166 protein-coding genes and 22 pseudogenes are annotated in these 208,022 nt (G+C 46.1%); 92 read left to right on the forward strand and 96 right to left on the reverse strand.

Annotated features, from left to right (window positions below; genetic code table 11):
• Positions 1 to 69 precede the first annotated feature (69 nt).
• Positions 70 to 963 (forward strand): tRNA 2-thiocytidine(32) synthetase TtcA, encoded by an 894-nt coding sequence (ttcA, locus tag ATN88_RS18520; RefSeq protein ID WP_067419121.1) that lies wholly within the window; start codon positions 70 to 72, stop codon positions 961 to 963.
• Positions 964 to 1,059: 96 nt separating this feature from the next.
• On the opposite strand, the pseudogene uspE reads toward ttcA, so the two are convergent.
• From uspE to ccoN, 10 genes and pseudogenes are all read right to left on the reverse strand, one after another.
• Positions 1,060 to 2,008: pseudogene (gene uspE, locus ATN88_RS18525) on the reverse strand (universal stress protein UspE).
• A gap of 143 nt (positions 2,009 to 2,151) precedes the next feature.
• Positions 2,152 to 2,898, reverse strand: a complete 747-nt coding sequence (locus ATN88_RS18530; protein WP_067419123.1) for an FNR family transcription factor — start codon at positions 2,896 to 2,898, stop codon at positions 2,152 to 2,154.
• A gap of 63 nt (positions 2,899 to 2,961) precedes the next feature.
• Complete coding sequence (locus ATN88_RS18535; protein ID WP_067419303.1) at positions 2,962 to 3,636, reverse strand: sulfite exporter TauE/SafE family protein; 675 nt, start codon at positions 3,634 to 3,636, stop codon at positions 2,962 to 2,964.
• A 3-nt stretch (positions 3,637 to 3,639) separates the two neighbouring features.
• Entirely contained in the window at positions 3,640 to 3,825 is a 186-nt protein-coding gene (gene ccoS, locus ATN88_RS18540; protein ID WP_067419151.1) for a cbb3-type cytochrome oxidase assembly protein CcoS, read from the reverse strand.
• On the reverse strand, positions 3,825 to 6,221 hold the full coding sequence (locus tag ATN88_RS18545; protein WP_067419153.1) for a heavy metal translocating P-type ATPase: 2,397 nt from the start codon (positions 6,219 to 6,221) through the stop codon (positions 3,825 to 3,827). The genes ccoS and ATN88_RS18545 overlap by 1 nt, the downstream gene beginning before the upstream one ends.
• Entirely contained in the window at positions 6,218 to 6,709 is a 492-nt protein-coding gene (locus ATN88_RS18550; RefSeq protein ID WP_067419155.1) for a FixH family protein, read from the reverse strand. The genes ATN88_RS18545 and ATN88_RS18550 overlap by 4 nt, the downstream gene beginning before the upstream one ends.
• A 74-nt stretch (positions 6,710 to 6,783) precedes the next feature.
• Positions 6,784 to 7,758 (reverse strand): cytochrome-c oxidase, cbb3-type subunit III, encoded by a 975-nt coding sequence (gene ccoP / locus ATN88_RS18555; protein ID WP_067419157.1) that lies wholly within the window; start codon positions 7,756 to 7,758, stop codon positions 6,784 to 6,786.
• Positions 7,755 to 7,928, reverse strand: coding sequence for a CcoQ/FixQ family Cbb3-type cytochrome c oxidase assembly chaperone (locus ATN88_RS18560; protein WP_067419159.1), 174 nt, complete (start codon positions 7,926 to 7,928; stop codon positions 7,755 to 7,757). Before ATN88_RS18560 ends, ccoP begins: the two co-directional genes overlap by 4 nt.
• Positions 7,929 to 7,937: 9 nt before the next feature.
• Positions 7,938 to 8,555, reverse strand: a complete 618-nt coding sequence (ccoO, locus tag ATN88_RS18565; RefSeq protein WP_067419165.1) for a cytochrome-c oxidase, cbb3-type subunit II — start codon at positions 8,553 to 8,555, stop codon at positions 7,938 to 7,940.
• A 5-nt stretch (positions 8,556 to 8,560) separates the two neighbouring features.
• Complete coding sequence (gene ccoN, locus ATN88_RS18570) at positions 8,561 to 9,988, reverse strand: cytochrome-c oxidase, cbb3-type subunit I (protein ID WP_067419167.1); 1,428 nt, start codon at positions 9,986 to 9,988, stop codon at positions 8,561 to 8,563.
• A 273-nt stretch (positions 9,989 to 10,261) separates the two neighbouring features.
• On the opposite strand from ccoN, the gene ATN88_RS18575 reads away from it, so the two are divergent.
• Positions 10,262 to 10,672 carry a hypothetical protein gene (locus ATN88_RS18575; protein WP_067419168.1) on the forward strand — a complete coding sequence of 137 codons (411 nt, stop codon included), beginning with the start codon at positions 10,262 to 10,264 and terminating at the stop codon, positions 10,670 to 10,672.
• Between the two features lie 121 nt (positions 10,673 to 10,793).
• Here ATN88_RS18575 and ATN88_RS18580 read toward each other — a convergent pair whose 3' ends face one another.
• Positions 10,794 to 11,405, reverse strand: a complete 612-nt coding sequence (locus ATN88_RS18580; RefSeq protein ID WP_083539528.1) for a hypothetical protein — start codon at positions 11,403 to 11,405, stop codon at positions 10,794 to 10,796.
• Positions 11,406 to 11,559: 154 nt separating this feature from the next.
• Here ATN88_RS18580 and ATN88_RS29000 point away from each other — a divergent pair.
• Positions 11,560 to 12,751, forward strand: a pseudogene (locus ATN88_RS29000) (FIST signal transduction protein).
• A pseudogene (locus ATN88_RS18590) lies at positions 12,748 to 14,837 on the forward strand (ATP-binding protein). Before ATN88_RS29000 ends, ATN88_RS18590 begins: the two co-directional pseudogenes overlap by 4 nt.
• Positions 14,838 to 14,867: 30 nt before the next feature.
• On the opposite strand, the gene ATN88_RS18595 reads toward ATN88_RS18590, so the two are convergent.
• The 3 genes from ATN88_RS18595 to ATN88_RS18605 all read right to left on the reverse strand — a co-directional run bounded on the left by ATN88_RS18595 (position 14,868) and on the right by ATN88_RS18605 (position 19,063).
• Complete coding sequence (locus ATN88_RS18595) at positions 14,868 to 15,758, reverse strand: LysR family transcriptional regulator (RefSeq protein WP_067419170.1); 891 nt, start codon at positions 15,756 to 15,758, stop codon at positions 14,868 to 14,870.
• A 72-nt stretch (positions 15,759 to 15,830) separates the two neighbouring features.
• Complete coding sequence (locus tag ATN88_RS18600; protein ID WP_232313391.1) at positions 15,831 to 18,209, reverse strand: nitric oxide reductase activation protein NorD; 2,379 nt, start codon at positions 18,207 to 18,209, stop codon at positions 15,831 to 15,833.
• A gap of 32 nt (positions 18,210 to 18,241) precedes the next feature.
• A complete protein-coding gene (locus ATN88_RS18605) occupies positions 18,242 to 19,063 on the reverse strand; it encodes a CbbQ/NirQ/NorQ/GpvN family protein (RefSeq protein ID WP_067419172.1) in 822 nt (273 codons plus the stop codon).
• Positions 19,064 to 19,708: 645 nt separating this feature from the next.
• Between ATN88_RS18605 and ATN88_RS28380 the strand changes: the two genes are divergently transcribed.
• The 23 genes and pseudogenes from ATN88_RS28380 (at position 19,709) to ATN88_RS18710 (ending at position 38,542) form a co-directional block, all read left to right on the forward strand.
• Complete coding sequence (locus ATN88_RS28380) at positions 19,709 to 20,740, forward strand: NAD(P)H-dependent oxidoreductase subunit E (RefSeq protein WP_269748196.1); 1,032 nt, start codon at positions 19,709 to 19,711, stop codon at positions 20,738 to 20,740.
• A 154-nt stretch (positions 20,741 to 20,894) separates the two neighbouring features.
• Entirely contained in the window at positions 20,895 to 21,539 is a 645-nt protein-coding gene (locus ATN88_RS28385; protein ID WP_269748197.1) for an NADH-ubiquinone oxidoreductase-F iron-sulfur binding region domain-containing protein, read from the forward strand.
• On the forward strand, positions 21,536 to 22,240 hold the full coding sequence (locus ATN88_RS18620; protein ID WP_067419176.1) for a 2Fe-2S iron-sulfur cluster-binding protein: 705 nt from the start codon (positions 21,536 to 21,538) through the stop codon (positions 22,238 to 22,240). Before ATN88_RS28385 ends, ATN88_RS18620 begins: the two co-directional genes overlap by 4 nt.
• On the forward strand, positions 22,237 to 22,869 hold the full coding sequence (locus ATN88_RS18625; protein ID WP_067419177.1) for an NADH-quinone oxidoreductase subunit B family protein: 633 nt from the start codon (positions 22,237 to 22,239) through the stop codon (positions 22,867 to 22,869). Before ATN88_RS18620 ends, ATN88_RS18625 begins: the two co-directional genes overlap by 4 nt.
• A 13-nt stretch (positions 22,870 to 22,882) precedes the next feature.
• Positions 22,883 to 24,349: a Ni/Fe hydrogenase subunit alpha gene (locus tag ATN88_RS18630; protein ID WP_067419178.1), complete on the forward strand. Its 1,467-nt coding sequence runs from the start codon at positions 22,883 to 22,885 to the stop codon at positions 24,347 to 24,349.
• Complete coding sequence (locus ATN88_RS18635; RefSeq protein ID WP_067419179.1) at positions 24,333 to 24,836, forward strand: hydrogenase maturation protease; 504 nt, start codon at positions 24,333 to 24,335, stop codon at positions 24,834 to 24,836. Before ATN88_RS18630 ends, ATN88_RS18635 begins: the two co-directional genes overlap by 17 nt.
• A gap of 62 nt (positions 24,837 to 24,898) precedes the next feature.
• A complete protein-coding gene (locus ATN88_RS18640; protein ID WP_067419180.1) occupies positions 24,899 to 25,402 on the forward strand; it encodes a Crp/Fnr family transcriptional regulator in 504 nt (167 codons plus the stop codon).
• Between the two features lie 383 nt (positions 25,403 to 25,785).
• Positions 25,786 to 26,127, forward strand: a complete 342-nt coding sequence (hypA, locus tag ATN88_RS18645) for a hydrogenase maturation nickel metallochaperone HypA (RefSeq protein ID WP_067419306.1) — start codon at positions 25,786 to 25,788, stop codon at positions 26,125 to 26,127.
• Positions 26,127 to 26,996, forward strand: coding sequence for a hydrogenase nickel incorporation protein HypB (hypB, locus tag ATN88_RS18650; RefSeq protein ID WP_067419182.1), 870 nt, complete (start codon positions 26,127 to 26,129; stop codon positions 26,994 to 26,996). Before hypA ends, hypB begins: the two co-directional genes overlap by 1 nt.
• 18 nt (positions 26,997 to 27,014) lie before the next feature.
• Complete coding sequence (locus ATN88_RS26190) at positions 27,015 to 27,356, forward strand: response regulator (protein WP_198158411.1); 342 nt, start codon at positions 27,015 to 27,017, stop codon at positions 27,354 to 27,356.
• A gap of 20 nt (positions 27,357 to 27,376) precedes the next feature.
• Entirely contained in the window at positions 27,377 to 28,486 is a 1,110-nt protein-coding gene (locus ATN88_RS18655; RefSeq protein WP_198158412.1) for a sigma-54 interaction domain-containing protein, read from the forward strand.
• 24 nt (positions 28,487 to 28,510) lie between these two features.
• Positions 28,511 to 28,822, forward strand: a complete 312-nt coding sequence (locus ATN88_RS18660; protein ID WP_067419183.1) for a HypC/HybG/HupF family hydrogenase formation chaperone — start codon at positions 28,511 to 28,513, stop codon at positions 28,820 to 28,822.
• Positions 28,809 to 29,981, forward strand: coding sequence for a hydrogenase formation protein HypD (hypD, locus tag ATN88_RS18665; RefSeq protein ID WP_067419185.1), 1,173 nt, complete (start codon positions 28,809 to 28,811; stop codon positions 29,979 to 29,981). Before ATN88_RS18660 ends, hypD begins: the two co-directional genes overlap by 14 nt.
• 23 nt (positions 29,982 to 30,004) lie before the next feature.
• Positions 30,005 to 30,976 carry a hydrogenase expression/formation protein HypE gene (gene hypE / locus ATN88_RS18670; RefSeq protein WP_232313392.1) on the forward strand — a complete coding sequence of 324 codons (972 nt, stop codon included), beginning with the start codon at positions 30,005 to 30,007 and terminating at the stop codon, positions 30,974 to 30,976.
• Between the two features lie 125 nt (positions 30,977 to 31,101).
• Complete coding sequence (locus tag ATN88_RS18675; protein WP_198158413.1) at positions 31,102 to 31,611, forward strand: HupE/UreJ family protein; 510 nt, start codon at positions 31,102 to 31,104, stop codon at positions 31,609 to 31,611.
• Between the two features lie 112 nt (positions 31,612 to 31,723).
• Positions 31,724 to 34,104, forward strand: a pseudogene (hypF, locus tag ATN88_RS25625) (carbamoyltransferase HypF).
• Positions 34,105 to 34,187: 83 nt separating this feature from the next.
• Positions 34,188 to 34,601: pseudogene (locus ATN88_RS29005) on the forward strand (NADH-quinone oxidoreductase subunit B family protein); the annotation flags it as partial.
• Positions 34,577 to 35,110, forward strand: a complete 534-nt coding sequence (locus tag ATN88_RS29010; RefSeq protein ID WP_408607723.1) for a hypothetical protein — start codon at positions 34,577 to 34,579, stop codon at positions 35,108 to 35,110. The pseudogene ATN88_RS29005 and the gene ATN88_RS29010, both read left to right, overlap by 25 nt.
• Entirely contained in the window at positions 35,079 to 36,221 is a 1,143-nt protein-coding gene (locus ATN88_RS18695) for a nickel-dependent hydrogenase large subunit (RefSeq protein ID WP_198158415.1), read from the forward strand. The genes ATN88_RS29010 and ATN88_RS18695 overlap by 32 nt, the downstream gene beginning before the upstream one ends.
• A complete protein-coding gene (locus tag ATN88_RS28390; protein ID WP_198158416.1) occupies positions 36,221 to 36,598 on the forward strand; it encodes a nickel-dependent hydrogenase large subunit in 378 nt (125 codons plus the stop codon). The genes ATN88_RS18695 and ATN88_RS28390 overlap by 1 nt, the downstream gene beginning before the upstream one ends.
• Before the next feature lie 2 nt (positions 36,599 to 36,600).
• On the forward strand, positions 36,601 to 36,804 hold the full coding sequence (locus ATN88_RS18700; RefSeq protein ID WP_067419189.1) for a hydrogenase maturation protease: 204 nt from the start codon (positions 36,601 to 36,603) through the stop codon (positions 36,802 to 36,804).
• Positions 36,805 to 36,917: 113 nt separating this feature from the next.
• Positions 36,918 to 37,088 (forward strand): hypothetical protein, encoded by a 171-nt coding sequence (locus ATN88_RS18705; RefSeq protein WP_198158417.1) that lies wholly within the window; start codon positions 36,918 to 36,920, stop codon positions 37,086 to 37,088.
• Entirely contained in the window at positions 37,085 to 38,542 is a 1,458-nt protein-coding gene (locus tag ATN88_RS18710; protein ID WP_067419191.1) for a PAS domain-containing sensor histidine kinase, read from the forward strand. Before ATN88_RS18705 ends, ATN88_RS18710 begins: the two co-directional genes overlap by 4 nt.
• A 79-nt stretch (positions 38,543 to 38,621) precedes the next feature.
• On the opposite strand, the gene ATN88_RS18715 is transcribed toward ATN88_RS18710, so the two are convergent.
• Positions 38,622 to 38,981 (reverse strand): ribulose bisphosphate carboxylase small subunit, encoded by a 360-nt coding sequence (locus ATN88_RS18715; protein WP_067419192.1) that lies wholly within the window; start codon positions 38,979 to 38,981, stop codon positions 38,622 to 38,624.
• A 54-nt stretch (positions 38,982 to 39,035) separates the two neighbouring features.
• Entirely contained in the window at positions 39,036 to 40,364 is a 1,329-nt protein-coding gene (locus tag ATN88_RS18720) for a form I ribulose bisphosphate carboxylase large subunit (RefSeq protein WP_232313394.1), read from the reverse strand.
• Between the two features lie 592 nt (positions 40,365 to 40,956).
• On the opposite strand from ATN88_RS18720, the gene fba reads away from it, so the two are divergent.
• The 5 genes and pseudogenes from fba (at position 40,957) to ATN88_RS18745 (ending at position 45,681) form a co-directional block, all read left to right on the forward strand.
• Positions 40,957 to 42,021, forward strand: a complete 1,065-nt coding sequence (fba, locus tag ATN88_RS18725; protein ID WP_067419193.1) for a class II fructose-bisphosphate aldolase — start codon at positions 40,957 to 40,959, stop codon at positions 42,019 to 42,021.
• Positions 42,022 to 42,057: 36 nt separating this feature from the next.
• Positions 42,058 to 42,983, forward strand: a pseudogene (locus tag ATN88_RS18730) (phosphoribulokinase).
• Between the two features lie 12 nt (positions 42,984 to 42,995).
• Entirely contained in the window at positions 42,996 to 44,045 is a 1,050-nt protein-coding gene (locus tag ATN88_RS18735) for a class 1 fructose-bisphosphatase (RefSeq protein WP_067419307.1), read from the forward strand.
• Between the two features lie 140 nt (positions 44,046 to 44,185).
• Entirely contained in the window at positions 44,186 to 44,767 is a 582-nt protein-coding gene (locus ATN88_RS18740) for an HAD-IA family hydrolase (protein ID WP_083539530.1), read from the forward strand.
• 47 nt (positions 44,768 to 44,814) lie between these two features.
• Complete coding sequence (locus tag ATN88_RS18745) at positions 44,815 to 45,681, forward strand: inositol monophosphatase family protein (RefSeq protein ID WP_198158418.1); 867 nt, start codon at positions 44,815 to 44,817, stop codon at positions 45,679 to 45,681.
• A 72-nt stretch (positions 45,682 to 45,753) separates the two neighbouring features.
• Here ATN88_RS18745 and ATN88_RS18750 read toward each other — a convergent pair whose 3' ends face one another.
• Positions 45,754 to 47,367 (reverse strand): DEAD/DEAH box helicase, encoded by a 1,614-nt coding sequence (locus tag ATN88_RS18750; protein ID WP_067419196.1) that lies wholly within the window; start codon positions 47,365 to 47,367, stop codon positions 45,754 to 45,756.
• Between the two features lie 273 nt (positions 47,368 to 47,640).
• On the opposite strand from ATN88_RS18750, the gene ATN88_RS18755 reads away from it, so the two are divergent.
• The 3 genes and pseudogenes from ATN88_RS18755 (at position 47,641) to ATN88_RS18765 (ending at position 51,218) form a co-directional block, all read left to right on the forward strand.
• Positions 47,641 to 48,960, forward strand: a complete 1,320-nt coding sequence (locus ATN88_RS18755; RefSeq protein WP_067419197.1) for a paraquat-inducible protein A — start codon at positions 47,641 to 47,643, stop codon at positions 48,958 to 48,960.
• 10 nt (positions 48,961 to 48,970) lie between these two features.
• Positions 48,971 to 50,643 (forward strand): annotated as a pseudogene (gene pqiB / locus ATN88_RS18760) (intermembrane transport protein PqiB).
• The gene (locus tag ATN88_RS18765) at positions 50,640 to 51,218 is read left to right on the forward strand and encodes a PqiC family protein (protein ID WP_067419198.1); all 579 of its coding nucleotides are present in this window, start codon (positions 50,640 to 50,642) and stop codon (positions 51,216 to 51,218) included. Before pqiB ends, ATN88_RS18765 begins: the two are co-directional and overlap by 4 nt.
• A gap of 459 nt (positions 51,219 to 51,677) precedes the next feature.
• Here the strand turns inward: ATN88_RS18765 and ATN88_RS27665 are convergent.
• Positions 51,678 to 51,927 (reverse strand): annotated as a pseudogene (locus tag ATN88_RS27665) (phage/plasmid replication protein, II/X family); the annotation flags it as partial.
• A 569-nt stretch (positions 51,928 to 52,496) separates the two neighbouring features.
• Here ATN88_RS27665 and ATN88_RS18775 point away from each other — a divergent pair.
• Positions 52,497 to 52,877 carry a YgiW/YdeI family stress tolerance OB fold protein gene (locus tag ATN88_RS18775; protein ID WP_067419200.1) on the forward strand — a complete coding sequence of 127 codons (381 nt, stop codon included), beginning with the start codon at positions 52,497 to 52,499 and terminating at the stop codon, positions 52,875 to 52,877.
• Between the two features lie 234 nt (positions 52,878 to 53,111).
• A complete protein-coding gene (locus ATN88_RS18780; RefSeq protein WP_067419201.1) occupies positions 53,112 to 53,504 on the forward strand; it encodes a hypothetical protein in 393 nt (130 codons plus the stop codon).
• A 666-nt stretch (positions 53,505 to 54,170) separates the two neighbouring features.
• Here ATN88_RS18780 and ATN88_RS18790 read toward each other — a convergent pair.
• Together ATN88_RS18790 and ATN88_RS25640 are read right to left on the reverse strand one after the other, a co-directional pair.
• Positions 54,171 to 54,470: a hypothetical protein gene (locus ATN88_RS18790; protein WP_083539531.1), complete on the reverse strand. Its 300-nt coding sequence runs from the start codon at positions 54,468 to 54,470 to the stop codon at positions 54,171 to 54,173.
• 47 nt (positions 54,471 to 54,517) lie between these two features.
• A pseudogene (locus ATN88_RS25640) lies at positions 54,518 to 54,700 on the reverse strand (zonular occludens toxin domain-containing protein); the annotation flags it as partial.
• Positions 54,701 to 55,417: 717 nt separating this feature from the next.
• Here ATN88_RS25640 and ATN88_RS27670 point away from each other — a divergent pair.
• Positions 55,418 to 55,579, forward strand: coding sequence for a NirD/YgiW/YdeI family stress tolerance protein (locus ATN88_RS27670; RefSeq protein ID WP_232313395.1), 162 nt, complete (start codon positions 55,418 to 55,420; stop codon positions 55,577 to 55,579).
• 1,807 nt (positions 55,580 to 57,386) lie between these two features.
• Here the strand turns inward: ATN88_RS27670 and ATN88_RS18800 are convergent.
• The 5 genes from ATN88_RS18800 to matP all read right to left on the reverse strand — a co-directional run bounded on the left by ATN88_RS18800 (position 57,387) and on the right by matP (position 61,570).
• Complete coding sequence (locus ATN88_RS18800; protein WP_332308935.1) at positions 57,387 to 58,052, reverse strand: class GN sortase; 666 nt, start codon at positions 58,050 to 58,052, stop codon at positions 57,387 to 57,389.
• Entirely contained in the window at positions 58,025 to 60,124 is a 2,100-nt protein-coding gene (locus tag ATN88_RS18805; protein WP_067419205.1) for a marine proteobacterial sortase target protein, read from the reverse strand. Before ATN88_RS18805 ends, ATN88_RS18800 begins: the two co-directional genes overlap by 28 nt.
• A 283-nt stretch (positions 60,125 to 60,407) precedes the next feature.
• Complete coding sequence (locus tag ATN88_RS18810) at positions 60,408 to 60,824, reverse strand: PPC domain-containing DNA-binding protein (RefSeq protein ID WP_067419206.1); 417 nt, start codon at positions 60,822 to 60,824, stop codon at positions 60,408 to 60,410.
• Complete coding sequence (locus ATN88_RS18815) at positions 60,821 to 61,111, reverse strand: DUF3634 family protein (RefSeq protein WP_067419207.1); 291 nt, start codon at positions 61,109 to 61,111, stop codon at positions 60,821 to 60,823. The genes ATN88_RS18810 and ATN88_RS18815 overlap by 4 nt, the downstream gene beginning before the upstream one ends.
• A gap of 9 nt (positions 61,112 to 61,120) precedes the next feature.
• Positions 61,121 to 61,570 carry a macrodomain Ter protein MatP gene (gene matP, locus ATN88_RS18820; RefSeq protein WP_067419208.1) on the reverse strand — a complete coding sequence of 150 codons (450 nt, stop codon included), beginning with the start codon at positions 61,568 to 61,570 and terminating at the stop codon, positions 61,121 to 61,123.
• A gap of 265 nt (positions 61,571 to 61,835) precedes the next feature.
• Between matP and ATN88_RS18825 the strand changes: the two genes are divergently transcribed.
• Together ATN88_RS18825 and fabA are read left to right on the forward strand one after the other, a co-directional pair.
• Positions 61,836 to 63,506, forward strand: coding sequence for an AAA family ATPase (locus tag ATN88_RS18825; RefSeq protein ID WP_067419309.1), 1,671 nt, complete (start codon positions 61,836 to 61,838; stop codon positions 63,504 to 63,506).
• Between the two features lie 63 nt (positions 63,507 to 63,569).
• Positions 63,570 to 64,088, forward strand: a complete 519-nt coding sequence (gene fabA, locus ATN88_RS18830; protein WP_067419209.1) for a bifunctional 3-hydroxydecanoyl-ACP dehydratase/trans-2-decenoyl-ACP isomerase — start codon at positions 63,570 to 63,572, stop codon at positions 64,086 to 64,088.
• Between the two features lie 228 nt (positions 64,089 to 64,316).
• On the opposite strand, the gene rmf is transcribed toward fabA, so the two are convergent.
• From rmf to pepN, 11 genes and pseudogenes are all read right to left on the reverse strand, one after another.
• Positions 64,317 to 64,487, reverse strand: a complete 171-nt coding sequence (gene rmf / locus ATN88_RS25645) for a ribosome modulation factor (RefSeq protein WP_078752376.1) — start codon at positions 64,485 to 64,487, stop codon at positions 64,317 to 64,319.
• 166 nt (positions 64,488 to 64,653) lie between these two features.
• Positions 64,654 to 65,349, reverse strand: a complete 696-nt coding sequence (locus tag ATN88_RS28395) for a DUF3466 family protein (protein WP_269748198.1) — start codon at positions 65,347 to 65,349, stop codon at positions 64,654 to 64,656.
• Between the two features lie 74 nt (positions 65,350 to 65,423).
• The gene (locus ATN88_RS28400) at positions 65,424 to 66,506 is read right to left on the reverse strand and encodes a DUF3466 family protein (protein ID WP_269748199.1); all 1,083 of its coding nucleotides are present in this window, start codon (positions 66,504 to 66,506) and stop codon (positions 65,424 to 65,426) included.
• Positions 66,506 to 68,425, reverse strand: a complete 1,920-nt coding sequence (gene uup / locus ATN88_RS18840; protein ID WP_067419210.1) for an ATP-binding cassette ATPase Uup — start codon at positions 68,423 to 68,425, stop codon at positions 66,506 to 66,508. Before uup ends, ATN88_RS28400 begins: the two co-directional genes overlap by 1 nt.
• Positions 68,412 to 68,666 (reverse strand): glutaredoxin family protein, encoded by a 255-nt coding sequence (locus tag ATN88_RS18845; RefSeq protein ID WP_067419211.1) that lies wholly within the window; start codon positions 68,664 to 68,666, stop codon positions 68,412 to 68,414. Before ATN88_RS18845 ends, uup begins: the two co-directional genes overlap by 14 nt.
• On the reverse strand, positions 68,666 to 70,801 hold the full coding sequence (gene rlmKL / locus ATN88_RS18850) for a bifunctional 23S rRNA (guanine(2069)-N(7))-methyltransferase RlmK/23S rRNA (guanine(2445)-N(2))-methyltransferase RlmL (RefSeq protein ID WP_067419212.1): 2,136 nt from the start codon (positions 70,799 to 70,801) through the stop codon (positions 68,666 to 68,668). The genes ATN88_RS18845 and rlmKL overlap by 1 nt, the downstream gene beginning before the upstream one ends.
• A 729-nt stretch (positions 70,802 to 71,530) precedes the next feature.
• Positions 71,531 to 72,079, reverse strand: coding sequence for a cell division protein ZapC (locus ATN88_RS18855; RefSeq protein ID WP_067419213.1), 549 nt, complete (start codon positions 72,077 to 72,079; stop codon positions 71,531 to 71,533).
• Between the two features lie 137 nt (positions 72,080 to 72,216).
• On the reverse strand, positions 72,217 to 73,227 hold the full coding sequence (pyrD, locus tag ATN88_RS18860) for a quinone-dependent dihydroorotate dehydrogenase (protein WP_067419214.1): 1,011 nt from the start codon (positions 73,225 to 73,227) through the stop codon (positions 72,217 to 72,219).
• A 58-nt stretch (positions 73,228 to 73,285) separates the two neighbouring features.
• Positions 73,286 to 78,101, reverse strand: a pseudogene (locus ATN88_RS18865) (NAD-glutamate dehydrogenase).
• A 155-nt stretch (positions 78,102 to 78,256) separates the two neighbouring features.
• Positions 78,257 to 78,484, reverse strand: a complete 228-nt coding sequence (locus ATN88_RS25650; RefSeq protein WP_083539533.1) for a DUF2835 domain-containing protein — start codon at positions 78,482 to 78,484, stop codon at positions 78,257 to 78,259.
• Between the two features lie 59 nt (positions 78,485 to 78,543).
• Entirely contained in the window at positions 78,544 to 81,153 is a 2,610-nt protein-coding gene (pepN, locus tag ATN88_RS18875) for an aminopeptidase N (RefSeq protein WP_067419216.1), read from the reverse strand.
• A gap of 303 nt (positions 81,154 to 81,456) precedes the next feature.
• Between pepN and pncB the strand changes: the two genes are divergently transcribed.
• Positions 81,457 to 82,617 (forward strand): nicotinate phosphoribosyltransferase, encoded by a 1,161-nt coding sequence (gene pncB / locus ATN88_RS18880; RefSeq protein WP_067419217.1) that lies wholly within the window; start codon positions 81,457 to 81,459, stop codon positions 82,615 to 82,617.
• Positions 82,618 to 82,673: 56 nt separating this feature from the next.
• On the opposite strand, the gene ATN88_RS18885 is transcribed toward pncB, so the two are convergent.
• The 4 genes and pseudogenes from ATN88_RS18885 to ATN88_RS18900 form a co-directional block, all read right to left on the reverse strand.
• Entirely contained in the window at positions 82,674 to 83,336 is a 663-nt protein-coding gene (locus tag ATN88_RS18885; RefSeq protein ID WP_067419218.1) for a hypothetical protein, read from the reverse strand.
• A 136-nt stretch (positions 83,337 to 83,472) separates the two neighbouring features.
• A pseudogene (gene prc, locus ATN88_RS18890) lies at positions 83,473 to 85,478 on the reverse strand (carboxy terminal-processing peptidase).
• Positions 85,479 to 85,496: 18 nt separating this feature from the next.
• The gene (gene proQ, locus ATN88_RS18895) at positions 85,497 to 86,153 is read right to left on the reverse strand and encodes an RNA chaperone ProQ (RefSeq protein ID WP_067419219.1); all 657 of its coding nucleotides are present in this window, start codon (positions 86,151 to 86,153) and stop codon (positions 85,497 to 85,499) included.
• Positions 86,154 to 86,267: 114 nt separating this feature from the next.
• Positions 86,268 to 86,726, reverse strand: coding sequence for a GAF domain-containing protein (locus ATN88_RS18900; RefSeq protein WP_067419220.1), 459 nt, complete (start codon positions 86,724 to 86,726; stop codon positions 86,268 to 86,270).
• Between the two features lie 370 nt (positions 86,727 to 87,096).
• Between ATN88_RS18900 and ATN88_RS18905 the strand changes: the two genes are divergently transcribed.
• The 5 genes from ATN88_RS18905 to rsmF all read left to right on the forward strand — a co-directional run bounded on the left by ATN88_RS18905 (position 87,097) and on the right by rsmF (position 92,490).
• On the forward strand, positions 87,097 to 88,317 hold the full coding sequence (locus tag ATN88_RS18905; protein ID WP_067419221.1) for a paraquat-inducible protein A: 1,221 nt from the start codon (positions 87,097 to 87,099) through the stop codon (positions 88,315 to 88,317).
• Positions 88,301 to 89,308, forward strand: a complete 1,008-nt coding sequence (locus tag ATN88_RS27675; RefSeq protein ID WP_232313397.1) for a PqiB family protein — start codon at positions 88,301 to 88,303, stop codon at positions 89,306 to 89,308. The genes ATN88_RS18905 and ATN88_RS27675 overlap by 17 nt, the downstream gene beginning before the upstream one ends.
• The gene (locus ATN88_RS27680; RefSeq protein ID WP_232313398.1) at positions 89,293 to 90,531 is read left to right on the forward strand and encodes an MlaD family protein; all 1,239 of its coding nucleotides are present in this window, start codon (positions 89,293 to 89,295) and stop codon (positions 90,529 to 90,531) included. The genes ATN88_RS27675 and ATN88_RS27680 overlap by 16 nt, the downstream gene beginning before the upstream one ends.
• Entirely contained in the window at positions 90,528 to 90,923 is a 396-nt protein-coding gene (locus ATN88_RS27685; protein WP_232313399.1) for an MlaD family protein, read from the forward strand. Before ATN88_RS27680 ends, ATN88_RS27685 begins: the two co-directional genes overlap by 4 nt.
• A 139-nt stretch (positions 90,924 to 91,062) precedes the next feature.
• A complete protein-coding gene (gene rsmF / locus ATN88_RS18915; RefSeq protein WP_067419222.1) occupies positions 91,063 to 92,490 on the forward strand; it encodes a 16S rRNA (cytosine(1407)-C(5))-methyltransferase RsmF in 1,428 nt (475 codons plus the stop codon).
• Between the two features lie 225 nt (positions 92,491 to 92,715).
• On the opposite strand, the gene ATN88_RS18920 is transcribed toward rsmF, so the two are convergent.
• Both ATN88_RS18920 and ATN88_RS18925 read right to left on the reverse strand, forming a co-directional pair.
• Positions 92,716 to 93,552: a CvfB family protein gene (locus ATN88_RS18920; RefSeq protein WP_067419223.1), complete on the reverse strand. Its 837-nt coding sequence runs from the start codon at positions 93,550 to 93,552 to the stop codon at positions 92,716 to 92,718.
• Positions 93,553 to 93,738: 186 nt separating this feature from the next.
• On the reverse strand, positions 93,739 to 94,461 hold the full coding sequence (locus ATN88_RS18925) for a putative PEP-binding protein (protein ID WP_232313424.1): 723 nt from the start codon (positions 94,459 to 94,461) through the stop codon (positions 93,739 to 93,741).
• 406 nt (positions 94,462 to 94,867) lie between these two features.
• Between ATN88_RS18925 and ATN88_RS18930 the strand changes: the two genes are divergently transcribed.
• Both ATN88_RS18930 and ATN88_RS18935 read left to right on the forward strand, forming a co-directional pair.
• On the forward strand, positions 94,868 to 95,941 hold the full coding sequence (locus ATN88_RS18930; RefSeq protein WP_067419224.1) for a 3-deoxy-7-phosphoheptulonate synthase: 1,074 nt from the start codon (positions 94,868 to 94,870) through the stop codon (positions 95,939 to 95,941).
• A gap of 42 nt (positions 95,942 to 95,983) precedes the next feature.
• Positions 95,984 to 96,466: a YajQ family cyclic di-GMP-binding protein gene (locus ATN88_RS18935; protein ID WP_067419225.1), complete on the forward strand. Its 483-nt coding sequence runs from the start codon at positions 95,984 to 95,986 to the stop codon at positions 96,464 to 96,466.
• Between the two features lie 70 nt (positions 96,467 to 96,536).
• On the opposite strand, the pseudogene ATN88_RS18940 reads toward ATN88_RS18935, so the two are convergent.
• Positions 96,537 to 98,884: pseudogene (locus ATN88_RS18940) on the reverse strand (helicase-related protein).
• Positions 98,885 to 99,261: 377 nt separating this feature from the next.
• Between ATN88_RS18940 and ATN88_RS18945 the strand changes: the two are divergent.
• The 4 genes and pseudogenes from ATN88_RS18945 to ATN88_RS18960 all read left to right on the forward strand — a co-directional run bounded on the left by ATN88_RS18945 (position 99,262) and on the right by ATN88_RS18960 (position 104,662).
• A pseudogene (locus ATN88_RS18945) lies at positions 99,262 to 100,952 on the forward strand (NAD-dependent malic enzyme).
• Positions 100,953 to 101,076: 124 nt separating this feature from the next.
• Entirely contained in the window at positions 101,077 to 101,754 is a 678-nt protein-coding gene (locus tag ATN88_RS18950) for a SanA/YdcF family protein (protein WP_067419310.1), read from the forward strand.
• Between the two features lie 235 nt (positions 101,755 to 101,989).
• On the forward strand, positions 101,990 to 103,360 hold the full coding sequence (locus ATN88_RS18955; RefSeq protein WP_067419226.1) for an SLC13 family permease: 1,371 nt from the start codon (positions 101,990 to 101,992) through the stop codon (positions 103,358 to 103,360).
• Positions 103,361 to 103,579: 219 nt separating this feature from the next.
• Positions 103,580 to 104,662: a ketoacyl-ACP synthase III gene (locus ATN88_RS18960; RefSeq protein ID WP_067419227.1), complete on the forward strand. Its 1,083-nt coding sequence runs from the start codon at positions 103,580 to 103,582 to the stop codon at positions 104,660 to 104,662.
• Positions 104,663 to 104,726: 64 nt separating this feature from the next.
• Here ATN88_RS18960 and ATN88_RS18965 read toward each other — a convergent pair whose 3' ends face one another.
• The 4 genes and pseudogenes from ATN88_RS18965 to ATN88_RS18980 all read right to left on the reverse strand — a co-directional run bounded on the left by ATN88_RS18965 (position 104,727) and on the right by ATN88_RS18980 (position 108,408).
• The gene (locus ATN88_RS18965) at positions 104,727 to 106,007 is read right to left on the reverse strand and encodes a GGDEF domain-containing protein (protein ID WP_232313400.1); all 1,281 of its coding nucleotides are present in this window, start codon (positions 106,005 to 106,007) and stop codon (positions 104,727 to 104,729) included.
• 185 nt (positions 106,008 to 106,192) lie between these two features.
• Positions 106,193 to 107,104, reverse strand: a complete 912-nt coding sequence (gene nagK / locus ATN88_RS18970; RefSeq protein WP_067419229.1) for an N-acetylglucosamine kinase — start codon at positions 107,102 to 107,104, stop codon at positions 106,193 to 106,195.
• A 162-nt stretch (positions 107,105 to 107,266) separates the two neighbouring features.
• Positions 107,267 to 107,971 (reverse strand): annotated as a pseudogene (locus tag ATN88_RS18975) (tRNA-uridine aminocarboxypropyltransferase); the annotation flags it as partial.
• A 92-nt stretch (positions 107,972 to 108,063) separates the two neighbouring features.
• Positions 108,064 to 108,408 (reverse strand): DUF3802 family protein, encoded by a 345-nt coding sequence (locus tag ATN88_RS18980; RefSeq protein WP_067419230.1) that lies wholly within the window; start codon positions 108,406 to 108,408, stop codon positions 108,064 to 108,066.
• Positions 108,409 to 108,691: 283 nt separating this feature from the next.
• Here ATN88_RS18980 and ATN88_RS18985 point away from each other — a divergent pair, with 283 nt between their 5' ends.
• The 7 genes from ATN88_RS18985 (at position 108,692) to ATN88_RS19015 (ending at position 114,936) form a co-directional block, all read left to right on the forward strand.
• Positions 108,692 to 111,400, forward strand: coding sequence for a hybrid sensor histidine kinase/response regulator (locus tag ATN88_RS18985; RefSeq protein ID WP_232313401.1), 2,709 nt, complete (start codon positions 108,692 to 108,694; stop codon positions 111,398 to 111,400).
• Positions 111,397 to 111,924 carry an Hpt domain-containing protein gene (locus ATN88_RS27690; protein WP_232313402.1) on the forward strand — a complete coding sequence of 176 codons (528 nt, stop codon included), beginning with the start codon at positions 111,397 to 111,399 and terminating at the stop codon, positions 111,922 to 111,924. The genes ATN88_RS18985 and ATN88_RS27690 overlap by 4 nt, the downstream gene beginning before the upstream one ends.
• Positions 111,925 to 112,109: 185 nt before the next feature.
• The gene (locus ATN88_RS18990) at positions 112,110 to 112,799 is read left to right on the forward strand and encodes a DUF3334 family protein (protein WP_067419231.1); all 690 of its coding nucleotides are present in this window, start codon (positions 112,110 to 112,112) and stop codon (positions 112,797 to 112,799) included.
• Between the two features lie 124 nt (positions 112,800 to 112,923).
• Positions 112,924 to 113,382 (forward strand): hypothetical protein, encoded by a 459-nt coding sequence (locus tag ATN88_RS18995; RefSeq protein ID WP_067419232.1) that lies wholly within the window; start codon positions 112,924 to 112,926, stop codon positions 113,380 to 113,382.
• Between the two features lie 119 nt (positions 113,383 to 113,501).
• Positions 113,502 to 113,900, forward strand: a complete 399-nt coding sequence (locus ATN88_RS19000; protein ID WP_067419233.1) for a hypothetical protein — start codon at positions 113,502 to 113,504, stop codon at positions 113,898 to 113,900.
• Positions 113,901 to 114,120: 220 nt separating this feature from the next.
• On the forward strand, positions 114,121 to 114,621 hold the full coding sequence (sodN, locus tag ATN88_RS19010) for a superoxide dismutase, Ni (RefSeq protein ID WP_067419235.1): 501 nt from the start codon (positions 114,121 to 114,123) through the stop codon (positions 114,619 to 114,621).
• A gap of 39 nt (positions 114,622 to 114,660) precedes the next feature.
• Positions 114,661 to 114,936, forward strand: coding sequence for a hypothetical protein (locus tag ATN88_RS19015; RefSeq protein ID WP_157490769.1), 276 nt, complete (start codon positions 114,661 to 114,663; stop codon positions 114,934 to 114,936).
• 37 nt (positions 114,937 to 114,973) lie between these two features.
• Here the strand turns inward: ATN88_RS19015 and ATN88_RS19020 are convergent, their stop codons facing one another.
• The 6 genes and pseudogenes from ATN88_RS19020 to ATN88_RS19045 all read right to left on the reverse strand — a co-directional run bounded on the left by ATN88_RS19020 (position 114,974) and on the right by ATN88_RS19045 (position 120,977).
• Positions 114,974 to 115,210, reverse strand: a complete 237-nt coding sequence (locus ATN88_RS19020) for a putative periplasmic lipoprotein (protein ID WP_067419237.1) — start codon at positions 115,208 to 115,210, stop codon at positions 114,974 to 114,976.
• Positions 115,211 to 115,223: 13 nt separating this feature from the next.
• Positions 115,224 to 115,544: a hypothetical protein gene (locus ATN88_RS19025; RefSeq protein WP_067419238.1), complete on the reverse strand. Its 321-nt coding sequence runs from the start codon at positions 115,542 to 115,544 to the stop codon at positions 115,224 to 115,226.
• A gap of 130 nt (positions 115,545 to 115,674) precedes the next feature.
• Positions 115,675 to 116,547 (reverse strand): aldo/keto reductase, encoded by an 873-nt coding sequence (locus tag ATN88_RS19030; RefSeq protein WP_067419239.1) that lies wholly within the window; start codon positions 116,545 to 116,547, stop codon positions 115,675 to 115,677.
• Between the two features lie 201 nt (positions 116,548 to 116,748).
• On the reverse strand, positions 116,749 to 117,867 hold the full coding sequence (locus ATN88_RS19035; RefSeq protein WP_083539535.1) for a lipocalin-like domain-containing protein: 1,119 nt from the start codon (positions 117,865 to 117,867) through the stop codon (positions 116,749 to 116,751).
• Positions 117,867 to 120,325: pseudogene (locus ATN88_RS19040) on the reverse strand (FtsX-like permease family protein). Before ATN88_RS19040 ends, ATN88_RS19035 begins: the two are co-directional and overlap by 1 nt.
• Complete coding sequence (locus tag ATN88_RS19045; protein ID WP_067419311.1) at positions 120,306 to 120,977, reverse strand: ABC transporter ATP-binding protein; 672 nt, start codon at positions 120,975 to 120,977, stop codon at positions 120,306 to 120,308. Before ATN88_RS19045 ends, ATN88_RS19040 begins: the two are co-directional and overlap by 20 nt.
• Positions 120,978 to 121,353: 376 nt before the next feature.
• Between ATN88_RS19045 and ATN88_RS19050 the strand changes: the two genes are divergently transcribed.
• Positions 121,354 to 122,841, forward strand: a complete 1,488-nt coding sequence (locus ATN88_RS19050) for a DUF2867 domain-containing protein (RefSeq protein ID WP_067419240.1) — start codon at positions 121,354 to 121,356, stop codon at positions 122,839 to 122,841.
• 24 nt (positions 122,842 to 122,865) lie between these two features.
• Here the strand turns inward: ATN88_RS19050 and ATN88_RS19055 are convergent.
• The 3 genes and pseudogenes from ATN88_RS19055 to rsuA form a co-directional block, all read right to left on the reverse strand.
• Positions 122,866 to 123,518 (reverse strand): annotated as a pseudogene (locus tag ATN88_RS19055) (DUF2913 family protein).
• Positions 123,519 to 123,522: 4 nt separating this feature from the next.
• Positions 123,523 to 124,722 (reverse strand): Bcr/CflA family multidrug efflux MFS transporter, encoded by a 1,200-nt coding sequence (locus tag ATN88_RS19060; RefSeq protein ID WP_067419313.1) that lies wholly within the window; start codon positions 124,720 to 124,722, stop codon positions 123,523 to 123,525.
• A gap of 342 nt (positions 124,723 to 125,064) precedes the next feature.
• Positions 125,065 to 125,775 (reverse strand): 16S rRNA pseudouridine(516) synthase RsuA, encoded by a 711-nt coding sequence (gene rsuA, locus ATN88_RS19065; RefSeq protein WP_067419241.1) that lies wholly within the window; start codon positions 125,773 to 125,775, stop codon positions 125,065 to 125,067.
• Positions 125,776 to 126,106: 331 nt separating this feature from the next.
• On the opposite strand from rsuA, the gene ATN88_RS19070 reads away from it, so the two are divergent.
• The 3 genes and pseudogenes from ATN88_RS19070 (at position 126,107) to rplY (ending at position 128,899) form a co-directional block, all read left to right on the forward strand.
• Complete coding sequence (locus tag ATN88_RS19070) at positions 126,107 to 126,574, forward strand: GNAT family N-acetyltransferase (RefSeq protein WP_067419242.1); 468 nt, start codon at positions 126,107 to 126,109, stop codon at positions 126,572 to 126,574.
• A 63-nt stretch (positions 126,575 to 126,637) separates the two neighbouring features.
• Positions 126,638 to 128,373, forward strand: a pseudogene (locus tag ATN88_RS28405) (DEAD/DEAH box helicase).
• Positions 128,374 to 128,620: 247 nt separating this feature from the next.
• Positions 128,621 to 128,899: a 50S ribosomal protein L25 gene (rplY, locus tag ATN88_RS19080; RefSeq protein WP_067419243.1), complete on the forward strand. Its 279-nt coding sequence runs from the start codon at positions 128,621 to 128,623 to the stop codon at positions 128,897 to 128,899.
• Between the two features lie 102 nt (positions 128,900 to 129,001).
• Here rplY and ATN88_RS19085 read toward each other — a convergent pair whose 3' ends face one another.
• Positions 129,002 to 129,271 (reverse strand): DUF1289 domain-containing protein, encoded by a 270-nt coding sequence (locus tag ATN88_RS19085; protein WP_067419244.1) that lies wholly within the window; start codon positions 129,269 to 129,271, stop codon positions 129,002 to 129,004.
• 346 nt (positions 129,272 to 129,617) lie between these two features.
• Between ATN88_RS19085 and ATN88_RS19090 the strand changes: the two genes are divergently transcribed.
• Positions 129,618 to 129,929 carry a hypothetical protein gene (locus ATN88_RS19090; RefSeq protein WP_067419245.1) on the forward strand — a complete coding sequence of 104 codons (312 nt, stop codon included), beginning with the start codon at positions 129,618 to 129,620 and terminating at the stop codon, positions 129,927 to 129,929.
• Between the two features lie 55 nt (positions 129,930 to 129,984).
• Here ATN88_RS19090 and ATN88_RS19095 read toward each other — a convergent pair whose 3' ends face one another.
• Positions 129,985 to 132,348, reverse strand: a complete 2,364-nt coding sequence (locus ATN88_RS19095; protein WP_067419246.1) for a DNA polymerase II — start codon at positions 132,346 to 132,348, stop codon at positions 129,985 to 129,987.
• Between the two features lie 150 nt (positions 132,349 to 132,498).
• Between ATN88_RS19095 and ATN88_RS19100 the strand changes: the two genes are divergently transcribed.
• The 6 genes from ATN88_RS19100 to ATN88_RS19125 all read left to right on the forward strand — a co-directional run bounded on the left by ATN88_RS19100 (position 132,499) and on the right by ATN88_RS19125 (position 139,689).
• Positions 132,499 to 133,233: a winged helix-turn-helix domain-containing protein gene (locus ATN88_RS19100; RefSeq protein ID WP_067419247.1), complete on the forward strand. Its 735-nt coding sequence runs from the start codon at positions 132,499 to 132,501 to the stop codon at positions 133,231 to 133,233.
• A gap of 5 nt (positions 133,234 to 133,238) precedes the next feature.
• Positions 133,239 to 135,725 carry a hybrid sensor histidine kinase/response regulator gene (locus ATN88_RS19105; RefSeq protein ID WP_067419248.1) on the forward strand — a complete coding sequence of 829 codons (2,487 nt, stop codon included), beginning with the start codon at positions 133,239 to 133,241 and terminating at the stop codon, positions 135,723 to 135,725.
• 101 nt (positions 135,726 to 135,826) lie between these two features.
• A complete protein-coding gene (locus ATN88_RS19110) occupies positions 135,827 to 136,849 on the forward strand; it encodes a sugar ABC transporter substrate-binding protein (RefSeq protein ID WP_067419249.1) in 1,023 nt (340 codons plus the stop codon).
• A gap of 320 nt (positions 136,850 to 137,169) precedes the next feature.
• Positions 137,170 to 137,982: an ABC transporter permease gene (locus ATN88_RS19115; protein WP_232313426.1), complete on the forward strand. Its 813-nt coding sequence runs from the start codon at positions 137,170 to 137,172 to the stop codon at positions 137,980 to 137,982.
• Positions 137,979 to 138,770, forward strand: a complete 792-nt coding sequence (locus ATN88_RS19120) for an ATP-binding cassette domain-containing protein (RefSeq protein WP_067419250.1) — start codon at positions 137,979 to 137,981, stop codon at positions 138,768 to 138,770. The genes ATN88_RS19115 and ATN88_RS19120 overlap by 4 nt, the downstream gene beginning before the upstream one ends.
• A gap of 7 nt (positions 138,771 to 138,777) precedes the next feature.
• On the forward strand, positions 138,778 to 139,689 hold the full coding sequence (locus ATN88_RS19125; RefSeq protein ID WP_232313405.1) for a substrate-binding domain-containing protein: 912 nt from the start codon (positions 138,778 to 138,780) through the stop codon (positions 139,687 to 139,689).
• 7 nt (positions 139,690 to 139,696) lie between these two features.
• Here the strand turns inward: ATN88_RS19125 and ATN88_RS19130 are convergent, their stop codons facing one another.
• Positions 139,697 to 140,608, reverse strand: coding sequence for a DMT family transporter (locus tag ATN88_RS19130; protein WP_067419251.1), 912 nt, complete (start codon positions 140,606 to 140,608; stop codon positions 139,697 to 139,699).
• A 199-nt stretch (positions 140,609 to 140,807) separates the two neighbouring features.
• Between ATN88_RS19130 and ATN88_RS19135 the strand changes: the two genes are divergently transcribed.
• Positions 140,808 to 141,497 (forward strand): DUF2786 domain-containing protein, encoded by a 690-nt coding sequence (locus ATN88_RS19135; RefSeq protein ID WP_067419252.1) that lies wholly within the window; start codon positions 140,808 to 140,810, stop codon positions 141,495 to 141,497.
• Positions 141,498 to 141,796: 299 nt separating this feature from the next.
• Complete coding sequence (locus ATN88_RS19140) at positions 141,797 to 142,771, forward strand: OmpA family protein (RefSeq protein ID WP_067419253.1); 975 nt, start codon at positions 141,797 to 141,799, stop codon at positions 142,769 to 142,771.
• A 66-nt stretch (positions 142,772 to 142,837) separates the two neighbouring features.
• Here the strand turns inward: ATN88_RS19140 and ATN88_RS19145 are convergent, their stop codons facing one another.
• A complete protein-coding gene (locus ATN88_RS19145) occupies positions 142,838 to 143,401 on the reverse strand; it encodes a gamma-glutamylcyclotransferase family protein (RefSeq protein ID WP_067419254.1) in 564 nt (187 codons plus the stop codon).
• A gap of 186 nt (positions 143,402 to 143,587) precedes the next feature.
• Here ATN88_RS19145 and ATN88_RS19150 point away from each other — a divergent pair, with 186 nt between their 5' ends.
• From ATN88_RS19150 to ATN88_RS19175, 8 genes are all read left to right on the forward strand, one after another.
• A complete protein-coding gene (locus tag ATN88_RS19150) occupies positions 143,588 to 145,081 on the forward strand; it encodes a carboxypeptidase M32 (RefSeq protein WP_067419255.1) in 1,494 nt (497 codons plus the stop codon).
• Positions 145,082 to 145,231: 150 nt separating this feature from the next.
• Positions 145,232 to 145,798: a hypothetical protein gene (locus ATN88_RS19155; RefSeq protein WP_067419256.1), complete on the forward strand. Its 567-nt coding sequence runs from the start codon at positions 145,232 to 145,234 to the stop codon at positions 145,796 to 145,798.
• An 892-nt stretch (positions 145,799 to 146,690) separates the two neighbouring features.
• Entirely contained in the window at positions 146,691 to 147,317 is a 627-nt protein-coding gene (locus ATN88_RS27710) for an ABC transporter transmembrane domain-containing protein (protein WP_269748201.1), read from the forward strand.
• A gap of 26 nt (positions 147,318 to 147,343) precedes the next feature.
• Positions 147,344 to 148,387: an ATP-binding cassette domain-containing protein gene (locus tag ATN88_RS28410; RefSeq protein ID WP_269748202.1), complete on the forward strand. Its 1,044-nt coding sequence runs from the start codon at positions 147,344 to 147,346 to the stop codon at positions 148,385 to 148,387.
• Positions 148,388 to 148,478: 91 nt separating this feature from the next.
• Positions 148,479 to 149,615, forward strand: a complete 1,137-nt coding sequence (locus ATN88_RS19165) for an efflux RND transporter periplasmic adaptor subunit (RefSeq protein ID WP_232313406.1) — start codon at positions 148,479 to 148,481, stop codon at positions 149,613 to 149,615.
• Positions 149,602 to 150,264 (forward strand): ABC transporter ATP-binding protein, encoded by a 663-nt coding sequence (locus tag ATN88_RS19170; protein WP_067419258.1) that lies wholly within the window; start codon positions 149,602 to 149,604, stop codon positions 150,262 to 150,264. Before ATN88_RS19165 ends, ATN88_RS19170 begins: the two co-directional genes overlap by 14 nt.
• Positions 150,261 to 150,587: a hypothetical protein gene (locus tag ATN88_RS27720; RefSeq protein ID WP_232313407.1), complete on the forward strand. Its 327-nt coding sequence runs from the start codon at positions 150,261 to 150,263 to the stop codon at positions 150,585 to 150,587. The genes ATN88_RS19170 and ATN88_RS27720 overlap by 4 nt, the downstream gene beginning before the upstream one ends.
• The gene (locus ATN88_RS19175; protein ID WP_232313408.1) at positions 150,584 to 151,504 is read left to right on the forward strand and encodes an ABC transporter permease; all 921 of its coding nucleotides are present in this window, start codon (positions 150,584 to 150,586) and stop codon (positions 151,502 to 151,504) included. The genes ATN88_RS27720 and ATN88_RS19175 overlap by 4 nt, the downstream gene beginning before the upstream one ends.
• A gap of 10 nt (positions 151,505 to 151,514) precedes the next feature.
• Here the strand turns inward: ATN88_RS19175 and ATN88_RS19180 are convergent, their stop codons facing one another.
• The 12 genes and pseudogenes from ATN88_RS19180 to ATN88_RS19235 form a co-directional block, all read right to left on the reverse strand.
• Entirely contained in the window at positions 151,515 to 152,120 is a 606-nt protein-coding gene (locus ATN88_RS19180) for a CPBP family intramembrane glutamic endopeptidase (RefSeq protein ID WP_067419259.1), read from the reverse strand.
• A gap of 2 nt (positions 152,121 to 152,122) precedes the next feature.
• Positions 152,123 to 152,725: a GNAT family N-acetyltransferase gene (locus ATN88_RS19185; protein ID WP_067419260.1), complete on the reverse strand. Its 603-nt coding sequence runs from the start codon at positions 152,723 to 152,725 to the stop codon at positions 152,123 to 152,125.
• The gene (locus ATN88_RS19190; protein ID WP_232313409.1) at positions 152,718 to 153,167 is read right to left on the reverse strand and encodes a GNAT family N-acetyltransferase; all 450 of its coding nucleotides are present in this window, start codon (positions 153,165 to 153,167) and stop codon (positions 152,718 to 152,720) included. Before ATN88_RS19190 ends, ATN88_RS19185 begins: the two co-directional genes overlap by 8 nt.
• Positions 153,168 to 153,222: 55 nt before the next feature.
• Entirely contained in the window at positions 153,223 to 153,732 is a 510-nt protein-coding gene (locus tag ATN88_RS19195; protein WP_067419261.1) for a 3-hydroxyacyl-ACP dehydratase FabZ family protein, read from the reverse strand.
• A gap of 7 nt (positions 153,733 to 153,739) precedes the next feature.
• Positions 153,740 to 154,167: pseudogene (locus ATN88_RS27725) on the reverse strand (hypothetical protein).
• Positions 154,110 to 154,988 carry a beta-ketoacyl-[acyl-carrier-protein] synthase family protein gene (locus ATN88_RS19200; RefSeq protein ID WP_232313412.1) on the reverse strand — a complete coding sequence of 293 codons (879 nt, stop codon included), beginning with the start codon at positions 154,986 to 154,988 and terminating at the stop codon, positions 154,110 to 154,112. The pseudogene ATN88_RS27725 and the gene ATN88_RS19200 overlap by 58 nt, the downstream one beginning before the upstream one ends.
• Positions 154,981 to 155,268: an acyl carrier protein gene (locus tag ATN88_RS19205; protein WP_232313413.1), complete on the reverse strand. Its 288-nt coding sequence runs from the start codon at positions 155,266 to 155,268 to the stop codon at positions 154,981 to 154,983. Before ATN88_RS19205 ends, ATN88_RS19200 begins: the two co-directional genes overlap by 8 nt.
• An 827-nt stretch (positions 155,269 to 156,095) precedes the next feature.
• Entirely contained in the window at positions 156,096 to 158,621 is a 2,526-nt protein-coding gene (locus ATN88_RS19215; RefSeq protein ID WP_067419263.1) for a polysaccharide lyase 8 family protein, read from the reverse strand.
• Complete coding sequence (locus tag ATN88_RS19220) at positions 158,599 to 159,627, reverse strand: outer membrane beta-barrel protein (RefSeq protein WP_067419264.1); 1,029 nt, start codon at positions 159,625 to 159,627, stop codon at positions 158,599 to 158,601. The genes ATN88_RS19215 and ATN88_RS19220 overlap by 23 nt, the downstream gene beginning before the upstream one ends.
• Before the next feature lie 112 nt (positions 159,628 to 159,739).
• A complete protein-coding gene (locus ATN88_RS19225) occupies positions 159,740 to 162,511 on the reverse strand; it encodes an Ig-like domain-containing protein (RefSeq protein ID WP_232313414.1) in 2,772 nt (923 codons plus the stop codon).
• A 309-nt stretch (positions 162,512 to 162,820) separates the two neighbouring features.
• Entirely contained in the window at positions 162,821 to 163,183 is a 363-nt protein-coding gene (locus ATN88_RS19230; protein WP_067419265.1) for a hypothetical protein, read from the reverse strand.
• A gap of 16 nt (positions 163,184 to 163,199) precedes the next feature.
• Positions 163,200 to 163,844, reverse strand: a complete 645-nt coding sequence (locus tag ATN88_RS19235) for a hypothetical protein (protein WP_067419266.1) — start codon at positions 163,842 to 163,844, stop codon at positions 163,200 to 163,202.
• 435 nt (positions 163,845 to 164,279) lie between these two features.
• Between ATN88_RS19235 and ATN88_RS19240 the strand changes: the two genes are divergently transcribed.
• From ATN88_RS19240 to ATN88_RS19260, 5 genes are all read left to right on the forward strand, one after another.
• Positions 164,280 to 167,570, forward strand: coding sequence for an ATP-binding protein (locus ATN88_RS19240; protein WP_067419267.1), 3,291 nt, complete (start codon positions 164,280 to 164,282; stop codon positions 167,568 to 167,570).
• The gene (locus ATN88_RS19245) at positions 167,542 to 169,317 is read left to right on the forward strand and encodes an EAL domain-containing protein (protein ID WP_067419268.1); all 1,776 of its coding nucleotides are present in this window, start codon (positions 167,542 to 167,544) and stop codon (positions 169,315 to 169,317) included. The genes ATN88_RS19240 and ATN88_RS19245 overlap by 29 nt, the downstream gene beginning before the upstream one ends.
• Before the next feature lie 314 nt (positions 169,318 to 169,631).
• Positions 169,632 to 170,597, forward strand: coding sequence for a hypothetical protein (locus ATN88_RS19250; RefSeq protein ID WP_067419269.1), 966 nt, complete (start codon positions 169,632 to 169,634; stop codon positions 170,595 to 170,597).
• 17 nt (positions 170,598 to 170,614) lie between these two features.
• A complete protein-coding gene (locus ATN88_RS19255) occupies positions 170,615 to 170,950 on the forward strand; it encodes a hypothetical protein (RefSeq protein WP_067419270.1) in 336 nt (111 codons plus the stop codon).
• Between the two features lie 99 nt (positions 170,951 to 171,049).
• Complete coding sequence (locus ATN88_RS19260) at positions 171,050 to 171,391, forward strand: hypothetical protein (protein WP_067419271.1); 342 nt, start codon at positions 171,050 to 171,052, stop codon at positions 171,389 to 171,391.
• A 92-nt stretch (positions 171,392 to 171,483) separates the two neighbouring features.
• Here ATN88_RS19260 and sodC read toward each other — a convergent pair whose 3' ends face one another.
• Positions 171,484 to 171,996, reverse strand: a complete 513-nt coding sequence (sodC, locus tag ATN88_RS19265; protein WP_067419272.1) for a superoxide dismutase family protein — start codon at positions 171,994 to 171,996, stop codon at positions 171,484 to 171,486.
• A 348-nt stretch (positions 171,997 to 172,344) separates the two neighbouring features.
• Between sodC and ATN88_RS19270 the strand changes: the two genes are divergently transcribed.
• The gene (locus tag ATN88_RS19270) at positions 172,345 to 172,974 is read left to right on the forward strand and encodes a 50S ribosomal protein L25 (RefSeq protein ID WP_269748203.1); all 630 of its coding nucleotides are present in this window, start codon (positions 172,345 to 172,347) and stop codon (positions 172,972 to 172,974) included.
• Positions 172,975 to 173,954: 980 nt separating this feature from the next.
• Here the strand turns inward: ATN88_RS19270 and ATN88_RS19280 are convergent.
• The 6 genes and pseudogenes from ATN88_RS19280 to ATN88_RS19305 all read right to left on the reverse strand — a co-directional run bounded on the left by ATN88_RS19280 (position 173,955) and on the right by ATN88_RS19305 (position 181,377).
• A complete protein-coding gene (locus ATN88_RS19280) occupies positions 173,955 to 174,983 on the reverse strand; it encodes an outer membrane beta-barrel protein (RefSeq protein WP_067419275.1) in 1,029 nt (342 codons plus the stop codon).
• A gap of 303 nt (positions 174,984 to 175,286) precedes the next feature.
• Positions 175,287 to 175,967 carry a DUF1826 domain-containing protein gene (locus ATN88_RS19285; RefSeq protein WP_067419276.1) on the reverse strand — a complete coding sequence of 227 codons (681 nt, stop codon included), beginning with the start codon at positions 175,965 to 175,967 and terminating at the stop codon, positions 175,287 to 175,289.
• A gap of 312 nt (positions 175,968 to 176,279) precedes the next feature.
• Entirely contained in the window at positions 176,280 to 176,936 is a 657-nt protein-coding gene (locus ATN88_RS19290; protein ID WP_067419277.1) for a hypothetical protein, read from the reverse strand.
• Between the two features lie 255 nt (positions 176,937 to 177,191).
• Complete coding sequence (locus ATN88_RS19295; protein ID WP_067419278.1) at positions 177,192 to 177,713, reverse strand: DUF2058 domain-containing protein; 522 nt, start codon at positions 177,711 to 177,713, stop codon at positions 177,192 to 177,194.
• A gap of 178 nt (positions 177,714 to 177,891) precedes the next feature.
• Positions 177,892 to 179,205 carry an anaerobic C4-dicarboxylate transporter family protein gene (locus ATN88_RS19300; protein WP_067419279.1) on the reverse strand — a complete coding sequence of 438 codons (1,314 nt, stop codon included), beginning with the start codon at positions 179,203 to 179,205 and terminating at the stop codon, positions 177,892 to 177,894.
• Positions 179,206 to 179,422: 217 nt separating this feature from the next.
• Positions 179,423 to 181,377 (reverse strand): annotated as a pseudogene (locus ATN88_RS19305) (RecQ family ATP-dependent DNA helicase).
• A gap of 198 nt (positions 181,378 to 181,575) precedes the next feature.
• On the opposite strand from ATN88_RS19305, the gene ATN88_RS19310 reads away from it, so the two are divergent.
• Positions 181,576 to 182,628, forward strand: coding sequence for a cytochrome-c peroxidase (locus ATN88_RS19310; protein WP_067419280.1), 1,053 nt, complete (start codon positions 181,576 to 181,578; stop codon positions 182,626 to 182,628).
• On the forward strand, positions 182,621 to 184,966 hold the full coding sequence (locus tag ATN88_RS19315; RefSeq protein ID WP_067419281.1) for an ATP-binding protein: 2,346 nt from the start codon (positions 182,621 to 182,623) through the stop codon (positions 184,964 to 184,966). Before ATN88_RS19310 ends, ATN88_RS19315 begins: the two co-directional genes overlap by 8 nt.
• Before the next feature lie 108 nt (positions 184,967 to 185,074).
• On the opposite strand, the pseudogene ATN88_RS19320 reads toward ATN88_RS19315, so the two are convergent.
• The 5 genes and pseudogenes from ATN88_RS19320 to ATN88_RS19340 all read right to left on the reverse strand — a co-directional run bounded on the left by ATN88_RS19320 (position 185,075) and on the right by ATN88_RS19340 (position 189,854).
• Positions 185,075 to 186,291 (reverse strand): annotated as a pseudogene (locus ATN88_RS19320) (phosphopentomutase).
• A gap of 4 nt (positions 186,292 to 186,295) precedes the next feature.
• Positions 186,296 to 187,465 carry a YhfX family PLP-dependent enzyme gene (locus ATN88_RS19325; protein ID WP_067419282.1) on the reverse strand — a complete coding sequence of 390 codons (1,170 nt, stop codon included), beginning with the start codon at positions 187,463 to 187,465 and terminating at the stop codon, positions 186,296 to 186,298.
• 94 nt (positions 187,466 to 187,559) lie between these two features.
• A complete protein-coding gene (locus tag ATN88_RS19330; protein ID WP_067419283.1) occupies positions 187,560 to 188,861 on the reverse strand; it encodes a YhfT family protein in 1,302 nt (433 codons plus the stop codon).
• Positions 188,862 to 188,874: 13 nt separating this feature from the next.
• Positions 188,875 to 189,234 (reverse strand): DUF2620 domain-containing protein, encoded by a 360-nt coding sequence (locus ATN88_RS19335; RefSeq protein ID WP_067419284.1) that lies wholly within the window; start codon positions 189,232 to 189,234, stop codon positions 188,875 to 188,877.
• 404 nt (positions 189,235 to 189,638) lie between these two features.
• Positions 189,639 to 189,854 carry a hypothetical protein gene (locus tag ATN88_RS19340; RefSeq protein ID WP_067419285.1) on the reverse strand — a complete coding sequence of 72 codons (216 nt, stop codon included), beginning with the start codon at positions 189,852 to 189,854 and terminating at the stop codon, positions 189,639 to 189,641.
• 270 nt (positions 189,855 to 190,124) lie between these two features.
• On the opposite strand from ATN88_RS19340, the gene ATN88_RS19345 reads away from it, so the two are divergent.
• From ATN88_RS19345 to ATN88_RS19360, 4 genes and pseudogenes are all read left to right on the forward strand, one after another.
• Positions 190,125 to 190,703: a hypothetical protein gene (locus tag ATN88_RS19345; protein ID WP_067419286.1), complete on the forward strand. Its 579-nt coding sequence runs from the start codon at positions 190,125 to 190,127 to the stop codon at positions 190,701 to 190,703.
• A gap of 817 nt (positions 190,704 to 191,520) precedes the next feature.
• Positions 191,521 to 193,692 carry a lipoxygenase family protein gene (locus ATN88_RS19350; RefSeq protein ID WP_067419287.1) on the forward strand — a complete coding sequence of 724 codons (2,172 nt, stop codon included), beginning with the start codon at positions 191,521 to 191,523 and terminating at the stop codon, positions 193,690 to 193,692.
• A 13-nt stretch (positions 193,693 to 193,705) separates the two neighbouring features.
• Positions 193,706 to 194,083: a hypothetical protein gene (locus tag ATN88_RS19355; protein WP_067419288.1), complete on the forward strand. Its 378-nt coding sequence runs from the start codon at positions 193,706 to 193,708 to the stop codon at positions 194,081 to 194,083.
• A gap of 305 nt (positions 194,084 to 194,388) precedes the next feature.
• Positions 194,389 to 195,656, forward strand: a pseudogene (locus tag ATN88_RS19360) (outer membrane protein transport protein).
• A gap of 180 nt (positions 195,657 to 195,836) precedes the next feature.
• Here the strand turns inward: ATN88_RS19360 and ATN88_RS19365 are convergent.
• The 12 genes and pseudogenes from ATN88_RS19365 to ATN88_RS26210 all read right to left on the reverse strand — a co-directional run.
• Positions 195,837 to 197,423, reverse strand: a complete 1,587-nt coding sequence (locus ATN88_RS19365) for an AMP-binding protein (RefSeq protein ID WP_067419289.1) — start codon at positions 197,421 to 197,423, stop codon at positions 195,837 to 195,839.
• A 30-nt stretch (positions 197,424 to 197,453) separates the two neighbouring features.
• Positions 197,454 to 198,911: a coniferyl aldehyde dehydrogenase gene (locus ATN88_RS19370; RefSeq protein WP_067419290.1), complete on the reverse strand. Its 1,458-nt coding sequence runs from the start codon at positions 198,909 to 198,911 to the stop codon at positions 197,454 to 197,456.
• A gap of 221 nt (positions 198,912 to 199,132) precedes the next feature.
• Complete coding sequence (locus ATN88_RS27740) at positions 199,133 to 199,516, reverse strand: helix-turn-helix transcriptional regulator (protein ID WP_232313417.1); 384 nt, start codon at positions 199,514 to 199,516, stop codon at positions 199,133 to 199,135.
• Positions 199,513 to 200,202, reverse strand: a complete 690-nt coding sequence (locus ATN88_RS27745) for an AraC family transcriptional regulator ligand-binding domain-containing protein (protein WP_232313418.1) — start codon at positions 200,200 to 200,202, stop codon at positions 199,513 to 199,515. The genes ATN88_RS27740 and ATN88_RS27745 overlap by 4 nt, the downstream gene beginning before the upstream one ends.
• Before the next feature lie 100 nt (positions 200,203 to 200,302).
• On the reverse strand, positions 200,303 to 200,629 hold the full coding sequence (locus ATN88_RS19380) for a DUF202 domain-containing protein (RefSeq protein WP_067419291.1): 327 nt from the start codon (positions 200,627 to 200,629) through the stop codon (positions 200,303 to 200,305).
• Between the two features lie 28 nt (positions 200,630 to 200,657).
• Complete coding sequence (locus ATN88_RS19385; protein WP_232313419.1) at positions 200,658 to 200,963, reverse strand: YidH family protein; 306 nt, start codon at positions 200,961 to 200,963, stop codon at positions 200,658 to 200,660.
• Positions 200,964 to 200,973: 10 nt separating this feature from the next.
• Positions 200,974 to 201,825, reverse strand: a complete 852-nt coding sequence (locus tag ATN88_RS19390) for a MurR/RpiR family transcriptional regulator (RefSeq protein WP_067419292.1) — start codon at positions 201,823 to 201,825, stop codon at positions 200,974 to 200,976.
• A 110-nt stretch (positions 201,826 to 201,935) separates the two neighbouring features.
• Positions 201,936 to 203,291 carry a PTS transporter subunit EIIC gene (locus ATN88_RS19395; RefSeq protein ID WP_067419293.1) on the reverse strand — a complete coding sequence of 452 codons (1,356 nt, stop codon included), beginning with the start codon at positions 203,289 to 203,291 and terminating at the stop codon, positions 201,936 to 201,938.
• Position 203,292: 1 nt separating this feature from the next.
• Positions 203,293 to 203,904, reverse strand: a complete 612-nt coding sequence (locus ATN88_RS19400; RefSeq protein WP_232313428.1) for an N-acetylmuramic acid 6-phosphate etherase — start codon at positions 203,902 to 203,904, stop codon at positions 203,293 to 203,295.
• Positions 203,805 to 204,194 carry an N-acetylmuramic acid 6-phosphate etherase family protein gene (locus ATN88_RS27750; RefSeq protein ID WP_232313420.1) on the reverse strand — a complete coding sequence of 130 codons (390 nt, stop codon included), beginning with the start codon at positions 204,192 to 204,194 and terminating at the stop codon, positions 203,805 to 203,807. Before ATN88_RS27750 ends, ATN88_RS19400 begins: the two co-directional genes overlap by 100 nt.
• 182 nt (positions 204,195 to 204,376) lie before the next feature.
• Positions 204,377 to 207,208 (reverse strand): hypothetical protein, encoded by a 2,832-nt coding sequence (locus ATN88_RS26205; RefSeq protein ID WP_067419294.1) that lies wholly within the window; start codon positions 207,206 to 207,208, stop codon positions 204,377 to 204,379.
• A gap of 26 nt (positions 207,209 to 207,234) precedes the next feature.
• Positions 207,235 to 208,022, reverse strand: a pseudogene (locus ATN88_RS26210) (hypothetical protein); the annotation flags it as partial.

Below are 208,022 nucleotides of genomic sequence, written 5' to 3' on the forward strand. Positions count from 1 at the left end.
AAAAGATACGTATAATCGCCCGCCTGTTAAATTCCACGGTCGGCTTGGTCGACAACTTGAGAACAACAAATGAATCAGAAAGATACAAGAAAAGAGACACTTGAATTCAACAAACTCCAAAAGCGTTTGAGGAGAAATGTTGGTAGTGCTATCGCTGACTACAATATGATCGAAGAAAATGATGTCGTCATGGCGTGTATCAGTGGTGGTAAAGATTCATTTGCTATGCTTGATATCTTGCTGAATCTACAGGCCGCTGCTCCGATTAAATTCGACGTGGTTGCAGTAAACTTGGACCAAAAACAGCCAGGCTTCCCAGAGCATATTTTGCCTGAGTACTTCGAAAGCCTGAACATTCCTTACTACATCGTGGATAAAGACACGTACTCAGTAGTAAAAGAGAAAATTCCAGAAGGCAAAACGACCTGTGGTCTGTGTTCACGTCTGCGCCGCGGTACGCTTTACTCATTTGCTGAGAAAATTGGTGCAACCAAGCTAGCATTGGGTCACCACATGGACGATATCGTTGAGACCATGTTCTTGAACATGTTCCACGGTTCACGCTTGAAAGCGATGCCACCTAAGCTTCGTTCAGATGATGGCCGTAACGTGGTTATTCGTCCGCTTACTTACTGCCGTGAAAAAGATCTGATCAAATACGCAGAGCACAAAGCGTTCCCGATCATTCCTTGTAACCTGTGTGGTTCGCAAGAGAACCTGCAGCGTCAGTCGATCAAAGCAATGCTGATCGAGTGGGACAAAAAGACGCCTGGTCGCGTAGAAAGCATTTTCAAATCCATTCAGAACGTCAGCCCAAGTCAGCTTGCAGACCGTGAACTGTTTGACTTTGTGAACCTTCCGCTAGATCGCGAAGGTGACCGTGGCGAATACGAATTCAGTGAAGCGACGGTGTCTTCGTCAAATATCGATGAGTCGCTGTTCATTGACGTTACTAACGTATAAATCGATATACGAATACTGAAATAAGAAAGGGGAACAACGCGTTGTTCCCCTTTTGCTTTCTGTCGCACCGACATGTGTCACTACGTTTCGGTTCTATCAGCCCAAGCTAACGTTTGGTGCCAAAGGACTGACGTAACCATCCGGTTTTATGGCTAAAACATCACAGTCTAATTGGTCTATGGTGTGTTCCGCCGTGTTTCCGATGAAGATGCAGAGAGGCCAATTCGACCCGTTGTTCCCAATATCACCAGTTCTACATCCAACTCTTTTGCTACAGCAGGAATGACGTCCTCGGGTAACCCTTCCTGACAGTGGGTTTGTGCTTCATCAATGCCATGTTTTTGTCGCAGAGCTTTCATTTGTAGCAAGTGATGACCACGAACGCATCTGTGTAAGATGCTGGGTCAAACTCAGGCAACTCAATGGTGACATTGACGGGTGTAGCAGGGTAGGCGTTGACGAGATTGACTTCTGCTTCCAGCAATTTACTCATTGCGTTCGCTTCATCAATCAATTTGTCGTTAAGAGGTTCGTGAGCCTCGTTCTCTGACGCAACGTTTACGGCAGCAAGAACTTTGCCGTTTACTGGCCAGCCATGTTCTTTTACGAGTAGTACCGGACATGGACATTTACGGAGTAAGTGCCAGTCGGTAGGCGTGAAAATGACGGAGCCGAGTTTGTCGTGCTTGTGTGTTGCCTTCACTAACAGATCGTGTTCGCCATCAAAGACCTGCGCAATCATGCTCTCATAGGGGCGATTATGCCAAACGACGTGATTTTCAATCGTCACGTCAGAAGTGTCGTGTTGTTCGAGAAGGGATGTCACCCATTCCTCGCGCTGACGCAATACGCCGGCTCTCATGGCCTGACGTTCTTCAGCCGAAAGCATGGATGTCATTTCGTAGGAAAAATCATAGATAGCGAGAAATAGCGTCAATTTAACAGGCGCAGACGACTTCTTCGCAATGTCCAGAGCGCGCGATAGTGCGGGTTGTTCTTCGTGGTCGGGATCGATAGCGACAAGCAAGTTGGTATATCTGTTCATAACAACCTCCAGCTGTGTGATGCCGATACTTTAATGTAACGCAATCTCAACCAAAGTTGCGATAAATTCAGATAATTATAAGTTAAAAAAGAGAAATGGCACCAAAAGTGCCATTTCAATAAGTTGCTGATTGTAACGAACGATTAGCAGCGAGTGATGCCAGCCAAACGACTCAGTTCATCGTGATCAAGGATGGTAATGTACTTACCTTTTACACTCAGCATGCCGCTTTTCTGGAATCGACCCAGAAGACGGCTAATGGTTTCAACAGTCAGGCCAAGGTAGTTACCGATGTCACCACGAGTCATGGTCAAACGGAATTCTTTTGCAGAGAAACCACGTTGAGAGAAGCGGGTAGAAAGGCTGTGCAGGAAAGCAGCCAGACGCTCTTCAGCGTTTTTCTTGGAAAGCAGCAGAATCATTTCTTGGTCGCCTTTGATTTCGCTACTCATCAATCGCATGATTTGTTGGCGAAGCTTAGGCATTTTACCTGAGAGGTCATCAAGAATTTCGAAAGGAATTTCGCACACCATAGAAGTCTCTAAGGCTTGAGCAAAACTTGGGTGAGACATGTGGTTGATGGCGTCGAAACCTACCAAATCACCCGCTAAGTGGAACGCTGTAATTTGTTCGTCACCTTGCTCGGTTATGGTGTAGCTCTTGATGGTGCCAGAACGGATAGCATAGAGAGAGCGCAGTTGATCACCTGCTTGGAATAGCGGCTGTCCTTTCTGAATTGGCTTTTTGCGTTCAATGATTTGGTCAAGCTGATTGAGCTCAGTTTCGCTTAACGTAAAAGGAATGCAAAGCTGACTGATACTACAGTCTTGGCAATGAATTGCACACCCGCCAGATTGAACACGTTTGGTAATGATTTTTTCTTGAATCATGAGCCTGCTTAGCCAAATTGATTTGAGTCAAGATTTTACCATTTCTACGTGTAAAAGCGAGTCTTAGTGAAACTGATTGTACACATTGTAAGCGGTAATTAATCCGTACATTAGAAGTATCAATGATGAGAATCTTCTAAATATCAGATTGTTAAGCAGCCCCTTCATATATTCAGCCGCACTCCCGACAAGAATCATGGCAGGTAGAGTTCCTAATCCAAATGCGAGCATTATCAATAAACCGTGTGTGGCATTTCCTGCCACCGCGGCCCAACTCAGTGCTGAATAGACCAATCCGCAGGGTAACCAACCCCACACCATGCCAAAAGGCAGTGCAGAAATAGCATGTTTCAGAGGTAACAGCTTGGATGCTAGGGGAGAGATATGTTTCCAGATGTGTTGGCCCAACTTCTCAATATGTGAAAGGCCATTCCAGAAACGTCCAATATAAAGTGCAAGTAAAATGAGCATGATAGCAGCGACGAGGCGCAGCCAAAGTAGCCCTTGCGTAAAGGATGTTACGCCGACAATGCCTGAGATCACGCCACCCGCGATCGCACCAATTAAGCCATAAGAAAGGAGCCGGCCAGCGTTGTAGTAAAGAAGGTAGGGAAGTTTGCTCTTATTTTGCGGTGTGCCAATGGTGACTGCGGCAGCAACACCGCCGCACATACCAAGACAATGACCAGCACCGAGTAAACCTACCATGAAGGCAGCAATAAAGTCGGAAACTGGCATCAATTACTTTTCCTGTTGCTCGCTAGATTGAGAGCGAGAAGGTGACTTTTCATCCTCATCTAACAGAATGTTAATGCCTTGGCGCTCAAGGTCTTCAAACTGTTCAGATTTAACCGCCCAAATAAACACACCAACAGCCACACAAACCAGCAAAATGGCAATGGGGATGAGAATGTACAAACTTTCCATTAGTCGGCATCCTTAAGCTTATCGAGCAAGTCATTTCTGAAAAGACGCAGTGAGTTCGTCACGACAATCACAGAGCTTCCAGACATGCCGGCGACCGCAATATAAGGCGCAACAAAACCTGCGACTGCCAGAGGCAAAATCACTAGGTTGTATCCTAAAGCCCAAGCAAGATTCTGACGAATGATTTTTTGGGTGAAAGCGGCGAGTTTTCGAGCATCCAGCAATTTTGTTAGATCGTCACCTAATAACACCATGTCAGCAGAGGACTTCGCGACATCTGTTCCGCTTCCCATCGCAACAGACAGGTGCGCGCCCGCAAGTACCGGCGCATCATTCACGCCATCACCAATCATCATGGTGATTTGATCATTTGGCAGAGACTGAAGGTATGCCAGTTTCCCTTGCGGGGAAACATCAGCGACGATTTCATCGATGCCAAGATCGTTAGCCACTGACGCTGCCGCCTGAGCATTGTCTCCCGTCAGCATGGTGACGCGAATTCCTGCTTGATGGAATTGTTCAATGAGTGCCTTGCTGCTAGGTCGAACCGGATCTATCAAGCCAAAAGAAGCGATAGGCTGACGATGACAAGACAACCAAATTTGATGCGTGCTTTCATTTGCGAAAGCGGAATCTTGCAGAGCAAAAGACGGTTTTCCGATACGCCATTCTTTCTCGTTGAAGGTGCCTTTTAAGCCTTCACCGATGACGTTTTCTACGTGTGCTATCCCGTCAATAGCGTCATGTTGCTTGAAGGCTTCTGCGATAGGATGGTTTGCATAACCTTCCAAAGCGGCAGCGATTGATAGTGCTTCGCTTTCAGTCACGTCACCGTACGTTGAGGTCTCAGCGATCGAAATGTTTCCTTCCGTCAGCGTACCTGTTTTGTCGATAACGACTCTGTTTATCTTGGTCAGTGTTTCGAAAACATGACCGCGGCGTAGCAAAATACCGAGCTTACCAAACGCGGACGTAGAGCAGGTGAGTGCGGTTGGCGTTGCTAACGATAGCGCACAAGGGCAGGTTGCAACCAAGACGGAAAGCATAATCCAGAAGGCATCATCTGGACGGTGACCTTGCCAATACCACCATGTGCACGCAGAGATAACCAGAATCGCAGCGACAAAGTAGCGTGCGACGATATCGGCGATTTCTGCCACTCTCGGTTTGGCAAGTTGCGCTTCGTCTTGAAGCTGGACGATATGGGCGATCAGTGAGTCTTTTTTCTCTGCTGTGACTTCTACATCAATGTTGCCATCAATGTTCATGGTGCCTGCGAAAACAGCATCGCCAACATTGCGAGACTCAGGCAGTGACTCGCCAGTAAGCATGGCTTCATTCACGGTCGTTACGCCATCAACGATAACGCCGTCAGCAGGGAAGGGTTCACCGGGCAAGACGCGAACAACATGGCCCACTCTGAGTGACTTAGCCGGTATCTGTTCACCGGATTGCAATAGCGCAAGCTTTGGAACGAGCTTTAGAAGGTTTGCACTGGCTGCGGCGGCTGTTCGGCGGGCACGCATTTCGAGAAATCTTCCGATTAAAAGGAAGAAGGTGAACATGGCGATCGATTCGAAAAAGACTTCACCTTTTTCAGTCACCGTCGCATACAAACTTGCGAAGTAGGCAAAAAGGAGTGCAATGGAAACAGGCACATCCATACCTAACGTTCGTGCTTTCAGATTTCGCCATGCATTGATGTAAAACGGCATGCCTGAGTAGAGAAGTACTGGCGTTGCGAAGATAAGGCTGACCCAGCGGAAGTAGTTCCTGAAGGATTCATCCATGTCGCCAAACACTTCGAAGTACATAGCAACAGCAAGCATCATCACTTGCATGGTTGCGAGGCCCGCAATACCTAAACGATAGAGGTATTGCTTCATTGTTTGGTGATACTGCGCTTCTTGGTTGTCGGCTTCAAATGGGGCGGCTTTGTAGCCCAATGCGTGAATCTTACTCAGCAATTCACTCAACTTGGCTTTTGATGGGTCCCAACGGAGCGTCGCGCGGTGCGTCGTGGTGTTAACTTGAATACGTGCAACACCCTCATGAGAGCCAAGTTGCTTTTCAATTAACCATGCACACGCTGCGCAAGATACTCCGTCTACTGAAAGTACAACTTCATCAATGCCATTTTCGTGTCGTACAAACTCTTCTTGTACGTCTTGGTTATCGTAAAGGCTGAGAGATTGAAGTTCTTCCGGGATAAGGCTGGCTTTTTCTGCTGGCGCGGTGCGGTATTCGTAATAAGAAGTGAGTCCACTTGCCACGATAGTACTGGCAACGGCTTGGCAGCCTGGACAACACATGATTTGTTTAACGCCGAGGATCTCGACTTGATAGGAGTCGCCGGTTAAGACCGGCTCTCCGCAGTGGTAACAGTCTTTCGTCATTCCTTGCTCGAACCATACAACTTAATTGGATCAGATGAAGGGAAGTTTGCGCGTCCGTTGAGTGCCCAAGTTCCATCAAATGCATTGAGTTCAATATACCATGGGCCTTGAAGCGGTTCGGTGAGCGCGATTCGATAATTGCCTGATGCATCGGCATTTACCATTTTTTCGATGTCTTTGTCCGCCAGCGTGCGGTGCTGGAACGTGACACGGAGAGTCGGGAACTGAGTGAGTTCACCTTTGTCTAGAGAGAAAGTCGCTTTCTCTTGATCGGCAGACAGAAACGCAGAGATATTGAGCTCATCCGCCTTACGCAAACGAGTCAGATCCTGATTGATGCCTTTCCCTTGTTTGTAATAGTCCTCGGCAACGAGTGACACTTGGTTCTTACTGAACAATGAAAAAGTGAAAAGGCTGGCAACGACAACCGTGCCGGGGAGGGCAATCAGGAACCAAGGCCAAAACTGCTTATACCAAGGCTTAATCATATCGCTTTCCTGTTTTACAACGTTCTTGGGTAAAAAAGCCCCTGCAAGCAGGGGCTTTAAAGTACTGCTAATAATTATTGTCGGTTGTCAGCGTTGCTAACGTCCCAAACATACGCAGAAAGAAGCTGGATTTTGTCTTCGTCCAGAATGTTTTCCCACGCTGGCATGACACCTTGGCGTCCGTAGCGAATGGTTTCTTCAACCGCTTTGCGCGAACCACCAAACAGCCATACATTATCAGTCAGATCAGGTGCGCCGAATGCTGGGTTACCTTTACCGTCTGTACCGTGACAAGCTGCACACACAACGAAGCGAGCTTTACCTTTTGCTGCTTCTTGCGCATCTACTTTACGTCCTGAGAGGCTAAGTGTATAAGCTGCAACTTCTTTAACGCCGTCCGGCCCCATTGCATCTAACCATGCTGGCATATTACCGATTCGGCCGTGCAGAATCGTTGCTTTGATGGTTTGTGGCTCACCGCCATACAACCAAGCTTTGTCAGTTAGGTTAGGGAAGCCAGCTTGTCCACGTGCATCTGAGCCATGGCACTGGGCACAGTTTTGAATGAACAAGCGTTGACCCACTTTGATTGCTTCTGGGTTCTTCGCAATCTCAGGAATGTCTTGTAGCTCGTCAGTACCTGGTTTGTAAGCAAGCTTACGGTACGTTTCCCCAAAAATGGCGTTCGCAGTGGTCAATTCACGTGCATATTGGTCGATGCCGCTGCTGTCTGCGAGCAACTGACGGGACTCTTCGAGGTTGCTAACGTCTTGAGCAGAGCTCTGCCAGTTAAACAATCCTTTGAAGTTACCTAAACCTGGGTACAGCGCGAAGTAAACTATGCCGAACACCAAGGTTGCCCAAAACATGTAAGACCACCACTTTGGAAGTGGATTATTCAGCTCACGAATACCATCGTATTCGTGGCCCATATCTTCACCTTCAGCAATACCGTCTAGGTCTTTGCTACACCAAATAATCAGCGCGGCACACCCGGCGATAGTACCGAGGGTAATGACAGTGATAAATAGACTCCAAAATGTCGTCATTTGTTATCTTCTCCTGTCTTTTTAGGGCTTTCTTCCTCATCGGCGAAGATAAGGTTTGCGGCTTCGTCGAAATCCTTTTTACGACGGCTGCTGTATGCCCAAAGTACAATCCCTACAAATGCCAAAAAGAGAACAAGTGTCCAGATACTATGGAATGATGCGATTTCCATAATGACCCCTTATTTCATTGCGTGGCCGAGAGATTGAAGGTAAGCAATGATTGCATCCATTTCTGTTTTGCCTTCCACATCCGATTTCGCGTTAGCAATTTGCTCTTCGGTGTAAGGAACGCCAAACATGTCGCGGAAAACAGTCAGCTTCTCTTGCGTGTGTTCGCCAGTCAGAACATTTTCTGCCAACCAAGGGAAGCCAGGCATGTTTGACTCAGGAACCACAGCGCGAGGATCAATCAGGTGAACGCGGTGCCACTCGTCAGAGTAACGACCACCAACACGTGCCAGATCCGGACCTGTACGCTTAGAACCCCATAGGAATGGGTGTTCCCAAACACTTTCACCCGCTACAGAGTAGTGGCCGTAGCGTTCGGTCTCAGCACGGAAAGGACGAATCATTTGGCTGTGACAAACGTTACAACCTTCGCGGATGTATATGTCACGGCCTTCCATTTCCAATGCTGTGTAAGGGCGCAGGTTATCGACAGGCTCAGTCGTTTGTTTTTGGAACAGAAGCGGGGTGATCTCTACCAGCGCACCAAAGCTGATTGCAATGATGGTAAGGATGGCAAAGAGACCAACGTTCTTTTCTACTATTTCGTGACGGCTAGACTCATTCGTCAGTCTCCTTATGCTGGTTGCTCGACGGCTTTCAGGCTGGCTTTTGGTGCCGTGATGGTTTTGTACGTGTTGTACGCCATCAAGAACATGCCAGACAGGAAGATAGCTCCGCCAACGAAACGAACGAAGTAGAACGGATAAGACGCTTCCAAGGACTCTACAAAGCTGTACGTCAGTGTGCCGTCAGTGTTAACTGCACGCCACATCAGACCTTGCATCACACCTGAAATCCACATCGCTACGATGTACAGAACCGTACCCACGGTTGCCAGCCAGAAGTGAACGTTGATCAGGCTGAGAGAGTACATGCGCTCTTGACCAAACAGCTTTGGTACCAAGTGATAAACGGCACCGATAGAAACCATCGCAACCCAACCCAGAGCACCTGAGTGAACGTGGCCGATTGTCCAGTCGGTATAGTGAGACAGTGCGTTAACTGTCTTGATTGCCATCATCGGGCCTTCAAACGTTGACATGCCGTAGAACGACAGAGAAACGATCAGGAAGCGAAGAATTGGGTCATAGCGCAGTTTGTGCCAAGCACCTGATAGCGTCATGATACCGTTGATCATGCCACCCCAAGACGGTGCAAACAGAATCACCGACATAACCATGCCCAAGGACTGTGTCCAGTCAGGTAGCGCGGTGTAGTGAAGGTGGTGTGGACCTGCCCAGATGTAAAGAGATACAAGAGCCCAAAAGTGAACAATGGACAGGCGGTAGGAGTAAACCGGACGACCTGCTTGCTTAGGCACGAAGTAATACATCATCCCCAAGAAACCCGCAGTCAAAAGGAAGCCTACAGCGTTGTGACCATACCACCATTGGATCATCGCATCGATTGCACCGGAGTAAATCGAGTATGACTTAAGACCTGATACAGGAATTGCCATGCTGTTTACGATATGCAAAACGGCAACGGTAAGGATAAAGGCACCGAAGAACCAGTTTGCTACGTAGATATGGGAGGTTTTTCGTTTGATCATGGTTCCGAAGAACACGACGGCATAAGATACCCACACGACGGCAATGGCGATATCGATTGGCCACTCCAACTCAGCGTACTCTTTACCACTGGTGTAACCCAGAGGCAAAGTGATCGCCGCAGACAGGATAATTGCTTGCCATCCCCAGAAGGTAAATTCAGCTAGCTTGCCTCCAAACAGACGAACCTGACAGGTACGTTGCACAACATAGTAAGATGTTGCGAACAGCGCACTGGTACCGAATGCAAAGATTACTGCGTTTGTATGCAGCGGTCTCAAACGGCTATATGTCAGGTAAGGAACGTCGAAGTTTAGCGCAGGCCATACCAACTGAGCGGCAATTAGAACACCAACACCCATGCCCACAATGCCCCACAAAATTGTTACTAGGGTAAATTGACGGACAACGCGGTAGTTGTATTCCAGTTCAAGCTGCTTTTCTTGGCTCATATTGCATGCTTCCACTTTTTGATTACTACACTCACGTATACAAGGTGACCCAATGGTCACAATGCCACCCAGAAGCAATGCAATGCGAATAGTGCTTGAATTATGTCCACTTAATGCATTCCATTGCTATTTTGTTGTAAAAGTGGCATTTTCCACAAAGATGATACTGCACTTAGTCAGTTAAATACAGGGTTATGCCCACAGTTGGTTTACTCTTGGGTAACATTTCTATTAAAACTTTGAGCTCTGTAACACGGGAATAGCATAAATTTTATGGCTGCAGAAAAATTAACCACAGCAAGGCTTGTTCAAATACTGGTTGTTTTGGCCGTTTTGATCACCGCATTCACATGGCGCACCTTGGATTATTCTCCAGAATCCAAAGAGTTAAGCTGCGTACTCAAAGACCAATCGTGTAGTGTATCTATCAAGGATGATACAGTAGTCATATCTGTTATTAAACAAGAAGATACACTGAAGCGCGTAGAAGTGGTTTCAAACGTTAAACCACAGTCTGTTACCGCCTTGGAAGGGAAGAACAAAATTGTTCTCGCGGATATTTCGTCGGAGGCTGACTCTGCAAATACGAAATATATTTATGGCGTGAATAATACGGACGCCGTTCTAATAAACGGAAAGTTAAATTTGATCATTGATCAGGATCAAGTTGAAATTAACTTTTAACCGCAAATTAATATTTGTGCGAAATATGATAACAATTGGACTCTTTCTGATAATTTGGCGATGAAGTGTCCAATTTTTTAACTAAGCAGCGTGAAGGCTGCTTTTTTATTGGCTTACAGTTTTAAACGTTTCCAAAATAGAACGCTTGGCTATGAAGGCAGTGTGATGTTGTGGACGTGAGATAGTGGATAAGTTCTGACGTATCTGCTGCTAAATTTCCACAATCTTCACTTGAGTATACAGCGGAATCAGACACGAAGACGTGATTGATTCTCAGCGTGCTGTCTGCATTTTTGACGTCGTGGGAACGTTGGCAAAGCGAAAGGTGCAGTGACTTTAGATTGTCAGCTTCTGAATCCTTCTCAGGAAAGACGACATAAGTGAGCGTCAGAGGGGACTCAGCGTCGGTGATTGGGGAGCCAATTTCAGCGAGAAGGGATTGGTAATATTCCTCACTTAATAAGACAGATTGGCTGAACGGCACCATGACAACGATACCATGTACCTTTGAAATACAACGCTCTGACCAGAGAAATTCAGTCGCAATTTCCTTAGCACTAAGCGACTGACAATGACGAAATCGCACTCTTGGCTCTTCGGCTGCGAGGGCATATCCGGCTTGCTCATCATCACCCAAAAATACCACGGTATTTCCACGTGCCGCTAATCGTTTGCTTAAAGATTGGCCGAGTGACTGCTTCGCATTTATAACGATATAGAGTTTGCTTTCCATCGCACTAATAAAGATTCCTGTCAGATTCGACTATTCTATCGACTATTGTTCGAATTTTCAGTGATTAAACGTAAAGAATAGTGTCTAGGGCTGGAGTTATCAGAACTTAGGGCGTTATTATTACTTCATTAAACAAAGCAACAAAACCGACTCTATGAGAATAGCCACATCTTCGTCTATCAATGACGACGCAGTTCAAGCAGTGAAGGACGTGTCAACAGACATTCTTCGCTCATTCGCCACGCCTGATTTGGTGCTAGCGTACTATACAGAAACGCAGGATGTCGCAACGCTCAAGTCGGAGTTAAAAGCGGCGTTCCCTTCTGCACAAATTTTAGGTTGCTCATCTTGTCAGGGAACAATGACGGATAAAGGTTACCTGAGCGGGCACAACCTATCTGTACTGGCAATCAAAGATACGCACGGGGCTTATGGTTCTGCCGCGATTCAGTTGAATCCGAATATTGATGTCCACACGCAAGCACAAGAAGTGCTTCAGGTAGCACTTCGAAATAGTGGACGTCCTGGCGAACTCCCTGCTTTGATTACGCTCCATACTACACCGGGTCATGAAGAAACGGTGCTTCGGGCGATTCGTCACGAGCTTGGTGTCAACATTCCCATCATTGGTGGTACGGCGGCAGATAACACCGTCGTGGGTAACTGGTCGTTGTTTGACAACGAAACAATCACCGACAATGGCATCTCAATGGCGGTGTTCTTCCCGACAGCACGTGTCAGCTATGCATTCCATAGTGGCTATGCTGCAACAGGGAAAAGTGCCGTTGCGACACGCGTCAACGGTCGTGTACTTACTGAATTAGATGGCCAACCAGCAGCACTGGTTTATGCGACTGGTATCGCGAAGAGACGGGGCTTACCATCAATAATGAAGCTCTCTTTTCCGAATCAACCTTATTCCCTTTAGGTAGGCAGACCGGAGAGATCCACGGTATGCCATACTATACTTTGTCGCACCCGGCGGTTGTTTCTCAAGACAATGGCATTGAGATGTTCTGTAACATCCAAGAGGGTGAGACGTCCACCTTATGTCTGGGACGACAGAGATGTTGGTATCAAGAGCGGGCCGTGTTGTGGACTCCGCGAATGAACACGACAGTCTGAAGCGAGACCCGATTGGTGGCATCGCAATTTATTGCGCAGGTTGCATGCTTCATGTGAAGGACTCTTTGCATGATGTGGCGGCCAACATGAGTTTGTCGATGCATGAAGCACCGTTTATCTGTCCGTTCACGTTCGGTGAGCAAGGTCAGTTCTTGGGTGGTGAAATTGCACACGGCAATCTAATGATTTCCGCAGTTTTATTCCATAAGGATGAACTATGACAGGCGCAGTCTCGGAAAAACTTCAGGAAACGCTGTTTGAACTCAACCGCGTGGAAGAAAGAGAACAGAAATTCCGCGAAGAAAACCGCGCCATTCTGTCGGCAATTTCGGCCATGTCCGGTGCCAGTAACAAGATTGAAGTCTTTAACACACTGCTAAAGGTAATCGAGCGTTACGTCGCGTTTGATAATGCCTTGGTGTTGACGCGTAATAAAGATACTGAAGATACCTATTCGTGCTTGGTATCGACGTCACCGGATGTTGAGCGTTTTTCTTGGTGGGATGGTAATACCTTTTCCCGCTGTGTAGGCGGCCAAACTGTCATCCTTTATGCGCCAGAACGTGTAAACGAGTTCTCGTTATTGTCTGAAGGCGACTTTCAACTTTGCCGTTCAGCTCTGATCACGGGCATGGCGGTCAATGCCAGTGAGTCAATCCTGCTTCTGTTTTCATCTGAGCGTGGTGGATTTGATCCCAAGGCGCAGCAGGTTATTGAACGTTTTCGTCCTTTGATTGAACGCACCATTATCGATATCGATTATCGCGAGAGATTGCAGTGTCTGGTTTCTGTCAAAACACAAGAGTTAACGGCAAGTCGTCAGCGTTTCCGAGACTTTGCAAAGACAGCGGGGGACTGGTTCTGGGAAATCAATAACAACCTTCAGTTCACTTACTTGTCTTCACCTTCAAACGAGTCGTATACCGCTGAACCTCAAACCATCATGCGCAACTCAATCGCCAGCCTGAAGTAAAACACAAACTGCTTGATTTGATCCGAATGGAAAAACCTTTCTCCGAAGTGGAGTGGATGGTTTCCCAGCATGGAAAAGAGCAGTGGATCAGCTTGTCCGGTCGTCCTTACTATGACAACCGAGGTCAGTGTTTGGGTTTCCGCGGTACAGCGAAAGACATCACTGCGCGTAAACAACGTTTACAAGAACTGCAACTCGCTCGTAGGCAGGCGGAATCCGCAAATGCGGCGAAATCTCAATTCCTGGCGATGATGAGTCATGAGATTCGAACACCATTGAATGCAGTAATGGGTCTTCTAGACGCGCTGGAAGAATCTGCACTCGACAGTGAGCAAATCACTTGGGTCAAGCAGATGGATAAATCTGCTCAACTGCTACTTACTATCATTAACGATGTTCTTGATTTATCTCGTATTGAATCAGAACGCTTTTCTTTGCATCCAGAAAATGTCGATCCGCGTGACAGTGTCACTACTGTGTTTAGCCAGCTACAAGATGCCTGTGATACGAAAGGGATAGCATTAGAGTCGTTAATCGATGCCTCGGTACCGGAAACTATTTTCCAAGATGGGAATCGATTTGCACAGATCTTGCTGAACTTGGTAGGTAACGCCGTTAAGTTTACTGATGAAGGTGGCGTCAAAGTATCCATGCATTCTGAAAATGACCGACTCATGTTGTCGGTCAAAGACACGGGTATTGGTATTTCGGCAGATCGAAAAACGGCAATCTTCCAACCATTTATTCAGGCCGACGGCAGCATTACCCGCAAATACGGTGGAACCGGGCTCGGCCTGTCTATCTGTAAAAAGCTCGTGGCAATGATGAACGGAAGTATCGAATTTGAGAGTGAACCTGGGGTGGGAACCACGTTTAATATAGATATCCCTCTGGTTAAGCCTTCTCAGGTCGAGCAAATGAAAAACGATTCCCTCAAAGAAGAAACAATGGATTCGCTGAACATCCTGGTGGCTGAAGACAGTAAAGCCAATCAGATGGTTGTAAAACTGATGCTAGAAAAAGCGGGTCACCGTGTCGTTGTCGCTAACAACGGCCAAGAAGCCATCGATATTCTGGAAGGCGAGTCCGGTAAGATTGATATGATTCTTATGGACATGTCTATGCCAGTTCTGTGTGGTATTCAAGCGACATTACAATTGCGAGAAAAAGGGTGTGAACTGCCGATCATCGCGCTGACAGCAAACGCCATGAATGAAGACAAAGAAAAATGTCTGGGTGCGGGCATGGATGATTTCATCACTAAACCTATTCGCTCGGTTGTTTTGAAACAGGCATTGCTTCGTAACGTAACACGAACGGAAGCAAATGGTTAAAACCCCATTAAAAGTGATGCTGTAACACTTTTATTCATCACTGTTTCCGAGTACAAACTCTTGAAATGCCTCCGCTATTGGCGAGAGGCGTTTTTCTTTCCGGTGTACTAAATACCAATTTCTTAAGATTGGAAAGTCCTCAACGTCGAGAACACAAAGCCGCTTTGATTCGAGTTCTAGCTCAATGGTGTGCTTAGACACAATTCCCAAACAAAGCCCCGCAGATACCGCTTGTTTTATCGCTTCACTTGCTGTCATTTCAGCGGCGATGTTCAATGCCATTCCCTTATTATGGAAAAACTTCTCGATAGAAAAGCGCGTACCGGATCCTTGTTCTCTGACTACCATGGGTTCTTTCGCGATAGTTTCTAACGGAATCTTCTGCGCCTGACAGAAAGGGTGATTAATCGGTGCAATCGCAACTAACGGGTTCTCCATAAAAATCGTTGCAGACAAATCCAACTCCGCCGGTGGCTTTCCCATAATTGCTAAATCACAGTTATTGAATTTTAAATCCTTGAGCAAGTTTTCTCGGTTTGTCACGTTAAGCCTGATCGTGATGTCTGGGTGCTGTTGAGAAAATGCAGCGAGGAGTTTCGCGGCGAAGTAGTTGGCAGTACTGGCAACTGTGATACTCAGTTTGCCATTCGACAGTGACTTCATGTTTGCGAAGGCATCTTCAGCATCTCGAAGTTGTTGAGAGATACGTTCGCAGTATCCCAACAACTCCTCTCCAGCGGTTGTCAGAAACAAAGATTTGCCCAACTGTTCAAAAAGAGGGAGCCCGATATTATCTTCAAGTTGTTTGATCTGCATTGAGACAGCGGGTTGGGTTAGATGAAGTTCTTCAGCAGCTCTCGTGTAGCTAGAGTGAGTGGCAACGGCTTGGAAAATGTTTAGCTGTCTCAGTGTCAAATGCATAAGGTGTCCTTAACCAAAATCGAGCAACGCAAAAAAGACACCATCTTTTAAGAAAGAGCAAAACGGTTGGCTTCAATGCGCCCCTCTAGTTAGAGAAGCAAATAGTGAGGGCAAGACTTCTGGTAAATGTTCTACACCGTCGAGCACAGAGTAATGTCCTTTACCAAAAACTTGGGATACGTAATCATCTGCGGTCGGGTCGATGGTGAGGCAAAATGGAATAATGCCTTCTGTATTCAGTTCATCTACCGCTTTTTTTGTATCGGCATGAAGGTATTGGGAATCACGCACATCTATGTCAGCGGGTTCGCCATCACTTAACAGCAACAGTAGCTTTTTGCGTTGAGGTTGTTGAGACAAAAATGTTTTTGCATGTCGCAACGCCGATCCCATACGTGTTGATAAACCCGCTTTTAAACCCACTAGTCTTGCTTTGGCCGAATCGTCGTAATCTTCGTAAAAATCTTTGACGCGTTGATATTGAACATCGCTTCTGCCATTGGAAGAAAACCCATGAATCGCAAAGGGGTCGCCAATCTCGTCAACGGCACCAGCCAAAATGGCAGTGGCTTCTTTTGCTATATCGAGCACGGTAAGTTTGTCGTCACGGCCTGACACTTCTTCCATTGTTGATTGCGACAAATCGAGGAGAACAAGCACCGATAAGCTGCGATCTTGGCGGATTAGGCGTTGATCAATGTTCATATCAGGTAAGGAGCCGCGACGAATCTCTTTGATCGCTTCAATGGCAGCATCCAGATCTAAGCTGTCGCCTTCGTACTGTTTTCTCAGCCGAATTAATCCTTTGGGTTGTAGAGCTTCAATCATAGCGCGCAGTTTTCGTTGCAATGTTTTGTGCTTACTCAACAATGAGTCGATGTCTTTGTTAGTTGATTTGGTAACAGACCTTTCAGTAAGCGTTACCCAATTCGGCTTATAACTGTTTGACGTGTAATCCCATTCTGAATAGTAGAAGGGGGCGGAGATTTGGTGACGACCTTCGAGTTCGTTCATACTGACATTCTCCGGATCGCCATCGCGGAAAAATTCTGACTCCAGACGCCATATTTCCTGCGCATCATCGTCGGCAAGTTCACAGTCAATTTCGTTCACCATCTCCATGACATTCACGTGGCGTTGAACTTGTTCCGCCATGGTTAATTGCCACTCGTCAAACGCGTCGGTTCTATCTACCCACAACGACTGATTGTCATCTCGATACGTATATAATTCAGAGAATTGAAGGGTGACGTTGTCACCTAATTTGAATGTGGTTTCGATTTCTTCCGCCAGCCAACAACCCAATGCTTCAGCTTTCTTTCTTTGCTCAGAAGGCAGTTTTTCTTCAATCACTTCTCGAAATTTTGAAAAGCATTGCACGACAATAGGGTTGTCAGTACAGGGTGTTTCAAGTGTCAGTAACGTCTTGGCGAGTTTTTGCAAAAAGCACTCAAACGAGGATGTGACGAGTTTTGATGAAATGAGAGAAAGCCAAAGTGTTTTAAGCCCCGAAAACTCCTGAATGGCGAAATACTCGACTCTTGCGTCTTCGACTAACCCAATACAAAACCGTTGTTGCTCGGAAAAATCATCTCTGGGTCTACGCTGTCCATGTTTGAGTTGCGCCGCGCAATGCGCTGCCATTGCGCGATAAAGTACTTTGGCATCGGTACTTTCAGAGCTATCAAGCGCATCAGGTAGAAAAAGTGTCATACCTTCAATGGTGGCGTTTACAACATCAGTTTCGTCGCTCTCATCGTGGGCGAGTGTAATACGAGGTCGAATAAAAAAGTCTTGATTCCAAATCGCGCGCAGATAGAACTGCAAATGTCGTTGAACATCAACCAGAAGAACACCGGGCCGTTGACGTTGGAAAATGCTTTTGCTTTCCGTCGATGTCAGGGTGAAGTAGGCATTGAGGGCGTTGTTTTCGTGAGCATGTGTTTTTGCTCCAATTAACGCCCAATAGCGAAGCCCGCCAATACTAACGGATGCTAACAATCTATCTGCCCTTAGCAGAAATACATTTAGGCAACGTGGTGCCGTTGTCGCCAACTCTGTAACCAGAGAAAAATACACCAACATGGCATCGTTTGAACGAAGACGGTCTGCAATGGCGGGTAATCCTGAAATGTATTGGATTAAACGCTCTGAACCCAACCACTGAGAGAGTGTGTCGAGGGATTTGTAACACTCTAGCGTGACGCCGTCACTTGTGAATCTGCTCAGGTTTGGCATGGTCTTAGCAAAGGCTTGAATGAGCGTAATATTCTGTTTTTTATAAAATAATGACTTTAAAGATGCAAGGTAATCGTCGAACTCATTTTTGCTCATCAGGACGTAAGCTTCATCAAACCACACGTTGATAGAGGCGAGATCTTTCTCACTCTCAATGTTTTTTTGGAGTGCGGTTTTGAGTTTGTTAACGGCTGAAAACTGTATGGGATTCATCCTAAACCTCCTGATGATTCAAACATCGTGCTTCAAAAACATCCTTGGACGGTTGCTTCCAAGGTGTCGCGCATATCAGCGTCATCACTCAATGGACGAACCAACGCCATTTGACATGCAGTAACAGCAGGAATGCCTTTTTGAATGAGTTGCGCGGTGTAAACCAATAGACGTGTAGAAATACCTTCGTTCAAACCATGTCCGACGAGGTTTCTCGCATGCTTTGCAATTTGAATCAGTCTGTCAGCAGTGTCTCTGTCTAAACCTGTTTCATGACAAACGATAGTGGCTTCTGTTTCTGCATCTGGGTAAGAGAATTCCAACGCTGCAAATCGTTGCTTGGTCGAGGTTTTGAGATCTTTCATTAACGTTTGGTAGCCAGGGTTATAGGAGATCACCAAATGAAAATCTTCATGCGCATTTAATAGTTCACCTTTCTTTTCAAGAGAAAGGGTACGGCGATAGTCTGTCAAAGAGTGGATCGCGACCGTAGTATCCTGACGCGCTTCTACAACTTCATCGAGATAACAGATTGCACCAATTCGCGCTGCTGTTGTTAATGGCCCATCTTGCCAATAAGTGCCGTTTGCATCGAGCAGATAACGACCAATTAAGTCGGATGCAGTCATGTCTTCGTGGCAGGAAATGGTGATGAGTGGGCGAGCTAACCGCCAAGCCATATGCTCGATAAATCGTGTTTTACCACAACCTGTAGGGCCCTTCAGCATCATAGGGATACGAGAATCATAGGCGGCTTGAAATAATGAAATCTCGTCACCAGCTTCTTGATAATAAGGTTCACTGGCAATTATATACTGACTATCTTCGCTAACAGTTTTCACGGCTTGAGACATGCTTTACTCCTTTGAATCTAATCATTATTTCTAATGAAGGAGACGGCTAAAGTGATTGTTTCGTATATATGCGTTGAGTTTCTTAGTGCCCATTAAGGAGGTTTTCAAACAATCAAAATGCTATCTAAAAGCCAGTGTCATTTATTTCGTCAGTGAAGTGAAATTTAAACTTCTTATAACAATCATAATTAAAAGTTTCTACTGGCTTGCGTGGGTAACTGTTTTAAGTGTTGGTCAATCCCAATAAAAACAGATGGATAAATGGTTCTATAGGTATTGCGGATACATGTAATTTTAATGGAAAGCAACTATCCACTATTTAGATGAAACGGAAGGTGAAATACAGGCGGCTTAAACGGCATGTTTGAAAGAATTTATTTGTTACCATGATTTTATTGGCTTTTTTCATCTTTGTGGAAATGTGGCTTCAACATTGCAATTCCTGATGGAAATAAAGCTAGCATCCATGATTTAAATAACAGCTTTCTTTGGTGGTTAATTAGGTTGCCGACGAAGATATGTGATGTTTATTTTTGACAATTTAGGCGAGGAATTCATCGCATACAAGATGCTGCTTTATCCATATTCCCTCAAGAAGTTGTTGTAGAGCGTTTACAACATAAGAGAGGCATAAAGGAGTAAGCAATGAGCAATAACGTAGAAACGATTCTGTCGCGCTACTTGCATCGCCGGGAAAGGCTCTTGGACATGTTGATAGCGCTACAGGAATTGGACGGCTACATATCGAGTTCCTCAGTAAGTGCGCTAGCCGCAGGGTTAAACATCTCTCCCTTAGACGTAAGGGAAACCATTTCTTTCTACCATTTCCTTCACGACGCCCCCGCAGGTAGACACCAAATCTATCTAGCGGATACCGTTATCGCCCGTATGAAAGGTTACGAGTGGGTGAAAGAGGCCCTCACTGAAGCACTGGGTTGTGCATTTGGAGAGGTGACGGATGACGGTGAGTTTGGATTGTTTGACACCCAATGTATCGGCCTTTCTGATCAAGAGCCAACCATGTTGGTTGACGGGATCCCCTTTACGGATTTGACGCCAGACAAAGTCAAAACTGTCGTAGCAGCATTGAAAGCGGGTGTTTCACCAGAAGTGCTTGCCAATCCAGACAATGTAGACGGCAAAACCAAGTCTTATGTCCACTCGCTGGTCGATTCAAATATTTGCCAATCTGGCCCCATTTTCTTTCGAGAACGCGTGGATATCGACAACGTGATTCAAGACGTTGTGACGTATTTACCCGCTGAAGTTATTGAAGCCACCAGCACATCAAAGCTGCGTGGCCGGGGCGGTGCTGGTTTTTCCGGGGGCTTGAAATGGCGATTGTGTCATGACGCGCCAGGTGACACCAAATACGTCATTTGTAACGCAGATGAAGGGGAGCCAGGCACGTTTAAAGACAGGGTTATTCTGACGGAATCTCCCGAGCAAGTGTTTGCTGGAATGATCATCGCCGGTTACGCCGTGGGAGCCAGAGAAGGGATCTTGTACTTACGTTATGAATATCGGTATTTGGTGAGGTATCTCGAGCATACACTCAGCGACATGCGACAGCGTGGCTTGCTGGGAACCAGTGTTGGTGGTAATGCATGCTTCAGCTTCGATATTCGCATTCAACTGGGTGCCGGTGCCTATATTTGTGGTGATGAGTCGGCTTGATTGAGTCTTGTGAGGGTAAGCGAGGTACGCCTCGTGTTAAGCCTCCGTTCCCCGTGCACCAAGGGTTCATGGGATGTCCGACTGCTGTAAATAACGTCGAAACATTGGCTAACGTCGCAAGATCTTCGAACAGGGGGCGCGATGGTATGAAGCGATGGGAACGGCAGAATCTGCGGGCACACGACTTATCAGTGTGTCGGGAGATGTTGAAAAGCCGGGTATTTATGAGATTGAGTGGGGAATTTCTCTTAAAGATGTCCTCGAGCTAGTAGGAGCAAGAAACCCTCGCGTCGCACAAATAAGCGGGCCATCTGGTGAGTGTGTTTCCGTCGCCAGAGAGGGTAATCGCACCTTTTCTTACAAAGACCTCTCCTGCAATGGCTCTTTGATGGTGTTCAGTTATGAGCGAAATCTGCTGGAGATCGTTAGGCACTTTATCCATTTCTTCGTAGAAGAATCTTGTGGCATTTGCACGCCGTGTCGCGCGGGCAACGTTGAACTGTATAACAAGATGTCCCTCGTCATTGAAGGACGTGCTGTTGAGCAAGATCTTGAAGAGATCTTTGAATGGGCAAAGATCATTCGAGGCTCCAGCCGCTGTGGTCTTGGCACTACGTCTCCCAAACCCATCATCACTTCCTTGCAAGCATTCCCTGAAGAATACAAACAAAAATTGGTTGAACAGAATGGGCCACTGCTTGCTTCTTTCGATTTGAATGCGGCATTGCATGAATTTACCGTTGCAACCAACACGCTTCAAGGAGCCGAAACGGCGCAGACAGTGGAGGGATCGAAATGAGCATTACCTTGACGATTGATGGAAAGGAAGTTACCGCAGAAGAAAACCAGATGCTGGTAGATGTGGCGGCCGATAACGGCGTTTATATCCCCACACTCTGCTACCAGCGTGGCAGACCTTGTCTGGGCACCTGTCGTGTTTGCACCTGTAAAGTGAACGGCAACAACGCTGCCTCCTGCACGGTGCCAGTTTCAGATGGCATGGTGGTGGAGGTTAACGAACCGGAAACCAAAGACATTCGCAAGGCACTGATTGAAATGCTGTTTGTCGAGGGCAAACACAATTGCCCAAGTTGCGAGAAAAGCGGCCGTTGTGACCTTCAAGCTGTGGGCTATGAAACTGGCATGATGGTTTCTCGTTTTCCTTACCGTTTCCCGGTTACTGAAGTGGATTTTCGTTCTAACAAAATTTGGCTGGAGCGAGACCGATGCATTTTCTGCCAACGATGCGTTGAGTTCGTGAGAGACGAAGACACAGGGCAAAAGATCTTCAACATCAATGGACGTGGCGCGAAAGCGCGGATTGAGATTGATATCGAACTGGCCAACAAAATGAGCGATGAGCAGGTAACGCAAGCGATGGAACTGTGTCCTGTCGGGTGCATTTTGAAAAAAGCTGTAGGGTTTGATGCGCCAATTGGGCAACGCAAATTCGACATTTCGTCAGTGCGTGATCGCGCGACAGGGAGTAGCGAAAAATGAGTATCGGTTCAGTAGAAAGCACGCATATCTTTTCCCACGATCTTCCTCGCACACCGCTGGATAAAGAAACAGAAGCCCAGCGTGAAGGGAAAATCAAAGTCGCCATGATTGGCCTTTGTGGGTGTTGGGGCTGCACATTGTCATTTTTAGATATGGATGAGCGACTTCTGGGTTTGCTCGACAAAGTCACGGTGACGCGCTCTTCCATCACCGACGTCAAACGCATCCCAGAGCGATGCACCATTGGCTTTATTGAAGGTGGCGTTGCCAACGAAGAAAACATCGAAACCCTTGAGCATTTTCGTGAGAACTGCGACATCTTGATCTCGGTAGGAGCGTGCGCGGTGTGGGGCGGTGTGCCAGCCATGCGGAATCAGGTTTCTCTCACTGAGTGCCTAGATGAAGCGTATGTTTCTTCTTCAACCCGCCCAGCGAATTCTGACAACGTTATTCCCCATATTGATGTCCCCAAAATCACCACCAAAGTTTATCCGGCCCATGAAGTCGTCAAGATGGACTATTTCATTCCAGGCTGTCCACCAGATGGCGATGCCATCTTCAAAGTGCTGGACGATTTAGTGAATGGACGCGAGGTAGATTTACCAACGTCGGTTAACCGTTACGACTAAGGGAGAGAGGATAATGAGCAAGACACTGGTCATTGATCCGGTTACTCGGATAGAAGGACATGGCAAAGTCACCCTGCAATTAGACGACAATAACAAGGTGACGGATGCCAGATTACAGGTTATTGAATTTCGTGGCTTCGAGCGATTCATTCAAGGGCACCCATATTGGGAAGCTCCGATGTTGTTGCAACGTATCTGCGGAATCTGTTTTGTTAGTCACCATCTGTGCGGTGCCAAAGCGTTAGACGATATGGTTGGCGTAGGTTTGAAAGATGGCATTAAAATGCTGCCGACGCCGGAGAAAGTGCGACGTCTGGGCCATTACGCGCAACAACTGCAATCGCACGTGACAGCGTATTTCTACCTCATTGCACCAGAAATGGTGTTTGGAATCGAATCCGCGCCAGAAAAACGCAATATCCTTGGGCTCGCCGAAGCCAACCCCGAGCTGGTGAAACGCGTGATCCAGCTGCGTAAGTGGGGGCAGGAATTGATTGCCGCTGTGTTGGGCAAACGGATGCATGGCATCAGTTCTATTCCTGGTGGGGTAAATAACAATCTCAGTATCGCAGAGCGGGATAGGTTTCTGAAAGGCAATGAAGATCTGCTTTCGATCGATGAAGTCATCGATTATGCGCAGGACGCACTCAACCTGTTTTACGCCTATCACGAGAAGCATCGCGATGAGATTGATAGCTTTGGTGTCGTCAATGCGCTGGATATGTGCCTTGTCGATGATAACGGCGATGTGGATTACTACCACGGCAAGATGCGTGTCATTAACGAAAACAAGGATGTCGTGTTAGAAACCGATTATCACGATTACCTTGACCATTTCTCGGAAGCGACAGAAGCGTGGAGTTACATGAAATTCCCTTACCTAAAAGCCATGGGACGGGAAGCTGGCTCTGTGCGCGTTGGCCCGCTGGCGCGTTTGAATGTAACGCGACAGTACAACACGCCTTTGGCGCAAGAAGCTCTGGAGCGTTTTCACGCGTATACCAAGGGAAAAGCCAACAACATGACCCTGCATACCAACTGGGCGCGGGCGATTGAAATCCTCCATTCTGCAGAGCTAATCAAAGACTTGCTCAACGATCCTGATCTTCAAGGTGACAACCTCATTATTACGCCAGCTCAAGGCGCATGGACAGGTGAGGGCGTGGGTGTGGTTGAGGCTCCACGTGGCACTTTGCTTCACCATTATCGTGCAGATGAATCCGGCAACATGACGTTTGCCAATTTGATTGTGTCTACCACTCAGAACAATCGAGTAATGAACCGTACTGTGCAGTCAGTTGCGCAGGATTGGATTTCAGGAAAAGCAGAAATCACCGAAGGGATGATGAATGCGATAGAGGTAGGGATCCGTGCATACGACCCATGCCTAAGCTGTGCTACGCATGCCATGGGACAAATGCCACTTCAAATCTCGTTGCTTGATGCAAAAGGACGCCTGATTGATGAAAAGTTCAGATAAGCCTCTTCGCTTAAGCGATTTCGATTTGATCTACGGGATTGGTAATGTCGGGCGGGAAGATGATGGTCTTGGTTGGGCATTTGTCGATGCGATTGAATCCATGAAAGAAATTAACGCCAAATTGGTCCGGCACTATCAACTTTTCTTTGAAGATGTGGATTTACTGCGTCGGCATCAGCGTGTTTTGTTTGTTGATGCAACCAAAGAGGTGACAACGTCACGATATGCAATCGAAAGCGTGATGCCAAAGCTGGATGACTCCTTCACCTCGCATGCTATATCGGTTCAATCCATCGTCGCGATGTGCCACCAGTGCTATCAGTCATTCCCCGATGTTTGGTTATTGACCATAAAAGGAACAAGCTGGGAGCTTTCACTTGGTTTGACCAAGGAGGCCGATGCCAATCTCAAACTCGCGCTGGAAGGCTTGTTGTCTGAAGGCATATCGGAACGCAAAGACGATGTTGAACGCGATAAGAATACTTAGAGCTCACGGCAATCTGTCGACCCGTTGAGAACAACCTCTTTTGAATGCACAAGGATACCAACATGAACATACCCTACGAAGAAAACGTTGCACGTCTGATATTGGAAGCGCCGATTGGGCAATACATAGGGGAGTCCGGAGCCAGCATTCTCGCTCAACAAGCGGCGACAGAAATATCCCTTAATGATGGAGAGTTTCTTTATCGAACGGGAGATGTTGCCAACAGCTTTTATATCGTAACGTCTGGACGGCTGGCGTTTTGTCGGGAAAACAAAAGCTCAGGAAAGATCAACTTGCTGCACACACTCCATCAAGGTGATTTGATTGGTGAGCTCAGCTTTATCGACGGTGAACCAAGGAGTATTTCAGTGCAGGCTCTCGGAGCAGCGACTGTGCTTTGCTTTCACCGAGAAGATATTGACCCTTTAATTACGTCCCACCCAAAACTGGTCTTTGATTTTATGCGAGCGGTCGTGAAACGGGTTCATCACACCGTGACCGCAATTGGTCAGCAACAAGCGGAATTGGCGGATTACATCGCCACAGGAGGAAAAGGACGCTTTTAGAAACTGTCGTTTTCTATACCCAAACAGCCTCCTTTTTCACGTTGAATGGGTATACCTGTCTTATAAATTTCTTTCCGGTTTTCCCTTCTGAGCTTTGGCGATGAGGGGATTTTTTTGCTTTTGGGCAAACGGAAACTCACCTGATTAGAAAGTTTCCATAAATTGAGAATATCGGAAACTTACCTTTCAATGACAGTTCCGCGTGTTGAAATTTCGTTTATACCTAGTTTTATTATGGTTACTTTGAAGGCGCGTCAGTATTGGGTTTAGCGATTGAAATTACGCAACAGCCCGTGTTTGGCACAGTACGTGCTCTGTTCCTTTTCATACACCAAGTAGAACAAACCAAAATAGCGCGAAACAAGCATCAAGGGACACACGATATGCACGAGTTATCCATCTGCGAAAGTATCGTCAGTACATTGAAATCACATGCTGAGACTCAAGACTTTTCTCGCGTAAAAGTACTGCGATTGGAGATTGGAAAATTCGCAGGTGTTGAGATTGAAGCGTTACGTTTTTGCTTTCCCATTGTCGCACTAGGCACGGTCGCTGAAGATGCTGAAATGGAGATTACCTTGGTATCTGGAACCGGTTGGTGCGAGGTATGCCAAAGCTCATCAGACATGCTGGAGCGATACTCTTCGTGCCAACAATGCGGCAGCCAAGGGCTATCAATATCATCGGGTGAAGAAATGCGCATAGCCAATGTGGAGGTCGAGTAATGTGTACGGTCTGTGGCTGCGGAGATAGCAGTATCGAAAATCATCATCATGAACATCAAGATCACCACCATGAGCACCATGGTCATACGCATCACTATGGAAAAGGCCCTGCGGGTGTGCACGTGGCGGGCATGTCGCAAGCTCGCATGGTCAGTATCGAGCAAAATATCTTGGCGCAAAACGACCACTATGCAGAGGAAAACCGCACCCATTTCCTCACAAATGGCCAGCTAGCATTGAATCTCGTGTCCAGTCCTGGTTCAGGCAAAACAACGCTCTTGGTCAACACGCTCAATCAATTGAAAGAGACCTTGGTGATGGCCGTGGTTGAAGGCGATCAACAAACCACGAACGATGCAGAGCGCATCCGTGAAACGGGTGTGCCAGCGATTCAAGTGAACACAGGCAAAGGCTGTCACTTAGACGCGCATATGGTGGGTCATGCCGCACACGACCTTAAGTTAGTGCCAAATTCGCTTTTGTTTATCGAAAACGTTGGCAATCTCGTGTGTCCAGCGGCATTTGATCTCGGCGAGCATTGTAAAGTCGCCATTCTTTCCGTCACTGAAGGCGAGGACAAGCCTCTCAAGTACCCAAACATGTTTGCGGCGGCTGAGTTGGTGATCCTCAACAAAATCGACTTGCTTCCTTATGTGCAGTTTGATGTCGCACGCTGCAGAGAACACATCCATCAGGTAAATCCTAATGCCACAATCATCGAGCTATCTGCAACGACGAATGAAGGCATGGAGCATTGGTTTGATTGGTTAAACGCGCAGAAAAACCTTGTCCTGACGCATCAGAAAACCATTCTTCTCAGCCAGATTGAGGCTATTGAAGAGCGACTCGATTCAGCGGGAAATAAATAGGTAACGGGTGCTGTCGTTATGCAAAGTTCTCGATTACCTATAGTGCTGGTTGTTGATGATGAGCCGATGTCACTGCATGCGATGCGTCGGATCCTCGAAGAAGACTTCACGGTTTTGACCGCAGAAAACGTCTTAGATGCTGAGAATGTCCTCACAGAAATCCCCGTACAAGTGGTGGTTTCTGATCAGCGTATGCCAGACATGACAGGGACAGCGTTTCTGACCAAAGTGCGTAAGCAGTGGCCTGACGTTATCCGCATTATCATCTCTGCGTATACCGATCCGTCCGACCTTATCAAAGCCATTAACGAAGCGGGCATTTATAACTTCATCCCCAAGCTTGGCAGCCTGAGCATCTGATTCTCACACTGAAAAATGCCGTGCGTCTTCATACGCTGCAAAGAGAAAACGAGCTTCTTAATGTCGAGCTTAAAGTCACTGCGCCCCAAGTCGATGACCAGCTAAAACGTAAGCGTGAAGAGTTAAAGAAACGGCACCACTTCGACAACATTATTTGTGCAGAGCAAAGCCCAATGAAAGGGATTTGTGAACACGTCGCACGAATAGCACCTTTTGATATACCCGTGTTAGTGACGGGCGAATCCGGAACAGGGAAAGAGTTGATTACCCGCGCGATTCACTATTCAAGCCACCGTGCTGATAAGCCTTTTGTGACGGAAAACTGCGGTGCCATGCCGGTTCAACTTTTGGAAAGCGAACTGTTCGGACATACGCGGGGAGCGTTTACTGGTGCCACCTCTGAACGTATTGGTTTGCTGGAACAAGCCGATGGTGGAACGGTATTTCTTGATGAAATTGGCGATACCTCGCTGGAGTTTCAGGTCAAGCTGCTTCGTTTTTTACAAGAAGGTGAAATGCGTCCGCTTGGCAGTAACCGAAGCCGTAAGGTGAATGTTCGCGTCATTTCAGCGACGAACCGCAACCTCGAAGAAGAAGTGCGTGCGGGGCGTTTTCGAGAAGATCTGTTTTATCGGCTCGCTGCTGTACCGCTGCACATACCGCCGCTCCGTGAACGAAGCATGGACATTCCCGTTATCGCAAACAGCATTCTGAAAACCCATATGCTGGCTTATGACAAGGCAGTGGAAGGTTTTACTCAAGAAGCACTGGACTGCATGGTCGCTTACCCGTGGCCGGGCAATGTCAGAGAACTTGAGAACGAAGTTAGGCGGATGTTGGTTATGACCGATGCGACATGTCTTGGCGCGGATTTGCTCTCTCCAAAAGTTCTCCGAGGAGCATGTTCCGGTGTGTTAGGTGACGAGTTAGCTGACGTATTCGGCGAAGTAGATGAAGGCAGTCTGAAAGATCGCGTTGAAAGTTTGGAAGCACGGATATTGAAAGAGACGCTTATTCGTCATCGATGGAATAAAAGCAAGGCAGCACTGGAGTTGGGGCTTTCCCGTGTGGGACTGAGAGCGAAACTCGAGCGCTATGGACTCGACCAAGACAAGTTGAGCCATTCATAGCGGGACAAGATAAGGAGATTGCGAATGTGCCTTGGAATTCCCGGACAAATCATTGCGATTCAAGACAATGCGAATTGCATTGCGACGGTTGAAATATCTGGTGTGCGCCGGCCCGTGAACATTGCTTGTGTTCTTAATGGTGAGTCGCCAGAAGAAACGGTGGGTGAATGGGTATTGGTCCATGTTGGCTTTGCCATGAGCAAGATTGATAGTGAAGAGGCGGAGAAAACGCTCGCATTGCTAGCAGAGATTGGTGAACTGCAGGAAGAGTTGGATGCCATGAAGCACTCAACGTCTCAGGAAGGGCAAGAAGGAAACAATCATGAAGTACGTTGATGAATTTCGTAACCCTGATGTTGTGAGCGGCATTGTTGAAGCCATAAATGCCCAGTTGAATGTCATTGAACAGCGACGAGGAAAGCCAATGCGACCGCTCCAATTGATGGAGTTCTGTGGCGGTCATACCCATACGCTGTTCAAGTACGGTATTGAAAACCTACTTTCTGATCGTATTGAAATGGTGCACGGGCCAGGTTGTCCAGTCTGTGTTCTTCCTATGGGACGTGTTGACGACTGCATAGAGATTGCTGCCAATCCCGATGTGATTTTTACCACCTTCGGTGATGCCATGCGTGTGCCGGGTCTGAAAGGTAGCTTGCTTGATGCCAAGGCCAGAGGTAGCGACATCCGCATGGTTTATTCCCCGTTAGATGCGCTGGAACTCGCCAGAAAGAACCCAGACAAAGATATTGTGTTCTTTGCGCTCGGCTTTGAAACCACCATGCCAAGCACTGCCTTGACGGTTCTACAAGCGGAGAAAGAGGGGCTGACGAACTTTTCGCTTTTCTGTAATCACATTACGACCGCACCAACTATTGATGCCATTTTGAATGAGCCAGATCTGAATTTGGACGGCTTCCTTGCGCCTGGACACGTGAGCATGGTGATAGGGATGGAACCTTTTGAGTTTATCGCAAGGGATTACGATAAACCCATTGTCATCACTGGCTTCGAACCGCTCGACATTCTTCAGTCGATCCTGATGTTAGTCACCCAAATTGCCGAACAACGTTGTGATGTGGAAAACCAATATCGACGTGTAGTGGAAGATAACGGAAACGATCCTGGTTTAGCCGCCATTAAGAAGGTCTATGACACGTATCCGGTTACAGAGCTTCGAGGCTTCGGGGAAATTGGTGATGCGGGCGTCCGTCTGCGTCCGAGCTATGCCGCGTGGGACGCCGAGCAAAAGTTCGTGGTTTCACGTCAATCCTCAAACGACCCAGATACATGCCAATGTGGGGAAGTCCTCAAAGGTCTGATTCGTCCTTGGCAATGCCAAATGTATGGTAAGTCCTGCACGCCTCAGTCTCCACTTGGCGCATTAATGGTGTCTACAGAAGGAGCATGTTCTGCCTATTACAACCATGGTTTCCGAGCACCTGACAGCGGTCAGAAACGGATTGCTGTTGTCGATGCCTCGCACTCAGCTTAAATCGCGATTGAAGGAGAGAAGTTATGGCCTTACAACAGCAACAATTTTTCGCTGAGTCGTCCGAAAATACTGAGCGCATCACGCTTGCTCATGGCAGCGGTGGGATTGCGATGCGCCAGCTTGTCGAAAGGGAAATCGTGGCCGCTTTTTCTAACCCGCATCTCTCTCAGTTAGAGGATCAAGCGCGTCTTGATCTCAGTGAGTTAACGCAACTTGGTGATCGATTGGCGATGACCACAGACTCCTTTGTCGTTGATCCTTTGGAATTCCCCGGCGGTGATATTGGCACATTGGCAGTGAATGGCACGGTCAATGATCTCGCCATGAGTGGCGCAAGGCCGTTGTACCTCACATGTGGCCTCATCATAGAAGAGGGACTCTCGCTTGAAACATTAAGGCGCATTCTCGCCAGTATGAAAAAGGCAGCAGATGAAGCAGGTGTTGCCATTGTTTCTGGTGACACCAAGGTGGTGCACAGAGGGGCAGCAGATAAGCTTTTTATCAATACAGCAGGTGTCGGTGTGATTCCTCAGGGTATGGATTTTCGTGTGTCTCAGGCGCAACCAGGAGATGTGGTTATCGTGAACGGTTGGGTGGGTGACCATGGCGCAACGGTTATGGCCACACGCGGTGATTTAGTTTTGGATACGAACGTTGAGTCAGATTGCCGCTCCCTCTATCAAGAGGTTTGTGCCTTGATGTGTACGAGCGAAATTCACTGCCTGCGAGATGCAACGAGAGGCGGTATCGCAACCGTATTGAACGAATTCGCGGAGAGTAGCGGCGTAAGGATCATGCTGGATCAATCTGCCATACCAGTCCGAGATGAGGTTCGCGGCGTGTGTGAACTGCTGGGTCTGGATCCGCTTTATCTCGCTAATGAAGGGAAGTTTCTGGCGATTGTTCCAGAGGAACATGCCAAGCATGCGGTCGACGCATTAAGAAAGCTTCCGGGCGCAGAGCAATCAGCATTATTGGCCGAGTTGAACCGATAACGGACATCAGACCGCGTGCTGGTGTATCGATGAAGACCTCTTTTGGCAGTGAACGCATGATCGACATGCTGACGGGCGATCAATTGCCACGCATTTGTTAGTCAAACGAAATAGGAAGGATGAAGATGAAAGGTAATGGATTAAAACTCGCCGCGATCCTGAGTGGCATGATACCGCTTAGCTCGTTTGCCCATACTGGACATGATGTAAGTGGTTTTATTGCAGGCTTTAGCCACCCGTTGACGGGAATTGATCATCTTATTGCCATGGTTGCGGTTGGCATATGGGCGTTCATGCTTAAAGACGCTGGCATCAAACAGAGTAGTTCGATGATACCGTCAGTTTTTCTTGCCATGATGGCTTTCGGCGCAGTACTAACATTTTCAGGTTTCGCGTTACCGCTGGTCGAAATGGGTATTGGCGTTTCCATTGTATTGTTGGGTGTTTTGCTGGTGGCAGGTCAGCGACTTTCTCTGGGCATTACGCTTCCGATGACCACAATGTTTGCCCTGTTGCATGGTGCGGCCCACGGCACAGAAATGCCACTTTCAGTGGATGTGGCCGGTTATTTTTCAGGTTTCCTGTTCGCTTCAGCACTGCTCATCTTCTCTGGGTATGGCGCAGCAGTCTGGTGATTGAGCAGTGGACGAGAAATAAGGCGACAAGACTTATTATGCCCATGACCGGCGGCTTAATTGCGTTTAGCGGCGTTTATCAGTTGCTCATGCCATAGGGCGTTATGACAGGATTTCGAATCAGGTTCCGCGGTGTCGTTCAGGGGGTAGTTTTAGGCCTACCGTCTGGCGCGTAGCGCGCGAATTGTCGCTAAAAGGGCATGTACTGAATGATGGCGAAGGGGTGATGGTTGTACTCTGGTGTAATCATTCTCTTGCTACTCGGTTCGTCGAGCTCTTAAGGCTCGAATGCCCGCCGCTTGCCAATATCACGTCGGTCGAAATGGATGCCGTTTCGCTTAGTACTCCACCACCAAACAGTTTTGACATCGTTGAGAGTGATGAATCTGCCCAAATAAACGCAGGTATTCCTGTTGATGCTGCTGTTTGTTCTCAATGCATTGAAGAAACGCTCGATCCTACCAGCCGTCGCTACCGTTATCCCTTTACAAATTGCACCCATTGCGGCCCCAGACTCACCATTATTCGTGCATTGCCTTACGACCGTCCCAAAACCAGTATGGAAACATTTCCTTTGTGTAAGGCTTGCGAGAAGGAATACAGCGACCCTGCCGATCGTCGTTTTCATGCGCAGCCTGTTGCCTGTTTTGAATGCGGCCCAACGCTCAAGCTATGTGATGATAGCCAGAGTGAGGTAGCACCAAGTTCACTAGGTGCAATCGATGCTATTCAAGCTGCGGCCAGCTTGATGAAGCAGGGAAAAATTGTCGCGATAAAGGGGTTGGGTGGGTTTCATTTGGCATGTGATGCTACAAACGATGATGTGGTCTCTGAGCTTAGAAGTCGCAAGCAGCGGCCTTCGAAACCTTTTGCTGTGATGGTAGGGAACACGGAAAAGGTATTTACCTATTGTCAGCCATCGACAGAGAGCATTAATTCTTTGGAAAGTGCTGCGAGCCCAGTCATTATAATGCCTTCACAACCTGTGACAGCGTCACGCAAAGAGGTTTCTCAATCTAAAATAGCCCCCTCAGTAGCACCCAATTTGACGGAGTTAGGTGTGATGCTACCGTCAACACCGTTACATCTTCTACTTTGTCATGATGCGGATATTCCCTTGGTGATGACGTCAGCAAACCTCAGCGGCAATCCTCAATGCACCGACAACGAAGACGCTTTTTCTGACCTCAGAGGTATCGCCGATTTTTGGCTGATACACGATCGCGATATCGTCAGCCGGGCAGATGATTCCGTGTTGCGTCAAACTCAACGGGGACTTCAGGTGATTCGGCGTGCAAGAGGATTTGCACCCAGTCCGAGCCCTCTGCCAAAAGGCTTTGAGCAATCACCTAATGTATTGGCACTCGGCGGTGAAGTGAAAAACGCGTTTTGTTTGTTGTCAGAACATGGTGCTATTTTGAGCCAATACATCGGTGATTTGGAAAGCGTAAAAGTGTGGGAGGATTTTCAACGAACGCTAAACCATTTCCAGTCGTTGTATCGCTTTGAACCTGAACGCGTCGCGGTCGATTGTCACCCTGAATACCTTGCCACCAAATACACCAAAGCCACTTTCGACAACGCTTCCGTCATCAATATTCAGCATCATCACGCTCATATTGCCGCTTGCATGGGCGACAACCTATTGCCTCTAGAGCATGACAAGGTACTTGGCGTGGTATTCGATGGTTTGGGTTTTGGTGAAGATGGAACGATATGGGGCGGTGAATTTCTTCTTGCCGACTATCGTGGCTTCCAGCGCGTTGGTCATCTTTCTCCTGTTCCACTTCCCGGTGGTACACAAGCGATCATCCAGCTTGGCGAAATCTGGTTGCTTGGTTGAACCATGGGCATGTAGAGAATAAACAAAAAGATGCGTTGTATGCTCAGCTTAATCTCGACGGCAACGCATTAAAAACGCTCAAAGCGATGATCGAGAGTGGGCTGAACTCGCCAATGTCTTCTTCTGCAGGGCGCTTGTTTGACGCTGTTTCCGCAGCATTGAGCGTGTGTATTCATCAACAAAGCTATGAAGGACAAGCAGCCATTGAATTGGAAGCTCTCGCAAATAGAGACGTTACTGATGAAGAATTGACGGGTTATCCATTCGCGATTCGGTCTGGCTCTCCGACCCAGCTAGATCCGACACCAATGTGGTCTGCCTTGCTTGAAGATCTTTCCGCAGGTATGCCAGCCACTGTGATCGCCAAAAAATTTCATTTTGGTCTTGCTGAAGCCATTAAAGAGATGGTTATTCATTTGAGAAATACTTTCGATATTTCTCCAAACGTTGTGCTTAGTGGCGGCGTCTTTCAGAACAAGATGTTGCTAGAGCAAACCGTTCTAACGCTTAAACAGCAAGGCATTGAGGTTCTCATCCACCGTCAAATTCCCGCCAACGATGGGGGATTGGCCTTTGGTCAGGCATTAATAGCTGCGGCTGTGTCTCTTTCGGGAAACACGGAGAAACAAAGCTTAGGCCATAATCAATAAAGGTTTTTTGCGGGAAAGCAGTCATGGCAAAAGACAAAATGACATTGTTGTGGTTTCAGACAGGAAGTTGTGGCGGTGACACCATGGCATTGTTAAGTGCAGACCGTCCGTCATTTTCAGATCTTCTCAATGATTATCCGATTGAGCTTCTTTGGCAGCCTTCTTTGTCCATTGAGAGTGCCAATAACCTCCATGAGATGATGAATCAAATCATCGAGGGTTCTCTTAAACTCGATATTCTTTGTATCGAGGGCAGTATCATCACCGCGCCTAACGGGACGGGCATGTTTGATGTGTTTCGTCAAACCGCCAAGAAAGATTGGGTGCTTAAGCTGGCGGATAAAGCCCGATATGTTGTCGCAATGGGTACCTGCTCGGCGTTTGGTGGCGTTCATGCCGCTCCTCCCAATCCTTCTGATTGCGTTGGACTTCAAATGGATAAAGAACAGTCCGGAGGATTGCTTGCCCCCGAGTGGCGGAGCGGAGCGGGTTATCCCGTCATCAATCTTGCTGGTTGTCCTGTTCATCCCAATACCATGACAAAAACGCTGGCAATGATTGCCAGTGGCATCATCTTGCAATTAGACGATTTGAACCGTCCGAGAGAGTTCTTCAGCTCATTGGTTCACCAAGGCTGCACAAGGAACGAATACCACGAATACGACGTCGAAGAGTCCGAGTTCGGCACCAATGGTTGTATGTTCTTCAATCTTGCTGCAAAGGGCCTTTTACCCAAGCGACGTGTAATACCGACCTCTGGAACGGACGAAGTAGCAAAACGCGTGTTGGCGTTCCTTGTTTTGGCTGCACGTCACCCAGTTTTCCTGAAGACGAAAGCCTGTTTAAAACTGAAAAGCTAGGACCTATTCCTTCCAAACTTCCCGTTGGCGTCGAGCGGGCAAATTACATCGCCTACAAGAATCTTGCGAAAGCGGCAGCCCCTGAGCGCGTGAAAAAGCGCAAGATGGAGCGTGATGGTAAGAAAAACACTCAATATCGATCTTAACCGCGTCGAAGGGGATTTGGAGTTCGAGCTGGATGTCGAGAACGGCAAAGTCGTGGATGCGCGCTGTATTGGCGTGATGTACCGCGGATTTGAACAAATCATGATTGGGCGAACGCCACGCGATGCGGCAGTCATTACGCCCCGAGTGTGTGGCATCTGCGGTACCGCGCATTTGTATGCCGCGACATTAGCACTTGAACAGATCTGGAATGTGAAGGTGCCACCGAACGCCACCTATATTCGAAATCTTTGCCTTCTTACGGAAGGGATCCAGAATGATATCCGCCAGAGCTTTCTGATGTTTCTGGTCGATTTCTGTCACGACGCGTACCGCTCTCATCCTTTGTATCAGGACATCATGTCCGCCTTTGAGCCTTTCAAAGGAAGACATCATCTCGGCGCGCTGGAACAAAGTCGTGATGCCGTGGGTATCGTTGCCTTGTTTGGCGGTCAATGGCCCCATTCTTCATACATGTTGCCCGGTGGCGTAGTGGGTAAACCGACCATTCGAAAGGTCATCGAATCCCGAGACATCATTAATAAGCTGACCCGTTGGTATGAAAGCGCGGTGATTGGCGATTCGCTCGATAATTGGATGACTCTAACTTCTGCAGATGCCTATCTGGCATCCCTTGAGAGCGACGAACTTAAAGCGCAAAGTGCGCTTGGGCTATTCACCCGATTTTCGCGATCGATTAGTTTACACGAGACGGGGTTTGGCACCGGAAATATGCTGAGTTTTGGTGCCGTCGGTGAGCCTTTAAATACCGCAACGTATGCAACGAAATCGGGTGTTTATGATGCGAAAAGCGGTCAGATTCAGGCACTGGATCAATCGCTGATTGAAGAGCATGTCCGCTATTCTTGGTTTCGACAATATCAGGGAGGTCGACATCCGCATAAAGGGGAAACCATTCCAGATTACCAGAATGAATCCGATCGCTACACATGGGCGAAGGCACCAAGGTATGACGGCAAAGTGATGCAAACGGGTCCAATGGCTGAACTTGTTATCAGTGGCGATCCTCTCGTGTCGGCATTTCATCTAAATGAGGGCGCATCGACATGCTGCGCCAGTTTTCGCGTCTTCGACGTATCGGGTATAGCCTGATGCAAATGAAGCAACTTGTGGACGCATTGAGTGAAGACATCAACGGGGAGTTTTTCCTACCACCTAATCCTCAAGACGAGGTTGATGGAAAAGGGTTTGGAATGATTCAAGCTGCAAGAGGTGGATTGGGGCACTGGATCAGCATTAAAGATGGTGTGATAGACAGATATCAAATCATTACGCCAACTGCATGGAATGCCTCACCACGAGATTCAGATGGTCAACATGGACACTGGGAGCAAAGCGTTATTGGATTGCCGATAGAAGATATTGAGAATCCTCGCATGATAGGCCATGTCATCCGCTCTCATGACCCTTGCTTAGTGTGCACCGTACACATGTTACCGACCGGCAAAAAACTCCGGTTTGGGGTGTAGTCATGCAAACACTTCGAATTCTGTGCTTTGGAAATTCGCTACACAGTGATGATGGCATTGGTTCTGCCGTGGCCTTAAGGCTTAGATATGCAGGGTTGCCCGAGTCTGTGGAAGTCTTTGATGTCGGCATTACTGGATTGAATGCCATGCCGTTGTTTCAAAACTGCGAGCGGGTATTGATCGTCGACGCGGCGGACATGGCTTAACGCCAGGGATATGTTGCTTTATCGAACCCAAAGAACTTGATGAAACGAATCATGCTGACCATATGGGAGGTATCAGTTATTTGCTTCAAGCTGTACGAGCTATTGTAAAACCAATGCCTCATATCGATATTCTCGCTATTCAACCAGCATGTCAGCAAACCTTTGAGCCCCAGCTTTCGCCATTGCTTCAATCTGCATTGGACGAGGTCGAAAAAATCATCGTTGATTACGTATCTGCAAATCAACAATCACAAAATCACGCTGCAAGGCTGGCATCCTCATGACTGAGTCTTCCAGAAAACTCAGACGAGGCTTTCTTTCGCTGGAGGAAGAAAATGAAAAGCTCCGCGAAGAAATCGATGCGCTTCATGCAGCGTCAGAGGCGAGAGAGCAACAGCTTCTGGCGGTAACACATGCCATGGATGACATTCTTCTGGAAGTGGAAAATCAAAGAAATACACTCAAGAAGAAGAACAAGCAACTGCTCGAATTGAATGCCTATATTCGAAGTATCAATGACGCGATGAACAGCATCTTGATCGTCGTTGGTATTGATGGAATGGTTTCTCAGGTCAACCGCGTCTTCATGGAGGATTTGGGCTGGACGGAAGACGAGTTCTCGCACATTCATGTAGACAGTCTCTTTCCAAAAGCAATAATTTCCCACCTTCACAAAGAGACGAAACTCCAGCTCGAATCTTTCGTCGTTTCATACATTACCCAACGCAGTCACCTTGAGTTTGAGACGACGTTGTACCGTAGCAACGGTACGCTGACGGAGTCCGTCTATTTGGTTAAGGGGGAGCAGTTTTATAGTCACCAAGGAAAGCTACAAGGCATTTTATTAACGGCGACTGACATTTCAGAGCTGCGTCACCGGGAGGAGGCACTGCAACATAGCCAGCAGGCATTAGAGAATCGGAATACTGAACTTGCAGACACTCTGTATCAATTAAAGTCAGCGCAGCAGCAATTGGTGCAAGCCGAAAAGCTTGCCTCACTCGGGCAACTGGTCGCAGGCGTTGCCCACGAGATCAATAACCCCATCAGTTTTATTATCGGGAACGTCCATGCCCTGAAGCGCAACGCCGAACGGCTTGAAACCTATCTCTCTTCAGTACAAACAGACCTAAGCCAAGAACACCAAAGCTTAAAAGACGAGCTACGTATCGATGCCGTGATGAATGAGCTGGCTCCGACGATTGAAGATGTCATGGAAGCGGCCGGGCGAGTGAGTGGCATCGTGGAAGACCTCAGCTATTCGAGTGCGCAACAAGCCGAGAAGTCGCCAGTGGATCTCAGTGATGTCATCAGCCTTGCCATTAAGTGGGTTTCTGCGAATCGAGAGCTTAAAAACACGATTCATTTCAAATCGACTGCAAGTACTGTCGTTTTGGGGCACAAAGGACAATTGGTACAAGTGATCGTCAATTTACTCAACAATGCCTTGGATGCCTGCAAAATTGCTGATGAGCCTCGGGTAGATATTGATGTGGGCGAAAATGATGCTTATGGGTGGCTTACGGTAACGGACAACGGCCCGGGCTTGAATGAGGCGCAAATTGGCAAAATCTTTGATCCTTTCTTTACCACGAAGAATGTCGGCGAAGGGACCGGACTGGGTCTGGCAATCAGCTATCAGCTCGTCATGGAACACAATGGAAGCTTGGATGTGGTCAATGTGGCTAATGGCGGCGCGCGATTTACGCTTTCTCTGCCGTTGGCTAAATCAAGCTAGCAGGCTGAAAAAAGACTGGAGATGCTAGGACATACGGTGCAATCTCCAGTCAAAGCCCTACCGTGATAAGACAGGGGGATTATTCAAAACCAGGGGCGCGGTAAATCACCATGGCGGCACCTTGGCTTTGTCGATAGTTGTCATAACCTATTAATCTGACGTGATGCTCAGGGTTTTGGTTATGGCAGAGCTGTGCTTCATTCAGGATTGTGTCGACGTTGGACTCACCAAACATCGGCAGTTTCCACATGTACCAGAACGAACCGCTCGCTTCTTCTGGCTCCGAATGCTCAATCGCAGGGTTCCAGCCTTTGCTGACGATGTATTCCACCTGACGGCGAATTTGATCGGCGGTCATTCTCGGCAAATACGAAAAAGTTTCAAATTTTCGGCTGTGTCGGTCGGTGAGACGCGACGGATAGTCCATCACTTCGCTCATGGCGTTCTCCTTATCAGTTCAAATCATTCCACTGCACATTAGGGGTAATTGCCCCTAGGCATGCACAACATCGAGCTTGTCGACCGTGTCGAATTCAAACTTGATCTCTTTCCACGTTTCCATTGCGGCTTTAAGTTCAGGGCTGTGTTTCGCCGCTGCAGTAAGAATGTCTTTGCCTTCGCGCTCCAGCACTCGACCTTCATTACGCGCTTGCGTACACGCTTCTAGTGCAACACGGTTTGCTGCCGCGCCTGCTGCGTTACCCCAAGGGTGTCCCAAGGTACCGCCACCGAATTGGAATACGGCATCATCACCAAAGATGGAAACAAGAGCCGGCATGTGCCAAACGTGGATACCACCGGATGCAACAGGGAAGACGCCAGGCATAGAGCCAAAGTCTTGGTCGAAGAAAATACCGCGAGATCTGTCTTCTTTGATGACACGGTCACGCATGCAATCAATCCAACCCAAGGTTGCCTCGCGGTCACCTTCAAGCTTGCCGACAACGGTGCCCGAGTGAAGATGGTCACCACCGGATAAACGAAGGCACTTAGCAAGGACCCGGAAGTGAATGCCATGGCGCGGATTACGGTCGAGCACGGCGTGCATGGCGCGGTGAATATGCAGCAACATACCATTCTTACGACACCAGTTTGCGAGGCCGGTGTTGGCGGTGAACCCCGCAGTAAGGTAATCGTGCATGATGATCGGCATACCGAGTTCTTTCGCAAACTCTGCACGTTCGTACATTTGTTCCGGTGTTGGAGCCGTTACGTTGAGGTAGTGACCTTTGCGTTCGCCCGTTTCACGTTCTGCACGATGAATGGCTTCAGCCACATACTCAAAACGATCTCGCCAGCGCATGAAAGGTTGGGAGTTTACGTTCTCATCATCCTTCGTAAAGTCGAGTCCACCACGAAGGCCTTCATAACACGCGCGTCCATAGTTCTTCGCAGACAGCCCCAATTTGGGTTTAATGGTACAACCCAGCAGAGCACGGCCATATTTGTTGAGTTTGTCTCGTTCGACATGAATACCGTTTGGTGGGCCGCCACAGGTTTTCACGTAAGCAATCGGAAAACGCACATCTTCCAAACGCAAACCACGGATTGCTTTAAAACCAAACACATTCCCCACAAGTGAAGTCAGTACGTTAACTACCGAGCCTTCTTCAAACAAATCAATGGGGTAAGCCACAAAGGCATAGAAGGTTGTGTCGTCGCCTGGGACGTCTTCAATCGCGTAAGCGCGTCCTTTGTAGTATTCCAGATCGGTAAGCAAATCTGTCCATACAGTGGTCCACGTTCCCGTTGATGATTCTGCTGCGACAGCCGCAGCAGCTTCTTCACGAGGTACACCGGTTGAGGCTCTATTTTGAAACATGCGAGGATATCTGTGTCTGCTGGGATGTAATGTGGTTCCCAGTACGTATCTCGATACTCCTTTACACCTGCCTGATAACTTTTGGCCATAATCTTGTCCTTTTGTTTTCGAGGAATGCTTGTCGTCAGCCATCCTGTTGTTGGCTTAGAAACAGTGTTAAGGGATTCGATAAGGAAGTGAAATTGCTTCTATTTATGATGATGATAAGAAATCATTTAGTAATGGCTGTTTTTTAAGGAAATAGAAAACGGCGGCTATTTATCTTTATGAATAATATAGGAATAAAAACATTGTTGATTGTGTGGGAAAGATAATTTTATTTACTGCTATGTTTGGCTATCACTATGAATTAAAAGAGAAATACTAACTCCGCACCCCGAGTATAAGATTTGCTTATGCTTTCTCATCTTTTTCCTGATTGGTCGCCTTTGCGCTTTCCCCTTAATGTGATTCAAAAGGGCTGCGGTAAACCATTACATTTCTTCGTTCCCAAACGCTTATCGCAGCAAGCCCGCTGAATATTTCTCTTGCAGATTAGAACGTTTGCGAGAGCTTGGAATTTAAATTACAGCGATTGCAAGGAGAGAGCGTTATGGCTTTGATTAGCTTAAGGCAATTACTCGATCACGCCGCCGAACATAGCTACGGCATTCCCGCATTTAATGTTAATAACATGGAGCAAGTCCACGCCATTATGGGGGCTGCAAGTGCAACGGACAGTCCCGTCATTCTTCAGGCTTCTGCGGGTGCAAGAACCTATGCTGGTGCAGGATTTCTTCGTCACTTAATGATTGCCTCTGTAGAAGAGTGGCCAGATATCCCCGTTGTTGTTCATCAAGACCATGGTGCGTCTCCCGGTGTGTGTCTTCAATCCATCCAACAAGGATTTACGTCCGTCATGATGGATGGATCCTTACTCGAAGACATGAAAACGCCTGCAAGTTACGAATACAACTGTTCGGTAACCCGCCAAGTGGTTGAGATGTCTCATGCTGGCGGCGTATCTGTAGAAGGTGAGCTGGGCTGTTTGGGGTCATTGGAAACCGGCGAAGCGGGAGAGGAAGACGGCTCTGGCGCGGAAGGTATTCTGACTCACGATCAGCTTTTGACAGATCCTGAAGAAGCGGCTGATTTCGTACGCCGAACCGGTGTTGATGCATTAGCCATAGCAATTGGCACTAGTCATGGGGCGTATAAATTTACGCGTCCACCCACAGGTGACATTCTCGCAATCGATCGAATTAAAGCTATTCATGCCCGCATTCCAGATACTCATCTTGTCATGCATGGCTCGTCTTCTGTTCCTCAAGATTGGCTTCAGATCATTAACGAATTCGGCGGCGATATGGGCGAAACCTATGGCGTTCCGGTTTCGGAAATCGTCGAAGGGATTAAACACGGTGTGCGTAAGGTAAACATTGATACTGACTTACGTATGGCAAGTACGGGGGCTGTTCGTCGTTTCCTTGCTCAGAATCCAAGTAACTTCGACCCAAGAAAGTTTTTGACAGCCGCGACAAAAGCCATGGAAGAGCTATGCAAAGAACGCTATGAAGCGTTTGGTTGTGCAGGTCATGCGTCGAAAATAAAAGCCCTTAACCTTGAAACCATGTCTGCTCGCTATGCGCGTGGCGAATTGGATCCTTCGGTTCGTTGAGCTGAGTCCACAAACACATTATCGAAGGAGTTTGCCATGTCTATTAAGCACCCAATTGTGGCTGTGACTGGTTCATCTGGCGCGGGTACATCAACGGTTAAAAATGCAATGGAACAGATTTTCCGTCGCAGCCAGTTTAATGCAGCGGTTATCGAAGGAGACAGTTACCACAAGTACGACAGAGCAGAAATGCGAGAGCGCCTCAAAAGGGCTCATGATAAAGGTAAAAACCTGAGTCATTTTGGTCCAGAAGGGAATGACTTTGGAGAGCTAGAAAAAACCTTTGCTGCGTATGCAGAATCAGGTTCTGCGTTAAGACGCTATTACATTCATAACGAAGAAGAAGCGGCACTACATGGCGCAAAAGCGGGCACCTTTACCGATTGGCAAGCAATCCCAGAGGGTTCAGATTTGCTTTTCTATGAAGGCCTTCATGGCGGTGTGGTGACCCCTCAACATAACGTTGCTCGCTATGTGGATCTGCTAATAGGTGTTGTACCCATCGTAAACCTTGAATGGATCCAGAAAATTCATAGGGATACGAATGTTCGAGCTATAGCCGTGACGCTGTAACGGATACTATTCTTCGACGTATGCATGACTACGTTCATTTCATCACGCCACAGTTCTCGCTGACTGACATTAACTTTCAGCGCGTGCCTATGGTGGATACTTCCAACCCGTTTATCGCGAGAGATATTCCTACGTTGGATGAAAGTATGGTGGTGATCAGATTTAGAGATCCGAAGAAAACGGGCGTCGATTTTCAGTACTTGCTCAATATGATCCACGGCTCGTTTATGTCTCGTCGAAATAACATTGTTGTGCCCGGCGGGAAAATGGGATTTGCGATGGAGTTGATCATGCAACCGCTCATTGAAGAGCTGGTTTATAACGGCTCCAACCGAGTCAGTGTCGCGACTACTCACGATCGCTTCGCGAAACGTGAAATGCCAGTGTAGGGGGCGGACATGATGAGAAAAGGCACAACCTTTACGCGCTTCATTATTGAAGAGCAGCGTCGAATACCTGAATCAACAGGTGAGTTTACCTTGTTGCTCAGTTCTATCGTCACGGCCTGCAAGGAAATCTCAGATGATGTTAATCGCGGGCAGTTGATCAATGTCCTTGGCAGCGCAGACACCGAAAATGTTCAAGGAGAAACGCAGAAGAAGCTGGATATTATCTCCAATGAAATCATGATTCGAGCCATGGAGTGGTCCGGAAATTTAGCGGGAATGGCCTCCGAAGAAATGGAAACCATGTATTCCATTCCAAGTCGGTTTCCGAAAGGTAAATACCTTCTTGTCTTTGATCCACTTGATGGTTCCTCAAACACGGAAGTGAATGTCTCAATTGGCACCATCTTTTCCATTTTGCGGTGTCCAGATGGGATTACTGACCCCAAAGAAGAAGACTTTTACCAAGCGGGAACGCAGCAGGTTTGTGCAGGCTATGTCCTTTATGGACCAGCAACGAATCTGGTGCTCACAACGGGACAGGGCGTAAATGGCTTTACCCTTGATCAGGATATTGGTGAGTTCATTTTGACGCACCCTAAGCTCACCATTCCTGAGCGTACCAGCGAATTTGCTATCAATATGTCGAACCAGAGACACTGGGAACCCGCCATTAAACGCTACATTGATGAAGTGGTTGCCGGCGAAGACGGCGTCAGAGGGAGAAACTTCAACACGCGTTGGGTGGCGTCAATGGTTGCGGAAGTGCATAGGATATTGATGCGCGGAGGGATTTTCCTTTACCCACGAGATAATCGTGACAACGTAACCAAAGGTAGGCTGCGTTTGTTGTACGAAGCCAACCCAATGAGCTTCATCATCGAGCAAGCTGGTGGCTCGGCATCGACAGGGAGAGAAAGGATACTGTCAGTCCAGCCAGAACATTTACATCAGCGCATTCCTGTCGTTATAGGAGCCAAGGAGGAAGTAGAGCGGGTACATCGCTATCACATCGAAATGGACAAGGAGCTAAATGGCTCTCCGCCGCACCGACAAGCTAATTAGTTGTTCTCGTCTGTGTTGTTTTCATCCCCAAAGGAGAAGGAGCAACCCATGCTGAAACTCAATAATATTCACGCAATTTGTTTTGATCTCGACGGTACGCTGGTGGATACAGCGGATGACTTGCTCACGCCGCAGAGGAAATGATGGAAGAACTCGGGCTTCCATTTGGTGGTGTTGATGAAATCAAAAGTTGGGTGGGAGATGGTCACGAACGGTTGATCCACAGGATCATTACGCGTCACCTCGATGGTGAAGTCTCAGAGAATGTCTACAACATCGCGAACCCGATTTTTCATCGCGCGTTAAGAAGCCGTCAGTATCAGAACACACAGCTTTATCCTGACGTTGCAGCATGTCTTGAACGACTGGAAAGCATGGAGATTCCTAGGGCGTGTGTGACGAATAAGAACACAGCGCAAGCTTATGAAGTGCTCGACCATCTTGGTATTCGTCACTATTTCACGGTGGTTCTGGGACAGGATTCGGTCGCAGAGCCAAAGCCTTCTCCTGATGGCATTTTTGAGGCTGCTGAGCACATGAAGGTGGATGCCATCAATGTGTTGATGGTTGGGGACTCTGTCAACGATGTCAGAGCCGCGAGAGCAGCGGGAAGTTCAGTGGTTGCCGTCTCATACGGCTACAACTATGGCATTGATATCAGCAGTGCGAATCCGGACTCGGTGATAAATAACCTCGCGAGCATTCCCAAAATGATCGCGTAGTGGGCAATGTGATCACTTAACAAAGGAAGTAGGTGGTTAGAATGTTGATGAAAAACGGAAATCAAGAGCTCGACGCCGTATTAGGCATGCCGGTAGAACTGTGCGCACTCTATGTGGAGAACGTTGTCCGAGATACGGCGAAAACCTCCATCATGAGCCGTTTTTCGTCCCTCAAAACTGCAGCACTTAATGTTCAACACAAAGATGATCAATCGCTGGTGACGCTTGCGGATAAGGAAGCAGAACGCGTAATAACCGAAAAGCTCATCGAGAAATGGCCGAGTATCCCGGTTCTCAGCGAAGAGCTTTCACTTGAAGAACAGGAGCAGGTACTGAGCGACAACAGTGATGCGTTGTGGATATTGGATCCTTTGGACGGAACCAGCAATTTTACCGCAGGCATTCCATATTTCTGCACGTCTCTTGCGCTTATCATCAATGGCCAAGTTGTGATGGGATTGGTCTACGACCCTTGTCGTGATGAGGCGTTTTTCGCGGCAAAAGGGAGTGGGGCGTTCATTAATAACCATGCGATTGAAGAATGGCAAGAAACGGCTGAGCTTTCACAAACCATGGCGTTAATCGATTTCAAACGGCTATCGCCACCTTTAGCGTCTGGCATTGCTGCATCACCACCGTATCGCTCTCAGCGAAGTTTTGGAGCCAGTGCGCTTGATTGGTGTTGGATTGCATCAAACCGATGCCAGATTTACCTTCACGGGAGCCAGAAGCTTTGGGACTATGCCGCGGGATCGCTGATTTTGGCCGAGTCGGGAGGTGTATCTTCAACCTTCCAAGGCGAGGAGGTGCTTCATTGCAGTTTACATCCGCGAAGCGTCATTGCTGCGTCAACAGGGCGATACTTTGAGCTATGGGATAGTTGGCTGGAAGACAAAATCCCGCAAAGCGTTTGATGTTTCTCAACGGTTTTTGAACAACAAAAAAGCCAGCGATTGCTGGCTTTTCTTCTTATGTTACTGTGTGAATTAGTAGTTACCCCAATTCACTTTCACATTGTCACCAGAAGGGCGACGTTTAGCGGCAGGCTTGCGCGATTGACCTTGCTTAGGCTGCGCTGCTTGTGGATGACCTTGTTTGTTCTGGCCGTCGCGATCGTTCGTTCTTTCGCGGTTTCCTTGATTTGCACGGTTACCCTGTGGCTTGCGGCTTGGTTGCGCTGCGTCACCTTCACGGCGTGCAGGTCTGTTACCTTGAGGGCGGCGCGGTTTACCCTCTGCTGACAGACCTTCTTTTTTGCCTTCAGCGTTTGCATGACGTGGCTTGCCTCTACCAAAAGACGGTTTGTTCTTTTGTGCTGGCTTATCCTTATGGCCATTGTTTGCGTTTGCAGACGTGTGTTTCGCTTCGCCATTATTTTGCGCTGCGCCTTGTACGCGCGGCTTCTTAGGTTTCTTCGGCTTTTTAGGCTTAATAGGGCGCGTATCCAGTTTTGACTCTGGCAACGTGTTTGTTGCTTTAAAACCATCCAATTCAAGTCGAGGCAACACTTGTTGAATTAAACGTTCGATGCCGAACAGATCATCGGCTTCATCTGCACAAACCAAGGATACGGCTTTACCTGCTTCGCCAGCACGACCTGTGCGACCAATGCGGTGCACGTAGTCTTCTGAAACGTGTGGGATTTCGAAGTTCACAACTTGAGGTAGTTGAGGAATATCAATCCCACGTGCTGCAATATCCGTCGCGACCAATACGCGAACATCACCGGTTTTAAAATCAGCCAGTGCTTTTGTACGGGCACTTTGGCTCTTGTTACCGTGAATGGGCGCTGCTGTAATTCCTTCATCATTCAGGAAGTGAGAAAGCTTGTTTGCGCCATGTTTGGTGCGGGTAAATACCAACACTTGCTTCCATTCGCCATCTTTAATCAGCTTCGAAAGCATTGCTGGTTTCTTTTTCTTGTCTGCAGGGTAGATAAACTGCTCAACAGTGCGCGCAGTGGAGTTTGCAGGCGTCACTGAGATTTCGACTGGATTGTTCACCAAGCCTTTAGCCAGTGCACGAATCTCGTCTGAAAACGTTGCTGAGAACAGCAGGTTTTGGCGGTTCTTAGGCAGCAGATCCAGAATTTTCTTGATGTCACGGAAGAAGCCCATGTCCAACATGCGGTCAGCTTCGTCTAGTACCAACACTTCCAGTTGAGAGAACTTCACGGCATTTTGTTGGTACAAATCCAGCAGTCTGCCAGGCGTTGCCACCAAAATGTCAGTACCTTTGCGCAGGTTCAACATTTGTGGATTGATTTTCACGCCACCAAATACAACGCTAGAGCGCAAGCGCAGGTGACTGCTATAGCCAATCGCGTTTTCGTGGATTTGTGCTGCCAATTCACGCGTCGGTGTCAGGATCAACGCACGAACATGGTTTCCTTTCACGCGCGGACCATGGCTCAAACGCTCAAGAATAGGGAGCGTGAAGCCCGCCGTTTTACCCGTACCCGTCTGTGCTGCAGCCATTACATCTTTACCTTCAAGTACGGCAGGAATTGCCTGAGCTTGAATCGGAGATGGCGTGTCGTAGCCTTTATCTTGAATGGCACGAAGAATTGGAGCAGAGAGACCGAGTGAGGTAAAACCCATATATATACTTCTCAACAAGATGACGCTCAATGTAGAGCGTTCGCCGACAGTTCGGCGTGCTTTGGGACAAAGGGGCGCTATTCTGCGCCTTTCGTCTTGGTAGAGCAATGAATATCTGGCTTACAGACTAGAAAACCGATGGAAAATAGGGCGCAAAGTGACATTTCAACGTTTTGCTTTGGTCATATTAGTCGACGCTGAATCAGGGATAAGACGCAGCAACCAGTTACTCTTCATATAATTATCTGAACTTCATGCTAAACGAGTTCGCTTATGTCGAAACCAGAACGCACATTAATCGCTTGTCACGAGTGTGGGCTGGTATCTGCGATCCCGCCGCTTGGAAACGGCCATAAAGCATCGTGCCCGCGATGCGGTCACACATTGGCAAGACGTGTAGAAAACTGTTCTGCGAAAGTTACCGCGTTTGGCATCTCATGTTTGGTGATGCTGGCATTGAGTTGTTCCTTTCCATTTATGTCATTCAGCGCAGGTGGTATTAGCCACCAAATTTCATTGATTGATGCCTTACAGGTATTTCGCCACTTTGATAACAATGCGCTTGCAGCACTCTTGCTTTCTACCGTCATTTTCCTGCCGGCACTTTATATCGTTGTCGTGATGTACTTGTTCGCATTAACTGAGAAAAAGGTGGAAGGGAAAGCCACTTTAACACCTGATCACGTGGCCAAACGTCTGTGTCGCTTAGTCTTTCGGGTGGAAATATGGTTGCTGGTCGATATTTTTCTCATTGGTGTCATTGTTAGCTTGGTAAAAATCGCGGCGTTGGCAGACGTAGAGTTAGGAAGTGCATTCTGGAGTTATGCCGCTTACAGCGCGCTCGTGGTGCTCTTTTCACGCGCCATCGACAAAGAATGGCTTTGGGAAAATCTGTTACCTCATTGTTCAACGGGCGATGTAAAAACAGGGGATACGCACCTTTCTAGCAATCACACCGCTTGCAGCTTGTGCCATCAAATAAATCCTCATTCGAAGGGAAAACTGCCAACGTATTGCTGCCGTTGCGACAGTAAACTGCATCATTATGAGCCGCGCACAAACGATAGCTGGGCGTGGTCTTTTCTCTTCAGTGCAATCATCTTTTATATACCGGCCAATCTCTATCCAATGATGTACACAGTTAGCCTCGGAAGCACCGAACGTTCCACCATCATGGACGGCGTTATCCTGCTTTGGCAGTTAGGATCGTATCCCGTCGCGTCGATCATCTTTATCGCGAGCGTGTTTGTCCCGATGACAAAGATGTTCATCATGATTTGGTTATTACGATCATCAAAAGCGACGACATATGAGAGTGATAGTAATGCCATGAAAAAGCTCAAATACTACCGATTCACAGAGTTGGTAGGGCGCTGGTCTATGATCGATGTGTTTGTTGTCGCGCTGCTTTCTGCATTAGTGAATTTGAAAGGGTTGATGACAATCAGTCCAGGTCCAGCGGCACTTTATTTTGCGTTAGTGGTGTTCTTCACCATGTGTGCTGCGTTGATTTTCGACCCTCGAACATTTTGGGGACCTTACGTGCCAAATAAGCAAAATGAAACATCTGCATTAACTGTTCAAGCAGCATGAGTGATGACTAATGAATGAACAAGAGGATGTCACAGCGACAGTTAAAAAAGGGCGGTCATTCTCCGCCGTGTGGATATTGCCGATCGTTTCTTTGGCAATTGGGCTTTGGATGCTTTACCAATATCAAACCAGTCAAGGCACCTTGATTACGCTGTATGTTCAAACGGCTGAGGGCATAGAAGCAGGAAAAACCGAGATTCGCGCCCTGAGCGTAAAAGTTGGCGTGGTGACAGAAGTATCACTCAATAAGGATTACTCGGCCATTGTCTTAAAGCTAGGATGGATAAAGACGCCGACCGAATGTTACTTGAAGACTCGACCTTTTGGGTGGTGAAACCACGAATAGGAAAAGAGGGCGTGTCAGGCTTACAAACCCTGCTTTCGGGAGCGTATATCGCGCTGCGCCCCGGGCAATCCGACAAAAAGGAAGACGCGTTTACGGTGCTCGAGGTGCCACCCGTCGCACCGCCTGATGCAAAAGGCTTAAGAGTCGTGCTCAACGCGCAAAAAGCCGGAAAGCTCTCTGTCGGTGACCCTGTGTTGTTCGATGGATTCACAGTAGGGCGCGTGGAAAATGTGGACTTTGATATCGAAAAGCAAAAGGCAGCTTATCAGCTTTTTATCTTTCAACCCTATGACTCACTCATTCGTAGCGAAACCCGCTTTTGGCTGACGTCAGGCTTGAACATTAAGCTCAATGCGCAAGGATTTGACGTGGAAGTGGCGTCATTAGAGTCCTTGATTAGCGGAGGCGTTACCTTTGCAGTGCCAAAAGGACAGCCATCGGGATACCCAATTTCAGAACAGATGACGAGCTTCCGATTGTTTGACGATATCAAGCAAGTGCAAGAGCAGATGTACGATAACTATCTGGAATATGCGTTGCTCTTTTCCGAATCCGTACGAGGACTAAATCCCGGCGCACCGGTTGAGTATCGGGGCATTCGCATCGGTACCGTAGAGAAAGTACCGCTTCATTTAAATGATAAAAAACATGGGTTTGCATCTAAACAAATCCCAGTGCTTATTCACATTGAAATCGAACGAATCCTTGAACCAACACTGACGATCACAGCCAATGAACTCATCGATGACTTTGATAACGAGTTCAAAAGCGGATTGCGAGCCACGCTAAAAACAGGGAACTTGCTGACAGGGGCACTGTATATCGACACCGATTTCTATGAAGATGAAGTCGATAAAGACTACCTAAAAAACTACCGTGGCTATCGTAACTTTCCGACCGTTTCTGGTGATTTTACGCAATTTCAACGCCAAATCGGTAGCATTCTCAATAAGTTGAACAATCTTCCCGTCGAGAAAGTGTTGACCTCTTTAGATGATACTTTGATTGTCACACAAGAGACGATAGGCAGCGTAAACAATGCGGCTAAGGAGCTGGATTCACTTCTTAAGCGTCTCGATACGCTGGCGAAAAAAGACGAAACACAGAAGTTACCGAAGGAAATTCGTGAAACGCTGCAGCAACTGCAAATCACGTTGAAAGGGTTTAGCCCTGATTCTGCGTCTTATCAACAGCTTCAAGAAACGATGAAAAGCTTCAATGATGCCATGGATGAGTTTGGTCCGCTGATGCAAAAACTTAATCAAAAGCCTGATTCGTTAATCTTTGGAGAGAGTCCTGAAGGGGATCCTATGCCTGTAAAAGGAAGAAAACAGTGAAAAAAATACTGATATTCAGCCTGGCAATTTTCTCTCTCGTTGGTTGCAGCAGTACGCCAACACCAAAGACAACAACATATTTGTTGCCAATTGTCGATGTCAGCAAACGAGTCTATAAAAAAGGAGAGCCCATATTGGTCGTGCAGCCAGTCAAGGTTGCTGATTATCTCTCTAACAATGGCCTTGCTTACAGGACAGCAAAGAACGAAGTCGTCATCGCGCAATATAATTTATGGGGTGAAGATGTCTCCGAACAAATCTCCGAACGGTTGACTGCAGAGTTAAAAAGAACAAACGCAGCGATATGGCCAACAGAGCCAAGCGCAGCACTTAATGCGCTAGACTCAAAGACGTTACAAGTTAACGTTGTGCAATTTGATGGGGATTACCAAGGAAACGCCACGATTGCAGGCGAATGGACCTTGATGAATGCCAACGGTGACATTGTGATGTCAAAAGGATTCGAGATTAAAGAGCCATTAGCAACAGAGGGATATCCCGCACTGGTGGATGCGTTGAGCGCTACCTTGAACAAACTGGCAAAAGATATCGCGAGCACAATGCAGGACAATTAAAAGTACCGGCCTTAGGTAAGAGGTAATCAAGCGAATACGGCGCACCGAGAAATCTCCGCGCTAACTGCGTTTAGATTTAGCGATATCACAATCCAAACCCGTCAGAATCCGATCTCCACAAACAGCACTTGTCCAAATCCAGATAATTCATCAGAGAATGAAGAAGCTGACAGTAAACCATGTTTAGTGGCAGCTTATTAATAAGCTGGTAATTATCTATTTTATGGTAAATAGATAATTACGTTTAATAGACTGAAATTGTTGAAGAAAGAGGGTCATTACAGACAGTGGAGAACCAGATTTCGCGTAGCTGCATATCTCATTTAACATAAGATAGATAATGCGAACAGTATGTGTAGACGCAAAGTTGCTGCTGCTCTGTTGTCACTGACTGAGCGTCAGGTTCAACGGCTAATGAATCAGTTTCGCCAGTCCGGTATCGAAGGACTGGTCTCAATTCGCGAGAACTTGGTTATAAATCGCCACACAGTCATCAATAGACGTAAAACCGTACGCTGCCAACGTGAAGGATTCCCCTCTACGCGCACTCTATTGCCGTTACAGCGGATTGTTAGCTTAGTGGTGAATGAACCTCTAAAATCTTTTGATTTACGCTAGGTGGGAGTTTTTTGCCTGTTTCTATATCAACGCGCTCTATGACATGAGTGCCCACAAAAGGAAGCCCCCCATCAGGATGATCTTGCTGCATGAAAAGTTGAACGATAAAAAAACACGCGAGAACCTGTCAATGAAGGCTACGCGCTGGTTCTGGTTCTGAGGATGATTCTAGGTTAGGCGTTCGGCTTGTGCCTCGTTGCGCGCTACGCACTTGCTTCTATGCCTTGCAGGTATAAAAAAACCCAGCCGAAATAAGCTGGGTTTTGGGAGCCGTCCTTGGCATTACTCTGTAGTCAAATACAATGTAACGCTAAATATGAGTTTCAAATAGCCCCACTTATCGTTATTGCACAAACTGATAACAATAGTTCGCATTATCGCCATTATGTTACGGGTGCCTTTGCCGCGTCCGATGATCCTCGCAAGCTCGCCCACATAGCTGCTATCGGCATCGGCCAGCGCTTTGCAACCTTGCCAACCGCAATCCCTCAACATAACGCCAGACCAGATAATGCGCACTAATATACTAATTAACTCAATATATTCAGATGGTTAATTCTAAATCCTAAACCTTACAAAAATGTAAAGTGACTCGCAAAATAAACCGTTGTAGATTTGCACTGTCTCTACTTTGAGACTCTTTCATTAACGAGGTTATTTATGAAAACGTATTTTTGTGCTGCTGCTTTAATCTTTGGAACAACCCTCTCTGCTGGCGCATTTGCTAACAATGTTGTCTCTCCAGCTATGGGCGGTTTCTCTGGTCCAGTCAATGCGATTGGTACAGTCAAAGCTGTTTTAGATGCAGGTATGTTCAGTGACGACCAACCTGTATCACTCACTGGTTATATTACCCAATCTCGCGGTGGTGAAACCTATACCTTTCAAGATGCTACTGGCGTGATTGATGTCGAGATTGACCATGACAAATGGTTTGGTCAGCAAGTAACGCCAAAAACCAAAGTCGCTATCCTGGGTGAAATCGACAAAGAGTTTAACTACACAACGATTGATGTGGATAGCATTCGAATCGTTCAGTAATTCATACAAAAAAGCCCACGTTCTGTGGGCTTCGATTTTAACGTTATAAAGAAAAACTCATGGGGAGAATTTACTCAGTAGAAGGCGAAGTACGAGAACTCCAAAAGACGATACATGAACAAGCAAAAATAATTGAACAATTAACGAAACAGCAACAAGTATTATATTGAGACCAAAAGTCGCTATTAGAGCATGCGGCTTTTTTAGCCCCAGCCCACTACCAAACGAGGAACAATGCCCAAACAACCCGGCGATATCGACGACAAAAGCCTTGTCGAGTATGCAGTTATCACCGTCATTCTTCCCAATAAGTACTTACCTAAGAAGTTGCAATTGCGCGAATATGGCGTTCCTGAGAGTACTCTGAGAGACATCGGTGTTACGACCATATGTAATTTGACCGAAAAAGGCTGTTACATTGAATCGATGACTCTTGCTAGGGAATTTTTAGAATATGCGCGTCGCACATTTCGACGGCGTGGCAATATCTATATTCATAATATTCGAATAGATGTCCGAAGCTCTAAGCATCAAGGAACAAGGGACAAGGTTCGCCGTGACTCGGAAGCCATTCGCAACGTATTGGCAAATGAAAAGGACAAAAAGCAGCCTAGCAGGACTGTATGAGACGGCGTAAAAACGCTTCTAAGTAGACTACACGCCGCTTCTGGCTCTGAGGGTACTAAGCAAGGAGCTCGGCATGTGCCTTGCTGCGCGCTTGCTTCTATGCCTAAAAGGCATGAAAAAAGGGACGTGTTAACGTCCCTTTCTCTTTATTTGCGAAGCTTTCCATCATTGTTTCGGTCCCGTGGTTGTTCTCCACCGCCGGGTTTAGGTACGTTGACGTTAGGGTTAATCGGTCTTCTATCTGCCATTGTATATTTAATCTGTATGACAAGTATTGCTGCAGATGCAGCAGCCATTTGATTTTGAGTCTGTTTTCTTTGCTTCATTTACCGCATCACGGTAATTCGTGAATAAGCCAAGGTAGTGACGATTATGTAATTGAGGGAGATGAGAGCATGTGCCAGTATGAACTTCATGATCACCGTTTGATTGTGCGTTTTTGTTTACCTAGCAATGCGTAGTCATTTTTCACCTTCAAATTAATACAACTGACCACAAAGCTTTTTAGCTTTGTCTTAAAATACAAACCACAGATTGACTACTTTTTTGTGCGTCATTTTTTAAATGTGAAGATTAATCATACAAATTAAAGATATAAAAAACCAGTCATAAAGGCTGGGTTTGTCATTTTTAACGTACTGGTATGTTATCAAATCAGTATCAACGTTATTGTATGACGATTTGAATGCATTTGTTTTTATTAGTAAGTGATATGCTGATGTTCCAAGATAATTTTTCATACTGCTGTTTTAAAATTCGAGTAGCTTCATTTGCTATGCTTGGCGTATATTCCTCACCGCAGCAAAAGCTAAAATCAACAAACCCATTAGATGTTAGGTTGTTAGTGATCATCTCATTGATTACGTTAACTAGCTTATCAATATTACGTTCATCTATCAATCTAGCCACCTCTTGAATGCCTTTATGCACATTAGTAAAAAAAGCGGGTAATGTAATTGATTGCATTAATGTCATTATGGAAAGAAGATCACGCAAGACGATAACAATAGTTCGCATTCATCGATAAGCGGAAAGGCATCTTTCGGTGTCCAGTGCCAGAACTTAACAAGCTTGATACGCCCCAAGTTTATTCCCCAAACGTTAGTGGCAATCAAACGCCCCGCTTTTACTGCAGGCAGCAAGCGTAACCAGATAGCTCCTGATGTTGGGGCACCGTGATGAATAAAGATACTCATAGTTTGAACACCTGAAGCGCAAAACGGGTTAACAAGGCTTGAATGATTATTTTATTCGATTTAAATCAATAATTTAAAAGTGTAATTAACTGAAGGTATAACCTAAAGACATAAAAAACCCAGCCGTAAAGGCTGGGACAAAACAAAGTTTTGATTAGTCATATGAATGAAGAGTCCTCTAAAACCCTTCATTCACATTATTTACAAAAACATCAAGTGCTGTCTATATATATGGCGTTCACATAAGATAAACTTAGATATTGCTTCCAAGTATGCCAACAAATGGCCAGTAATTTAGTCAATAGAGTTCACATTTACGAGTGCCTTTGCCGCGTTCGATGATTCTCGCAAGCTTACTCAAATAGGCCGCTATAGGCATCGGCTAATGCTTCGCTAGTGTGCCAGGTGCGATCCTTCTGATCAGTTAACGCGAACTTAGGTTTGACATTAATGGAAGTTAGTTCAACATATTCAGATGGTTAATCCTTAATTGTAACCTTACAGAAACGAAAAGTGACTCGTAAAACAATCCGTTGTAGATTTGCGCTGTCTCGAAATTGAAACTTTTCATCAACGAGGCTATTTAGAAAACGTATTTTTGTGCTTCTGCTTTAGCTCTCGGAACAACGCTCTCTGCTGGTGTATTTGCTAAAAATGTTGTCCCTCCAGCTATGGGCGGATTTTCAGGTCCAGTCAATGTTATTGGGACGGTCAGGTATGTTCAGCGATGATCAACCTGTATCAATTACGGGTTATATTACCCTATCTCTTGGTGGTGAAATCTATATTTTTCAAGATGTTACTGGCGTGATTCATGTGGAGATTGACCAAGATGCAAATAACGCCCAAAACCAAAGTCGCTATCCTAGGCGGAATTGACAAAGAGTTTAACTACACAACGATTGATGTAGATAGCATTCGAGTGGTTAAGTGATATGACAAATAAGCTTATACTGTTTAGGACTGTTTGGTATGAATCAAAACACAGGCAATTTGCCGCCTTTGTCTTCTTTCAGACGAGCCGATTAACGTTATCTAATATCAGAAAATCATTAAGGTCTGGGAGTGCTAACACCTTATGTTAAACAAACTTGTTGGGCCGACCTCTTCTTTAACTCAAAGAAAAGAGTAAGACGTTTGTAATTCGCCCTTCCCTCCTAAACTCGACGTCCTGCAGCTGCTTAGCTAACGCAAAGGCATGAGCATGCATAACGACATTACCGCTTTAATGCCTGACAGGCAAAAAAAACCAGCTAAGGAGGCTTAGCTGGGCAAGGAATCATCATCGACAGGAGATGATAGTGCAGAGGAACTTATTAGTATGCTTATTAGAAATAAATGTAATACAACGCATGAACAGAAGCACTACCTTGAATGGATGATTGCACAATGTAATGACAATAGTTCGTATTGTCGCCATTATATTACAGGTTCCTTTGTCTCATCCGATGATGCTCACAAGCCGCCCACATAGGTACTACCGGCATCTGCTAGCAATTTTCTACTGTAGCAGCCACAATCTCTCAATATAGATAAAGCGAACTTTTAAGGTGAAGGGAAAGTTGTAATGTCACTTTTTTGCAAAGTTTAGGTGTCTCCCTTAGCTAGTTTTTTACACGAATAATCGTTAAAGGATAAGAAATATGTTGGTAACTATGAATGACAAAGAGCTGATCTATAACAACTCTAGCCAAGCTAAAGGCAGTGTTAATACTAGTCGTTAATCGATCTGTTTGACACAAATCCGAGTTATCTTCCACCTTTTGCGGAAGTTCATCGATACTTATTGTGATGAGGCTGTGATTATCTTGCGGCATCCCTTTTAGCTTTTATAACACCACTTTGATACTAAACGTGTAGCATGCATTCGTTGCGCGCCTTTAGGTAGTAGGTATATGTTTTTATACATGCCTTACAGGCATAAAAAAACCCAGCTAAGGGACTATTAGCTGGGAAAAGAGTTATCAACAGAGAACTATTATTGTTATAGAGGAACTTATTTGCAGAGCTAGCCGGGATTTAATGTAATACACTACATTAACATAATCACTATTTTATGCATTTTACTGCGCGAAGTGATAACAATATTTCACATTGTCATCATTATTTTATAGGCACTCAAAAGCAGGCTCTCCACGCGCTGCACAATTGCTTCCATCAGGTATAAAAAACCAGGCAAAATAAGCTGGGTTTCTAGGGGGCCATCCTTGGCTTTACTCTGTAGTCAAACACAATGCAATGCTTGATATGAATTTTAAATAGCCCACAGTTATCGTTATTGCATAAACTGATAGCAATAGTTCGCATAATGGCTATCATGCTGCGAGAGTGTTTACCGAGTCCGATGAATTTACATTTTTCATGAATCAACGTCGAAGATTTGAAGCTTCAACTTGTGGTACTTGGCCCATGTACTAAGTTTTGATTAACAGGATAGCGACATCAGTAAGTTGTGTGTTTTTAATGAGTTATGAAACGCATGGGCAATCTGATATGCTGCGCACAATAACTACATTACTGTCTCTGTTACCTCCCATTAGGACGCAAATGCGTCCTTTTTTTTGTATGAAATTTTAGGTGTTTAATCATCAGTTCCTACGTTTATCGGTGTGATAGATTAAACCTCTATCTTTTGGTTAGTTTGAACATGACGACCAAATAGTTATAGTGCATTAGGTTGTTTTTATTAGAGTAGCTGACTGCCTTTGTTCGCGAGGAATTGATTGTTTGTACCAAAAGAAAAGTCGCTGAAATCTTCTATATCAAATGCTGGATGAGCAACTATGACGTACCTGTCGGGACCGTTCACTTCAAGAGCATCAAATGGATAGCAGGTGACAAGCGTTAACCGATTATCCCCAAGGTCTTCAATCCAATAAGTGTCAGATTCATCCACCACATGCACTGACGACACTTCATAAACCACTTGCGTCCCTACTTTCGTTTCCAGCTTTATTTGGTCGCCCACAGTGACGTTGCTCAGTGTTGAAAAGTGCGTGTCATTATGTCCGTAAATTACGACGTTCCCTCTTCTTCCAGGTTGTGCCGTATTCATTTGTAGTACCGGCCCGAACGCTAGATTTCTGGCATTCGCGCCCGACAACACAAGCTGTTCAGGCAGGTTACCCCATTTCAATTTGGCAATGGGGTATGTGTCGGCCCAAGGCCATGGTTTTTCGTTTACTCTGCTGTTTTGCTGCTTATCCCATGCATGGCTGATGAGATATTGAGCGAGTTGCGCTTTCGCTTTGATAAAGATTCCGTGTGACATGGTGATAGTTCCTAAAACCAATAACGCTGCGCAGCCTAGTTTCATCACGTTTTTCACTGGGCTACTCCTTCTTGGATGCATTTATTCTTAGCACTGTCACTTGTTTTGCTGAAAACCTTGAACCCTATAACGCTAAGCATCAGGAGAATTGCACCGAGAATTATTGAGCGATCACTCCCCAAACCACTTTGAATCATCATTCCACTTCCTTTGGGCGGCATAGGTTTAATCTCATGTGACTGAGGTGCTATATCTCGCGGTCTGTTTGGTGTCTTATCAATGGCCACTAAGCTAGTATGTTGAGTAACGATATGGTGTGCCAATCCAAGGTCAGTGATTTTTTGTACTTTCACCGCGGTATCTAAGTTGGGGTTCAAAGCAATACTCTCAATTTGCTTCCGAGCCCACAGCACGTCGAGCCCTGTCCCTTTGCTCGGTTGTACTGAAGAAAGGTCAACCACTTGCGTCCATGTCTGCCCGCCCAGTTTTCCGTTAATCACCAGCGCGTTCTTGCCATCAGCAACTTTGAAAACCTGAACAAGTGGCTGCTCGGAATACAAGTCAGGGATGGGTGAAGGCCATGCATCAACGTTAGAACCGTCTTGCCAATTCATTACGATATCTTGCATCGCAGGGCGAGAAAGCTTCTGAAACAAGAGCTCCAGCTGTTTGCTGACTTGGCGTAGATTTCCAATGTGGGTAAATGTCCCTTTTCCTGTAATAGCAGCTCTTTGCATAAAGCCACTATTCGGCGCAGAACCAATACCTACAGTGAACAAACGTCGTGAGCCTAATCCATTAGAAATCGCCGCATAGAGTTCGGCCTCATTCGCTATCGCGCCATCAGTGATGAATATGATCTGATTAAGCGCACTTTCCATGGTCGGAATGTCGAAGGCCACATCAACCGCATTCAACATTTCAGTGCCACCATCAGCCTGAAGTTGTCTAACCAATTGCGTGGCTTTGGCGATGTTCGATAACGATGCAGGCAAAGGTTGAGGCGAAAGTCGAAACGCCTGATCATTAAAGTAAACGATGTTGAAATGGTCACTGGCACTGAGTCGGTTTAAACCATAAATAACGGCTTCTTTCGCTTGCTCCATCGCCTCACCGTACATTGAGCCGGATACATCAATGACAAACGTTGTGTTCTTGTTCAGCACACTGGAAGACAATTCAGTTGGCGGCACTACCATCAAAAGCCCGAATTGTTCGGCATTCTTTTCTTCTACAAACATGGCGGCAGTCGGTGCTGAGTCGCTAACTGGCGACCACGTCAGTTCGAAATCCCTGTTCGCGATATCAACTTCGCTAAGTGTCACACCAAAACGCGTTGGAGAGATTTCAGTGATGTTCAAGGACGCAGAGTCGCTATCAATATTTTCAATAGGCAATCCCATGTTTATGTCTATCGACAGGTCGAACGAAATCGGATCTTCTAACAACGGGGCTCGCTGATTTGGCGTAATTTCATTAGCATCAGGTACACGAGTGTTCGCTACTGCCCAACCGTTTTGTAACTTGAGCAGCGGCGCGTTGCTCTCTGAAATAAGAGGTGCCGCTCCTCGAGATGGTATATAGCGATGAGTGAAAGTAGTTGGGAAACGCAGACTGAACTCACCATCTTCATAGGTGACGAGTTCTTGGTATTCGATCGTGACTTCGATAGTTTCTCTCGGACCAACGTTTGCAACTGCGGTCGAAAACAAGTTAGAGCGATGTTGCTCTACAAGTGAGGCACGCATTCCTTCACGCGCCGCTTGATTAAAACTCTCTCGAGCTTTCTTCTTAGGCTGGATCTCGCCTTCGATAACACGCTCACCAACACGGATAAATAGCCTGTCTACTGCCGCTTCTTGTGGTAAAGGAAACACATACCTGGCATTTACCCATTCTTCAGTTGGATTGGTGAAGGTTTGTGTCACTTCAGCACGATTAACGATGCCATTAATGACCATGTTTGTTTCAGTCGAAAGTTGTGGAGCCTCCGTCCACACGCTTTCTGGCTCATCAGTAGATTGTATGAATAGCCCCTTTTCTTGCTCAGTAGCCTGAACCGAACCGCACATGATAAAAGCCATCACAATGGCGAGGCTCCAATCAGCCAGAGAGCCAATTATCCGAACACGTAACACTTTGAATGAGTACATTTGCCAACCCTGCTTCTCACTAGATTTCGCAAATTAAACCAAATCAATCTGTCTAGTTCGGGGATTAACTGTGATGGATAAAGGCAAAATGTGGCGACAAAAAGACAGGCTAACGCTTAATAGTTATAGTGCATTAAGGTGAAAAGAATAGATTCAAAGAAAAGTATTACCCACCAGTACCTTATGCGAATTAGTGAGTACAATGTCATTTTTGTTTTTTATTTTCCCGAGTTTTTTCTAACACAAGTGCATATACAATCATAAAAATGAATATTTCAATTATTCACTGTTCGTTCAGCAGCTTAGATACCACCAGCTCTGTGTAACCGGTCGATGCGTCGAAATTTCTTGAGAAAGACATTCTAGGGAAAGAAAACAAACACACCTCTGCGGTATGGCTGACAATACTGCCTTCCATAAGATGGCCACCCCAAACTCGTCCTTCTGAATCGGAGACACTGATATGCAAATGAACATGGTTGGGCGTCAGAGTTCCATTTAACGATAAGATTTCGAGTGGTTCGTCGAACACCTTCTCTGATGAACCATCAGCTAAACGGATGACGAGTTTGGACAGACAACCCACAAGTGATGCAACACAACCTGCAGAGATTTGATTGTTCTGAACAGCAGAAAGGATGGATAGTTTAAGATCGGCCCCTCGCGTTAAGCGAAAGGCCAAAGGCGTCACTAGCGTCATTTGAAGGACTTGTGTGGAAATACATTCTTGATGCGCTGCTGCACCTTGTGATCAATGCTTTTCGACAAGACTAACTTGGCGGGATTGAAGCGATTTCGGTAAACCTTAATCGTGCCAGTAAACGGCGTACGCTTACTTATTTCTGCACAATCGTTGAGAAACCCGTGCGGAATCTTCCCTTTCTTCTTAACGATTTCACCATCTTTAAACTGAATGAGAACGATTGGACGATCGATGGCGATATAGACAAATAGCGCGATAAAGCTGGCTGCAAGAAAGTACTCCATACCCTCACCTTACAAATCTAACAAGCTACTCAGATCTTTTTTCAGTGCATCTACTTTCTTATTGGCGTTTTTGGATTTGTTCGCCTCAGAAAGCAGGTATTCGATGGTATCAGAAAGCGTCGCATCGAGCTCTTGGGCTTTCGTTGACAGTTTTTCCCATACACGGAAGTCGAGGTCTATCGATTTCTTGCGCGTGTGCTCTTGTTCGGCATTGAAGTGACGTTTACGCTTCGCTCTAATTGCCTGCTTAAGTTTTACATCAAGTGCCGGTGACATATGCGCTTGAATCCACTCAATCACTTTGGTTGGCTCATGCTCTAGAGCAAGAAGTGCTTTCACCGAAGCATCAATCTCACTGGTATCAACATATCGAGTGACGTTGGCTCCCTCTTTATGCTTCTTGACCAAGTAAGTCCATTTCCAACCCGCTTCCAAGTTTTCAAGTTGTTGATATTTCATAATAACTCGATTGTTATTGTTGAGAGCAAAATTAATAGTGAAATACAGTTACAGCGTAACAGTAGATGATATTTTAATCAAACCGCTTTGAGAGAATATTGCGATCATTGATCGGTTTACCCGTGTATTTTTGTTCTGCCTGAGGATGCTCTTTCGTCAATCGGTTTCCCGATTTCTTACAGGTGCTTATCTTCGCTATTTTGCAGCCTCGGATTCCTTTATACTTCGCGTAATGACGATTAAATTAAAGTTGAATCACAAACGTATGCAAGAAGTATCCTGGCAGTCCGTTGTTCCTCAGTTTTCCCACGTTGAGCAGCACATTGAAAATTTCGCATCGCTCAACCCTGCTTCTCCGTGCACTTTACAGCCACGACTGAGAAATAGCGTTCAGCGATTGGTTCACGAGCAACACTTCCCTCGTTTGCTACTCGTTACAGCGCCAGATGTTGCAGACTACTTTTCTATTCTCAAATCTATCGTTGATAACAACGTATCTGATTCCGGTATGCCCGTGGTTGTGGCGGAACTTGTTGATGAAACTCAACTCTTTGGCACAGTTTATCCCAACACTGATGATGTGACAACGTCACGCAAAGTTGAAGGGTTGATTCACAAAGCAAATGGCGGCGTGCTTCTACTCTCTCTGACGTCAATCGTCAGTTATCCTAATATGTGGAGCCGTTTGAAGTCTGTACTTTCGACGAACTCTCTCCCATGGAAAAGCGCAAAGCCGGATGTGTATTGTGAGTTACCTGAACCTGAGCAGCTTTCCGTTCGCGTCGTGATAGTCGGCGATCGCTCTCTGATGGCAGATTTTGAATCTGGCGAGCCTGAACTTCACAAACTCGCAATCTATACCGAATACGAGCAAGACCTCTATCTCACCGAAGATACAATTGAAGATTACCTGTCTGTCTTGAAAGGATTCCAAGAGAGTTATGGCCTGAAGCCACTGACATCAGCCGCAGCCAAACGCTTCATGCAAGCTGGCGCACGATACTGCGAAGATCAGTCTCGTATGCCTCTCTGCCCATTGTGGATTCAGAATCTACTCCGTGAAGCAGACTTCCACGCTAAAGGTGCTGAAATCACTCAGGATGATGTTCAAGAAGCGATTGAAGCGAAATATTACCGTGAGTCTTACCTGCCTCTACGCGCCGTTGATGACATCCACAAAGGGCAAGTGTTTATCGACACCCGTGGCGAACATATTGGCCAGGTTAACGGCCTTACAGTGATTGAAATGCCCGGACACCCAATGGCGTATGGTGAGCCTGCGCGTATTTCCTGTGTAGTGCATTTCGGTGATGGCGATATTTCTGACGTAGAACGTAAAGCGGAACTTGCAGGCAACATTCACGCGAAAGGAATGATGATCATGCAAGCCTTTGTTAGTGCAGCATTGGATTTGGATGAGCCGCTTCCTTACTCTGCATCAATTGTGTTCGAGCAATCATACTGTGAGGTAGATGGAGACAGCGCATCTCTAGCTGAGCTGTGTGCCTTTGTCAGTGCCCTATCTCAGACACCGATCAACCAAAGTGTTGCAATTACTGGCGCCGTAGACCAATTCGGTCGCGTGCAAGCCGTAGGCGGTATTAACGAGAAAATCGAAGGCTTCTATCATATCTGTGAGCATCGCGGTCTGACAGGTGAACAAGGCGTTATTCTGCCTAAGACTAATCTTGATGCGTTGTGCCTCACTAGAGATGTCGCTGATGCTATTCGTGAAGGACAATTCCATATTTGGGCAGTGGAGAACGTTGAAGAAGCATTCCCACTTATCACCGGGTTACCATTTAGCGGTGACGAAAACAGCGAAACGGAAACACTTCTCGATAAAATAGCTAACAGAATTGACGTTTTCCATCATGGTGAGCAACGTCACACATCATTAATAAATAAGCTGAAAAACTGGTTAAACCACCACTGATCCGAGTTGTTTGGCGTACACGTGTACGCTAATCTGCCCCTATCTTTTCGCAGGAGCAGTATAATGCTAATGAAACGCAACTCATACGACAGAGACGACCTTTTAGCTTCAAGCCAGGGAGAGCTTTTTGGACCAGGTCGTCCTCAACTTCCAGCCCCTAACATGCTGATGATGGATCGCATTTCAAACATCACAGATGAAGGTGGTGATTTTGATAAAGGTTTTATCATCGCTGAGTTGGACATCACTCCTGATCTGTGGTTCTTTGATTGCCACTTCCCGGGCGATCCAGTAATGCCAGGCTGTTTGGGTCTGGATGCTATGTGGCAGCTCGTTGGTTTCTTCCTTGGTTGGATGGGCGGCGAAGGTAAAGGCCGTGCGCTTGGTGTTGGTGAAGTGAAATTCACTGGTCAAATCCTGCCAACAGCAAAGAAAGTAACTTATGAAATCCAGATGAAACGCGTGATTAACCGTAAGCTGGTGATGGGTCTTGCTGATGGTCGTGTACTGGTAGATGGTAAAGAAATCTACGTCGCTAAAGACCTGAAAGTCGGTCTGTTCCAAGATACCTCTTCTTTCTAAAGAATGCCTGATTGAAAAAAACCGCCTAATGGGCGGTTTTTTATTGCCTTCTTTTCTGAGGACCATCTTTCTACCTTTCAAAAAGTCCAACGAAAATAATTTCAACAATTTCGCATAGTTATAAACCATTCCTAAATAAGCAATGTATCCATTGGCATATAGTTATAGTGCACTATGAGGTGAAGTAAAAGCCCCTTATCGGGGCTTAAAAGTGTGGAAAGATGGGTCTCATTTCATGGATGTGGCTTTAGTATCTCTGCCGTCGCGCCAACCACCTAGCCATTGGCTTCGCGCGTCCGTGGCTTGATAGGGACATGTTTCAGAGGATCGACCGCTCATACCAGCTTGATAGCCTTTCGCTTGTGCTCGCTCTAAACGATCTCGCTTCTGTCTCTTCATATTTCCGCCCTCTTATCCTTGGATGGATGAATCTTTTACAGTGCAGTTTCATTCAAGTTGATCTTTTATGAACCGCACCTATTAAGAGTCAAACATGGTCGATAATTAATCAAGCGCGAATTGGCTCACCCGCTAAAAATTTGTGAAGATGAGCCAAAAATGAGTCTTACTTTTTACGACGCCACAAACCGCCCAACACCAGCAAACCTAAGCCCGCTAGGCCGAAGCTTGCGCCACTGCGCTGTACTGGTTCGTTGATTTCGGAGCGAGGAGTAATATCACCACTGTTGTTCCGTGTTAATTTCACTGCCACCAGCTGCTCATTCTCTCTACACAAAGAATTTTGTGCCGTAGAGCTGTAGCCAGATGCACAGTAAAAAGCGGATGCTGAAATGTCGCCGTTATTATTGATATCAAAAGCTTCTGCTATACGGTACTTATTAGCTTCACCATTGACGTTACCATCGTTGGTCAAATCATCTAGTAACCAACCTCTCGTATTATCAAAAGTAGTAGCTAGATACTGAGCGTCATCATTGAGATAGATGTACCCACGTTGCTTGCGAGAGCGATCCTGAACGTTTTCAATATCAACTTTACCAACTAGCTCGTTATTGTTGTTGATAGATGCAGCAGTCGCATTGTAGCCGTAAAAGAATAGATTGCTTTGTGAAGACTGGAGAACTGTCGTGTTGTTATCCTTGTTCACAAAAATATTCTCTGCATAAGAACCATTTTGTAGGTTGTAGTTTTTGGCAACCCCAACCACAACTCCAGTATCATTGATGTCTGTCGCTACGGTATAACTGTAAATCAGCTCATTATTACCGTTCCGAACATCGATGTTTGGAATCAGAGTCATTGTCCAGCAGCGCTTTGTTGAATCTGTATTTAAATCGTCGATACAATTTGCGAAATCGGCAATTGGCGTATATTTTACGGCACGCGTAAAGAAGCATCGTTATCGTATGTGTTGTACCCAACAAGCGTTGGAGACGATGCCCCATTAACAAATGTCGCACCGTAAATAGAGGCTTGAGCCGTCTCGTCATTCCTCACAAACCCATTCGGGAAATCTACGATTGTTCGGGCGTTTGCAGGACTACCGAAGTCGGAAACCCAAACAGATGCTTGATTAGCAAATTGGAAATATTGGCATGATCTATCTGAATAACTTGCGGTTTGGGAGCATGAGAAAAGATTTACACCTGCCCCTTCAGGCCATTTTTGATCAAAGCCAGGATTTGCCATGTTATGCACAGATGCAGAACCAAAGGTAATGATCCGGCCACTACCTAGGTCAATTGAACCATTTGCATTGGTTTGGCCAATTGCGGTGATCACTTGCGATGAACCTGTTGGTGGGAGTAGTTCTGTTGAACCATTAAATCCACGCAATTTGAAAGCTCTAGCGAAATTTGAAGACTGATAGTATGGGCTACTTGATGAACCAATAGCCGTACCGGAATCATCAACTTGATGGATAACTACATTTGTAGAGTTCGAGAGTCTAGTACCTGATGGTGGGTTGGAAACACCATTATCCCCAAAAGGGTTAATTTGAACAGTAGTAAAAGCTCGACTGTTACTTGTGTATCCTTCACCCCAAGCATCAATCTCTGACTTTAAGCCCCCCAGGCAAACATTCGCGTCATGATCTTCAGCACTACAGATCTCCCCCGAAGACTTTACTCCATACCACTGTTCGTTCGCCCATTCTGAGCAAGTTGCATAGCCTAGATAGTTAGAACAATAGCTCTCTAGATCACTCCAATTATTGATGAAGTGTTCATTATCGATAAAGTAAGGATTCTCCTGAGAATAGTCGATCCCTTCTGGTCCAGACAGAATTTCATACCCCACACTGCTAGAGTTTGGTGAAATTGCCGTAGCTTTTGCGGACTCGGATGCTGACGCGTTATCTACTCTTTCAACTGTGTATACAGCGGCATTTGCGATAGTTGGCAGGCTAGCGACCGCCAAGGCGATCGCTGATAATTTGAATGTATTGAACTGCATTACGATTCCTTTTGCATTTCTTCGAGTTCTTCCCAGCGTTCAAACGCCGTTTCCAGTTCTGCTTCTGCTTCACTGAGTCTTTGCAGAACAGGTTGCGTTTCTTCGTTGCTTTGCTGGAAGAACGCAGGATCGTTCACCGATTCCTGTAATTGCGCGATTTCATTCTCTAGGTTTTCAAGCATCTGTGGAAGCGCTTCAAGCTCTCTTTGCAACTTGTAAGACAGTTTTTTGCCTGCTTTATTGCTATTCGCTTGTTTTTTCGGCTCTTCCGCCTTCGGCGTTTCTTTTGCCTTTGGCTTTTCTGCTTCGATTGTTTTCAAGTAATTCTCACGCTGCTGCATCGCATCGTGATAGCCACCAACAAACTTTCGGATGACACCGTCACCCTCGAAAATCCAACTATGAGTCACTGTGTTATCGACGAACTGACGATCGTGACTCACTAACAGCAAGGTACCCTGATAGTTGGCAAGCAATTCTTCTAAAAGTTCCAACGTTTCGATATCCAAATCGTTCGTTGGTTCATCGAGAACAAGCAGATTACACGGTTTAAGGAAGATACGCGCCAGCAAAAGACGGTTTTTCTCACCACCAGACAGTGCTTTAACCGGCGTACGAGCGCGGCGTGGGTGGAACAAAAAGTCTTGAAGATAACCAAGTACGTGACGCTTACGACCACCAACGTCAACTTCGAGTTTACCTTCTGCCAGGTTATCAACGACGGTCTTTTCAGGGTCAAGCTTCTCGCGATATTGGTCAAAGTAAGCCACTTCAAGTTTGGTACCGACATGGAAGCGACCCGATTCTGGCTTGAGTTGCTCAAGCATCAACTTAAGCAGCGTACTCTTACCACACCCATTAGGACCAATCAGTGCAATACGATCGCCGCGCATAACGTTGAAGCTAAAGTCATTGATGAGTTTCTTACCGTCCCACTGATAGGCAATGTTCTCAGCTTCGAAGACAGTCTTACCAGATTTAACGGCCTCATCGAGTTGCAGGTTTGCGTTACCTTGTACCTCGATACGCTCTGAACGCTCGCGTCGAAGTTGCTTTAGGGCACGCACACGACCTTCGTTACGGGTACGACGCGCCTTGATGCCTTGACGAATCCAAGTCTCTTCTTGCGCCAGTTTTTTATCAAACTCAGCATTTTGCTCGGCTTCTACACGAAGCATCTCTTCTTTGCCTTCAAGGTACTTCTCATAGTCACCCGGCCAAGAAGATAGCTTGCCGCGATCCAAATCAACGATGCGCGTAGCCATTGATCGAATGAAGGCACGGTCGTGCGAGATAAAGATGATTGCGCCTTTGAAGTCCTTCAGGAAGGTTTCAAGCCACAGAATAGTTGCCACGTCTAAGTGGTTAGTAGGTTCATCAAGTAGCAGCACATCAGGCTCACACACCAGAGCACGAGCTAGTGCTGCTTTGCGCTGCCAGCCACCTGAGAGTTCCGACAGTTTTTTAGCGCCGTCTAGTTTCAACGCCCCCAGAACAGCTGTAAGTTGGTTCTCAAAATGCCATGCACCAGAATGCTCAAGTTGATCTTGTACTCGTGCGAGTCGATTAATGTTCTTTTCGCTTGCGTCAGTTTCAATCAAAGCCAGCAGTTCGTGATATTCCTTTAGCTGAGCCCCCACTTGTGCCAAACCTTCAGCCACGTAATCAACCACAGTACCTTCAGCATCACGTGGTGGATCCTGCTCTAAGCGAGAGACTTTAAGATCTTGCTGACGGATGATGCTACCATCATCTAACTGCACGGTACCATGAATTACCTTCATCATGGTCGATTTACCCGCACCGTTGCGGCCTACAAGACAAACGCGTTCGCCCGGCTGAAGAACAAATTCTGCGTGATCAAGAAGAGGATTATCTCCGTACGCCAGCTGAGCGTTGGTGATATTAATTAATGCCATGTTTCACTAACCAAGTTTCTAATTCGGAATGATCAAAAGGCCAGCCCAGTTCGTCGACAACTGAACCGCTTTCATTTTGATGAGAAAGTACGGGAATGGTGACACCGTAACGAGAAAAGAGTTCATCGTTGAAGGCAATATCTACAATGCATAAAGCAGTGGTGTTACCCACTGCTTCGTACAACGCCTTCGCATCTTCGCAAAGATGACAGCCTTCCGTGCTGTAAAGGACTAAGGCCATTAACCTTCCTTGTGTGTAATGATCCAACAGTTATGGATTTGCTTATTACGCTCAAAGTCCATTGGAATTGAGCGGTTTGTGATGTTTTGCGCTTTCAGACCTAGAGCGTCCAGTTGCTCCATGTCCATTTTGAAATGACGCTTGTTGTTAGAGAAAACAATTTCGCCAAGTGGACGAAGCATACGTTTAAGATCCGTCATTAGCTTGATGTGATCACGCTGAACATCAAAGGTATCTTCCATACGCTTAGAGTTCGAGAACGTCGGTGGATCGATAAAGATAAGGTCATATTGGCCTTTCTCTTCTGATAGCCACTTCAAGCAGTCAGCATGAATGTACTGATGCTGACGACCTACTTTACCGTTAAGCTTCATGTTGCGCTCTGCCCAAGCCAAGTATGTCTTGGACATGTCAACGGTCGTGGTTGATCGCGCACCACCAACTGCAGCATGCACAGTTGCTGTGCCGGTGTAAGCAAACAGGTTAAGGAAATCTTTACCTTTTGCATTCTCACCCAGCATTTTACGGGTGTAACGGTGATCCAAGAACAAACCCGTATCTAGGTAATCTTGTAGATTCACTTCCAGTTTCACACCGTACTCTTGAACCTGCATAAAGCGTTTTGCTTCACCCAGTTTCTGATACTGGTTGGTTCCTTTTTGCTTTTCACGCGTTTTCAGCACAACGTTGTTTGCGTTAACGCCAGTAACCGTAATCGTGGCGCGAACAACATCCAACAGGCGACGGCGGGCTTTTTCTTCAGGTACCGACTTAGGCGGCGCGTACTCTTGAATGACAATTTGATCCGCGTAACGGTCGATGGCCACGTTGTAATCTGGCAGGTCAGCGTCGTACAAACGGTAACATTCAATGTCTTGTTGTTTCGCCCACTTCTCAAGCTTCTTAATGTTCTTGCGAAGACGGTTTGAAAACTCTGGCGCAACGTCTGCAACAGGTGCTGGTTGACCTTCTTGTGACGCCGTCACCTCACCACGTGCTGTGATTTGGTAAGTCTTCATCACACAATCAAGCGCACCATTACGCAGCTTGTAGGTGCTTTCTGCACGCATACGCAAACAGCTCAGCAGTTCATCTGAACCTGAATAAATTGATGCGATAGAGCCCTTGAAGTTTGTTTTAAGCTGAACACCCAATTGTGTGTAAAGCGCAATCAAACCTGGCGTCGTACCGAGACGCTCACCGTAAGGTGGGTTACAGATGATCACGCCTTCTTCGAAGCCTTCTGGCTTTGTCAGATCAGCCGCGTCAGCCAGTTCAAATTCAATCAGATCAGCAACGCCAGCGCGACGTGCGTTCGCTTTCGCAGTTTCAAGCACGCGGCGATCGTTATCAAAGCCGTAGAAGCGTGAGTTACACGTTGCAGGGCCCTTCTTCGATTTGAAAGTGACTTCCGCATGCACTTCCATCCACTCTTCGCGCTTGAAGGATTTCAGTGACTCAAAGCCCCAACGCTTACGCTTTAGGCCTGGTGCCACCTGAGCTGCCATCATAGCGGCTTCGATCAGCAAGGTGCCTGAACCACACATTGGGTCAAGCAATGGCTTATCAAATGTCCAACCGCTCTTTTTCACCAGAGCCGCAGCATTGGTTTCACGCAGAGGTGCTGCGCCTGCTTCGGTGCGGTAGCCACGCTGGTGCAAACCGCTACCAACCATGTCGATACCCAACAGACCATTCTCTTTAGACAAACGCATGTGAATGCGCAGATCCGGTTGTTCACGGTCGATGCTTGGGCGCGCTAAGTCCGCTTTCACAAAGCGGTCAACGATGGCGTCTTTTACTTTTAATGCACCATATTGGCTGTTACGGATTTCTCGGTTAGTACCGTTGAAGTCGACAGCAATACGTTTATTTTCGCTGAAGTACTGCGGCCAGTTAACAGCCGTTGCACCAAGATACAGGTCCATGTCATCGCGAACTGCGAACTCACTCAGAACAAGAATGAATCGCGATGCCGTGCGGCTCCATAAACAGCACGTGTAAAGGGTTTTCTCATCCGCGCGGAAACGCACACCGGCGTTAACTGCTTTAACGCTGCTGGCGCCCAGTTGTTCTAGTTCTTCGGCTAACAGGTTTTCTAAACCGCGGGAAGTAATTGCTAAATATTGATTCATGGATATGGATGCTGAGGAATGTTGCGCGCGATTATAACTGAAATGCCAGTGCCGCGCTCTACTAACTGGGATTAATCTTCAATAAGTCATTTGTTTGCTACACACGGAGCCGGCATTTGACTCTATCTATCATCAACTCCACCGCCAACTTTAGTTATCCACAGGTGAAATTAGGTTTACTCCAGGAAACAATCACATCAAGACTAAACGCGGCAATTAACACCCCAAATCAAGCTACTCCCTCTCAAGCTAATGGAACACTAAGTAAGCACACACTTATCCACAACCTCACTATTTGCATTGCGATTCAAAACAAGCACTGTCAACAATCTCAATCAATTCTTTCCTGAGCGGAACCAGTTAAACCTCTTTATTATTGGTATATACCAGTGGCGAATTTCGCGATATAAATGCGGAAATATGGACAAGTTTGTTTCTTATTTTGAGTAGAAAATGGGAGTTTTACGCGATGTGAACGCAGAGAAAATAATCAGAATTGATGAATTAATGTGATGAACATCACTTTAGTGTTTAGGGTTTTGATGGTTGAATGCGGCGATTTTTCGTGTATCACCGTGCTGTATTCCTGCTTTTGACAGATGCAATACAGATTAAGACACGCAGAAAGCTCGCCCTATCAAACGTTGATTGGGCCGCCTTTTGGGGAACAGTCAAGGATGTTTAAGAAGCTACTGGGTGGGGAAAGAAAAAGGCTGATGCATCGCTGCATCAGCCTACCAACGCATAATGACCACTGCCACTATCGTATTGCTCTTCGTATGTTGATAGTCGGTCATTCATTACTTTTATCGCTTCACAGAACCGCATTTGTTTTGTTTCAGTCAAAGCCAATGGTGATTCCCCTGCATGCATGCACAAAGAGGCGCATCCAGAGTTCTCAATCACCAGGAAAGCTTCGCTGCCTAGGTCGGTTTGTAGCTCAACAATAGAGCCTGCAGCTGGCGTTGCATGGCCTTCTACGGTTTTGAAAAACCAACTCTTTGGAAGTAACGGTTTATGGAAGCGGTTTGCTGCCACTGCGTTTAATACCAATTCCGCCCTGCGTGGGCTTGAAAGCGGTAATACGCTTACTGCTTCGTAGTAAGCTTGAAAGAGTGATGCGTCATCGACTGAAAATGGGGTATCAACAAACGCATCGGGGATAAGATGCTTCTTTTCAATGGCGACACGGAAGACCATATCTTGACCCAAATCTAGCATTAACAGCTCAGCTTCTTTATCGAAGTACCACTTCCATGCGTTATTGGGTTTCAACATAATTCGCTCCTGCGCCTGCAGAGAATCGGTCCGTGACCACTGAAATTAAGGTGCTTTTTCAGAAGTTTAATAGCGAAAAAACAAAAAAAAAGGGGAAACAAAATTCCCCTTTTCTCTGGATTTGTTCGTTTTACGGACTAAATGTTTCTGACAATGTCTTTGACTAAGCGTGGGCCGTGGTAAATGAAACCAGAGTAAACTTGAACAAGCTCTGCGCCTGCCATCATTTTCTCTTTTGCGGCCATCACTGAGTCGATACCACCTACACCAATGATAGGCAGCTTGCCATTCAGTTCTTGATGCAAACGACGAATGACTTCAGTGCTCTTGTTCTGAACAGGACGACCACTCAAACCACCCGCTTCGTGTGCATGAGGCATCCCCTCCACCAGCGAGCGATCTAATGTAGTGTTTGTTGCGATAACACCATCGATACCATGACGAACGAGAGAGTCTGCTACTTGAACCAATTCTTCTTCGTTCATATCCGGTGCAATTTTCAATGCGAGCGGAACGTACTTACCACGTGAATCTGCCAATTCTTTCTGACGTGCTTTAAGCGAAGAAAGCAGATCGTCCAGTGCCTCACCGTACTGAAGTGAACGAAGTCCTGGGGTGTTTGGAGAAGAAATGTTCACGGCAATGTACCCTGCATGGTCATAGACTTTATCCATACAAATCAGGTAGTCATCTTTACCGTTTTCAAGCGGTGTATCTTTGTTCTTGCCGATATTGATACCAAGAATGCCGTCGTATTTTGCTTTCTTCACGTTCTCAACCAGCGCATCTACCCCATGGTTGTTGAAGCCCATGCGGTTAATGATCCCTTCTGCTGGGATAACACGGAACAAACGCGGTTTGTCGTTTCCATCTTGCGGGCGAGGTGTCACCGTACCTACTTCGATAAAGCCAAAACCCATTGCACCGAATGCGCCAATACACTCACCGTTCTTATCAAGACCGGCAGCAAGACCTACAGGATTTTTAAAATGCAGTCCCATTACTTGAGTAGGACGAGGAGGAAGGTTTTGACGATAGAAAATATCGAGAGGAGTGCCAGTAAAGCGATTAAGATTTTTCATTGCCAGATCATGAGCATGCTCTGGGTCCAACTGGAATATTGCCGTTCTGGCGAGGCGGTACATCATGTAACCTCCAAAAAAAAGCCCCGAATAAACGGGGCTGTATTATCAACGGTTTGGAGGATTAATTCAAATTTAAAAGTGTGAGTTCTCGCAATGCTACAGAGAATTTTGCGAATTCATGGGCTGTACCCACCTTAAATTCGGCAACGATACTCTCCCAGCGCCCCAAACTCACTGCATGCTCAACCATCCACGCCTCAAGTCCAAGCTCTGCAGATTCCCCTTTCTTCATTCCTTCCAAGATATGGCGGTCAACATACGTTGTTGCCAGTCGAGATCTTCGCGGAACGACGCTCTTGCCAATGCTTGCCAATGGTTTTCAACTGGCTGATTGGTAATTTGCTTGAGGAACCAGTGCAGCGACAAAGTATCGCCCAGCACAAAGTAGAGACGCGCCACCACATCGAACGGCTTGTCCATTTGGTCGGAAACCTGCGCAAGATCCAAGCCCGCAAACAGACTGCTCAGACGGGCGACCTTATCAGCAATCGCTTTTGGCACGCCTTTGTCTGTGTACTCTTTGCTTTGTTGTTCATGCTCTTTGATTTCTGAAGGTACCAGGTATTTCTCAAGATTATCTGCAATGTTGTTCACCGCAGGCTTGTAGAAGGCAACGAGTTGCTCGATACCCTTTTCTTTCATCGGATTACGTAGGATCCAACGCGTTGCACGGCGCAATGTTCTACGACAGCGATACATCACTGCGTATTGAACCTGAGCAGGCAACTCATTATCAAGAGCACGAATGTCTTCAAAAGTCTTACCGAACTCAAAGACTTCTCGAGCAATCGCGTACGCGGCTGCAATGTCGCCAACGCGTGCGCCCGTTTCATCTTGCATACGGGTGACAAAGTTAAAGCCCATGTCATTAGACATTTGATTTGCAAGGCTGGTTGCAATGATTTCCCCTCTCAGAGGGTGTGTTTCCATTGCATCACGATAGTTACGTTGTAACTCCGTTGGGAAGTAGGATGGCAGTAACTTACCGAAATGATCGTCTTGCGTGATTTGCTCAATCACCAACTGCTCTTTCAGCACCATCTTGCCGTAGGCCACCAGCACCGCAATTTCAGGGCGGGTTAAACCTTTTCCGTGGAGCTGTCTCTCTGCCAAGGTTTCGTCATCAGGCAGATACTCAAGTTGACGATCCAACTTACCTTCTTTTTCAAGGTAATGAATAAAGCGGATCTGCTCTTTCAACAAGGCAACTTGCTGCTCTGCCGTGACAGAAATAGACTCACTTTGGCAATAGGCATCATCCAGAACAATGTCAGAGACTTCATCTTCCATACGAACAAGAAGCTCATTACGTTGTTTGTATGTCAGATCCCCTGCTGCTACCAAACTATTGAGCAAGATCTTGATGTTAACTTCGTTATCCGAGCAATCAACACCACCAACATTATCGATGAAGTCGGTATTCACCAGGCCGCCATTCATCGCGTACTCAACGCGAGCTAGCTGGGTCATACCCAAGTTACCGCCCTCACCAACAATTCGCGCCCCCAGCTCATTGCCGTTTACACGCAGTGCATCGTTGGCACGGTCACCCACTTCAATATGGGTTTCTGATTCCGCTTTAACATAGGTACCGATACCGCCGTTCCAAAGCAGATCCACATTTGATTTAAGGATCTGTTTGATCAACTCGTTCGGCGTCATGGTTTGCTTTCTCACACCGAGCATTTTCTGGATTTCAGGCGTCAGCTCTATTGATTTAGAGCGACGAGAGAAAATGCCACCGCCTTTAGAGATGAGTTTCGCGTTATAGTCTTCCCAGCTGGAGCGAGGCAGTTTAAACAGACGATCCCTTTCTACCCATGATTTTGCTGAATCTGGGTTTGGATCAATAAAGATGTGCAGATGGTTAAAGGCCGCGACCAATCGAATATGCTTCGACAGCAACATACCATTACCAAATACATCTCCTGCCATGTCGCCGATGGCCACACAGGTAAAGTCGGTTTCTTGGCAGTTTATACCGATTTCGCGGAAGTGACGTTTAACCGATTCCCAACCACCTTTTGCGGTAATACCCATGGCTTTGTGGTCATAACCGTTTGAACCACCAGAGGCAAACGCATCACCCAGCCAGAAGTTGTACTCTTCTGACACCGAGTTAGCTAAGTCGGAGAAAGTCGCTGTCCCTTTATCCGCCGCAACAACCAAATACGGATCGTCCTCATCATGGCGCACCACTGACAATGGCGGAGTCAAATCACCTTCAATGATGTTGTCCGTAATGTCGAGCAGACCTTTGATAAAGATGCGGTAACAACGTTGCCCCTCTGCGAAGATCTCGTCACGGTTGGTGAGATGGTGTTGCTTCTTACAAACAAACCCGCCTTTCGCACCAACAGGGACAATCACCGTATTCTTAACTTGTTGCGCTTTCACCAAGCCCAGCACTTCCGTTCTGAAATCTTCTTGGCGATCGGACCAACGTAAACCACCACGCGCAACCTTGCCGCCACGAAGGTGGACACCTTCAATGTCTGGCGAGTAAACAAAGATCTCATATGCCGGTATTGGTTTAGGGATCTCAGGAATATTCTGAGGCTGCATTTTGAAAGAGATATAGTCCTTGTATGAACCTGTCTCTTTGTCTTTTTGGAAGTAGTTGGTACGCAGCGTCGCAAGGATCATTTCCATGTAGCGTCGGATAATACGGTCATCATCCAAGCTCTCGACGTGTTCCAACTCTTCTTCGATTTGAGCGATGAGTTTGGTTTGCTCTTTTTGACTGTTTTTCTCTGGGTCGAAGCGTTTAGTAAATAGATTCACCAGCAATTGCGCCAGATCTTCATGCGAAGCCAGCGTTTCTTCGATATATGCCTGACTGAACGGGAATGCTACTTGGCGCATGTAACGGGCATAAGCACGAAGGATCGTTGCTTCTCTTCCGCTCAAACCTGCATTCAGAACCAGTCGGTTGAAACCATCACTTTCTAAACGGCCAGACCAAATACCCGCAAACGCTTCTTGGAAACGATCGCGTGCTTCTGAAAGGTCAAAACCGTTTCGAGCAGAATGCAGCATCGAGAAATCAAGGATCCAATAGGTATCCCCAGATGTCGTTTCTACTTTATACGGTGACTCACCAATCACACGCAGACCGAGGTTTTCAAGCATCGGCATCACGTCTGACAAGTGAATCGCTTCATCTTTCTGGAACAGCTTCAAACGTACTGCACACGAGGCTGAAGGCTCTTCTTGAGGTCGATAGAAAAGCATATCCAGCTTATGATCGTCACTCAGGTTTTCCAGCCTTTCAATATCGGCAACTGCCGAACCTGGCAGCATCGCTTCTTTATATGAACGTGGGAAAGCACGGAGGAAACGTTTCGCAATCGGCGTACCGCTGTTCTCACCAAAGTTCGCAATAACGGCTTCTTGCAAACGATCATCCCAAGAGGACGCCGCTTCAGTCAGGTTTTGCTCCAATTTCTTCACGTCGATATCAAAGTTATTGTTCTCGACACGCACAATATAGTGAGTCCTTGCGAGTGGGCTTTCAGAGAAGAAGGTATTGAATTCAACTTCTTGCTCAGAGCCGAAGTAGTTCTTCAAAATGCGCTGTGTAGCACGTCGGAATTCAGTGTTGTAGCGCTCCCTCGCCACATAAACCATGCAGGAAAAGAATCGGCCAAACGGGTCGCGACGAACGAAGGCTCGCAGCATATCCCTGTCTTGAACCTGCACAATGCCCATACCGATATCGAGCATTTCCATCTCAGTTGCTTGGAACAACTCATCGCGTGGGAAGTTTTCAATGATATTGGCGAGTGCTTTCCACGAATGGGATCCTTCGTAGTAGCCACTGATCTCTAGGATCCGGTTTACTTTGTTACGCAGTACCGGAATGTTGCTGGTGGATTGGTTATACGCAGAGGAAGCATAAAGGCCATGGAATCGATGCTCGCCGATGACGTTGCCTTTCTTATCGAAGCATTTAACCCCGATGTAATCCATATAGGCAGGACGGTGAACCCGTGACTTGCTGCTGCCCTTATTAATGATAAGGATCTCTTTTCTCAGAGCGGTTGCCCTCGCCGACTCAGGCATGTCGGACAACTTGAGTCCCGGGCGTTTCAAGTCGAGTTTTTTAGCCAGACCAAGACCCGCGTCTTTTGAAGGCACCAGAATGTGGTCACCTTCAATAGCGTTCAGCTCATAATACTTGTACCCCATAAAGGTAAAGTTGTGCGAGCCGATCCACTCAAGGAATTCAATCGCTTCTTCCTGACGTTCTTTCTCAACAACAGGCTTTTCTTTTTTCAGCGTGCTAATGATCTGTTTGACCTGCTCTTGCATTGGTTGCCAATCATTTACAACCAACGCCACATCGTTCAATGTTTCCGTCAGGTCTTTTTCTAACGCCGCCATTTCTTTTTTACTTGTCATCCTATCGATTTCAATATGGAAGACAGTCTGGCGGTCGCCTTTCTCACCACCGATTTCAACGACGTTTCCTTTCGCATCTTTTACGATGCGGTGCGGACCGTTGAGCATCAAGTGCGTTGCAATATCTAGCGGTTAAGAGCCATTCGTACAGAATCGACCAAGAACGGTGCGTCTGGAGTGAGTATTTCTACGATGGTATGTGTAGATTGCCAGCCATTACCGCTGAGCGTAGGGTTAAAGACTTTTACAAAGATGGTGGATTGATCGTAATTATTGAGGTGGTGCCAGAGACTTAAAACAGCGCCGTAAAGGTCAGACTCATTTCTTTCTTGAAGGTCATCGTCCGAAATGGGTCCTAAAATCCTTTTCGCCAAAGTCTCTACAAGCGGCTGTTGTTTTTTATCCAGTTTCTCAGCAATCAGGTGATAAACTTTCTCTAGCAACACCGGCACAATTGGGTCTCGCGCGGTCATGGCCTACTCCATTTATTTTTTATGTAATCGCTATGAGTATAGAGGTTAATCAGTCTTTGCGACTTATGAAGTAGTTTACGGCCTTGTTAATAAAAACGTTACATGAAAAAACGTTAATCCAATGCGACTTTTTAGTTATGTGATTGACGTACGGTTTAAACAATTTTATCGAGCGATTTAAAACGATTGTTTTCATCAACGGTAAGGCGAAATCTCCCTTTTACACCCAATTGGCTTAAATATGGTCGGAGTCTAGACGCCGGTAATTGAAGGGTTAATCCATTGTCGGTTTTAACAACAACGGTCGATGCCACTCCGGCATAATGTTGTTGGAAAATGTGGTAAGAAATATCCACGGAAAAGTAATACACATTCGAGTTCATAAAAAAGCCGCCCTTAATAAGACGGCTTTAAATTACTTAATTACAGAATTTAATCAAGGTTAGGCGTCGAGTGCCTTGTTGATTTTTTCGTACAGATCTTTCGCGAGGTTATCCAGAGACGCCAAACGTTCAAGCGAGCTTCTCATCAGAGCTTGTCGATCTTCATCGAATCGTTTGAACTTGAGCAAAGGATCAATCAAACGAGAAGCGACCTGTGGGTTAGATGTGTTTAGCTGTGTCAGGATCTCGGTCAAAAACGCATAGCCCGAACCATCTTTCGCATGGAAATGAACCGGGTTGTTATTGCAGAAAGACGCAACCAAAGAACGGGTACGGTTTGGATTTTTCAAACTAAATGCTGGATGTGACATTTGTGCTTTCACATTTTCCAAAGCATTTGTCGCCGGGTTACAACCTTGCAGCATGAACCACTTGTCCATCACCAAGCCATCATGTGTCCATTTATCACTAAACGCTTTCATCAAAGACTCGCGAGATGCAAGTTCAGCATGGTTTGCTGCACCAAGCGCCGCGGCAGTATCTGTCATGTTGTTCGCACCGTCGAAATGCGCCTGAACCAGATCATTACCATTTTCAATGTGCGCTAAATATCCAAGACAAACATTACGTAAACTACGCTTGCCAATTGCATCATGTTCAATGCTGTAGTCTTCTTGGTTTAGTGTGTGGTAAACCGCGCTCAGCTCGTCTGAAAGATCAGTAGCAAAACGATGTTTGATTGCAGTACGAACGGTATTGATTGCATCAACATCTACAACATCAAACCAGCCACCGATTTCATTTTCGCTTGGTAAGGTAAGTACTTCTGCGATCAATGCTGAATCCAGTTTGCCGTCAAGCAACACACCGCGGAATGCATCAACGACATCGCCAGGCAAAACGAACGCCTCACCCTGCTGGATGCGAGCAACGTTCTGTTTGATATGTTTCGCGAGGAGCATTTGTCCCGCGTCCCAACGCGCAAATTCATTTCTAGCGTGAACCATCAAGAACGCGAGTTCTTCATCACTGTAATCGAAATTCAATTTCACCGGCGCCGAGAATTCGCGAAGCATTGAGATGACAGGTTTCTCACTGACATTTTCGAAGACGAACGTCTGCGTTTCCTCTGTCACATGCAGAATGCTACTTACTTTTTTATTGTTACACTGTAACTCAACAACGCTGCCATCAGCGGCATAAAGCTCTACATCGAACGGGATTAAAAGCGGTGCTTTCTCTTTTTGATCTGCTGTTGGCGGTGTCTTTTGATTAATTGTCAGGGTTAACGTTTTTGCATCTGTCTGGTACTCTGCGCTGACTGTCAATTCAGGTGTGCCTGACTGGCTGTACCATAGTCGGAATTGACCAAGGTCGATACCTGATGCATCTTCCATCGCTTTTACAAAATCTTCGCACGTCGCAGCCGTACCATCGTGACGTTCAAAGTAAAGTTTCATGCCTTTTTGGAAGTTGGTTTCTCCCAGCAAGGTATGCATCATACGAATAACTTCACTGCCCTTCTCATAGACGGTTAGCGTATAGAAGTTATTCATTTCTATTACTTTTTCAGGGCGAATTGGGTGCGCCATCGGGCTACAGTCTTCGGCGAATTGAGGACCACGCATGATGCGAACGTTATTAATGCGATTGACTGCGCGAGAGCCTAAATCAGACGAAAACTCTTGGTCACGGAAAACAGTCAACCCTTCTTTGAGGCTAAGTTGGAACCAGTCGCGGCAAGTTACTCGGTTACCTGTCCAGTTATGGAAATACTCGTGCCCGATAACCGCTTCAATGCCCAAGTAATCGGTATCCGTTGCGGTGTCTGAGTTGGCGAGAACAAACTTCGAGTTGAAGACGTTCAACCCTTTATTTTCCATCGCCCCCATATTGAAGAAATCGACAGCAACGATCATGTAGATATCCAAGTCGTATTCAAGGTCGAAACGCTCTTCATCCCACTTCATTGAATTTTTCAATGACGTCATCGCATGTGTAGCACGATCTAAATTGCCTTTATCAACAAAGATTTCTAACGCCACATCACGGCCACTTCGCGTGGTAAACACGTCTTGCAGCAAATCAAAATCGCCAGCAACCAAAGCAAATAAGTAACTTGGTTTTGCGAATGGATCTTCCCATTGAACCCAATGACGTCCTGCATCCAAGTCACCTTGACCCACTTTGTTACCGTTACTCAGTAGGAATGGGAAAGCGGCTTTATCCGCGGTGATTTTCGTGGTGAATTTTGCCAGAACATCTGGGCGATCAAGGTAATAGGTTATACGACGGAACCCTTCCGCTTCACATTGTGTGCAGTATGCACCATCAGATAAGTAGAGTCCTTCAAGAGACGTGTTAGCAGCAGGATCGAGTTCAGTTTCAATCAGAAGTGTAAATTCGCTTGGCAGGTTTGAAAGCACTAATCCTTCAGCGGTTTCTTCATAATGCGTCCAAGCGTTGTCATCAATCTCAACGCGACGAAGGATAAACCCTTCTCCATCAAGCGTTAAGGTATCACTGCCCGGCGTCAATTGCTTCACCTTGCTTTTGGCGATCACTGTTGTCTTTGTTGCGCCAAGATCAAAATCTAAATCGATGTCAGTGATAGTGAAGTCTGGGGCTTTATAGTCTTTACGATACTTTGCCTGAGGTTGTTGTGCCATGACGGTTTCCTTTAAATATTCACGCCAACGCTCTCAATCAAAAAGAAAATGCAGAGAGAGCTAATTATGTGAGATAATTACCTAAGATACTCATAAACATAATTCATTGCTACCAACTCCCTGCACAATGCGTGACCAATTAAACTCAATCGCCCCTAGTTTTCGGATGGAAATTGGGTAATCAATGGGTTGACTCAACTGCCCTATTTGACGTTAAATTTGCTCCCTTATGCCCAGAATTGCATTTTATGGGTAGCAAATCGAAGATCTCAGCTAAACCGTTTCAGAGGTACTTTTTAAGGCATGCTTAAGCCCATTATTTCGTCACTATTAGACACGGATGCCTACAAACTAAATATGCAACAAGCGATATTCCATCATTACCCGGAAGTCGATGTTGCTGCTGAGTTTCATTGCCGCAGCGATGAAAGCCTCGCTGACCTCAAAAATCAAATAGAACAAGAAGTTCAGGCGCTGGCAAACTTACGCTTTACCTCTCAAGAAATCACTTATCTTTCAGGATTGGGTTTATACCAGGCCGACTACCTTTCCTATCTAGAGAGTTTTTCACTGAACGCCGAACAAGTTTCGGTGACCGTTGCTGACAACCAGCTGGCTATTCGCATCGAAGGCAAATGGTTAGATGTCATCTTGTGGGAAGTGCCGTTACTGGCAATCATTTGCGAGTTACGTTGTAACAGAAATTACCCAACATCAACGCCTGAACAAGCAGTTGACTTGCTTGAACAAAAACTGACGTCCCTTTCCAACATCGGCAAAGACTTTCAATTTGTTGACTTTGGCACGCGTCGTCGTTTCTCTAAAGATGTTCACAACGCTATTGTCCAACATTTGGTTGGTCATTGCGGCCACTTCGCAGGTACATCGAACCTCGCACTTGCGATGCAGCACGGTATTCCGGCTGTTGGTACGCAAGCGCACGAATGGTTCCAAGCTCACCAACAATTGGCCGGTGATCTGGCGGATTCACAACAACTCGCCCTTCATCGTTGGTTACAAGAATACCCAGACAAACTAGGAATTGCCCTCACCGATTGCATCAACATGGATGCATTCTTGAATGATTTCAACGAACATTTGAGTGCGCAATTTATTGGCCTCCGTCATGACAGCGGCGACCCGATTGCTTGGGGTGAAAAAGCGATCGCGCATTATGAGAACTTGAACATTAATCCTCTTGATAAAGTGCTTATTTTCTCTGATGGCCTAACGCTTGAGAAAGCGATTAACATTCATCAGCACTTTACCGGTCGTATCAATACATCTTTCGGCATTGGCACTCAACTTACTTGTCACCTCCCTGACGTTGAAACGTTAAACGTGGTGATCAAGTTGGTGACGTGTAACGGCAAACCCGTTGCGAAAATTTCCGATGAACCAGGTAAATCGATCTGCCAAGATACGGAATACCTGAGTGAGCTAAGAAAAGCTTTCAATATCTAATAAAAAAGGACGCTATGCGTCCTTTTTTATTAGCGCGTTATCAGCAATCTTATTACCTAAGGTTGGTCACGTTTCAATACCGCTTCCATACCAAATTGGTTGTTGCTGAGTTTGAGTGTATCTGCATTCAATTCAAAGACGGAGTCTTGTTGGCCACCTCGATAAATCAAAACAAGATGATCATCTTCGAGGTAATAAACACCGCGATGTGTCACCGAACGCCCTTCTACACCAGAGACTTTCACAGAAAAAAGAAAATCAGGACGCAAAATCAGCGCGAGGTCTGAAACACGTTCATCAACATCTTTACCTTGAATCACATCACTGTACCAAGTGCCAGAAAGGTTGTTTGGCAAAACTTTGGTAAATTGTGCACCTTGAAGCGACAGTTGATTGTGATTGAGTTGGTATGAGTGGCGTTGTGTTTCCCCGAAGTCATCGCTTAAAACCAACGTTGATTCATCGAGGTCATACTCTCCAACCGCCTCTTCCACCGTACCATCTCTCTTTAAAAGTTTGACGGTAAAACGGAAGTCGGACTTAAAACTGATGTTTATCGCTTTGTACGCATTTTCCCCAGATGTTGATGTCGATTGATCCGGACTGAACCAATACCAATCACCAATCAAAAGTGGGAAGTCGAGTTGAGTGAGATCTTGTGACTTTGCAGGCGTTGCAAGAAAGAAGATAACAAAGATAAGGCCATACCATTTTTTCATACGCTTCTCCTAACTCGTTATGTCTTTATATATTTTAGACAAATATCACAGGTTACGAGGTTGTTAATAATAAAAATGATATTTTGGCGATTGAAAAAAGGCGAGCATTATGCTCGCCTTTTTCGTCTATGAGGATTTAGCTTCGCTGGAGTGCGTTCGCCATGTCCTGCGTGATCATGGCTGCTTCATCAAGATACGCGTCTGGCTCTTCGTAATCACTCGGCACATCATCTAGCGTTTTGAATGGTTCTTTACCAAGCAATGCTTGACGCTCATTCAAACGTCCAAGACGTTTAGTATCGGTGTCTTCTCGTTCTTTGATTCGCTCTTTCTCATTCAGAGAAATGACGTTGTCATCTTTCAACGCTTTATATTCAGCGATGTCTTCGAGAATAAAACCGAATTCAGTATCCTTACCAATACGAGTTTCATGCGCAGTTCCCAACTTTTTCACCAATGGTGTCAGCTGGTTAACTGTCTCGTAGGCAGCAGGTGTAATGCTATCCCACGGCAACGCGTTCTCTTCAACACTCTCACCCGTTTCTTCTGGATCAATCGCTGTTGGGAATGGAATGTCAGGAACTACACCTAAGTGTTGAGTACTGCCACCATTAATGCGATAGAACTTCTGAATCGTGTATTGAACATGACCGAGAGGTTTATCAAACAGATCATAGATATGGTTCAGCGAACGGTGTTGTTGAACCGTGCCTTTACCAAATGATTGTTCACCCAAGATCACGGCTCTTCCGTAATCTTGCAATGCAGCAGCAAAAATCTCAGATGCAGACGCAGAGTAACGGTTAATCAAGACAGTTAGTGGACCGTCATAGTAAATTGCGTTGTCACTGTCGCTATTTACTTTTACTCGACCGTAGCTATCTCGAACCTGAACAACAGGACCACCTTCAATGAACAATCCGGTCAATGCAGATGCTTCGCTTAATGCACCACCGCCGTTGTTACGAAGGTCGATAACAATACCACTAACCTTGTCTTTCTTCAGGTTTGCGATTTCTTTTTTGGTGTCTTCAGCAAGACCGACATAGAAACTCGGTACTGAAATAACACCAATTTTCGCGTTACCTTCATCAATCACTTCTGATTTAACGGCGCGGTCTTCCAAACGAATTTTGTCGCGCACAAGTGTGACAGTGTAACTCTTGGAATTCGCTCCTTCAGGAAGAATCTCCAGTTTCACTGTACTGCCCTTCGGACCTTTGATCAGTTGAACCACATCATCCAATCGCCAGCCGATAACATCGACCACTTTGTCTTTGTCCTGAGCAACACCGATGATTCGATCACCCGGAGACAGTTTCTTCGACTTCGATGCAGGACCGCCGGCAACCAATGAGCGAATCACGGTAAAGTCATCTTCAACCTGCAGTACAGCACCGATCCCTTCCAGAGAGAGATTCATCTCTGATTGGAATTGTTCTGCATTACGAGGAGAAAGATAGCTTGTGTGCGGATCTACTTCTCGTGCAAATGCGTTCAAGTAAAGCTGGAAAGCATCTTCACTTTTCGTTTGCGTCAAACGTTTGATGGCATTGTTGTAGCGCTTTTGAAGTGTTTCTTGAATGTCAGGCCATTCTTTACCCGCCAACTTCAAGTTCAACGCATCGTTTTTAACACGCTTACGCCACAGTTCATCAAGCTCTGCTTTATCTTTTGCCCAAGGCTCTTCGCTTCGATCAATGAGCATGTTTTCTTCAGCATCAAACGTGATCTCGTTGTCCAGCAATGCTAATGCGTACTGGTATCGGTCAAAGCGTTGTTGCAGAGATTTATTGAAGATATCGAAAGCGGCTGAAGTGTCGCCTGAGCGAAGTTGATCGTCGATTTGAAGCTGCCATTTAGACAATTCATCGATGTCTTTTTGTGTAAAAAACAAACGATTAAAGTCTAGCGTTTCTAGGTAGCGTTCAAAAACTTCTTGAGAGAACTCGTCATCAAGCAAGAACTGCTTATAGTGAGACTTTTCAAAACGACGAGTAATGCGTTTGCTCGCGGTTTTGTGTTGGGGTTCTGAAACCAGCGTAGGAATATCAGCGGTGTTATACTTGGCCTCAAAGGCTGGGCGGATGCTGCTAGCATTAAGCTAGCAGCAATCGCGGAAAAGCGGAATCGACAGATCATGCGTCGAGGTTTCTCCCTTTACGAACTAAGGTGCTCCGCTTTCACTAGCATGGTCAGGCCATTGCTCAAACGAACGCGTACCTCGTCCTTATTAAGTTCTACAATCGTAGCAGGCATGTTGCCATTGCCCATATTAACGTTTACGTCTTTACCTACGACAATGTCTTCAGCCTTGAGTTCACGACGTGGTTCAGCAGGCTTATTATCTAGCTTAGTATTTTTTGCCTTAGCTGGTCGAGATTTTGAAGGGTTAGCTGTTGATTTATTTGCTTTTGGTGCGCGTTTCGCTTTTGCACCTGGCTTTTTATCGCCATTCTTTGCAGCTTGCTCTTTACGACGCTCGCTAGCACGCGCTTTGCTTTCTGCTAGTGCAGTTTGAGCGTGATCGATGTGCTCTTGCTCTAGCTCACCACAATCGTTGCCATCAAGGTCAACGCGGATCGCGCCAGTTTTCGCACCGTAAAGGTAACGCCAAGAAGAAGTATACTGGCGCAGAGCTGCACGCAGTTGAGTTTTACTGACTTTAGGATCATCAGCAAGGCGGTTAGCCAGATCTTGAAAAATGCCGATTTTCAGAGGACGGGCTTCACCTTCCAATGTGAAGCATTTTGGGAAAAGTTCAGCAATATAGGCGATAACTTGCTTGCTGTTGGCCAGTTTTTCAGTGTTTTCCATCTTTCTTCCTGTCTCTTTGTGTTACGAGCACACAATAGAGAGTGTACGGGTTAACAAATTAAGTGCTGCGTATTATAGATACCTCTGTGTGAAAAACCACAAAGAAGCTTAAATTTAGAGGTGTTTTTGCAATTCAGTGACCAATAAAGTGAGACCCGTTTCATCATCATGATCGAATCTGCCGATATTTGGCGAATCTATGTCCAATACACCAACAAGTTTTCCTTTGACATACAAAGGTAAAACAATTTCCGAATTGCTTGCTGCATCACATGCGATATGACCGTCGAATTGGTGCACATCTTCCACTCTCACCACCTCTTGCTTGGTGAAAGCACTGCCACAAACTCCCTTTTCATAAGGAATGCGCACACATGCTGGTTTGCCTTGGAAAGGGCCTAAAACCAACATGTCACCATCATCCAGATAAAAACCAGACCAATTAATGTCGGGCAATGCTTGGAACAACAATGCGCTCACATTGGCAAGGTTAGCAATGAGGTTTGGCTCACCTTCTACCAAAGCGGCTGCTTGTCGGGTAAGGGTGGCATAAAAATCGACTTTATTTTCCATGGTGTTACTGCTTCCATCTCAATTGTGTGCAACCTTAAAACGGAACAAGACATTATTCAATGCCACCTTTGATTGATGACCGTTTTCTGTGCGCCCTGCTTGCCTTTTGTACTCTCAAACACCAAAAGCCGTGTTCATTTTCAAAGAGCACAACTAAATCATTGAAAAATGATGTGTAAAGACGTCAGTTTGATTAAGATAGCTGCCTATATTAAGCAAGCATGTACGACACGCGGATGACAATTCACGCCCTAAATATAAAGAACGATTAGGGTTTCGCTATCCAATGTCTATGACAATCCCACTAGATTTCTCTACATGGGATGTACACTGTTAAAGGTCTGCATGCACATTTTGCCAGGTTTAGAATATGCACGTCCTTAGATGCACGTCTTGCGATCTACTGTTAAAGAAGGTCCCGGTCTCTGTTGGCCAAAGTGCATGCTGCCCTAAGTGCGGCGCAAGAGTTGTAAAGAAATCATCCCTTTCCCTCTCTGGAGAGTTGGCAATCGCACTGGCGGCTTTTGCATTGCTTATCCCCGCGCAGGTCTTTCCACTTATTGTGATTGAGCTGTTTGCCGTAAAAATTTCGACAACAGTAACAAGTGGTGCATTTACACTTCTGAACTCGTTCCCGTTCGTGGGAGCCTTAGTCATATTCTGTACCGCGTTTTGCCCACTGGTATATTTGCTTTCAATCTTTGCCTCTCACTGGTCTTTAAAGCACCTAAACGCAAAGGCACTCTACTATTCAACCTATTTTATTAAGGTTGCTCGTCACTGGGTGATGATCGACGTTTTTTTGGTTAGCCTAGCTATCGCGGCATTTAAGGTGCGCGACTACGCTGACATCATGGTTGGCCAAGGGCTGTTTAGCTTTGTCGTGCTTCAAGTGCTTGTCGCTATTTTGCTTTCACGCGTTTCACCTAAACGTTATTGGGATGCTTACAGCGAAAGAAAGGGAGAAGATGCCAGTGTTGATACACAAGACAACCACAACACAGGTAACGTCATTAGCTGCATTCATTGTGGATTGACGCAATGTGATTCCCATTCGAACTGCACACGCTGTGGCTCGCCGCTTTCAGCAAGAATGTTTCAGAGTATTCAGAAGACGTGGGCATCTTTGCTTGCGGCCGTCGTTTTTATCTTCCCTGCCAACTTCTACCCTATTTCAATTCTGATTACGAACGGCAAACGGCTCGAAGATACCATCTTCTCCGGCGTTGCGGCATTGATTAAGCAAGGCATGTACGGCATCGCCATTATTATCTTTACCGCCAGTATCATCGTACCGGTCGCGAAGATCGTATCCCTTGCTTACATATTGATTTGTATCCACTTTAAAGTTGAAACGGGACGCAAGCAGCGTATGAAACTCTACCGTTTCGTTAAATGGATAGGAAAATGGTCGATGATGGACCTATGCGTGATCGCAATCATGGTGTCATTGATTGACCGAGGTAATCTTCTTGATTTCACACCGGGCCCCGGTGCCATTGCTTTCGGGTTAGTTGTTGTATTAACAATGATTGCCGCTGAAAGCCTAGATTCTCGACTTATTTGGGACAAGTATGAGCAACGTAGATGATTCTCAAGTGACTGAGCCAACAGTGAAGAAGGATCGCGGCATATCGCCGCTTTGGATTTTTACCCTTCTCGCCTTTGTTCTCGCTGGTTGGTTACTTTACCGCTCCGTCAGTGAAGCGGGTGAGCGCATTCAAATCTATTTTACTGATGCACAAGGTATTCAGGCTGGACGTACGACCATTCGTTACCAAGGTTTGGAAGTGGGCATGATTCGTCGTGTCACTCTTTCTGACGACCTAAAAAGCATCTACGCAGAAGCGGACATCTACCCGGAAGCGACAAAGATACTTCGCCAAAACACCGTGTTTTGGGTTGTTCGACCAAAAGCATCGATCACGGGCATCAGCGGTCTAGATGCGCTTGTTTCAGGTAACTACATCGCAGTGCAACCGGGCTCTGGCGCAGATCGCACGACCTTTATTGCTGCGGATGAACCACCGAAAGACGCCTTTGATGATGATAGCCTTCACATTCAACTTGAGGCGCCAGACTTAGGCTCATTGAGCATTGGTTCAGGCGTGTACTTCAAAAAGATTCTGGTTGGTGAAGTATACGACTATCAATTAAACAAAGACAAAAGCGGCGTGACGCTGTCACTAAAAGTAAAGAAAGAACACGCTAATCTTGTCACTTCCGCGTCGAAATTTTGGAATGTCAGCGGTATCAATGCTGATATCAGCCTGAATGGCCTTGATGTTAAAGTCGAAAACTTAGCCTCTGTCATCGCAGGCGGGATTGCATTTGATTCCCCTGAAGGTGGAAAGCCCGCAGAAGAACTCCAAACGTTCAAATTACACAAATCCATCAATGACACAGATCGTGGCATCTCAGTGACATTGAACCTCCCTGCTGACCATGGCATCAAGAATGCTCACTCAGCGATTCTTTACCAAGGTTTGGAAGTTGGCCGTTTAAACGGCATCAACTTTAACGACTCGTTTTCTGGCACCGTCGCGACAGCAACATCAACCCAGAAATGGCGTGGATGCTGAAATCAGGCAGCGAGTTCATTATCGAAAAGCCGCAGATTAACCTGAGTGGCTTTAAGAACCTCGGTAACCTCTTCACTGGGAATACACTGACGCTTTATCCTGGTGATGGACAGGATGCACGAACCTTTGCCGCAAAAACAAAAGAGTCGATTGTTGCCGATGACCCGAACTCGCTGAAAGTAAAACTGGAAGCAGAGACCTCTTGGGGCCTCGCGCAAAACACCAAGGTGCTTTACCGTGGCCTGCAAGTGGGTTTCATCAATTCAACGAAGTTGAGTCCTAACAAGGTTGAATTGGAACTGGTCATCTACCCGAAAAACCGACACCTTGTTAAAGAAGATTCGCGCTTCTTTATTGTCGGTGGTGTAAGCGGGCGCATTTCATCTGAAGGCGTTGAGTTTTCCGTCCCTGCTTTCGCACAAATTGCTGACCCAGCCATTAGCTTCACCAGCGAAGGCAAAGACGCAGTTGCGGAAAGCTACCACTTGTTCAAAACAGAAATCCAAGCACGCAATGCCAAAGAAGCAGAGCGAGGCGTAACCGAGTACAAGCTGGTTGCGAACAAGTTACCTTCTGTTTCTCAAGGCAGCCCAGTGATGTACAAGAATTTCGAAGTCGGTAAAGTTTCGAACTTCTCTCTAATGAAAGATCGCATTGAAGTGATTGTTGAAATAGAGAATCGCTACAAACACCTGATCAATCAAAACACAGTCTTCTGGAATCAATCAGGCATCGACGTCAAAGCCGGCCTGTCGGGTGTTGAAGTCAACACCGGCTCTTTGAAGTCCATCGTTGCTGGCGGCATCGCCTTTGGTGATATCCAAGGTATCGACAATAAAGACGGTCGAAACTGGATCCTCTATGACAGCTTGAATTCAGCGCAAAACTACGGCCTTGCGATTACCTTTGCCTCTGACGCAGCTAATGGCCTCAGTGAAGGCAGTAACATTCGCTATCAAGGTGTTAACGTCGGTGAAGTGACCGGACTTAAACCTGATTTTGATACCGACGGTGTCGTCGTCTCTGCAATCATCTACCCTGAATACTCTGCTCGCCTTGCTAAAGCAACCAGCTATTTCTGGGTGGCACAACCGTCTCTGAGCCTCACAAAAACCGAGAACCTCGATTCTCTATTCGGCGCATACATTTCTGTTGTACCGGGTAAAGGTAGCAACGCAAAGACTTCACGCTTCATAATTCAGCGGAATACGCCGGCGGTTTGACCATTGTATTGGAAAGCGAAACGCGCGGCTCTGTCGCTGTTGGCACCCCTATCCTCTTCAGAGACTTCGAAGTGGGAGCTGTTACAGATGTGCGCCTTGGCCGATTTGCGGATCGCGTGCTGATTGAAATTAAGATCAGCGACGACTACAAACATCTGGTTCGCCAGAACACCGTATTCTGGAATGATTCAGGTATTGATGTCTCTATTGGCCTAACAGGTGCAACCGTGCGTAGCGGTACGCTTGAGAGTGTGATTAAAGGCGGCATAGCCTTTGCGACACCGGAAGGCACTGAGCTAGCCAAACCAGCACGCTCGGATCAACACTTCCTGCTCCACAGCTCTCCAAAAGATGAATGGGAGCAATGGAGAACGGCAATACCGTCCTATTAATCAGTATTTGTTACAAAGGCGTTTTGATAACCTCAAAACGCCTTTTTTTCGCATGTATCAGGCTTCGCGCTGCCTTGTAGACCCGTGGGGAACGTTATAAACTTCGCGGTTCAATAGAACTTCATGCGAGACCTTTCAGGTGCATCCAAATATCGTCTTCCCGGAATTGTTCCTAAAACACATGGAACAAACCCTGCCTTCTCATCTTTCAATGACCGATTTTATCGAAGCATGTAAACGCCCATTGCGACGCAGCATTCGTGTTAACACGCTCAAAATCTCTGTTGAAGATTTCAAAGTCCGCGCAGCGGAGAAAGGTTGGTCACTGTCACCTGTACCTTGGTGTGATACCGGATTCTGGATTGATGAAGAAGACGATTCAGTGCCACTTGGCAATACTGCCGAGCACATGTCAGGTCTTTTCTATATCCAAGAAGCAAGCTCGATGCTGCCAGTGACGGCTTTGTTGGAAGAAGACCGTGAACTTGAGCGTGTTCTCGACATGGCAGCTGCTCCTGGTTCTAAAACTACACAAATTGCTGCCGCCATTGAAAACCGTGGCGTATTGGTTGCAAACGAATATTCCGCAAGCCGAGTCAAAGTGCTTCACGCGAATTTACTTCGTTGTGGCGTTTACAACTCGGCATTGACCAATTTCGATGCGCGTGTTTTCGGTACTTGGTTGCCGGAAACCTTTGATGCCATCTTGCTTGACGCGCCGTGTTCCGGCGAAGGCACCATTCGAAAAGATGCGGATGCCTTTGCGAATTGGAGTCTCGCATCCATCAATGAAATTGCAGACACTCAAAAAGATCTGATTGAAAGCGCATTCCATGCGCTAAAGCCGGGTGGCGTCATGGTTTATTCAACCTGCACGCTCAGCCGTGAAGAAAACCAAGATGTCTGCCACCACATCAAATCGTTGTTTGGTGATGCGGTTGAATTCGAACCACTGAACCACTTGTTCGAAAACGCGGGAGATGCGTGTACCGAAGAAGGCTTCTTGCACGTGTTTCCTCAAATCTTCGACAGTGAAGGTTTCTTCGTTGCGCGCCTGAGAAAAACGCAAAGCGTAGGCAGCGAAATGGTGAAAAAGCGTCCTCGCAACTTCCCATTCCAAAAAGCCAGCCGCAAAGATGCCGATGCGGCAGCAAAGGCATTAAAAGAAAGCCTTCAGCTGTCTATTCCTGAATCCTCTAACGTCTGGGTTCGCGACAAAGAAGTGTGGCTGTTCCCTGCCGCGATCGAAGATATTCTGTTGGAAATCAAATTTGACCGTATTGGCCTTAAGCTCGCTGAAACGCACAAGAATGGCTATCGCTGGCAACACGAAACCGTGATGGCACTTGCGACCGGTAAAGAAGCAAATTGTGTTGAGCTTACAGCAGAAGATGCCAAAGAATGGTACATGGGACGAGATGTTCGACCTCAAATCACGCCAACAAAAGGTGAAGTCATTGTCTGCTACCGCCAGCAACCTATCGGCATTGGTAAATGGGTAGGCAATCGCATTAAAAATGGCCTTCCAAGAGAGCTAGTTAGAGACGTAAATCTGTTTATTGCATGATTGCTTTTAAAAGTCTCATGGTTGAAACGCTCCCGCCACCTTGCGCCAACTAAAGTTTGAAGTGTTACAAATCTCCATTTAAACCAGTTAGCGCAAGGCTCTTACGAGCCATTCCCCTAAGCCCGGAACAGGAATCGTTCCGGGCTCTTTTTATTTATACCGACTTTGCCAGAATGACAGTCACAAAAAAGGCTGCCATTGGCAGCCTTTTTCTAGCGGTTGGTTTTACTTAATCAAGTAAATGCCGTCTTTTTCAATGCGAATACGACGCTCTTTATAAAGACCACCAATGGTCTTTTTGAATGTCGCTTTACTGGTGCGGAACAATTCAAAAATCTGTGCCGGGCTGCTTTTGTCACTAACTGGAAGGAATCCACCTTTCATCTTAAGTGTGCGGATGACCTTCTCTGACAGGTCATCTACTTTGCCTTTGCCCAGTTTCTGAAGTGCCAAGTCAATCTTGCCGTCTTCACGTACTTGCTTGATGTAGGCTTTCAGGCTCTTACCGATGAACAGCTTACCGAACACCTCAGTCTTGAACAGCAAGCCCCAGTGCATGTCGTTCACTGCACATTTGTAGCCCAATTCTGTTTCTTCAACCACAGTGATATGCACTTGCTCGCCCTTTTCGTAGCGTGCAGGTGTTTTATCCAAGAACTTGTTGAACTTGGTCGAACCAACAATACGACCAGACGCATTGTCCAGATACAGGTAAACCAAGTATGAGTTGCCTTCCTGCATGCGCGAACGTTGCTCACTGAACGGCACCAGAAGATCTTTTGGCAGACCCCAGTTTAGGAATGCGCCGACTTTTGTTGCGTTCACACAGTTAAGTTTCGCGAACTGACCCACTTCAGCCAGTGGCTTTTCAGTGGTAGCAATGATGTCGTCTTCAGAGTCGAAATAAATGAACACAGAAATTTCGTCACCCAGAAGCGTTCCTTTTGGCACGTAGCGTTTAGGCAAAAGGATGTTGCCGTACTCTTTACCACCGTCAACAAAGACGCCAAAATCCACTTCTTTGACTACTGTTAGGGTGTTCACCTGACCGATCTTAATCATTGACCTTCTTACTCACTCTTTTTCAATTAGGCGCAGTATACGAGATTTACGCAAAGAGCGTTGCAGTAATTTGAATACTCGTGTGCGATTGGTTTTTTATTGTTCCTTTTCTGGGCGTAACCACTGCTTCATAAACGAAAAACGCCACACAATGGCGGCGTTTTCAGAAGAGTGTGGCGATCTCGATTATTTGAAGATCAGCTCTACACCGACACCATCGACCAACTCGACGACCTTCTGATCGTGTTTATTTAACAGCACAAGAATTGGCTTCTCGGCAGACAGCGTCTTTTTAATGGTATCTAGGATTAACCCTTTCACAGCTTCATTGTGCTTGGTGAAAGTATATGGCAACGCCGTGCAATCAAAGTCCACGCCAAGCGTGAAGCTGGCAAGACAATCTACATCCACAATGATGCCGTCAAAGTAGGCAAGCAAGGAATCTGCTAATAGCGCGTTTGACGGAAGCTGGCAGGCCAACAAGACTTTGAGTCCTTTTGCACCGCGGCAAAGACCCTGCTCTGCCAACAGATCAATCATTGTCGCCGCTTCACTGGACGTACGGATGAAAGGCACGACGATTTCGATGGCAATGCCTTTGTCTTCAATGGTAGATTTCAGCACATTACACTCAAAGACAAAGCCTGGTTTACCCACTTCACTCGCAAAGCGAGACACACCGCGCAGCCCCATTGCAGGGTTTGCTTCTGCAGGCTCTGCTTCTCCGCCCTTTAACGCACTAAAGTACAAAGCACCTTCGTCGTTTAACAACACACGAAGAGGTTTTCCGCCGTTCACTTTACTCGCTTTTTCAAGTGCCTCGACAAGTGCGCTGATCGCACCTTCCACATCAGAAAGCACTGAAGGATGTTCACCCACAAGTTCTTGATAAAGACCCGCAAGCGACACCAATCCAATGTTGCTTGTGCGGCATCCAATTGAGACGACTGCTTAAGCAAAAGTGAAGAATTCAAATCCATTTGAGACATAACGCACCAATACTACCTAGAAAAAACAGACATGCCTGAAAGGCTCAATTTTATGATAACGATGAGGTTGTTACTCGCAACCGCCTGATTTTCGTCCATCTAATAGAGAACATACCCACACCATCAAACCGTTACAAGTGAAAATATTAAATTTACATCCCGTCTATCACATAGGAACAAAATTCCCTCAAAACTCCATTGAGCGAACAAAACTAGAGCAACAAAGAGAATAAATCGATGAAAGATCACATCGATACTTCTATGTGAACGAAATTTTGCTATCTTACTGCCTTCGCAACAAAGCCGATGTAAGGAAGGCAGTCTCCATGCCTATTAAAACTGACGAACTTAGAACACAACCTGTAGACACTCTGCCGACACCAGCAGAAGTAGAAGCAGCGTCTCCGATTACTGATGCTGTCGCTGAGCACGTCGCTCAAGCGCGCAAGCAAACAGAAGACATTCTGACGGGACGTGACGACCGCTTGCTGGTTGTGGTTGGCCCTTGCTCTATTCACGATCCTAAAGCCGGCTTGGATTATGCTGCGCGCCTTAAAGCATTTGCAGATAAGCACAAAGAAACCCTTCACATTGTGATGCGTACCTATTTCGAAAAGCCACGCACCGTTGTGGGCTGGAAAGGTATGATTAACGACCCCGATCTTGACGGTAGCTGCAAGCTGCCAGAAGGTTTGTTTAAAGCGCGCAAGTTTTTGCTCGATGTGAACAAACTCGGCATGCCGACGGCCACTGAGTTTCTTGACATGATCACGGGTCAATACATCGCAGACTTGGTCAGCTGGGGCGCAATTGGTGCCCGTACCACGGAATCGCAAATTCACCGTGAAATGGCTTCAGCCCTTTCTTGTCCGGTTGGATTTAAAAACGGTACCGACGGCAACATTAAGATTGCAATCGATGCTATTCGCTCTAGCCAAACCTCTCACTTGTTCTGCTCGCCAAACAAGCAAGGTCAAATGACCATCTATCGCACCAGTGGCAACCCTCATGGTCATGTCATTCTGCGTGGTGGTCATCAGCCGAACTACAAGCGTGACGATGTCGTCAATGCTGCGGAAAACTTAGCGTCGTTTAACCTGTTCCCACGACTGGTCGTGGATTTCAGCCACGCTAACTGTGAGAAGCAACACCGACGTCAAATGGACGTTGCAGCTGATATTTGCCAGCAAATCATAGATGGTGACATCTACATTGCAGGTATCATGGCGGAAAGCTTCATCACCGAAGGTAACCAAGCCGTCGACAAAGACAATATCGGCGCATTGACCTACGGTCAGTCAATTACTGATCCTTGTCTAAGCTGGGAAGATACAGAGAAAATGCTGCAAATGCTGTCCGATGCCGTCGCGCAGCGAAATGCCAAAACAGACACTCTGTGATACTATTCGATTCATTTTTCAGGTAATAATCAGGAAAAGCCAATGCCTTCTTTTGATATCGTATCGGAAATCGACAGCGTTGAACTAAGCAACGCCGTTGACAACTCTACTCGTGAACTTGCTACTCGCTTTGATTTTCGTAACGTAGAAGCAAGCTTTGAACTTAAAAAAGAGGTTGTAAAAGTTTCCTCTGAATCAGATTTCCAAGTTAATCAACTTATGGAAATCTTGCGCGGCAACCTGGCAAAACGTGGCGTTGATGCCCGTTCTATGGAGCCAAAAGACTATGTTTACTCAGGTAAGTCTTGTTACGCTGATGTGCACTTCAAAAACGGTATTGAAACCACTGTTGCGAAGAAAATCGTGAAAATGATTAAAGATTCGAAAATCAAAGTTCAAGCTCAGATTCAGGGCGAACAAGTGCGCGTAACGGGTAAAAAGCGTGATGATCTGCAACAAGTGATGCAGTTGATCCGCGACGCTGATTTGGGTCAACCATTCCAGTTCGAAAACTTCCGCGACTAATTATCGGTTCGGAATGAAAAACGCCTCTTTGACGAGGCGTTTTTTGTATCTGTTGTCTAAACGATCGGGACTAATTAATCGTTATCACACGGCTGGCCTTTTTATATTGAACCTTCCAGCCTTTCCATTGCGGCAATTCCCAACGCTTTGGGCCATCCTTTCTGTTTCCTTTAGTGTGATGCAGCACCACGGTACGTTTTGCTCTGCTGTATTCAACATCAACGTGCAGCTCAGGAAGTGTCAGTCTTAGCGGATACTTTGCAGCGAAATCCTCAAATTCCCACGCAGGAATACCCTCAAAACGCAAATCAGACGCATCAATCAGGGCTAAATCTTCTTGAGACTCAATGCCTAAGGTTTCAACGCGTGAAGCTAACCAATGTGAAGCATCAATAAGTGGTTCGGGGTTAATGGCTTCAAACTGCTGATAAAGGTTCCAATGCGCTACAGCATCTTGGATTTCGGAACCAACGCCAGGAAACAACTCACCGTCCATGATTTGCTGACTGATAGCCTGAATTAGCCCTTCACCCTCGGCCTCTTGTTGTATTTGCTCGATGATTCGACCCGCGTAGACACGTTGCTTACTGTCAACGATGACACCGTTAAGGGCGTGATGATCAATCACTTCCCACTCGCCGAGGTCAGCATCTGCAATCCAGCCAAAAGGAATAGGTGCAAGGCATGTCGCATAAGAGGTTGTTTGCTTGCTTCCCTTACCTGCCAAATGAAACTGGTCAAACACAAGGGCAGCTTGTGGCTCCGCGGGAAAGTCGCTGTCACGGCTCAATACGACTTCGCTGTATCCGTTTCCAAAAGCTTGCTGGCGACGCTCTCTTCTTGCGAAAACAAGTTCTGGTGAAGCCTCAATGACATTTCGCAAAAACTGTTCACGGTCGAATCGAGAAGCCGCTTCCCATTGTGGCAATTCCAATGCCTCTCTTAACGACGCGCTTAGCTCTCTCGCTTCGTTGAGTGCCAATTCATCAACAATCACTTCATCCGGTTGTTCGCCACGAATGACTGCAATTGATGTGACAACGTCACACAGATGTTTATTCCATTCTTTATAAGCATCTAACGCCAACTCTCCACTCTGTCGTTGCCAGACGCGCATAGGTGTTTGAAGTGCCGCCGCTAGATCGCACATGGCTTCACGATTGGCTTTGCTTTTCATGCCAGTGATCAAGTGCGCAAATAACGAGTCAATCGGCAATGGATAAAGAAGATTTCCGTGCGCGGTTACCTTCCCCTCAGCATCTATCGCTTGCATCTTCTTCAAACGGGTTTCAGCGGAAGACAGCGATTTTTCTGGCAACGTAGACAGGAAAGGCAGTTCTTCGAGACGATATCCGCAACATGCTGCCGCCAACATGGTTTCAATTAGGTCCTCACGCTCTAGCTCAGGCGGTGTAAACAGCTCCAAGGGTGCGTGTTCGCCATAGAGTTTTTCGCAATAACCCGCGGCTATTCGTCCAGCACGGCCCGCTCTCTGTTTCGCACTGGCTTGGGATATCGCATGCAGAGCCAAAGCCGTTCGTCCGTTCCTCTGATGCGTACGACGCTCAAGGCCGGTATCGATGACCGTTACCACACCCGGAATGGTCAATGAGGTTTCAGCCACGTTTGTCGCCAGAACCACACGTTGATTTTCGCCACGCGAAAGTGCGCGTTTTCTGTCAGAGTCCGACACCGAGGCATGAAGCGGAATAATGTCGGCATCAAGATGTTTAAGTTGCCCCAAGCACGTATTGATTTCTTTTTGCCTGGCAAAAACACCAAGACGTCTCCGCCCCGCTCTAACGCCGTCTCTACGAGAGGTAATATACGTTGCTCTACGTCTATGCCATTTGGCATGAACTGCGAGTCGCGTGCATGGCATGAAATCGTGACACCGTAACTCTTGGCGTTCGCTTTTATCACTTCGGCATCGAAATAGCTCGCTAGCTTTACGCTGTCTAACGTCGCAGAGGTCACCATCAGTCGGTGTTGGTCATGTTTGAGTAGCAGTGCCGCGAGAAGGTCAGTTTCGGCTCGACGCTCATGAAACTCATCAATCATGACCACATCGAAGTGAGCCAATTCGTTTTCTGCAAACCAACGAAGTACAACACCCGGAGTTGCAAAAACGATGTCAGTATTTTCACTGAAGCGATAATCGAATTTGATGGCGTAGCCGACTTTCTCTCCAACCTTGCTTTCCAAGGTGTCGGCAACAAATCCAGCCAACGACGTACAAGCAACTCGGCGTGGCTCAACAACAAGCACCTTCCCCAGCGTCGACGCCCAAACGGGTAATCGTGTCGATTTACCGGTTCCCGTGTCTGCCTGAACAATAATATTTCGAGATTGAATGATTCGTTCTACATCCAATTTCAACGAATCTATGGGAAGAGAAAGAGATGTTGCCATCGTCATTATTTTTCATTTTGCGCGATTTTAGATTGCCGTAGTTTATACCTAAACGAACGTAATATCAGGCTGTTTGGCTTTGTAATGAATGTCGCCAACAATTTTTACGTGCCACGACATTAGGCAACAATATTCACAATTATTTCTGATACTTATATTTGCAGGCTCGTTAATAGCAATTTCATATTTTGTACAAATGTGTCGTAATCCACCCGTCAACATTGGGCAACGTCACTAATTTTAATCCCCTTGCAAATCAATGCTATTTTCACCTTGAATCACAACAGGCTTGGACACTACACTCTTAGGGCAATTCTTGGTTCCTATTATCGAATTGCATTTGCCTGTCTATCGAACTGAAACAAATTGAGCCGTTTTCATCCATGCATAATCAAAAACGTCCCCTATATATCCCTTACGCAGGGCCTGCTCTGCTCGAAACACCGCTTCTGAATAAAGGCAGTGCTTTCTCTGTCGAAGAACGCATGTTCTTTAACCTCGAAGGCTTGTTGCCTGAAGCTATCGAGTCTATCGAAGAACAGGCTGAACGCGCGTACAAGCAGTACATGCGTTTCGACAATGACATGGATAAACACATCTATCTACGAAATATCCAAGACACGAACGAAACCCTATTCTACCGTCTCGTTAATAACCACATTACCGAGATGATGCCGATCATCTATACACCAACTGTTGGTGCGGCATGTGAAAACTTCTCTGAGATCTACCGTCGTGGTCGTGGTTTGTTCATCTCCTACCCAAACCGTTTCCGTATCGATGAAATGCTGAACAACGCATCACGCCACAACGTAAAAGTTATCGTTGTAACCGATGGTGAGCGTATTTTGGGTTTGGGTGACCAAGGTATCGGTGGTATGGGCATTCCAATCGGTAAACTGTCTCTGTACACCGCATGTGGCGGTATCAGCCCAGCGTATACCCTACCTATCGTTTTAGATGTGGGTACAAACAACCCGCAACGCTTGTCAGACCCAATGTACATGGGTTGGCGTCATACCCGCGTAACGGGCCAAGACTATGACGATTTCATCGAAGAGTTCATTCAAGCCGTACAGCGCCGTTGGCTGATGCATTGATCCAGTTCGAAGATTTCGCGCAGAAAAACGCAATGCCTATTCTTGAGCGTTACAAAGATCGCGTTTGCTGCTTCAACGATGACATTCAAGGCACTGCAGCGGTGACTGTTGGTTCTCTGATTGCAGCATGTAAAGCGGCGGGCACTAAGCTGTCTGAACAACGTATTACCTTCTTGGGTGCAGGTTCTGCTGGCTGTGGTATTGCAGAAGCAATCATTGCTCAGATGGTTTCTGAAGGTATCAGCGATGCTGAAGCTCGTTCACGTGTGTTCATGGTCGACCGCTGGGGTCTGTTGGTTGATGCAATGCCAAACCTGCTGGATTTCCAACAACGTTTGGTTCAGAAATCTAAAGCCATTAAAGATTGGGAACTTGCTGACCAAAATATCTCATTGCTGGACGTGGTAAACAACGCCAAGCCAACCGTATTGATCGGTGTGTCTGGTGCGCCAGGTCTGTTCAGTGAAGAAATCATCAAGGCTATGCACAGTCACTGTGAGCGCCCAATTGTTTTCCCTCTGTCTAACCCGACAAGCCGCGTAGAAGCGACGCCGTTTGACATTCTTCGTTGGACTAACGGTGAAGCGCTGGTTGCGACCGGTAGCCCGTTCGAGCCAGTCGTTTTGGATGGTGGCAAAACCTTCACTATCGCACAGTGCAATAACAGCTACATCTTCCCAGGTATTGGCTTGGGCGTATTGGCTGTTGAAGCGAAGCGCGTAACCGATGAAATGCTGATGGAATCAAGCCGCGCACTTGCAGAATGTTCTCCACTCGCGAAATATGGCCGAGGCCCGCTATTGCCTTCACTTGAAGAAATCCAGTCAGTATCACGCCATATTGCACTCGCCGTCGCCAAAAAAGCGATTGAGCAAGGTGTTGCCCTTGAGTTGACCGAGGAAGCACTGCTAGAACGTATCGATGCTATCTTCTGGCAACCGAAGTACCGCCAGTACAAACGTACATCATTCTAACGTCATACTGCATTAACGCACTGAACCTCCGCTTTATCTAATATCGCGGAGGTTCTTTTTGTTATTTCACGCGTTTTCGTATAACCTGCTGGTTCTGCGCAATTTTAATGCCTTTCTTGTCGAGATGTCATTGCGAAAAGTTTTAATAGCCTTCAGTGCCTTTCTCATACTTTCAATCGCCTCCATCGTGGGGATGGATTTGTGGGTCACGCTAAAAGCCTCTGATAGAATCTATACGTCAATCGAACAAATACCCCAACGTCACATTGGCCTTGTTCTGGGTACCAGCAAATATATTGGGAAAACCCGCAACCCGTATTACACCTATCGCATCGAAGCCGCTCAGCAGCTTTATCAAGAAAACAAAGTCGATGTCTTGCTTTTAAGTGGCGACAATGCCCATCGTTCTTACAACGAGCCGTGGACAATGAAACGTGACATGTTAAAGGCAGGGATTCCAGAAGATCGTATCTTCCTCGACTATGCTGGCTTTAGGACGCTTGACTCTATCATCCGCGCTAAACGCGTATTTGATGCTGATGAATTTACCCTTGTCACTCAAGCGTTTCATTGTGAGCGCGCGCTGTTTATTGCCGATTATTACAATATCGATGCGATTTGTATGGCGGTCCCTAGCCCATCCGGCCTGTCAGGTTTGAAGATCCGAGCGAGGGAAACACTGGCACGAGTAAAAGCGGTGTTGGATATTTATGTTTTAAACAAACAACCCAAGTTCTTGGGCCCGAAAGAGTCCATTCCGATGGAGCCTCTCTTATCGCCAACATCCGAAGAAAAGGAATAAGCTCCCTTTCGTATACGCTCAGCCAGACTTAAGCACCATTCCCTTACTAAAAATGGGTGGATTACTACCCATTTAAAATTCAACACATCCCACTTCAAAACATCCACGTAACACACTGTTAATATTGTGCGTTTTCGCCAATTTCATTTAACCAAACAAGGCGATAATAGCCTCAACGTTAAAACAAATAATTAACGCAAACCAAGAGTCCCTACATACGTTTGAGGAAGTCACTATGACAGCGCTAACTATTGCGGTTAGAGATTGGCTGTTGAATCGCAACAGCATGATTCTCATCGCCGACATTGTACTTTTTGCATTGCTCTACAATTTTCTGCCCTATGAAAAAGATGTCGTCATTGGCCTTAGCCTACTGACATTTGTCGCCATCCTTTGGCTCACAGAAGCTCTGCACGTCAGCATTACAGCAATACTGGTTCCACTGATTGCCGTCGGCTTGGGGGTATTTCAAACGCCTGCCGCACTTGCAAACTTCGCCAACCCAATCATTTTTCTTTTCCTTGGCGGTTTTGCATTGGCAGCAGCTCTTCATGTTCAAAAGCTCGATCAAGCTATTGCAGATAAGGTTCTGCTGCTTGCTAAAGGAAAGATGAGCGTAGCGGTCGTTATGCTTTTTGGTGTGACAGCTGCCCTTTCCATGTGGATTTCGAACACTGCAACAGCCGCTATGATGCTGCCTTTGGTTCTGGGTGTACTTAGCAAAGTAAATGCGAAATCTGAACGCGGCACCTATGTGTTTGTCCTGTTGGGCGTGGCGTACTGTGCAAGTATCGGCGGTATAGCAACCATTGTTGGTAGCCCACCAAACGCCATTGCAGCAGCAGAAACCGGTCTTAACTTTGCTGAGTGGATGGCTCTGGGTCTGCCAATCACATTGACACTGCTGCCTTTGACCGTGGTACTGCTGTACTACATCACAAAGCCAAATTTGAAGCATACATTCGAGCTCGACCACAAACCGATCGAATGGACAAACGAACGTCGCCTGACCCTTGCTATCTTCGGCCTGACTGTATTTTGCTGGATTTTCAGCAAGCCAATTAACTCCATGCTTGGTGGTTTAAGCAAGTTTGACTCCCTGGTTGCGCTGTCTGCAATTGTCCTGTTGGGCGCAACCCGCGTGATTAAGTGGAAAGATATTGAAAAGACAACAGACTGGGGCGTGTTACTTTTGTTCGGTGGTGGTCTGTGTTTGAGCAACGTACTTAAAGCCACGGGAACCAGTGTCTTTTTGGCCGAGTCTTTGAGCACATTCCTCTCATCAGCCGGCATCTTCTTTACTCTGCTAACTGTTGTTGCTTTCGTGGTGTTCCTAACAGAGTTTGCAAGTAACACGGCAAGTGCAGCGTTGCTGGTACCGGTTTTCGCAACGGTTGCTGAAGCATTAGGCGTATCGCCCGTCGTGCTGTCAGCATTGATTGCAGTCGCAGCGTCATGTGCCTTCATGCTGCCTGTAGCAACACCGCCAAATGCCATCGTTTTCGGCTCTGGCCATATCAAGCAATCTGAAATGATGCGCGCTGGTTTCTACCTAAATCTGGTTTGTATCATCGTTCTTTCTATGTTCGCATGGCTGTTCTGGTAAACACGTAAGACAAAGCCGCACGTTCTCTCCCTTTTCGTGCGGCTTTCTTTACCCTTCTAAATCATCGCTCTTGCAAATCTCTCTTCTCGTTTATTCGTTTAAAACGACACAGCACTCGGTGGAAAATTTTGAACAAAGTTCGATACATGATCGAGCAGTTTGTTTCACACCTGTTTCGTGGGTACACTGAAATTTCAAAAACAACGATAAGAGAAGCTCATGCCATACGCAGAAATTACTGGCTGGGGAAAATGTCTACCGCCAGCAGAATTATCAAATGACGATCTCAGCACCATTATTGAAACATCGGACGAATGGATTTCTAGCCGTACCGGCATCAAGGCACGACGAATCAGTCACGTAAATACTTCTGATCTTTCAACGGTGGCGGCCAAACGTGCGCTAGCCGCTGCAGGTGTCAATGCTGAAGATATCGACCTTATTATTGTTGCAACTTGCTCTCCGGACACTCTCATCCCGAATATCGCTTCCAAAGTTCAACTGGAGCTTGGCGCAGTAAACGCAGCGTCTTTTGACCTTAATGCTGCGTGTACTGGTTTTCTTTATGGCTTAGAAACGGCCACACGCATGATTCAGGCTGGAGCCTATCGACATGCCATCGTGATCGGTGCAGAGCGACTCAGCTGGTATCTAGATTGGAGTAAGCGAGATACTGCCGTCCTGTTTGGTGATGGCGCAGGTGCCGTGGTCTTAAGCCGTTCAGAAAATGAAGTGGGCTTGCTTGAAGCCAAACTAGGTTGTGATGCAGAAGGCCGCGATGTACTGGCAGTGCCAAAATTCGGTACGGCCATGGCGCGATTCGACCAAGATAACGGTTACTTTGACTTCAACTTTGTGGGGCGCGAGATCTTCAAACGCGCCGTAAAAGGTATGGGCTCAGCCGCTGGTGCTGTGTTGTCACGTTCAAACATGACCCCCAATGATATTGACCTTGTTGTTCCGCATCAGGCGAACAAACGCATCATTGAGGCGTTGTGCGATCACGCTAAGATCCCGCTGGATAAAGCATTTGTGAACATCCATAAATACGGCAACACGTCTGCTGCGACCATTCCTATCGCTTTGTGTGAAGCCGTTGAAGAAGGCGCAGTCAAACCAAACAGTACTATGCTTGTTGCTGCTTTTGGTGCCGGTCTCACTTGGGGAGCTGGCGTGATTCGCTGGGGTGCTCGTACAACGCCTGTTTCGACGTCAGATGCTGAACTAGAACCAGTCAACAAAACCGCACTTGAGCTGTTGGAAGATGCGGTGAGACATTGTCAGGAAAACGCGAACAAGTAGCGTACTTCCCCAATAAAACAAAAGGCAGCCTAGGCTGCCTTTTTTGTTCGAATACGATAAGCATCTACGACGCCATCAGTGCTTCAACATACACTTCAACGCGATTTCGCCCTGCCTGTTTGGCCTGGTACAGAGCGTCATCCGCATCGGCAATCAACGCCGCCACATTACTGTTTGATGTAGAAGCTACGCCCACGCTGCATGTCATCGATTCACCATGCGACCAACTGTAGTTCTCAAAGGCATAACGAATCTTTTCTGCAAGGAATGTTGCTTGCGCGAGGTTTCTGGTCGGACAAAACACAACAAACTCTTCCCCTCCCCAACGCACAACAATGTCACTGGTCGACGTCGCATCTCGGAGGATCTGCGCCGTATCGACAAGCAGCCTATCCCCCATATCGTGCCCATAAGTGTCGTTAACCGCTTTAAAGTGGTCAAGATCGATACAAAGAGCCGAGCAATGTTGCTTTTTCGATGCCTTGAGGTGTTTGTGTAGCACTGGGTAAATCTCGGTGCGATTTCGCAAGCCCGTCAATGCATCTGTTGTCGCCAAGACAGACAATGTTTCACTTTGTTGTCTGAGCGAGGAGTTAATCTTTTTCAGCTTGTCTGCACGTCTACGCTCTTTGGCATACGTGACACGGCTTTGCCAATATTTCAGTCCCAGAATGATCATCACGACCGTCATCCACATAAAGGTCAGGGTGCGGAACAATTGCGCTTCCGTTACCATCAAACCTTCAAATCGAATACTTTTGATCGTCAAGGTGTGGTCACCAATAACTGGGGCGCTGCCTGTCGCGATTTCTATCAAAGAGATATTGTTTAGCTCTGGGCCGGCATTCTTTAGTGGCACGTTGAGATCTGAAATCCACCAAGACAACACTTGGAATGAGTTTAGCGGTAGGACGAACTCGCCCATCGTCTCAGACGGCCCATATTCAATACCGTTAAATTTGAGGGACACAGGATCTTCGGTATTTGAATACTCTTCGTTGTAGTTTCTGAGGTATACACGAAGCCTTTGGTCTGGAGCTGGTGCTTTGTAAGACGCTTCAATGACCATGGAATGGTAGTTCGATAAATCGATACCATTTTGGATTTTCTTAGTCAGGCTAATGGCGATTTCACAAAATGGCCATTTATACCCCTCACCTAGCGTGCACTGTAATACCGCACCTTTACCGTCTTTGGCAGACGAAACAGTACCTAGGGTATCACCACCTCGCGGTGTGTCATCGATATATCGAAAATCATAGTCAGAAGGAGAAATGACATATTCTGACTTCGCGCCACCAACATAAAACCAGGTGACTGCTGCCAGCGAGAAAAATGCCAACACAAAAAGAACGAACACAGTTCGAGAAAAATTCTGATTCAAACTAACCAACAGATGTTTTCTGAGTTGATACTACTTTAGAGCGACAACATCCCCTTAGAATGTCGTTTTCAGCTCTATACCCCAATCAACGCGCACTGCATTCAGCGAAGGCCCACGTTGAGCCTTCGCTGAGATTTAAAGCATGGTTAGCGTTTGATGTTTAAGAACGCTGCACCGCGAACACCACCTGAGTCACCGTGCTTTGCTTTGATTATTTTTGGTGGGTTTGCGATAGAAAGAAGATGCTTAGGTAAACGTTTTGGCATCTCTTCATATATATAATCAAAGTTTGACAAGCCGCCACCCAGAACCACAACGTTCGGGTCGATACCGGTGAACATGCCACCGAATACCATTGCCAACATCTCCATGTAGTTGTCGACAAATTTTGACGCAGTCTCTTCACCTTCATAGAAGGCATTGATGATCTCAATGGCTTTCTTACTTTCGCCATTGAAATGCGCGTACAGCATTTCAAAACCGCGGCCAGACAGGTAGTTGTCGATACAACCTTTCTTCTCACAGCCACAGTCAAAAATCGGTGCGTTTTCACCCAGTTGCATCCACGCATCGATAGGCATACGCATATGGCCCAACTCACCAGCAACATTGTTCTGGCCCGACACAACCGTACCGTCAATAACAATACCACCACCGAAGCCAGTACCTAGGATCAGGCCAAGAACAACACTTTCGTCTTGCAGTTCTTCATCCCACGCTTCAGACAGGGCAAAACAGTTCGCATCATTGTTTAACGCAACACTGCGGCCAATCTTTGCTTCTAGGTCCGCACGCAACGTTTTGCCTTTTGCTGCAGGAACGTTCACTGTCAGAACTGTGCCGTCTTCTGCTTTTTCGATACCAGGAATGCCAATACCTACTGTGCCTTCGCAGCCAAACTGTTCGTCATATTTCGCCACCAGCCCAGCCAAGATTTCGATAAGCTTTTGATAGTCATCACCTGGCGTTGGTACACGCTCAGTTGCCTGACGAACGAGTTTCTCGTCAAATGCACCAAACTCGATTTTTGTACCACCCACGTCAAAGCCGTAATACATCCTTTACTCCATTGTTCCAAAACACGTATTTCTAGTTGTGCGAATTATCGCGTTTTCCGAGGGAATTGAATGTGATACAAGACAAAGTCCCTCTTTGTATATCCGTTTACCACCGTCACATTTGATGGGTTGATCGCAAAAATCAGCAGCTTCGCCGTTCGCTATCTCGCGGTATCTGTCCAATGCACCCGGTACAGGCAAGGTTTTCTGGCGTTTTCCTGTGATGTAATGTTCTCTAAATACATCGAACCAAGCATCCAAACACTCACCCGCCTTCACGTCTCCAGCTAAAGAAAGCACCTTCGCGGCGACTTCAGCTGTTGCGAGTTGGCTCTCTCCCGACGCTTCACGTACACCATATCGCGAAATTTCTGTTGCCTTGAAACTCAAAACTGGGAAGTTTGCCATCCAAGGGCTTTTACGGAAGATTTTCTTCGCTTCTTGCCACGTACCGTCAATCATGATGAACAAAGGACGTTTGCCCTCGTTGACCTCTACAGAGGTAACGACACGCTCTTCTTCTGCATACTGCGCAGGGAACACCACAAAAGGCTGCCACTTGGGATCATTAACCAAAGCAAGCATCTCTTCATTGGGTTCTGTGCGAGACCAAATATAAGCAAACGTATCACTCACCGTATCTGCGATGAGTCGCCCTGTATTACTTGGTTTCAACACTTCGTCGTCGTACATGACGAGAGCAAAGCCAGAGAACGTGTCTAGGGTCGTTTTTTCTTCACAGACGCACAGTGACTTCACCAACATACAATACTTACAACGATCAACATTTGCCCCTCTCGCTTTGAAAGGCTTGGTCGACGCGGCTAAGCGTTGATCATAGAGATGATGTACTGCGTGAAGTTTCATGAAATGCGCCTAAGAAAATTTAAAGACGCATTGTAGTCGGGGATGGTTGGGGTGCAAGCGTTATAGCTGATGCTGTTTATTAAACGCTGTTTTTAAACACATTCCGAAACGGCAGCATCGAACAGGTTTTTCACCAGACCGATGTACTCTTCCAGCACGTTGATTTGTGCATAAGTAGGTTTTTGGTTCCAGACAGAGCTGAGAACTTCTTCGAGATCAGCAACAATCTTGTCCGCTTCACTCATCACCTCGAATCGCATTGATTGCGGCATCCCTTTGTTCTGATCACAAATTGCCATAATTTGGCTGGCAACCAATTCATGAACAAGTTCGTCGATTGTTTCAGAACCGACTTTCTCATCTTTTGACGAAAACGCTGACAAGTTATCGATAAAGTACTCGATAAGAGCTGCGTACCCATCTGATTCGACGACCATTTTTCTCTCCAAAACGCACAAGGTCTAGGCTCAATTCTATTGTCTTTAAAAGTAAATTAACACCCATTATTTCGTCGCATGTCACTTTTTTAAACCTTAAGTATCCCTTTTGTTACGCCCCCGACTACAGTATAAGTTCCCTGCTGAGACACGCTGATTTTCACGCTCATAATCAGCGATGCTTTTCCTTAAAAAAGCACCAAGAGAACCAATAAAAATAACGCTCAGCATGAGTTCGTGAGGACATTCACGGCTGTTTTATGAAGTCATTCAAGGATGAGTAATGAGAGAGCGAAGGATAGAACGCGCTAACCAGTTCCCTTTCCCGAAAAGCATTGTTGGTAAAGTCGGCCTTATCATGGCATCGATGACATTAGTATCGATGCTCCTCGCGTTATCGGCATTCCTAACACATGACAGTGCCAGCAGTGACACCACCAAAACCAGTGAACTCGAAATTCCCAGCGCCCTATTGTCGGTTTCTATGCTCCGCTTTGCCGGAGAAATGAATCGCAGCATGTTCAGCTTCGCGCTCGGCGAACCTGAGTCGTTAGATTCATACCATTACAACAAGAATCAATTTGATGCGTCATTGGGTGAGCTAAAGCGTATCCATGGTGCGCAATCGAGCCACTTAAAACGCATCTCAGAAAATTACGACACCTTTGTCCGTAAGATTGAACAAGGCATCATCGAAGAATATGACCCAACGTTAGAAAAGTGGGCGATGGTTGAGAAACGCACCATTACTGCGATGCTCGCCCCTGAGTTGGATAAAGCCATTCAAGAGCTTTACGAAAATGACGTACAGGATGTGCCTTTTGCATTACAACAACGGCATTACCACTATTTGCTAATGAAAGAAGAAGCGGACGATATGATCGGCTTCCTTTTCTATTATCTGGCTAATGCCTCTGCTAGCCGTCAGGAGTTTATTCAGAACAAGGCCAATTTCTACAAGTCGCTTTTCTATCTCAGTCGAAATGCCATCAACGAGAAAGAACGCCAGCAGCTGGATCAGATACACGAACTCAGCAAGGGGCTGATTTCTCGCATCGACTTTGTGATGGAACGTTACGACCCAGCAGATAAAGAGGCGGTAACGAACACGCTTCGCCGTATCAATGACGGCGAATATAAGGAGTTGGAAGCCTCGCTGACTGAGTTCTCCAGAGAGACAAGCTTCAGAGCGGCAAACTCTATGGCAGGTTTGCACAAGATTCTGAAAACAAACCAGTTGTTTTTCGTCGCATTGTTTGCCGTTATGATCCTCTCGAGCGTCGCCCTAACTGTCTACATCTACAAAAAGGTCACACAGCCCATTGCAAGGCTTGCTGATACCATGCTCAAGCTTTCCGATGGAAACACCGAAATCCCGATTCACTACAAAGATCGTTCTGATGAAGTCGGACAAATCTCTCATGCATTGAGCTCGTTCCGTGACCACATCATCTCGAGGAACCAAGCAAGAGAGCAGCTTCTGTTCCAAAAAGAACGCGCTGAATCGGCCTCAAAGGCAAAAGCCCAGTTCCTTGCCGCAATGAGCCATGAGATACGTACACCTATGAATGGTGTCATTGGGATGATAGACATACTGCGCCGATCAAACCTCAACACGACGCAACTGAGTGTAACAACCACGGTACGCGAATCTGCTCTGTCATTGCTCTCAATCATCAATGATATTCTGGACTTTTCTCGCATCGAAGCGGGGAAAATGCGCATCGACAAAGTGCCACTCAGCGTTCGTAGCATTGCAGAACAAGTTATGGATAACTTGGCCAGTGAAGCCAATGAAAAGAACGTACGACTGATCCTTTACGTAAATCCAAACGTGCCTTCTTCCCTTCTCGGTGACCCAACACGTATTAGACAAATTTTGTTTAACTTGATAGGAAACGGCATCAAGTTCTCCGGAGGTCAACCACATCGCGGTGAAGTGAATGTATCCATAGAAGCCGCCGAGGTAGCCGATGGTAAGCAAGAGCTTTCCATATCTATCAAAGACAACGGTATAGGTATTAGCCAAGACAAACTGCAAGCTATATTCAAACCTTTTACTCAGGCGGAATATTCGACAACACGTCGTTTTGGTGGCTCTGGGCTGGGCTTGGCTATCTGTCAGAACATCGCGACCTTGATGGGCGGTAAAATTGAAGCATCGAGTGAAGAAGGTATCGGCTCTACCTTCACAGTATCTTTCGTTCTTGCCATTGCAGAAGACCAAAACACACCGGAAAATTGCAAAATCGAAGTGCTGCAAGCTTCTGCAGCGTCGTTAAAAGATGTGGTTTGCATCAATACATTGGAGAACGGCGCACTCAAAACAAGCATTGATGCTTACCTTAAAGAACTGGAGATCCCCTTCTCCGACATTAGCCTTGAAAGCTTACATACCGAAACCTTCGCCGAGTTAGATAAGAAATACGTCATTATCTGTCGTGACTACTTGAGAACACGTCAGTTAATGCCACCTAAGAACACAGGAGCTGACACGCGCTATCTAGAGCTCAACATGAGCTTGCCTGTTCGCCGTTATGGTGGCGTGGATGTCTTTGCGATATATGCCTCTCCTCTCAAGCTATCAATGTTGCTGAGTGGTCTGCGTATTTGTGTCGGCTTGGAAAGCCCTGACTACCCCGCACTGGATACCAAAGGCAAAGAGAGTTTCATTGAGCGCGCCAACACCAACAGTGGCACCATTCTCGTCGCAGAAGACAACGTCACTAACCAAGTGGTCATCGAGAAGCAACTGACTTACTTAGGTTTCAGTGTTGTGATGACATCTGACGGCCAGGAAGCACTTAGGGCGTATAGAAAAGAAGCCTTTTCGCTCGTGCTCACAGACTGCCATATGCCAAACATGGACGGTTACGAACTGACAAAAGCGATTCGTGATATCCAAGCAGAACGTGGCGAGTTTGTTCCTATCGTCGCCCTCACGGCTAACGCTTGGTGGGCGAAGCAGAGCGCTGTATCGAAACGGGGATGAATGATTTCATCGCTAAACCGGTTGAAATTGATGTTATTCAATCAGTGCTGGATAAATGGATATCTCAAAGCAAGCCTTATGATTCACCAAAAGTCGGGCCCGAGCGTATGATCAGTGTTTATGCGAAGCCCTTCACCAGTCCTACTCCAACTGAAGAAGCAGAGCTAGATCCAGAAGTGCTGAAAAAGCTGTTCTGGGGCGATAAAGAAACCTACTTTGATGTGCTGGAGCAATTTAACTATCATTGCTTACCTGAGCTCAGAGAGCTCTCAAACACATCTGCGCCGTTCGACTTTGAAACGATAAAAGCATCCGCACACAAGCTAAAGACGTCATCACGAAGCATCGGTGCACGCGCATTGTCTGATATCTGCTTTGAAATAGAAAAAGCCAGTACAGAGCGGGATAATCGCGTTGGGCGAGAATTAATCAAACTCGGTATCGAATTGACAATATCGGTTAACGCCATAGAGAAAAAGCAAAAAGAACTCAAAGAAGAGTTAGCCAAAGAAAGTGCTAGCTAAGCAAAACAAGAAGCCTTTTCACCTAGGACAAAGGCTTCTTTTTCCCTTCCTACTCGTTGATCTCCCTCTTATTTCGCTACATCTCACAAAGCCAATATATGTGCCGTCGTCATATTTCGGCAGTCTTTAAAATTTAGTGCCACACTTATACCGATGCGCTAATAACAAAGACAAGTGGAAGAACTATGAGAAAGACAAAGATCGTCACTTCAGAAGACATTTTGCTAAAGCTTTGCCAATCCGTGACTGCTGTCCTTTCAAAGGCCACGGACACGCAGGTCCACCATTCTGCAATGGTACAGAAGATAAGCAAAACCAGCCTAAAACCTGACTTCGGCTGTTTCGTTTTGTTTGACGGTGGCTTCTCAGGGTTAGTCGTGATTAATTTCGAAGCCAAAGCCGCTCTCGAGGTTTACCAAAAATACATGTCCCATATGGGAATACCACAAGAAGAACTCGCAACGCTTCACACCTCAGACGAAGTTGCCGATGTGTTAGGTGAGTTGATGAACCAAATCGTTGGTGACTTCACCGGCAAAGTTAAACGCTCACTGCAAACCAATATCACGCAGAACCAGCCCAAAATGATGGCGATTAATAAGAACATCAATGTGACTGTAGACAGCAACATTGAACGCCCTCAGGCAAGACGTGTGAGCTTCAGTACCGAAGACAACAACATCTTCTATCTTGAGCTCTCTATGGAGCGCACCGAGTTCATTCAGCTTGAAGAATTCGAAGAAGGTGACGAAGTGAATCCAGATGCAATTTTGGAAACCGAAATTGCCAAACAACTGGAAGGCAAAGAGAAAAAGCCGTCAAAAAAGTCATCCACTAAGGAGTCCACTTCTTTAACGGACGACTTGGGCATCTAACGCGACTACATATCCCTTCGGTTATTGGGCCAGCTCCGCACAGACACGCATTGTTGGCCCTCTTTCATCTTTCGGCATCAATACATTTCATTCTCTGTCCACATTTCTGACTTAGGAGCTTTCTATGGAACAAGTCTCGGATTGGTTGAATAACATCAATGCATGGTACGGCGATAAACACCGTGAATACGCTACGTTAGCATCATTGATAAACAAGCCACCCGCAGACCTGTTTTCTCCCCCTTACTCCCAAGACAAAAGTGATGCCTTGGCGTACTTCTTTGACGGGTGCTCTATGTTACACCGTCACGAAAAAGCACTTATTCATACTGATTCGGCCTATAGCTACTTACACTACGGCTATGCCAAGCTTCAACATCTTGCCACTCAGACCGACTCGGATCTCGATGTGCGCCGTTGGAGCATTAAACGCTTGGAGCGTGCGATTGTTACCATGATGGAGTTTTGTCAGGAGCAAAAGAGCGATGAATGGCTGAGAGAGAGTGAAACGCTTGTTGAGCTACATATTTCATTCATGCTTGCCCAATCCGACGTCAACATGAACAGAACGACTGTCTTGTAACGGGATAATACCCTCTCTGATTCCCCCCTAAACGTCACAAATTCTTGCTCTTGATACAGCATATCAAGAGCAATTTCGTTGTTTGCCTTTACTTTCTCATTCCATAAACGATAATGATAGTGATTATCATTATCGAGCCAAATATTGCTATGAATGATTGGATGCATTTACTCCGAACAGGAAACCAGTTTTTCTCTTCACTCGAGTATAACGAAGCCGAAGACAGTTACTTTGACGCACTGACACTTTTAAACAATCAACAGGAAAGTGTGTTTAGCCAAAAAGAGAAACTCTTTGGCTGGTTGGCTTGCCACCATAATCTCTCTGCCGTTTATAAGCTCGACAATCAACTTCAATTAGCACGCTTTCATCTCGAAACACCGTTAGAAGTGATAGAAGGCTACTTAAAAACAACCCCTCCTGAGGAATCGTTCTTTATTGAGCTGTTAAAGGCATATCAGACGGGACTCAACGAACTGTATCTTTTTGAAAAAGACATTTTGGAAACATCCGCCTAGTTGCTAAAGGAGAGCAGCCATATGGATATACGAATACTGACTTTTCTTTCTGTGTCGTTCTTTAGTGCCATTGCCTCCGCACACGGTGGCCATGATCACTCACATTGGTTGGCAGGTTTTGTTCATTTATTGTGGATAGCACCTTTGATTATTGGGGCTGTGCTTGTTGTTCTGGCGATTAACTATTTGGACAAGAGAACAAATTCAGGAGAGAAATAGTATGTTGCACTCACTCATAAAGCGCGTTGACCAGATTGTCAGCCTTGAGCGTGTCTCGGCCCACTGTGATATTCCCTGTAAGATCTATGATCCTATTCACGCACAAATCGCAACACTAACCATTATTAGAATGATGGATTTGATTGCTGATTTACCTGACAACAACCTCTCCATCAGTCAACAATCGACGCTTTGTCGTCTCGTTGAGCAGAAAGAAGAACACGGGAGAAAAGTGAAGGAAGAAATTCGTGTCATTTGGGGCGATTACTTCAAACAACCTCAGTTTGACCAGTTCCCTGAAATACACGCCCTAACCCATGAAATCATGTTGCTTGCATCAAAGGCAAAGCAGGAACTGAACCGAGATGATGCACTGGCATTGCTTGATAAGGTGAATCGTTTTGCGGAGATTTTCTGGACGACCAAAGGCGTGAAAGTCTATACGGCAGACTGCCCCTATCTCCCATCGTTGCCAACTGTGTATCCTGACCTCAAGCCCTAAATGCTTGGCATCAAAGTAATGCACGTCACCGGGGACTCTATGTCTCCGGGCATAAACAACTGTGATTATGTCGTCGCAGTCAGGGAGCCTGCATGGTGGCCGAAACGGCGATCGTCGATTTATCTTTTCAGCCATTGTGATTACGGCTGGATAGTTAAGAAGCTCAAAGGTCACTTGCCGAAAATCGGTGCAACGTTTGAAGGCAATCATGCTCGCAGTATCACGTCAGACGATATTGGCTTTATTCCCTCTGAAATACCGCTATATCGCGTTGTTTACGTTATTCGAAAGCCGATCGAAAAAGCGCATCAGTAGGCAAATACTGATGCGCTTTTAACACGTTTAAACAGGCTTACTTAGCGATATTAAAGAAAGATCCATCTTTACAGGTGAAGGTGTAGTACTTTTCACGCTCCATGTATTTCTCGAAGCCCTTTCCCTCACAATAAGTAGCATTCAAATCGGTTGAAATGTTAAGGCGGCTATCGACGACTCGCTGATCAGGATTTGGCATTGACTCAGCCGTTTCGATTGAGGAGCAACCTCCTAAAACAAGTGCTGCAGCAGCCATAGTTAGTATTTTTTTCATTTATCCTTTCTCTTTATAGAACGTAGTTAGAGCCATCATTGCAAGACAGCAAAATATCACCGTCTTTGCTTGATTGAAAATCGCGAATGCCTGTACTGGAGCAATAAATACGGTCCATTTCGACAACATTGTCGACCGTAATATCACCGCGAATAATGTAAGAACTGCCGTTATGACACATTATTCGAAGGCCATCTCCAGTATATGAAAAAGCTTTCGTACTATCACTGTGACAAAGTTTTATCGAGGTATCAATACGTTCGTCGACGGGATCTTTGGGTGAGGAGCACCCCGTCACGGCGATAGCCGCAAGAAGAGGAACTAGTGCTTTCATGGTAGGTACCTGTTTCTAATCACTAATGTCAGTTTCAACATAGCCACAAGGTAGCATATGCTTCTATCTTAGACTAAGAGTTTTCAAACTGTTTCATACAGTTCAGATACCACACCAGAATCGCGTTAAGTCACGAAAGAAGCAGTTTTAAATTGTGATTGAGTAAATCAGGTGTAGATGTCGCGGTGACTGGGGTTATCCCGTATTCATGAATATGCTTGAGAACCAGTGCTGACGTAGACGCCCCTTCTTCTCGCGCTTCCGCCTGTAAATCTTCCATCAAAATACAGTTGATCAGGTTATCGTATTCTTCAGGAAGTTCGTCCGGAGACTGCTCAAAGCATCCATCCATTAATGGGCTATATCCAATGATTTCTGTTTTGAACGGTAGGTGTTTTAACGCACCAAATAAGTGTTCATTCATGACAACCTGTGGGCCAAAGTCGGCATCAGAATTTGGCGTAATCAACGAGTAACGGTACTGAGCTTGGTCAAAAGGAACCAATCCATGCTCATTGATAACATCAACCAAAGCAAGCATGCGCTCTTCGGTATAATTTGAGATACCTAAGTGTTTCACCGTTCCCTCTTCGACCAAGGCACTCATTTCCTTCCACGTTTCAAGCAATGGCGTGTTCAGATCATCAACGTGGGCATAAAGCGTATCGATATAATCTGTCTGCAAGCGCGTCAAGCTTTCATCGACAGAGCGTCGGATGTTATCCCGCGACAAGCCATCAAGTTGTTGATAGGTAAATCCGTCTACGGAGCGTGCACCAATTTTGGTGATGATGTGTACCTTTGATCTTTCCTTCTCTTTGAGCCATTCACCAAGAAGCGATTCACTCTCGCCACCCTTGCCATCTGGATGCCAACACGCGTAGTTGTTTGCTGTGTCTAATCGCTCACCACCCAATTCCATGAAGCGGTTTAGCACGTCAAAGCTTCGCTCTTTATCAGTAAATGTTCCAAATTTTGCTGTGCCCAAAATAACAGGAAACATGAAAGTACCTCGGTGACTAGGTCGAAAGTAAAAATGGATGTGTTATGTTTTTGTAAATGCCACTTTTAACCATAGCCTTTGTCAGTGTATTGCTCAAAGAAACTCGTGGTAACCAAAGGAATTTATGGGGAAATTAAACAGATTCTCAGGTGTGAACTAAAAAAGCACCGAGGTGCCTTTTTTTACTGATGCTGGCGTGTATTAATAGCCAGTCGCTTCCATGAAGCCAGCTCCCTGCTTTGAGCCAGAGACGTCAACGGGTCCCTCCCAGTATGGGAAAGCAAAAGGTAACCAGTTTTGCTCATTGAGCGGAGTGGTCTCGATTGAAAGGTCATAATTTTTCAGTTTTAACTGCCAATGCGTCGGCACATAACGTCCGGAAGAGACCTTGGTGAATGAGACAGGTGTCATTTCAATTTCGTCGGACTCAAGTCTTTGCGTTTCACCAGCGGCACTGGTAATAGAACCAAAACGGTAAGGACCATTTTCGCTACGAACTTGCACCATCATGAGTGAGCCTCCGTCGTCGAACTGAAGCGCAAACCAGTCCCATCCTTTCTGATCATCGCTGAGTGCTTTTGTGCTCCACTCACGATCAATCCAGCCTTTGCCCTCAACCGCGACAGATTTACCATCAATGTTCAACGTACCCGACAACTCAACTGCTGGCACACTGAAGTAATACGATGCGACATTCTGCGTCGCATGTTTTTGGCTAAAACCCTTCTCACCTTGAAGCACTTCAGGCTGCGTCAGTTGCATATCCAGGTTGAAATAGAAGTCTTGCTCGCCCCCCATCAAGGTGGCAGGGAAAGGTGACTCGCTGGATGACGACCATTGCCAATCATCAATCCACACAGAAAACGGACTTGATGAAACGCCAGCCTGACCGATACCGCCACGCGCAAAGCGTTCGGATTTGTACGTCACGTCTTTGGTTGTTAGTACCGCATGTGCCATGTAGATATGCTGGTTGTTCCAGGCTTCGCCTTTCTTAGGCGATACAGCACTTCGGAACACTGTCCATTGAACACCGTACTCATTGCCTTCGCTATCTTTCAAGTTGGCAGTGACATACCACCATTCTTGACGATAGTTTTCATGCAAGCCGTAATCATCAGGAAAACGAATTTCATATCCGCGTTCTACATTGGCAAACCCCTTCTCGTTGTCTGCCAGTAGCATTTCGACAGCTCCACGCTCAGGTGGCGTACTTTTAAATAAGACGCTGCCAAAGAAAGCGATAACACATAGAACGATGACCGCGCTCCAACCTATAATGCGCAGAATAAGGGCGTTTTCTGGCTCTCTGCTTGTCATTATTGCGCCTCCCTGAGAGACAAAATGGCGGAGCGCTTGATGAGTCGCCAAACCGGCCAGCAGCCAGCAATCAACAATGACGCCAACGCGCCACCCAAGGTGACGAAATAGCTAAATGGGAAGTAAGACACCGTCATTGTCCAACCAAAGGAGTATTTCAGCACGATGTTCACCAATACTTCGGCAATGATCAGGCCTAACGGCAAAGCAAACAACGCAGAGAACAAACCAATCAACATGAGTTGTCCGCCACCTACAAACGCCAATTCTCTACCGGAAATACCCATGTAACGAAGTAAGGCATACTGACGTTGACGAGAAAGCTCGGTCGCCAATGTAGAGAAGAACAACCCACAAATAGCAATAATCAGTGTCAAGGTACACAAGGTATCCGTCACCAAGAATGTTCTATCAAAGATGCGCATGGCCATGGCTAAAATGTCGCGCTGGTTGCTGATTTGTGAATCTAATAGGCCGAATTGCTGTTTGAGATCATTCGCTAACACATCACCATCAGAACCGTCTTTGAGTTTTGCCGCGACGCCCACACGACCTTGGTCTTCAATCCAAGGAAGCAGTTCGGAGCGGTTGGAAACAATCACTTGGCCATGCGGATTACCGTAATCGAAATACACCCCTGCTACTGTCCACTGGTCAGTAAAGGGAGCAGGAAGTTGGATCACGTCGCCCGTTTCCACATCATATTCTAACGCCAGCGACTCACTCACTAAGAGAGACTGGTGTTGATGCAACATGTTCCAATAATCCGGCACGGTCACTTTCAGCGCGAGTGCTTCACGTTCTTCAGTGCTGCTACCAATGGTTTGAATTTCAACCACGCCGCGTGACGAATCGATTTCGTGTCGCCATTGAACAAGGTTTTGCTCTACATCTGGATGACCTTTCAGCCAGTCAGATAACGTCACAACCGTGGCTTTTTCTGGGCGAATGTAGACATCGGCGGCGAGACGCTGCTGCAGCCAATTTTCGGTAGTGTTGCGGAAGCTGCCTACCATGGTTTCCATACCAATGTTGGTGGCAATCGCCATCATAAACGCCATGGCGGCAATACCACGGTAAGTCAGACTGGCTGAAGCATCAGACATCAACCATCGCAATCTTGCCGATTTCACTTTGTCTGACACCAACAAGAACGACTTCCACATAAAGTAAGGCAACAGCAAACCGCCGCTGATCAAAATCAAAGCAATCAGTGTGAAGCCTTGAGCCTGGCTTTGCGGGGCACTGTAAACAAAGAAAGCCACAATGATGAGGAGGATCGCGATACCCGCTTGCCACTTAAACTCTTTGCCAGAAAAACGCACCAAAGACATGCGCTTGGACAAATGTGCTGGCGGCGTGGTGAGCAATCGATAGAGCGGCCAACCTGACGCTAAAATGAATCCGCACACACCCAACAAGAAGCTGTAGAAGCCCCATTCCCATTGCCATTTGAGCGTAAGGTCGATGTTTGCACCGTAGAGATCGCTCAGGGTAGTTGCGACTGTAGCATCAGTTTTTGCGCTAGGTTTAGGCCTGCAACATTACCGCCAATGAGGCCAAGGAATAGCCAAATCAACATTTCCAGTGACACAACCAGAGCAAGCGATTTACGCCCAACACCGAGTTCGCGCATGGTGCCAACCAAAGGCTGACGCTGCGCCATCGACAGAGAGATGGCTTGGTAGAAAATGAACAGGCCAACGACAAACGCGAGAAGCCCCATCGCAAACAAGTTCAGATGGAAAGCATGTGTCAGTGGGCCAAGTTGCGCCGATTCTGTGCGAGTCAACATCGCAGTCGGCTGAACAAATGCGCGCAGTGCATCCCTTTCCGCTTTCGACATCTCGCCACAATAGACTTGTTTGAACCCTTTGTGGTCTGAAAGCGAGCGGATAACCGACATATCACCGAATATACGGGTACCTGCACCAATGTGCCTTGCTTCCATCAGCTTGATCGGACCAATTGTCTGGCCGCTTTCAAGCTTGAGGTTCTGGCCTTCTTTCCAACCAAAGTGATTTGCTAATTCTTGACTAACCCAAAGCGACTCATAACCAAGTGAAAGTGGCTGTTGGTTTTTGATGGCATCCGGATTTGCGCGGTTGAAGGAGAACATGGCAACGGTATCAACACCCATCAGTTGGATGTCTTCGCCGTCTGCCGTTCGTGTGCGCAGAAAATCAATCGGCACACATTGCGCGAAACCCTCTCGTCTCAATGAGACATAAAGAGATTCAGGAATGCGTTTTCCGCGTTGTTGGTGTTGCAGTACGTAAGGGAAAGGATTGGTAAATAAATTGGCCCCTTTTTCGTAGCTGTCTTTCGCATGTTGGTTGATGGACATAACACCCACCAGCAACGCCACCCCCAAGGTCAGACCTAACCACACCAACAAAACCTGAAAAGGATGTCGGCGGTAATGTCCGAAAAGGGCTTTAGCTACGGGTACGTACATTGAGAACGCCCCCTTGCAAGGTCACACGATTACCTAAATGGTCAGCCACTTTCTCACTGTGCGTCACAATCAGTAATGCGCAATCCAGTGACTTGGTCAGTGATGTCAATAGACGCATCACGGCCTCAGCATTGCGCTCATCCAAGCTCCCGGTCGGTTCGTCCGCGAGTAAGATCTTTGGTTCCATATATAAAGCACGTGCAATCGCTGCACGCTGCTGTTGACCACCTGACACTTCTTCAGGGTAACGGCCAAGTAGCGGCATAAGATCTAACGCTGAGAGAATTTGACGCCATAAGCTATCGTCTTCAGGAAGGCCCTTTAGCTGGCGGCAGAATCGAATGTTATCGGCGATGGTCAAGGTTGGTAGCAGGTTAAATTGCTGGAAAACCATACCAATGTTGTGTCGGCGGTATCGTGTACGTTCGCGTTCGGAAAGGTCGTGAAGCGGTGTTTTATCAATCCAGATTTCACCGGAATCTGGGTTGTCCAATCCGCCAATGAGATTAAGCAGCGTACTTTTTCCTGAGCCACTTTCGCCCATCAAGGCCATTTGGTCATGCTTAGTTAAAGACAGTTCGGCACCTTGCAACACCGGGTGGAATTCCCCACCATCGAGATAACCTTTGCAAAGACCTACCAGCTCTAACATCATGTCCCCTTTCTGAATAATTTCCTTTGCTTACGTCATTTATACGCAAAAGATTGGTGATGCAATTTACCGCAATATTGGCTGTCAAGAAAGGGATTTGCACCAAGTACTCATTTTGACGAATGTTGACATAAGGTGGATTTGACCAATTCATCATACAAATATTCACACGCGCTTTGTGCAGTCACTCAGAATTAACAGATTCACCTTCATTTCAATGGTGTTACAGCACAAACACTTTCTTACGTGTTCCACACAATAACAATACGAGTTAACTGGCTTGAAGTGTCACATTTTCTGAGAAATGCACTTCAACTGCCTTGTAAACTGGATAAGATTTATTTTTAGTTTTTACCGTCCAAAAAGCGGATGCCTAATGAAAGACACAAAGCTTTCAATGCCTTCTCGAATCCTTGTTATTGGTGCCAATGGCTATGTTGGAAGCAATCTCGTTCCCGCTTTGTTGCGCGAAGGGCATTTCGTTACCGCAACAAGTCGCAGTCTCGCTCAACTAGAAAAACAAAACTGGCATGCGCACCCTAACGTTTCTCTTGTTCAACTCGACCTCGCTGAGGAATGCGCCGAGCTACTTGGAAAGACCCTTCTCGGCATCGACGTGGTTTACTATTTGGTACACGGGATGGCATCAGGGACTTCTTTTCATGATTATGAACTGGCCATTGCACGAAAAGTTTCAACCGCACTCTCTAAAAGTCAGGTTTCTCGTCTTGTATACCTAGGGGCGACTCAGCCCGATGGTGAATCGTCTTCCCATTTAAGCGCACGTAAAGCAACTGGCAACATTCTTAGGGAAAGCGGCGTTCAAGTTATCGAATTAAGAGCCGGCATTATCATTGGGTCAGGATCTGCTGCATTTGAGGTGATGCGGGATGTGGTGTCTCACATGCTAATCGTCGTAGTACCCAAGTGGGTTTCATCACAATCTTGCCCTATCGCGCTGGAGACCGTGATTCAGTATTTGCTTCGTTTAGTGACGTTGTCACTCGAAGCCTCGCCTATTTTAGAAATGAAGGGGCCTGAAGCGATAAGTTACGAGCAACAAATGCGGCGACTCGCTCGGCTTCTCAACAAACGCATCGCCATTTTTAAAGTGCCACTACTGACACCCAAGATGGCAGCATCGCTGCTCTCAGTGGTTACCTCTGTCCCCACATTTGTCGCTTCTGCATTGGTAGAAGGTCTATCTCACAACTTGGTCTCTGATAAGCCAGATATCTCTTCTCTCATCCCCTTACCCGCCATTAACTTTGAAGCTGCTGTTGAAGTAGCTCTTGCCAACGAGAGTGATGTCGTAAAAAGCGAGATTTGGGGATATGACCCTGATGCGATTGCGCGTTGGCACAAAAGTTATGGCTACTATCCCAAGCAAGCGGGCTTTACTGTAAAGACAAATGCGAGCGCAAGTGCACTCTGGAAAAACATACAAAAAGTCGGTGGCGAAGAAGGCTATTTCTTTGGTAACTGGTTATGGCAATTACGTGCTTATATGGATGCAGCAATTGGTGGTGAGGCGCTGAAAAAGCGTCGTCCTAACGCTGACACTCTGAGCGTTGGCGATTACATAGACAGTTGGAAAGTTATTCAGTGTGACAAACAGAAGCATTTATCACTGCTATTCGGAATGAAAGCTCCAGGGCTCGGACGCTTAGAGTTCTCGATTGAAGAACACGGTGATTTCAGAACACTCGATATTCAGGCTTGGTGGCACCCTGCGGGCTTTCCGGGGTTACTTTACTGGTTCGCCATGATGATTCCGCATCTTTTTATTTTCAGAGGCATGGCGTTCGCGCTTGCAAAAAAAAGCGGGGCGACAGAGATTTCTCCCTCGCCCCGCCCTCAATAATTGACAGCGAACGTTGCCCTAATTTTAAGGTTTAAGGCTTTGCGGCAAGGCCACCAAACGATCTGCTTGGTTGCTCGGCCACATCACGTATTCGCCGTGGTATTTCACGATCGACTTGTAATCAGTGACTTTGGTAAGCAGCATGCCCTTTTCCAGCACGGTTTCCAAAAACCAAGGCTCAGGGCCACGAACATACAGCTCAACGGTTTAACCAACTCGCCAGCCTCATTAAAGCACTTCGCCAATGCATTACTACAAACCGCAAAAGAATGCTGACCGTCCGAAATCACACGCACTTTACGATTGATTTCGTATTCGGTGTGGATCATCCAATCTTCGGCATTCAGCTTTTCAACAAGCTCATCAAACTGCGCACGGGTGATGGGTGAATGTGTATCACCTTCAGGATATACCGTGTGGTATACCTTCGCGATATGCAGCATCTGACCTTTGATGTTCGCGTTTTTACCAAGACTACGGCCGTTTTGTACCCAAGCAGTCATTTCTTTCGCAACGGTATTGCTGAAACGCTGCTTTTTCATCGCCTGCGCGACCCAGCGGCACAGGAACGACTCTTCACTCACTGGGTTGCTCTGAATTTTGCCCGAAGCTTTCGCTTCTTCTAGCTCAGCCAGCGCAGAATCTACCAGTGATTTAATATCTAGAATGTAACTCATGTTCTTATTTTTTCGCTAAACCCCAGTAAAACAGGGCAGATAGAATGGCACAAACAGCCATGGCACCTGTCATTGGCCATGCTGACTGAACCGGAATCGACGCGACTATACCACCAACTAATGTGCCTGTCCCAAATCGCATTGTTCCTGCCAGCGAAGAGGCTGTACCTGCAAGTTCAGGATAGCTGCTCAATACACACGCCATTGAGTTACTACCCACAATTGAGATAGTACCAACGAAGAACACAACCGGAATCACCGTGCCCCACAGACCAAGTTCGAACACCTGACCGACGATGAGGGCGATACCGGCCAACAGTTGAATTGTCAGGCCAATCTTCAGCATTTTTTCGCTGCCAAGCTTGCGTACAAACTTGCCGTTGAACGAGGTCATGAAGATCAAGCAGACCACGTTAAGACCAAACAGATAACCAAAGTTCTGAACGCTTACGCCATAGTAGTCGATGTAAACGAACGAGCCTGCAGTCAAAAATGAGAACATTCCTGCGAAGGAAAAGCCGGATGCAAAGATGTAACCCACTGACTTTCTGGTGCGAAGAATTTTCAGATAGTTTCGGAGTGTTGCACCGATTCTCAAAGGCGGACGACGGTCTACGGGCAAAGTTTCAGGGATCAAAGTGATGATCAAAATCGTCACCAGGACTGCAAAGCCTGCCAGCAACCAGAAAATAGAGCGCCAGCCAAACCACACAGCAAGATAACCACCAATCATTGGAGCTGCCAATGGTGCAACTGTCATAACAAGCGTGATGAACGACATGGTGCGGGCGAAATCCTCGCGGTCGAACATGTCACGTACCAAGGCTTGAATAACAACTGCTGCAGCGGCACCACAGAAGCCTTGTGCTGCACGCACATATGTCAGTGTGTCGATATCGGATGCCAAAGCACTCACAACGGCACCCACCAAGAACAACAAGGTACCGACGATCAGCACAGGTCGACGGCCATAGCTGTCTGAAATTGGTCCGTGAATAAGCTGTCCAATAGCAAAGCCGGCTGTGTACGCAGCGAGTGTGGTTTGCACCTGCCCTGGCGTCGCAACGAGATCTCGCGCTATCTCTGGCATTGCCGGTAAGTACATATCGATGGCAAGCGGAGTCAGTGCTGAAATAGCACCAAGCACAAGGATCAATAAGAATGTCAGCTGTTGCGCTGGCGGATTTATAGCATTCGTTGTCATGGACGCTTGGTAAGAAAAGGTGAAATAAGAAGTTGGCTTTGCCGACCGAAACGGGTCAGAGTTCACATAATAACACTTAGATTAATTCCCTTGAGGAAATAATGACTTTCTAGTTGGATACAAACGATTTTACCGCTAACCCTCAGATAGTTAGATAAAAACCGTGTTTGAAAACAACATTCTTAGCCCAACGTGTTCTCAGATGCACATCATCACACTCTTGAGCGACGGGACATAAAAAAGCACTGCATTTTGCATGCAGTGCTTTTGACGTTCATTGGACCCACGTTAGTGCTGAATCGAATCCCAGTTACCACAATGGATTCAAACGTGACGCTGAAATTATGATGCCTTTTTCGGCAAGAAAAGTGCGATCTCTTCTTCTGTTAGCGGACGGTATTCACCCGGCTCCAGTTCTTCATCAAGAACAAGTTCACCAACAGACTCACGATGCAAGCCAACCACTCTATTCCCAACAGCGGCAAACATACGTTTCACTTGATGGTACTTACCTTCGTGGATTGTCAGCAGCGCTTCTTTCTCATCAACTTTGACCATTTGTGCCGGCAAGGTTTCTTGCTTTTCACCGCGAAGCATTAGGCCTTCAGCAAACAAACCTTCTGTTTCTTCAGAAATCGCATCATCCAACCAAACACGGTACGTTTTGTCGCACTTATGTTTTGGTGAAGTGACACGGTGCGACCATTGACCATCGTCAGTCAGAAGCAACAAGCCAGTAGTATCGCAATCCAAACGACCTGCGATGTGCAGCTTCTCTGCACCCACTTCGTCGATAAGAATAAACACCGTTGGGTTATGCGGGTCGTCGTGCGAGCACACATAGCCTTCTGGCTTGTTCATCATGTAATAACGAGGGCCAGACAAACGCAGAGACACGCCGTCAAATTCAACATCTGCATCTTCTGCAATTTTGGTTGCGCCAGTTTTTACGATTTCACCGTCTACAGTGACGCGTTTTTCTTTCAGCAAGTAGCCTGCTTGTTTGCGTGTCACGCCAACGGTGTCACACAGAAATTTATCTAGCCTGATCATTAAAACTTATCCAGAAGGCAATTTAGCCGCGCAGTATATACCTAAATCTCTATGTCCGGCAGGCTCTAGAACAACATTTCTTTGCCCAGCGACCCTTCCAGCCTAAAAGAGACCGCAAATTTCTTTGAATTGCTAAGTAGCCTGTATCGGTCTTATCTTTTGGCAGGGTAAAATTGCACTTCACCGAGGTATGTTCAACACTAAGAGATTGTGAACTTAACATTTTCGTTACAGTCTAAATTCTGACATTAATCGAATGACTTATTTTGGTAGTTTGTTGATTCGTGTTTATAATCTCTAATCACATAACCTATTGATCAGGTAAGCATTTATGAATATTTCGCTGTTATCGCCGTCTGTAGACTCTATGTCGCGCCTTTTAGACCTCTCCAAACAGCTACACGATCATGAAGCTCTTTCTTTTGACGTTGAACACGTCACGACCGCGTTTAGTTTTCTGATTTCTCACCCAAATCACGGTGATGTTTTTTTAGTGGCGGTTGATCATGATGGCGAACAAGAGATCATTGGGTTTGTGGTGCTTTGCTATAGCTTTAGCGTCGATTTAGGCGGTCAAATAGCAGTGATTGACCAAATTTACCTGACGCCGGAATGGCGTAGACAAGGTGTTGGTTCGCACGTACTGCCAAATATCGAAGCGCATGCAACAGAAAAAGACTGTCATGCGGTTATCCTAGAAGTGAACATTGGTAACAGTGGCGCGCGAGAATTCTACGAGCAGTTCGATTACATGCCACGCCGTCAGCATTGCATCATGTCAAAACGCCTCACGCGCTAATCTGGCGTTTGTAGCGTCTCACCGTTAAACTGGGCAGCCTAATATGGCTGCCTTTTTAGTTTCATGTATACCCTTCGCCCATACCAAGCAGACGCCGTAAAAGCGGTCGTCCACTATTTCCGAAAAAACAGCTCTCCTGCGGTTGCTGTCCTGCCTACTGGTGCAGGTAAAAGCCTTGTTATCGCTGAATTGGCTAAGCTGGCTCGTGGCCGAGTGCTTGTACTTGCTCATGTAAAAGAACTGGTTGAGCAAAACCACGAGAAATATGAAGCTATGGCCTCAAAGGGGGGATTTTCTCTGCCGGGCTTGGGCGTAAAGAAAGTAGCGACAAGGTGGTCTTCGCGTCAGTGCAGTCTGTGGTGAGAAACCTAGATGCATTTAAAGATCAATTTTCGTTGCTCGTTATCGATGAATGTCATCGCGTTCCAGATAATGAAGACAGCAGCTATCGCAAAGTCATCACGCACCTTCAGGAAGTAAACCCTGGCATAAAGGTTCTCGGTTTAACCGCCACACCGTATCGCTTAGGTATGGGTTGGATTTATCAGTTCCATACCGCGGGTCGAGTGCGCAGCGAGAAGCCGCGCTTCTTCAAAGACTGTATCTTCGAACTTCCCATTCGCTTTCTACTCGACGAAGGCTTTCTCACCGAGGCAAAAATCCTTGATGCACCGGTATTAAGTTATGACTTCTCTAGCTTAAAGGCATCACCAACGGGTTTTTATAAAGAAGCAGACCTTGACCGTGTTATCGAAAACGCGCCAAGGGCAACGCCGCAAATCGTCACCCAAGTGCTAGATTACGCCAAAGATCGCCATGGTGTGATGGTGTTTGCCGCAACCGTTAAACATGCGCAGGAAATCCTCACTCTACTTCCACCAGAAGAGTCTGCTTTAGTTATTGGTGATACCGCGCAAGACGAGCGCGACAATATCATTCAAAGATTTAAACGACGCGAGATAAAGTACCTCGTAAACGTTTCTGTTTTAACGACAGGCTTTGATGCGCCGCACGTCGATTTAATCGCAATTCTTCGTCCAACAGAATCTGTCAGCCTCTACCAGCAAATCGCAGGACGCGGACTTCGATTATCGCCCGGTAAAACAGACTGTTTGATCCTGGATTACGCCGGTAATGTCTACGACTTGTATCAGCCTGAAATTGGCGACCCAAAACCAGACAGCGACAGTGAAATTGTCACCGTGCCCTGCCCGGCGTGCGGCTTTAACAATAACTTCTGGGGTAAATTGGACAGTAACGGTTTTCTTATTGAGCACTATGGCCGCCGTTGCCAAGGCTTCTTTGAAGATGATGACGGTGAACGTGAAATCTGTGGGTATCGCTTTCGCGCTAAATTCTGTAGCGAGTGCGGTGCTGATAACGACATTGCCGCGCGTCACTGCCATCAGTGCGATCATGCCTTGGTAGACCCAGACAAAAAGCTACGTGATGCTTTGAAGCTAAAAGACGCTTTAATCATGGCGTGTGCTGACATGCGTTTAGAGACAGGGAAAAACAAGTTTGATAAGCCGCAGCTAAAAGTAACGTACGTCGGTCATGATGGCGCAGAGATCCACGAAGTCTGGCCGCTTTCCACCAAACGTCAGAAACAAGAATTTTTGGCGAAGTTTATCAACCCGCACTTGATTGACCGCCACCGCCCTTTCACCGATACTGCGCCCTCGAAAGTAGAGCGCGCAGAACACCGTCTTCGCTTCCCTGATTTTGTGGTGGCGAGAAAAAATGGTCGATTTTGGGCAATCCGAGACAAGATCTTCGACCTCACACAATTCGCTTAGCAGCAAGAAGTGAACAACATGCTGTCGGACGTTGCGTGAGTCTAGCTGATTGAATTTAGAACATATTGGTTCAATCCCCTCCAGTTTGCCTAGAAAGGCGGCAAACAGGCATAAGAATCGATGTAAGTTCGCATTTTCACTTGTTATGCACTAGGTCGAGTGTTAATATCCGCGCTCGATTTACTTGGTACCTAGTTTGGTCGCAAATCTAGGTGCTTTATTCCAATCTCTATTAAGAGTATTTATTATGAAATTCGAAGCAGTAGTACGTACTGAGCAGGGTAAAGGTGCGAGCCGCCGCCTGCGTCACGCTGAGCAATTCCCAGCAGTTGTTTACGGTGGTGAAGCAGCTCCAGTTGCAATCGCTCTGGACCACAAAGCAGTAATCAACCAAATGGACAAGCCAGAATTCTACGAAGCGATTACTCTGGTAATCGACGGCGCGGAAGTTAAGGTTAAGCCTCAAGACATCCAACGTCACCCATTCAAGCCAAAAGTTCAGCACATGGACTTCATCCGCATCTAATTGCGTTTGAGCTTGAAAGAAAAAAGCACCCATTGGGTGCTTTTTTTGTCTCTAATTCTTCGTTTCGTTATCAAGCTGAAAAACCTGTCAGCTCTTCTTTCTTTACGATTCTTCATCACCAAATAAAGACTGCTGTGGATTGGCTTCTTCTGCACTGTTCTGGGCGGCTTCTTGAGCCAACTTCGCTCTCATCACTCGTTGGTAACGCTGTTTACACAACCTTACGACGTTACGCCGTTGCTCACTGGTAAAGTCATTCCAGTGAAATCTTTCTTCACGGCTTCTCAGACAGCCTTTACAGTAGCCTTTATTGTTCGCCTGACAGACCCCGATACAAGGGCTGGGCACAGTAAAAAAGTCTAATTGTTCCATGTGCAAACCTGCCTAGAGATCGTTACGGTTCGTTTCATTCAAGCGATTTTTTCGATGAAATGCAAACTTTGCCGCCAATTTCTTTATATAACAATATCTTGAGTATTTAGTCAAAAGCCTTGAATCTCAAGAAATCAGCAATAATAGCGATTTTTCCAACTAGGTGATTTCCCCTAGTTGCACAAAATATCATTGCGTTTAGTAGTCTAAGTTTGTTAGGTTAACAAAATAACCTGTTGGTTATACGCCAATTATCAGAACATAACCAAACATTGTTACCCCATATGATTAGTCGGTTTGGCTATGGATGATTGGTTTCAGGGAAGAACGTAATTTAGGAGGAATTATGTCATTTTTCGTTCCGTCGGCAGAGTCTCAGGATCAAGCTGAATCCATCTATTCCGCAATCGCTAAACATGTCGACGCACCTGTTTCTGACGCGCGCATTTCTACTCTGCAATGGGAACATGAAGGCAGAGAAGTGACTGCCCGCGTTGGTGAGAAGCTTCCTACGTGTTTTGGCTGTGACGACGAAGTTGTTCTCGCTATCTTCGACTGTGGCGACATTTTCAAAGTATGTACGCCAAACCGCGGCGCGGTGTGCTTTGACCCTGTTGTAGCATCACGTCCCTTTGTTTCTAAGGTCGACTTCTTCTAATTTGTCAGCAACTGACCTTAAGCAAAACGCCGACGATGATGTCGGCGTTTTCGTTTTAGAACAGGCCTAATTGCGGCATAGCAAGTTCATCAAAACGTTTTCCAATGAAGGGCAAAATGCCATCCGCAATCGGCTTGAGTTGTTTATCAACATAGTGCTGGTAGTCATAAGGGCTCTCTAACGCCTCTAGTGGCTCTGCACCATTGACCGTGATGACGTACTCAATCCATCCACCGTGTTGATACTGAAGGGAACGCCCCAACTTTTCATTGCGCAAATCTGCCTTACGCGCAGCTTTAACATGTGGCGGTACGTTCTTCTCGTAGTCAGAAAGCTTTCGTCTCAAGCGTTTACGGTATATAAGTTTATCATGATTGTGACCGTGTAACGTATCTTCAACCGTGTTCCGCACATATTCTTCAATGTCTTCGCCGTCGAACACACGTTGATAGAGTGTTTGTTGAAACTCCTGCGCGAGAGGTGTCCAGTCCGTCCGAACCGTCTCCAAGCCTTTGTAAACAATTCGGCGTTCACCATCTTTATCGACAAGCCCTGCATAACGTTTCTTGCTGCCCGTGTCTTGGCCACGGATCGTTGGCATCAGAAACTTCTGGTAATGGGTTTCATATTCAATTTCTAACGCCGATGAAATTTGATACTCGTCGGTAAGATGCTTCGTCCACCACGCGTTAATGTGCTCGACCAAGGCGTTACCGATCGCATCAGCATCGTCATTGCTATATTGCTTGCCCAAAGACACGAAGGTCGAATCTGTATCGCCATAGATAACTTCGTATCCCTGCGCTTCAATCAGTTCACGCGTCATTTTCATGATTTCATGCCCACGCATCGTGATTGAAGATGCCAGCCGATGATCGAAGAAACGACAGCCCGATGAACCAAGCACGCCATAGAACGAGTTCATGATGATTTTTATCGCTTGCGAGAACGCTTTTTCACCCTGACGTTTCGCTTCGTCCCTCGCCTGCCAGAGGTTTTCAATCAAGGACGGCAAGAAATGCTTTTCTCGGTGGAAAATACCGCCTCGAAAACCCGGTACTGTTTCAGACTCATCGGGAGTGTGTAAACCTTCGATAAGACCAAGTGGGTCTATCAAGAAGGTGCGAATAATAGACGGATACAGCGATTTAAAGTCCAACACCAGCACGGAGTCATACAATCCCGGCTTGCTGTCCATTACATAGCCACCAGGACTCGCAATCCAGTTTTCGCTCGCCAACGTCGGGGCAACGAAACCCGCCCGATGAAGCCTTGGCAAATAGAGGTTTGTAAAGGCCGCCACTGAGCCGCCAATCCGGTCTAGCTCGATCCCCGTCAATCGGCTACGTTGGATCAGATATTCCATCAAATGGGTTTCTTGGAATATGCGATTAACCAAAACACAATCTTGAAGGTTGTAGGTCGCGAGCGCGACCTTGTCCTCTCGGAACATACGATTGATTGAATCCATTCTGTCGTATGGATTGTCTATAGCCTTGCCCTCTCCAAACATGTTTTGAGAGACAGACTCCAATGACCAAGAGCGAAAGCTGTATGTGGCGGATTTAAGGCCATCGATTCCATCAATGACCACGCGACCAGGAAGCGTGATAAAACCTTGGCGACTGTTGCTGGAATCACGCCAATGGGCTTTTTCGTTTCCTCGTCCTAATCGCAAATCAATTTGATTAAACGCCGCACGTTTAACGAGCAACCTGAAGTCAAAGTCGACAACGCTCCAGCCCACCACGACATCAGGATCATAGGCTTCAAACCAGCTATTGAGCCCTTTCAGCAACTCCAACTCGTTTGGCACCCAGTCTATCCAAGGCGTTTCATCTGCGTTGGCAGGCGTGTCGCCAACCATGATCACTCGGCTGTCCACGTCACTGTCTAAACCGATTGAATACAACACGCCTTTTTCAGAGCATTCGATGTCCAGTGACACACGTGACAGCAAGGTAGTGTAATCCGACGCTTTGGCTTTCACGTTGCGATATTCAATGTAGCCTTTGCGCTGAACGGCTTCGCCAGCGAACGTTAATCCCCCGCAAATAAACCGCTCCATAAGATAGCGGTCTGCGAGGCGCACGTCAGATTCCAACGCATCAATTCCTTCCACCAGCAACTCTCGTGCCGCTCGGGTAGACGCTGAAATCGTCGAGAAATAGAAACCTGCGACAGGTTTGTAATCGAAGTTCTTTAAGGTGAGTGTCTTTTGCGTAAAAGAAATAGCGGCGTTAGTCAGAAGGCGTTCTGCTTCTGAAGCAGAATCTTGCGCGACAAAGAAAACGGGCTTTTCACCATGAACCAACAATTTTGCTGGCCCTGAAGGCGTTTGAACCCAAAATACAAGCTCAGTGCGGTCGCCAATGTCTCGGCTGTGTCGACTGATTAAAAAGCCATCTTGATATTGCAATGTCGCCTCAACGCAGATTATTACCCTCGAAGTATACCTGAAAGCCTACTTTACTTCTTTCAACATATTGCTGAGATCGCGCTTTTTACGCCCACTCAGGCGAATACACGAACCCTTGCTACACTCGAAACATGTTTGTTAGGAGTAGTTATGAACAATCATGTCTCGCATATCGTTGTTGTCGATGATGAGGAGGACATCCGTGATGTGCTCGCTGATGCGCTTCAGCAGCTCGGTCACAAAGTCACGAAAGCTGGAAACAGTATTGAACTATTTGCCGCCGAAAAGCCCGATCTCGCTGTTATTGATTTACGCTTAAACAACGAAGATGGACTGACCCTCGCCAAATCATTGCGAGAACAAAGTGACATTCCCATCATGATGCTGACGGGGAAAGGTGATGAAACGGACATCATCATAGGTTTGGAAGTCGCCGCGGACGACTACATGCTCAAACCGTTTAATCTCCGAGAGTTTACCGCAAGGGTCAACGCCTTACTCCGACGCAGTAACAGCAATGCCGCCCAACCAGCACCGATAGCCAGTCACGAAACCCTTTATCAGTTTGCAGACTGGACCTTAAACCTCTCGCAACGCACTGTCGTTCGCGCTGATGGCAGCCAACCCACACTCACTCACGGCGAGTTTTCGTTGCTTGAAGCCCTTGTCACTTCACCACAGCGCGTTCTGTCCCGAGAGCAATTGATGGAGAAGACCCACGGATACGGTTCAGACTCCCAAGATCGCACCATAGATGTGTTAGTGGTACGTCTTCGCCGCAAAATCGAGGAGAACCCGAGAATACCCAGACTTATTAAAACGGAACGAGGCATTGGTTATCGTTTTAACACGTCAGTCACCAAACACACCAAACCCGCGAGTTAGCCGGTATGCACACACAGAGCATTCGCCCTCGGCTGATGATGACGCTATCGGCACTTTTGTTGCTGACATCGCTAATGGCAGCCATCTCGCTCTATACACTGTGGCAAAACCAGCACCTTCTGGAAGACGTGACAACCTCTACCTTGGCCGACACACAAACCTCGCTGATATTGTCAGAAAACGTCGCCCAAATTGCCGCTGTTGCGCCCTATATCGCCACCTCCGCACGCCCTTTTCAAGTCCAAAAAGAAAAAGCAAAGTTAACCGCTCGCATAGACACATTGGTTGAACATGCCGCAGAGCTTTCAGACCCGCGCTACGCAGCTGAATTATCACAGCGCGTGGATAAGGTATCGGAATTGCTGGCACAACTGATGGGCAACGTAGAACGCGAGCTATATATCCGCGAGGACTTGCTGGCGCAGCAATTTAATCTTGAACCGTTACAGCGCTATCGTTTTGGACGCGCCTTTATTGCCGCCTATTCGCAAAACCCAACCTACATTTCTCAAGGCTGGATTGATAACGTCTCCACCCTTTTCGTCGAACGCTCAGACACCACACATGAGCGGCACATGGTGATGCCAGTGTTTGCCTCGTTGAGCCGCGGACTAACACATGTGAATGAACTTCGAAATGAAAACGCCTTCTTGCTTGCATCTATTCGTGCGCAATCAGACCGCATGGCCGAATACGTAAACACCATAGTCAGTGACCATCGCGAATCAGTAAGCCTGCAACAAACACTCGCCAAGCAAGCCATTACGCACGCTACGTTAGTGATGGCGGGCATATTGATTTCACTCATGGCCGGCGTTTTCTATCTCTTTCTTTTTAACAACAAGATGGCGACCGACCTTGAAGCCGTCACCGATGAGATGCTGAATCTCGCAAAAGGTGACACCGCCATCACCCCAGTCAAATTAAACAGACAGGATGAAATAGGCCAGCTCGCAAACGCATTCAGTGCATTTCAACGAAACGCGATTGATAAAGTCCACGCCACTCAAGCCCTTTATCGTCAAAAGACGCTGCTCGAAACCCTGTTTAATGAAATGCAGGATGGGTTAAGCGCCTACGATGCCAATACCAAGCTTCTCGCGTGGAACAGCAGCTATGCCGCTCTTCTAGGGATTGATGAATCAAAACTCTATGTCGGTATGCCCATCACCTCCGTTCAAGCTCTCTTGCCGAAAACCCTCAGCACTACCGAGGATCCAACGCTTGCCATTGAGCGCCAATCCAAGCCTCTTAGCTTCGAACGCCAATTCATTGATGGCAGAATCGTTGAATATCGCAGCCAGCCCATTCCTTCAGGCGGATTTATCACGCTTTATCGCGATCTCACGGAGAAACGACAGCTCGATTTACAGCTTCGACATGCGCAAAAAATGGAAACGCTGGGACAGCTTACAGGCGGCATTGCCCATGACTTCAATAACCTGTTATCGGCCTTAAGCGGAAATCTGGAATTGTTGTCATTGAGCGCACCGCTCTCTGACCAAAACCGCGTCTATCTTAATCGCGCACTGACCGTGACAGAAAAAGGCAGCCAATTGATTGAACGCCTATTGGCGTTTAGCCGTCGCAAACCACTGCACCCTGAGGCGGTGGACCTCGAAGACACCCTGCTGGAGCTTCAAGATCTTCTCGACTACACGCTAGAAGGAGCAAGCCTGCTTTCAATGGATTTGGACAAAAAGAACCATACAATTTTTGTCGACAAGAGCGGTTTAGAAAGCGCGCTGATGAACCTTTTGATTAATGCCAATGCGGCCATGCCTGAAGGGGGCACCGTGAAGATCTCAACACATTCCTGTACCTTGATTGATTCGGGTAAAGCAGGCGTAGTCATTGATGTCAGTGACACGGGAGTTGGCATTCCTGAGCATCTTTTGAGCAAAGTGATGGAACCCTTCTTTACCACAAAAGATAAAGGTCAAGGCAGTGGGCTGGGCTTGAGCATGGTGTATGGTTTTGTTGAGCAGTCTCAAGGACATATTGACGTGCAATCCAAGCTCAACAAAGGAACACAGTTCACCCTCATCATGCCAATTGCTGATAGTGACAGCCCAAATACTTCTCGCTCAGACAGTGCCTCAGGCGAAGATATCGCAAGTTTGGCGGGTATGACTGTACTGTTGGTAGAAGATGATGAAAATGTCGCAAGCCCGCTTATCGACTTGATGAAGCTCCATAATATCAAAGTGAACGACGTTAAAACGGCGGAAGATGCCATCAAATATTGTGACAGCGTCACACCTGACGTCGTTATCAGCGACATCAACTTAGGTGATGGCATGACAGGCACAGACTTGAAAAAAGCACTCATGGTGTCCCACCCAACATTGCCCATTCTCCTCATGTCAGGATTGCCCAAATCTGACCTTATTGCGCATTATGGCTTTGAACCTGACTGGGTATTGATCACAAAACCCATTATTCATCATCAACTGTTAAAAATTCTTTCAGACCAAAACTCAAAGAGATAGCGCGATTGTTTCAATTGTGAATGGAAAATCTCGTCAGTTGAAACCTTCCATTCGCAAATGTCTGCCACGGTTTTGTTACCGACACCTCAAGGAGAGCTGGTATGAAAAACCTTGTAAAGAAATCCCTTTTGGCCGCGATGATTGCCGCCCTACCTCTTGCACAGGCTTCCGCAGAAGAAGTGCTGATTGGCCTTATCACTAAAACCAACACCAACCCTTTCTTTGTAAAAATGAAAGAAGGTGCGCAGCAGCAAGCTGATGCCATGGGTGCGAAGCTGAGTTCGTTTGCAGGCCGATTTGACGGGGATACAGATTCACAAGTTCAGGCGATTGAAAATCTGGTTGCAGCGGGTGCAACTGGTATTCTCATCACACCGAGCGATCCTGAGGCCCTTGCTCCGGCCGTGAAACGCGCTCGAGATGCAGGTGTATTGGTCATCGCGCTGGATACGCCGTTCTCTCCTGCCAATGTCGCCGACGCCACGTTTGCTACTGACAATTTTAAAGCCGGCGAACTGATTGGTGAGTGGGCGAAAGCCAAAATGGGTGACGATGCGAAAAACGCCAAGATTGCCCTGTTGGATTTAAGCACAGCAAATGTAACAGTTGATGTCGCGCGCGATCAGGGCTTTTTGACGGGTTTTGGCATTGATACAGGTAATCCAGACATCAATCGAGATGAAGATGATCCTCGCATTGTCGGTAACGATGTTACCCAAGGCTCTGAAGAAGGCGGCCGCAGAGCCATGGAAAACCTGCTTCAAAAAGATCCGACTATCAATCTCGTCTACACCATCAACGAACCCGCGGCAGCAGGCGCGTATGAAGCTCTGAAAGCCGTAGGCAGAGAGGATGATGTCATCATTGTGTCTGTTGATGGCGGTTGTCCTGGCGTGGATAACGTAGGGGCTGGTGTGATTGGTGCAACGTCCATGCAATTCCCACTGCGTATGGCATCACTGGGCGTTGCTGCAGTTGTTGAATACGCCAAATCTGGCGTTAAGCCAGGTGCAACACCGGGCAAAGCCTTTTACGACACAGGCGTTGAGCTGATTACTGACGAACCAGTATCAGGTGTTAGCTCTACCGACTCCAAAGAAGCCAAGTCTAAGTGCTGGGGTTAAACCCAATACCTTGAGGGGAGGGTTCGCCCTCCTCTATCAAACCTTTCAGTTATAACGGCGTTTGCAGGAGCACTTAATGTCGTCACCTTCTAAGCCTCAGAGCCTGATAAGAACCGACTCGCTGGCGACGAGATCAAAGGCTATTCGTTTTCAGTTGGACAACGTATCCAACTCTATTTGCATAACCACCCGACTGCTGCTCCCTTCCTCGTGTTGGTGATGGCTGTTGTGGTCTTTTCTACCTTGTTGGCGATAGATTCTTCCATCCATTTAATCTGTCTCTTGTCTTACAACAGGTCACCATCATCGGTGTTATCGGCATCGCCCAGACATTGATCATTTTGACCGCCGGCATTGATCTATCCGTCGGTGCCATCATGGTTCTGACCTCTGTCGTCATGGGGCGCTTTGCGATTGATTATGGATTTCCGCCCACGATCGCTTTCCTTGGTGGTATGGCTGTTGGTGCCCTTGCAGGTTTGATAAACGGTTTATTGGTCTCAAGGATCAAGCTTCCACCTTTCATCGCTACACTGGGTACCTGGAACATCTTTTTCGCACTCAACTTGTGGTATTCAAATAGCCAAACCATTCGCTCCCAAGTGATCGACCAACAGGCTCCTCTTCTGCAATGGCTCGGCAACACCATCGAAGTGTTTGGTGGTCGCATTGCCTATAGCTCGATATTCATGCTGCTGCTCTTTGTCATCATTTGGTATGCACTGAATTGGACCGCGTGGGGAAGACACGTTTACGCGACGGGCGATGACCCAGATGCGGCGCGTCTTGCTGGTATACGCACCAAACGCGTGTTGCTTTCCGTGTATGTCATTGCTGGTGTTATCTGTGCCCTCGCTGCTTGGGTGTTGATTGGACGAATTGGCTCTGTCAGCCCACAGGCGGGTTACACCGCTAACCTCGACTCTATCACCGCGGTAGTAATTGGCGGCACAAGCTTGTTTGGTGGACGTGGCTCAATATTCGGCACCTTGATTGGCGCTCTCATCGTTGGTGTGTTTAGAAATGGCCTAGCCCTGCTTGGCGTCGACGTGCTTTGGCAAGAGTTCACTGTCGGTGTGCTCATCATTGTGGCCGTGAGTATTGACCAATGGATTCGGAGAGTCGCGTCATGACCGAAAAAACACCTGTTCTACAAGCGAGAGGTCTCGTCAAACGCTACGGTCGTGTTACGGCATTAGACGGTGCTGACTTCGATTTAATGCCCGGTGAAGTGCTTGCGGTAATTGGCGACAATGGCGCGGGGAAATCCAGCTTAATCAAAGCCCTTTCCGGAGCCTTAATTCCAGATGCTGGCGAGATTACCCTTGATGGAAAACGCGTGAAGTTTTCAAACCCGATGCAAGCACGCGAAGCTGGTATTGAAACCGTGTATCAAAACCTTGCTGTTGCTCCCGCCCTGAATATTGCAGACAACCTATTTTTGGGAAGGGAAATCCGCTGCAACGATTGGCGAGGAAAATGGCTTCGTATGCTGGATAAAAAAGCGATGCGTGAGAAAGCCAAAGAGAAACTCACTGAGCTGGGTTTGATGACCATTCAAGACATCACGCAAGCTGTTGAAACCCTCTCAGGCGGCCAGCGACAAGGCGTTGCCGTTGCGCGATCTGCATTATTTGGTACTCAAGTGGTCATCATGGATGAACCGACCGCTGCCCTTGGTGTAAAAGAGTCGCGACGCGTACTCGATCTCATCATTGAAGTGAAAAACAAAGGGCTGCCTGTGGTATTGATTAGCCACAATATGCCCCATGTATTTGAAGTGGCAGACCGCGTGCACATTCATCGTTTAGGCAAGCGAGTGGACATCATTACACCTTCCACCCACACTATGTCTGATGCTGTCGCGATCATGACCGGAGCGATGGAACCGGGGACATCTGGAAGCAAAGAGGACAACTAATTTAACGATGATTCGGGCACTTATTGCCGTATTGCTATTTTTATTCACAATACCACCTGCCCTCGCTAGCGTGCGGGCAGGTGTTAGTGTATCTGACCTTACCAATCCCTATTTCATTACTATGGTTCGCAGTATTCGCGATGAGATGCACCACATCTTTGGCCCTGAAAGTACACTCTTAGTCCGTTCCAGTGCCTACGACATCCCGCGCCAGATCAGACATCTTGAAGAGTTTGCGGCAGAAGGTGTCGATGTCATTTTCCTTGTCGCTTCTGATGAGCAAGAAATTGGTCCTGCCGTGGCATCTATCACGCATTCAGGCGTCCCCGTCATTGCCATTGATGTGAGAGCAAAAAACGCAACAGCAACTGTCACCACGGACAATCGTCAAGCGGGCGCAATTGCTTGTCTTGGGTTAGCAGAAGCCTTAAAAGGGAAAGGTAATGTACTCATCATCAATGGGCCGCAAGTATCGTCGGTGATTGAGCGTGTTGATGGATGCACCCATTCTCTATCCGCATTTCCAGAGATCACCCTTCTCGACAAAAGCCTAGATGGAACCGCAAGCGTCGAAGGCGGTTTGGAAAGCATGGCTTATGCCCTTCAAGCGTTTGGCCCTATCGACGGGATCTTCGCAATCAATGACCGCACGGCTTTAGGTGCAGAACAAGCGATCTCTCAAGCAGGAGCCAATACTAAAATCATGTCGGTAGATGGGAGTCCTGAAGCGCGCGGTGCTTTACTGAATAGGCGTAAACCATGGCTAGGAACTGCAACTCAATTTCCCGATAAAATGAGCCGAGAAGCCGTGAGCGTTGCTCGTACTTTGCTGGAAGGAGAACCGTTACCGCAACGCGTCATTTTGATACCAACGAAATTGATGCTCTCAGAAAACGCAGCGTCATTCTCCTCGTGGTAAGGCGTCGTTATTGTGTGGCCGTTGATTGCTTACGATTTTTTGCAAGGAAAGTGACCGCGATACCGGCCAAGATAACGGTTGCCGCAATGGCCATACGCATGGTCAATGCCTCATCAAGGAACAAGTAACCACCGTATGCCGCAAATAAAGGCACGGTAAGTTGCATCACACCCGCTTGCGTTGCTTTAAATTGCTTCACCACCCAATACCAAATGGCATAGCCCACACCTGATGCGATAGCACCCGACGCAATGGCCAACCACACGCCCTCTTTCGACAATGTGTTCATCGGGATGTTGAGCAGGAAAAATGGCGCGACAAAGAACAAGCTCAAGCGGAAATTGATGCAATTTGCTTTTAGCTGAGGGAGTTTGATCTCTTTCCCTAAAACACTGTAAGCCCCCCAAGCAATGCCCGAAATGGCCATCAGAAACGCGCCCCACATATCTGGCGCGTGCATACCCGGAGAAACCAGGTAGCCGAGACCACATATCGCCGTCAACGCACCGATGTATTCTAGCCCCGTAGCACCACCTTCTTTGTGGTGGCTGTAAGCAAACATGGTGAGCTGAACAAACGCAAACAGCACCAATGCACCAACACCAGTATCGAGGTACATGTACGCAAATGAGAAACTCGCGGCATAAAGGAACAGCATTGCGGCTGCAATCCAGTGCTCTGTGGGACGATGAATGAGCTTGCAGCCGTCATCGTCATCGCCGCGTCGCCAGCAATCAATCCACGCCAACACAAATAACATCACGGCACCAGACGCCAATCGAATACTGGTAAACGAAGCAGGATCAATATCGGTTTCCGCCAGAGCCATGCGACAAAGCACTGAGTTAGCAGCAAAAAACAACAGCGCAAGCATTGCCATCGTAGAGTTTGTTATTTCTTTTTTTGCTATTAGTGCCATGGTCGCAATCATCCTTTTGGTTGTCGAGAATAGAGACCGCAGGATTACCGTATATCTTTCACCGTGTTACTAGAATCCCAAAAAGTTCATTGCTGTATTCGTCTATTTTTTGCTACAGCCCTTTAAATTTCGCATGTGCGTTTGGTAAATCGGCCAGTTGAATGTAAAATACTGCTCCCGTTTTTTAGTGGTGAACTGAATGTCTGAAGCGAAACGCAAAGCTCTTAAGAAAATTGCTAAGTGTCTTGAACTGAGCAACTCATCGAACATCAACGAAGCAGCCCAAGCTATTAAAATGGCTCAACGTTTGATGAAGAAGTATGGACTTGATCAAGACGATATCGACTTCATCAGTATGGGGAAAACCACCTCAGAAACACTTCTGCCTTCGTCAATCAGCGATTCTATCCTGAAGATCATTCGCGGCATCAACACCCGCTTTGGTGTTGAGTGTGTATTGACCAATCACAAAGGCCTGAAGAAAGCCGAATTTATCGGTGATGCAGACCGCGCCATCTTCGCCGCGTTTGCCTTTGATATTGTGTACCGTGAAATGAACGAGCACATCGGTCAATTCCGAAACAGCTTCCAAGGTACGGGAACGTCCCAGATGGAACTTACGCGTCGTGTTTCTTCATTCACCATGGGTTGGCTTGAAGGCGCATTGGCAAAACTGCCGTTGATTGCGCCAAGCGATGAGTCAGATAAAAAGATCAAAGACTACATCGACAGCCAGTTCAAAAATATCGACCGTGAGACCTTCAAGCAACAATTGAAGGAAGCAATGAAAGCCATCACTGACGATTATGAAAAAGGCATGAAAAAAGGGAAGCAAATTTCCGTCAGCCGTCCCGTATCTGGGGCAAGAGAAGTAAAGCGCCTTGCATAGGCGCTTTTTTATTTTTCCGCATCTGCACTGCTTTTCATACCCTATCCAATTCCATTTACTTGCATTTCAAGCTCCTACCCAAAATCACGCTTTTTTGAACAGTGTTGTATTAAAAAAGCCTGAATTTCCATGCTCGCCCTTGTATTGCAAGGTAGCCATCCCTAGCCTAGGTTATTAAATCATCACATCGTTGATGATTGAGAAGATTTGCGATCAGCAAACTTTTGAACAGTGACTTGCGGCCAACTCAATAAGTCATTTGTTCAAAACCCTCTCTAGAAGGAATGGAGAAAGTAAAAATGAAAAAAGCAGTGACTAGCCTGGCAATTATGATGGCACTCTCGCCTTTCGCTTATGCCCAAGATGATGCGAACTTTTATCTGGGTGCTCGCGTAGGTTCCTCAACTCTCGAAGATGCTTGTGAAGCAGGCAGTTGTGATGACCAAGAAGTCGGTGGCGGCCTGATTGCAGGTTATGACTTCGCAAACGGTTTTTCTATCGAATCAACCTACGACTACCTCGGTCACTTCGAGACTTACTATAACTCTGTCGGCGAGCAACGCAGTGGTGATCTGACCGCTTTCACGCTGGCACCAAAACTAAACTTCGGCCTGACTGACGCTACCGACATCTACGGTAAAATCGGTGTGGCATGGTGGGACTTCGACAGCAACCGTGGCAGCGAAGACGATATCTCTCTGCTGACGGCTTTGGGTCTTGATCACCGTGCAAATGATTTGGTTAACGTTCGCTTGGAATACCAATACATTCCTAAAATGGACGAAGGCTATATCGATGCAGACAATCACTTCATCTCAGCAGGTCTGACGTTCCATTTCGGCCGTCACTCAGAGCCTGAGTATGTGGTTGTAGAAGAAGTGGTCGTTGTTGAAGAAGTTGTTGAGCCAAAACGTTACGTTTTCTCAGAAGCTGATGAAGTTGAGCTGTTTGCATTCGGTAAAGCATCTCTTTCAGCGGGTGCAGCTACGCACCTAGAGCCAATGCTGAAGCGTCTTCAAGACTTCCCTCAGTCGACCGCGATCATCATCGGTCACACTGACAGCGTAGGTTCAGAAGCGTTTAACCAAAAACTGTCTGAAGAGCGCGCACAATCTGTTGCTGACTACTTCACCAGTAACGGCGTAAGTGCAGATCGCCTGAGTGTTGTTGGCATGGGTGAGAAAGATCCTATCGCATCCAATGACACAGAAGATGGTCGCGCGAAAAACCGTCGCGTTGAAATCGACTCTCCTGAGTTCGTGTACGAAGAGTAATCGGATACACAAACCAAAATTAAAGAAGCCACGCAATCGCGTGGCTTTTTTGTTTAGTCAATTGCATTAATCAATGCATGGCGGCTTATCATGAAGCAGTTGATCAATTGTCAGCCTGTCTTCATCCCTCACACCCGCTACTCGCTGATACACGGGTTGTGCCCTGTCATTCATCCGCGGATAGTCCCAACCATGCGTGTTTTGAATAAAAGACTGAGCAAACTCTGCAGAGTAACGAAGGCAACCGGCAAGCACGGTATCAACATAGCTCTGGGCAATTGGCTGCACATAACAAGGCGATACAACTTCATCTGTGACGTACACAAACACTGGACCATCAAGCTGAATGGTTTGGTCTAGTGTCTTGATTCGCTCCGAATCTAGCCGAATGCGCTGATATCCTGCTTCACGAATATCAAAAACCTCAAGCAAGTCATCATCCACGTGAATAAGGACACCATTACACTGGCCAGTCCCTTCTCTCACCACTAAATGAGACATGACGGGCGACCCCGTTTTACCCCAATGACGCTCAAGCCCAGAGACCGTTGCAGGGATCGCTTTGCCTGTGTCTCCCGTCAATTGACGAGAGTCTTCATTGATTAAACTGCCATAGCCAAATATGTACATACTGCCCTTTGGAATTACTGCTTCTCATAGAACTATTCTCAATTCACATGCTACTGTCAACAGGCGAACCCTATGAAAGCGATAGCTTTTCCACCTTCAACTCTGCTGATAGACTTATTAACAAGTAAAATATAATTATCACCTATCTGCGACATTTTCTCGTCGCTGTTTGTAAAGGATTTTTACGTGGACGCCTACCTAAAGCTCGAAAAACAGTTCAAACGATTGGCTAGCTACCAGCATCTCGCAGCAATTTGTGGCTGGGATCAAGCCGCTATGATGCCAGACGGCGGAAATGAAGCCCGCGCCAACGCGATGAGCGATCTAGCGGTACTTTGCCATGAGACCTTAACCGCACCAGAAGTGGGTGAATGGATTCGTTCGGCAGAAGCGCAAATAGAAGCGTTGAGCGACGAACAGAAAGTGTCGCTAAGAGAAATTAAACGCCATTGGGCGCATGCAACCGTGCTGCCGTCAGACCTTGTCGAAGCGAAATCGCAAGCAGGCTCCAAATGCGAGCACCAGTGGCGCGCACAGCGTAAAGAAAATGACTGGGAAGGATTCGCACCAAACCTCAAAAAAGTGGTCGAACTTGCCCGAATAGAAGCAGATAAACGCGCACAAAATACAGGACTCTCCCCTTACAACGCCATGCTGGATTTGTACGAGCCCGGCATGACGACCGAAAAGCTTGATGCGCTATTCAATGACCTTAAATCTTGGCTGCCAGAACTCACCCAGCAGATCATCGAGAAACAAAAAAGTCATGCTATTCAACAGCCACAAGGCCCATTTTCAACCGAGCTACAGGCAAGCTTGGGCAGAAAATTCATGGAGATCCTAGATTTCGATTTTAACCATGGTCGACTGGACGTCAGCGTCCACCCTTTCTGTGGAGGCGTACCAGAAGACGTTCGTATCACAACGCGTTATGACGAAGAAGATTTCACCTCCGCCATCATGGGCGTGATTCACGAAACGGGTCATGCTCGATACGAACAAGGTCTGCCGAAAGCATTGGCTGGTCTGCCATCTGCAGAAGCGCGCTCAATGGGTATTCATGAAAGCCAGAGCCTTTTTTTTGAAATGCAGATTGCTCGATCGCCAGAATTCGTTGCTCATGTCGCGAGCATGGCGGCAGAAGAATTTGGCAGACAGGATGATTCAGCCTTCTCACTCGACAACATGAACGCACTGTATAAGCGCGTTCAGCCTGGATACATCCGTGTTGATGCAGACGAAGTCACCTACCCTGCGCACATCATTCTTCGCTACGAAATTGAGCGGGGTCTGATTGAAGGCACAATTGAAGTAGATGACATTCCCGCACTCTGGAACCAGAAGATGCAAGCTTACTTGGGATTGAGCACTGAAGGTAACTTCACCAACGGTTGTATGCAGGATATTCACTGGACCGACGGCTCCTTCGGCTACTTTCCTAGTTATACACTGGGAGCCATGTATGCCGCGCAGTTTATGCATGCCATGCGTAAAGACGTTGATGTTGATGCCTGCATTCGCAATCTTGACATGAAGCCAATCAGTGCGTGGCTTGAGGAAAATATCTGGTCTAAAGGCTCTACGCTGTCAACTGAGGAATTAGTGATACAAGCAACGGGTGAACCGCTCAACCCTGAGTACTTTAAGCAACATTTGATCAGTCGATACTTGAACGATTGATGAGTGCCACCAGCGCAGCCGCAAGGTTGCGCTGGAAGGTTTACACACTTGCCGATAAGTCTGGACTTATAAGGCAAGGCACGTATGATTCCGGTCAACGTACAATGAAGCAAACCTACTGTTTGTTTACAGATAAGATTTCACGCAATCATGATAAGAGACAACACACTCGTACCTTATGAAAACTGGGCTAAACCCCTAGTTTCAGAAGTTGCCGCAATCATTAACTTACTGAAAGATAACGGCTACGATGCCGTTCAATTGGCCAAAGTAACAGGATTGCAGCCAAAGAATATCAATGTATGGACTGCGCGCTATAAAAACGAGCCAGACAATCTTTCCTCCATTCCATACCCATGCTGGTGTTTTTTGTGTGCGCTGGTTGGTAAGCCAAACATTCAAAGTAACGGTGACGTTATTGAAGTGAATGTGAGAAAGGTGTTGTCTTACTTCAAGCCAACCGCTTTTAGACCGAACGACAAGTTCCTTTGTCCTACTCAAGAGCAGTTCAGTAACCTGATTGATAATGAAAACTACGATTCATTAACGACTGAGAAGCTTTCGACGGTTTTCAATTGGAATGCATCTAACTTTGCGCACGGTATTAAGAATGGATCGCTGCCATTTTTGAACTGGAGCCTCATCGTTATGACGATGGGTATCGACATTCAAAAAATGATCTTGAAAGATCTCGAAGGTGACGTCTCTATCGACTAGGCGAACGCTTTCTCGAGTACCAATGGAAAAGCCGACTTTGTGTCGGCTTTTTCGATTCCACCACTTATATTCATCATCAAACCATCAGGGCGCTACCTAACACAACAGGTGGAACCAAGCTCGAAAGTGCTGATCACCATAAATAGACTATTTCGCCCTATGCCATCGCTTACAATCGAAGGTTAAAACTCGCATTTTTTAAATTAGATGTTTTTTATCAATGCTTTACCAAAAAAACTGCAAATCATGTTCTTCTGAACAATCAATATTTTCGCCAGCCATTTAAGCCAAATTTCATAATAACAAATGAATAACTAATTAAAGCAAATTAGGAATTAATTGTAAACCAATAGCAATCCGCTGATAAAATAATGAGAAAAAGAGACTTTGATGACTTATAAACAACGAATATTCTCATTATTTAAACGATTAAAATACAAACAAAAACCCCACCTATTTTGGTGAATTTGACTTTCGAATAAACCTTTACAACAATAGGGTCGCATTTGTTTTTTACAATAAAACTAAATGCATATATTGACTTCGTTAATCATTAATTTAATTAACACAAGGGAAGGAAAATGAAGAAACTTAAGTTTACTGCTAAAAAGGGACCAGTACTGGCCACAAAGAAAAAGCCTAGCAAGCCTGATCCAGGTCCGGGCCCAGGCCCAGGCCCTTGCTGTACGCCTTAGTATTTTTACAGCAAGTTCTACATCTCTAAACTAGTCACATAATACCATTTAAAGATTTACGCTATAACTTGGTATTTTGACTGCTAAATGGGGATATCTGACTATCCCCATTTATTGATGAGATGAGTGTAGGAATAAGTATTAATCACCTTTAAAACTTAACTAGAGAATAGTTTTCATAATACTCAGACAAGACTGTGAACCAATTTTCTTACTTATACAAAATCATCTACCAAAAAAGAAAATGTCAATCATTGTCTTTTGTAATTTTAGCACTATTTTTAACAGCTTTTCAGGCACCTCTACCCTACCTTTCTGGTCATATCATCGACCAAATCTTACCGAGTGGTGATTCAAGTCTATTGCTCAAAACTGTATTTTTGCTCGCGACTCTGTATAGCGGTTACTTGATACTGAGTTATATCAACGCATGGTTTCGCCTCAAGGTGCGCAGAGAGATCATGATTGATTTTAATCAGGACGTGATAAAGAGCATTCTGGGGATGAATTATAACCAGAGACTAAACGTCAGTAACGGTGACCTACTGTCTCGGGTGACAAGAGACATAGACCAGTTTGAAGTCATTATGCCCTACGGGCTATCTGGCACTGTTCACCATTTCGTATTGTCTGTGGTCTTACTAATCATCGTCTTTTTCATGAACTGGCAATTAAGCGCAATACTGCTGGTGCTCCTGCCTTCGGCCGTCATGGTATATATGAAATTCGACAGTGCGCTGTGGTCATCATCTAAAGAAGAAACGGATGCATCAGCCAGAAAGATGACAGTCATACATGAAACCATAGAGTCAGACGCGAGATAAAAATCTATGAAGCTGAAGATTTCTTTTTGAGCCATAGTCGCAAAGCCGTTGAAAGTTTGGAACACAAACGTTTCATCAGAGAGTTATACGACACCAAAGTGAGCATGATTATTATGGGCATTCCCATGCTCGCCATGGTCATTATTTGGTACCTTGGCGGTGCCATGGTCATTGAGGAGCAGCTCACTATAGGCCTCATCATCACCTATACCGCAACGCTGAATTTAATGGTTCCCTCGTTGATCAGAATCATCGAGTTCGCCTCAAGCATCCCCAATGAATTAACCGCCCTAATGCGCGTGAAGGAATTGTGCGATTTAAGTCTGATTAGGTCTGAACATGATTCCTCTGTTAATGCAGAGCGACACTCCGAGCAATCACCCTCTTTTGAAGCAATGATTTTAGCGGACATGAGTTTCTCTTATCATGAAAACTCACCGTTGTTCTCCAACCTAGACTTAACCTTCAACAAAGGCCGAGCCCATTTGATTAATGGTGGCAACGGTGCAGGCAAGTCGACACTACTGACAATTCTAAGTGGGGAACTTCAGCCTCTGTCAGGGCATATAAAGCTCGATGCCACCGACCTAAACGGTCTACCAAATCGCTCTCAGTCGATTTCGATGGTCCCCCAGAAAATCCACATTATTTCTGACTCCATTCGCAACAACGTGACGTTTGGGATGGACGTTGACCAAGATAAAATCCTAAAGGCACTGCATCACGTCGGTCTAGGCAAATGGGTCGAGCACCTCGATCAAGGCATTGACCACATTATAAAAGATGCGCGTTCAGAGCTTTCTGGCGGCCAAATACAAAAGCTAGGTCTGGCACGTGCCATATTGCGGGATACACCCATTTTGTTGATGGATGAGCCAACCAATAATTTGGACAGTGAAGCGGTGAAGCGGTTGATCAATATTATTCAGGCTCAAAAGCAATCCAAGATTGTAGTGATTGTCAGCCATGATGATCGGCTTTTTGATGCGGTTGATCGCGTTGTTTACCTCGAGAACGATAGCTTCCGTAACGCTACGCGCGTAACGGAAACGCCCAGCGAAGAGGGTTAGCTGGATGAAAGCTTCGTCTATGAGAGCAACATTTACCGAAACAGAAAACAATCAACCGCTTTATCGTTTGTGAAGCATTAGGGAAAGGAAATTGGACGCACCTCTTATGAAGTTAAAGCAGTCTGGTAAGCAGTCCATGAGAGGCTATGTTAAAACCACATTCGCTGTCCTCATCTTCGTTTCTGCGTTGGTTGCAGGTTACTTTTTCTATCCCCAGTCCCCTCTTGATGTATCCGGCGTTCAAGTCGTCCGAAACGATATGGCCTATATTGTGCGAGTCACCGGAGAGGTCATTAATGACCGTACCGTGTCTTTGACAGCACTCGTGAATGGTCGTGTTGAAGAGGTCTATGTGGCGCGCGGTGATCGAGTAAATAAAGATGACACCTTAGCATCTATGGATAACCGCGCCTCTATCGCGAGGCTCCAACGAGCTCAAGCCGTTGTCCAGCAAGAGGTGGTACGCTTAAAAGAACAGCAACAACGCTATGACAGACTATCAGAGCTTTCTGGCAGAAAGCTGGTCTCAGTCGAAGCACTAGACCAAGCGCAATATGAACTAGAAACCGCCCAAGCCGCCGTTGCTATCGCTAAAGCCGATGCCCAAATGAGTGCGCTTGAACAAGATTGGCAGAAGCTAGATGCCCCCTTTGATGCCGTAATCATCGACAAGTCGACAGAATCAGGACAATGGGTAGAAGCCGGAACAGAGCTTTTCCAACTCGTCGCGATTGAAGGATGGGAAATCGAAGCCAATTTGGATGCCGTCGATAGTGGAAGAATTCACCTTGGTCAGTTGGTTAAGCTAAGCTCTGAGTCCTTTCCCAACCAAGTTTGGCAAACCCACATTCATTGGATTGGCCCCGCTATCGAACGCACATCAGAGCGATATTTAAATACGTTTCCCGTTCGTATGGGATTAGGTTCAGAAGCCCCCCCGCTACTCTTAGGGCAGCAACTCGATATTGAAATTGTCATCGAAGAACGAGGAAATGTTCTTAGCCTACCTTACAGTGCTTTACGTGAACGTGAGCCCGGCACCTTTGAAGTCGCTCTTGTTGAAGAAGGGACTATTCGCTTACAGCCTGTCGAATCAGGATTAGAAACGGACACACATGTAGAAATACAAAGCGGTGTTCAAGAAGGTCAATGGGTTGCGCTGTTTGACCACGATCACCTAGAAAATGGGCGCACAGCAAGGTTGATGGTTGAAGATGATCAAAATTGAATCCTTGCACAAGTCCTACGTACGCGGTGATAACTCGCTCCCCATTATTCAAGGCGTTGACCTAAAGATAGAACAGGGAGAATTTGTTGCCATAATGGGTGCCTCTGGCTCTGGAAAGAGTACCCTGCTTAACATTATTGGCTGCTTGGACAATGCGGATAAAGGCCGCTATTTTTTGGATGGAACGGCCGTGCATCTCGCCAACGATGATGGGCTTGCAACGCTCCGTTCGTCATTAATTGGCACAGTATTCCAATCATTCAATTTGCTCTCCCGGCGAGATGCTTTAGCAAACGTCATGCTTCCTTTGGTGTATCAAAGCACCCCACCTTCTCAGCGACATGCCCTTGCTTTAGCGGCACTTGAGCGCGTCGGACTGGCAGATCGTGCAACGCATTTGCCCAACCAGTTATCTGGTGGTCAACAACAACGTGTGGCGATTGCACGCGCACTGGTCAACAAACCTAAACTACTGATCGCAGATGAACCGACCGGAGCGCTAGACAGCAGCACGGGAAAACAGGTGATGTCGCTTTTTAAAGAGCTGCACACCGAAGGCAATACCATAGTTATGGTCACCCATGATGCACACCTAGCCAAGACGGCAGACAGAGTCGTTCACATGCAGGACGGTAGAATTGTGATATGAAGGGATGGCGCGTTTTACTTGATCTATTTAGAGAAGCGCGGCTTGCCATGCTTGAAAATTGGGGAAGATCGCTGCTGAGCATGATTGGTATTGCTGTGGGTATTGCGGCCGTCATGACGGTGGATACAGTCAGTATTGGAGGCAGAGCCTTCGTCATGAAGGAACTAGAGACCTTCGGTCTCAAGTCCGTTTGGGTATTTCGCGCTTACAGCAGTAAAGATCCTCACAAACGAACGCGTGCGGGCACAGGCATCACGAATAATGACTTGATCGCGCTTCAAGGTGATTGCTGTCCTTCCGTTAGTCTCATCAGCCCATCGTGACACCTAATGGTCAACAACCTATCGTCCAAGCAGGAAATCGTTACAGTAATGCGCAAGTCACAGGTGTCAATTCAGACTTCTTAACCATCAACAATGACCAGTTACGCGCAGGAAGAAGCTTAAGGGATGTAGAAGTTCAAAACCGTCGACCCGTCGCTATGATTGGCGAAACCGTATCGTCCAATTTATTCCCTGGTATCTCTAATCCCTTAGGACGTTCGCTTCGAATATCAGGTCGAGAATATAAGGTGATTGGTGTTTTGCGCTCGAAAAGCCGCGACTTGCTCACCAGTATCGGCTCTTCGGGTGGAGACGTGAATAATCGCATTTTAGTAGGCTACCCCTTAGTTCAAGCCCTCAACGGAAATAGCGATATTAGCTACCTGCAAGCTGAAGCCGAATCGGTGGAAACTGCTGAAGCCGCGACAGGCCAACTAAAAGGCGTGCTATCGAGACGCTACCAAGGTGTTTTTGAATACGAAAGCAGCACCCTCGCCTCCTACATAGCAACGACAGACAACATTCTTGGGGGCGTCACCGTTATCGGCATTATTGCGGCGTCTAGTGCCTTGATCGTTGGTGCCATAGGCGTAGCAGGCATTATGAGTACGGCTGTCGCTGAACGAACAAGGGAGATCGGCATTCGTGCCGCTATTGGTGCTCATCGACGCCATATCATGATTCAGTTTATCGCCGAGTCAGTGTTCATTTGCCTAATTGGCGGCTTCATTGGTTTAGCTGTCGGCTTACTTATTGGGTTTGTATTGAATTTCTTTACCGGCTTTCCTTTGTTTCCGGGCATTGGAGGCATAAGCATTGCACTTTGTGTATCCATTTTGGTTGGCTTGGTGGCTGGTTATCTACCCGCACGTCGAGCGGCGCAGATGAAGCCAGTGGACGCACTCAGGGATTCATGAGAATTGGTCGTTAGCCAAGGCTCGCTCCCTCTTTTTCACTAAGCGACTCGGACAAGATAAGGACATTTCTGGTTAGGTGAATAATCCAAACAAACAGCAAGGATTCAGTGACAACGTAACTAACACCAAGAAGCGCAGCGAAAATAAAGAATTCTAGGGAGTGCCACCCTAGCGGCCTGTTTTCTTCATGAACAGTCCAGAACAATACTGATGACAAACAAATAGCAGCCCAAGCTGGAAGTGCCAGCAGCAGCGAGCTAACCAAAAACACTCGCCAAATAAGCTCTTCATAACACGTCATTCCCAGTTGAAATAGAAGATAGTTTTTATGGTCTTTAAGAACTCTAAATCCACGGACACTATCAACAATAAATTGTTTGGGCTGAGGAGAGCTCAAAGGCAAACCAGCGACCAGTAATCCTATGCCGACACCGATTCCACCTAAAACAATCGCAATAAAGTGAAGCAGCGACAACAACTGCCAATCTAGGTAGTAAAATGTCGTGTAAGCGATGACAGGTAACATCATGATGAACCCGAAACGATCACCAATGACTTTCGGGTATAGAAAAGATAACGCGACAACTAAGCAAAACAGAAATGCCAGCAGGAACACCGCTACAATAGCCCGGCTTTAAAATGACGGCGCAGTACACCCTCTTTGTGCTCTTGAAGGAAAGCACGGAAGTCGTCTGAAAACATGGCATAGAGGTGATAATCGTTCCAGCCATCGCCTACAGGGAGATAATTTTTCAATACGCCCTCTTTGATTCCACCAAACTCTGCAAGGCGAACTGAATCTTCATTACCTGATAAAACGTAGCCATAGACTTTATGTAGATTCATGACGTTAAACGCCATTTGGAGACTTAATAACGCAATTTCGGGTCCGAACACGCTGGTACGATACTCCGCTTCCCCCACTAAGTAGCGAAGATCAGCAGTGCGACTTTTCCAATCAATATTATTAAACCAGACCATTCCAATTGGCTTGCCACTCTTTACCGAGCACACCAACCCCAAAAGGTTGTCACCTCCGTAGACAGCTGCGTTCTGTTCAAGCCAAGTCATTGCTTGTTCTTTTGCTCCATCGACAAAGGTGGAGTTATCAAAGACTGTCGAATTGAGGTAGGGATCGTCTAACCAACGAGTAATGGTATCCAGATCGTCAAGGTTCGGACGACGGATAGCGCAATAGATTCCGCTAACACTATCAAACACGTTTATCCTCGCTTCCCATCATCAAAACATCGTGATACTGGCCTTCAACAAACAGTTGGCTTTTTAATCGTGCTTCCTCTGTGAAACCCAGACGTTTTATGCACTCAATTTCTTGCTGCTCATAGGGAAGTAACTGGATGTAATACTTACCGATATCGTAATGCTCGGATAACCAATTAAGCACAGCCTGAATGTCGTCATCAGCGAAATCACACAGCAAATGGACGTCAAGATAGGCAATACCAGAGAACACGGCTTTCACTCTGATGAACCCGATTTTTTTTGCATTATCAAACACAACAAAATCGCCTTCCCCTAACGCTGAGTCCAGTTCCGACTTAGAACAACCCAATGGATAAGCAAGGTTTTTATAGCTAGAAAGCTTAAAACCTGAGGCTCCTACACCCACAAAATCATCAACAGCAGCTAATCTAAACGTCACTCAAATCTCCATGCATATCTAAACGGTCAGAAGTCCCAAGCTTCAGGCTGAGTTTTCAGTTATTTCCATATTGAGAGACATGCTCAATAAGGTTTCTTCGCCTTATGAAGGTGAGATCAAACGTCGCCGACAAGACTTCACGTCCATTAACATAGGCTTTACCCATTAACCTCGCTCCCAAACGATTGATCGCCTTAATACTGACATGTGCTTCTAGCGTATCCCCCGGTAGAGCCGGCGTTTTAAAACGCATTTGACTGACTGTACTGGCTACGACATCCGTCTCTTCTTCAAACTCGCTCCGGTAATGAATTAGAACAATACCGGCTTGCGCGACGGCCTCCCCCATCAAAACACCGGGCATCATACTGACGTGTTTGAAATGCGCGTCGAGAAGAGATGAAGACACGGGAATATTGTATTGTGCCACGACGCCTGATTCGGTTAATTGACTAACTGAATCAACAAATAAGAAAGCATCACCATAAGGCAAAATTGAGCTAACGGCTTCTCTATGCAGCCAACCTTGTGAGTCCCTCAATCCATCAATGAAACGTCTATTCATATATTGGCTATTCTGCTTTTCGAATAACAGTGGCCGCGTTCGTACCACCAAAACCAAAGTTCAACGAAAGCATCGTTTCCAAATTAGCCGGCGTGGGCTCGCGCACGATTGGTGCATCGGCAAACAAAGGGTCAATGTTTTCAATATTGATAGATGGCGCAATGAAGCCTTCTTTTAGCATTGCAATACAAGCAATCAACTCTATCGCCCCTACTGCGCCAATCGCGTGGCCAGTCATCGATTTCGTTGACGAGAATCTCGGTACGTTCTCTCCGAAAGCTCTGCGTAAACCATTCACCTCGCTACGTCGCCCGGACCAGTGCCTGTGCCATGCGTATTAATCGCGTCAACGTCTGCCGGGGAAATTTCCGCATCGTCTAATGCGCTGAAAATGCAATCGACAAACGTACCGCCATCGGCTTGAGGCAGAACCAAATCATGAGGGTCTGAATTGCTGAATAACCGCCGATTTCTGCGTAGATCGGCGCGTTTCGCGCCAATGCAGAATCAAGTGACTCTAAGACAAGCACACCCGCCCCGCCGCTAATAACAAAGCCATCTCTGTCTCGATCGTACGGACGCGACGCTTTTTCTGGCGTGTCATTAAAGCCGGTTGAAAGTGCCATTCTCAATGCTTGAAAAGAAGCAACAATTAGCTCGTTTACTTCTTCACAGCCGCCTGTAATGGCTCGGTCTATTACGCCATCACGGATGAGTTCGTAAGCATGTCCGATATTGTGTGCGCCTGTCGCGCAAGCAGATGAAATAGAATAGCTTCGGCCTGTGATGCCAAAGAGTTTTGTCAGTATTGCGCTTGGTGTACTGCTCATGGATTTGAGCACGGTGTAGGGTTCTGAGCGACGTACTTGTCCGTTGTAATACCTCACCCCTTCCCTATGTATGACACTGACATCAGCCACACCGCTGCCAACAAGGCAAGCAGTTCTAGGGTCGGCGAGTTCATCGGGGCTCAAACGAGACGACAGAATTGCATCATTAGCAGCAACACTGCAGTAGAGCGTTGAAGTTGGCATTGCTTTGCGGAGTTTAAGAGGAATGTTCGCAGTTTGTATTTTCGTTTCGTCTAGATCTACCCAGCCAGCTACACGACTGGTCAAGCCATATTCAGACCAAGACTCTATTGCACGGATACCGCTTCGACCAAGTTTCAACGATTCGGTGAGAGTATCAAAATCGTTACCAATTGAAGAAACAACACCGACACCACTTATTACTACACGTCTACGATTATCCATCTTTTTCGCTTAGCTTTAGTTCAATGATTTCAAGGAGATCATTCACTGTAGTGAGTTTGACTAAATCTTCGTCATCAATGGAGATCGACAGCGAGTCTTCTAAGTCTAGGGTCAATGACACTGCTTGCATGGAGTCCATGCCTAAATCGTCTCGAAGAGACATCGTCGGTAGAATGTCTTTAGCGGCAACTGCATTTTCTGACTCCGCTTCTAATCGATTCAAAACCTCTGCTAGTATCGACTCTGTTAAATACTTCTTTTTTTCTAAAAAAACGCTCATGTCACTACCTTCAATCCCTCAAACTTATATACATAAGTCATCGATAACTTTTGCATTCTCCCTTAGTCAGAGGCTAACAATGGCTCAAAATAGCGTCAATCCAATTGGTTGCATACATCTAATAGAAAATAGTAAGTTACATGTAAAAATCATCTAAACTCGTTATCATTAAAACATAAATAGAAGAAACGCACGGCAACGAACAAAGATCTAACCCATTGTTTTAAATGGACATAAATATAAATTTACCAATAATATAATACACATCACTAATACATTAATACGACTTTAATTAAGTTCGATTGCTTTTATAATAGGCGGTCATAAAATCTCACTTATGAGTCATAGTTTTTAACTACAGTTCAATTCACGTCAGATGTCATATTTTATTGAACAAGCCACCTATCAATGGGAATTGATAAACTTTTATCACAACAATATTGTATAAATTAGATGGTAACTAGATGACTATTTTTTGACGATCCAATTCATCCAACAAACATGAAATATCAAAAATAAAATAAAAATTCGTTCCAACTACAGATAAAGTAATAATAACTTCAATCACTATCAGATTGAAGTTGGTGTTGTCTACAACTACTAATGTATAGTCCTTTTTGCCAGCGTAATTTCTCACGAATCGATGGCTTTTTTTTTGGAAGGCATTCTTGTCATTCACACGTCACATAACACTCCCACAAAAAGGTAACTATCCAGGATATTCTGCTTGAAACTCGCAATATAGATAAGACGACGTTTCTAAGTCATTTTCTACCAACATAAAAAAACCTCCCTGTTGTAGGGAGGCTTTTTTCTTGGTTCTGTCGTCAATCAATAGTTAGTTCAAAATAGATTGTCTCGCCATCCTTTGCGCTTGTATCTAAGATGAAGTGATCATCTTCAACGCTTACTATGTTTTGATAAACCGACTCCAATATCAGGTTACTCTCTTTAGGAAACAGCAAGCTGATTTGGTTTTGTGAGCGCGTTGGCTCTGATACCCAGACTTTGATTTTGTTCAATTTCTTTTCAAAAATCACAGCTGACTGTGCAGAGACTTCCAACACGTCACTGACGTAACCATCTTCTGAAAAAATGTTAGCCGCAACTAACCCTGCAGTAGGTACCGATATGACGTGCGCGTCACCGGATACGGTTAAAACATCCACACCAACTTTATCGCTTACGGCTAATTTACCGTTAAATTCCGCTAAGCTAATCGAAGGTAAGATGATATAGGCGTACTTATCATTTACACCTCCATCTACACCATGCACGATGTCGATATTAACCGTATTGTATTCCATGTAAGGGTTAGGCATACGCTCTTCATTGACTGTGTTTACTTCAATCCAATTTCCCGCTTGGTCTATTTTTTTCTCGAATATGACGTTATCACTAGCCAAGAATACATAGCCTCTCGACGAACTCACTATGTCGCCTTCCAAGAAAATAGACTTGGGGTTCCCGCTGTAATCAACAGGAGTCAAACCGGATGGATACCTCACGCCGTCAATGTAGATCTTGTTACCTGCTGAACTTTTAATCTTCCTAAACTCAACCGCCGTTTTGGTCGAATCATATTCCGCAGACGTCAAACCGCCGCCAAGTGCGACGATCATATCTTCAAGCATAAACCAAGACTTTTTGATTTCGACAGAATCATCGTAACTAAAGAAATGCATTCCATAGCTACCGATTCCACCGCTAACTTGGTCTTGCTCCCTTGTTGTTATCCCCCCAACCCATCTCATGTTTTGTTTTTTCGATGAGCCAGTTTCTATGTCTGTACAATCTTCCGGAGTAATTGAAATATCTTCAGTGGTTCCTACGGGCAGCAACGGATCCAGCATTGGCCAATAGTTAAAATACTGCTCTTGGTCACTGTCGTAGATGTACGTCATACCATCGCCAGTTCTGTATCCTTTCAGATTCTCTCCATTGATACATTCGTAGTTGCCGGAACGGTATGAGTGGGCAGATATCAAAAACATCCAATCACTCTTTCTGTGTGCAACCCTGTCCATCGAGTTAAACAAGAAGTTACCTACAAGTGGTCCACGTGGAGCGAGTTCTGTATCTCCCAGAACTTGCTCGTTGGCAATTGCCAACGGAACAAAATCGTTCGCGTAGTAGTCAATGAAGTAACGCTCCCGTTGCTCTTCCGGACTAAGCAATTGCTCCTTAATCAGCCTACCAAGTTTGTTTTTGTACTCAGGTGGTGCTGAAGGATAAAGCCTCAAAAATGACTGAACGATATTTTGTGTTTCCTTTCGAGAAGTCGCCCACCCACGAGATGGAGAACGCCCCCTTACACCCTCAGCCAATTGCGACTTAAAGATGAATGGCTCAAAAGTATCGAAAATGCGGTCGTACATAAAATTGAAGGGAGACAAATCGTAATTTTTATCTGTGTTTGATAACACGTAAGATACTTTACTGACCGTTTCCAACAATACCGCACCATACCCGCCAATATAGGGATAATCTATATGCTGAACCAAGCCGCCGTCGCTATAAAAACCATCCCCGCTATCTACTATTTTTAAGGTGCTCGCGATTAAGTTAACCGACTCCTGTACTTGCGTCATATTGCCTTGTAGCACAGAACGCAACATATTTATTTGGGCGAGATCCGTCCTATTTGCACCCGTTGAAAGCTCAGGAACTCGCGTATCTGAAGTACCTGCACTGTTGAAAATGTACTTAGGGTCCGGAGCCATAGCATAGGAAATTTCAATACCCTTGCTAAATAATGCAGGTGGAAGATCAAGGTAGGTTAACGCTAGAAAGTCCATTAGTATTTTGTTGGTACCTATCTCCCAGTACCACCAGTTTCCAACGTGTTTGCTGTCAACGGTGTAGTAATTCGAAAACAGTTCCCATGTAGCACTGACAATCTTCTCCAATACTTCGGGGTTTCGATACAGGCTATTAAAATTGTGTTCGTTATTCGGAATGTAATAAGCATTAGCGACAAAAAGAAGGTACTGAAACGTTGTTCGAACGGCGGCCGGGTTTATTTCCCCACTGCTGTCGAGCAATTCGACGCCCTCGAAGATTTCATTTTCCTTAAAAACCATCTGTTCATAGCGTTTTAAGCCGTTTGCTGATTTACCTTCTGCCAACTTACTGAAACCGTCTGTTTCGAACATGTATGGCTGCCCGATAAGAAACGCGTTCCAATTGTCTATCAATAGTTTTGAGTTAACAGCTTTTACACTGCTGTCGACATCGTTAGCGCCAGTATTGGTTCCCTGCACAGAAAAACTACTGTCGCACCCATTCAGATGCGACAGAAACAAAAGACCCAAAGACAAGCGCGTAATTTTAGAAACCAAACTTTTGGTCACAGGCTATTTCCTTGTTCAAGAGTGCATCTACATAAACGTCTACGCGTCTTTTTGCATAGTCACTCTTAAAGTTAGTACGATCCTTACCATTTGCAATGTTGCGATGTACGGTTAACCCTTCGTTTTCAAAGAATTTTTCAACCGCATCCACTCGTCGTTTAGCCAGAGACGAGTTGTAGTTCTCAGAGCCTTTATCGTCTGTGTAACCGACCAATGTTACGCCATTGAGGTTGTTCGCCTTCATGTATTGGATTACAGCCCGCAATTCTGCTTTATTGTTGGCGCTGAGTACGCTTTCATCGAAGTTAAACATAATTGGCGTGACTATCTTGTTACAGAATGTCATTGGCACAACTGCACCGATTGCAGGCACTGGTTGCTCTTCAACGACGAAGTCTTCAACAACCACTTGTTCCAATACTGGAGTCGGCGTCATTTCTTCGCGCCCCCCAAATGAATATTTAACACCAAGCAGCATGTTGTGCGCATCATATTCGCCAGTGAACAGATCACCTATGGCATTTACATATTGGTAAGAGAGGCTTGCCGATATGTTTTTATTGATATCGTAGTCCAGCCCTACTCTTGCCATTGGTGCCACACCATTCGCCATAATTGTGGTGCTACCTTGGTACTTCGTCATCTTCCAATAACCGGCCCCTACACCAGCAACAACACTTACTTCATGACCAATCGGATAGCGATACGAAAGCTCGTAATTATATATTTTCGTTTTAACTGACAGATTTTTGCTATCTACATCAATTTTTGAATAGTCTTGGTATTGGGCTTTTAGATCTACATTCTTGTATATCTCCATACCTAAGCCAAGTCCGTATACACCAGCATTTTCCGACAGATCAGCACCAGAATCTAAAGCCTTACTGTAACCCCCGACGACTTCAACAAATGGGTCAAAAGGAAAATCTGTTTCAGCGGAAGCAACTGAGTAGACAGACAACATATTTAAAGAGATCAACAGATAAAGTGAATTTAGCTTTTTCATACAAATTATTCTTAATAAATATTTGAATATCTCTAAGCGGCCTAGATGGATAACCACCATCTAGGTGCTCAATATATGTATTTATGTTTGTAATGCGATCAGTCGTATTCAATCACAAAATACATGCCGCATATCCATAGCCGGTTTCAACCATTGTGGCCGGAATGTTTCGGCTCATATTTACCACAATTCGATTCGCTGAATTGTCAGGATCAACATCTGACGTCCAATATTTTATATAGGTTGGATAACCGTAGTTTGTATAAACTTTAAAGTTCTTATCCACCCCTCTATCTACTTCCAAATAAATGGTGCCAAGTTCTTCTCTCGTCGGTAGTCGCCCACCCACAGCTGTACAATAAGCAACCGCTTCACTGTATGTGAGCTTATCTGTCACTTGTTGGTTAATTTCATAAACACCAACTGATGCTCCGGTGTAAACAAAGTCTCTCTTTGTCAAACCCGCAGGTCTTGTAAAGTCGTTTGATGGGCAACTCAAAGTCAAACCACCAGCAGTAATCTGGCTGTAGCAACTTACATTCCTCGGAGTCACCGTAGAAATACTCTCTACATTGGAGCGAATAGTCACGCCACCATTGTTCACATCAACAATAGATGCAGAGATTTCCGCAGTTACGCCTTCCATACCCGCATCAACACCTGAGTTGGTATCAAGTACTCCATCTGTAACATCAGTCGTCTTGGAACCAATTGAGAATTTACTCGTGGTCCAGTCTGTCTTAGTCGTTACGTCTTTTTTCTGTCCGTTACTGTATGTTGCCTCAGCAATAAATTGGAAACGTGACTTCGCATTAAGCCCACTAACCACATTTGCTTTTCTCACAGCTAGCGACACGATAGTCGCATTATCAACGATCAGCGTTTTATCTGTCGTAATGCTTCCTGGTCCTGTGCCAAGTGTTGCCGTCAAGGTGACTGTGTTGCCACCTACCAACGGTGAAAGGCTATAGTTCGCCGCTGAACTGCTTACGCTGATGACGCTACCAATGCTATAACTGAAACGTAAGTTGCTATCACCAAACAAACTACCCTTTGTGCCATCTGAGTAAGTTGCAATAACATCAAAAGACTGACTCGTACCTACAGTTACCGTCCCAGGCAGCCCACTAATTGCAATAGAATCAACAACCGGAGCAACTACGTGAACAACACGCGAGTCAGATACACCGTTAATTGTCGCGGTTATCGTTGCGTCGCCGACCGTCTTCGGGTCTACCAAACCAACATTGCTTACCGTAGCAATACTTGTGTCACTCGATTGCCAATTGATGGCTGGATTCGCTCCAACATTACTAACGGTGCCATCAGTGTATGTTGCAAGAGCAGCGACCAGCGTTGCTCGTCCTTTGGGTAACGTAACGTCGATTCCTACAGATAGAGACGCAATCTCTGCCGCTGTTACTGTCACGTTTACCGGTGTGCTATTAACACCTGATGCCGTTGCAACTATATTTGCATTACCTGGGCTTGCAGCCGTTGCTAACCCGCTAGCATTTATCGTCACCGCACTTGTTTCGCTGCTTTGCCAAGTCACATTGTTCAAAACCAGTTCTGAACCGTCACTGTATCTACCCGTTGCTCGAAACTGTTTCGTTAGTCCTTTCGCCAAGCTAACAGCTGTGTTTGGCGTTACTGAGACGCTCATCAACACCGCATCGATGACGTTAATTGAGATTTCGTTACTATCTATTCCACCAAAAGAGGCTTTGATGGTTACAGGCGTTCCAGCTGTAGAGCTAATTGCCGTCAACAAATTGCCGGCTGAAATCGTCACTTTTGTCGAATCTGAAATCGTCCAGACCGGCGTTACTGAATTTGTTGTTCCGTCACTGTAAGTCGCCTCTACAGAAAGATTCAGCGTATTGCCTCGCGGCAAGTTGCGCGTACCTTCCGGCGTTAATGCCAAGCTTGAAACAACAGCAGCTGTCGTTACGACATCCACTTTATTACTAGTTACGCCTTTATAAGTCGCTGTAATACCCGTTGCAGTACCTGAACTATCCGCGATGGCAGTAACAACCCCACCTGTCACAACATTCAAGAAGCTTTCGTTATCTCGGTTATAGCTAGCAAGCGACGTAACATCGACAACGTTGCCGTTTTGAAATGTTGCTTGTGCTGTCAGCCTTGCGGATGCACCTTTGGCGATTGTGCTATCCGAAGTCGTAAGTTGAATACTCTTGACCTGGTTTCCCAAAACATTCGCGACGCTCTTATTACTTTCCAAAGGCTGTGATTTTAGCAATACCGATATTTGTGCTTTACCTTTCTTGATACCTGTTACCAAACCCGTTGCATCAACGGTAGCGACGCTTGTATCTGAGCTCACCCAATTGATCATTGCAGTATTTGCAGAAACATTGACGCTCAATTCATTGTTGTAGTTTGCATCAGCGCGAAGTTGATATGTTTCACCTTCAATGACATCAAAGCTTGGCGGTGTAACTTGCAATGAAACCAACGCCACATCGACAACATTCACGCTCGCGGTATTAGTGCTCGTCACATTTCCTAAACTTGCAGAAACTTTCACCTTTCCAGTGTTCTTTCCAGCAAGAAACGTTCCGTTGCCTTGATTTGTCAGTTTTGCTGTGCCTTCAACCGACCACTTCACCTCTCCGGTTACGTTTCGAAAGCTACCGTCGGAATAATATCCTGTCGCGGTTAGATTTACTTGCGTATCAACAGCAAGATCTACATAAGGAGGTGTAACAGCAATACTCAGTAGTCCCTGGCTAGAGTTTGATCCCGAACCACCTTTAACTTGACTATCTGAAAATGCACCTTTACCGTCACTATTACAGGCAGCGAGTACCATAGTGAATAAAATAAACAAAAATGTTTTGTACGATTTAGTAAACATTTTTCCCCCAGCAATAATAGAAAGATGCTGAGCTCAGCACCCTTTGATTAACTCTATATTTAAGGTAAAAACCCGACGTGCGCTTTAACCAAAATTCGAATTAATTTAAATAGACTCTCTATTTATATTTAGCTGCATCATTTAATTTAAGATGCGCACGCTTAATCGACATCAGCTCAAAGCACTTGATGACGCTAACTGTACTCACAGAGCGCTCTATTGAAAAGTCAGATGATTCCTACAGTCATACATGCTTTAAGTAAGCACATCGACTTTCTGACTACGTGAACTTATAACAAACAGATATTTTTACTTAATACTACGTTGTAGTGAGAGTAAAACCTTTGTTTTAAAAATACTAAATTCTTCATTATCCCAAACTGGAATTGCCAAGTTCTTCTTTTCCGAGTCAGAATAATCAACAACAACGATAACCATATGATACGGAACCACATGACCATAGAAGCAATGTTCTGGGTTTAGGTATTTAAACTGGGCCATTACCTGTTTCGTTGATTTATCCATATTTTCTAATGACCGTTCTACATCAGACTTTGTAAATGGAACTACAACCTCTTGAATGAAAGTAGAAAAATAGCTTCTTGTTAACTCATCGAGTTCTGACAAGTCATTTCCTACTTTTTTAAGTTTTTTAATTGCAATAGCGTCCATAGTAATGACCAACCTCTTAAAAAAAGTACGAGCCTGACATGGCGACAGGAAAGTTTGACAGGAATGCATAGGACTGGTGGTTGTTAACACCGTCAACAATGATGTCTCCCTTGTGTCTCTTGCACAGATACACAAGACAGTCAGTCAAAAACTTCCTATCACCTTTAAATGTCTCTAAAAAGAAGGTGTTAGAGAGCTTAACGCCATCACAAAGATCCAAAACATGCTCTGGAACAAGCATCAGCCCCATACCAGCATTCACGTACACCCTTGAGAAGCCTGACTCTTTGAGCCTCTTACAAGACTCGAATAACATGCCGTTTTCTAAACAATGAGCATCAACATCTAAGAAAATGTCGATATCAAACTTTTGGGTAAAATTCTTCACGTTTTGAGGATTGATACTACCTACACTATGAATAGCATCTAGTGATAGCTTTGAGTTAACACCAAACCTCAACGTTCTATGCATATCGCGCTTTACTTTCCTTGCCGCTTTGTAGGTTCGCAATATATAGCCGCAAATCATATCGACCGACTCATCGAAATTTGGCGCAAACAAATTCGGCAATGCCATTTGGTAGTCATACCCTATTATGGCGTGATGAGTAACCCTTTTATAAAATAAACCTTTACTAGAATTAGCCATTAATCCACCCATTTCTTTTTTCTTCTAAGCGAATAAAATCGCAACATCAATACATGCTAATAATTTATGAATGGATATAAAAGTTTTTGTTTGTAGGAATATACCGACAAAAGAAAAGGAAAGGTTTATAACGATCACTGTTTTAGGAAGCGAATCATGAGCGGTAAGATTTTTCCCACACGGATGAAGTTACAACTTAAGAACCCAATAAATTACAATGCAACCCAAACAATATAGAAAAATGGAAAGACATTGATGAGTGTTGACTTTCATAAGCATCACATTTGCAAAAGAGACATTTGTCTAATACGTTGATTGTAGCCAAATGCTATAAAAAGAACCCAAACACTGAGACGCATAGTCGCCATTGAGAAAACCAAACGGCACTTGTCATCTCTAAAAAAGACATCAACGCGCAAGAATCAAGCCCAACTACGGAAATATGTCATGGCCCATAGGCATCAAAAGACATCCTTTACGACGTTACTTATGATGTTGAACGCTTTACTGGCTTTTGTACTGTATAGCTTCTCCATCCCTTCTTTAGCTTTAACTACCCAAGATGCAGAGATTGTAAATAAAGACGATACTGAGAATCTGCATTTCGGCGTACTTAGAAGTGACTACAATTCTTCCCGGACGAGAGGGTCATCTCTAAATATCGATATCCTTGAAGATTTCGGTAGCGCGCTGGGAAGAAACTACAACATCACCGAATATGAAAGCCTGGTTTCGTTGGAAGCTGCACTTAACAATAGTGACATTGACGCTGCGCTCAGTAATCAGGGCACCTTTGGTGCGATGGAGACAAACACAAAGCTCTACATGACCGATCCTGTCTATACAGAGCTTCGCGTTATTTTTCTTTCTGACAACACGAAATATGTCGATAACGGCTCTCTCGCTCAGCAGCGATGGATATGTGTAAAAAACAGCATCGCCTGCGATCTCATCCAGAGGCAAGGCTACAACAACATTCAGTTGAGCAACAGTTATGAACAGATGTTCAAAACACTGGAAGAGGGAGAAGCAGACGCAACCATCACAACCCCTATCTCGCTGCTTACAAACTTAAGCAACAAGGAACTAAGTCGAGGATTGACCATCTTTGATATTGGTTTGGGGCTTAACAAAAAAACGATCGCAACGACAAATGAAAAACTGGCCACGCAGTTCAATGATCTTATCAAGGACATAAAATCTGATAGTACTAGTGGTAACTTCAAATCTTTAAAGATCTTTAGTTTCAGTGAAACAAGTTATCTGAAACTGCTCAAGTTCCCAAACATAAAAACCGTAGTGAAGTACTCCCTTCCTGAGGGTCTATTTCCAATATCCTACAAGAACGATAACTCATCCAAAATGGGCGGCTACGTCAGAGAGTTCCTTGAGGATATTGAGGATGTAAGCATCGTAAAATTCAAATACGTGCCGTCTGAAGGAAGAAACATCGACCTGATGCTTTCACAAGGGATTATCGACCTTGTGCCCGTCTACTTCAGCAACAAACTCGACGATCTCGGCTTTTTGGTTACCAAACCTTACCACAGTTTAGAGCTCGTAAAAATTACGCTCGACGGGGACGAAGACAACGCAACGATCGGTATACCGATGATCTTCGACTCGGTAAGAAAGCCTAGCGAAAGTACTGTGCTGTTTACCAGTTACTTCGAAACAATCAGAGCGCTAGAGCAAGGGGTTATCGGCTCGGCTATCGTGGATAGTGACCTCATCAAACAAGATATTTCCGAGCAAGTCGTATCTATTGATGAGAGTTTCGCGCCGAACAGCGTCGACATAACGATGGCGATGAGGAAAGACAATGAAAACTTACTTGGGTACCTCTCAACAATCCTGAGTGCCTATAGCCAAGAGTACTTCGATAGACTCAAGGGCAATGAAACACTGCCTGAAGTCCAATATGGGATCGATGAAAAGACATTGCTGCTTTACGTCCTTATCGTTGTCACGATTTTGCTCGTCGTTTCAATTATCGTCATCTTTCGCATACGCACACTGAATAAGTTGGTGTTAGACACGAGCAATGAGGTGATCACAACGAAAACAGTCATGGCGTCGAGAAGTGAGTTTTTGGCCATCGTCTCTCACGAATTGAGAACCCCCATATCAGCCATGATTGGCCTGTTAGAGTTGCTTAGGAGTCGCGTGTCTGAAAAGGAAGATAAGCTCTTAATACGTAACGCAACTATCTCGGCAGAAAAGCTGGAACGCCATGTTAACGACATCTTGGACTTTTCGAAAATAGAGGCAGGAAAGCTCCAACTCGAAAGTCGACCAACCAATATTTTTGAGGAATTGAGCGTCGTATTCAGACCATTTGATGCTCAGGCAAAGAAGAAGCACATTGATTTCATCGTCAAATGGAAAGAAACACCCTACCTACTTTTCGATATTGATATGTTTCGCGTCGGGCAAATTGCCACGAACATCCTATCTAATGCCATGAAATTTACCGATGAAGGACGCGTCGTCGTGTCGGTAGATGCAGAACGTGACGGCGTCACGGTCACTGTCAAAGATACTGGCTGTGGGATTGAAAAAAGTAAGTTAGGTGAGATGTTTCAACCCTATGTACAAGCAAATAGCTCTATATCGAGAAAGTATGGCGGCACAGGGTTAGGGATGACGATTGTCGCTAATCTTGTGAAGTTAATGAACGGAACCATCGAAATTGAAAGTGAGCCAGAACAAGGGACTAAAGTGTCATTTTTCATCCCATCTACTGGCACGAAGATCGACAAGTATGACGGTACGACTATCTACGTCCCTACCGCAGTAAAAAAAGAACTCGCTTGGGGAAAAGTACTCGGCGTGACTATCACTTACGACACGATAAGCGAAGTTGAGGCCAACAAAAACTTCTACCTCGATGGTTTTTTCCAACTCTTGGAAAACAAAGAAAATGTATCAGGTTCTGCAAGCACAAGTAACGTAGGGAAGCTAAAAGGCAGTGCTCTCGTTGCAGAGGATGACCCAATCAACAGAATGCTGATGAAGCGCCAGCTCATTCAATTGGGGGTTGATGTCACCTTGTCGAAAAATGGCTACGAGGCCCTGACGAAATTAAAAGAAAGTCCCGATGATTACGATTTTCTCATTACAGATTATCGAATGCCTATTATGGATGGCGTCACTCTTTCAAAAGAAATTCGCTCGAGCATTACAGCTTTCAAAGAGAAGCCAATCCTGCTGTGTACGGCAGAGGACTCGAGACTCACTAACTTGGACTCAAATCTAAAAAATTTTGACGGCTTCATCTACAAACCCGTTAGGTTGGCTTCGCTATTCAACGTATTGGCCAAACACATTACCGCGAGTGACAAGCTTATCGTCATTGAGGAGGAACACTCAGCGCAAACTGAAGAAATGAACAAGGATCGGTATATCAACGCGATTTCTCAAGCATTTAACGATGTAGATGTGCTGGAAATCGTCAAGGTATCTCATCTCACTTTTGTGGAAGAGTTAGCTAAGATTGAAGAAAGCGAATCTATTGAAATGAAAGAGCATGCTCACAAGCTCAAAGGTTCGGCAAAAGCACTGAATCTAAAGGAGTTAGCCGAGCACGCTGACAATGTACTGAACAGTAAATCTGTAGAACTAGAAAAAGAAAATATGTTACGGCTCAAGAATGAGTTGAAGAACATTATTGAGTGTTTCCAAACGTGGCTTGATCAGGAGTACGACAATGAAAGTGCTAATAGTAGAAGACGATAAAATACAGGCCACAAGACTTAAAATGCAATTGTCTCATCTTTCTGTGTCAGACATTCACTTTGCAGAGGATGGACTAGAGGCAATAGATGTATGTAGAAAATTCGATATCGACCTTCTGTTCTGTGATATCCAGATGCCAAGAATGGACGGTGTGTCGTTTCTTTCAAAACTTAACAAGATCTCTCCTGACGTAGGTATTGTGATTTTTAGTTCAGTTGAAGACGCCATCCTAAAGATCACTTTCGATATGTGTAACATGGCTGGATTCGAGTTTGTTCGTGCTATCCAAAAACCGATATCCGATTCGGTGTTGGAAAACATCGTGCTCGAACACTCGAGTTTTATGAGTAAAAAGAACGCACATTCCTCACCTCAGATCCAAATCGGTTCGCGTGATGTGTTTGACGGATTCGAGAATGACCGGTTCTTCTGCTTTTATCAGCCTCAATTTAATCTCTCAAACGGCAACTTGTCGGGTGTTGAAAGCTTGGTCCGTTTCTCTCACCCGGAATATGGCGTGCTTGGGCCACACCATTTTATGGACCTGATTGGTGATCTTGGATGTAAAAACCAACTCTTTGAGATTGTCTTGGACAAATCAGTGAAGCTGATGGCGTCAATGAGCAAGGAGTTGAAGCTTTCTGTAAATTTCTCTCAAGAGTGCTTAGAGACGGATATCTATGATTTAGTGATAGCAACCTGCAAAAAATATGACTTCCCGCTCAATAAGCTCACACTCGAAATGACGGAAGAAGATGTCTATCAATGCTCGATTGATTCCTTGGCTAATTTGGCCCGATTGAGGGTTTCAGGTGTTGGACTAGCCATTGATGATTTTGGTACTGGTTTTGCTTCGTTAAGTCAGCTCGTACAACTACCTTTCACTGAGCTAAAAATTGACAAAGCGTTTCTAGAAAACATACACAGCAACTATAAAAACAAGCAGATCACAGAGATCTGTCTTTTGCTTGCGCATTCGTTGGGGCTTCACTGTGTTGTTGAAGGTATCGAGAATGAAGAAGCTTACTTGTTCGCTAAAAGAATAGGCATCGATACTTGCCAAGGTTACTACACATCCAAACCTATTGGCGCACCGGATCTTTATTCCTTGTACCAGAAACATAAGTGCGCTGAACTAGGAAATCAGTTTCCACAAAGCAAGAGTTTGAAATCCGTTTACTTTGATATCGACAATCAACGCTCTACCCCACTTGTTAAGCTAATCAAAAAGCACGACGAACTGATAGACACGATACAAGTGAACACAACAGACGAAGTCTCAACGCAACTTAGGGACAATGCCATTCAATCCTTGATCCTTGAAAGCGAGGGATTGTCGAGCACAGAAATTTCTGATGTCATCACACACGTGAAAGCGTTTTATCATGGCCCAATTTTCTTATTGCTGCCATTTTACGAAGAAGAAACTGATGAGCTTAAGGATGAAGACAACGACATCCTATACATCAGGAAATCTCGAACAGTGACGGAAACCGCTAACGCCATATATAGCGCGATGACTGATACTTACGAATCTTCTTCAAACTTAACGACGCTGTTTTCAAAACTGTCGAGTCGCGAAGCCACCGTTGCGAAGTACATTTTGGCTGGGTACACCAACAAAAAAATATCAAACGAGTTGGATATCAGCCAAAAAACAGTGAGTACCTACAAAACGAGAATACTGAGCAAGTTGAATATCAATTCAATGTTTGAACTCGTCAAGATCTTCAATACTGTGAATTAACAGTAGATATAATCTAAAAGCGTATAAATGGCCTCGATCATTGAGGCCATTTTTTTTCGTAAAAAGAAACAAAGGTAAAGCTAAGCAGTTATTGAGCATCCATCGAGTCAATGTCATTGTTGAGAACCCCACCACTTCCACTTTCTTGTTCATACCACCTCATCCCCTTTATAAGCATTTTTATCTCACTGTACTGATTACTTTCGTACTAAAAAGAAATTATTTGACAACGAATTCCCTGAAAATAGTTGCGGGCATTTAATCGATGTTCAAAAAACGTAACGATAGAAATCACTCACAGGAGGTGAAGACAAGTGAGTCTTAAACTAACGAGAAATGTACTAGGGGTATTATTGCTAACTTTGTTATCCCAAAAAGCTATCGCTGTTGAGTATGTGTTCATATCTGCCACAGACCCTTTTCAAGCTTTAACTAACGGGATATCTCCCCGAGGGACCAACCGTAACATAATGAGTGCAGCAAGACGCGAGACTCCTTCGAGCGTAATCGTAGGTGTAGTTCCAGCTGACGAATCAAGAATGGTGCAGAATTTCCCACCACATGCAAATGGAGGGCGATTGACCACAGTGAGAGCAAACTTCAGCAGGACATTGTCCCGTGCTTCCGAAGCATATAGTTTCGCTTTCAACGAGCGATTGCGTTCTCTTTCAAGTTTGAATGAACAAGCCGCCAGTGTTGCTCATATGCTAACTATCCAGAATATAAGAACTCCAGGGGCGCAACAGTTTACACAGCATATGCTAGGAGTGACCGATTTAAGCCCCGCGTTGTTAACATTTCAACTGTTGCTGAGAGAGATGCTGGATTTAGAAGAAGCTTATCGCCGCGCTTTAGCTAGACCTTATGCGACATATATGTATTCGCATATAAATCAAGAATCTGTTTTGGAAGTATCGCAATGGGTCTGGGATCGCAGTGCAAACGCATGGCGAAGAGATTCATCATACGAAGTACCTGCAGGAGTCGTAACTCAGCATGCTGTTGCAGCATCTCTAAATCCGGTTGCGCATCAACCAAATATGGGCTCAATTGCTTTCAATGTCTCTTTGCCACAAATCCCTGATTTAGGTGATTTTTTAGATGACCTAAATCAACAGCAACAACCGTTATTTACAACCTGCACGTTGCCATCAACAAGTAGTTCAAGAAGGGTTCGCTCACTGACAGATTTGTTTACATGTGAAAGCTATACACAAAGCTATTATGAAGAATACCTGACGCACAATGTTATCGCTGTCAATGCAATCTTTTTCAATTAATTAATAGGTAACCACATATGAAATACATGCTTACTTTAATTTTTAGCTTCGCAATTCCCCTCCAGTCTTTTGCGATGACTGACTGTGTTACAGCAAAAACCATTGATTGGATACGTGTAGGTCAGACGGAAAATTCCAATTTCAACGATTTAAAGTCCACCATTGTCGTTAAGTTTCATGATATTGCAGATGAGCAATTATTGGATATCGGACTTAATCTAGACAATCCACAAGGAAAAGCTAACCTAGGCATTCTAAATAGTGCTATGAATTTAGGAAACTCAGTTACTGTCAGAGACAGCAACAATAACTGCGAACAATTTGATCAAATAATTATTCACCACAAAAAATAAAGCATAATAAAACCAACTATTACACTATTGAATACCCCCTCACCAAACCACTCTGGAGTGGCAATCTGGTGAATTCATTCATAAATATGGAAATAAAAAATGAAAAAAGCGTTACTATTGGCAATATTCTTGATTTCATCTCCACAGTCTTTTGCAATGACAGATTGTGTGACAGCAAAAACTATTGATTGGATTCGAGTCGGTGAGACTGAAAAGGCTGAGTTCAATAATCTCAAATCAACAATCGTTGTGAAGTTCCAAGGTATTGCAAAAGAGCAACTGTTAGATATTGGACTAAACCTTGATAACCCTCAAGGTCCAGCGCTGTTAGGCCTTCTCAATAGTGCAATGGCTATTGGAAATAGCGTAACCGTCAGAGACAGCAATGACACTTGCACGCAGTTTGATCAAATCGTAGTACATAGAGCAAATTACAATTAATTTAGCCACAAAAGGGGGCAGTGCCCCCCTTTTTACCCCTCAACTCTTAATACACTTCATAAATAAGTATAATATTTCTAAAATTGGCATTTTTACTTAGCCACACCACACACGATACGTGCGCCACCACCACCTAATTTTGCTGGGTGATCAGAATGATTATCCCCACCCGCATGAATCATAATCGCTTTTCCACTTATGTCACTTAGCTTCACACGAGGTGCTAGAACGGGTACAGCGGCCTTACCGTTACTATCAACATACAATCCAGGCAAATCTCCTAAATGGTTGTCATCTGCCCAAGGAAAACCATGCTGACCTGTGTGTTCAGGATCGAAATGACCACCAGCAGCCCCACCAAGAACCCTCTTTCCATTTTTCAAACTACTCTCACAAGAACCGTTCGAGTGAAGATGAAAGCCATGCATTCCCGGTGGAAGCTTGTCTAAGTTTGGAGAAAAGACAGTCCCATATTTGCTTTCACTCACTTCAACTACGCCGACTACCTGACCAGAGTTCAAGTCGACCATCTCAACCGACTTCGTCTCCGCAGACGCGTTAAACGTCAGTAGTGTTAACGCCGCGAGCAAAGGTGCTTTTTTCATCATTTGTATCCTTTCGTTTATCATTGTGTTTATGCATATCGTTGGATTTTATTTTCAAGTAATGCTGTCTCACTCCTTGCTTTCTATTAAAAACATTGATTATCAGGCTATTCGCAGCTCTTAAATAAAGAACCATGCTTCTCGCTATAAATTCGTCTCATAACTAAAAATATCAATAAGGTGAAATTATATTTCCCGCCCACCCCGGTGAGTTTGCTTACCAATATAAATCCTCCATCTATCTAGCATCGTTTTTGACACAGTTTGTCATGTTGATTTCGATGTAATGTGCTCAAGGAACGACAAAATAGTTCTAATTAAATACACAAGAAAAATAAGAGAAAAGTAATGAGTAAGCTTGTACTAAATGCTAAGAATAGAAATGAAATTGGGACTGGTGCATGCCGCAGGCTACGCAAGATGGGACTGATTCCAGCAACACTTTATGGCGCGGATAAGGCCGCAGTCTCAATTTCGGTCCGCAATACCGAAGTAACGCATGCAGAAATTAACCATAAGCTATTCCACAACATTATCCATTTGAATATCGATGGTGCTCTTGAATCAGTTCTCGTGAAAGACGTACAACGACACCCTTTTAAACCGTTAATTCAGCACTTGGATTTTCTGCGCATCAAACGAAACGAAGCAGTGACAATCACGATGACACTAAACATCTTAGGTGAAGATGAGTTGGTGAAAAAAGGCCTTGTGGCTAACAAGGTCATTCAAGACATTGAGGTTTCTTGTTTGCCATCAGATTTGCCAGACCAAATCAGTGTAGACCTTTCAGAGCTAGGTGCTGGCGACAAAGTCCTAATGAAAGACCTGAACCTCGCGGAAGGTGTTGAAATTGTGAGTATACAGTCAAACGAAGAAGCCGCTGACTGGCCAGTTATCGTCATCGACTACCCAACTGTAGAAGAAGTTGAAACAGACAATGATGATGAAACTGAAGCTCAAGACACAGAGAACTAAGACAGACTAATCTTCAAAGCCGCTATCTAATTGGCGGCTTTCTTTGTTCATTCCACGTTATTTTGTGAGGAACTATGTTTAGAAGCGTAGGAGATTTCGAAAACATCGCTCAGGTGGAGTTCGCAAAAATTACGATTGTCGTACGTAACAAATACGCACCCAAATTCATGCAACTCAGAGAGTACGGTGTGCCAGATGATACGCTACGAGATGTTGGCGTCACGACCCGAGGCAGAATGACAGACGAAGGATGTTATTTAGAGTCAATGACGCTAGCCCGAGCTTTTTTCGAATATGTAAGAGCTCAATTAAGGAAACATCAAGAGATTGAGATCTTCGATATCAGAATTGACGTGGCAACATCCACACAACCCGGCGTAGAAAGCAAACGTCGCAAGGATTCCGAAGAAGTTCGTATGGTGCTTAAACGCGCGTTGGACAAAATTAACAAATCAACCCAACGAGCAACTCGGCGGGCTAACACTAAACGTTCAAATTTGCCAATAATCCCACCAAACAGAGTCCTCTAGACCGAAACTTAGTGCCTGTTAGGAGCGTTTCTACAGTAAACAACAGAATCTTCTGACAGGCACCTAACCCATCATTCTCTATTCGTGTAATCCATTTTTGCTCTACGTTTTCGAGTTCATTTAATGGAGAAACTTGTCGACGGTATTAAACGGAAAAAGCACTGTTCATAAGAGCTATTTTCAATTCACTCGTGCCATTAGTGACCGTTGGTTTGTGTTTACATTGAGGATTTTAAACAACGAGGGAAGTTATATTGCTCGGACGTGTTGAAATCGGGCTATGTAGACGATTCATGGAAAAGAATGGATAAAGAATGATGATTTAATGCAGGAACGAGATTTTAGGATCATAGAGGTTCGACATCCTGTCGACTTGAACATCCAACACGCTGTTCCCTCTAATTGTATTAATTCAAAACCACATTAAATGGTCTGATATAAGTTCGTCAGTTATTCCGCGATAACTTCTTCAGTCACAGTGACATCACGAACCACTTCTTTCATCACCGTTTCTTCAACTTGATAATCAAACGAAGGGACTTCAACCACAGCACGGCGGTTCATTTCTCGGCCTTTTACTGTATCGTTATCAGCAACAGGGTCAGCATCGCCTTTTCCTTCAACCTTCAGGCGGCTTGATGAAACACCATCTTGCTCCAAATATTCCGCTACAGCTTTCGCACGCTTCTCAGACAGTAGACGGTTCACAGTTTGCGGGCCTGTGTTGTCAGTAAAGCCAATCACATTTGCCTTAGCTTGTGGGTACGCTTTTAGAACTTTTACCGCTTCACGAAGGTTTGAAGAATCATTCATCATCGCCGAGTCGAAGCCAAACTGTACCGTCTTAAGCACGACTGGGTGCGTGTAAGTGACAAGCTCAGTGCCTTCAACAACATCGGTCACTTGAATCGTTTTGGTAACGTATACTGGTGCCGGTGAACCAAACTTGTACTGAACGCCTAATGTGAAAGCATTGGCATCAACAGAAGACAGCATTCGAGTTTCTATATCTTCAAAGCGCTGGTACTCACCGCGAATTTTCCAGTTATAGTTCACAGCGTACTCAGCACCAACCGCACCGGTGAAAACATAGTCTTCTTGATTACCATCAAAGTTAACGTATGCGCCGCCTAGCTTGGTGAATACATTCATACTCTCAGTTACTGGTAGGCTAAATTTTGGTGCTAGCGAAATTGCATAGAGGTCGTCAGCGAGTTTGCCATTTTGGTAGCTATCCATTTGACCTAAGTAGTCAGCATTCAGCTCTAGTCCAAGGTACTCGTTAAACTCGTAGCCAGTAAAAATACCCCCTACTTGTCCATCACTCTCGCAGCGACTGTCAGACATACAATCTTTGTTTGTGTCATTCCAACCATACTTTGCACCTACATACACGTCAGCAGTTGCGACATTTGAAACAGCCGCCAAGAATAATGCGGATGAAATAACCGAAGCTAGTTTTGTTTTTTTGATATTCATAAATAACCTTTTATGCCAATAACCAAATGACCAACTGACACCAGTTGCATTCAGCTAAAGGGATGTTTTTAACGCAAAACAAAGCTTAAAGATTATTTATGCCAATTCAACAACTTCGCAGGTAAGAAAATACTTACAACGATAATATTGACTTAAGATTACATAATAAAGTTAGTTAATGAATCAGACTTTAAATTTGAAATTAATTTAATTAAAAACCCTTAAATTAAAATCATTAAAACAACTCGCCAACGTAGAACCTAGAAGTCAACCAGCTAAACGTCCAAAGAAAATACACTTCATTCAATTCGCAAAGTCCAGAGTCAGCAGTAAACGTCCGGCTTCATTCGATATAGCCGGAGAACGGTGTATTAACCCAGACGCTTCATTGCCTTCCCAACAAACGCCTTTTAGCAGAGCAACGTCTCCACACGACAACTGATGGATTTCGCTAGCCTCAGGCTGGGGAGCAACAGAACCTTGAGGTTTGCCTTCATTATCAAGCCCGAGCACCTTTCTGTTTGCTGCACTGTCTCGGAGCCATTCAGTAGCAATATTTTGGTAAGTCGTCACTAATCGGCACGGTACTTTGTCGACATGAAACTTAGGACACATTGGTCCATCCAAAGCGGTTATTCTTAGACCCGCACGCTCAAGCCCAAACAAACAACAGAACATGTCAACCAAGGTTGCTATATCTCCTAACAGCAACGGATATTGTTCGGGGTGAAGTTTTTCTGCCAGACTCCCCCCGACCTTCTCAGGTTCAACAATCACGGACGCTCTAAAGCTTGGTTTCGTTTCAAGAAGCCTAGTCACTTCATCACTTAAGCGTTGAGGCAAGTCCCTTTCCCACACGGCAATATTTACGTTCTGGTTATAAATATCAGCCAGAACACTGGGGTTGATTCCTGACGCCATTTCTCGATAGCAATGTGTACCGACATTCTCGACTATTGCTTTCTCTAAACACTTCGCAGTCACTGTCTCCCTCCTTTTCACGGTACGTTCCAACAAAGAATGAAGCGTTTAGATGCTTACAACATCACTGGCTACGATCGTTTGTTGAATTCAAGTCTTGGTTCAAACCCAACCATCTGCAATGTTATAACATAACATTAAAGTCAAAATCGACTGGCACTTGAAAAGGCTTGATGTAGGAAGCGGCCTACGTGGCTGAGATTTGCTGAATTGTTTATACGTGGGGGACGTACTATCAGGTAGGAAATATTATCTGGGTGACAGACTAGCGTCACCCTAAACCTGTATTCAAATGACGCTTCGATAGACGCGCCCCTACCATCTCGTATTCCAGTAGGCTTCAAGTACGGTTGCACCATCGTAAGTCTGGCATTCGTAGGTGATGTTAACGCCCGTTTCACCTATACACTTTATTTGTGTGTAGAGTATGTCTTTGCTCCAAAATGACTCTGCGAACTCTTTCTCTGTAGAGTCGCAATCTGCCTGATAAAAACTTTCTGCCTGAGAGATGCAATAATCCAAAGCCGACGATTCATTGCCACGGGGGCCCGTTATGTCTTCCATTGCATCCAGCTCTTTGTCAATTGCGGCAATATGTTCTGCAGAAGGAAGCATATACTTCGTAATTTTTGGATTCTCTATGGTATAGCTTCGAGTTGCCCAAGCCCCTTCTTGAATCACACCCGTAAATTTTACGGGAAGATAACGGAGATAGTGGAATTCAACTTCCGTAGAGAAGTCATAGTTACCGGGAAAGTGCAGCACCATTAACTCGCTTCCCACTTTGACAGAAAGCTGGGTATGGGATGCATCAACAATTGTCCCCTCAAGATTGACGACACGCTTACCGTGGCAAGAGAAGTTGTATTCCCGCAACTCATTTAAGCAGCGCGCCCAAAAATCCTCTTCTGTAATATCCTTTTCGCAACCAACGAGGAAGGTGGAGAGTAAAGCAACTTTTGTTATTCTCATAAAGACAGTCACTTAGATAGAAATATGCTCGCTGTAAGTGTTGTCGTTTTTTATCACATTACAAGGTGAGAGCTAACAATTTGTTGAAATTAAATTGAAAAACCATGTGAATGGCGTTGAAGCAACATCACTGTTTTCTAACTTACTGAGTTAGATAACGAAGTACTTTATGATGGGAGGGTTTAGCGAAAGCAAAGAAGTGAAATCCCAAGCCTACGTGCAGAGACTTGGGGTAAGGTCAATTATACTGATTGATTACCACATCAAATCATCAGGGATCTTGAAGTCTGCGTATGGATCATCTTCATCCATTTCTTGTTCTGCGACTGTGTTATTTAGAACAATCGACTCTTCATCGCGCTGAGCAATTTTGTCAGCTACAACACCTGGAACAACGGCGTATCCGTCCATGTAGCGTGCAATCGCTAAACGACCATTAACCAGTTGGTCTTGCGTGGTTTTATCGACGTAGATTTTCTTCACTAAGGTACCATCAGTGAAGTTGTAACCGATGTCACCATCTTTACGGTCGATTTTATTCATTTCAATCAACTGCTTCACCTGGGCAGCAATTGCTTTTTTATCCGCTTCTTCTTTCTTTTGACGGTTCAGTTCTTGGTCTTGTGCCAATTGCGCGTTACGTTTTTCTTCAACGGCTTGCTTGGCTTCTTTCGCGAGTGTGCGTGATTTTTTAGAAGATTTGCCCGCCTTTTTCATTTTCTTTTTATCGATAAGGCCAGCTTGGAGCATCTGCTCTTGTAAGGTTAGTTTTGCCATTTTAACTCCGTCTTGGTCGACGCTATGCATGCAAAGATTTCAGAGCCAGATAATACCATTAGACGGACAATGAAGGATAACAGTTAGGAAAATATCCAAGGCTTCCTACATAAATTAAAAAGCCCCGTCAGCGTTTACTGACAGGGCTTGTGACTTATATACGTTGGTTACAAGGAGATTACAGTACGAAGCTCGCGAACACGAAGCCAAAAATAATACTGAAGATCATGCTCAGCAGACCAGGGATCATAAAGCTGTGGTTAAAGATGTACTTACCAATCTTCGTGGTACCCGTACGGTCAAAGTCAATCGAAGCGATGATTGGACCGTAGTTAGGAATGAAGAAGTAACCGTTAACCGCAACGAAGGTCGCGATGATCACTTCTACTGGCAGACCCAGCATGATACCTACTGGTACCAGAACCGCCGTTGTTGCACCTTGGCTGTTAACCATGACAGATAGACCGAACAGTGCGAACGCGAATGTCCATGGTGCCACTTCAACCATGCCAGATACCGCTTCTTTCACCATTGCATCGTGACCTGCGATGAAAGTGTCACCCAACCATGCGATACCAAAGATCGCGACAATTGCGCGCATACCAGCATGGAATACAGAGCCTTGCGTGATTTCATTGCCGTCTGGCTTACAGATCAGAATGATCAGTGCACCCATCGCCAGCATGATGATTTCAATCGTGTGTGCCATGCCCATTGGTGAGCCGTTGAAGTTTGGACGCAATGCTGGGAATGCCCCCATGATAACAACTGCCAACGCACCAAACAGGAACAGGCCAACCGCTTTTTTCGCTTCAGGCTTAACAACGATCTCTTCAACCTGCACTTCTGCTTCCATTTCCTTACGGAAAGCAGGATCTTGCATGCGACGTTGGTACTCTGGGTCGTCTTTCAACTCTTTACCCAGCTTGTTCACAATGACACATGCCAGTGCCAAACCTAGGAACGTACCTGGGATTGTCACCATCAGCACATCTGCCAATGTAATGCCTTGAGGCTCAAGGAATGCCACCAGCGCAACAACCGCTGCAGCAATTGGGCTTGCCACGATAGCAAACTGAGAAGCAATAACTGCCATACCCAGTGGACGCTCTGGGCGAATGCCACTGCGGCGGCTAACTTCTGCAATCACTGGCAGCACTGAATACGCTACGTGACCTGTACCTGCTAGGAAGGTAAAGCAGTAAGTAACAAGCGGCGCAATAAAAGTGATATGACGAGGATTTTTACGCAGAATGTTTGAAGCAATTTTGATGAGGTAATCAAGACCACCAGATGCTTGCATCGCTGCCGCTGCTGCAACAACGGCCATGATCATCAACATTACATCGATCGGTGGACTCGTTGGTTGAAGACCAAACACAAAAGCAAGGATCGCAAGACCTACACCACCCAAAACACCCAGACCGATACCGCCAATGCGAGCACCGACGAGGATACATCCCAAAACAATCAAAAACTCAATTAAAAACACATCAAACTCCTTGATGACATCGTTTAAACTAAAACCGCAACGATGGTAAGGTTTTTAATGAGTTTAAAATCAGTTACTTCTCACAGTTAGATGCGTAGAGATGTAATGTTCGGATCACTTTTTCGATCGACAACAAACTTTTTAATGGCATGATTCACGCATTGATAATCGTTCAATTTTTCAAACAAGTTAATTATTATCAATGCGTTACGTAACGTTAAAGCAAAGAGGTTTTCTCGTATAATTTCTTTACATCTTCAAACGGATATTGGGCAAGCTTACCGAACCCTTCCATTTTGGATGCTTTTACCTTCGTCATCAGTGGTGTGCTGATACCACACAGAAAACGCGTTACCGTTTCCGCAGTAAGTTCCACATTAAGTGCTTTAACCGCGTGAGTAAAAGACTGGCTCCATTGCCCGACTTGACTCACTGACACATCAGGCAGATCTGACGTTGTCGGTAACTGCGCAATCTGGCCTCGGCATACCGAACAATGCCCACACTGGCTGGCGCATTTGTATCCGCGAAATACTGAGCAAGACGGTGACTCAAGCACGTTTGTGTCTCGAAGAGATCGAGCATGGCGTGAACACGGCGTATTTCCGTTTCTTCTTTGGATGAGAACAGGTGGTGAATTCGCTCACTTAACGTAACAGCATTCTCGCCAAGGCACGCATTGCGGTTGGATACACGATAAACATCCGTCATTTGTTTGCTTTCTAGCTCTATCCACCCTTTCTCTGCAAAGTAATCCAATGCAGCAACCGCGCGTTTACGATCAGCATGATGCACGTGCCAAAGGGCATCAAAATCGACGGAATGCCAGACACGCGATTTCGGTGATGCTGCAAACAGTGCTTCGACAAAGTGACGTCTTTCCCCTTCAAACTGGTTTGCAATCTGTTCCGGCGACATGGTGGTTTTAAATCGGTAGTCAGCAAAATAGGTATATTGCGGCTCGATAACGCCTTCCATTTCGAGATATACCAACAAGGTTTTAAGCGGCAGTTGTCGTATGTTGCTGTCCGAAGACAAACGGGTTGTCATCACTTCCCATTGATTATTGGTTGGTGCTCCACCAATATCCTCAATCACGTGGCGAATTGCACTTTTATCTGGCGTATCGCCATACACAAAGTTCTCTAAGACACTGACTCCTTCTCGGTTTGCCAGCACCGTACAGATTGAGTTCAGACCATCGCGCCCTGCTCGCCCAATTTCTTGGCTGTAGTTTTCAATCGACTTTGGCATGTCGTAATGCACAACCGCCCGAATGTTTGACTTGTCTACGCCCATACCAAAGGCAATCGTCGCGACAATACAGTTCACTTCACCACTCATAAACTGATGTTGAATCCGCTGACGATCTTCACTCGCCATACCAGCATGGTAAGCACTCGCCGGATAGCCATTGCGGGATAAAAACGCTGCTACGGTTTCCGCCGTATTTTGCAGTGTCACATAAACGATGGTTGGCTGATGTAAGCCTTGGTTGAGCACATCCAGCAACGTGCTGCTCTTTTCAGCCTCAGCACAAGGGATAACATTCAAATCCAAATTACTTCGATAGAAGCCTGTGACCACAATGTTTTGCTTCTCAATGCCAAACTTGGCACCCATGTCGTCGATAACTTTCGGTGTCGCCGTGGCCGTCAAAAGCAACACTTGTGGGATGTTCAACTGCTGACGATAACTCGGTAGTTTTAAGTAATCAGGTCGGAAGTTATGGCCCCATTCAGAAATACAGTGCGCTTCATCAACGACTAACAGTGAAATCTGTACTGAGCCAATAAACTGCCGAAAGCGTTCGTTTTTTAAACGTTCCACTGAGATCATCAAGATCTTGATTTCACCTGCCCTTACGGCTTGCATGATGGCTTTTGATTCATCAAAGGTTTGAGATGAATCTATCGAGGCTGCTGTGATGCCTTTGCTTTTTAGAAAGTCCAACTGGTCCTTCATCAGTGCCAGCAAAGGAGAAATCACGAGCGTCAAATGTGGAAGGTGTAGCGCAGGGAGTTGATAACAGAGTGATTTCCCTGATCCCGTTGGAAATATTGCGGCAGATGAGTTGCCCGCTAAGACAGACTCAACAACACGCTGTTGTCCTCCTCTCAAACTTTCAAAGCCAAACACAGTATTCAAAGCATTGAGATAGTTTGCAGACATGCTGATTTCCAAGCTGGGGAGAAAGAGTCCAATAATACAGGAGATTTACGTTTGGTTTAAGGTAAGTTCCCTCCCCCTTTTACTGATAATTCACTCTTATTGAAGAGAAATTCATCAATAGCGCACTGAGCAGATAATTAGACAACGAGGCCTTTTATCCTAAGCTTAACTGTAATACCAATAATACAGTTGGCCCATATGATAGACACTAGAGTTGCCACCACTGTTGCTGTCGCCAGCCTGTTAGGCCTTGGCGTGATTGCGTTGACGACGACAGACATGCTTAGCCATGACGCGCATCATGACCATGAACACGGTCACGGGGATACGCATGCCTCTGCTGAGCAGCTTGATAATCAAGCACTCGTTGTCCCGGTTCCCGTCCCGGAACAGGCTGAGATGGCACTGATCAAAGTAGGATGGGAGCTCTTTAATGACCCCAACCTTTCATCTAACAATGCTGTCAGTTGCGCTTCATGCCATAACCTATCTACCAACGGCGCTGAAATTACGCCCGTTTCCCACGGAGTAGGCGGAGCCGGCGACCGTAATTCCCTGACCGTTTTCAATGCCAGTTTAAACTACCGCTTTTTCTGGGATGGTCGCTCCAATACCTTAACCAAACAACTTGATGGCCCCATACATGCGCCAGCAGAAATGGATTCTTCTTGGGAAGATATTCACCGCTACGTTGAAGCCTCGACGAGATATCAAGGGTTGTTCAACGCTGCCGGACTTGAAATTTCAGACTTCAACATCAAACATGCATTGGTCACCTTTCAAGAACAACTACTCACACCAAACTCTCCCTTCGACCGTTACTTAAAAGGCGAAATGAACGCCATGAACGATAAAGCGAAAGCTGGCTGGGAAGATTTTCAATCACTGGGCTGTGTGAATTGCCACCAAGGCGAGAACATTGGTGGGAGTATCATGCAGCGTTTCGGCTATTACCAAGCAACGGACAAACCGCTTTCTGAAATTCGCGACCATGACACCGGGCGCCACAAGTTTACAAACAAAGAAGTGGATAAATACATCTTTCGTGTCGCAAGCCTTCGAAACGTCGCTGACACCGCCCCCTACTTCCACGATGGGCAAACCCAAACGCTGGAAGAGGCCATCAATATAATGGCGAACATTCAACTGGGGCGAGAACTAGAGCCACAAACCGTCGATAACTTGGTGGCATTCTTACATGCTCTGAGTGCACCCAGACCCGCTATTCTTGAGGTACTAGAAAATGAATAACCTCATCCTGTTGAGCCGTTCTTTCCTCGCACTCTCACTCGTTTTAACCGTTTTCGCCATCAATGGGTTTGTCGCACAACGACAATACACGGCGGTCAGTATTGAACTGACTGAGCTTGGCCACGATGTATTAGCATTGCGAGACCAAGCCGTGGCCTTCAACTCTGGTTACGCAATAACGCCTTATGTTCTAGCGCAACAAGTGGTTCAAAATGAGAGGGATTTAGACAAGTTCACTGCTATGGCACAAAACAATGCGTTTGGCTTTTTCAGCGCGAACAGCAGTAAGGTCGAAGCCGTTATTGAACGTTATTCTGCCCAACACATTAACTTGTCTCAACGCATCGATAACCTCATCGCACTGATCATCGCCAGAGACTCTGCCAAAACCTCCATCGATATGCGCGATGCAGTGCTTGCTGACGTGGCTCCTACATCACCGACGGTCTTATCCAAAGAGTCAGAAACAGAAAACAGCTACTTAGAAAGGTATCTGTTGCTCAAAAACGAAGTGTCGAACTTGCTCGATGAAATACTTCTTGGGAAAAACGCCGCCTTCGTGGAGAACACCGAAAATCAGATTAAGTACATGGCATTGAGTGCGCTTCAAACATCTTTTATCTACTTCGTCTTGGCACTGTGTAGTTTCATTGCTTATATCTTCCTTTCATCGTGGGCACGTGAAAACCAACTCAAAAAACTAAATGAAGATCTGACTCGTTTAACGGAGAAAGCTGAGCGTGCGAATCAGGCTAAAACCTTGTTCCTTGCAACAATGAGCCATGAGCTTCGTACACCCATGAATGGTGTTCTTGGAATGGCAGAACTCATCGTTGACGAAACCAAAGAAGAAATTACTCGCAAGCACGCCAAAATCATTGGGGAGTCAGGCAAACACCTGGTGACGATTTTGAATGACATTCTCGACTTTTCAAAAGTTGAGCAAGGTAAAATGGAATTCGAAAAAGTCTCTTTCAGTCTTTCGCAGTTGCTAGACCCCGTTACCAATTCACTTCACTCCGTCGCAGAAGACAAAAACGTAAAACTCGAAATTGGCAGCAACGTACCTCAAGACATGCTGTTCCTCAGTGATAGCTCCCGGTTACGCCAAGTCATTTTCAACATTGTTGGGAACGCAATTAAATTCACTGAGAACGGCTTTGTCCGCATTACCAGCGATTTTGATGCCGACGACAATTGGCTGCACTTTTGGATTAAAGACTCGGGTGTCGGCATTCCCCAAGATAAGCTCGATCAGATTTTTGAACCGTTCAGACAAGCCGAATCCTCGACCAACAGAAAATTTGGCGGAACGGGTTTAGGCCTTTCTATCGTCAAGAAAATCATCACCCAGATGAACGGTCGCGTCACCGTCACCAGTGAGGTAGGAAAAGGAACAGAGTTTTACATCTCCTTACCCATTGAAGTCATGAGGAAGTCTGCCGAACAACCTATTGAAGTACCGACACTGCATGCGCCTGAAGAAGTAAAACAGGTTCCGCTGAATGTACTGATTGCTGACGACAACCCAGTCAATGCTATGCTCGCCAAACGCCATTGTGAATCTCTGGGCCACAAAGCAGACACGGTAGAAAATGGTAAGTTAGCCGTCGTTGCGTTGAAGCAAAAGAACTACCATCTGGTGTTGATGGATAAACACATGCCGGTAATGGACGGTGTTGATGCCATTAGGCAAATTCGTAATCAAAAATACAGAGATACGATTATATTTGCTTGTACCGCTGATGTATTCCGCGAGGCGCACGATGAGCTGTTGGGGATCGGAGCCAATCACGTCCTGACAAAACCAATGCAAAAAAATAGCCTTGAAGAAGCCATTTACCTCTATCTGGACGAGTTTGAAAAACTAGATAAGAAGCTCCAGCAAAGTGAGTGTGATGAGCCCGTTGCGTCTGACAACGTTGTTGCCCTCTCTCGTCTGCCCAAAAAAGAATTGAAACTCACAGAGGAAGAGCTGACAACCAGTGCGAACTTAAAAGCCTTCGCTGAAGAACCAGAAGTTGTTCAAGATTTGCTGAGGCTAATGGTTGAGGAATTTGAGCGCTCCTCTGACAATTTAATTCAGGCGTTTACTGAACACAACGTGGTGAAAATTTTCAAAACCCTCCACATTGTGCGCGGAACGGCCATGGATCTCGGCATCAGCAATTTGGCGCGTCTCGCCAAAGATAACGAACGCAAGGCGCAGAACGGTAACGTCCCCGATTCAACGACACTGCAAGAGATCCTCAATCTCATGTCGGTGAATATTCATCAGGCAAATCGTATGCTTGAGTCTTTTAATACTGGCACAGGGCAAAGCGAACAAGCCCAGTAGCAAGGCTTTCAGCAATACAAAAATGAAAAGGCTCTCCGTGTTATCTGGAGAGCCTTTTTCTTTGCCGACAAATCGACAACAAGGTCTAAATCAGTCGGACGTTGCGAGTTATAACAGCGTTGGCGAACCGAATTGTGGTAAGTCCGCGCCAAAGAAAGCAGCGGCACTTGCACCGACATCTGCAAGCGTCTCCAAGGTGCCAAACACAACACCTTCACGAGATTTTTGATACACCAAGACAGGTACGAATTCGCGGGTATGCTTAGCGTGACCGATAAAAGGATCGTTTCCATGATCAGCCATCACCACCAGCATGTCATTACCAAACATTTCAGCAATCACACGCTGCAGCCCATTATCGGCACGTTCTAGCACTTGCCAGTATCGCTCAGGGTCTTGCTCGTGCCTGATAAATCGGTTTCTTGGACATTGGCACAGAAGAAACCTTGCTTGTTGTTAGCGAGATCCTCAATTAAAAGCGAAAACACATCATTGGTATCGACAACGGAAAGATAAGATATACCTCCTTCGTTTTGCACGATATCCGCCACCTTTCCATAAAGAAACGTTGAGACGCCTTTCTTTTTGAGCTGCTGAGCAACTTGAGTCTCAGCATCCACACCAAATCCAAGGTGTTCAACTTGAAAGCCACATTGGTACGCGCCTGACTTAGGTGCATTCACGCCAATGTACTTGGCTTTCCCCTCGTTGTCGGTCTTCACTTCGATTGCCGAATAGATGCGTTCCATACTCTCAATGACACCGCCAAAGGCAATATTGCGGCTCACGCTATTGGCTTTTCTCATCGCCCGTGCAATTTTCTTTACTTCATCAAAGCTAATCAGGTTGAAGTTGGCCGTAAGGTTATAAACCTGTCCCAAATCAGCTTCTAAGTTGTCGCCAATCACGACTGCACCTTGCACAGACAGAAGCGGCAAACCTTGCACATAAATACGGCCAACGTCGTAGCCTTCCCCAATTAGTGCTTGTTCAATGTCATCAATGGATTCGCTAAACGGCATCACCAGCGGTGGCTCAGGTTTTGTTCCCATGATTTCCTGATGCCCCATGAAGGTGTCACACCCTTCATGCACCAACATCGCCCTTCCCCAGTTTGCAGATATGCAAGGCTTCATTGCCGAATGGACATTCGGCAACACATTCATCAGACCAAGTCTTTCTAACGTTGGCAGTCTGCGATCAGAGAAATAACTCACAAGCTTTGCAGCGGTATTGGCACCAAGATCTTGCGGTCTGCACTGAGCAACATCCGGCATTTCACCAACGCCAAAGCCATCCAGCACAACAACGATAAATTTCGACATCCTGTCACCTTTGAATTTGTCTTCCCTGCGTGTCAAAAAGGCCGACCAACCGTGGTGCCCCCGTCGAAATACCCTTTACCAATGCAACATCACTGCGCGTGACGAAAAGCTGCGTGCGAAAAGCCATAACAACCGGGCTGCTTACGCTCGCTTCTCCATCTAACTGGAAGTAGTAATCAATGCTTGAAAGGTCGCTCGGGCAAACAGGAAAAAGATCTCCGTCGTTTGACTCATCAGCAAAGACCAATGCACCTTCGATTTGACTGCGGCTGTAATTACCGCCGCCGAAGCAAAACGTGCGTCCCTCATGCACATGAGAAACTTCCGTGACGTACACCATTGCTATGGTTTCGGGCTGAGAGCCACCAATATTGGCAGGGGTCGTTCCAGTTAACGCATGTCCAGGCTCACCATGTGTTCCTCCCTGCGCTTTAATTAGCGGCAAGGTTTCACAACTGGTCGCTGAAGGGTAATTACGGTGAGTGATTTCAATGCCCTTTTGACTGAGCTTCTCAATCGCTTTTTGCGCCGTAACCAAATTCTGGGTAGGACGGGTTGTTTGGCTTTCGTTATCAAAAAGAAAGCATGGGAAATGCGTAATACCCGCGATGTTGATGCTCGGAAGTGTCTGGAGTTGGTCGATGACTTCATCGAGTTCAGAGAGTCTGAACCCCGACTCCTGATTGGGATACAGGTGGTCACCTTCTTGGTAGAACTTCAACATTATGTCCTGAACCACACCACATTCTGATGCGGCCTCAGCGATTTCACGGGCTTTCTCTATCGAATAAACCGTGATGATCTCAGGCTTTATTTCGCAGATAAGCTTTTCGAGCACATGCTTGGGAGGTTGAACCAAGTGACCAACGTGAGCAATCTTAATGCCCTGCTCATGCAGGCTCAGGGCTTCTTTAAAATCAACGCAGACTGCACCTTCAAAGCCACATTCATCAATCAAAATTCTGGCCAATATCGGGTTACGCCCTAGCTGCTTTGTCATCGCAAAAAGCTTCACACCACACTCGTCCGCTTTTTGCTTAATTTTCTTCGCATTTTCCCTGAAACGGTCGACATCTATGACATAGGTGTCGGGAAGGATCTTTCCCTGACGTAATAACAAAATGGCACTCTGAATCAGTTCTGAGTTTTGTTTTTTAAGTGCCTCAAGAAACATAGCTATTCCTTTTTTACGCTTTCTTTAAAGCAGCCCATATCCCTTATAGGGGGAGGAATACGGGCTGAGTTAATGTGTTACCTAAGCGGGTTAGTTACACCGCAAACAGACCAAATACATGGAACAAATTGAGCAGAATACCCGTGAGAATTGCAGCGACCGCTGGTGCCGCAATCTTCAATACTGGACGTCCCAAAACTTCATTGAGGAAGAACAACATCGCGAAGATGGTCAGTCCCGTTGTGCCACCCATCTTCATGACCGCGAGTACACCGCCTATCAACAAAGCAAACTCCATCAGCGTGTTCATCGCATCGCGAATGTTGTCTGACGCGTTACGAATGGAAGGGAACTGCTCAAGAAAACGACCAATACGGCGAAGCAAGAAGACTTCCACACAGATGGTCAATGCACCGAGAACGGCTGCGACGGGAATGTTTGGAGAGAGATAACCCACAACAAATACGAAGGTCATACCGACGACGCCGTAAACACCGGTCGCCAGTGCTGTGGTAGCAATCAAAGGAATAAAGCCAAGACCGCGCATCAATTCAGACAGAGCTACTTGTTGGATAGCAGCGTCTTGCTCTGCAGGGTCAGCAATCTTGTAAGCTTCAGCCAGAGAATAGATAGACACTTCAGAACCCGCAAAGAAACCACCATTGGATACTGCGGCAATTAACGCGCCTGTTACTGCCAAAAACGGCAGGTGTTTCATGATTCGCTTAGTACGTTCTTCAAAAATACTGTGAAGCCCAGACATATCAGGCGGCGCAATGCCGTTTTTCTTGTCCTGAATGTCTTTGTGAATCGCAGTACCCACCAGCATCAGCATGCCAACAAAGATTTGAATAGATTCTGGGTAGATGCCCGTAAACTTAATGGTTAGCAAGCGAGACATCAGGATAACAACAGCGGCAATCGCACCTGCTTTCCAACCAAACTGAGTAAAAATCGCCAGCAGTGGGAATAGCGCAAACGCTGTAATAACTGGCGTACCCAATTCACCCAGTGCACCCAAGGCGTCAACCGGCAGCCCCGTCAACACAGCGTTTACACCAGATAGAGACGTAACAACCAACACGCCCCACAAGCCACCAGCCAACGCGGCCAGCCAGCGGCTCGCAATCATCACGCCAAGAATGTCAGTCGGCAAGAACAAGAGCCAAGGGTTCAATAAACCCGTTGATAAAGTGAAAGAGATACCGACTGAGGCAACAAAGCCAATAGAAAGACCAAACGCGACTGAACCGGCATCGCGTCGCGTCATGTTTCCTTCAAAGAGTTGAGGGAGAACGGGACGAATACCATCGTGGAAAACCGCAGCACTCATGTTTGCAATGAGTGCTGTCATGGCACAAAGAACGGAAATTAAACCTAACTGCATAAAGTCCATAACTGCGTCCTTACTACTGATGTGCGAGTTGTTTTACGAGCATCGGAATTGCATGCTCAACATGTTCAACAGATAAACCGAAAGCCACTCTGCCTTCCTTAACGAACTTTTCGACTTCTTCGGCTTTTGCTTGGATGGAAGGTTTTGCGATGGTGCAACTTTGGGCAAAACCGATAATCGCGATAGCGATGGAAAGCGCAGCCCCTGCCCCTGTGTTACAGCAACCGATGTAGTAGTCCAGTTGCCCAGATTTCACTTTCATGGCTGCATCCATATCATTGAGAATGTGGCATTCGAACATGCCTGGTGCGCTCTCTTCGATCTGGGCTTTGATTTTCTCGCGCTGCAAACCAGCGATCCCAATCTTCTTCATAAAACATCCTTCATTCGTCTACTCGACAGGGTGTAACGCCTCTTCAATCTCAACGAGCCCGCAAATCCCTGAACGATTCCACATGACATTGCACCAGTCTTAATCCTCATTATTTTGAGGAATAAGACCAAATAAAAAGCAACTCTCATTGCCTTACATATCGTGAGAGCGTGGCAGTTACTGAAACGCTTGACTGTCACATTCTTCAATATAATGAAGATAAGATAATCAGTGGCTGCTCAAAAACAAACCAGAGCTTTTCATTTGTGTGATCAAGTAGATGTTTATTTGAGCGACACTGTCGCTAAACCCAATATTGAGACGGGTTCGGAAGTATCACAAACGCTAAGGTTGGAAGGCTTTTTCGAGAAAACAAAACCCGAACGTGTCGGGCTTTGTCAGCATTAGAGATCTATTGGGGGTTGCTTTCGCATTTCATCCAACGAGCTTCCCATGCGGATGGGGTCTCTAAGCGATTCACACTCGTAGATACTTTCTGTGAACTCGAGAGCATCGTAAAACACCCAACCCTGCATCGACAGTTCACTGGCAATTTCCAGTTTGTTTTTGCCTTGGTGATGCATATCGATCACCGCCGTCACAGCATCAGTTTCATTCATGTCTCCTCCTTGCTTTATCAGGGAGCGTCGAAGAAAACATAGTGAGAATTTGCCTGTTTTGCTGTATCAAGTTTCCGACAAAGTTGGCGAGAATACGTAACGCCTCACACCGATCTGACTCAGATTTTATCGCGACCGTTAAGTCGCTGACATTTTTATGGTTTATTTGAATGGCTTCACTGCGAAAATCTACAGAAACGATATGCTATTAATAACTCGGATAAGGAAGATGATTACGCCGTGGATGTCATAATAAATAATGAAGCTGCAATGGCTCTGTCCTCTGTGAGTTCACCAACGGAAGAGCTCATCAGTATTGTCGATAGTGTAAAAAAGCTGCGCCAATGTGGTTTGGAGCCAAAAGACGTCGTCATTGAGTATCTTGAAAAGGAAGAGCCGAACGCCAGAAGCCAAGCTTTTTCTTTAATCACGGCGTTGGCCTTAGAGCAGCAAGTGATCACAAAAGACGACTTTGGCAAGTCAGTATCTTTGTTTTGGAACCCATCGAGCCAAGATATTCTGAAGTACGAACCGAGCAAAGAAATTTCTATTTCACTGCACCGCGCTATTGGAAGCCAAATTACAGCAAACTACACAACGAATGAGTTCATTACTTATTTGCTTCAAGCCTTAGAGATGACAAGCCAAGACTTCGTAGCGGAAGACTTGCCAGATTCTGCACTTCTCTTTCACGCTGTTGGCATTTTGGCCCAATCTCAAAGCAATGTGCTCAATGCACACATACTCAAAGGTGCAATCAACATTGTGATGTCTGAGATGGAACCCGTATTGATTGATGAATACTCTCAGCCTATTTTCTTAGAAGATCATCAACAATCCACACATTAACTTTCACAAAGCCCGCTTACAGTGGGCTTGCCTTTCCATTATCTATTTACGCCAGAAGACTCTCATAATTCACGTATAGAGTCTTCAACAAAGAAAACAAAATATAGCCAGTTTGCAAGACATGCCATTCATTCTAATTTCGCGAATTTACTCGTTTCGTCCACCTTATAACTTCTACAGTTACACCCTAACTATTTCAGGCCCTGACTGACGGTTAATTTTACAGATCTTATACCACCATTACTTTTAAACACTTAAAAACTATTGTTAATTAAACACTTTTTCACGAAAGAAACAATAAGGAAAAGGACGGGCAAAATAATCACAAATGAGACAGCAGTTCTGCCACTTATCAGCAATAATCTTTATCGCACAGGGAAAGAAGAAAGCGTAGGCAATGTACTTTGTCACTTGTTTTCATTGCGTTATAGATCGAGTGCTACCAATCGATTTGAATAATAAAAACATGAAGTTGTAGTTTTATAAAACATTATATTTTTCTCTTTCATTATTACACTCGGAGTGTTGAGACAACTTTTATACATGTTTAGATAAACAGAAATATCCCCTGTACTGCTAACGTCTTTTGGTGCTTTACATAAATGCAACAATAGGCTTGCGTTTTTATCAGTCTGATTGATGAGATAAAACACAAGTAGGTTGCTGAAGCCAAACATTATTTATTTTGTATATCTGAAGGTTTGGATACTTTCTGAATACTTGTTAGACACAGTACGGCATTGCTTTAAACAACTTCTTGTCCGCGCTTGAATAACATCATCAGAAAGTCATCTTCGAGCAATATAGGGATGAAGTTATGAGCGATAACAAAATCGAGGAACTGCGAAAGCTGTTAAACGTACCAGAAAAAGGTGCGGAGGAAGCAGCAGCGCAACAACGTTCTGCCCGCTTTTTCAACAAACCAAGATGTCATGATGGGCTAAGTCCAATCGCACAACTTCTGCAAGGAGGGCCGGAAGTCGGACTGGGTGGTGACGAAAAACTCACACCTGGCTATCCACCCGTATCACTACCTCAACACGATACTGTTAGCACAGATGCCCGAGCGAGAGCTCTCGTAAAAGCGAGGGGCGATAATACCTATGAGTATCTAGAGCTTCCCGGAGCCGTCGTTCACGGCAACGTGACATGTGACGATGTCCAGAATGCAAAGATTTGGCGCCACCGCGGAGCCTTAGACGAGTTGGAGTACAATTTTGGTGTTGACGATGCCTCAGAGTATTTTTCCGGCGTCCGCCTCTTCGAAGGCACTATCGCTTACATCGAAAAGAATTTCTGGACCATCGTTACATCTGAAGGTATTGCCGCAAAAATTTCAAAACTGCTCACCGCTGTATACAGTCAGTGGGTTGATAGCCCTGAAGTGATAAGCATCGAGATCATGGACCCTATTCTCGTATTACTTCCAAGTCGCAAATGTAACAACCTTCAAGAACTCGACTTCTATCCTACTTTTTGTACCACACACCCCTACTATGAAGATCGTATTAAGCAATGGCCGCGCGCACCATACGACCGAGACCACCAATCCGATGATTTAGTTTCGTGGCTCGTGACGGCAACGCCTACGCCCGTATTTAACTACTTGAAGCCTTTTACTGCGCATCAAAGCAATTTCCCGATCACAAACGAACAGTTCCGCCGTGCCCCGGGATTTGAGCTAGACGATCTCGACCAAGCCATGGCACAAGGCCGTTTATTCTTACTGGATTTCAAAGACTTCCACAAAGAAACCGTCGCCGCTAGAAACTGGGATAATTGGGGTGCCCGCTTACATGCAGGCATCACTTTGTTTGCGATACCTCAAGGAAGTAAACAGCTTAAAACCGTTGCTATTCAGCCTACGCAAACGCCCCAGCATAGTGGTTTTTGGGAAGACATTGGTTGGTTCTTCCTCGGCATATTTGGATACGGCGGCAACAAGAATCCACCGTCTAAAATCATCACTGCGGGTGACAACTACTGGGCATGGCAAATGGCGAAAAGCTCAGTAACCACCATGCTGTCTATGGCAGGCGTGGTAGATCACCTGTCTACCCACGTATATCTGGGCCCAATTCCTATCGCTTACTTCCGTAACATTACCGAGTACCATCCACTGAGACCCTTGCTGGATACCCACCTTATGGCATTGGTCACCAATAACCACACTGGTATCTTTGAAGTTGGCGCAACGCTTGCTGGGCAGCCCGCTACCTATGGAAACCCGTTTAATGGTCTGTTGACAGGTGCTATTGAACGTTTATCTGGCTTTAGTAGTGAGACGTTTGTGATGTCGACATTGCGCCGTAAAAATCACTATCACTTCTTTGAACACAGCACACCCGTAGACAAAAATAGCGACCCGATTCTGGCACAAATTGACGACTACCCTCAGCACGATGATAACAAGTTGATGCCTATCATCCGTGAATGGGTCGATGGTTACTTGCGCCTGTACTATCACTCTGACGCTGACGTGGTAAACGATGAAGAATTAAAGATGTTCCTTTACGAAACCAATCACTTTGGTCAAGTAAAAGGCTTCCCTAGCCGCGCTGATACGATTGAGGAATTAGTGAATATCGTTTCCAGCATCATTTACTGGATGTCCGTGAACCACGGGTTCGCAAGTCTAGTGTCGAACATGAAGATTGGTTCTCTGGGCTTCTATCGCGACCACCCTATTGACCCGAATGTCGGTTATACAGAGCGAGATTGGTTAAACGTATGCCCACCAATGAACGTCGGTGCAGGCTTGTTCTTCTTCTCTCGCATCTTTACAGATTTACCTGAAGATTGGCACCGATCGCTGGGTAAGTATCCAAAAGGTCAGTTCAAACATGATCCAAACGTTTACCCACTATTGGATGTATTCCAAACAAGTTTGAAAGCACTAGACGACGAAATCCGTGAGAAAAATGGTCGCCGTCGCTGGTCCTATGACTTAAGAATGCCATCCACAATCACTGTTAGTCCTTGGAACTAAGAGGAGACGCAAAATGAAAAAGGTCGATCTTTCCCGTCGTGACTCCATGAAGAAAATCGCGATCGCTACCAGTGCATGTGCGGTACTTTCTCAGGTAAACATGTCCACTAACCCTGAACGCGAAGTGATGGCAACGTCTCGCCAAACGATTGAAGAACAGCTCAAGCAGGAGTATGCACACTTAAACCTCTCTCCTGCTGAACAAGAAGTCTTTGTCACCGTGAAGCGAAATGTCCTGCAGTCCAAAACTGTCAAGGATGAACAAATTGTCGATTTCGCAAAAGAGATTGTGAAGAACAGCCCTGAAGATACACAATTCGATGCCATGTTCTCCAATCTTCAAAGTGAGTTTTTGTTAATGGATCACTTCATACGTTACGTACACGCATAGTAGAAAATTGAGTGAGCATAAAAACCAGACTGATCAAATCAGTCTGGTTTTTCTCTTTTAGGTCGTCAGCAGCATTTAAATTATACAAAACTAAAATAATGAAGTTAATTACACTATTTTTCAGATAATTAGAGGTGTCATTTTTCACTGTTTCATTATTGATAGCTCGCAACAAAATACGCCGAGAGACAGTGGCGTGGCATGCTCGGACTAACCCCTGATTTTACTGACTTCTACCATCAAGTTGGCACTATTTCTAACAAGGAAACACCGCCTAATTTTGGAACGTTACCATGGAGGTAAAAATGGTAGGGTCACATCATTCTAAGTTTACTTTTTCACGTACCGCACTTTTTGTGGTTACTACACTCACTGCAGGAACCGCTAATGCTGCAGGGTATCAGATAGCATTTGATTCCGTCGGTGGTCTGGGACGCGCATACGCTGGCGAGGCGGCCATTGGAGACAGCGCAGCATCAATGGGGAGAAACCCTGCAACAATGACGCTGTTTGACCGCCCTGAGTTGTCAGGGTCATTAATCTACTTTGACGCATCCATTGATGTAACCGGCAGTAATGCCCTGCAATCATCTAAAGATACGGTGCCATCAAATGTCGTTCCAGCTACTTATTACGTGCATCCTCTTAGCGATAGGCTGGCTGTTGGCTTGGGTGTGTATTCAAATTACGGCCTAGGCACAGATTTCGATGATAACTTCCTCGCTGGCGATATTGCAGGTGACACAGAATTGCTCTCGGTGAACTTTAATCCTGCTGTGGCTTACAAAGTGAACCCAATGCTGAGTGTCGGTGCTGGCATTAGTCTGATTTACGCCACTGGTGAAGTGAATCGTCATTTTGGTGGTGGTGCGGGTAATTTTGGTAAGAATGCATCTGATCCGTTACTAAGCTGGAAAGGTGAAGATTGGGCGTTTGGCTGGAATGCGGGTGCTTGGTAGAACTGGATGAGAACAATCGCTTTGGCCTCTCTTACCGCGCGAGCGTTGATCTCAAGCTGGACGGAGACTTTACGGACTTTACACCCGGTGTCGTTGCCGTACCGGGAGGCGGTAAAGTATCTGCCAGTTCGACAGTGCCTCTCCCAACTATCATTGAGCTATCTGGCTTCCATCAACTCAATACCAAACTAGCCATACACTACAGCGCGCTGTGGACACAATGGAGCGAGTACACAGAGTTTAAGGCCACTGGCTCTGGTTGTTCTGTTAATGCTGGTGTGTGTTTTAGAAAACCTGAGGAATATAGCGACGCTTGGCGTTGGGCGATTGGAGCAACATATCAGCTCAACCCAATTATCAAACTTCGTGCGGGTTTCGCGTTAGATGAAAAGGCTGGCAAGACAACGTTGAGCATTCCTGACCAAGACGCATATTGGTATTCGGTCGGCATGAATTACGCGCCTTCATCTGATTGGTCGCTTGACGTAGGGCTGGCTTACATGGACCGCTCAGACGAAACCTATACAGAAACAAGTCTGTTTGCGGCAGACCATAGCTATCAGACAAAAGGTCACCTCCTAATTTTGGGCGCACAGGTAAACTATCGATTCTGATACTGACGAATGTAAGCAAAAAGCCCGCTTAGCGGGCTTTTTTAGGTTCGGCACATCCAACACTTCGCCTATATTCTTCACTTAACAGCGCGCAATGCCTTCGCGTTCAACGACATTTCTACAAACAAAAAAAGCCCCGACGGACTCGGGGCGAACTTACAACGGCTAGGACAAAAAAGATTATGTTGCGACTTTCTCTGCGATGGCTCGCAGGTCTTTACGAAGGATTTTACCTACCGCTGTCTTTGGCAGTTCAGTAACAATAACGATTTCCTTTGGCACCTTATAAGGCGTCAGATTTTCACGGCAGTACGCCGTCAACTCAGCAAGGTCTAGCTCTGGATTAGCAGTAATGTAGGCACGAACTGACTCTCCAGTTTGCGTATCAGGTACACCAATCACCGCGGCCTCAAGCACATCGCCATGCGAGCAGAGTACATGTTCCACCTCACTTGGGTAGACGTTGAAACCAGAGACAATCACCATGTCTTTCAGACGATCCACGATTTCAATACATCCGTCTTCTAAGATCCGTCCCATATCTCCGGTTTTAAAATAACCATCTGGGGAAATGGCGTTCTTGGTTTCTTCAGGGTTATTCCAATACCCTTGCATCACCAAGTCACCTTTGATAACGATTTCGCCAACCTCACCTTCGGGCAAAGACTTGTTGTTCACGTCCCAAATTTCGAGTTGAGTCCCATTCAACGGAGGACCAACCGTCCCGTAATGCTCCTCGCCTGGGTAATTCAATGAAATCACTGGGGACGTTTCTGACATCCCGTAACCTTCTGTGATGGAACAACCCGTCACCTCTTTCCATGCAAGCCTTGCACTTTCTACAAGAGCAGTGCCACCAGAAAGGGTTAGTTTGAGTTCAGAGAAGTCGAGTTGCTTAAAACCCTCATGGTTACAAAGCCCGACAAACAAGGTATTTATCCCGGCGAAGCCAGTGAATTTATGTGGTTTGATAAGTTCTACAAAGCTGTCGAGGTCTCGCGGGTTGGGGATCAGGATGTTTGTATTTCCCTGACAGAAGAAAAGGATCAAATTCACTGAAAACGCATAGATGTGATAAAGCGGAAGCGGACAAACATACAACTCGCTTCCTGGGTCTGAAGTATCAGCCAGTCTTTCTGCTGTCTGAAACATGTTATAGATGACCGAGTAGTTTGTCAGGCAAGCACCTTTCGCTAAACCTGTAGTCCCTCCGGTATATTGAAGCATGCAAATATCATCGGGTAGTATGTTGACGGGTTTTAAGGTCATCCCTCCGCCGCCAGCCAAAATACTCCCCATATCAATTTGCTGTACTCTGTGACGCGCCATCATCGTCGGAAACTCTTCAGAATGAGAGTGAATGACAACACTAATGTCAGTTTCATCGATAATGGCCGCCAGCTTGCGAGAAAGCGGCGTAAAAATCACTATCGCCTTCGCCCCAGAGTCTTTGAATTGGTGAAGCATTTCTCTCTGCGTATAAAGTGGGTTTGTATTCACCAAGATCAGACCTGCTCGTAACGCAGCAAATGCCGCAATTGGGAATCCCAAGATATTTGGCAGTTGAATTGCCACTCTGTCTCCGGGTTTTAACGAGGTGTGGTGCTGAAACCAACTCGCCAAAGCGCGGGATTTTTCTTCAACGTCTCTATAAGTTAATACGTCCTCTCCGCATACAAACGCCGTTTTGTCACCAAAATGTTCGCATGCGGTTTCTACAAAATTGGCCAAATTTCGAATTTCTCTCGCTGTATTGTCATCCTTCACAATCTATTCCTCCGTCATAGCAGCTAACTTTTATCGAATGAAAAAGCGATAAAACAAGTCGTGGATCTTCTTCCCATAAGGGGGAAATAACATGTCGCTAAAGCAAATTCGTCCACGTTTAAACAAGGATTTGGCATGCGAGAAAGTTCGGAAGCCTTCGACACCGTGGTAACTTCCCATGCCCGACTCCCCGATCCCGCCAAATGGCAGATCATCAACCACAACATGGAACGCCGCATCATTAATGCAAACACCTCCCGCATGGGTTTCTCTTAGCACTTTGTTTTGAAAAGCTTTGTCATGGCTTTGAATGTAAAGCCCTAGCGGTCGAGAGTTTTCATTGATGGAAGCAATAACCTGTTCAATGTTGTCGTAGGCAACAATTGGTAATATCGGTCCAAAGATTTCCTCCCTCATCACGGCCATGGATTGATCCGCGCCAGTGATTAACGTCAGTGGCATGAAGCAACTCGTTTCATCAGATGCCACGTCTCCGAGCGGGATGACGTTTGCCCCCAAATTGCTCGCCTCTTCGAGATACCCTTGCAATCGCGTGTATTGACGATGATTAATCACACGCGTGCGCTTGTTACATCCATCTATTGACGGATACATCGCGAGATAACGTGTTTTAATCGCATCAACCAATTCATCTACCCGGTTTTTGGGGCAATAAATGTAGTCTGGTGCCACGCAAGTCTGTCCTGCATTCATCGTCTTTCCGTAAATAAATCTCGACACGGCAGCATCAAGTGAAATGTTGTTATCAATAATGACGGGAGATTTCCCCCCAAGTTCGAGGGTAACGGAAACGAGGTTTTCTGAGGCCGCTTTCATAACATGTCGGCCTACCTGTGTTGATCCCGTAAACAGGAGGTGGTCGAACGGTAGTGAGGAGAAAGCCTGGGCAACGTCCGTTTCACCATGAACGACGCAAACCTTATCTTGAGAAAACACTTCACCCAACAGATGTCTCAGTACCGTGTTGGTATGAGGCGTAAATTCGGATACTTTGATCATTGCTCTATTACCCGCGGCAATCGCGGCAACCAGAGGGCCTATGGTGAGAAAGACAGGGTAATTCCAAGGAGAAATAATCCCAACAACGCCACGCGGTTGATAAAGTACCTCAGCTTTAGCGGGCTGAAAAACAACGCCTACGTGGCGTTTTTGTGGTTTCATCCACTGGCGAAGGTGTTTAGTGGCATAGTCGATACTCGACAGCGACGAAAAAATATCACCAAGCAGGCTCTCATCATGGCTTCTGTAGTGAAAATCCTTTTCTAACGCCGATAGCAGTGTTTCTTTTGATGCCAATATCGCGGCTTTAAGCCGCTTTAAATCATCAATGCGCGATCGATAGCTAGGATAAGGTTCTGCAAGAAACGCCGCTTTCTGGGTTTGCAATAGTTGAAGGAGACGTACTTTGTCTGGACTGACGACATTATCTAACGTTGCAATCTCAGAGATGTGCTCTGCATTTGTCATTGAATACTCCTCGTGTCAAACGCGGGCTTTCCAAATCCAGTCCCCTTTTCATGTCAGAGCGGATATTCAGAAAGTGCTCGAGTAAACACTATGAGTGATGACAGCAGCTTGCCATTGTTCATTCACGCCAAAGGTTTGTCATTGAAGAGAATGGAAAGACACAAGCACACGCGTACCTAACTATCTATTAAATAGTCATAAAGTTACTTAGTTGCGGTTGCTTATCGTGACGCTTGTGCGGCTTGAGGGACGTCAGAAATCGTGTTTTCTGCGAGGTATTTTTGTCTGTATTCACCCGGCGCACACCCCACCCAACGACGAAATGCACGGTTGAAATTAGCGACATTAGAAAAACCGACTAGATAGCCGATTTCACTGATGCTTAGGTGTGGCTGCTTGATGTAATTCAAGGTTAAGCGCTTGCGAGTGGAATCAAGGATGTCTTTATAACAGGTGCCTTGATCACTCAGTTTGCGCTGGAGGTTTCGTAAACTCAGTCCCAAATGCTTTGCAACATCTGTTTGAGACGGTGCGCCGACCGGAAGATCTTCAAGGATCTTATTTTCAATGAGGTAAGTCAGATTTGTTCTGTCTACACGGCTCATGACTGATTGAGCATTTCCATATGCACTTGATTCATAACAGGGTTGTTGCCTAACGCGCGTTGCTTCGCTTGCGTCAAATCAAGAATCACGGCTATACGGTCGGCGTTGTACTCTACGGGGCAATTAAAAAAGGCTGTAACGGATTCGCTGTTTGAGACAGGTTCTGGCACTGCAATCTGCACTCGTAGCGGGTCTAACCCACCGTCCACTAAATCACGCGCCACCTGAACCAACGTCGCAAGAAACGACTCAATCAAGTCTGGAGAAAGCACATAGCGTCCGCTGTCAGGATAGCGATAGACTTTAAACTCCACGACAAGTTCATCGCCATCTTCGTAGGTCTCCATGTTGCTGCAATTTGATACAACACGTTTGTACTGTGAGACGCGCTCTAGTGCTTCTTGGAGACTGTAAGCAGACTGAACGGCATACCCTAAGGCATGCAAAGCTGATGGGTGAAAATGACGCGCAACTTCGATGTTGAACTGGCGATCTGGCACCTGCTTATTGCAGTACTCGAACAGGTTACCCAAACTCACTACGCAGATGCGCCCCTCAGGATCATTGACTTCTGCGGGGTCGATGTTGAATTGTTCAAGAGTACTGTTGGGCTCAATATCCAGAGCTTTCATTGCTCGAGTTACAGGGATTATCCAGCCGCTCAACGTGGAATAATACGCGCTCATCTTTACTACTTCACCTCATACAACTCACTAAAGTGTTGCAACGATGTGGCAGTCTGTAAAGCGAGGCTATTTCACAAATGAGAAAGGCCGTGGGTTGACATCAAGCGGGCTGGCGAATCAACGGGATGATAAAAGAAAGAAAAGCAACAACACCCATGGATATTACGAAAAGCGACAGTGCCACTTTTCGCAGTAATTCCGTTCGCCCCACGACAGACAGTTGGATTGCAATCAGATGCTTACGTCTTACGACCGTGCGCAGGGCAAACCATGCCAAACAAAGTGTTGTGATAATGCCCAACATCGACAAAATATGCAGTTTTAACAGCAAAACGACAGCAGCGCACAGTGTTAAGCCCGAGCGTGTCCATGCCAACTGACTTCTTTCTCGCTGAAGTCCAGGATCACGCTCTACACAACTTGTCATGCCATGCTCACAAACGCAATGGAGACACTCACCAACAACACCACAATGGTAAGTGCCACCAGCTTTTGCTGTAGTGAAACGGTAAGTCTAAGCGCATCGCCTTTTCATTCTTATACCAGCGATAGAACGCCCAACCACCCGTTCCAATTGACACCAACGCCAAGACCGCAGGTAACCAATTTGCGTAAATTGGAAAGGTGTCCCCCGTTTGTGAGGAAAGAATATCAATGCCGATAGCCGTCGCCAAAAACGCCAGTGATGTGCGTATCCACGCTAAGAAGGTGCGCTCATTGGCTAACGAGAAGCGGTAGTCAGGTTCTTTTCCCATTTTCATGTCGATTCACCTATTTTTGAATCGTACGAATGGTACGAAGCGCCTTGGACATCTTACCTTGGTCAATGAGGGTATTGAGTTTGAAGAACAACACATCAAACGCCACCATTTGTAGCAATTGCGATGTCACCATCCCTAACTGTTCATGTGTCTCTGAGTAACTGTAAGGCAACACATAATCCGACATCTGAGCGACTTTACCTTTGCCAAAACGCGTCAAAGCGAGCACCTTCGCCCCAGCCTCTTTCGCTTTTTCGATAGCCACAATGACCTCAGGCGTTTCACCTCGCGCAGAGATTACGATAAGAAGATCTTTCTCCGTCAACAAAGAAGCCTGAACAATCTGAGAATGGTAATCCGAATTGAAGTGAACGTTTAAACCGGTCCGAATCAGTTTGTGGTTAATGTCAGACGCCACAATTGCTGAGGCACCAATACCCGTTAGTACGATTTTACCGCTCGTCAGAATCGCCTCAGCGCATTGGTCAATCACCTCTGGATCTATCAGGCTCAATGACTGCTCAATTTTGTCGGTAAACAATTGCTTAGATTTACCAAGAATGACGTCAGTGCTATCGCTGGAAGAGATTTCTTCGTAAATGGTGTGGGAAGGCGTTTGTGTAGCAACCTGTTGTGCCGCAGCTCCAGCCAGCTTGAGTTTTAGATCGGGAAAACCGGTACACCCTAAGCCTTTTGCATAACGGATAATCGAGGAATCGCTGATCCCTAATTGCGCCCCAACTTTTGTTGCACTCTGCTCCGCCAGATCAAAACCAAGGTCGACAATAAACTGGGAGATTTTCTGCTCATTTACATTCGTAGAATAGAGCAACGCTTTAACTTTATTTACCAGAGTGTTCATCCGCTTCCTATCACTTTGTCACCTATAACCAAGCCCCCTGTGCGTTGATGTTTAAGGGCGCACGAGCAGCTTGGGTATAGGATCCGGCCGTCACCGGATCCTGACCTTTCTTATTCTTTCGGCTCTGTAAAGCCCAACGCAATTGATGCGATGAAGCCCACTACCCATGCACTCAATACCGCGAGCATGAAATGGAGAATTTGGCCTTCACCCACCAGTGGGATCAGCGACAAGCCTGCGGTACCAAATGGGATAATAATGCCCACTTTGAACGCGGCCATGACCGCACCGCCCGCAAAACCACCGATACATCCAGCGATGAAGGTTTTACCCAGAGGCAGAGACACACCGAACAACAAGGGTTCGCCAACGCCTAAAATACCCACTGGCAACGCGCCTGTAATGGTTTTCTTCAAGCGTTGGTTCTTGGTTTTAAGGTACACGTACGCTGCTGCACCCACTTGACCCATACCCCCCATTGCAAGAATTGGGAACAAGTAGTTTAAACCAAAAGTTTCAAGAATTTGCGCATGAATTGGAATCAAACCTTGATGCAAACCTGTCAGCAATAAGAACAGGAAACCACCGCCTAATACGCCACCTACCGCAACAGAACCTGCAGAATCGTTCAGCAAAGCCACAGAGACAACGTTACCGAGCCACATGTTAACTGAGTGCGCGATCGGTTGAAGGATCATCAACGCAACGGCTGAAGACACAATGATGGTAACGGTTGGTGTCAAAATGAGGTCAAGGCTTTCTTTTACACGACTGCGGAACCACAGCTCAAATTTCGACGAGAAGATACACACCAACAAAACGGCAAACATACCGCCACCACCCGGCACCATTTTTGCGCCGAACAGTTCAATGTTGGCTAACGCTGGGCTTGCCAAAATGGCTGCCATCACCGCACCTATCGCTGGAGAGGCTTGAAGCTCTTTAGCTGTGTTCATACCAATCATGATCGAAAGCACCGCGAACACAGCGCGTCCAACCACGTTGAACAATTCAAAAATGCTGGCATGGGCTGCAACAAAATCAGGCGATACCAATTTGAATATGTTCACGATACCCAGAACGAGACCACAGCCAATCAATGCTGGGATAGTTGGTACAAATATCGCTGCCAATGTATTTAGGGCTTTACGCACTGTCATAGGCTGCTTTTCTGCCTCTGCACCTGAAGGAGCGACACCGAGCTTACTTAGACGTTTGGTGAGCACACCCGCCACTTTTGCAGCCGTGCCCATACCGACGATGATTTGGAATTGTTCACCGGCATCTACGACACCTTTTACGCCTTCAATCTTTTTAAGCTCATCCGCGTTAAACATTGAACGGTCTTTTAGCACCACGCGCACACGCGTCATACAATTGGTCAGTGTTGCGACGTTTCCAAAACCACCGATGTATTGTTCAATACCATCTGCAATGACTTCTAGGTGTTCAATCTTATTAGCCATACTACTTTCCTTGGTCCAATTGCTCATTGAGCGAACGATAAGGTTCAGAAGCAATCGCTTTTGCTTCTGCAGGCGAAATATCAATAGAATGGAGCAATACTGCGGCGCGAACGCTATAACCAACATCTTCAAGCAGTCTTTGCGCAACGCTTTCTTTCACATCGCAAATCTGCATCACCATATGTTGGGCGCGAACACGGAGTTTTTCGTTGGTCGGCTTAACATCAATCATCAAGTTGCCGTGGACTTTACCAAGCTGAATCATCACTGAGGTGCTGATCATGCCAAGCAGAAGCTTTTGTGCAGAGCCACTTTTCATTCGAGTAGAGCCTGCCAATACTTCTGGGCCTACATCGGGACAAATTGAGAGATCCGCATATTCACACACAAGCCCATGTCCACGCGTAGTAATGGCAACGGTTTTCGCCCCCACTTCTCGTGCATATTCAAGGCCAGATAGGACAAACGGCGTTCTGCCACTTGCAGCAATACCAACAACAACATCGTTACTGTTTAAGCCGCGCAATTGTAATTCATTCGGAGCAGAGTCCGTGCAGTCTCGATGTTCTCCACTGCTTGCAGCATGGCCTGCTGACCACCCGCAATGATGGATTGGATCAACTGCGGATCGGTACCAAACGTTGGTGGGCATTCTGCGGAATCAAGCACACCCAAACGGCCGCTGGTCCCCGCCCCCACATAAAACAGGCGGCCACCAGCTCGCAGCTGTTCAGTGATCAAATTAACCACTTTCTCAATACTATAAAGCTCTGCTTTAATCGCCTTTGGTACCTCGGCATCATTTTGATTAAGCAGTGAAAGCATCTCGATGAGTGGAAGCTCAGAAAGCATTTGGGTATCAGGGTTTTGTTCTTTGTTTATTGTGAGTGACAGATTGTCCATATCACTTTCTCGTTGTTATTCGACATTTCAAATATATATCAATGTCGAATTCCGACAATGCAATAAAAACAGCTATTGAGAATTTGATCACTCAAGAAAATGAAAAGCGATTTTAATTGTGACGTTCTAAACAAAAAAGGGGATGGCGCATGCCATCCCCTTTTTGTTTTCAGGGCGTTAAGTTATGACCCCGCAGCTTCCGCTATGTCAGCCATACCATTACCATTGCCGTCAGCACCAAACTCATCAGTGCCATCTAACATTCCATCTCCATTTGTGTCGAAGAAGGAATAGCCACTGTTGTCGATGTCGTAGGCAGTGCCATCATTCGCCGGGTTGAGGCTCTCTAAGTCCAAATAATCAGGAATACCGTCGTTATCTGAATCTTGTGGTGCCGTCACGCTTCCCTCGAGATCTGCAGTGTCAACTTTCAAGTCGCCGTTGGCATCAGGCAGTCCTACTTCAATCAAGTCAGGAATGGCATCGTTGTCGCTGTCCAAATCGAGCGCATTGGGAATACCATCACCATCCATATCATCGCTTAGCGAGGTCGTAGATAGTCTGCTGAGTTTCATGTTACCGATTTCGAAAGCTCCACTATAGAAGCTGGTATCCACGTAGTAATCGACTTCTGTCTGCGCGATGTTCACTTCACGCAGAACATTGCCGTTTTGCAGATAGCTGATGCCTGTATCACTGACCTTGATAGCAAAGGTATCGCCGACCGTTGCGGTGCCAAAGGTGCCGCGAGAACTGCCGTTTTCGTAGATATAAATTGTCGAACCTACAAAGTAGAACGCGAAATCAATGTCGGTATACGAAGCACTCGTCTCTTGGTCACCCAAACCTACCATGTTGTACGTTCCCAATTGGTTGAGTACAAAGCTGAACTGGTAGTCACGACGGAATCCAAATGTAGAGAAACGGTCAGAGTTTGCTTGATGTGTCCAAGATCCTCCGTTTGCGCTGAGTTTTCCATCGCCATATCTGGCGTTGCCAACCAACACAGGCCAACGCGTAATCGCCACATCGGCATGGGATTCAACGAGATCTGACACGCCATCATTGTCGTTGTCTAAATCAACATTATTCCCCACGCCATCACCGTCAGTGTCCTTGCTTTCCGAATCATCATTCGGGAAGGCATCGGCATTGTCGCCAACACCGTCACCGTCTGAATCTCGGGTTTCGTTTGGATCAAACGGTAATGCGTCATCTAGATCCCTGGTTCCATCATTGTCGTCATCATCATCGTTGCCGTTAAGCACCCCATCCCTGTCGGCATCTTCGGCCCGATCATCAACGCCATTGTTATTGGTGTCAGCTCCGCCTTCGCCGTCCTGCTGATTCAACATGCCATCGCCATTGGTATCGTACTGCGCATAGATAAAACGATGCATGTCATAGTCGGTGCCGTCGTTGGCTGCATTCAAGCTTTCCAAATCAAGGAAATCTGGGATACCGTCTCCATCGCTATCAGGTGCTGGGCTGACAATACCTTGCTGGAAGATATAGTCGACCTGCATATCACCGTCGCGGTCAGTCAGACCTGCTTCGACAATATCTGGGATAGTGTCATTATCAGAGTCCAGATCCCGATCGTTGGCATAACCATCGCTGTCTGCATCGGTGTTGAGCACAGCTCCTGATGCTGGTGTTAGCTTGATGTCCGTCAGACGGATTGCACCGCTGTAGAAGCTTGTATCAACATAGAAGTCTGGCGTTTCGCCCGAATAAGTCACCGAACGCAGCAAATCTTGATTGTGGTAATAAGCGATTGAGCCGTTATTTACCTCAATTGACAGCACATCACCGACAGCAATCTGCGCAAACCAGCTTCGAGAGGTCCCACTTTCGTAGATGTAGATATAGCTGCCCGCGATGTAGAAGGCATAGTCAATATCTGTATAAGACGCGCTGCTTTCTGCATTACCTAATCCGAACATGTTGTAGGTGCCAGGCCCTGCAACGGTGAAGCTGAGACGGTAATTGTCGCGATAGCCGTATTCTGAGAAACGTTTGGAGTTTGCCTGATACGTCCAGCTACCGCCATTCGCCGAGAGTTCACCATTGCTATAACTAGAACCGTACAACACGGGCCAATCGGTGATAGCGGCCTCGGTGCGAAGTTCAAGCTCGTCTGATAAACCATCGTTGTCGCGGTCGATATCAGCGTTATCGCCTACGCCATCCATATCTGCATCAGTCGTCTCATTGGCATCATTCGGGAAATCGTCAGCGTTATCACCGACACCATCACCGTCGGTGTCTTTGGTTTCATACGCATCTTCTGGGAAGACATCTGAATTGTCGCCTACACCGTCACCGTCTGTGTCTTTGGTCTCCGTGTCATCCGTTGGGAAGGCATCAGCATTGTCGCCCACACCATCACCGTCGGTGTCTGTGTCTTCGTTCGGATCAAACGGGAAGGCATCGTAGATATCTAAGGTGCCATCGTTATCGTCATCCTCGTCATTTGGATTTGAGATACCGTCGCCATCAGAGTCTTCAGCGCGATCATCGACACCGTTGCCGTTGACGTCTGCACCACCCTCGCCGTCTTGCTGCGTAAGCATGCCGTCGCCGTTAGTATCAAAAGCGGCGAAGTCATAACCATGCATGTCGAAGGCAGTACCGTCGTTCTCTGGGTTGTTACTTTCGAGGTCGAGGTAATCTGGGATGCCATCACCGTCTGAATCCGGTGCTGGGTTCACTGTGCCTTGCAGGTTGTTTTGATCAACCATCAAGTCGCCATCGGCGTCGGCAAGACCCGCTTCCACCACGTCAGGGATGGTGTCGTTATCTGAGTCCAAATCCAGATCGTTCGCTACGCCATCATTGTCGGCATCAACGGCGAAGCCTGAGCCAGACGCTGGCGTCAACTTGATGTCGGTAAGGCGGATTGCACCGTTGTAGAAGCTTGAGTCGACGTAGAAATCCGGCGTTTCTCCGCTGTAGGTGGTTTCACGCAGCACATCATCGTTACGACGGTAAGTAATGTTGCCGTTGCTCACTTCAATCGACAGTACATCGCCGACAGCTACACTACCACTGCCAAAGTTAGTGATGTAAGAGCCGCTCTCGTAGAGGTACAGGTAGGAGTTAACAATGTAGAAGCGTAATCAATGTCCGAGTAGTAGGCACCACTCTCGACCTTGCCCAAGCCAAACATGTTATTGGCACCCAACGAGACCACTTTGAAGTTCAAGCGGTAGTTGTCACGATAGCCGTATTCTGAGAAACGTTTGGAGTTTGCCTGATACGTCCAGCTACCGCCATTCGCCGAGAGTTCACCATTGCTGAAGCTTGAACCGTACAACACGGGCCAATCCGTAATAGCGGCCTCGGTGCGAAGTTCAAGCTCGTCTGATAAACCATCGTTGTCGCGGTCGATATCTGCGTTGTCACCAACGCCATCCATATCAGCATCAGTCGTCTCATTGGCATCATTCGGGAAATCGTCAGCGTTATCACCCACGCCATCACCGTCGGTGTCTTTTGTTTCAGACGCATCTTCAGGGAAGACATCCGCGTTATCGCCTACACCGTCACCGTCAGTGTCTTTGGTCTCCGTGTCATCCGTTGGGAAAGCATCGGCATTGTCGCCCACGCCATCGCCGTCGGTATCTGTGTCTTCGTTAGGATCAAACGGGAAGGCATCGTAGATATCTAAGGTGCCGTCGTTGTCGTCATCCTCGTCGTTTGGATTAGAGAGTCCATCGCCATCAGAGTCTTCTGCCCGATCATCGACACCGTTACCGTTGACGTCTGCACCACCCTCGCCATCTTGCTGCGTGAGCATGCCATCACCGTTGGTATCAAACGCGG

It is taken from the genome of Enterovibrio coralii (assembly GCF_001559595.1).
Lineage (GTDB): Bacteria > Pseudomonadota > Gammaproteobacteria > Enterobacterales > Vibrionaceae > Enterovibrio > Enterovibrio coralii.

What these genes read in the sequence shown, in the direction of transcription:
- ttcA (WP_067419121.1), top strand. Translation starts at nt 70, where the DNA reads ATGAATCAGAAAGATACAAGAAAAGAGACACTTGAATTCAACAAACTC.
- ATN88_RS18530 (WP_067419123.1), bottom strand. Translation starts at nt 2,898, where the DNA reads ATGATTCAAGAAAAAATCATTACCAAACGTGTTCAATCTGGCGGGTGT.
- ATN88_RS18535 (WP_067419303.1), bottom strand. Translation starts at nt 3,636, where the DNA reads ATGCCAGTTTCCGACTTTATTGCTGCCTTCATGGTAGGTTTACTCGGT.
- ccoS (WP_067419151.1), bottom strand. Translation starts at nt 3,825, where the DNA reads ATGGAAAGTTTGTACATTCTCATCCCCATTGCCATTTTGCTGGTTTGT.
- ATN88_RS18545 (WP_067419153.1), bottom strand. Translation starts at nt 6,221, where the DNA reads ATGACGAAAGACTGTTACCACTGCGGAGAGCCGGTCTTAACCGGCGAC.
- ATN88_RS18550 (WP_067419155.1), bottom strand. Translation starts at nt 6,709, where the DNA reads ATGATTAAGCCTTGGTATAAGCAGTTTTGGCCTTGGTTCCTGATTGCC.
- ccoP (WP_067419157.1), bottom strand. Translation starts at nt 7,758, where the DNA reads ATGACGACATTTTGGAGTCTATTTATCACTGTCATTACCCTCGGTACT.
- ATN88_RS18560 (WP_067419159.1), bottom strand. Translation starts at nt 7,928, where the DNA reads ATGGAAATCGCATCATTCCATAGTATCTGGACACTTGTTCTCTTTTTG.
- ccoN (WP_067419167.1), bottom strand. Translation starts at nt 9,988, where the DNA reads ATGAGCCAAGAAAAGCAGCTTGAACTGGAATACAACTACCGCGTTGTC.
- ATN88_RS18575 (WP_067419168.1), top strand. Translation starts at nt 10,262, where the DNA reads ATGGCTGCAGAAAAATTAACCACAGCAAGGCTTGTTCAAATACTGGTT.
- ATN88_RS18580 (WP_083539528.1), bottom strand. Translation starts at nt 11,405, where the DNA reads ATGGAAAGCAAACTCTATATCGTTATAAATGCGAAGCAGTCACTCGGC.
- ATN88_RS18595 (WP_067419170.1), bottom strand. Translation starts at nt 15,758, where the DNA reads ATGCATTTGACACTGAGACAGCTAAACATTTTCCAAGCCGTTGCCACT.
- ATN88_RS18600 (WP_232313391.1), bottom strand. Translation starts at nt 18,209, where the DNA reads ATGAATCCCATACAGTTTTCAGCCGTTAACAAACTCAAAACCGCACTC.
- ATN88_RS18605 (WP_067419172.1), bottom strand. Translation starts at nt 19,063, where the DNA reads ATGTCTCAAGCCGTGAAAACTGTTAGCGAAGATAGTCAGTATATAATT.
- ATN88_RS28380 (WP_269748196.1), top strand. Translation starts at nt 19,709, where the DNA reads ATGAGCAATAACGTAGAAACGATTCTGTCGCGCTACTTGCATCGCCGG.
- ATN88_RS28385 (WP_269748197.1), top strand. Translation starts at nt 20,895, where the DNA reads ATGGGAACGGCAGAATCTGCGGGCACACGACTTATCAGTGTGTCGGGA.
- ATN88_RS18620 (WP_067419176.1), top strand. Translation starts at nt 21,536, where the DNA reads ATGAGCATTACCTTGACGATTGATGGAAAGGAAGTTACCGCAGAAGAA.
- ATN88_RS18625 (WP_067419177.1), top strand. Translation starts at nt 22,237, where the DNA reads ATGAGTATCGGTTCAGTAGAAAGCACGCATATCTTTTCCCACGATCTT.
- ATN88_RS18630 (WP_067419178.1), top strand. Translation starts at nt 22,883, where the DNA reads ATGAGCAAGACACTGGTCATTGATCCGGTTACTCGGATAGAAGGACAT.
- ATN88_RS18635 (WP_067419179.1), top strand. Translation starts at nt 24,333, where the DNA reads ATGAAAAGTTCAGATAAGCCTCTTCGCTTAAGCGATTTCGATTTGATC.
- ATN88_RS18640 (WP_067419180.1), top strand. Translation starts at nt 24,899, where the DNA reads ATGAACATACCCTACGAAGAAAACGTTGCACGTCTGATATTGGAAGCG.
- hypA (WP_067419306.1), top strand. Translation starts at nt 25,786, where the DNA reads ATGCACGAGTTATCCATCTGCGAAAGTATCGTCAGTACATTGAAATCA.
- hypB (WP_067419182.1), top strand. Translation starts at nt 26,127, where the DNA reads ATGTGTACGGTCTGTGGCTGCGGAGATAGCAGTATCGAAAATCATCAT.
- ATN88_RS26190 (WP_198158411.1), top strand. Translation starts at nt 27,015, where the DNA reads ATGCAAAGTTCTCGATTACCTATAGTGCTGGTTGTTGATGATGAGCCG.
- ATN88_RS18660 (WP_067419183.1), top strand. Translation starts at nt 28,511, where the DNA reads ATGTGCCTTGGAATTCCCGGACAAATCATTGCGATTCAAGACAATGCG.
- hypD (WP_067419185.1), top strand. Translation starts at nt 28,809, where the DNA reads ATGAAGTACGTTGATGAATTTCGTAACCCTGATGTTGTGAGCGGCATT.
- hypE (WP_232313392.1), top strand. Translation starts at nt 30,005, where the DNA reads ATGGCCTTACAACAGCAACAATTTTTCGCTGAGTCGTCCGAAAATACT.
- ATN88_RS18675 (WP_198158413.1), top strand. Translation starts at nt 31,102, where the DNA reads ATGAAAGGTAATGGATTAAAACTCGCCGCGATCCTGAGTGGCATGATA.
- ATN88_RS18695 (WP_198158415.1), top strand. Translation starts at nt 35,079, where the DNA reads ATGGTAAGAAAAACACTCAATATCGATCTTAACCGCGTCGAAGGGGAT.
- ATN88_RS28390 (WP_198158416.1), top strand. Translation starts at nt 36,221, where the DNA reads ATGCAAATGAAGCAACTTGTGGACGCATTGAGTGAAGACATCAACGGG.
- ATN88_RS18700 (WP_067419189.1), top strand. Translation starts at nt 36,601, where the DNA reads ATGCAAACACTTCGAATTCTGTGCTTTGGAAATTCGCTACACAGTGAT.
- ATN88_RS18705 (WP_198158417.1), top strand. Translation starts at nt 36,918, where the DNA reads ATGCCTCATATCGATATTCTCGCTATTCAACCAGCATGTCAGCAAACC.
- ATN88_RS18710 (WP_067419191.1), top strand. Translation starts at nt 37,085, where the DNA reads ATGACTGAGTCTTCCAGAAAACTCAGACGAGGCTTTCTTTCGCTGGAG.
- ATN88_RS18715 (WP_067419192.1), bottom strand. Translation starts at nt 38,981, where the DNA reads ATGAGCGAAGTGATGGACTATCCGTCGCGTCTCACCGACCGACACAGC.
- ATN88_RS18720 (WP_232313394.1), bottom strand. Translation starts at nt 40,364, where the DNA reads ATGTTTCAAAATAGAGCCTCAACCGGTGTACCTCGTGAAGAAGCTGCT.
- fba (WP_067419193.1), top strand. Translation starts at nt 40,957, where the DNA reads ATGGCTTTGATTAGCTTAAGGCAATTACTCGATCACGCCGCCGAACAT.
- ATN88_RS18735 (WP_067419307.1), top strand. Translation starts at nt 42,996, where the DNA reads ATGAGAAAAGGCACAACCTTTACGCGCTTCATTATTGAAGAGCAGCGT.
- ATN88_RS18740 (WP_083539530.1), top strand. Translation starts at nt 44,186, where the DNA reads ATGATGGAAGAACTCGGGCTTCCATTTGGTGGTGTTGATGAAATCAAA.
- ATN88_RS18745 (WP_198158418.1), top strand. Translation starts at nt 44,815, where the DNA reads ATGAAAAACGGAAATCAAGAGCTCGACGCCGTATTAGGCATGCCGGTA.
- ATN88_RS18750 (WP_067419196.1), bottom strand. Translation starts at nt 47,367, where the DNA reads ATGGGTTTTACCTCACTCGGTCTCTCTGCTCCAATTCTTCGTGCCATT.
- ATN88_RS18755 (WP_067419197.1), top strand. Translation starts at nt 47,641, where the DNA reads ATGTCGAAACCAGAACGCACATTAATCGCTTGTCACGAGTGTGGGCTG.
- ATN88_RS18775 (WP_067419200.1), top strand. Translation starts at nt 52,497, where the DNA reads ATGAAAACGTATTTTTGTGCTGCTGCTTTAATCTTTGGAACAACCCTC.
- ATN88_RS18780 (WP_067419201.1), top strand. Translation starts at nt 53,112, where the DNA reads ATGCCCAAACAACCCGGCGATATCGACGACAAAAGCCTTGTCGAGTAT.
- ATN88_RS18790 (WP_083539531.1), bottom strand. Translation starts at nt 54,470, where the DNA reads ATGCAATCAATTACATTACCCGCTTTTTTTACTAATGTGCATAAAGGC.
- ATN88_RS27670 (WP_232313395.1), top strand. Translation starts at nt 55,418, where the DNA reads ATGTTCAGCGATGATCAACCTGTATCAATTACGGGTTATATTACCCTA.
- ATN88_RS18800 (WP_332308935.1), bottom strand. Translation starts at nt 58,052, where the DNA reads ATGCATCCAAGAAGGAGTAGCCCAGTGAAAAACGTGATGAAACTAGGC.
- ATN88_RS18805 (WP_067419205.1), bottom strand. Translation starts at nt 60,124, where the DNA reads ATGTACTCATTCAAAGTGTTACGTGTTCGGATAATTGGCTCTCTGGCT.
- ATN88_RS18810 (WP_067419206.1), bottom strand. Translation starts at nt 60,824, where the DNA reads ATGACGCTAGTGACGCCTTTGGCCTTTCGCTTAACGCGAGGGGCCGAT.
- ATN88_RS18815 (WP_067419207.1), bottom strand. Translation starts at nt 61,111, where the DNA reads ATGGAGTACTTTCTTGCAGCCAGCTTTATCGCGCTATTTGTCTATATC.
- matP (WP_067419208.1), bottom strand. Translation starts at nt 61,570, where the DNA reads ATGAAATATCAACAACTTGAAAACTTGGAAGCGGGTTGGAAATGGACT.
- ATN88_RS18825 (WP_067419309.1), top strand. Translation starts at nt 61,836, where the DNA reads ATGCAAGAAGTATCCTGGCAGTCCGTTGTTCCTCAGTTTTCCCACGTT.
- fabA (WP_067419209.1), top strand. Translation starts at nt 63,570, where the DNA reads ATGCTAATGAAACGCAACTCATACGACAGAGACGACCTTTTAGCTTCA.
- rmf (WP_078752376.1), bottom strand. Translation starts at nt 64,487, where the DNA reads ATGAAGAGACAGAAGCGAGATCGTTTAGAGCGAGCACAAGCGAAAGGC.
- ATN88_RS28395 (WP_269748198.1), bottom strand. Translation starts at nt 65,349, where the DNA reads ATGACTCTGATTCCAAACATCGATGTTCGGAACGGTAATAATGAGCTG.
- ATN88_RS28400 (WP_269748199.1), bottom strand. Translation starts at nt 66,506, where the DNA reads ATGCAGTTCAATACATTCAAATTATCAGCGATCGCCTTGGCGGTCGCT.
- uup (WP_067419210.1), bottom strand. Translation starts at nt 68,425, where the DNA reads ATGGCATTAATTAATATCACCAACGCTCAGCTGGCGTACGGAGATAAT.
- ATN88_RS18845 (WP_067419211.1), bottom strand. Translation starts at nt 68,666, where the DNA reads ATGGCCTTAGTCCTTTACAGCACGGAAGGCTGTCATCTTTGCGAAGAT.
- rlmKL (WP_067419212.1), bottom strand. Translation starts at nt 70,801, where the DNA reads ATGAATCAATATTTAGCAATTACTTCCCGCGGTTTAGAAAACCTGTTA.
- ATN88_RS18855 (WP_067419213.1), bottom strand. Translation starts at nt 72,079, where the DNA reads ATGTTGAAACCCAATAACGCATGGAAGTGGTACTTCGATAAAGAAGCT.
- pyrD (WP_067419214.1), bottom strand. Translation starts at nt 73,227, where the DNA reads ATGATGTACCGCCTCGCCAGAACGGCAATATTCCAGTTGGACCCAGAG.
- ATN88_RS25650 (WP_083539533.1), bottom strand. Translation starts at nt 78,484, where the DNA reads ATGAACTCGAATGTGTATTACTTTTCCGTGGATATTTCTTACCACATT.
- pepN (WP_067419216.1), bottom strand. Translation starts at nt 81,153, where the DNA reads ATGGCACAACAACCTCAGGCAAAGTATCGTAAAGACTATAAAGCCCCA.
- pncB (WP_067419217.1), top strand. Translation starts at nt 81,457, where the DNA reads ATGCTTAAGCCCATTATTTCGTCACTATTAGACACGGATGCCTACAAA.
- ATN88_RS18885 (WP_067419218.1), bottom strand. Translation starts at nt 83,336, where the DNA reads ATGAAAAAATGGTATGGCCTTATCTTTGTTATCTTCTTTCTTGCAACG.
- proQ (WP_067419219.1), bottom strand. Translation starts at nt 86,153, where the DNA reads ATGGAAAACACTGAAAAACTGGCCAACAGCAAGCAAGTTATCGCCTAT.
- ATN88_RS18900 (WP_067419220.1), bottom strand. Translation starts at nt 86,726, where the DNA reads ATGGAAAATAAAGTCGATTTTTATGCCACCCTTACCCGACAAGCAGCC.
- ATN88_RS18905 (WP_067419221.1), top strand. Translation starts at nt 87,097, where the DNA reads ATGCACGTCCTTAGATGCACGTCTTGCGATCTACTGTTAAAGAAGGTC.
- ATN88_RS27675 (WP_232313397.1), top strand. Translation starts at nt 88,301, where the DNA reads ATGAGCAACGTAGATGATTCTCAAGTGACTGAGCCAACAGTGAAGAAG.
- ATN88_RS27680 (WP_232313398.1), top strand. Translation starts at nt 89,293, where the DNA reads ATGGCGTGGATGCTGAAATCAGGCAGCGAGTTCATTATCGAAAAGCCG.
- ATN88_RS18920 (WP_067419223.1), bottom strand. Translation starts at nt 93,552, where the DNA reads ATGATTAAGATCGGTCAGGTGAACACCCTAACAGTAGTCAAAGAAGTG.
- ATN88_RS18930 (WP_067419224.1), top strand. Translation starts at nt 94,868, where the DNA reads ATGCCTATTAAAACTGACGAACTTAGAACACAACCTGTAGACACTCTG.
- ATN88_RS18935 (WP_067419225.1), top strand. Translation starts at nt 95,984, where the DNA reads ATGCCTTCTTTTGATATCGTATCGGAAATCGACAGCGTTGAACTAAGC.
- ATN88_RS18950 (WP_067419310.1), top strand. Translation starts at nt 101,077, where the DNA reads ATGTCATTGCGAAAAGTTTTAATAGCCTTCAGTGCCTTTCTCATACTT.
- ATN88_RS18955 (WP_067419226.1), top strand. Translation starts at nt 101,990, where the DNA reads ATGACAGCGCTAACTATTGCGGTTAGAGATTGGCTGTTGAATCGCAAC.
- ATN88_RS18960 (WP_067419227.1), top strand. Translation starts at nt 103,580, where the DNA reads ATGCCATACGCAGAAATTACTGGCTGGGGAAAATGTCTACCGCCAGCA.
- nagK (WP_067419229.1), bottom strand. Translation starts at nt 107,104, where the DNA reads ATGTATTACGGCTTTGACGTGGGTGGTACAAAAATCGAGTTTGGTGCA.
- ATN88_RS18980 (WP_067419230.1), bottom strand. Translation starts at nt 108,408, where the DNA reads ATGGTCGTCGAATCAGATGGGTACGCAGCTCTTATCGAGTACTTTATC.
- ATN88_RS18985 (WP_232313401.1), top strand. Translation starts at nt 108,692, where the DNA reads ATGAGAGAGCGAAGGATAGAACGCGCTAACCAGTTCCCTTTCCCGAAA.
- ATN88_RS27690 (WP_232313402.1), top strand. Translation starts at nt 111,397, where the DNA reads ATGAATGATTTCATCGCTAAACCGGTTGAAATTGATGTTATTCAATCA.
- ATN88_RS18990 (WP_067419231.1), top strand. Translation starts at nt 112,110, where the DNA reads ATGAGAAAGACAAAGATCGTCACTTCAGAAGACATTTTGCTAAAGCTT.
- ATN88_RS18995 (WP_067419232.1), top strand. Translation starts at nt 112,924, where the DNA reads ATGGAACAAGTCTCGGATTGGTTGAATAACATCAATGCATGGTACGGC.
- sodN (WP_067419235.1), top strand. Translation starts at nt 114,121, where the DNA reads ATGTTGCACTCACTCATAAAGCGCGTTGACCAGATTGTCAGCCTTGAG.
- ATN88_RS19015 (WP_157490769.1), top strand. Translation starts at nt 114,661, where the DNA reads ATGTCTCCGGGCATAAACAACTGTGATTATGTCGTCGCAGTCAGGGAG.
- ATN88_RS19020 (WP_067419237.1), bottom strand. Translation starts at nt 115,210, where the DNA reads ATGAAAAAAATACTAACTATGGCTGCTGCAGCACTTGTTTTAGGAGGT.
- ATN88_RS19025 (WP_067419238.1), bottom strand. Translation starts at nt 115,544, where the DNA reads ATGAAAGCACTAGTTCCTCTTCTTGCGGCTATCGCCGTGACGGGGTGC.
- ATN88_RS19030 (WP_067419239.1), bottom strand. Translation starts at nt 116,547, where the DNA reads ATGTTTCCTGTTATTTTGGGCACAGCAAAATTTGGAACATTTACTGAT.
- ATN88_RS19035 (WP_083539535.1), bottom strand. Translation starts at nt 117,867, where the DNA reads ATGACAAGCAGAGAGCCAGAAAACGCCCTTATTCTGCGCATTATAGGT.
- ATN88_RS19045 (WP_067419311.1), bottom strand. Translation starts at nt 120,977, where the DNA reads ATGTTAGAGCTGGTAGGTCTTTGCAAAGGTTATCTCGATGGTGGGGAA.
- ATN88_RS19050 (WP_067419240.1), top strand. Translation starts at nt 121,354, where the DNA reads ATGAAAGACACAAAGCTTTCAATGCCTTCTCGAATCCTTGTTATTGGT.
- ATN88_RS19060 (WP_067419313.1), bottom strand. Translation starts at nt 124,722, where the DNA reads ATGACAACGAATGCTATAAATCCGCCAGCGCAACAGCTGACATTCTTA.
- rsuA (WP_067419241.1), bottom strand. Translation starts at nt 125,775, where the DNA reads ATGATCAGGCTAGATAAATTTCTGTGTGACACCGTTGGCGTGACACGC.
- ATN88_RS19070 (WP_067419242.1), top strand. Translation starts at nt 126,107, where the DNA reads ATGAATATTTCGCTGTTATCGCCGTCTGTAGACTCTATGTCGCGCCTT.
- rplY (WP_067419243.1), top strand. Translation starts at nt 128,621, where the DNA reads ATGAAATTCGAAGCAGTAGTACGTACTGAGCAGGGTAAAGGTGCGAGC.
- ATN88_RS19085 (WP_067419244.1), bottom strand. Translation starts at nt 129,271, where the DNA reads ATGGAACAATTAGACTTTTTTACTGTGCCCAGCCCTTGTATCGGGGTC.
- ATN88_RS19090 (WP_067419245.1), top strand. Translation starts at nt 129,618, where the DNA reads ATGTCATTTTTCGTTCCGTCGGCAGAGTCTCAGGATCAAGCTGAATCC.
- ATN88_RS19100 (WP_067419247.1), top strand. Translation starts at nt 132,499, where the DNA reads ATGAACAATCATGTCTCGCATATCGTTGTTGTCGATGATGAGGAGGAC.
- ATN88_RS19105 (WP_067419248.1), top strand. Translation starts at nt 133,239, where the DNA reads ATGCACACACAGAGCATTCGCCCTCGGCTGATGATGACGCTATCGGCA.
- ATN88_RS19110 (WP_067419249.1), top strand. Translation starts at nt 135,827, where the DNA reads ATGAAAAACCTTGTAAAGAAATCCCTTTTGGCCGCGATGATTGCCGCC.
- ATN88_RS19120 (WP_067419250.1), top strand. Translation starts at nt 137,979, where the DNA reads ATGACCGAAAAAACACCTGTTCTACAAGCGAGAGGTCTCGTCAAACGC.
- ATN88_RS19125 (WP_232313405.1), top strand. Translation starts at nt 138,778, where the DNA reads ATGATTCGGGCACTTATTGCCGTATTGCTATTTTTATTCACAATACCA.
- ATN88_RS19130 (WP_067419251.1), bottom strand. Translation starts at nt 140,608, where the DNA reads ATGGCACTAATAGCAAAAAAAGAAATAACAAACTCTACGATGGCAATG.
- ATN88_RS19135 (WP_067419252.1), top strand. Translation starts at nt 140,808, where the DNA reads ATGTCTGAAGCGAAACGCAAAGCTCTTAAGAAAATTGCTAAGTGTCTT.
- ATN88_RS19140 (WP_067419253.1), top strand. Translation starts at nt 141,797, where the DNA reads ATGAAAAAAGCAGTGACTAGCCTGGCAATTATGATGGCACTCTCGCCT.
- ATN88_RS19145 (WP_067419254.1), bottom strand. Translation starts at nt 143,401, where the DNA reads ATGTACATATTTGGCTATGGCAGTTTAATCAATGAAGACTCTCGTCAA.
- ATN88_RS19155 (WP_067419256.1), top strand. Translation starts at nt 145,232, where the DNA reads ATGATAAGAGACAACACACTCGTACCTTATGAAAACTGGGCTAAACCC.
- ATN88_RS19170 (WP_067419258.1), top strand. Translation starts at nt 149,602, where the DNA reads ATGATCAAAATTGAATCCTTGCACAAGTCCTACGTACGCGGTGATAAC.
- ATN88_RS27720 (WP_232313407.1), top strand. Translation starts at nt 150,261, where the DNA reads ATGAAGGGATGGCGCGTTTTACTTGATCTATTTAGAGAAGCGCGGCTT.
- ATN88_RS19195 (WP_067419261.1), bottom strand. Translation starts at nt 153,732, where the DNA reads ATGAATAGACGTTTCATTGATGGATTGAGGGACTCACAAGGTTGGCTG.
- ATN88_RS19200 (WP_232313412.1), bottom strand. Translation starts at nt 154,988, where the DNA reads ATGGATAATCGTAGACGTGTAGTAATAAGTGGTGTCGGTGTTGTTTCT.
- ATN88_RS19205 (WP_232313413.1), bottom strand. Translation starts at nt 155,268, where the DNA reads ATGAGCGTTTTTTTAGAAAAAAAGAAGTATTTAACAGAGTCGATACTA.
- ATN88_RS19220 (WP_067419264.1), bottom strand. Translation starts at nt 159,627, where the DNA reads ATGAAAAAGCTAAATTCACTTTATCTGTTGATCTCTTTAAATATGTTG.
- ATN88_RS19225 (WP_232313414.1), bottom strand. Translation starts at nt 162,511, where the DNA reads ATGTTTACTAAATCGTACAAAACATTTTTGTTTATTTTATTCACTATG.
- ATN88_RS19230 (WP_067419265.1), bottom strand. Translation starts at nt 163,183, where the DNA reads ATGGACGCTATTGCAATTAAAAAACTTAAAAAAGTAGGAAATGACTTG.
- ATN88_RS19235 (WP_067419266.1), bottom strand. Translation starts at nt 163,844, where the DNA reads ATGGGTGGATTAATGGCTAATTCTAGTAAAGGTTTATTTTATAAAAGG.
- ATN88_RS19240 (WP_067419267.1), top strand. Translation starts at nt 164,280, where the DNA reads ATGGCCCATAGGCATCAAAAGACATCCTTTACGACGTTACTTATGATG.
- ATN88_RS19245 (WP_067419268.1), top strand. Translation starts at nt 167,542, where the DNA reads ATGAAAGTGCTAATAGTAGAAGACGATAAAATACAGGCCACAAGACTT.
- ATN88_RS19255 (WP_067419270.1), top strand. Translation starts at nt 170,615, where the DNA reads ATGAAATACATGCTTACTTTAATTTTTAGCTTCGCAATTCCCCTCCAG.
- ATN88_RS19260 (WP_067419271.1), top strand. Translation starts at nt 171,050, where the DNA reads ATGAAAAAAGCGTTACTATTGGCAATATTCTTGATTTCATCTCCACAG.
- sodC (WP_067419272.1), bottom strand. Translation starts at nt 171,996, where the DNA reads ATGAAAAAAGCACCTTTGCTCGCGGCGTTAACACTACTGACGTTTAAC.
- ATN88_RS19270 (WP_269748203.1), top strand. Translation starts at nt 172,345, where the DNA reads ATGAGTAAGCTTGTACTAAATGCTAAGAATAGAAATGAAATTGGGACT.
- ATN88_RS19280 (WP_067419275.1), bottom strand. Translation starts at nt 174,983, where the DNA reads ATGAATATCAAAAAAACAAAACTAGCTTCGGTTATTTCATCCGCATTA.
- ATN88_RS19290 (WP_067419277.1), bottom strand. Translation starts at nt 176,936, where the DNA reads ATGAGAATAACAAAAGTTGCTTTACTCTCCACCTTCCTCGTTGGTTGC.
- ATN88_RS19295 (WP_067419278.1), bottom strand. Translation starts at nt 177,713, where the DNA reads ATGGCAAAACTAACCTTACAAGAGCAGATGCTCCAAGCTGGCCTTATC.
- ATN88_RS19310 (WP_067419280.1), top strand. Translation starts at nt 181,576, where the DNA reads ATGATAGACACTAGAGTTGCCACCACTGTTGCTGTCGCCAGCCTGTTA.
- ATN88_RS19315 (WP_067419281.1), top strand. Translation starts at nt 182,621, where the DNA reads ATGAATAACCTCATCCTGTTGAGCCGTTCTTTCCTCGCACTCTCACTC.
- ATN88_RS19325 (WP_067419282.1), bottom strand. Translation starts at nt 187,465, where the DNA reads ATGTTTCTTGAGGCACTTAAAAAACAAAACTCAGAACTGATTCAGAGT.
- ATN88_RS19330 (WP_067419283.1), bottom strand. Translation starts at nt 188,861, where the DNA reads ATGGACTTTATGCAGTTAGGTTTAATTTCCGTTCTTTGTGCCATGACA.
- ATN88_RS19335 (WP_067419284.1), bottom strand. Translation starts at nt 189,234, where the DNA reads ATGAAGAAGATTGGGATCGCTGGTTTGCAGCGCGAGAAAATCAAAGCC.
- ATN88_RS19340 (WP_067419285.1), bottom strand. Translation starts at nt 189,854, where the DNA reads ATGAATGAAACTGATGCTGTGACGGCGGTGATCGATATGCATCACCAA.
- ATN88_RS19345 (WP_067419286.1), top strand. Translation starts at nt 190,125, where the DNA reads ATGGCTCTGTCCTCTGTGAGTTCACCAACGGAAGAGCTCATCAGTATT.
- ATN88_RS19350 (WP_067419287.1), top strand. Translation starts at nt 191,521, where the DNA reads ATGAGCGATAACAAAATCGAGGAACTGCGAAAGCTGTTAAACGTACCA.
- ATN88_RS19355 (WP_067419288.1), top strand. Translation starts at nt 193,706, where the DNA reads ATGAAAAAGGTCGATCTTTCCCGTCGTGACTCCATGAAGAAAATCGCG.
- ATN88_RS19370 (WP_067419290.1), bottom strand. Translation starts at nt 198,911, where the DNA reads ATGACAAATGCAGAGCACATCTCTGAGATTGCAACGTTAGATAATGTC.
- ATN88_RS27740 (WP_232313417.1), bottom strand. Translation starts at nt 199,516, where the DNA reads ATGAGCCGTGTAGACAGAACAAATCTGACTTACCTCATTGAAAATAAG.
- ATN88_RS27745 (WP_232313418.1), bottom strand. Translation starts at nt 200,202, where the DNA reads ATGAGCGCGTATTATTCCACGTTGAGCGGCTGGATAATCCCTGTAACT.
- ATN88_RS19380 (WP_067419291.1), bottom strand. Translation starts at nt 200,629, where the DNA reads ATGACAAGTTGTGTAGAGCGTGATCCTGGACTTCAGCGAGAAAGAAGT.
- ATN88_RS19385 (WP_232313419.1), bottom strand. Translation starts at nt 200,963, where the DNA reads ATGAAAATGGGAAAAGAACCTGACTACCGCTTCTCGTTAGCCAATGAG.
- ATN88_RS19390 (WP_067419292.1), bottom strand. Translation starts at nt 201,825, where the DNA reads ATGAACACTCTGGTAAATAAAGTTAAAGCGTTGCTCTATTCTACGAAT.
- ATN88_RS19395 (WP_067419293.1), bottom strand. Translation starts at nt 203,291, where the DNA reads ATGGCTAATAAGATTGAACACCTAGAAGTCATTGCAGATGGTATTGAA.
- ATN88_RS27750 (WP_232313420.1), bottom strand. Translation starts at nt 204,194, where the DNA reads ATGGACAATCTGTCACTCACAATAAACAAAGAACAAAACCCTGATACC.